The organism is Mesoflavibacter profundi, from assembly GCF_014764305.1.
Classification (GTDB): Bacteria; Bacteroidota; Bacteroidia; order Flavobacteriales; family Flavobacteriaceae; genus Mesoflavibacter; species Mesoflavibacter profundi.
This window is the reverse complement of the sequence record NZ_CP061703.1, coordinates 2,683,528-2,914,213: the sequence shown is the minus strand read 5'-3', so window position 1 is coordinate 2,914,213 and position 230,686 is coordinate 2,683,528. Positions and strand designations below refer to the sequence as shown.

The window sequence follows — 230,686 nt, the reverse complement described above, 5'->3', positions numbered from 1 at the left end:
CTAACTTAAAAGGACTTTCTGTTAAAGATTTTAGAAGTGAAAAAATAATCAAAGAGCTTGATATGTTAATGCAACATGATAAAATTACTTTGTTTGATCCAATTAATTTAAGAGAAGGTTGGGTTGGATTTCCTTTTAATTTTTCTGTTAAAAATAATCAAGATGAAGTATTAGGTTATATGGCACCAATTATAAATGTTAAATACCTTTTAGATAACTTTTATAACGGTCCTAATAATGATAAATACATACATAAATTTATTGTTAATGATAGTATAGATTTAACTAGAGAAGTACTATATGATGGTACAACATCATATAATAAAAATAGAGATGCAGAATACTATAAGAATTATGAGGTTAACGACAATCAATTTGTGTACTCTAATGTTAGATTATTTAACCTTAACCTAAAAATAGGTAGTGCTTACAAGGATAGACCAAAAACAAGTATTTTACTAAATGTTATTGGTTATTTTTGGTATATATTAATTTCTTTTTTAGTGTTAATTTCCTTTTATCAATACAGAAAAAATAAAACTTTAAATAGTGAACTTAGTCAAGCTAATTTAAAAATTCTCTCTAAAAATAAAGACTTAGAAAATAACTTAACAAAGATAGAAACGCTTATTAAAGAGATACATCATAGGGTAAAAAATAATATGCAAATGATATCCGGTATTTTAACTTTACAACAAGAAGAATCTGAGGATAAAAAAGTAATATCTGCATTAGATCAAAGTAAAAATAGAATAAACTCTATGGCTTTGGTACACGAAAAACTTTATGGAAGTACATCTTTAAAAGACGTTAAAATAAAAGATTACATTACAGAATTAATTGAGTTTGTAGAACAAACTATTGCCGATAAAAACATTATTTTAAGTAAAACATTATTGGTAGATGACACCTTAATTTTTGATGCCGAAACGACATCTTACTTAGGATTAATTATAAACGAATTAATTACAAATTCTTACAAACATGCCTTTAAAATTAATCAAGAAAACACGCTTTATCTAAGCATAACTAAAGAAGATGAGTTTTATAAATTGGATTATGATGATAATGGCGAAGGTATTCCTGAAGATTTTGATATAGAAAATTCAGAATCTTTAGGATTTCAATTAATGTATATTTTAACAGATCAACTAAATGGTCAATTGGTTAATGACCACAAAAATAAAAGCAGATTTACTATTTATTTTAAGCAATATCATGTCAACTAAAATAATTCTTAACAACTCTGTTAATAATTTTTAACTTACTGTTGTTTTAAAAAAAGGTTATAAGTATCTTTGCATTAATAACAAACAAGAAATTAAACGTAATCATGTTCGAATTTGACCAATATTTAGGCTTTTTAGCATTTTTAACTATCTTAACCATAGGCTTTTGGTTAATGATTTTTTTAATCACTTTTGTAGTTCCTTATTGGATTGGAGGAAGTTTAATTGAGCGTTTAAAGGAAATTAAAGAAGAAAAAAAGGCTAAAAGAGGATAAGCTTAAGCTTTTTTAAACAATATTTTAAAGGTAAATTCTATTTTTTTAGAGTTTACCTTTTTTTGTTTTCAACTTTAAAGTAGAAATTATTTAAAAAATGATTTCATTAAAAAAGGGTTTATAAAATTTTATAAACCCTTTTTTAAATAGTAAATCACTAGATAATATGTTAGCCTTCAAATTCTTCATCACCACCATAATCATTACGTTGTGCACGTTTTTTCTGCTGATTAAATCTGTAAGTGAACGATAGATTAAAACTACGTTCTCTCCATTGAAATTCGCTGTAAGCATTGTAGGTTGGAGTAGTAGTTTCAGTTTTTCTAATTCGGCTATTAAAGACATCATTTACATTTAATGCTATAGATGCGCGCTCGTTAAATAAATCTTTACTAAAGGCTAAATTTGCAGATAAAATACCTTCAGATTCGTTTTGCGCATCTGCATTTGGTCCTCTATAATTTATATTAGTTTGCCAATCTATACTTCCTGGTAACGTGTATTTATTGCTTATTCTTGCAAACCAGCTATTGTTTGTATTATCTAATGATAATCCATTAGGAGTTGTTCCTTTAGTTTCATTTTGAAAGAAATTAAAGTTACCGTTTATTCTCCATTTTTTAGATGGATTGTAGGTTAAAGTAAATTCAAAACCATAACGATCTTCGGTAGCAAGGTTAATTGGTGTTCTGTTAATTACTGCTAATTCTTCACCATTTACGTTTACAGTTTCTCCTGTATCAAAACTTACAAAGCTAAAACCATCTGTAGCATGAGAATAATAAGCAGATGTATTAAAAGTAAATTTATTCCAACGTTTTAAATAGCCTAAATCAAATTGTCCAGAGTAACTTGGATCTAAATTTGGGTTACCTTGGAATATGTTGGTAATACTAGATCTTGAAGGAAATGGATTTAAAAAGAAACCTCTTGGTCTTCTTAAACGTCTTGCATAACCTAATGTAATATTTTCTCTGTCTGTAATCTCGTAATTTAAGTTAACTGTAGGAAACAGTCCTGTGTAGTTTTTCTTATTAAAACTACCCGATGTTGGTTGGTCTATTGTAATTTGAGTGTTTTCTAATCGTAATCCTAATAAAAACGAAAACTTGCCAAATTTACTACCGTATTGTGTGTAAACAGCATTTAAATACTCTCTAAAATTTAATAAGTTAGATAAATCTCTATTAGTATCAAATTGATTAGTGTTTACGTTTAAAGTGTCTACTATATAATCTGTTGCAGTATTGTTAAAATTACCTCTATAACCAGCTTCAAATTGACTATTCTCTCCAATTGGTAATACATAATCTGTTTGAAGTAAAATACGATTTTGGTCTTCTAATGTAGCAACACGTTCTGAAACTACATTGTCAACTTGTACTAAGCTGTTTTCGTCTTCTTGATTGTCTTCATATTGAAAATCAAACGTTAATACATGACCACTTTCTTTAAAGTTTTTCTGAAAATTTAAAGCATATTGTATGCTTTTATCATCTTCTAATTCTGGATCTAAACGTGTAGTTGTTGATAATAAATTACGATTGCTATCAAATTGTTCTAAAAGATTTAGTGTATTACGTTCGTTATTTCTGTCTCCATACACTAAAGATGTTGTTAAAGATGCACTATCGTTAATGTACCATTCTACGCCAAAGTTTGTAGTTAAACCTTTGCGAACTCTTTCAAAATCATTGGTTTCATCTAAAAAATTACCAGAAGATGCGTATTGAGTAGATGTAAATGAATTTCCTGGACTTTCGCGGTAACTGAATCCTGTAGTATTAAAAATATTGATGTTTCCTGTTCTAAAATTAATGTTACCGTTAATTCCAGCTGTAGGATTATATCCAACATTAGTAGAAATTGCACCATTAAGACCTTCTAATTTGCTTCGTTTTAAAATAATATTTAAAATTCCACCAGTACCTTCAGCATCGTATCTAGCAGAAGGCGACGTGATAACTTCAACTTTTTCTATAGATTCTGCAGGTAATTGTCTTAAAGCGTCTGTAGAATTTAAGCCAACTAATCCAGATGGTTTACCATTAATTAATATTCTTACATTATCGTTACCTCTTAACGCTACATTACCTTCTACATCTACAGATACAGAAGGAACATTATCTAAAACGTCACTTACCGTTCCGCCTCTTACGGTTAGGTCTTTTCCTACGTTGTAGATTTTTTTATCAAGTCTAATGTCTACAGTAGTTTTTTCTGCAACAATTTCTACTTCATCTAAAGCTTCGGCATCTACAGATAGAGTAGTAGTGCCTAAATCTGTATTTTGGTTAATAGTTTTATTATTAACTGTGAAGGTTTTAAATCCAATATATTCAAAAGAAATAGAGTACGTTCCTTTAGATACATTAACGTTATAATTACCATTAGCATCTGTAATGCCACCAGTAATACTACTTGGATTATTTACATCTTTAAATACAACGGTTGCATATTCTAAAGGAAAATTAGAACCGTCTTCAACTATTTTACCTGTAACTGTTAATTCTTTGGTTTGCGCAAAGGAAAGCGCTGCGAATAATAGTATAAAACTATTAATTAATTTTTGAGTCATTGTTAGATTTTTGTACTAAGACTGCAAAAGTAGATACAGGTTTAACCTATATTGGTTAAAGCTTTGTTAAATAAAACTAAAGTATGTTAATGTATTAAACTTTAGGAAAAATATCAAAAATACGTTTGGCAGGTTTACCAATTACTGCTTTTTCGCCATTAATAACTATTGGTCGTTCTATAATTTCTTGATATTCTACCATGATCTCTACAAGTTCTTCATGATCAAAAGTGTGACCGTCTTCTTGTAAATGTTCAAAATGATCCTTCCAAATTTTACTGTCTTTTCTTATAAGTTCTTCTGGAGTGACATTTAATAACTTAATAATTTTATTAAGCTTTTCTTTATCTAATGGTTTGTCTTGGTATTTAATGATTTGATGATCATGTTTACTTGTTTCTAGTATCTCAAGACATTTGTTAGAGTGTTTAGACTCTGGGTTGTGATATATTACTATCATTTAGGCTAAGGGAAATTTTTTTGAGGGTTTGCTACTAATCTTTTAATTCATTTTGTTGGTTAATTTATTAATTTATAGCGTGTACAAGTTAAATAATTTTTTTAACATTTTCTGGTGGTCGTCCAATTATTGCTTTATTATTAGAAACTACAATAGGCCTTTCTATTAGCTTTGGGTTATCTATCATAGCTTTAATTATTTGTTTGTCAGATAATTGCTTGTCTTTAAAGTCTGTTTTCCAAATACTTTCGTTTTTTCTAACTAACTCTATTGGTTTAATATCAAGAAGTGAAATTATGTGTGTTAATTCCTCTTCAGTTAGCTTGTCTTCTAGGTATTTGATTACTTTAAAATTAATTCCCGAATTTTCTAATATTTGTAATCCTTCTCTAGATTTTCTGCATCTAGGATTATGATAAATTGTTGTCATATTTAAAGCTTGTTTGTGTCTTCTGTTTGTTGCCCCATCATCATTAGGTAAGACTTTAAAAAAGGTTCTATATAGCCATCCATTACAGCATCTACATTTCCAGTTTCATGACTTGTTCTTACATCCTTTACTAATTTGTAAGGATGCATGACGTAGTTTCTAATTTGGCTTCCCCATTCTATTTTCATTTTGCTAGCTTCAATATCTTCTCTTTGAGCTAATTGTTTTTGTAGCTCAATTTCATATAATTGAGATTTAAGCATTTGTAAAGCTCTTGCACGGTTATCATGTTGTGATCTAGTCTCAGAGCATGATATTTGAATACCTGTTGGTTTATGGGTAAGTTGTACTTTAGTTTCAACTTTATTTACATTTTGTCCTCCAGCACCACTTGATCTTGCGGTAACTATTTCTATATCTGCTGGGTTAATTTCAATTTCGATAGAATCGTCTACTAAAGGATAAACATAAACAGACGCAAAACTGGTATGGCGTTTTGCATTACTATCAAAAGGTGAAATACGAACCAGTCTATGTACTCCATTTTCTCCTTTTAACCAACCAAAAGCAAAATCACCTTCAATTTCTAAGGTTACAGTTTTGATACCTGCTACATCACCTTCTTGAAAGTTAAGCTCTTTTACTTTGAAGCCATTTTTTTCAGCATACATTAAATACATTCGCATTAACATACTTGCCCAATCACAACTTTCTGTTCCACCAGCACCAGCAGTAATTTGTAATACAGCACTTAGGCTATCTCCTTCTTCAGAAAGCATATTTTTAAATTCCAGATCTTCTATTGCTGTTTTAGCTTTATTAAATCTAGCTTCTACATCTTTTAAAGTAGCTTCTTCTTCTTTGTAAAATTCAAATATTACTTCTAAATCTTCAACAAAAGTTTTAGAGGTATTAAAATCTTCAATCCATTTTTTCTTCTCTCTAATGGATTTCATGATCAGTTCTGCAGCTTGAGAATCGTTCCAGAAGTTAGGATCAAAAGTTTTTTCTTCTTCGTTGTGTAACTCTACTTTTTTAGCATCTAAGTCAAAGATATTGCCTTAAAGCATCAAGGCGTTTATTAAGATCTTTTATGTGATCGGAAGTAATCATAACTATGAAATTATTTAATAAGCAAAAATATAATTAATAGCATTAAACTAAAATATTTATAGACATATTTTATAGTTTTAAGGTTTAAAAATATAAATATGAAAATTGATTTAAGAAGCGATACGGTTACAAAACCAACAAAGGAAATGTTAGAGTTTATGATGCAAGCTCAAGTTGGAGATGATGTATATAAAGAAGATCTAACAGTAAATAAATTAGAAGAAAAAGTGGCTAAAATGTTTGGTAAAGAAACTGCGTTGTTTTTTCCAACAGGTACTATGGCTAATCAAACCGCAATAAAATTACATACTAATCCAGGAGATCAAGTAATTTGTGATAAATATGCGCATATTTATAATTATGAAGGTGGTGGCGCTTCTTTTAATAGTGGTGTATCCTGCAAATTATTGGACGGAAATCGCGGAATGTTTACAGCAAAACAAGTTGAAGAAGCAATTAATCCACCAGATTTTTATCATAGTCCGTTAACTACATTGGTAGAAATTGAAAACACTACAAATAAAGGTGGTGGCGCTTGTTGGGATTTTGATGAAATTTTAAAAATAAAATCCATTTGTACTACTAATAATTTAGGATTTCATCTAGATGGAGCAAGATTATGGAATGCTTTGATAGCTAAACAAGAAACAGCATTGCAATATGGACAAGCGTTTGATACCATATCGGTTTGCTTGAGTAAAGGTTTAGGTTGTCCCATAGGTTCTGTTTTGGTTGGCGATACTAAATTTATGCAAAACGCCATTAGAATTAGAAAGATTTTAGGTGGCGGAATGCGACAAGTTGGTTACTTAGCAGCAGCAGGAATTTATGCATTAGATAATCATCTAAATAGGTTAGAAGAAGATCATAAAAAAGCTAAGTATTTAGGTGAAATTTTAAACGAATCTAATTGTGTTAAAACGGTAGAAAAAGTAGAAACAAATATAGTCATATTTGAACTTTTTGATAAAGCAAGCGAACACTTTATGAAATCACTTTCTTACAATGATATTCAAATAATTAATATGGGAAATAACAAATTAAGAATGGTGACACATCTTGAAGTAAATGAAAATCAAATAGATAAAGTTGCTAAAGTGATTAAATCTTTGTAAATTTTAAATCAAAATTAAGTTAAGGAGAAAAGCAGAAAAGGATTACAAAAAGCAGATTATCGATAAAAAGTGTTGTTTGTCGAATTTTTAGTTTTTTTTAACATTTAGTAATCCATTTAGTTTGATAACTATTTTTTTTGCATGAAATTAGTAGAAAGTCTTAACCCTTTGACTTTAAAAAAATTAACTTTAATAATTTAAAATTAACAAAAAATGAAAAAAGTATTACTAACCATTTTATCTTTAGTAGCATGCTCAGCAATGTTTGCTCAAGATTTACCTACAAATCCTGAACCAGGAAAATGTTATGTGCGTTGTGTAACACCAGATGTTTGGGTTAATCAAGACGTAACAGTTCAAGTAGCGCCAGCCTACAAAAAACTATCTGTAGTACCTGCAACTTACAATACTGTAACAGAAGAAGTTGTAGTACAAGCAGCTGGAACAGAATTAACAGTTGTACCAGCTAGATACGAAACTCAAAACTTTGATGTTACAGTACAAGAAGCTAGTCAAAAATTAGAAATCGTACCATCATCTGTATCTTATGTAGAAGAAACAGTAGTAGTTCAAGAAGCTAGTCAAAGATTAGAGTTAGTACCAGCAGTTTACGAAACTCGTACTTTTGAAGTAGTAACTCAGCCAGCTACTCAACGTTTAGAAGTTATTCCTGCGCAATACGAGACTAGAGAAGAAGTTGTTGTTGTAAAAGAAGCTAGTCAAAGATTAGAAGTTATTCCTGCAGTTTGGGGAACAAAAACAATCTCTTATAAGAAAAGAGAGTTTGGTAATACTTTAAAAGTTGTACCAGCTCAATTTACATCTAGCTACCAAGTTATAGAGGTAAAACCTGCAACTGCAAAATGGGAGATGAGTGATACTCCAGCAGCAGAATGCCAGTCAAGTGATCCAAACGATTGTAGATACTGGTGTTACAAAAGCGTACCAGCACAAAACATTACAATTAACACTACAGAATTAGCTAACGATGCATCTGTAGTTACAACTCCAGGATGTGATACTTCTAACGGTGGTGATGATTGTGGAATGTCTACTTATACGCAAAAAGTAATCGAAACTCCTGCAACTACAAGAGTTATTGATATACCTGCAGAAACTAAAACAGTTAAAAAGACTGTTATGGTAACGCCTCCAACAACAAGAGTTATAGATGTTCCTGCAATTACTAAAACTATGGAGCGTACTGTAATGGTAACTCCTCCAACTACAAGAGTAATTGATATTCCTGCTGTAACAAAAACAGTAAAGAAAAAAGTTATTACTCCAGAAACAACAAGAGTTGTAGAAATTCCTGAAGTAAAACAAACTATGAAGCGTACTGTAATGGTAACGCCTCCAACTACAAGAGCGATAGAAATTGCTGAAAAACGTTCTACAATTAAGAAAACTGTTTTAGCTTCAGATGCAAGAGTAGAAGAATCTGTTGTACCAGCGGTTAACAAAACTGTTACAAAAGAAGTTTTACAAACTAAAGGAGGTTTAACAACTTGGAAAGAAGTAGATTGTAAATTAGTAGAATATAACGACTTAAACATAAACTGGAACTTAGGATCTGCATCTTTAACTCCTGCAGCTAAAGCTGAGATTGATGCTAAATTATTACCAGTATTAGCAGATGGTGTTTCTGTAGAGATTGCTTCTCATACAGATTCTAGAGGATCTAAAGAATCAAACAGATTATTATCTGAAAGAAGAGCACAAGCAGTTACTAACTACTTAATTTCAAAAGGGATAAACTCTTCAAGAATTACATCTAATGGATATGGTGAGTCAAGATTAACAAACAGATGTTCTGACGGAGTATCATGTACTGAAGCTGAGCACTTAGCTAACAGACGTACACAATTTAGAGTAATAAACTCAAACTAAAATTAGTATACTTTTAATATATAAAAAGGGAAGCTTTTAAAGCTTCCTTTTTTTTGTTAAAACAAAATAAGTTAATTATTTAAACAAGTCCATTCCTGGTATGTTAGGCATACCATCTTTAGCAACAGCAGCAACTTCTGTTTCGTGTACTTGAGTCGCTTTTTCTATAGCTTTATTTAATGTTAAGATTAAATAATCTTCTAATTGTTCCTTGTCCTGTAACAAACTTTCATCAATAGTAATAGATTTAATTTCTCTATTAGCAGTTAATGTGACATGTAATAAATTGTCGTTACTTTTCTGGTCAACGTATACTGTGTTTAATCTTGCTTTAGTTTCTTCAACTTTTTTTTGGGTTTCTTTCAATTTACCCATCATTCCCATAAGGTCTCCAAACATGGTTATTATTTTTTAAAATTATAGGAGCAAATTTATTAATTTTAAAAAAAGCTAAATACAATAAAGTTGAAAAATCTAATTACTCTTACATTATTAAGTTTTACATTTGTTTTTTCCTGTAAAAATGATCAAAAAATGAATGAAACTAGCACTAGTTTAAAAGCGCCAATAGCTAAAAAAATCCCAAAAACACTTACCATTCATAACGACCAAAGAATAGATGATTATTATTGGTTAAATCAAAGAGAAGATAAAGACGTTTTAAATTATCTAACCGAAGAAAATAATTATACAGAAGCTGTTTTAAAACCAACAGAAGCTTTTCAAAAATCACTTTTTGAAGAGATGAAATCTAGAATAAAAGAAGATGACCAAAGTGTACCATATAAATTTAATGGATATTGGTATATTACAAAATTTGAAGAAGGTAAAGATTATCCAATTTATACCCGAAAAAAGGAAACTCTAGATGCTAAAGAAGAAATTCTTTTTGATTGTAATCTACTGGCTAAAGATCATGCTTATTTTAAATTAGGAGGATTTTCAGTTAGCGAGGATAATACATTAGCAACTTTTTCTGTAGATACAGTAAGTAGAAGACAGTATACAATATTTGTTAAAAATCTAATTACTGGAGAAGTTTATAATGATAAAATTGAAAATACAACAGGAAGCTCTACTTGGGCAAGTGATAATAAGACTATTTTTTATGCTAAAAAAGATCCTGTAACCTTAAGATCAGATAAGATTTTTAGGCATCAATTAGGTGATAGTTCAGATAATGATAAATTAGTTTTTGAGGAAAAAGACGACACATTTTACACCTATGTATACAAATCAAAATCAAGAAAGTATATTATAATAGGTAGTTCTAGTACTCAAACTTCAGAATATCAAATATTACCTGCAAATCAACCAACCAATCAATTCAAAGTTTTTCAACCAAGAGTTAGAGACTTAGAATATTCTATAGCGCACTATAACGATAGCTTTTACATTATTACTAATAAAGATAAAGCAACCAATTTTAAGGTTCAGAAAACAAATGAAAACAATACGTTAAAAGAAAATTGGGTAGATGTTATTCCGCATAGACAAGAGGTGCTAATTGAAGACATAGAAATCTTTAAAGATTATTTAGTAGTTAACGAACGTAAAAACGGATTAAACCAATTAAGAATAATAAGTTGGGATAAAAAAGAAGACTATTATTTAGATTTTAAAAGCGAAACATACACCGCAAATATTGGTAATAATCCAGATTTTGACAGTCAGTTTTTAAGATATACGTTCAATTCTCTAACTAATCCAAGTTCTGTATTAGATTACAATTTCAAGACTAAAGAAAAAACGGTTAAAAAAGAACAAGAAGTTTTAGATTCAAATTTTGATAAAAATAATTACACATCTAAACGTTTATGGGCAATAGCAAGAGATGGAGTTAAAGTGCCTATGTCTATTGTGTACAAAAAAGGAATTAAATTAGATGGAACTAATCCGGTACTGCAATATGCATATGGAAGTTATGGATCTACCATAGATCCTTATTTTTCTACAATAAGGTTAAGTTTATTAGACAGAGGTTTTATTTATGTGATTTCTCACATTCGCGGAAGTGAATATTTAGGAAGACCATGGTATGAAGATGGAAAACTTCTAAAAAAGATGAATACTTTCACAGATTTTATAGACTGTTCTAAATATTTAATTGAAAATAAATACACTTCACCAAAACACCTTTACGCAATGGGTGGAAGTGCAGGAGGATTATTAATGGGAGCAATTATAAATCTAAATCCAGAATTATATAATGGTGTAATTGCTGCTGTACCATTTGTAGATGTTGTAACAACAATGCTAGATGATAGTATACCTTTAACAACAGGAGAATATGACGAATGGGGAAATCCAAATAAAGAAATTTACTACAATTACATAAAATCTTATTCGCCATACGATAATGTACAACAAATAAATTACCCTAATTTATTGGTAACTACAGGTTTACATGATTCCCAAGTACAATATTGGGAACCAGCAAAATGGGTAGCAAAATTAAGAGACCAAAAAACAGACAAAAATTTATTATTACTTAAAACTGATATGGATGCAGGTCATGGCGGCGCTTCAGGAAGATTTGAAGCCTTAAAAGAAGTAGCTTTAGAATATGCATTCTTATTCTATTTAGAAGGAATTAATCAATAATAAATAAAAAATTCTTATTTTTGTCAGGTTTTAGTATTAAAAACTAATTTTAAATAAGTAGCTTTTAAACAGCGTTTATGGAAAACAATAAAAAAGTTTATGATAATGTATTGGATCTAGTAGGCAATACACCAATGATTAAACTAAATAAATTAACGTCTAATTTTAAAGGTAATTACCAAGCAAAGGTAGAAGCTTTTAATCCAGGACATTCTTCTAAAGATAGAATAGCACTTTACATTATTGAACAAGCAGAAAAGCAAGGTATAATTAAACCTGGTGATACCATTATAGAAACTACTTCTGGAAATACAGGATTTAGTGTAGCAATGGTAAGTGTCATTAAAGGTTACGATTGTATTTTAGCAGTAAGTTCAAAATCATCTGCAGACAAGATCGATATGTTAAAAAACATGGGAGCAAAAGTTTACGTTTGTCCAGCAAATGTAAGTGCAGATGACCCAAGAAGTTATTACCAAGTAGCAAAACGCTTACACGAAGAAATAAAAGGATCTGTTTACATAAATCAATACTTTAACCAATTAAATATTGATGCACATTACAACTCTACAGGACCTGAAATTTGGAATCAAACCGACGGTAAAATAACCCATTTAGTTGCTTGTAGTGGAACTGGAGGAACAATTTCTGGAACAGCAAAATACTTAAAAGAACAAAATCCTAACATTAGAGTAATTGGTGTTGATGCTTATGGATCTGTTCTTAAAAAATATCACGAAACACGTGAGTTTGATAAAGATGAAATTTATCCTTACAGAATCGAAGGTTTAGGTAAAAATTTAATACCAACTGCTACAGATTTTGATGCTATAGATCAATTTGTAAAAGTTTCAGATGAAGAAAGTGCACATACAGCTCGACAAATTGCTCTAACAGAAGGATTATTTGTAGGCTACACTTCTGGAGCAGCTTTACAAGCTATTAAGCAATTAAATGAAGACGATTATTTTAAACCTACAGATAATGTGGTAGTAATATTTCCAGATCATGGATCAAGATATATGAGTAAAATCTATAGTGATAAATGGATGAATGATCAAGGATTTTTTGATAGTCAAAACGAAGAAGCTTCACAAAGCATACAATACGTAAAATAAAATAAAACCAATAAATTAGTTAGCCTTAATGCAAAATCATTAAGGTTAACTTTTTTTTGTTAATAATAGTTGGATAATTTATTATGCAAGAATAGTAAAATTGCCTAATTTTGTCCAATCTAACTAAATAATAACAGCTCAAGCCATAGGCTTAATAATCATTTAAAGATGAAAGATTTATTTGAAAAAATATACAAAGACAAAGGACCGTTAGGAAAATGGGCATCTCAAGCAGAAGGATACTTTGTGTTTCCTAAACTAGAAGGTCAAATTTCTAACCGTATGAAATTCCAAGGAAAAGAAGTAATTACTTGGAGTATCAACGATTATTTAGGTCTAGCTAATCATCCAGAAGTAAGAAAAGTAGATGCAGAAGCTGCTGCAAAATATGGATCTGCTTACCCAATGGGAGCAAGAATGATGTCTGGTCACACAGATTTACATGAACAACTACAAAATGAATTAGCTGAGTTTGTTAACAAAGAAGCTGCTTATTTATTAAACTTTGGTTACCAAGGTATGGTGTCTACAGTAGATGCATTAGTATCTAAAGACGATATAATTGTTTACGATGTAGATGCACATGCATGTATTATAGATGGTGTAAGATTACATCACGGAAAGCGTTTTACTTACAAGCATAATGATATAGAAAGCTTAGAGAAAAACTTAGAACGTGCTACAAAAATGGCAGAGCAAACTGGAGGAGGAATTTTAGTGATTTCTGAAGGTGTGTTTGGAATGCGTGGTGAACAAGGACGTTTAAAAGAAATTGTAGCTTTAAAAGAAAAATTCAACTTTAGATTATTTGTTGACGATGCTCATGGTTTTGGAACTTTAGGTGCTACAGGAGCAGGAGCAGGAGAAGAGCAAGGCGTGCAAGACGATATTGATGTGTACTTTGCAACATTTGCAAAATCTATGGCTAGTACAGGAGCATTTATAGCTGCAGATCAAGAAATTATAGACTACTTAAAGTACAATTTACGTTCTCAAATGTTTGCAAAGTCTTTACAGATGCAATTAGTAGAAGGTGCTTTAAAGCGTTTAGATATGTTACGTACAATGCCTGAGTTAAAACAAAACTTATGGAAAATTGTAGACGCTTTACAATCTGGATTAAAAGAACGTGGTTTTGATATAGGTACTACACAAAGCTGTGTAACTCCTGTTTATCTTAACGGAAGTATTCCAGAAGCTATGGCATTAGTAAAAGACTTAAGAGAAAACTATGGTATTTTCTGTTCTATAGTAGTTTATCCAGTAATACCAAAAGGATTAATATTATTACGTATGATTCCTACAGCAACTCATACATTAGAAGATGTAAATGAAACTTTAGATGCTTTTGATGCTATTAGAGATAGATTAGAAAACGGAACATACAAGCGTATGTCTGCAGCAGTAATGAAAGCAATGGGAGAGTAATATAATTAGATTATCAACATACATAAATTAAAAAACCCGATTCGTTAGAATCGGGTTTTGTTTTTTATAAATCCTTTCTATAAGTACTTCGTCTTTTAATGATTGTAGGATTAAAATTTTTCCAAATCTTTTGAATAGCTTCGTTATTTTCCAATTCTGGTGTACGATAACAATCTTCAATTCCTCTAGCTTGAAAAATAGGATAATACTCATTAAAAATAATGGCGTGCACACCTTTATTTTGATATTCTGGATGAACACCAATTAAGTAAAAATTCACACTTTTACTGGTTTTCTTTTCTTTTAAAAGTTTTAAAAATCCAAACGGGAAAAGTTTTCCGTTCATAGCTTTTAAGGCTTTATTAAATCTAGGCATTACAATTGCAAAAGCAATTAAATTATCGTCTTTGTCTACAACAAATTTGATGTATTCTGGGTTAATAAAACCAATATATTTTTTCTTAAAGTAGTCTTTTTGGATATCAGTAATTTCAACAAAAGAAGATAACTTAGCGTAGGTTAAATTAAAAAGATCAAACATCTTATCTACATAAGGCATTATATCTTTTGTTTTTGTGAAATTTAAAGGTTTTAAACCGTATCTACGTTTTATAAGATCTTGTATTTTTCCAAAAGATTTAGGATCTACACTACTAAATTTAAATGAACTTTCTATATAAGTTTTCTCGATATTAAAACCTAAAGCTTCATAATGTGAGGCATAATAAGGATAATTATACCATGTTATCATATCGTTTGGGTAATCAAACCCTTCGGTTAAAACACCAACTTTATCAAGATTAGAAAAACCAACAGGACCTTCAACAAATTCTAAATTGTTTTGTTGTCCTATTTTAATAACTTCTTCAATTAAAGCTTTGCTTACTGTTTTATCATCTATGAAATCAAACCATCCAAAGCGCATTTTCTTTTCACCTTGTTTATTTACTTCTAACCAATTTATAATTGCAGCAATACGTCCAACAACTTTATTGTCTTTATATGCTAATAATAATTTAGCTTCAGCATCATTAAAAACAGGATTTTTGGTTTTATCAAAAACTTCTAATTCTTGACTTATTATTGGCGGAATCCAATTTTCACAATCTTTATATAGTGTAAATGGAAATTTTACAAATAACTTGTAATCTGCTTTTGTATTTACTTCTTTAATAGTAATCATAACACTAAAGTGGCTTATTCGTCATCAAAATCAATTACTTGCGTTTCTTTTTTACGCTTTCCAGTATCGTCTGGTGAGTCGTCACCATCTTTATTTTTATTCTTTTTGTTACGTTTTTTATTAGCTCTTCTTTCATATTCATCCATAGCATTTGTACCGTTATCTACTTGAGGATCTTTATGAAAATCTAATCGGTAAGATGCTCCAAAATTTAAACTGAATACAGAAGGTGTATCTTTAGTATTAAAAGTAACCGCAGTATCTAACTGAAAATCTTTACCAAATAAATAAGCGCCACCAAATCTAAATAAGTTATCAGCATAATAATCACCACTTATTCCTTGTGTTTCTCCAAACAAAACAAATTGCTCGTTTATAGCTTTTGTTAATGTAATTATATATTGAAAACTAGAATAGTCTGTACTAATGCGTTCCATTAAAAAATTGGTAACTAATACCCAACCGCTACTAAAATTGTTTTGTGTTGCAACCATAGCTTTAAAGTTAACACCACCTTCGTAATACGGTTTTGTAAAAGGATTAGTGTAAGGTACGTAAACATTATTTTCGGCATCATAATTTACACCACCATAAACTGCAACTGCTGGTATTAGATTACGCCATTTAAACTTTTTATTAGCGTGATAACTATATAAATTAGGTTTTTCTTCCTCTCTATTTTTATAAGGATCATAGACTAAGTATTTAGCACCTAATGCTAAATTTTTAAAATTTGAACGTTTAATTTCTTGAGGAGAAAATTCAGACCTATTATCTTTAAACGTATCATTTTGATAATTACCTTCTATATTAATTTCTAATTCTTCCCAAAGCAAGCCATAACGCAATGCAAAGTCTATCCCAAAACCTTTAGCTTCAGTCTTTAATGGCGTGTGTTCATCTTTAACAGTAAAAGGTCCAGCTTCTATTTGACCAACATTTTTACCAACAGCAAAAGCACTTTTGGATTCTCCAGGTCTATTAGAGTTTATTACATCAGTATATTGCGCAAAAGCAGTAAAACTAAACAATAGTAAGACTAATGTTAAGTAGTTTTTAGGGTTATTCATAGTTAATTGTTTAAATTCAAATATAGAGATTTTATATTTTTTTTAGGTATTAAAACCCTAAATAAAAGCTATAGAATTGTATTTTTGTATTTTAGTTAAAATTAGAATTATGGGTTTATTGAGAACCATACTTATTATATTGTTGATTTACTATGGAATAAAAATTCTATCCAGAATTTTTGCTCCTGTATTATTTAAATATGCTGCTAAAAAAGCTGAAGAACGTTTTGGTGGAGCTTTTAACCAGCAAAGAAAAGAACCTTTAAGAAAAGAAGGTGAAGTGACCATAGACAAAATGCCTGAAAACAAATCTTCAAATAAAAATGTTGGCGAGTATGTAGATTACGAAGAAATTGAGTAATTTTCAACCTCATTCAATCTTATAATTATTTATGCAATTTTCTTTTAAAAAAATGTTACCACACATAATTGTGTTGGTAAGTTTTATTGCTTGTGCCTTATTGTATTTTAATCCTGTTTTGCAAGGAAAAACTATTTTCCAAAGTGATATTGTTCATTACCAAGGTATGGCAAAGCAGCAAAAAGATTTTAAAGCTGAAACTGGAGAAGAAACCTATTGGACAAATAGTGCATTTGGCGGTATGCCAACCTATCAATTAGGTGCAAAATACCCAAATAATTATATTAAAAAATTAGACTTATCACTTAGGTTTTTACCAAGACCAGCAGATTACTTATTCCTTTACTTTTTAGGATTTTATATTTTACTTTTGGTATTAAAAGTAGATTGGAAATTAGCTGGATTAGGCGCTTTAGCGTTTGGATTTTCAACCTATCTAATCATAATACTTGGCGTTGGACACAATAGTAAAGCGCATGCGATTGCTTATATGCCTTTAGTGTTAAGCGGTATTATCCTCACATTCAGAAAAAAATATATCGCTGGTTTTTTATTAACCGCAATTGCAATGGGATTAGAGCTTGTTGCAAATCACTATCAAATGACTTATTACTTACTATTACTAGTTATAGTTTTAGGAATAGTATATTTAATAGACGCATATAAAAAACAAGAATTACCACATTATTTTAAGTCTATTGGTATTTTAGTTGTTGCCGTAATTTTATCTATTGGTCTTAATGCTACAAATATTTTAGCCACAAAGGACTATGTTAATGAAAGTACACGCGGAAAATCTGAATTAACCATTAATCCAGACGGATCAAGTAGAGCGAATACAAACGGTTTAAGTAAAGAATACATTACAGAATATAGTTATGGAATAATTGAAAGTTTTAATCTATTTATTCCAAGATTTTATGGTGGCGGAAGCGGTGAAGATGTGGGCGAAAACTCAGCAATGTATAAGTTTTTTACAGATAGAGGCGTATCACCTGTAGAAGCCAAAGAATACGCAAAAAGCACTCCAACATATTGGGGAGAACAAACTATTGTAGAAGCGCCAGCATACATTGGTGCTGTAGTAATTTTTCTATTTGTTTTAGGAATGTTTTTAGTAAAAGGTCGTTTAAAATGGTGGCTTTTAGGCGGAACTATTTTATCACTTCTTCTATCTTATGGTAAGAATTTAGACTTTTTAACCGACTTTTTTATAAACGTCGTACCGCTTTATAATAAATTTAGAGCAGTAAGCTCAATTCAAGTTATTTTAGAGTTGTGTATTCCTGTGTTAGCGATTTTTGCATTGGTTAGATTGTTTAATAATTTTTCTAATGATGAAGAAAAGCTTAACGCATTAAAGAAAACCACTATGATTACTGCTGGTTTTACTGTTCTTATTTTGTTAGGAAAGTTATTTGGAATATTCGATTTTGTTGGTGGTAACGACGGTTATTATCGTCAAAATTACGGTCAAGAATTTGTAGATGCGTTGCGTGAAGATCGTGCTAGTTTCTTAACAATGGATACATTTAGAACGTTGATTTTCGTATTGCTTTCCGCAGGAATTATCTATTTATTCTTAAAGAAAAAAGTTAGTGAAACTAAAGTTATTCTTGCGTTTGCTGTTCTTATTGTTGTAGATCTTGTAAGTGTAGATAGACGTTATGTTAACAATGAGGATTTTGTATCTAAAATTAAAATGGAACGTCCATATCAAGCTAATAAAGCCGATTTACAAATCCTAAAAGACGATTCTAATTACAGAGTTTTTGATATAACTTCTGGTGGCGCAAAAGCAAGTTATTTCCATAATGCTTTAGGCGGTTATCACGCAGCAAAACCAAAACGATACCAAGATTTATACGAGTTTTATTTATCAAAAAACAATATCAATGTTCTTAATATGCTTAATGCTAAGTATATTATTGGACAAGGTGAAAACGGCGAACCATTCCCATACGTAAATAATGACGCTAATGGTAATGCTTGGTTTGTAAAACAACTTAAAAAAGTTGAAACTGCCGATCAAGAAATTAAAGCTTTAGACAGTTTAGATAATAAAAACGAAACTGTTTTTAGTTCAGTTGAACTAAATGCAAGAACTTTTAAAGTAGATTCAACAGCATCAATAAAAGTTGAAACGTATAAACCTAACTACATTAAATACAGTTCAAATAATCCAAATGATGGTTTTGCAGTATTTTCAGAAATGTTTTATGCTAATGGTTGGAATGCTTATATCGATGGAAAATTAGAGCCACATTACAAAGTCAATTACGCTTTAAGAGGTTTACAAATACCAAAAGGAAATCATACTGTAGAGTTTAAATTTGAGCCAAAAGTTATAGAAACTGGAAGTAAAATTGCTTTAGCAAGTTCGGTAGTGTTATTGCTTTTAATAATTGGAGGATTATTTTATCAATTTAAAACAAGTCAACTAGAATAGTATGGCAAAACGTGTGCTTATAGTCACTTACTATTGGCCGCCAGCAGGTGGACCAGGCGTACAACGTTGGTTAAAATTTGTAAAATACTTGCCAGAACACGATATAGAACCTATAGTTTATTGTCCATCAAATGCTAATTATCCTATTATCGATAAGTCTTTAAAGGCTGAGATACCAGAGAATATATCTATTTTAAAACAACCTATAAAAGAGCCATATAAATTAGCTAATTTATTCTCTAAGCAAACAAAAACCATTAGTAAAGGTATTATAAAGGAAAAGGATAAACAGAGTTTACCAGAACGGTTAATGCTTTTTATTAGAGGTAATTTTTTTATACCCGACGCTAGAAAACAATGGGTTAAACCATCTACTAATTTTTTAACTACATACATTCAAGATTTTAATATAGACACTGTAATTACAACTGGTCCGCCACATAGTTTACACTTGATTGGATTAAAAATTAAGCAAAAATTAGAGGTGAATTGGATCGCAGATTTTAGAGATCCTTGGACAACAATAGGTTACCATAAGCAGCTTAAATTAACCAATTTTGCTAAAAAGCAACACAAACAATTGGAAAGTAAAGTGCTTAATCAAGCCGATCAAATTGTGGTGACAAGTCCAAGTACAAAAACTGAGTTTGAAGCGATAACCAACAAACCTATTACTGTTATTACAAATGGTTACGATCAAGAGAAAGTAGAAGTAAATAATTTAGATGAAAAATTTACGTTGTCACACATTGGGTCTTTATTATCAAAAAGAAATCCGGAAATTTTGTGGCAAGCACTTTCAGAAATTATAAATAATAATGACGATTTTAAACGCTGTTTTCAATTAAATTTAGTTGGAGAAGTAGGCGAAGATATTATAAACTCATTAGGTAAGTATAATTTAATTGATTATTTAAATAAAACTGGATATGTGTCACATAATGAAGCTGTTAAATTTCAAAAAAAATCACAAGTATTGTTGTTGATTGAAATAAATTCTGAAGACACAAAAGCAATTATTCCTGGTAAGTTGTTCGAGTATATGGTATCCAACAGACCTATATTAGCGATTGGTCCAAAAGGTGCAGATATTTCAAAATTAATTACTGAAACTAATACAGGAAAATTCTTTAATTATTCTGAATATGATGCTTTAAAATCTGAAATTTTAAATATGTTTGAAGCATACCAAAATAAAACTCTTAACGTAAATGCTATTGGTTTGCAAAAATATTCTAGAAAGGCATTAACCAAGCAATTAGTAGATTTGATTAATAATCTATAAATTTCAACTGCTAAATCTTAACTCGTAAATCAGATGGGAATAGTTGTCAATCAATCCATTAAAAATACGGTAATTACTTACCTAGGTTTTGGTATTGGCGCTATTAATGTTGTGTTTTTGTACACTAAATTTTTAAGTGATAACTATTTTGGTTTAATCACTTTTATACTGTCTACAGCCAATATTTTAATGCCTTTAATGGCTTTTGGTACACATAATACGATTATAAAATTTTATTCGACGTTTAAGACCAGACAATCGCAAAACGGGTTTTTAACTCTCGTGTTATTTCTTCCTTTGCTAATTATTTTACCACTAGGAACTGTTGGTGTTTTTGCTTACGATTGGATAGGAAATTGGTTGTCAAGAGAAAACCCAATTATTAAAGATTACACGTGGTTAATTTATATTTCTGCCATAACATTTGCGTATTTTGAAGTCTTTTATGCTTGGTCTAAAGTACACTTACATAGTGTTTTTGGTAATTTTATGAAAGAGGTATTTCATAGACTATGCATTACAATTTTATTACTCGCTTTATACCTAGATTTACTTAATGAACATCAACTAATTTATGCGATTGTAGTCGTCTATTTTCTTAGAATGCTAATCATGAAATTATATGCTTTTAATTTAAAATTACCTGTTTTTAAATTAGTTAAGATTCCTAAATTAAAAAATGTATTAAAGTATTCTGCATTAATTATTATTGCAGGCTCTATCGCAAATATAATTTTAGAGATAGATAAATTTATGATAGGTCAATTTGAAGCTTTAAAGAATGTAGCCTATTATGGCGTTGCAATTTATATAGCAACAGTAATTGGTGTGCCATCACGATCTATGCATCAGATTACAAATCCGTTAACAGCTAAGTTATTAAACGATAAAAACAAAAAAGAATTAAAGCAGCTGTACCAAAAAAGTTCGATTAACTTATTTATAGTAAGCGGATTTATATTTTTAGCTATTCTTATAAATATCAATCAATTATACTTAATGATTCCAGAAAATTATTCGGAAGGATTTTTAGTAGTATTTGTTATTGGGTTAGCTAAATTATCAGATAATTTAATAGGTAATAATAATGCCATTTTATTTAACAGTGATTATTACAGAGTTGTATTAATCTTCGGAATTATTTTAGCTCTATTAACTGTTTTACTTAACTTAATTTTTATTCCATATTACGGGATTAATGGAGCAGCTTATGCAAGTTGCATCACAATTTTATTTTATAATAGCATTAAGCTATTTTTTGTCTATAAAAAATTTAAAATTCAGCCTTTTACACCTCAAACACTACAAACGTTAGGGTTAATAGTGTTTTGCGGATTAATTTTATTCTTTTGGGAATTTCCTTTTATACCAATAGTTAATATTGCTCTTAAATCTCTATTATTAGTTATTACTTATGGATTTGCAGTGTATTGGTTTAATATTTCTGAAGAAATTTCAAGCATTATCAAAACGTTTATAACAAAAAAAACTCTGTAACTTAATTTAAATAAGTCTACAGAGTTTTTTATTACGCATTATAAAATTTATCCTCTTCTTCCAGATCTGCTATTTGATCTGTTTGTACTTCTTGATTTTGTAGTAGATCTACTTGAAGACGCTTTAGGTCTAGATGTTGATCTAGAAGTATTTGCACGACTTTGAGTACGTGGTTTACTAGTTGTAGCTCTGTTTGTTTTAGGTCTACTTTTTATTGTGTTATTTCTAGTAGTTCTAGGTTTAGACACATTGTTATTAGATCTAGGTCTTGTAACTGTACTAGACTGACTTCTAGAAGGTGTTTTTATTGTATTGCTTCTTGTAGGTCTTGTATTAGGTCTAGTTGTCGCATTATTATTTCTTCTTGGAGTAGAAGTAGTATTAGCTCTAGTTCTTGGCGTAGAATTTACTGCATTATTACGTGATCTTGGTACATTGTTTCTTGTTACATTTCTTACAGTTCTACCTTCGCTACGTGTAGCAAGACTTCTGCTTCTCGTAATTGTATTACCACGTCTTGTTGCTACAGCAGTTTTACGTCTATAATTGTTTACAAAAGGTCTGTCGTATCTATATCTAACAGGTGTGTAAAATCTTCTGTAAGGTGTTGTGTAAACTACTCTGTAATATGCTGTTGGTATTACATAAAATGCATGCCAAGGTCTGTATACATAAACTCTGTTATAAATGTTTATAAATCCTGTACAGTGAGAAAAACGGTGGTAACGGTTGTAGTGTACATATAATCCACCAACTCTATTAACATATCCACGATTGTTATAATTAATAATAATGTTACCAATTTGGTTTACACGTCCGTAATAATCGTAAAATATTGGTGTGTTTTCAATTTGAATAATTGCACCAAACTCATCATACTGTACATAAGGATTATAATCGTAACCTGTATTAAAACTAATAGATGTATTAGGCGTGTTTACCGAAACATTTACATTAGGTCCATAATTAGGCATGTAAAAATCAAATTGTCCATCTGCAAAAACCGAAAACTCTATACCAGCTTCAGTAAAGATGAAAGAATTACCATAACCACGGTTAAAAGATTCGTTTATTGTTAAATTTTCAGTGTTAGTTGTTGTGTCTGCATTAACAGTAAATATACTTAATATAAATGCTGATAATAAAAGGAATAAATGTTTCATAACTGTTTGTTTTATGATTGAACAATTTATAAAATACAAGCATCGTGCCAAAAATTTAAAACACTGAAATATAGGTATTTAAAAAATCCCCATAAACACTTATGAGGATTTAAAATAGTTACTTTTTCAATTTAGGTTTTTCGATTTTTACACCATTTCTGTAGTAGTAAAAATCGTCGTTATTATAATCATAATCATGATCATTGTCAATTGGCGATCCATATGGATTTCCGTAATTATTATCTAACATAAAAGACGTGTTGTATCTATTTACATGACCAATTGTTCTAATCAATCTTCCGTGTCTGTTATAAATTAATCGCATACCACCAATACGACTTACTAAACCTTGTCTGTTGTAACTTACATACACAGAACCTAATCGTTTAATCTGTCCTTGTCTGTTGTAATTTAAAAACACATAACCAATACGTCTAACTTTACCAGATCTATCATGTAAAACAACAGTACCGTTATTTCTTGGACCATAATACGTGTTGTATGTTCCTGGTGCACCAAAAGTGGTGTTTATAGAACGTCTTTGATTAGACGTTTTTCTATAATAAGTATCACCGTTTGTGTAGTCTAATTGCGTATTAAAATCAAAGCTTCCATCAGGAAAAATTAAAAATTCTACACCACGTTCTACAAATAAAATTGGCTGAACAAAATAATTATGGTTAACAATTAAATCTTCACCTTGCGATGCAGATTTGTTTTCTGCTGTTACAGTGGTTAATCCCATTAACACAGCTGTAAATAATAGTACTAATTTTTTCATAGTAATAAGGATTTAGATTTTGCCTACTGTTTAGCGTTTCGGCTATCGCTATTTGTTTAAATAGTTTCAATAGCTGTGCCAAACTTGAAACTAGCTGATTTTACTAGTGTTTTGAGAAGAAATTACTACCTTTTTGTTTCAATTTTAAAAAGAAATTAGGCAAGTTTTAATGATTATAAGTACATTTACATCACTAACTAGTTAACCAAATGTCTGTTAAGTACAAAATTTGTGAAAACTGCGAAACAGAGTTTAAAGACAGCTTTAAATTTTGCCCAAATTGTGGCATGAAAAATAGGGAAGAACTAACCTTAGGAAGCCTATTTTACAATACCATAAATAACTATTTGCTTTGGGACTCTAAATTTTTAAAAAGTTTTTTACCGTTAATGACCAAACCTGGATTTTTACCCAAAAAATTCTTACAAGGTAAACGGTTAGTGTATTTGCATCCAGCACAGTTTTATCTATTTGTTTCGGTTATTTTTTTCTTTATTTTCTCTTTTTATATAAGAGAAACTAGAGCTAGTTTAGACGAAGCTGCAAACAAAGAAATTAATAGATTTAAAGACAATGATTATTCTGAAATTGTTGAAAAAATAGCAGATACTATTAAATTAGATTCTGTTGTAAAACAAAATTTAAAAAAGCAACCAAAATCCAGAACAGCAAGTGGAACTTTATTTGGTACGTCTTATTCTTACGATGAAGCTGTTGTAGACTCTTTACTTAATGTAGGAGCAAACCAGTCTGTGATACTAAAAGAAATGGGAATGCCAGAAGATGCTGGTTATGTCAAACGAAAGTTTTACGAACAAATGCTAAAATTTCAAAAAGAAAGAGGTATTGGATCTATGTATCAATCTATTACAGATACATTTCCTATTGCAATGTTTTTTCTTCTACCAATTTTTGCGTTGCTCTTAAAGGTATTTTATTTTAACAAAGGTAAATACGCATACCATTTAGTATTTAGTTTTTATTTCTTTTCGTTTTTGTTTACAGTAATGGCAATAGATTTAGGAATAAATAGGTTTTATGATATCTCTAATTGGTTAGATTTTTTCATATTTATTTCTACTTATTTTTATCTACTAATAGCAATAAAACGATTTTACGAGCAAGGTTGGTTGTTAAGCTTTATTAAAAGCAGTATAATTACATTTATATTTATGCTGTTTGTAATACCTTCTGCCACTTTAATAATAACTTTAGTAGCTTTTATGTTGTATTAAAGCTTTTCTTTTAGGTATTTAGCTGTTGCACTATTTTTATTGTTAATTATTTCTTCTGGTGTACCAAAAGCAACTAATTGTCCGCCATTTTCTCCGCCATCAGGACCAAGATCTATAATATGATCTGCGCATTTAATTAAATCTAAATTATGTTCTACAACAATTATAGAATGACCTTTTTCTATTAACGCATTAAACGATTTTAATAGCTTTTTAATATCATGAAAATGAAGACCAGTTGTAGGTTCGTCAAAAATAAATAAAGCCTTTTCTTTATTATTTCCTTTACCTAAAAAAGTGGCAAGTTTAATACGTTGCGCTTCACCGCCAGAAAGGGTAGAACTGCTTTGCCCTAAAGTTACATAACCTAAACCAACATCTTGTAATGGTTGAAGCTTGTTTTTAATTTTAGTTTCCTTATGAAGATCAAAAAATGCTATAGCATTATCTATAGTCATATTTAAAATATCGTCTATATTTTTATCGTTAAAGGTAACTTCTAGAACTTCTTTTTTAAAGCGTTTACCATTACAAGTATCGCATTGTAAATGGACATCTGCCATAAATTGCATCTCTATAGTCACTTCGCCTTCACCTTTACACGTTTCGCATCGTCCACCATCTACATTAAAACTAAAATGTTTAGCAGCATAGTTGCGAATTTTACTTAGTTTTTGCTTAGAAAATAGAGCTCTAATATCATCATAAGCTTTAATGTAAGTAACAGGATTAGATCTAGAAGATCTACCTATTGGATTTTGATCTATAAATTCGATATGATTGATGTTGGTGAAATTTCCTTTTAATTCTGAAAATTGCCCAGCTTTATCACTAAATCCTGTTAATTTTTTTTGAATGGAAGGAAATAAAATTTTCTTTACCAATGTACTTTTTCCGCTACCAGATACACCTGTAATTACTGTTAGCATTTCTAGAGGAAATGAAACATCTATGTTTTTTAAATTGTTTTCTCTCGCACCAATTATATCTATGCTATACTTACTATTGCGACGTTTTTTAGGTACTTCAATTTTTAAAGATTCATTTAAATATTGAGCAGTTAATGAGTCTGATTTTAAAATATCTTTAAAAGTACCTTCTGCAACAACTTCGCCACCAAATGTACCAGCTTCTGGTCCAATATCTATAATTTGATCGGCTTGCTTCATGATGTCTTCATCGTGTTCTACCACAATAACTGTGTTGCCTAAATCACGTAACGATTTTAAAACTTTGATAAGCTTTTCTGAATCTTTTGGATGTAATCCAATACTTGGTTCGTCAAGGATATACATAGATCCAACTAAACTGCTTCCAAGCGATGTAGCTAAATTAATACGCTGACTTTCTCCACCAGAAAGTGTGTTAGATCGTCTGTTTAAGGTTAAGTAATCTAATCCAACATTGCTTAAAAATGATAATCTGTTTTTAATTTCGACTAGTAAACGTTCAGCAATTTTGGTATCATATTCGTTTAACTCTAAATTATCAAAAAACAGGGTTAATTTACTTAAAGGCATTTCAACTAAATCTGTAATAGTCGCGTTTCCAACTTTTACATAATTAGCTTCTTCGCGTAGTCTTTTACCATCGCAGACATTACATTTTGTTTTTCCGCGGTAACGCGATAACATGACGCGATTTTGTATTTTATACGCTTTGCTTTCTAGTTCTTCAAAAAAACTATTTAATCCTTCAAAGTATTGATTGCCTTTCCAAACTAAATCTTTTTGGGCTTTAGTTAATTCAAAATAGGGTTTATGTATAGGGAAATCAAATTTATGCGAATTGTTTACTAATTGATCTTTGTACCAACTCATACTTTCGCCTCGCCAAGGGAAAATAGCTTCTTCGTAAATTGATAAAGCTGTATTTGGGATAACTAAATCTTGATCTATTCCTATAACATCGCCGTAACCTTCACATTTTGGACATGCGCCATAAGGATTATTAAAACTGAATAAATGCACATTTGGTTCTAAAAACTGCATGTCATCTAATTCAAATTTATTGCTAAAATGTTTTGTAGAATTGTCTTTTAATCGCTCGATATAGCAATTGCCTTTACCTTCAAAAAATGCGGTTTGAATAGCATCTGCTAAACGGTTATAAAAATCTTCGTCGTCTTTTGTTACAATTCTATCTACAACTAAAAACACATCTTCTGTAGAGGTTAGATCTTTAGCTTCATCTATTCTTAAAACCTGATCTTTTACTTTTATTCTAGAATAACCTTGCGCATTTAAAGCTTTTAATTTGTCCTGTAATTCTCTGCCTTCTTCAAGAAAAATAGGAGATAACAAAAATAGTTTTTCTTTTATTTCTAAAGACTTGACAAAGTTAATTACATCTGTAACCGTATCTTTTTTAACTTGATTACCAGAAATAGGAGAGTAGGTTTTACCAATACGTGCGTATAAAAGCTTTAGATAATCATAAATCTCTGTAGTTGTCCCAACAGTAGAACGCGGATTAGTAGAATTTACTTTTTGTTCTATAGCTATTGCAGGCGCAATACCTTTAATATAATCTACTTTAGGTTTGTTTAATCTACCCAAAAATTGCCTAGCATAACTACTAAGACTTTCTACATAGCGTCTTTGTCCTTCTGCATATAAGGTATCAAACGCTAAACTTGATTTACCAGATCCAGATAATCCTGTTATAACCACTAGTTTTTTTCTAGGAATAACAACATCTATATTTTTTAAATTATGCAATTTTGCACCTTTTATAATGATGTTTTCTTTAGGATTTACTTGATCAAGCGTTGTTTTCATAGTCAATTTTGAATATAGATTTGCAAAGATAACATAAGTAATTCAGCTTATAAAAAAGATTATTGTGCAATAAAATGTTAAAACTTCAATTTATTTTTGCTTTTTTGGAATAATTGTTGTTACATTTGAATTGTATCCAAATAACTACTAAACTTTTTGCCTATACAAAACATTACTTTTTAAAATTTATAAATCCAAAGCTGAAATTAATTTTCTGCGCCTAAAAAGTAATGATCATGGAAAAAGTAACAATCTCTGACGCTGTATTAGTAAGCAATTACATTAAAGGACAAGAGTCTGCACTAGAAGTATTAATCACAAGACACAAACAACGTATATATAGTTTTATCTATTCTAAAGTGTTTGATCGTGATATTGCCGAAGATATTTTTCAAGATACGTTTATAAAAGTTATAAAAACGCTTAAAAGAGGCAAATATAACGAAGAAGGTAAGTTTTTACCATGGGTTATGCGTATTGCGCATAATTTGGTAATTGATCATTTTAGAAAAAATAATCGTATGCCTAAATTTGATAACTCTGGTGATTTTAATATTTTTTCTGTAATTAGTGATAATGCTTTAAATGCAGAAAAAAGTATTATTAAAGGTCAAGTAGAAGCAGATGTTAGACGATTAATAGACGAGTTGCCAGAAGATCAAAAAGAAGTTTTAATGATGCGTATGTACAACGACATGAGTTTTAAAGAAATCTCTGAACGTACAGGAGTTAGCATTAACACTGCTTTAGGACGTATGAGATATGCTTTAATTAATATGAGAAAAGTGATCGAAAAGCATAATATTGTTTTAACAAATTAACACATACAATAAAGTAAAAGTTTGCTCGTTATTTAAAGGTAACTAACTTTAAAACGCATATTAATGGCAAAACTTTACTCTAAGAAACCTAAAACAGATTTAAAATTGAACCCAAAAGATGAAACAGTAAGTTTTATTCTTAATTACTCTAAGGCTTTACGTGTTATAAATTATAAAAGCATGAAGTTTGAAACGCTTCAAAACTAATTAAAAACGTCCTAAATTTTTAGGACGTTTTTTTATAGTATTCTTTTAAAACAGTAGCTCTTCCAATAGTTTTTGTAATAACATCTTTGTTTAAATCCCAACCGCGAGCAGGAGAATATTCGCGACCATACCAAATGATTTGAAGGTGTAAATCATTCCATAATTCTTCAGGAAATAAACGTTTTGCATCTTTTTCGGTTTGAGCAACACTTTTTCCGTTAGATAAATTCCAGCGATACATTAAACGATGTATGTGCGTATCTACAGGAAAAGCAGGTACACCAAAAGCTTGACTCATTACTACACTAGCAGTTTTGTGTCCTACAGCTGGTAAGGCTTCTAAAGCCTCAAAAGATTGCGGAACTTCACCATTGTGTTCTTCTATCAAAATTTTTGATAAACCGTAAATGCCTTTACTTTTCATTGGAGACAAGCCACAAGGTTTAATAATTTCTTTTATGTCTTCTACAGATAATTTAATCATATCATAAGGATTATCTGCTTCTGCAAATAATAACGGTGTTATTTGATTAACTCTAACATCTGTACATTGTGCCGATAATAAAACCGCAACTAAAAGCGTATATGGATCTTTATGGTCTAACGGAATTGGAATTTCTGGATATAACTTATTTAACGTATTTATAACAAAATGTACCTTTTCTTGCTTAGTCATTAATTCGTATTTTTGAATAGAATCAAAATTACAACTATGAATACATTAAAACAAGGTGATAAAGTCCCAAATTTTTCAGTAAAAGATCAAGATGGAAATTTAGTAGCTTTAAAAGATTATAAAGGAAAAAAATTAATTGTGTTTTTTTACCCAAAAGCAAGTACACCTGGTTGCACTGCAGAAGCGTGTAACTTAAGAGATAATTATAAAGTCTTACAGGATAAAGGTTTTGAGATTTTAGGTGTTAGTGCAGATTCTGAAAAGAGACAAACTAATTTTAAGAATAAATATGAGTTTCCGTTTCCACTTTTAGCAGACGAGGACAAAGATGTAATTAACGCATTTGGTGTTTGGGGAACAAAAAAGTTTATGGGAAAGGTTTATGATGGTATACATCGTAAAACGTTTTTAATAGATGAAAATGGAGTAGTAGCGCATGTTATTGACAAAGTAAAAACAAAAGATCATGCAGCTCAAATTTTAGAAATAATTGAGTAATAATAAAAAAAAGGAGCTTTAAGCTCCTTTTTTTTTATTTTGTATGTGCTTCTTCAGTCTCGCAACCAAAAAGGCTTTGTTCCATTATTAATTTAGAAACACCTTCTGGTAGCATAGTTTGCCAACCATCTTCACCGTTAGCAATCATTTTTAATACTTTTCTAGAAAAGACACTTAGTGTAGATTTATCGTAATCTGTTATATCTACAACTTTACCATTATATTTAAAGAACTTGTAAAGCTCTTTCATTCTTGGATGAACTTTTAAGGTGTCGCTTGTAGTAATTGTTCCGTCTTCGTTTTCCATTGGGTAAAGATATACGCGTAAATCTTTAAAGAATAATTTACCAAACGCTTCAAGAATGCCTCCACTAAGATGACGATAGTATTTTTCATCAAAAATATCTACTAAATTATTTACTCCCATTGCTAATCCCATACGGTTTTTAGTGTATTGAGAGAAATATTCTACTAGCTTATAATACTCTTGGAAATTAGATATAAGTACTGTTTGACCTAATGAACAAAGTAGTCTTGCGCGATCCATAAAATCTTGTTCGTCTATTTCTCCTTCAGCTCTTAAATTAGATAGTGTAATTTCAAAAATTACTTGTGTTTTATCCTTATCAACCTTGTTTTCTTTAACAAACATGTCTAATGATTTTTGATACATATCCATGTTTACTTTAGTAACAGGTCTAAAACTTCCTCTTAATGCTAAAATGTTCTTTTTGTAAAGTACACGAGCTGGTAGTACGTTGTTTCCGTCTGGTGCAAACATTACTGCGTCTGTCATTCCGTTTTTAACTAACTGTAAGCTCATTAAACGGTTATCTACATCTTTAAATACTGGACCAGAGAAGTTTATAGTGTCAATCTCTAATTGGTCTTTGTCTAAGTGATCGTATAAATATCTAAGTAGTTTTTTAGGTTCGTTATACTTGTAAAAAGCACCATATATAAGGTTTGTACCTAAAATACCTAAGGTTTCTTGTTGTAATCTTGCGTCGTTTTCTTTAAATCGAATGTGAAGTATAATTTCATTTACTTCTTTGTCTTCAGGATTTATTTGGTATTTAATTCCTACCCAACCGTGACCTTTGTATTTTTTTGCGAAGTCTATTGTTGCAACAGTATTTGCAAAACTAAAAAACATACGATTTGGGTTATCGTCTCTAGAGATACGCTCTTCTATAAGCTTGTATTCATGAGCTAGCATTTTTCTTAATCTAGCTTCTGTTACGTAACGTCTATCATCTTCTATACCATAGATGGCATCACTAAAATTTTTATCGTAAGCAGACATTGCTTTTGCGATAGTACCAGAAGCGCCACCAGCTCTAAAAAAATGTCTAACGGTTTCTTGTCCTGCGCCAATTTCGGCAAAAGTTCCGTAGATATTTTCGTTCAAGTTGATACGTAATGCTTTATCTTTTAAAGAAGGAATATTTTCAAATTTTTTATCTCCTTTCAGCGTAATTTCCATAAAAAAATACCAATAGTGTTAAGTAGTACAAAGGTACCAAATAACTAGAGCAAACAAAAAAAATAACTTATTTTTGTTGTTAAATAGTCGTCATTTTGAAAATAACTTTTTTAGGTACTGGTACTTCGCAAGGAATTCCTATTATTGGAAGTGATCATCCGGTTTGTTTAAGCAAAAATCCTAAGGATAAAAGGTTGCGAGTTTCTGTTTTAATTCAATGGGATAATTATAGTTATGTTATAGATTGTGGTCCAGATTTTAGGCAACAAATGTTAAGAGCAGATGTAAAATCTATAGATGGTATTTTATTTACCCATGAGCATGCAGATCATACTGCTGGATTAGACGATATTAGACCGTTTTTTTTTAGACAAGGTGATATACCTATTTATGCACATAAAAGAGTTGTAGGCCAATTAAAGCAACGATTTGCTTATATTTTTGAAACAGAAAATAAATATCCTGGCGCGCCAAACTTAGAAGTTAATTTGGTGCAAAACCAATCTTTTAAACTTAAAAATTTGGAGGTGATTCCTATAGAAGTTTACCATCATAAATTACAAGTTTTTGGGTATAGATTTAATAATTTTGCTTATCTAACAGATGTTAAAACCATACCAGATGCAGAATTGGAAAAATTGAAAAATCTTGATGTCTTGGTAATTAATGCATTAAGAGAACAACCTCATATTTCTCATTTAAATTTAGAAGAAGCTTTGCAAATAGTATCTATATTGCAACCTAAAAAGACATATTTTACTCATATAAGTCATTTGTTAGGTTTTCATGACGAAGTAGAGCAGAATTTACCCGAAAATGTTTTTTTAGCATACGACCAATTACAAATCACTATATAATTTAGTTTTAAGATGAAGAATAGAATATTTATGTACCTTTTTATTTTTGCTTTACTTGTTGTTTTATTTCAATTTGTAAATACAAAAAACTATGTAAAAGCAAATGATCAAAAAATTGAAAGTTTGTCTATTGCTAATGCAAAAATGAAAGATTCTCTTGCTTTGATGTACAATAAAATTAATGATTTATCGATGTTTGATTTTAATTATAATCAAGAAGCAAAAGATTATTATTACGACAGACAAATAGATACCGATAAGTTAATTCCTTTAATCGAAAATGAATTATATGCGTTAAGTGATGTAGAAGGAGACGAACATCCTTTAATACCATTTGCTGCTTCTGAAGGTAAAAAAATGCAATTTAATTCTATAAAAGTATTAAATCATAAATGGATTATAGCCGATTTTTCTGATGGTATTTTTTGGGGTGAATTGCTTATCAAATACGAAATATCACCAGAAAAACAGCTTACTTTTAAAGTTTTAGATTACTTGTTGTATACTAATTAGTATGTAGCTTCAACCAATCTCTAAATTCATAAAAATTTTGTGGTGCAACTCCATGACCTACAGGAAATTCGCTGTATTTAAAGTTGATATCTAATGTTTTTAAAAAAGGCGACGTTTGTCTTGCCCAATCTATTGGAATTACTTGATCTACGCTTCCATGCGAGCAATAAAAGTTTAAATGAGTGTAATGGTCTTTGGGTAAAACAGTGAATAAATCTGTGTTAATATAACCGCTTAAAGCTACGATATTCTTTACTTTTTCTGGATAAGTAAACGCTACCGAATAGCTTAAAATAGCACCTTGACTAAATCCTAACAAGGTAACATTGTCCTTATCTGCATTGTATTTATTTATAATTTGATCTATAAATTGAGAAATTAAATCTCTAGATTGGATAGCCTGTTCGTTATCACTCCATTTACCTTTTTCTGCATCAAAATTTATAGCATACCAAGCATTACCAAAAGGCTGCATTGGGTAAGGCGCTTTAGCAGAAACGATTAAAAATTCCTCAGGTAACTCTGTTGCAAAGCTAAATAAGTCATTCTCGTCACTACCATATCCATGAAACAATAATAATAATGGCGCGTTTTCTTTATTAGAAGAAGGTCTTACAATATATTCTAAATTTAATTCTGTCATGTTATTTTCCTATTGATGAAAAAATCTTTTGAAAAAATGCACCGACTAATGGTACAGTTTGCATTTTACCATTTATTGCGCTAATTATACCATAAAAAAATAGTAATCCCATACCAACCCAAAATGCAGTAGAAATTTGCCAATTATCAAACTGACTAATAAAATATCCAATTATCATATACATTAAGCATAATCCTAAACCTTGTCGGTTGTGAAATGCAATAAATTGGCTTTTCTTTTCATTATTCATAATAATTGCAATAACACTACCAATTATTGTTAGATAACTAACTACAGCTAATGTTTTATTTTCTTCTTGAGGATTATTAGTCATTGATTATTAATTTTTTATTAGCGTATACACCATAACTTTTACCTTTTAAATGTTGTCCTAAAAACGCACTATTTTTAGAGGTTGAAATTATATTTTTCTTAGTAAATGTGTATTCAATGTTAGGGTTAAATAGACTTAAATTAGCAGCGTTACCAACTTTAATAGATTGGTTTTCTAGATTAAATAAAGATCTGCCTTTTGTTAATAAAGTAATTGTTTCTTGTGTATTTAAAATTGAATTTAAAGCTCCAAATGCACTTTCTAAACCAATGGTACCATAAGTAGCGTGATCAAACTCTACTTTTTTATCTTCTATTGTTTGTGGATTGTGATCTGAAGTTACAAAATCTACAGTTCCATCTTTTAATCCATCTATTAAAGCATCAATATCTTCTTTAATTCTTAAAGGTGGATTAACTTTAAATCTGGTATCAAAATCTTCAAGAAGACAATCTTCTAAAAGTAAATTGTGTATTGCGACACTACACGTTACTTTAAGTTGTTTTTGTTTTGCTTCTCTAATTAATCTTACAGATTCTTTAGTAGATATAGTTGGAATATGCAATTTACCGCCAGTATATTCTAGTATAAATAAATCTCTTGCTACTTGAAGTGCTTCAGCTAAATTAGGACTTCCTTTTAAACCTAATCTGGTGCTTGTTTCTTCTTCATTTACAATGCCTTTACCTGCAATTTTTTCTTCTAAAGGAAAAGAGTATACTAAGCCATCAAAATTACTTGCATATTGCAAAGCAATTTTAAGAAGATTAGGATTTTTAATTGGTTTTTTATAATCGTAAAATGCAATTGCACCAGCATTTTGCATATCGTAAAGCTCAGCTAAATCAATACTTTCACTTAGTTTTGTTAATGCGCCAATTGGCAATAGATTTACAGCATTATCTTGCGATTTATTTACTAAAAATGAAATATCTGCACTAGTATCTGCTACTGGATTTGTATTGCTTTGTAAAGCTATTGTTGTAAAACCTGAAAGCGCCGCAGTTTTAAGTCCGTTTTGTATGGTTTCTCTGTCTTCAAAACCTGGTTCGCCAAAACATACGCTAGTATCTGTCCAACCTTGAGATAGATGTAAGTTTTCTAAAACAATTTCTTTGTAATTATTGGTGTTTGCGATAGATGTTTTGATAGCAGTAATTGTTCCATCTTCTATTAGAACATCTACGGTTTGGTTATGATGCTCGCTGGAAGCATCTATGATAGTTGCAGATTTAATTAAGATATTCATTTAAAATATTTTAAGATAAGCATTTCGATTATTAAAAATACTAAAGCTAAAATTACAAACCATTTCCATAATTCGTTAACTTTTGTTTCGTTTTTTATTGTGTTAAAGGCTTGTTCTATAGTATTTGATATGTTTGAATTTGAATTGTTCTTTAAATTTAAATAGGTAAGATTACTTTCATTTCTATCATAATTATAACTTACCAAATCTAGAATTTCAGTGTTATTTTTTACTTGATAATTACCTGCTATTTCTGGTAAATCTGTAGTAGTAATAGATACTTTGTTATTAAAATAGCGTTGTTGCGGGATAAAAGATTGATTGTTGTTTTCAATTTTTAAAACCGCATCTTTGTTTAAATTAACAGCTACATCAAAAGTATTTAATTGTCCAATTGTATAATATAAATTGCTTGTGTTTAAACTTTGTTTTGCAATATTATAAAAGGTTGGTACAATTAAATTTATGTTTTTAAAATTAGAATTGTCTTTATTTAAAGGTGCGTTAAAAATAAACAGATTCTCTTTTTGAGACAGAAAAGATTGTCCGTTTTCAAATTGTAATATTTTAAGATTAGAATTGTTTTGGTGTTTAAAATAGACGTTTACTTTTGGGTACTGAAAATTTGTAACTTGTTTTTCAAAAACACCATCAGAGTAAATAGGATGCGCATAATTTATCGAAGTAATTCTCTTTTCCTGCTTATTTAAAGTATTAAAAGTTGAGGCATTAAAGCGCTGTAAAAATGAGTTATAATCAGCAATATTCCCATTATTAGATGGAATAAACACAACTATTTTTCCTTTATCGGTAAAATCTTTTAGCGCTGTAATTAGAGTAGAAGGTAGGCTTTCTAATTCATTTAAAATTATTAATTGCTGATTATCAAAAAGCGCGTAATCTAAGTTGTTTGTTGTTAAAGTCGAGAAATTAAATTCGTCTTCCGTAAATATTCCTTTTAAATATTTTGTATCTGTTCCAACAGCTAATACATTAATTTTAGTAGGTTTTGTAATTGAAAAATAAAGTGTATTATCAAACGCTAAGTTAGCATCTTCGATAGTTATTTTACCTTCAATAGTTTTATTAGTAGGTAAAGTAAATACAGCGTTATTTGTTGAGTTTAAATCAACTGAAATTTTAGAAATCAACGTCTCATTATCATATAAAGATACAGGAATAACTTCGGCAGTTTTAGAGTTGTTTTTTACTACAGCTGTTAGTTGGATATTGTTAGCAGTTCTTTTAGAGATAAATAAGCTATCTATTAATGTATTTGACTTATTTACAGGCTTTAAAACAACTTTATTTAAACTTATAATCGAATCTTTTAAAACTGGAAATTCTGTTCCTTTATTCTGAAAATCTGATATAAAAACTAAATGTTTTAATGTATTTTCTTGCTTAGTAAATAACTGAGAAGATTTTAATAAAGCCGTTTTATATTCTAATTGATTAGATGAATAATCTAATTCTAAAAGGTCGTTTTTAATAGCCTTTATTGTAGTGTTTTTATACGTCGAAGTATTTGTTATTAACGAGAAATTTTGATCATCTTCAATAGTATTTAAAAGGTCGTTTACAGCACGTTTTAATAAAGCGCCATGTTCTCCTTTAGCTTGCATACTAAAAGAATTGTCTAAATAAATTATGGTTTCTTCTTTAACTTTAAACGCATTAGTTTTAGAAAAAAATGGTTGCGCAAAAGCAATAATAATAGCACTTAAAATTAAAAGTCTAGTTAGTAATGTTAACCACTTTTTAATTTTAGCACTTTTTCTAGTTTGTAATTGTACTCGTTTTAATAACGCAACGTTTGTAAAATATTCAGTTTTAAATTTTCTAAGCTGAAAAAGATGAACTATAATAGGAATAAGCAGTAAGAAAAGCGCGTAAAGAAGTTCTGGATTTTTAAACTGCATATTTGTTTTAAAGTTTGTCAAAGATAATAATACAGCAATTAAAATCCACTATTCTAAATTAACATTTTAACAAAATCTTAAACTTTGTAATTGTAACAAATTTTACATTTACACGTCTTGTTTACAAGACCATTAACAAATAACATCAAACAATGAAAAAACTATTATTTTCTACACTAGCAACTGGTTTATTATTAGTTGGTTGTGGTGGATCTAAAACAACAACTACACCTTTAGCAACGCAAACAGCTATAGAAACGTCTATAGACTTATCTAAAGTAAAAGACGATAAAGTACCAGTTACAATTAATCCTGGTCGTTTTACTACAGAAACAGTAACATACAGATTACCAAGAGTTGTTCAAGGAACATATTCAGTAAGTGATTTTGGTAAATATATAGACAGTTTTAAAGCCTTTAACTATAAAGGTGAAGAGTTAACTACAAGTAAAATAGATACTAATACTTGGACTATTGCAGACGCAACAAACTTAGATTATATCACATATTACGTAAATGATACTTTTGATCAAGAAGTTTCTGGCGGAATTGGTGGCGAACAACCATTTTCTCCTGCAGGAACAAATATAGAGCCAACAAATTACGTATTAAACCTTCATGGTTTTATAGGGTATTTTGATAGCTTAAAAAACAATCAATATAAATTAGACGTCACTGCGCCAGCAACTTTTAAGCGTACGTCTGCATTACAAGAAACATCAAAAAAATCCAGCGAAGACGGAAGTTTAATCACATCAAGCTACTTTGCACCAAGATATTTTGATATTACAGATAACCCAATGTTTTATGGAGAATTAGATGTAGAAGAATTTCAAGTAGGTGATATCAAAATCGTATTAAGTGTTTATTCACCTAATAAAGTACATACTGCAGCAAAAATTAAAGGTGTTGTAGAAACAATGATGAAAGCCCAAAAAACATATTTAGGTGATATTAATAGTACACCAAGATATGATATCTATTTATACTTATCTGATGGAACAGAAGGTTCGCCAAAAGGTTTCGGAGCTTTAGAGCATCACACATCTACAGTTGTTGTATTACAAGAAGATATGCCTTTTGAAGCATTAGCCGAAAGTATGACAGACGTTGTTTCTCATGAGTTTTTTCATATTGTAACGCCATTAAGTGTACATTCAGAAGACGTGCATTATTTTGATTACAATCAACCAACATTTTCTAAGCATTTATGGATGTATGAAGGTGTAACAGAATATTTTGCAACCTTATTTCAAGTAGATCAAGGATTAGTAGATAATGATGAGTTTTACGGTGATATTTTACAAAAAATTCAAACCGCAAAAAACATGAACGACTCAATGAGTTTTACTGAAATGAGTGAAAATGTTTTAGACGAACCATATGCGCCACAATACTATAATGTATACATGAAAGGTGCTTTAATAGGAATGTGTATTGATATTATCATGAGAGAAGAAAGCAACGGTCAACGTGGTATTTTATCTTTAATGAAAGAATTATCTAACAAATACGGTAAAAACAAACCATTTGAAGACGATAAAATTATAGATGAAATTATAGCAATGACGTATCCAAGCGTTGGCGAATTTTTAAACACTCATGTTGTTGGTGGTACTCCAATAGATTATAACATTTACTTTAATAAAGTAGGTTTAATGATGTCTGAAGGAAAAGTAGCTACTAATTACATCCAAAATGGTGCACAATTAATTTTTGAACCAAATAGAGAAACTATGAAACTTCCATTTTCTGAAGCTGTAAAAAACAACAGTTTTTGGGCAGAAAATGGTGTGCAACCAGGTGATGTTTTAAAAACGGTTAATGGTGAAGCATTTTCATTCTTATCGGCTCAAAAAATACTTACAGATATGTATATGTGGCAACCTGGAAAAGAGGTAGAAGTAGTTATTGATAGAAACGGAACAGAATATACTATTAAAACCAAATTAACTCAATCTTACACAACAGGAGAAAAGCTAACAGAAAATCCTAACGCAACTACTAAACAAGTAGAAGTTAGAAAAGCTTGGTTAAAAGGATAAAACTGAAATTCCGGTGTAATGCACCGGAATTTTTTATTTTACTTTGGCACGATTAGTGAAATTAATTATCTGATTTTAAACAAAATCGCTATAAAAATATTATATTTAATAGTCAAAACATTTAAACAATGAAACATTTAATCCTATTTGTATGTGCGTTATTTTTAACGACATCTGCAGTTTTAGCTCAAGATAATTCTAAGCTAGAAGATGCCAATTATGTAATTTTATTAAACGAACAAGTATTTCATTATACTAAAGATGGTGTAACCTTATTAAAAGAAGATCTTAAACTTAATAATGATACTGTTGTTAAAACAGATGGAACTTATACAACTAAAGAAGGAAAAACATTGCAACTTAAAGATGGAGAATGTTTAGGGATGAGTGGTAAACTTTACAAAGATCAAGCTACATTAACCAAAAAGCTTAAAAAAGAACTGCGTTAGTTTTGTTCTTAAATAACATAAAAAAGCCTAATCAATTGATTAGGCTTTTTTATTATTTTAAAACGCTAAAAGTAAACGTTGTTCCCAATCCAGAAGTAGAACTAATTTTTACTTCTCCGCCAAGTTTTTCAACTAACGTTTTAACGGTATATAAACCAATTCCTGTTCCTTTATTACCGTATTTATCAGCTTCGTGAGCAGTGTTAAATAAATCAAACAATTGATCTTGTTTTTGGGTTTCTATACCAGTACCATTGTCTGTTACACTAAATATATGATGTGTTTTAGACGTGCTATAGTTTATACTTACGTAAGCTTCTTTTTTTGTATTATACTTAAACGCGTTATCAACTAAATTTAGTATTATTTGTGTAATTGCAGATGCATTAATTTCTTCTAGAATAGTATTTTTTTGTAAAATAAATTGCTGATCCGTAAGACTTAAAATATGTTTTATGTTATTAAAAATAGTAGCTAATTCGGTTTTCTTTTTTTTGTCTTGAAGCAAAGCTTCGGCTTTGTAATGTGTTAGAATACCATCTATGTAAGCTCTTAACGTGTCTGCAGATTCTTCTATGTAATCCAAATACTGAAGATCTAATTCTGGATAATTTTCTTTTAATTCGTCTTTAAAAAGTTGGCTTAAAGACGTAATATTTGCAAGTGGTGATTTTAAATCATGCGATACTTTTCCAGCAAAACTATTTAAAGAATTGTGTCTTTCTTCTAATAAATCAAAAGCATTAGAAAGTAAATTATTTTTTAATCGTAATTCAAATAAATTCACGACCTGTTTGGCTAAAATAATTAAAGTGTCTTTTTGCTGTTGCGTTAATTGTCTTGGTACTGTATCGTAAATGCATAAAGTACCTAATGCGTAACCATCTGGATTTATTAATGGTACACCAGCATAAAATGATACGTTATATTCAGAAATTAAAGGGTTATCACAAAACCGATTATCTTTAGTAGCATCTTCTATTATAAATATTGGTTCTTTACTTACAATTGCATGTCCGCAAAAAGAAATTTCTCTAGGCGATTGGTTAAAATCTAATCCATAATGAGATTTTAAAAAGTTTCTTTTGGTATCTAAAAGCGTAATTAATGCAATTGGAGTTTGGCAAATACTAGACGTTAATTTGGTAATATTATCAAAATCTTCTTCTGGTAATGTGTCTAATAAACTATAACTTTTTACCGCTTCTAAACGTTTTTTTTCGTCTTTAGGTATTTGAGGTGTTATCATTAAGATTTGGTATACTTTATTTTTATTTAGTATACGTAAATATAACTTACTGAAGTTTTAATAGTGTTAAAATTTTTCGAAAATTCCTACGCCAAAAAGAGCAAAATCATATTTAACAGGATCTTTAGGATCCAGTTGTCTTAATGCAGTGTCTAATTCTTCTAAAGCTTTCGCATCGTTTTGTTTTCTTTGCAATAAACCTAATTGTCTAGCTATATTACCAGAGTGCACATCTAATGGACAGGATAGGGCAGACATTGGTATGTTTTTCCAAATCCCAAAATCTACACCAGCATTATCTTGTCTTACCATCCAACGTAGAAACATATTTATGCGTTTTGCAGCACTATTTTTTAATGGATCGCTAATATGTTTTTGTGTTCTTGGTAAGTGTTCAATTTCAAAAAAAGTAGACTTAAATTTAGATATACCTAATTGAAGGTTAGAAGAGTAGTTGCTAAAGACTGTTTCTAATCCTTGATGATTTGTATAAATGTGTTTTAAGGCGTTTATAAACGTTTTGCAATCTTGACCATTAAATGTACGATGTACAAAATTATTTAATCGTTCAAGATCGTTAGGTTGGTGATTTAGGACAAAGTCGTAAGGCGATCGATCTAATAAATCCATTAATTTATTAGCATTGTTAATGATGCTTTTTCTGTTTCCCCAAGCAATGGTAGCTGTTAAAAATCCAGCGATTTCTATATCTTCTTTAAGTTGAAATTGATGAGGAATTTGAATAGGATCCGAATCTATAAATTTTGGATTATTATATTGTTCTACTTTTAAGTCTAAAAATTCTTTTAGATGGTTAAAATTATCCAATACTTTTATTTTTTTATTGAAAATTTAAAACTACTTCCTTCTCCAATTTTAGAGTTTACGTTTATATTTCCGCCTAAATTAGAGACTAATTTTTTAACAGTAGATAAGCCAATTCCATGTCCTTTTTGACCAAATCTATCAGTTTCTTCAACAGTAGAAAATAATTTAAAAATTTGCTTTTGTTTTTCTTTAGCAATACCAATACCGTTATCTCTTACTGTAATAAAATCGTATTGAGCATCAGAGGTATCTAATTCTATATCTATTACAGTTTCTGGCTTATCATTATATTTTAAACTATTGGTAATAAGATTTAATAAGATAAGCTCTAGCGCAGCACGATTGGTGTGAATATCGTAATCTTTTTCTGGTAAATTTATAGAACAATCTACTTTAATATTTAAAATATCTATAACTTCTTCTAATAGTTGGTTAAATGAAAAATGCTCTGCAGATTTCTTGCCCATTGCACTATTTTCATAATAGCTTAATAAATTATTAATGTAATTGCTTAAAGATAGAGAAGCACTTTTTATATTTTTTAAATAGTCTAATCCTTGATTATCTATATCTTTTTTGTATTTAGACCTTAAAATATCTGTAGTTAAAATCATGTTTGCTAAAGGCATTTTCATATCATGTGCAACTTGAGATGCAAATCCTTTAAGCATTTTATTTTTCTTAGTTAATTTTCGTTTTGTTTGTCTTAATTTGACATTACTTTTATTTAACTCGATTAATTTGACAACTTGTTTAGCTAATAGTTTTAAAGCGTCTTTTTGTTGCTCGTTTAAGCTATTAGGTTTGTTGTCTATAACACATAAGGTTCCTAATTTATGATCGTTTTTATCTACAAGACAAACACCAGCATAAAAAACTACTGAGTCTTTTCCGTTTTTAGTGTAAGGATGATTTATAAAACGCAAATCTTTTTTAGTGTCTTCAACAATATAGATATCGTCATCACTTGCTACTGCATAACTACAAAACGATAAATTTCTATCAGATGTGCAAATTTGCATGCCTTTAGCAGATTTAAACCAAACTTCATCTTCTTCTACTATTGAAATTAAAGACGCAGGAATATTGGTTAAAGAAGACGCAAGCTCTGTAATATTATTAAAATCAACATCGTTTTGATGCCTATCTAGCTTGTAACTTTTTACAGCTAAAAGTCGTTCTGCTTCGTTTTTAGGAATAGTATTTAGCTGCATAGTATAAGATCATGTATTGTTTAACTAAGGTAATCAAAATTTAAACAGATACAACAAAAATGTTAAAATTAAATAATATTTCCGTCAACCATGGTTAGTTTTCTATCGGCTAGATTGGCTAATTCTTCGTTATGTGTCACGATTACAAAGGTTTGACCAAATTGATCTCTTAATTTAAAAAATAAATTATGAAGATTTTCTGCGCTTTCGCTATCTAAATTTCCAGAAGGTTCGTCTGCAAAGATTAACTCTGGATTGTTTACTAATGCTCTTGCAACAGCAACGCGTTGTTGTTCTCCGCCAGAAAGCTCGTTAGGTTTATGATTATATCTGTGTGATAAACCTAAGAAGTCTAATAATTCTTTTGCGCGTTTTTCGGTTTCATTTTTATTAGTCCCTTTTATAAAAGCAGGAATACAAACGTTTTCTAATGCAGTAAATTCTGGTAATAATTGATGAAATTGAAAAATAAACCCAATATGGTTGTTTCTAAATTTAGCTAATTGTTTTTCTGATAAAGATGTTATGTTTACATCGTTAATAATTAACTGTGTATCCTTGTTTGTATCTATAAAATCTAAAGTACCAAGTATTTGCAATAAGGTTGTTTTTCCTGCACCAGATGCACCAACAATAGAGACTATTTCACCCTTTTTTATATCTACATTAACACCTTTTAATACATGTAAATCGTTGTAATATTTATGTATATTTTTTGCTTTTATCATAACCAAATAAGAAAGTTGAAAATTACTACAATATTAGTACTTAAACAACATTATATGGTTTTGCTTTTAAAAACCTTTTTTAAGTCGTTGTAATCTATAAAATAGACCATTCTTAAAGAAAATGTATTACGTTGTTTTTCTTTAAATAATTCTTCTAAAGTTTCTAAATAAGAGGCTTCTGAGTTAGAATTTTGATTAAAAATTTGATTTCTATATAAAGCTGTTAATTGGCTACCAGGCGCAAATTGCCATGTGTAACTTAAATCCAAATTCCATGTATTAAAATTTATATCTGGAGAAAAATTAGGATCACTATTAATATTATTTTTAGTATAAACATTAGATGGGTTTAAGTAACCATTGCTATTAAGTACATACATTTGGTTGTCGTAGGTAACCGTACTCATATAATTTCTAAAACTTAATGTTAATGCGTTAAGCGGATTAAAATTATAACTTCCAGAGATGCTTGATATTATTTGTAATCTATCTCTTTGTCCAAAAATTATTCGATCATAAATTTCTTGTCCATTTACAAAACCACGATCTGCTGTATAGTTGTCATACTCTAAGCCTAAAAGCAATAAAAACTTATCATTAAATTTAAATCTTGGATTTATACCAAACCAATAGTTGTTAAAATTAGATCTTTCGTCATCAAAAAACCTACCGTAACCAACATTTGCATCTAATGCAAAAAAGTTGTTGTAATTACTAGAAATCCAAATGTTAGATTGTGCATAATTTTTGGTTATAAAATAGCTGTCAAACCCATTTCTTGGTTCAAAATAGTCGTATTGTTTGCCAATATTCCAATTAGAGTTTATTCCAAATGTATGTAGTTTTTTATTTGTTGCATTAAAATTAAAACCTACGTTTTTACCTGTATATGTACTTGGATTTGCTAAACGGTTGTAATTAAACCAAGTCCCAATATACATATTATTAAAGCGCTTTGTAGGTTCAAAAATACGGTAGCTTGCATCTGCACTAAAATTACTGTAATTATTTCTAAATAAAATACCAAGATCGTTAGGATCGTAATTTTTATCTGCATAATTATAATCTAAAGACACTCGGTATTTTCCGCTAATTTTACCAATACCAGCTTCTAATGCGTATCCATTTTCTTTAAAAGCAACATCGTTAAATGTGCTCATCTTGGCATTAGTATATACGCCAACTGTATTTTTTTTGTTTACCAAATTGGTTAAAAATCCTGTGACATTAGCGTCTCTAAAATCACCGTTTCTAGTCACATTAGTGTTGATTAAAGTCACAGATGAATTTTTATTGAATTGTTGATCCAATACCATTATATTATAATTAGCTAATGGTTCTACAAGTGCTTCGCGTCTAGTATTATTGTTGTTATTTTCTATATCTACATAAGTTTTTTCGGTAATAGCATTAAAAAAACCTATTCCAAGTCCATTTTTTGTACGTCCAGATACTTTAATAGCATTAAGAAGCTGAACTTTCTCAGGGAATTCTACTACAGATTCATCTTCATCTAAATCCGGAAATCTGCTTGGTCTATCACCAATTCGTCTAGAATAAAACAAATTACCTTTACTAAATAAATCTATACCTTCTGTAAAAAATTGACGACGTTCAGAAAACTGTTGTTCAAAAGGACCAAGATTCAATATTACATTATCAAAACCAGCTTGGCTAAAATCTGGAATTAATGTGGCGTCTAACGTAATATTTTCGGTAATACCATACTTTAAATCCATTCCTGCAGCAAAATCGGTTTCGGTTTCGTTATCATATGTACTAACTAATGCAGATGCATATGGGAAAAAACTTAAACGTGTTGGTGGTTTTAATTGTTTTAAGCCTTTTAATTCGGCATGATATAATCCAATATTTCCTTTGGTTGGATCTACAGGATTCCACGTCATTTGCTCTCTAGTTTTTCTAAAATGTCTATGAAATTGTATGCCCCAAGTTGGATTGTCTTGTTGGGTAAAACGTAAGGCTCTATACGGTATTTTAACTTCTACAATCCAACCATCGTTTTGCATTTTTACACTACTTTCCCAAACAGCATTCCAGCCAAAATCTTCACCATTATTTGGGCTTTCTACAGCATCTGCTTGCGTACCAGAGCTAAATACAAAAAATTCGGTGTTGTTTTGTGCATCATTATTTGGATTAAAGATAATGCCAAAAAAATCTGATTGTCCAAAATTATCGCGTTGTGTAAATTGTGTCATGATATCTTCTGGATTGTCGTAACAATATGCAGCAACATAAATTCCAGAATCATCATAAGTCATCATCACTTTGGTTTTCTTATCATTTGCTGGTAAATCGCCTAAATTAGGTCTAAACTCGGTAAAATTTGTTGCAATTTGAGCATCTTTCCATGCAATATCATCTAATGTACCATCAATTTTGGGAGCAATTTCTGTTCTTTTTATTGTATATGTTTTTTTATCTTGACTATAAGAAAAGACTAAAAGAAATATAGAAAATAGCGAAGTGAATAAAAGTTTCATTTTTGATGTTTTATTGTGGTTTTCTCAATAAAGACAATTGTAATTTAATAATGTTACAGTTTGACGGTACAAAACTATAGTTACCATTAAAAAATTCTCATAATAAATCGTTAAAACTAGCTTTAAAAAGACAATAAAAACCTTGTGGTTACTAATAAAGTAGTATTTTTATTACGAGAATATAAATTATTGAAAATGCCATATAAAAAATTTGAAGAATACAATATGCAAGTTACCGATGATGTAAAAGAAAGGTACAAAAGCATAATTGAAGAGTTAGGCGAAAATACAGAACGTGATGGCTTGTTAAAAACACCAGAACGCGCAGCAAAAGCGATGCAGTTTTTAACACAAGGTTATCAACAAGATGCTGCCGAAATTTTAAAAGGCGCCATGTTTAAAGAAGATTACAACGATATGGTTATTGTTAAGGATATCGAGTTGTATTCGCTGTGCGAACATCATATCTTACCATTTTTTGGTAAAGCACATATTGCCTACATACCAAACGGACATATTGTCGGGTTAAGTAAATTACCTAGAATTGTGGATGTTTTTGCTAGACGTTTACAAGTGCAAGAACGCTTAACACATCAAATTTTAGATTGTATAAATGATACTTTGAAACCTGAAGGCGTAGCAGTAGTAATAGAAGCAAGTCATATGTGTATGATGATGCGTGGCGTACAAAAACAAAATTCGGTAACCACAACATCTGGATTTAGAGGCGCTTTTCAAAATATCGAAACTCGTACAGAGTTTTTAAATTTGATTAATGCGAATTTGAGTTAGTTTTAAAGTTGAAAGTTGAAGGTTATTTCTATTAACTTATCACTTATCACAACATTCGTATTGCTTTTTCAGTTTTGGAATACTATTTGCTTATAAGTTATTAGAATTCAAAAACCTATAAATGAGTAACACTACAAACAAATACACAAAATTAATCTTAGGACTTTTATTTGATGCGCTTGGTTATGTATCTTTTTTAATTCCTGGAATTGGTGAATTTTCAGATATAATTTGGGCACCAGCATCTGCTTGGTTAATGACAAAATTATATAAAGGAAAAACGGGTAGAGTAGCAGCTGTAATTTCTTTTGTAGAAGAAGCAATACCTGGATTAGATATTATTCCAACATTTACAATAATGTGGCTTTACACTTATGTGTTTTCCAATAAAAAGGAAGAACAAACTATTGAAGTGAAATAGGATTGATTTTATAATCATTACATATAAAAACACCTGGTAAAGTGTTTTTTAAAAAAATAAAATTTTTAAATATTTACTTTTATTTAAATTAATTTAAAAAGTAAAATCCCGCCTATTGCGGGATTTTTTTAAGTGTTTTTTCAGTGTTATTAACAATTATAAGGTATAATTTAAACCAAAACTAATATTACGTCCCATATTAGCAATACCATCTGTTTTTAAGCGTGATAAATGGTTAATGTACACTTTGTCGGTTAAGTTAGTACCTGCAATGCTTATATCTAAAGGATTTTTAAATAATGTAACCGTTGTGCCAATACCAGCGCTTAAAAGGTTATAGCTTGGTGTTGTGGTTTCAAACTGGCTAACATTATTTTGTGCAAACGTAGTACGTAGTTTTACAAATGCATAACTGTTTTTTAAGGTATTGGTATTAAACTCTGCACGTAACGTATTGGTTAAACTGTTAGCAGGTATTAATGGTAAATAATCATTATTATCTTGTTGTCCAGTTACAGTTTCAAAACTAGATTCTAAATGTAACCAATCTAAAGGATGCGGATGTAAGTGTACACCAAACTCGCCACCAAATAAACGCGCATTACTTTGTAAATAATTATATACAGGTGTGTTGTCTATAAAGTTTCCGTTAGGCGCTAAATAGATGTAATTATTAATGTGGTTATAAAAACCGTTGGCAAAGATTTCAAAATGCTCGTTAGTATATTCTAATGCTAAATCGGTTTGAAAGTTTTGCTCATTTTTAAGGTCTATATTTCCTATCTCGTATCTATTTGTTCCGTGGTGTGTACCATCAGACACTAGCTCAGATAAATTTGGTGCTCTAAATCCTGTAGCAAGGTTTAATCGTGCTACAATAGCCTTAGTCACATTAGCTTTGATACCAGCAGCACCATTAAAGCTGTTAAATTGTTTAGTAATAGCGTTGTCTAAATCTATACTTCTGTGATCAAAACGTGCACCTAATTGCACATCAAAAGTTTCAAAATGAATATGTGATGTAGCTAACACACCAACATCATTTGTTGTTGCGTCTGGTATTAATTGTTCTTCGCCATAATTACTGTTGTTTTGAAGCATACCTTGTACACCAACAATAGTTTCAAATTTACCCATAATTGGTAAGTTGTATTTAATGTTGTAGTTAAAGGTTTTTAACTTCATGTGTAGTGCTGGCACTTCGTTTTCGTGGTGTTCATCTTCATCTTCGTCATGGTGTTCTTCACCGTGTTCTTCGTGATGATGGTCTTCAAATTCTTGTCTATCGTTGTAGATATAGCCTAAATTAATATCTAGGCTAGAATTGTCAAAAAACCACGTACTTTTTGAACTTAAAATATGGTTGGTTAAGCTTTGGTAAGGCTCTAAAGGTGTTTTTAAATCAGATTGATTTCCAATTTCCTCAGGAATACCAAGTTTAGAAAGGTTAACATTATATCTAAAATCGGTTTTAAAATTTGTGTTTTGGTAACCTAAACCAGCCTTTAAATCTTGTTCTCTAAAACGTGTATTGGTTACTCTATAATCTTGTGTTTGATAGTCGCTATGTTCTGCTTGACCTAATCTAATTAAGAATTTAAATTGATCTGCAGATGCTTTATGTCCAAAATTAACATTGTAACCATCTGTATTTGTAAAATATCTAGTGTTTATATTAGTTGCAGTGCTATTTGGTTCTGCAAAACGTTCAGGATTTAGATATAAAACGCCACCAAGTGCATCACTACCGTAAAGTAAAGATGCTGGACCTTTTATCACTTCGACGCTTTCTATACCATCATCATTTATACCTAAACCGTGTTCTGCACCAAACTGTTGGTTTTCTAGACGTACACCTTGCGCATAAACTAACACACGATTACTGCTTAAACCTCTAATAACAGGTTTACCAATTCCCATACCAGTTGTTATGCTTTCTACACCAGCAATATTGGTAATTCCGTCAGATAAAGTTACAGCACCTTTTGCTTTTAATGTGCTTATTTTTTCTTGTTCAACCTTCATTACATTATCTTTTTGAAGCTTATGAAATGGCGTTGAAAGAATAACTTCATCCATTTCTATAGCAGAAGGTTTTAGTTGAAATTGAAACGGGCTTGTTGCCGGTAGCGTAATGTTTTCTGAAAAGGCCTCAAAACCAATTACCGAAATGGTTATTTTTTGAACACCAGAAGGTAAATTATTTATAGTGAAGTTTCCGTTGTCATCGGTAGTTGTTCCTTTTTCTAACTGCGGAAAATAAATATTTGCATAAGGAATAGGCTCTGAAGAATCATTAATAGTGATTTGTCCAGATATATTGTTTTGTGCAATTGTTACGGTAGATACCATAGCAATTAGCATAAATAAAAATTGTTTCATTTTTTAGATATGAATTTGTATAAAGTGTTTTAAATAATAAATTGAATGTCGCGAAAGCGAAATTTATAACTGCGTTTATACAAATTGTGGCGGACCACGAAGTACAATACCTAATCGCTGATAAGAGCTAATAAATTGGTATTGAGAAAGGAAAGGTTTATGATTATTTTTAATCTCTATAAGTGTGTAACTAAATACAGAAAATGATAGCGAATTGTTGAGTTTTATCTTATAAAACTCACAATCTAAATCTATTTGGTGTAAGTGATGATCACTAGTTTTTTCTGTACAAACGTCGTGTTTATGGTTTTCAAACACATGCATAGCTTTAACAGTCGCAGGTAATAGTACCGTTACAACTATTATAATCGCTAAGCTTTTTAATAATATGTGTTTAAATGTGTGCATTTATTCGTTTAAAAAACGTCCTAAACCAAAACGTCTGAGCATTTTTTTTTCAAAGTTCCAAAAAAATTGAAACTGACCAAATAACCATCCATAAAATACTAATAATATTTGGTAAAAAATAAGGCCAATAATAATATATAAAACCCAATAAATAAAAGGATTTAAGTTTTCTTTAGTAATTCCTAAAAAAGCAATTAATGGTCTGCCAATAAAAACAGAAGATGATCCGGTTATTGCAAAAACCATAAAAATTCTAATCATTTCCCATTTATAGTTTACTTTCCATTTATTTTCTAATTTTTTAAATAAAAACAAAGTAAATCTCACCAATAATATAGAAATTATAATAGTACTTATAATTTTGATTATTAGTTGATTAGAAAATATTTTAGAAAGTTTATATGCTGAATATATTAAAGCAGAAAGACCAATTACAGGAAAAAGTAACTGCCAATTTTGTTGAATTTCCCAGCGATTTTTAAATTTTTCCATTTCAAAATTTTAGCGCTGCAAAAATACAAAAGACTTTTAATTTACAGGTACTCGTCCTCCTAAAAGATTTTGTTTGTATTTATTTTGAAAATAAATGAAGTAGTTATATAACTTATAATTAACCTCGTAACCATAATCTATGCTTTGTTGATAGTTAATTTGCATTTCGTATAAATTTGGACTAAATCTTTGAGGTTGTAAAACTCTATTATTCCATGCTTGGACATAAAATATATTTTTGTTTTCCAGAAAGGTTTGACTATAAAATCCTTCTGGTCTGGCAATAGAATTAAGATAATTATTAAATCCAGGTTCTATTATAATGATTTCGTAATCAGACTCTTCATTAGATATTTTTATGGTGTCTCCTGTTTGTATATTTACTTGGTCATCTGGTGTAGTAATTTGTTTTTTTGGTCCACAACTGTAAAACAAGATTACTAATAGAAAGGTTAAGGATAAATATTTCATAGCTATTTTTTTATTACTTTAAATTTACAAAATTAAGCTCAAAAAAAAGCCAAACATTACTGTTTGGCTAATTAAAATATTATTACTTAGGTTTATTTTCCAAAGATGCTTCCTAGTAAACCACCAAGTCCACCTTTTTTCTTTGCACTTCCTAAAACCATTCCTGCAACATCATCTACAACACTACCATCACCATCTGCATCTAATATTTTTTCTAAAAAGCTTTGCTCTTCTTTAGCTTCGCTACCACCAAGTAATCCACCAAGTAATCCACCTAAATCGTTAGTTGAACTAACATTGTTTTGTCTTGCTTGTTTACCTAAAACACCCATTAATATTGGAGCAGCAACTTTTAAGATATTACCAACAGATCCAGCATCTAATCCAGCTTTTTGTCCAATGACTTGCTCAACACCTTGCTTTTTTGCACCTAAAACATGACCTAAGATTTTATCACCATCTGTTTTTACAGCATCGTCAACACCACCATTAAATAATCCACCAAGGTTATCTAAAATACTACCATCATGTTTATCCATAATAGCTCCTAATAGTCCTTGAGCACCTTCTGGAGAAGAAGCATTACGCTCCATTGCTTTCATTAATACAGGTAAAGCCATAGTTAAAACGCTTCCTGTTCTGTTTTCATCTGTTCCTGTAGATCCAGAAACACCACTAATTATAGTTTTACCTAAATCTGAATTTAATAAGTCTAAAATACCTGCCATCGTTATAAGTTTTAAAGTTTGTTAAAATTTTGTGAATGTAAATTACAAAAAAAAAGTTCCAACCTATTGTTGGAACTTTAAATATTATAACTTTTTAAATTTTAACGATAAAATGTATGTTTTAATCGTTTAAAAGTAAACTTTTAATCTGATCAGCTAACTCAACACCAATTCTATCTTGCGCTTCGTTAGTTGCTGCACCAGTATGTGGAGTTAAAGATAAACTTGTATTCATTAATAACTGAATTTCTGGTTGTGGCTCTTTTTCAAAAACATCTAAAGCAGCTCTTGCTACTTTGCCGCTTTCAATAGCATTGACTAAAGCGATTTCATCTAAAACGCCACCACGAGCTGCGTTAACAATAATAACACCATCTTTCATGTTATCAAACTCGTCTTTACCAATTACATATTCTTTTTGTGCTGGTACGTGAAGCGTTAAAAAGTCAGATTTTTTAATCACTTCTTCTTTAGATTCAGTTTCTATATTGAAATTTAGTTTTTGACCATCAAAAAACTCTAATTCTAAGTTAGCTTTTTCAATAAAAGGATCAAATGCAATGACTTTCATTCCTGCACCAATCGCTACTTTTGCAGTTGCTTGTCCAATACGACCAAAACCTATAATTCCTAAAGTTTTTCCTTTTAATTCGGTACCTTTAGCATATGCTTTTTTTAATGCCTTAAATTTTGTATCTCCTTCTAAAGGCATATCTCTGTTCGCATTGTGTAAAAATCTTGCTAAACCATAAAGGTGAGCAAACACTAGTTCTGCAACAGAATGCGAAGACGCAGCAGGAGTATTTATTACGTGTAATCCTTTTTCTCTTGCGTATTCAACATCAATATTATCCATACCAACGCCGCCACGACCTATTATTTTTAAGGATGAACAAGCATCTATAATGTCTTTTCTTACTTTTGTTGCGCTTCTTACTAAAAGTACAGAGATTTCGTTTTTATTTATATAATCTATTAATTGTTCTTGTGCTACTGTAGTCGTATTTACGTTAAATCCAGCAGCTTCTAAAGCTTCTATACCACTGTTTGATATACCGTCGTTTGCTAATACTTTCATTTTATAATTTTTTATTTCGATGTATCGAAAAATGTTATGCTTTTGTTTCTAATTCACTCATTACTTCAACAAGTACTTTTACACTGTCTAAAGATAATGCATTGTACATACTTGCACGGTAACCGCCAACACTTCTGTGACCGTTAAGACCGTTAATACCTGCTTCTTTCCACATGGTGTCAAAAGTTTCTTTTAAATCGTCGTTTGTTAATGTAAAAGTTGCATTCATAAATGAACGATCTTCTTTAGCTGCAAATCCTTTAAATAAAGGGTTTAAATCTATTTCAGAATAAATTAAACGTGCTTTTTTCTCGTTTTCTTTTTCAATTGCAGCAATTCCGCCTAAATCTTTTAACCATTGTAACGTTAACATACTAGTGTACACAGCAAATACTGGTGGCGTATTAAACATTGAGCTTTTGTCTATATGTACCTTATAGTCTAGCATTGATGGTATTTTACGTGAAACTTTACCTAAAACATCTTCTTTAATTACGACTAAAGTTGTTCCTGCAGGACCCATATTTTTTTGAGCTCCAGCATAAATAATATCAAATTTTGAAAAATCTAATGTTCTTGAAAAAATATCGGAACTCATATCACATACCATTGGTATTGGTGAGTTTGGAAATTCTTTTATTTGTGTTCCAAATATGGTGTTGTTTGATGTACAGTGAAAATAATCGTAATCTTCAGGAATGTCAAATCCTTTTGGTATGTAGTTATAGTTAGCGTCTTTAGATGAAGCTACTTCTACAATATCATCAAATATTCTAGCTTCTTTAATGGCTTTATCACTCCATGTTCCTGTATTTAAATAAGCAGCACGTTTTTCTAACATGTTTTGTGCTACCATTAAAAATTGCATGCTTGCGCCACCTTGTAAAAATAAAGCTTTATAGCCTTTACCTTCTAAACCAAGTAATTCTAGAGCTAAAGATCGTGCTTGCTCCATAATATCTACAAAGGATTTACTTCTGTGGGAGATTTCTATTAATGATAAACCATTGTCAAAATCTAAAACCGCTTGAGAGGCTTTTTGTAATACTTCTTGAGGCAATACGCATGGACCTGCGCTAAAATTGTGTCTTTGCATTTTACTATAATTTATGCATATACACTATATTAATTAAGTGTATATAGTTTGTTAAGCTGTACAAAGGTGCTAATTTATGCTGTAAAAAGTGTTATTAATATGATAATTTATCAACTATATTTTTAACAAAAATTCAATTGTGTTCACGTTATCTGCATAGTCCCAAAGTTGTGGTTTTTGTGTCATACCAAACTTTATATCACTTTTGGTTAATCCTTTAGAAACAACACATTGAATTAAATCTTTATCTATAGTTAGTTTTTGTTGAATTTGTTCTAAACTGTCATAGTATTCATAAAAAACAGTAGCAATTGGCGATGCATAACTTTGGTCTTCTTTAATCATTAAAAAACCATTTTCTAGCATGTCAAATTCGCTCATTAGATAAACTGCTTTATTATAATCGTAGTTGTTAGCGTATTTAGCTTCTTCAATTATAGGATGCCATTTGTACATCGCTTTAAAAAAAGCGTCAAAATTATAGTCTTTTGGTACAAATAATTTAGACACATTACGACAACCTAAACCGTAATATCTAAAAATATCTTCGGATAAGCCGCTTAGTTGTTCTTCTGTTTCATCACCTGTTAAAACAGCAACCGAATTTCTATTTTGTCGAATTATTGAAGGTTTATTTTTAAAATAATACTCAAAATACCTAGCCGTATTGTTGCTACCTGTTGCTATCACAGCATCAAAATCTTGAAGTTTGTCTTCGGTAAACGTTATTTTTCCTTTTAAATCTGGTTTAACATACTCTAAATATTTAGCCAAAAAGGGTAGAAGATGTTTATCGTTAGACGATTGTTTAACTAACACTTCATGTCCAGTGATTATAACGCTTAAAAAGTCATGAAATCCAACTAAAGGAATATTTCCTGCCATTATAATAGCTATCTTTTTTGCTTCAACTTCATTTAAATTATAACCTGATAACCATTGGTTTAAATTGTTTTTTGTCAGTAGATTAGACCAACCTTCTAAAGCAAATAAAATATTATTTTCGGTAAACCAACCGTTGTGTTCTTTAGCTAATTTAATTTGATGTTTAAATCCATCAAAAAACAAATCATTGTTTAAAATATTATCTTTTTTAACAATGCCATTAGTTGTAAATTGACTTAAAAACTCTCCTAACTTTATAAATGCGTCCTTTATAGTGTATTTGTTACTCATTATAATTTGTATAACCGCTTTTTTGGCTTTATTTTTGCACAAAGTTAAGTAAACAAAAACGAAATTACGCTATGGCAATTATTATAACAGACGAATGTATTAACTGCGGAGCTTGCGAGCCTGAATGCCCAAACACTGCGATATACGAAGGTGCTGACGATTGGAGATATAAAGATGGAACAAGTCTAGAAGGGAAATTGGTTTTACCAGATGGTAAAGAGGTAGATGCAGATGAAGCACAAGAGCCATTAAGTGACGAGATTTACTACATTGTTCCAGATAAATGTACAGAATGTAAAGGGTTTCATGAAGAGCCACAATGTGCTGCAGTTTGTCCTGTAGATTGTTGTGTGCCTGATGATGATCATGTAGAAAGTGAAGAAACCTTACTTGGTAAACAAAAATTTATGCATCCTGATGGATAACATAATATTTAGGTATAAAATTAAAATCTCAAGTTAATACTTGGGATTTTTTATTGGATTAATGTGTACATTTGCACTCGTTAAAAATAAAATATAACAATGAAAGCAGGAATTGTAGGCTTACCAAACGTAGGAAAATCGACTTTATTTAATTGTTTGTCTAATGCAAAAGCGCAAAGTGCAAACTTTCCGTTTTGTACTATAGAGCCTAATATTGGTGTGGTAAATGTACCAGATCCAAGATTAGAAAAATTAGAAACTTTAGTAAAACCAGAACGTGTAATTCCTGCAACTGTAGAGATTGTTGATATCGCAGGTTTAGTAAAAGGAGCTAGTAAAGGTGAAGGTTTAGGTAACCAATTTTTAGCAAATATTAGAGAAACAGATGCTATTTTACATGTGTTACGTTGTTTTGATAACGATAATATTGTGCATGTAGATGGTAGTGTTGATCCAATTAGAGATAAAGAAACTATTGATATCGAACTCCAATTAAAAGACTTAGAAACTGTAGAGAAAAAACTTGATAAAGTAAAAAGAGCTGCAAAAACAGGTGATAAAGAGGCGCAAAAAGAAGAAGCCGTATTATTACAAATAAAAGAAGCTTTAGAAGCAGGAACATCTATTAGAGCTTTAGAATTTTCTGCTGAAGACCATAAAGCTTACGTAAAACCATTACAATTTATCACAGAAAAGCCAGTAATGTATGTATGTAATGTAGACGAAGGTAGTGCTGTTTCTGGTAATGAATATGTTGAAAAAGTTCGAGAAAACGTAAAAAATGAAAATGCTGAAGTTTTAGTCCTTGCAGTAGGAACAGAAGCAGATATTAACGAGCTTGAAGATTATGAAGAGCGCCAAATGTTTTTACAAGATATAGGTTTAGAAGAACCAGGATCTGCAAAATTAATTAGAGCAGCTTATAATTTATTAAACCAACAAACCTATTTTACAGCAGGAGTTAAAGAAGTAAGAGCTTGGACTGTTAATGTAGGTGCTACAGCGCCACAAGCAGCAGGAGTAATCCATACCGATTTTGAAAAAGGATTTATTAGAGCAGAAGTTATTGCTTATAATGATTATGTTGAGTTAGGTAGTGAAGCTAAAGTAAAAGAAGCTGGTAAAATGCGAGTTGAAGGTAAAGAATACATCGTAAAAGATGGCGATGTGATGCATTTTAGATTCAATGTGTAATTTAAATTTTTAGATTACTTCGCAATTAAATATTAAGATTTAAAACAAAAAAACGAGATGAATTTTCATCTCGTTTTTTTGTTTAGAAGTGACTGAGTTAAAATGTGAAATACTAGAGAATTTGTGAAAATTCGTGAAATTAGTGTCACCAAAAACTATATTCCTACTTATCAAAATACATTGTTAATTAATTTCGTAGTCTACTATTTCATTTTTTATTGGGTTATGTTATCTTAGCAACTTATCTCACATTTCGCACCTAAATTTTATGTCAGAACAAACTAATTATACCGAAGACAATATACGCTCGTTAGACTGGAAAGAACACATCCGTATGCGACCTGGTATGTATATTGGTAAATTAGGTGATGGATCTTCGCCAGACGACGGTATATACATTCTGCTTAAAGAAGTGTTAGACAACTCGATAGACGAGTTTGTTATGGGCGCAGGAAAAACAATTGAGATTTCCATACAAGGCAATAAAGTTATTGTACGCGATTATGGTCGTGGTATTCCATTAGGAAAAGTTGTAGACGTCGTGTCTAAAATGAATACTGGTGGTAAATACGATTCTAAAGCCTTTAAAAAATCGGTTGGACTTAACGGTGTTGGTACAAAAGCAGTTAACGCTTTATCAACATACTTTAGAGTAGAATCATCACGTGATGGTAAAAGTGCATCTGCCGATTTTGAGCAAGGAAACCTTGTAAATCAAGAGTTTTTAGAAGAAACCTCTAGACGAAAAGGAACAAAAGTCTCATTTGTTCCTGACGAAACTATCTTTAAAAATTACAAGTTTCGTCATGAGTATGTAGCAAAAATGCTTAAAAACTATGTGTACTTAAATCCAGGTTTAACCATAGTTTTTAATGGCGAAAAATATTTTAGCGAAAATGGATTAAAAGATCTTCTTTCAGAAAAAATAAAAGAAGACGATCAACTTTATCCAATAATACACTTACGTGGTGACGATATTGAAGTCGCAATAACGCACAGTAAAACACAGTATAGCGAAGATTACAACAGTTTTGTAAATGGACAAAACACAACGCAAGGAGGAACGCATTTAAACGCTTTTAGAGAAGCTATTGTAAAAACTATCAGAGATTTTTATGGTAAAAATTACGATGCTTCAGATGTTAGAAAGTCTATTGTTTCTGCAATTGCCATAAAGGTAATGGAACCAGTTTTTGAAAGTCAGACTAAAACAAAATTAGGGTCGACAGATATGGGTGGAGATTTACCGACCGTTAGAACTTATGTTAATGATTTTATCAAAACGTACTTAGATAACTTTCTGCATAAAAATACTGAAACAGCCGAAAAGCTTCAACGTAAAATATTACAAGCCGAACGTGAACGTAAAGAGCTTTCTGGTATTAGAAAATTAGCTAAAGATCGTGCTAAAAAGGCAAGTCTTCATAATAAAAAATTACGCGATTGTCGTGTGCATTTTGGTGATACAAAAAACGAAAGAAACCTAGAAACTACATTGTTTATAACTGAGGGAGATTCGGCTTCGGGAAGTATCACAAAATCTAGAGATGTTAATACGCAAGCGGTTTTTAGTTTAAAAGGAAAACCATTAAACAGTTACGGTTTAACCAAAAAAATAGTTTACGAAAACGAAGAGTTTAATCTACTTCAAGCGGCTTTAAATATAGAAGAATCCTTAGAAGATTTACGTTACAATAACATTGTAATTGCAACCGATGCCGATGTAGATGGTATGCATATTAGACTGTTGTTAATTACATTTTTCCTACAGTTTTTCCCTGAAGTAATTAAAAACGGACATCTTTACATCTTACAAACACCATTATTTAGGGTAAGAAACAAAAAAGAAACTATTTATTGTTACAGCGAAGAAGAACGTCGTAACGCTATAGAAAAACTAAAGCCAAAACCAGAAATTACACGATTTAAAGGTTTAGGTGAAATTAGTCCAGACGAATTTAAACATTTCATAGGTGACGATATAAGACTAGATCCAGTAATGCTTGACGATAATATGTCTATAGAAGAATTATTGTCTTTTTACATGGGTAAAAACACACCATCGCGACAAGAGTTTATCATAGATAACTTAAAGGTTGAAATGGATTTAATAGAAGAGAAGTAGGATGAAATATAAAGCTATATTAAATTTATTATTTGTTTTATTCTTATGTTTTAATTGTTCTTCTAGCGATGAAAACGAAGATTCAATTCAAAGTTGTACAAAAACAATAACCCTAACTCAGTTTTATATTCTTGACGGAGCATTTTACAGCTACAACACAGAACAAGAAGTGCCTTGTGATTTTTCAGAGCCAACTGATGCAGAACAAATAGAACCTCAAAAATTAGAAGACTTTAGCTATGATGTAATTCAGTTTGAATACACACAAGACACAGGTAATAATACGTCTAGATTACAATTTGAAATTCAATTAAATAACCTTAGCGACCAACCAGTAGAAGGTATACAAAGAATAACTATTAATTCAGATAATATCCAATTTTCAACTAATTATGGCATAAATTCTTGTACATCAATTGATGCAAATTCAAGTTGTGTTATTACATATGATGTTGAAGAGCCACATTCAACAGGCATATCAAATACTTTTGAATTGATAGATGTAGAATATTATTTAACTATCGAATAATTAAAACTTATATTTAAGTCTAAATAAATAATTTCCTTTAAACAGGAATAACAATATGGCAGAAGAAGAAAACGAAGACTTAACAAACGACCAAAACCAAGACGCTAACGAAACCATTACCAGGATTACTGGTATGTATAAAGAATGGTTTTTAGATTATGCGTCTTATGTTATTTTAGAACGTGCAGTACCAGCAATAGAAGATGGTTTTAAACCAGTGCAACGTCGTATCATGCATTCTATGAAAGACTTAGATGATGGTCGTTACAATAAAGTAGCTAATATTGTTGGTCATACCATGCAATATCATCCGCATGGTGACGCCAGTATTGCAGATGCTATGGTACAGATTGGTCAAAAAGACCTGTTAATTGATACACAAGGTAACTGGGGAAATATCCTTACAGGAGATAGCGCAGCAGCATCACGTTATATTGAAGCACGTCTTTCTAAATTTGCTTTAGATGTAGTTTATAATCCAAAAATTACCGAATGGCAAGCGTCTTACGATGGTAGACGTAAGGAGCCAATCAATTTACCAGTAATGTTTCCGTTATTGTTAGCGCAAGGCGGAGAAGGAATTGCGGTAGGATTGTCAACAAAAATATTACCTCATAATTTTATAGAGCTTATAGATGCGTCTGTCAAGCATCTTCAAGGTAAGCGTTTTACAATTTTACCAGATTTTCCAACTGCAGGTATTGCAGATTGTGGCGATTATAACGATGGTATGCGTGGCGGAAAAGTTCGTGTTCGTGCAAAAATTTCGCAATACGATAAAAACACTTTGGTAATTACCGAAGTACCTTTTGGTACAACAACATCGTCTTTAATAGATTCTATCTTAAAAGCGAACGACAAAGGTAAAATCAAAATCAAAAAAATAGAAGATAATACTGCTGCAGAAGTAGAAATTTTGGTGCATTTACCGTCAGGAATTTCACCAGATAAAACCATAGATGCACTTTACGCATTTACAAATTGCGAAATCTCTATTTCGCCATTAGGCTGTGTGATTGAAGATAACAAACCGTTATTTATAGGTGTTTCTGAAATGTTACGTCGTAGTACAGACAACACGGTTCAGTTATTAAAACAAGAATTAGAAATCAAACTTAACGAGTTTGAAGAGCAGTGGCATTTTGCATCGTTAGAACGTATTTTTATAGAAAACCGTATCTATCGTGATATTGAAGAAGAAGAAACTTGGGAAGGTGTTATCCAAGCGATAGACAAAGGACTTCAACCACATATAAAACATTTAAAACGTGCCATTACAGAAGAAGATATTGTACGTTTAACCGAAATTAGAATTAAACGAATTTCTAAATTTGATATCGATAAAGCGCAACAAAAAATAGATGCTTTAGAAGATCAAATTGCCGAAGTTAAACATCATTTAGCAAATCTAATAGATTATGCAATTGCTTATTTTAAACGCTTAAAAGACACGTATAGTGAAGGTAAAGAGCGTAAAACCGAACTACGTGCTTTTGAAGATGTAGATGCTACAAAAGTGGTGATTAGAAACACAAAACTTTACGTAAATAGAGAAGAAGGTTTTATTGGTACATCGTTAAGAAGAGACGAGTATGTTTGCGATTGTAGTGATATAGACGATATTATTGTATTTACTGCCGAAGGTAAAATGATGGTCACTAAAGTAGATAGCAAAACCTTTATCGGTAAAAATATTATACACGTTGCAGTCTTTAAAAAGAAAGACAAGCGTACTATTTACAATATGATTTATCGCGATGGAAGCAAAGGACCATCGTACATTAAACGTTTTGCAGTTACGTCTATAACAAGAGATAAAGATTACGACTTAACTAATGGAAACAAATCAAGTAAAGTTTGGTATTTTTCTGCAAATCCTAATGGAGAAGCCGAAGTCATTTCGGTATTTTTAAGACAAGTTGGAAGTATTAAAAAACTTAAATGGGATATAGATTTTGCAGACATTTTAATAAAAGGTCGTGCAAGTAAAGGTAATGTGGTTACCAAATACGCCATTAAAAAAATAGAATTAAAAGAAAAAGGTGTATCTACGTTAAAACCGCGTAAAATATGGTTTGACGATACAGTACAGCGTTTAAATGTAGATGGAAGAGGCGAGTTGTTAGGCGAGTTTAGAGGTGAAGATCGATTATTGGTAATCAACCAACGTGGCTATGTAAAAACTATAATTCCAGAAGTTACAGCACATTTTGATGATGATATGATTGTACTGGAAAAATGGATACCTAAAAAGCCAATTTCAGCAATATATTATGATGGTGATAAAGAGCGTTACTACGTAAAACGTTTTTTAATTGAAAACGAAAGCAAAGAAGATTTATTTATATCAGAGCATCCAAAATCACAATTGGAAATTGTGTCTACCGACTGGAAACCTATGGCGGAAGTAGAATTTACTAAAGAAAGAGGTAAAGATAGAAAGGATAATCTTCAAGTTAATTTAGAAGAATTTATAGCAATTAAAGGTATAAATGCACTTGGTAATCAGTTAACTAAAGATAAGGTTAACCAAATAAGTCTGTTAGATCCTTTACCATATGAAGCTCCTGAAGATGTTCCTGCACAAGAGATTGAAGTTGTATATGAAGAAAATGTAGAAACAAACAGTGATCAAAATAATGACACAAAAAAACCTTCAAATGATATGACAGATGAAGGTGATAAAAATATTGACGATTCTGGTCAAGCTAGCTTGTTTTAGTAGATTTTTTACTAATCTTTTGATTTAAAAATTCTACAAATAAAGAAAACGCAATTGCAAAGTAAAGGTAACCTTTAGGTATTGCACCGACCTTTTTATCAAAGAAAGTGGTGTGAGATAAATGACCAGCTTCTGTAATTAGCATAAACCCAATAAGGATTAAAAAAGACAGCCCAAGTATTTGTATACTTGGGTTTTTGTCTATAAAACGTCTAATTTTATTAGCAAAACTAATCATTATTATTATTGAAATTACCACAGCAATAATCATTAAAATTAGGTTGTAATTATGATTATTTGATAAACCGTTTGTCATACCAACAGCTGTTAAAATAGAATCTATAGAGAAAATAAAATCTATAATTAAGATTTGTATTATAGCTTGTTGTAAAGATTTAATTGCTTTCCCTTTAACTTCATCTTCATCATGTTTTGGATATGAAACTTTTTCTCTTATTTCAGAAGTACTTTTATAGATTAAAAATAATCCTCCAACAAATAAAATTATAGCTTGCCAGCTTAATTCTAAGTGCATCCAATTTAAGTCTAAAGTATAAAAAGGTTTAGATAAACCGACTAAAAAGGACACAAAAAACAACAATATAATACGTTGTACCATTGCTAGCAAAAGTCCAATATTTGTGACTTTACCACGTTTGTCTTCAGGTAATTTATTTGCAGCAATAGATATAAATACAATATTATCTATTCCTAAAATTATTTCTAAAAAAGTAAGGGTAAGTAATGCAAAAATGGCATCACTAGACGTTAAAAACTCTATCATGGTTATTGTTGTTTATAAGCAATTCCTTTTTGCTTTTTAGATTCGCCAACATAAGAATATTCAAATGTATAAGTAGAATCTGTTGTGGTTAGTATTTTTAAATGAATATCTTTTTGCTCTGCCATATTTTTAGGATTTATAGTTTTAAAAATAACTTCGCAATCATTAATCCATCGTAAAGAAGAACTATCGGTTTTACCTTCGTAAGTTTCTACCTGTAAAGTATCGTTTCTAAAAAAAGTAGATGTATAAAGTGTACCGTTAATGGAAACTTCACTTTTAAAATTTCCGGTTTTATAATCAGAACAATTTCGTTCTATTTGGTAGCAATTAAAAAGTAATAAAGAAAGTATGATTAAAGTAAAATATTTCATCTCATTGTATTTTACACAAAATTACAAAAGTAGAATGGTAAAATAGAGTTAAAAATGTACTTGCTTATAACTTTCGTATTTGAAAATTTTATGTACTTAGTTACGAATTCTCAAAATTTTGAAAACTACCATCTTTATAAAAAATAACGATACGCTCAATTTCTTTTTTTGAATGTTGTTGAATTTGAGAAATTGAAGTCGAATTTGTTTCCGGAGTTTTTTCTTCAACTTCAGAAAATAAATTTTGTGATTCTGGTCGAGGAGGAATTTCAGGTTTAACTTCTACAGCATTTTTTTCAGCAGGAAAATTTCCTTTGCCATTTAATAGCCAATACAATTCTACTTCAGGAAAAGACGAAAGTACCTTTAATACAAATTCTAAACTAGGTTTATTTCTTCCAGAAAGTATGTGAGAAATACTAGAACGTTGCACACCAATTTTTTCAGCAAAAGACGAAGCACTTTCACCGTAATATTCGATCACTTTTTGTAGTCGTTTAGAAAATTCTGTATTGTTTATCATAGCGATACAAATGTAAACAATAATATGAAATAACCAATGTTACAATTGTAAAATTCATTGTAAAATGTTTATAACAGTCAACAATTATATTATAAATACATTAAACTATTACTTTAAATAATTAATGTAACTAACTGATAAATAGTATTTAAATCTATTTAATTAATAGTAAAGCAAATTACTCCTGGTATTGAAACTTTAATGATTAAATAACCATGATAAATGTTTACAATTCTAAATTACAATTGTAAATTACCCTGTTTACATTTGTAAAATATAGATTGTTTACATTTGTAACTTAATAATTAGCTATGACAATTACAACACTTAAAACACTATTTAATACCTATAAAGAATCTGCTTTATTTGGTCGTTATATTACCTTAAAAAACTTAGATCCTATTCTAGATAAATTACAGTCTAAACTTAAAATTGATATTATTGGTCATTCTGTTTTAAAAGCGCCAATACATGTTATCAAACTTGGTAATGGACCAAAACGTGTTTTAATGTGGTCGCAAATGCATGGAAATGAATCTACAACTACAAAAGCTGTTTTTGATTTTTTAAATGCTGCAGAAGACGATTTAATAGCTCCTATATTAAAACATTGTACAATCGCAATTGTACCTATGTTAAATCCTGATGGCGCTAAACAATACACTAGGCTAAATGCTAATAATGTAGATTTAAATAGAGATGCTCAGGCGTTATCGCAACCGGAAAGCGCTGTGTTAAACGGCTTTTTTAAGACATTTTCACCTGATTATTGCTTTAATTTACATGGACAACGTACTATTTTTAGTGCTGGATCTATTAATAATGTAGCAACACTTTCGTTTTTATCTCCTTCTGTAGATAAAGACAGGACTTTAACCCGTGTACGTAAGCAAGCTATGGAAATTATCGCAGCTATAAATACTAATTTGCAAACTGTATTGCCAAATCAAATAGGACGTTATGATGACGGATTTAATGATAATTGTGTTGGCGATGCTTTTCAATTAAAAAATGTTCCTACAGTGCTTTTTGAAGCTGGACATTATGCTGAAGATTATGATAGAGAAGTGGTAAGGGAATTTACGTTTTATGCATTAGTTACTGCTTTAGATTATGTCTCTAAAACCAATGTTTCTGGTGATAATTACCAATCTTATTTTAATATACCAGAAAACGACAAATTATTTTACGATGTTATAGTTAAAAATGCTTTAGTAAATGGTAATATTTATAACATAGCTATACAATTTCAAGAAAGGTTGGTTGACGATAGTCTATTATTTATCCCAAAAGTTGAACGTTTTTTAACAAATGAAAGATTTTTCGGTCATAAAGTCATTAACGCTAGTAATTTAGAGGTTAAAACCGTTAAAGATGAAGAAATTTATATTGGATACGAAAACGATTTCGTTTTAATAAATAATGAGAAAAAATCATTAAAATCTTAAAAATCTTTGTTTTTGATGTAGAATATTCAATGAATTTGTATTATTTTTGCTTAAAATATATTAATTCATTAAAATGGCGAAGTTTAAATTAGACGAAATTGATCATCAAATTCTTGATATGTTAATCGATAACACAAGAGTTCCTTTTACAGATATAGCAAAAAAATTATTAATCTCGGCAGGTACAGTTCATGTTCGTGTTAAAAAAATGGAAGATGCAGGTATTATAAAAGGGTCTTCTTTAACTTTAGATTATAAAAAGTTAGGATATTCATTTATAGCTTACGTTGGTGTGTTTTTACAAAATACATCACAAACTACTTTTGTTTTAGAGCGTATAAACGAAATCCCGTTTGTTACTGTGGCTCATATAACAACTGGTAAATTTAATATCTTTTGTAAGATTAGAGCAAGAAACACAGAACATGCTAAAGATGTTATATTTATGTTAGACGATATTGAAGGTGTTTACAGAACCGAAACTATGATATCTTTAGAAGAAAGTATTAATGATAAAAAACGATTAATGCATAGCATTTTTAACGAGCTTTAATTTTTTAATAGCTAATAATACTTAAAAAGCGTTTTTGATATTCAAAAACGCTTTTTTTTATTCTTCCTCGTTAGATAATATATTATCGTCTGTAAGAGTAGTCGTTTTGTCAAAGTCTATTATAATATGACCTTTGTCGTTGGTTTCAAAATCAAAACTAGAATCAAAATTAGTCATAGTATAATGTAGTTTACTACTTACTTTCACTAAATAAATGGTGTCGTTGGTTTTAATTTCAACAGCTTCTATAGTTTGATTGTGATGATCGTCAAAAGTGATAATATCGTCATCTCCATAACCATCAGGAAATTTTTGGTTTAACAATCCAAGTACTTCTGGAGTTAATTTTTTGTAATCGACAATAACTTTTTTCATACCAAATAATTTAAAATTAAGAGGTTAGTGTAGTCGGTAGATTTTAGCTATTATTTAAAATTACAATTTATTTTAATACAAAAATGTTAATTATTATAAAATTCAAAAGAATTGATTATCAGTTCTTTAGAAGCTTCTTGGTTAATAGCACAATTACCAATATCTTTAAGTAAAACAAATTTGATAATTCCGTTTTGGTTTTTCTTATCATGCTTCATTAAATCAATTATACTATCATAATTTTCGGGATTAATTTTTGGGTGACCAAATGTGTTGATTAGCTGCGATTTAATTTTATTTAGCTTGTCCGTATCAAAATTTAACAATTTAGAAGATAAGTAACTTTCTAAAATCATACCTATTGCAATAGCTTCACCATGCAACAAAGCCTGATCTTTTTTATTAAGGTAAAAGGATTCTATAGCGTGACCTAAAGTGTGTCCAAAATTTAAAGTTTTTCTTAAATTTTGTTCAGTTGGATCTTGTTCTACAATATGTTTTTTTACTAAAATAGAATCATAAATTAATGCATCTAAATCTTCAAGTGTTAGTTTAGATAAGTTTTTTAAGTCGCTATAATGCTTTGGGTTAGCAATTAATCCGTGTTTAATCATTTCGGCTAAACCAGATCGCATTTCTCGACTAGACAATGTGTTTAAAAAGCTTGTGTCTACAATTACCATTTTAGGTGTTTTTATAACACCTATTTGGTTTTTTAACAATCCTAAATCAACACCGTTTTTACCACCAATAGACGCATCTACCATAGATAATAAAGTGGTTGGAATATTTATGAAATCAATACCACGTTGGTAACAACAAGCTACGAATCCACCTAAATCAGTCACTACACCGCCACCTAAATTAATCATTAGGCTTTTTCGGTCTGTACCAAGTTCGCTTAAAGCACTCCATAAACTAGCGCAAGTATCCAAGTTTTTGTGTTGTTCTCCAGATTCAATTTCTAAAATTTCAATTCTAATATCAGTTTCAATATGTTGTAAAACAGGAGTTAAGCAGTTTGCGTTTGTGTTGCTGTCTACTAAAATGAATATTGAAGAATAATCATTGTTTTTAATTAACTCATTTAGTTTAGAATATCCAGTAGTATTAAAATGTATGCTGTAATCTTGTGTAGGTATAGATGTCATAAATAGAATTATAAAGCGTAAAAATAAGGAGTTTTTTAAATAATAAATAGTATAGTTAATTTATATTTGCAGTAATATTTTTTATTTAAATGACAGAGCAAAAACTTTTTGAAAATACAGAGGTAGCTTTTAGATTAAAAAGCGATTCTGAGCTTGAAAGAGCTTATTTTTTGTTTAAAATGATTTCTAACGAACCATTAGTTAGAATAGGTACTGCAGCAACTAATTTTGCTTTAAAAGCACATTTGCCAGTAGAAGGTTTAATAAGAGCTACTGTTTTTGATCATTTTTGTGGTGGCGTAAATGAGGATGACTGTTTACCAGTCATAGACAAAATGTATTCTGCAGGCGTGAGTTCTGTTTTAGATTATTCAGTAGAAGGTAAGGCAATCGAGTCTCATTTTGATGAAGCTGCACAAAAAATAATAAAACTTGTTCATTTTAGTGAAGAAAAAGATGCAATGCCAATTGTTGTTTTTAAACCAACAGGACTTGGTAGATTTTATTTGTTTCAGAAAAAAGGCGAAGGAAAACCGTTTACTCAAGACGAACAATTAGAATGGGATAGAGTAGTGCAACGCTATCATGATATTTGCAGTTTAGCAAAACAAAAGGATGTTGAAGTTTTAATTGATGGTGAAGAAAGTTGGATGCAAGACGCAGCAGATGAGTTAGCTGAAGACATGATGCGAGAATATAATAAAGAAGTTCCTATTGTTTATAATACATTACAAACCTATAGACACGATAGATTAGAGTACTTAAAAGCATCTCATGAAAGAGCTAAACAAGGAAATTACAAGTTAGGTTATAAGATTGTTCGTGGTGCGTACATGGAAAAAGAAAGAGAACGCGCAAAAGAAAAAGGATATCCTAGTCCAATATGCAAAGACAAGGCTACAACAGATGCGAATTTTAACGACTGTCTTACTTATATTTTACATCACCTAAATGATATTTCTATTTTTATAGGTACGCATAACGAATTGAGTACTTATATTTCTATGGAATTAATGCAGCAGTTAAATATTGATAAAACCGATAACAGAGTATGGTTTGGTCAATTATACGGCATGAGTGATCATATAAGTTTTAATCTAGCCGAGCAAGGTTACAATGTTGCAAAATATTTACCTTTTGGTCCAGTTAAAGATGTGATGCCATACTTAATACGTCGTGCAGAAGAAAATACTTCTGTAGCTGGTCAGACTAGTAGAGAATTATCTTTATTAAAAGCAGAACGAAAACGAAGAAAAAGCAACTAATCTTCAATAGTGATAGATTGTAAAATAGCGTGTTTTTCACAATTTTCTACAGAAAGGATGATAGTTTTATCGTCCTTTTTGCTTTCTATATGATATATACCGCAAGGTGATTTTCTAGGTTCGCTTTTAGAAAAAATCACATCACCTTCTTTTAATATATTTTTAATTGTAGTCGTGTCTACAAGTTTGTTTTTTAATGACGATTCGCTACTGGCGGAGTATTTTAAAACTTTAGTGTTAATGTTTTTTAATACTCTAGCTTCTGGACTGTAATCATATTGGCAAGATGTTTTGCTTCCGCTTAAGAAAAAGGCAAGTAAAATTAATCCAATTGCAAATCCTCCTAAGTAATATCCTAATCTATGGATAAATTTCATGGTTTTAAATTTTGTTCAAAAATCGAAAAAAAAGTTTTAGAAAGTGCTTAAAACAATAAAAAATTAGAACATTAAAAGATTAATATCGCTATGTTTTAAGTCAAACCATTCACCAACAGCTCGGTTAGTTAAAATACCATGGTAAAAATATAATCCGTTTTTCAAACCTTTATCAAATCTAATAGCGTTTTCTAATCCGCCATCTTCAGCTATTTTTAATAAATAAGGTGTGAAAATATTACTAATTGATGCTGATGCTGTCCTAGAATACCTGGCAGGAATATTTGGTACGCAATAATGTATGATGTCGTGTTTTCTAAATGTTGGTTTGTTATGTGTGGTAACTTCACTAGTTTCAAAACATCCGCCCATATCTATGCTAACATCTATAATTACTGCGCCTTTTTTCATTTGTTCCACCATAGTTTCATTAACTATAATTGGTGATCTATCTTTGCCTCTTACTGCGCCAATTACAACATCGCATCGTTTTAAAGCTTTACTTAAATATTTAGGTTGAATTGTAGATGTATATATAGTACGTCCTAAATTAGCTTGCAAGCATCGTAATTTTGTTATGGAATTGTCAAAAACTTTTACGTTAGCTCCAAGACCTAAAGCGCTTCTTGCAGCAAATTCGCCAACTGTTCCTGCGCCTAAAATTACAACTTCAACTGGTGGAACACCGCTAATATTACCAAACATTAATCCGTTACCGTGACTTGAGCTACTTAAAAGTTCTGAAGCAATTAAAACTGAAGCTGTTCCTGCAATTTCACTTAAAGCTCTAACAGCTGGATAAGCGCCATCTTCATCTCTAATAAATTCAAAAGCTAAAGCTGTGATGCGTTTTGATGCTAAATGTTCAAAATACTTTTTAGTTTGAGTTTTTATCTGTAAAGCAGATATTAAAGTGGTTTGCGGATTTATTAGTTGAAGTTCTTCCAAAGTTGGTGGTTCAACTTTTAAAATCATTGGGCAACTGTAGACTTTTGCTGTGTCTTTTGTTACTTCTGCACCAGCTTCACTGTAGTCTTTGTCTGAAAAATTTGCACCTAATCCTGCGCCAGATTCTATTAAAACTCTATGACCATTATTAACTATAGCAGATACAGCATCTGGTGTAAGGCATACACGCTTCTCTTGAAAAGCTGTTTCTTTAGGAATACCAATAAAAAGGTCGCTTTTGTGTTTAAAAACTTCAAGAGTTTCTTCTTGAGGAATTAATTGCGCTTTAGAAAAAGGCGTTAAAGATTTAGACATTTACAGATAATTTTAAAGGAAACAAATTACAAAATAAATTGAAATTGTAAGACTTAAAAGTACTGTTTAATTTTTCCCCAGATAGTCTTAGGTTTAAAGGTAAGTTCGTCTTCAAGTTCTTGAATAGACTTATCAACACTATTAATTTTGTTGAAAATTCTTGCTCTAATTAAATATATTGAAGGTAATATTATAGCCATAAAAGGAACCATATGTATAAGTTGAAACTCATCAAAAAGATAAGTGTCAGTTAACGCAAAACCTAATATTTGATATATGTACATAAAAATTGGGACTAATATTGCATGATGCCACCAATGTCTACAGGTAAAAAACCAAATAGATAATAGTATTAGCGGAATCATTTTTCCTGTTAACGTCCAGATTACAACCTGAACACTTTCATAGACTTCACTATGGAAAGTACCAAAAAAAGTGTCCCAAATAGCTTGATCTGGAACACTTTCATAAACATAAAACAAATAAGGTGTTAAAGCTATAACAGTAGCCAACACAGTACCTGTTATAATTATTCGTTTATTACCCGTTTGGTGGGATTTTGATTTTTCTTCCGTCAACTTGTGTTGTGTGTTGTCCATCTAAATCAATAAGATTTGTCGCCTGCGTTGTAAATAATACACCGCCGAAAACTGCTAATGCAATTACATACTTTTTAGTTTTCATAATGTTAGGGATTTAATTAATTAATACCGCTAAATTATATTTTAAACTGTTAGTATTTTAAGCGAAATGTTAAATTAATGTTAAAAATTATGTTTTTTTGATTTTTTGTTGCGGTAAAAACCGTAAACAAGTCAAATTTACATTTTTTTATTAATTATAAAAGGAAAAACACTTAGTTGTTATGTAATGATAAAGTTCTTTTATTAGCGTCTGTTAAACTTATTTTTACGATTGTAAAGTTGTCTTGAATTAAATTTTTTAAAATTTCTGGCCATTCTACTAACACATAATTGTTAGAATAGATGTAGGTTTCTATTCCAAAATTGTATAATTCTTCTTCGTCTTCAACTCTATATAAATCAAAATGAAAAATAGGATTATTGTCGGTTGTATATTCATTAACTAATGAAAAAGTAGGAGAGCTAACAATATCATCACTTCCTAATTCTTTAATTAGTGATTTGATTAATGTTGTTTTGCCTGAGCCCATTTCGCCTTCAAACAATATTATTTTAGAAGTAGAATGATCTAAAACAAACTTCGCTGCTTGGTCTATTTGATCTAATGTGTAAGTTATATTCACTTATAATTTTTTTGCAAAAATAATTATTTAGGATTTAGAACAACAAAAGGTATAATCATTTCTTCTAATGAAACTCCACCATGTTGGTAAGTGTTGCGATAATGACTTACATAATGATTGTAATTGTTTGGGTAAGCAAAAAACAAATCGCTTTTTGCAAATATAAATGAACTACTCATCGTAATTGATGGTAAGTGAATTGTTTTAGGATCTTTTGCTACCAAAACATCTTTATCTTCATAACTTAAGCTTCTGCCTGTTTTGTATCTCAAGTTTAAGCTTGTATCACGATCACCAATAACTTTAGATGGATGTTTTACGTTAATTGTACCGTGATCTGTAGTTATTATTAATTTAAACCCAAGTTGTTGCGCTTGTTGTATCATCTCTAAAAGCGGTGAGTTTTTAAACCAACTTTGGGTTAATGATCTATATGCTTTATCATTTGATGCTAGCTCTTTAACTACTTCCATATCTGTCTTTGCATGTGACAGCATATCTACAAAATTGTAAACAACAACTGTTAAGTCGTTATCTTTTAATCCTTTAAAATTGTCTGCAAGTTGCTTACCATTTTTAAGGTTTGTTATCTTATAAAACTCATGTTTTAAGTGTGTTAATCCTAAACGTTTGATTTGTGCTTCTAAAAAGTCTGCTTCGTGTAAGTTTTTACCGCCTTCATCTGTATCGTTTTTCCAAAAATTAGGATGTAAACGTTCCATGTCTGCAGGCATTAAACCAGAAAATATTGCATTTCTTGCATACTGTGTAGCAGTAGGAAGTATGCTGAAAAAAGCTTCTTCTTGTTGTTTTTTGTAATGATTAGTTACCGTAGGTTCAAATGCTTTCCATTGGTCATATCTTAAATTGTCAACAACAATTAATAATGTTGGTTGCTCTTTACTTAACTCTGGTGCTATTTTTTCTCTAAATAGTGTATGTGATAATATTGGCGCATCTGTGTTAGGTTTAAACCAATTAGGATAGTTTTTGTCTATAAATTTACCAAATTGAATATTAGCTTCGTTTTTCTGAGATTCTAATATTTCAAACATACTAGGATCTTCTATATCTTCTAGCTGAATTTCCCAATAAATTAGTTTTTGGTATAAAGTAACCCAATCTTCATAAGAGTTAACCATTGCAAGATCCATTGCAATTTTTCTAAATTCTTGCTGGTAATTAGACGTTGTTTTTTCGCTAACCAATCTTGAGTGATCAAGGTTTTTCTTTAAACTTAATAGAATTTGATTTGGGTTAACAGGTTTTATTAGGTAATCGGCAATTTTATTTCCTATTGCTTCTTCCATAATATACTCTTCTTCACTTTTTGTAATCATAACGACAGGTAAAGTGTCTTCAATTTCTTTAATTTCATTTAAAGTTTCAAGACCGGTTAAACCTGGCATGTTTTCATCTAAAAAAACAATATCAAATTTATTGTCTTTTAAAATGTCTATAGCTTCTGTACCGCTATTGCAAGTTGTGACGTTATAGTTTTTTTTCTCTAAAAATAGGATATGAGGCTTAAGAAGATCAATTTCGTCATCAACCCAAAGAATATTTATATTGTTCATGTATATTTGTTCTATATTATTAATGTAAACTTTTAGTTTGAAAAAAATAAACAAACTTAAAATATTAAACGATCCAATTTACGGATTTATTACCATACCAAACTCTACAATTTTTGATTTAATAGAGCACAAATATTTTCAAAGGTTAAGACGTATCTCTCAAATGGGATTATCATATTTGGTTTATCCTGGTGCGCATCATACTAGATTTCATCATGCAATTGGATGTATGCATTTAATGCAAAAAGCTGTGCAAGTACTTCGTTTTAAAGGTGTTAAAATTTCTAATAAAGAAGAAGATGCACTTTACATAGCTATTTTGTTACACGATATTGGTCACGGACCGTTTTCTCATGCAATGGAACATAGTATAGTAAAAGGTGTTTCTCATGAAGAAATTTCACTTCTATTTATGCAAAAACTTAATGAAGAATTTAACGGCGATTTAACACTTGCAATCCAAATTTTTAAAGGTGAATACCATCGTAAGTTTATGCTTCAGCTTATATCTAGTCAAATTGATATGGATCGTGCAGACTATTTAAAAAGAGATAGTTTTTACACAGGAGTTTCTGAAGGTAATATTAATAGCGAACGTATCATTACAATGTTACATGTTAAAGACGATGAGCTTGTGATTGAAAATAAAGGTATTTACAGTGTCGAGAAATTTTTAGTCGCCAGGCGTTTAATGTATTGGCAAGTATACTTACATAAAACTAGTTTAGCAGCAGAGCAACTTATAATTAGAGTATTAAAAAGAGCTAAAGAATTATCCAGAAAAGGTGTAGAACTAGAAGCTAGTAAACCTTTAAAATTCTTTTTAGAAAATGAAATTTCTATAACAGAATTTGATGATGATTGCTTAGAAACTTTCTCTAGATTAGATAATTTTGATGTTATTTCCGCAATGAAAAGCTGGCAATATCATGACGATTTTGTTTTAAGTAACCTGTGTGAAATGATAATTAACAGACAATTATTAAAGGTTAAGATTAAGAAAAAACCATTTTCTGAAGATAATCTTGTTACTTATATAAATGCGTTGCAAGAAAAATATGACATTACAGAAGAAGAAGCGCAATACTTTGTATTTACTGGACAAATAAGCAATCAAGCCTATACAAGAAGTAAGCAAAATATAAAGATTTTATATAAGTCTGGAAAAACAGAAGATGTTGTAAAAGCATCCGATCAATTAAACCTAAAAGCGCTGTCAAAAAAGGTAACTAAATATTATATATGTTACCCAAAACAAAAACTTTAATTCATTTTTTCTATTTTTGCCATTAATGAAATTTACAGCAGAACAAATAGCTGGTATTTTAGACGGAACAGTAGTTGGTAATCCAGATACTGAAGTTTCTAAATTATCCAAAATAGAAGAAGGGGAAAAAGGTGCATTAACCTTTTTAGCTAACCCTAAGTATACTTCATATATATATTCTACAAAAGCATCTATAGCAATAGTAAACAACTCTTTTAAACCAGAACAAGAAGTGTCATGTACTTTAATTAAAGTAGAAGATGCTTACAAATCTTTTTCCAAATTATTAGAGTATTATAATCAAGTGAAATTAAATAAATCTGGAATAGAACAACCTGTGTATTTATCAGATTCAATTTCAAAAGGAGAAAACATCTACATTGGTGCGTTTACTTATATTGGTAATAATGTGAAAATAGGCGAAAACGTAAAAATATTTCCTAATAGTTATATTGGTGATAATGTGGTTATTGGTGATAATTCTGTAATATTTTCTGGATCAAAAATTTATTCAGAAACCATAATAGGAAAACACTGTGTTATAAATTCTGGAGCAATTATTGGAGCAGATGGTTTTGGTTTTGCGCCTAATGAAAACGGAGAATACACAAAAGTACCACAAATAGGAAACGTTATTTTAGAAGATTTTGTAGATATTGGTGCTGCAACAACAATAGATAGAGCAACCTTAGGATCTACAATAATTAGAAAAGGAGTGAAGTTGGATAATCAAATCCAAATTGCACATAATGTAGAGATTGGTAAAAACACAGTAATTGCAGCTCAAACAGGAATTGCTGGATCCACTAAAATTGGCGAAAATTGCCAAATTGGTGGTCAAGTTGGAATAGTAGGACATATTACCATTGGTAATAACGTAAAAATACAAGCGCAATCTGGAATAGGACGTAATGTAAAGGATAATGAAGTTTTACAAGGTTCGCCAGCATTATCATATGGTGATTATAACAAGTCCTATGTGTATTTTAAAAATTTACCCAAACTAGTAAAAACAATAAACGATTTAGAAAAGCAAAATAATGGCAATAATTAACACAGATATTAAGCAAAAAACCATTAAAGATGAAGTCTCCTTAACTGGTGTAGGATTACATACAGGAAAAGAAGTGACTTTAACATTTAAACCAGCGCCAGAAAATGCTGGTTTTGCTTTTAAACGCATCGACTTAGAAGGTAATCCTGTAATAGAAGCAGATGCTAATTATGTAACTAACACACAAAGAGGTACTTGTTTAGAAAAAAACGGTGTCACTATTCAAACTTGTGAACATGTTCTAGCTGCTTTAGTAGGAATGGATATAGACAATGCTATATTAGAATTGGATAATTCTGAACCACCAATTATGGATGGATCCTCAAAGTTTTTTGTCGAAGCTATAGAAAAAGCCGGAATTGTAGAGCAAAATGCAACAAGAGAAGTTTTTGAAGTTACAGATGTAATATCTTATGTAGATGAAGAAAGTGGTAGCGAAATACTAGTTATGCCTTCATCAGATTATAAAGTAACAACAATGGTAGATTTTGGTACTAAAGTCTTAGGTACACAAAATGCTACTTTAGATAAAATGTCCGATTTTAAAGAACATATTTCAGATTCTAGAACATTTAGTTTTTTACATGAATTAGAATCGTTATTAGAACATGGATTAATAAAAGGCGGAGATTTAAATAATGCTATCGTGTATGTTGATAAAGAAATTTCTCCAGATACAATAGAAAAACTTAAAATAGCTTTTAATAAAGAGACTATATCTGTTAAACCTAACGGTATATTAGATAACTTAACATTACATCATCCTAATGAAGCAGCTAGGCATAAATTATTAGATGTAATTGGTGATTTAGCACTTACTGGAACACATATAAAAGGTAAGGTGATTGCTAATAAACCTGGACATTTTGTAAATACTCAGTTTGCAAAAAAAATGTCTAAAATCATTAAAAACGATAGACGTAATAATGTTCCAAAAGTTGATTTAAATCAAACACCTTTAATGGATGTTAATCAAATTATGGATATGTTACCTCATAGACAACCTTTTTTATTATTAGATAAGGTTTTTGAGTTAACAGATACTTACGTAATTGGATCTAAAAACGTAACCATGAATGAAGACTTCTTTAGAGGTCATTTTCCTGGTGCGCCAGTAATGCCAGGTGTTTTAATTGTAGAAGCTATGGCGCAAACAGGTGGGATTTTAGTGCTTAGTACTGTTCCAGATCCTGAAAACTACTTGACATTTTTTATGAAAATAGATAATGTTAAATTCAAACAAAAAGTCATGCCTGGAGATACGTTAATCTTTAAATGCGAGTTAATTTCGCCAATAAGAAGAGGTATTTGTCATATGCAAGGATATGCTTATGCTAACGGGAAACTTTGTGCAGAAGCAGAGTTAATGGCACAAATTTCTAAAGTAAAAAATAATTAAAAAATGAATCAACCTTTAGCATACGTACATCCAGGAGCAAAAATTGCTAAAAATGTCGTTATAGAACCTTTCGCTACCATACATAATAATGTTACAATTGGAGAAGGAACATGGATAGGAAGTAATGTAACTATCATGGAAGGCGCAAGAATAGGTAAAAATTGTAATATTTTTCCTGGAGCAGTAATTTCTGCAGTACCTCAAGATTTAAAATATAACGATGAAGACACATTAACAATAATTGGTGATAATGTTACCATTAGAGAATGTGTGACCATAAATAGAGGAACAACAGATAAAATGAAAACAGTTGTAGGTAATAACTGTTTAATTATGGCGTATTGCCACATTGCACATGATTGTATTGTTGGAGATAATTGTATTTTTTCAAATAACAGTACACTAGCAGGTCATATTACAGTTGGAGACTACGTTGTTTTAGCAGGTATGACAGCAGTACATCAATTTTGTTCTATCGGTAACCATGCGTTTGTAACTGGAGGATCTTTAGTAAGAAAAGATGTACCACCATTTGTAAAAGCTGCAAGAGAACCGTTATCTTACGTTGGTATTAACTCTGTAGGATTAAGACGAAGAGGTTTTACAACCGAAAAAATTAGAGAAATTCAAGATATATACAGAATTTTATATCAAAAAAATTATAATAACTCTCAAGCTTCCGAAATTATTGAAGCAGAAATGGAAGCAACGCCAGAGAGAGATGAAATTTTACAATTCATCAAAAACTCTCATAGAGGTATAATGAAAGGTTATTTCAAATCAAATTAAATTAAACTTAAAAGTAAATAATGGCAACAACATCAGACATTAGAAACGGATTATGTATTAGATATAACAACGATATTTATAAAATCATTGAGTTTTTACACGTAAAACCAGGAAAAGGTCCTGCTTTTGTTAGAACAAAATTAAAAAGTGTAACTAACGGTAAGGTAATAGATAATACCTTTTCAGCAGGACATAAATTAGAAGATGTCCGTGTAGAGACTCATAAATTTCAGTATTTATATAATGATGGTGAGTTTTATCATTTTATGAATGAAGCAGATTATACTCAAATTAGATTATTAGAAGCTGCTTTAGATAGACCTGATTTATTAAAAGAAGGCGAAGTGGTTACAATTCAAATCAATTCAGAAGATAACATGCCACTTTCTGTAGATATGCCGGCAACAGTAATTTTAGAAATTACAGCTACAGAGCCTGGTGTAAAAGGTAATACAGCTACAAATGCTACAAAACCAGCAACTGTAGAAACTGGTGCAACAGTTAATGTACCTTTATTTATAAATGAAGGTGATAAAATTAAGGTTGAAACAGAAAAAGGAACTTATAAAGAAAGAGTTAAAGAATAATTTAACTCTTTTATTGTTTTAAATGAAATTCCCAAAATCACATACACTTCAACAAATAGCGCAATTAATAGATTGTAAATTTGTTGGCAATCCAAATTTTGAAATCCTTGGCATGAACGAAATTCATGTCGTAGAACCGGGAGATATCGTATTTGTAGATCATCCAAAATATTACGATAAAGCTTTAAACAGTGCAGCAACAATTGTTTTAATAAATAAAGAGGTAGAATGTCCTGAAGGCAAGGCTTTATTAATTAGTGACGATCCTTTTAGAGATTTCAACAAGTTAACTAATCATTTTAAACCATTTGTTCCTTCTAGTTCAGCAATTTCAGAAACTGCAAAAATTGGAACAAATACCATTATTCAACCAAACTGTTTTATTGGAAACAATGTAACTATTGGTGATAATTGTGTCATTCATTCTAATGTTAGTATTTATGATGATACGATTATTGGTAATAATGTGACTATTCATGCAGGAAGTGTGTTAGGTGCAAGTGCATTTTATTATAAAAATAGACCAGAAGGGTTTGATCAATTAAAATCTGGAGGAAGAGTTGTAATAAAAGACAATGTAGATATTGGCGCCATGTGTAGTATTGATCGTGGTGTGACTGGTGATACAACAATTGGCGAAGGTTCTAAACTGGATAACCAAATACAAGTAGGTCACGATACTGTAATAGGTAAAAAATGCTTAATCGCATCTCAAACAGGAATCGCTGGTTGTTGTATAATTGAAGATGAAGTCACGCTTTGGGGACAAGTTGGTACTACTAGTGGTATAACCATTGGCAAAAAAGCTAATGTTTTAGGGCAAACAGGTGTTACAAAATCTATAGAAGGACATAAAACTTATTTTGGAACACCAATAGAAGAATCTAGAGTTAAGTTGAAAGATCTTGCATACGTTAAAAAAATTCCTGAAATTTTAAGTCAATTAAAACAAAAGTAAAATGACACCAAAAGAAGTTGTAAAAACATTTTATAGTTTAGATTTTGTAAAAGATAATAATGTGTTAGAATACATTCATAAAGATTGTATTTTACATTGGAATAGCAGTAAAGGCTATATGTGTTCTAACTATAAAATGATAGAAGAGCGAATTGCCACATTAAAAAAAGCATTTCATTCTTTCACTTACAAATTAAGTCATTTATTAGAAGATAATAATACGGTTACAGCACGATATACTATTTATGTAACCTCTATTGAAAATCCTCAAGAAGAAGAAGTCTTAGCTCATTTTATCTCTATTTGGGAAATAAAAGACCAACAATTATACAAAGGATATGAGATAAGTCAATTAGGAGACGATACTCCAGAAAATTTACAGGCTTTTTCTGAAATTAATGTTTGAAATTTCTTTAGAAATAGCAATCAATCTCTTACTTTTGTTACGCATAAAAAATAAATCAAATAAAAATTCTTAATAGATACAAAACATGAGCGTTTTAGTTAACAAAGATTCAAAAATAATAGTTCAAGGTTTTACAGGTAGCGAAGGTACTTTCCACGCTGGACAAATGATAGAATACGGCACTAACGTAGTTGGTGGTGTAACACCAGGAAAAGGTGGACAAACACATTTAGACAAGCCTGTTTTTAACACAGTAGCAGAAGCTGTAGAGAAAGTTGGAGCAGATACTTCAATTATTTTTGTACCGCCAGCATTTGCTGCAGATGCGATTATGGAAGCTGCTAACGCTGGTATTAAAGTAATTATTTGTATTACAGAAGGAATTCCTGTAGCAGATATGATTAAAGCTGCAGATTATATAAAAGATAAAGACTGTCGTTTAGTTGGTCCTAACTGTCCAGGTGTAATTACACCAGGTGAAGCAAAAGTTGGTATTATGCCAGGTTTTGTATTCAAACAAGGAAAAGTAGGAATTGTGTCTAAATCAGGTACATTAACTTATGAAGCTGCAGACCAAGTTGTAAAACAAGGTTTAGGTATTACTACAGCTATTGGTATTGGTGGAGATCCAATTATCGGTACAACAACAAAAGAAGCTGTAGAATTATTAATTAATGATCCTGAAACAGAATGTGTTGTAATGATTGGTGAAATCGGAGGTCAATTAGAAGCAGATGCTGCTAACTGGTACAAGGCTTCTGGAAGCAAAAAACCAATCGTTGGATTTATTGCAGGAGAAACTGCACCAGCTGGTCGTACAATGGGTCACGCAGGAGCAATTGTTGGTGGATCTGATGATACTGCTCAAGCTAAAAAAGCTATTATGAGAGATTGTGGTATACACGTAGTAGATTCTCCAGCTGAAATTGGTAAAAAAGTTGCAGAAGTAATGGGATAATAATCCTTATATTATAAATTAAAGCCTCATAATTTTATAACAATTATGAGGCTTTTTTTTATTAAACACATTCAGATTAACTATATTTGAAATACTAATAGAAAACTAAAATATTAATGAAATTATTAGAAAATAAAACCGCTATAATTACTGGTGCTTCTAGAGGAATAGGAAAAGGTATTGCTCAAGTTTTTGCTCAACAAGGCGCTAACATAGCTTTTACTTACAGCTCTTCTGTAGAAGCAGCAAACGAATTGGAAAACGAATTAAACGCTTTAGGCGTTAAAGCAAAAGGATATCAAAGTAACGCTGCTAGTTTTGAAGATGCTCAACAATTAGCTGAAGATGTGTTAGCAGAATTTGGTAGTATAGACGTATTAGTTAACAATGCAGGAATTACAAAAGATAACTTGTTAATGCGTATGGGCGAAGCAGATTTTGATAAAGTAATAGAAGTAAATCTTAAATCTGTATTTAACATGACAAAAGCGGTACAACGTACTATGCTTAAACAGCGTAAAGGATCTATTATTAATATGAGTTCAGTCGTTGGTGTTAAAGGTAATGCTGGACAAACTAACTATGCAGCAAGTAAAGCTGGAATTATTGGTTTTTCTAAGTCTGTAGCTTTAGAGTTAGGTTCAAGAAACATTAGAAGTAATGTGATCGCTCCTGGTTTTATCGAAACTGAAATGACAGGGAAATTAGATGAAAAAACAGTACAAGGTTGGCGTGATGCTATTCCGTTAAAACGTGGTGGTACTCCAGAAGATATTGCAAATGCTTGTGTTTTCTTAGCAAGTGATATGTCTGCATATGTTACTGGACAAACGCTTAACGTTGATGGCGGAATGTTAACGTAATCTTTGATTTTAGATTTTGGAATTACGATTTAATAGCAATCAAATTAATTTTAATTCGTAAATCGTACTTCGTAAATTTAAAAAATGTCAACACAAAGCATATTATTAATCATATTAGCAGGAATTGTAGCGCTATTTTTAGCGCTTTTCCAGTATAAATACAAAACAAAAAGCGCATTAAAAGACAATGCGCTTTTTATTATATTAAGGTTTATCACTTATTTTGGAGTCTTTCTTTTATTAATTAATCCAAAATTTGAGTATAATTCAAACTATTCTGTAAAACCAAATTTAGTAATTGCTGTAGATAACACTCAGTCAATTAGCTATTTAAAACAACAAGATAACGCAAAATCTATATTAAGCTTTTTACAGAACAATTCTGATTTAAATGAAAAGTTTAATCTTGAAATTTATTCATTTAGTGATCAAATTCAGGTATTAGATGCTTTAGAATTTTCTAAAAAGCAAACTAATATCAGTACTGTTTTTAAAGATTTAAATGAATTATACAAAAACACTGTAGCACCAACCATTATTATTACAGATGGAAACCAAACTTTGGGTAACGATTATCAATACAAAGCAAACCAGTATAATCAAGACATTTATCCTATAATTTTAGGAGATACAGTAACATATTCTGATTTAAAAATTAGTCAGTTAAACGTAAATCGATACGCGTATTTAAAAAACAAATTTCCTTTAGAAGCAATACTTGTTTATAACGGTAATGATGCAATAGTTAAGGATTTTACAATTACTCAAAACGGTAAAATACTTTTTAAAAAGCAATTATCCTTTTCTAAAGAAAAAACGTCGGAAATTATAAATATTAGCTTGCCAACATCTAAAATTGGTGTTCAAACCTTTCAGGCGCAAATAGCTCCAATTTCCACTGAAAAAAATAAAACCAATAATTTAAAAAACTTCGCTATTGAAGTTATAGATCAAAAACAAAAAATTGCGATAGTTAGTACTGTTTTACATCCAGATTTAGGAGCGATTAAAAAAAGTATTGAAACAAATGAACAACGTGAAGTTGTATTTTTAAAACCAAATGAGGTTTTAAATCAATTAAATGATTTTCAATTGGTTATACTATATCAGCCAAATAATTCATTTAAGCAATTATTTAGTGCTTTAGAAGAGCAAAATAAAAATAAATGGGTGATTTCTGGATTAAAAACGGATTGGCGTTTTTTAAATTCTGTTTCAAAAAATTATAGCTTTGAAATCACGTCTCAAACTGAAGATTATCAAGCAAACTTAAATCAAAATTATAACAATTTTATTGTAGATGATATCGATTTTGAAAGCTTTCCACCGTTAAAATCTAATTTTGGTACACCTAATTTTAATGTGCCATATCAAACCATTTTGTTCAAAACGGTTTCAGGAATTAATACCAATCAACCTTTATTGGCGACGATAGATGTAAACCAACGTAGAGAAGCAATACTTTTTGGTGAAAATATCTGGAAATGGAGAGCGCAAAATTATCTTAATTCGCAACAATTCACAGATTTTGATAATTTTATTGGTAAAATCGTTCAGTATTTAGCCTCTAATAAAAGAAAGAACAGGCTTTTAATAGATTACAAGTCGTTTTATAACGCAAGTGATAATATTACTATTAACGCTCAATTTTTCAATAAAAACTACGAATTTGACGCAAATGCTAATTTAACTATTTCAATAAAAAATAAAGAATCTAATGCTTTAATAAATAGACCATTAATCCTAAAAAACAACAGCTATCAAGTAGATTTAAATGGTTTAGATGCTGGAGATTATGCCTTTACAATTGCGTCTTCAGATAATATTTCTAGTTCAGCTAATTTTCAAATAATTGCTTACAATGTTGAAGAACAATTTTTAAATGCAGATGTAACAAAACTACAGCAAATAGCTACTAATAATAATGGTAAAGCATATTTTGTAAATCAAAAAAATGAATTATTGCAAGATTTACTTTCAAATAATAAATATTTACCAATTTTAAAAACTAATAAAACAACCATTCCGCTAATAGATTGGTATTATTTGTTATTCATTATAGCATTATCACTAGCTTCAGAATGGTTTATCAGGAAATATAAAGGATTAATTTAAATAAAAAATAAAATGGAAAGATTACCAAAAATAGGATTACCAATAATTATAGGTTTAGTATTACTTATAATTCTTATAGCAAAATCTGCTGTAACCATCGGACCTGGAGAAGGTGGTGTTATTTTTAAAAGATTTGGAGATGGTATTGATACATCTCAAACTTATGGCGAAGGATTTCATATTGTTGCTCCATGGAACGATATGATAATTAAAAAAGTAAGACAGCAATCTATTTCAGATAAAATGAATGTGCTATCTGTTAATGGATTAGAGGTAAACGTTAACGGAACAGTTTGGTACGAGCCTGAATACAGTAAATTAGGCTTGTTAATTAAGACCAAAGGAGAAAATTATGTTCAAGAATTATTAGCTCCAGCTGTAAATGCAGCAGCAAGAAGTGTTGTTGGAAGATACACGCCAGAGCAGTTATATTCTAGTAAAAGAGATGTAATTGAGCAAGAAATATTAGACGAAGTCACTAAGTTGTTAGATCAGCAATATGTTAATGTAAAGCGAGTTTTAGTTGAAGATGTTCAACTTCCAACAACAATTAAACAAGCGATAGAGCGTAAATTAAAACAAGAACAAGAGTCTTTAGAATATGAATTTAGATTAGTTACAGCTCAAAAAGAAGCCGAAAAACAACGTATTGAAGCGCAAGGTAAAGCAGATGCCAACAAAATATTAAGTGCTTCTTTAACAGATAAGATTTTACAAGATAAAGGTATAGAAGCAACAAACAAATTAGCAGAATCTCCTAATAGTAAGGTAGTTATAATTGGTTCTGGAGATAGCGGCATGCCTATTATTTTAGGTAATCAATAATGATTAAATAAATTTTAACATTTCAAAATTTGGAATTTTAATTATTAATTTACAATCTTTGTACAGAACAAAACAAGACATGACTTTTATTCAATTACATCATCATCATTTTCATACTTGCACTCAAGCGAGCTGAAAATGTATTGAATAAAACCAAGATATTTTTAAAACCGTTTGAGTAAATCAAGCGGTTTTTTTATTATCAAAACTTCAACAAGATTTACTCAAACACTTTTAACTAAAAAGAAAAATGAGTAAACTAAAAATTGCAATTCAAAAATCTGGACGATTAAACGAGGATTCAATGAAAATCCTTAAAGATGTTGGTATTTCTATCGATAATGGTAAAGACCAGCTTAAAGCATCTGCTAAAAACTTTCCTTTAGAAGTCTTTTATTTACGTAACGGAGACATTCCACAATACTTAAAAGATGGCGTTGTAGACGTCGCTATTATTGGCGAAAATGTCTTGGTAGAAAAAGGACAAGACATCACTATTGCAGAGAAATTAGGTTTTTCAAGTTGTAAAGTGTCTGTAGCGATTCCAAAAGGAAAAAGCTACAATTCTATTAAAGATTTAGAAGGAAAACGAATCGCGACGTCGTATCCAAACACAGTCAACCAATTTTTAAAAGACAACAATGTTAACGCGAATTTGCACATCATTAACGGTTCTGTTGAAATTGCGCCAAACATTGGATTAGCAGACGCAATTGTTGATATTGTATCTAGCGGAAGCACACTTTTTAAAAACAATCTTAAAGAAGTTGAAGTCATTTTAAAATCGGAAGCTGTTTTAGCAGTTTCACCTCAAATTTCTTCTGAAAATCAAGCGATTTTAAACAAGTTGCAGTTTAGATTACAATCAGTTTTAAAAGCAAGAAACTCACGTTACGTCTTACTTAACGCGCCAAATAATAAGGTTGACGACATCATAAATATTTTACCAGGAATGAAAAGTCCAACCGTTTTACCACTAGCCGAAGAAGGCTGGAGTTCATTACATTCCGTAATCAACAAAAACGATTTCTGGGAAATTATAGACGAATTAAAAGCCAATGGAGCAGAAGGTATATTAGTTTGTCCTATTGAAAATATGGTGCTCTAAATTCCTGCGCAAGCTGGAATCTAATATTTTAAAATTATGTCTGGCTGAGCGCAGTCGAAGCCTAATTAACGAGAATAAATGAAAACAATAAAATACCCAAATAAAAATTCGTGGTCAGAGCTTTTAAAACGACCAACTCAAACTGTTAATGATATAGAAAGTACGGTAAATCAAATTTTTGAAGATGTACAACGCAACGGTGATATCGCAATAAAAAAGTATACTAACCTATTTGATGGCGCAGATTTACAATCTAATCTCGTGACGGAACAGGAGATCGAAGAGGCATCTTCAAAAGTATCATCAGAACTAAAAGCTGCGATTAACCAAGCAAAGTCAAATATTGAAGCGTTTCACAAAGCTCAAAAAACAAAAAGGGTAAGCGTAGAAACATCTGTTGGAATTACATGTTGGCAAGAAAAACGTGCCATACAAAAAGTTGGAATTTATATTCCTGCTGGTACAGCGCCTTTATTTTCAACAGTTTTAATGCTGGCAATTCCCGCAAATATCGTAGGTTGTAAAGAAGTTGTGTTATGTTCGCCACCAAATAAAGACGGCAAAATTGCTAACGAAATTTTATATGCAGCTCAACTTTGCGGTGTGACTAAAATTATAAAAGTTGGTGGTATCCAAGCAATTGCAGGATTAACGTTTGGAACAGAAACTATTCCCCAAGTTTATAAAATCTTTGGTCCAGGAAATCAATTTGTAACTGTTGCAAAGCAATTGGCTACAAAATATGGTGTCGCTATCGATATGCCTGCAGGACCAAGCGAATTGTTGGTTGTGGCAGATGAAAGTTCCAATGCAAGTTACGTGGCTTCAGATTTATTAAGTCAAGCAGAACACGGAACAGATAGTCAAGTGATTTTAGTATCAACGTCTGAGAATTTAATTAATGAAGTTGAAACTGAAATCAACACGCAAATCAAAGCATTACCAAGACAAGACATTGCGCAACAAGCTATCAACAATTCAAAATCTATTTTAGTAAATTCAGATGAAGAAGCATTAGATTTAATTAATGATTACGGTCCAGAACACTTTATTGTAGCGACTAAAAACAACGACTTTTATGTCGATGGTATTCAAAACGCAGGTTCTGTATTTATTGGTAATTACACACCAGAAAGTGCTGGCGATTATGCGTCTGGTACCAATCACACCTTACCAACCAATGGATTTAGTAAAGCGTATTCTGGTGTAAATTTAGACAGTTTCACAAAAGCGATTACGTTTCAAAACATCACAAAAGAAGGATTAAAAAACCTAGGAAACACGATAGAACTAATGGCAGAAGCTGAAGGTTTACAAGCGCACAAAAACGCAGTTTCAATTAGATTAAAAGATATTTAGCAAACGTCACATCGAGTGATTTCGAAGAATGAGAAATTGTATCGAGATGTTAAAGTTCTCGATACGATTTTCAAATGAAAATCACTCGAACTGACGAAAATCAAATTAAATGAAAACAACTTTCAACATAAATAACTTAGTCAGACCAAACATAGCAGCCTTAAAACCGTATTCTTCTGCGAGAGATGAGTTTAAAGACGCAACATCAAACCAAATGATTTTCTTAGATGCTAATGAAAATCCGTTTGAAAATGGTGTAAATCGTTACCCAGATCCACAACAAAAGGATGTAAAATCGATGTTGTCGAACATAAAAAACATTCCAACCGAGAATATCCTGTTAGGTAACGGAAGTGACGAAGTGTTAGACTTAATTTTTAGAGCGTTTTGCGAGCCAAACCAAGATAATGTTATCACATTGCCACCAACTTACGGTATGTACGATGTATTAGCAAATACAAATGCTATAGACGTTTTAACAGTTGAATTAGGTGCTGATTTTCAACCAAAAGTAGACGATATTCTAAACACTCAAAACAACAATACAAAACTGTTGTTTCTATGTTCACCAAACAATCCAACAGCGAATAGTTTTGAAGCGTCTAAAATTGAAAAATTATTAACTGATTTCAAAGGAATTGTAGTGATTGACGAAGCGTATATCGATTTTTCAGAAGATGAAAGTTGGATATCGAGATTATCAGATTTTCCAAATTTAATAGTCACGCAAACGCTGTCTAAAGCTTACGGAATGGCAGGAATTAGACTTGGGATTTGCTATGCATCTACCGAAATTATTTCAATTTTAAATAAAATAAAACCACCATATAACGTCAATCAACTAACGCAGCAAAAGGCAATTCAACGTTTAGAAAATCAACAAGACGTTCAAAACGAAATTCAGAATATTATTTCTGAAAGAAGCTTGTTAATTAAAGCCTTGAAGTCGATTACTTGGATTGATACTATATATTCAACACAAGCTAATTTTGTGTTAGTAAAAGTAGATAATGCGACTAATAGATACAATCAGTTAGTAGAAAAAGGCATCGTTGTTCGTAACCGAACCAATCAGCCACTTTGTGAAAACTGTTTGCGTTTTACGGTTGGCACGAGTGATGAGAATGAGAAATTGATTGCAGTATTAAATAATATATAAACGTCACATCGAGTGATTTCGAAATTATAGAAATCAAAATATATTTTGATTGAAGATACCTAAGCGAAGCTTATAGAAATTGTATCGAGATGTAAAAGTTCTCGATACGATTTTCAAAAGAAAATCACTCGAACTGACGAAAACATAAAATAAGATGAAAAAAGTATTATTCATAGACCGTGATGGCACATTGATTAGAGAACCAGCAGACGAGCAAATTGATAGCTTTGAGAAGTTGGTATTTTATCCAAAAGTCTTCACTTATTTAAGTAAAATCGCTAAAGAATTAGATTTCGAAATCGTAATGATTACTAATCAAGATGGATTGGGAACAGATGTGTATCCAGAAAACACGTTTTGGCCAGTTCATAATTTTGTAATTCAATCTTTTGAAAACGAAGGTGTTATTTTTGAAGAACAATTCATTGACAGAACTTTTGCTAAGGATAACGCACCAACACGAAAGCCAAATACAGGTTTGTTAACTAAGTATTTTAGTAAGGATTATGATTTAGAAAATTCGTTTGTGATAGGTGACCGATTAACCGATGTCGAATTAGCTAAAAACCTTGGTTCTAAAGGCATTTTTATCAATGATTACACCAATTTAGGAACAGATGAAATTACGGTAAAACGTGACGCTTTAGACCAGTTTATCGCATTAGAAAGTAATGATTGGGAAGAAATTTATAAATTCTTAAAAGCCAAAGAACGCACAGGAAGCATCGAACGAAACACGAACGAAACCAAGATTAAAATCGATTTAAATCTTGACGGAACAGGACAAAGTAGCATCGATACTGGAATTGCGTTTTTTGATCATATGTTAGATCAAATTGCGCGTCACGGACAATTAGATTTAAACATAAAAGTCGATGGTGATTTAGAAGTAGACGAGCATCACACTATTGAAGATACAGCAATAGCTTTAGGTGAAGTATTTGCAACGACTTTGGGGAACAAATTAGGTATAGAACGTTACGGTTTTAGCTTACCAATGGACGATTGTTTTGCGCAAGCTGCTATAGATTTTGGTGGTAGAAATTGGTTGGTTTGGGAAGCCGACTTTAAACGCGAAATGATTGGTAAAATGCCAACCGAAATGTTTTTTCACTTCTTCAAATCCTTTACAGATGGCGCAAAATGCAACCTAAACATCAAAGCAGAAGGTACAAACGAGCATCACAAAATTGAAGCAATTTTTAAAGCATTTGCTAAAGCAATAAAAATGGCTGTAAAACGCGATGTTGAAAAAATGATTTTACCAAGTACAAAAGGAATGTTGTAGTACTTGTCATTCCGTACTTGATACGGAATCTATAAAAAATGAACAATAATTAATAAGATTCCTGCCTTCGCAGGAATGACAATAAATGAAAATAGTCATCATAAATTACGGTGCAGGAAACATCAAAAGCATTCAATTTGCTTTTAAACGCTTAGGTTTTGAAGCGTTGTTAACTAACAATCCTGAAGAAATTAAAACAGCAGATAAAGTGATTTTTCCTGGTGTAGGCGAGGCGAGTAGTGCAATGCAAAAGCTAAAAGAATCAGGTTTGGACTTGTTGATTCCGCAGTTAAAACAACCTGTTTTAGGGATTTGTTTAGGTATGCAATTAATGTGTAAATCTACAGAAGAAGGTAACACAAAAGGATTAGGTATTTTTGATGTAGAAGTAAAACGCTTTTCAAGCACTGTAAAAGTGCCACAAATGGGTTGGAATACGATAAGTAATCTTAAATCAGATTTATTTAAAGATATTAAAGCAAATGAGTTTATGTATCTCGTGCATAGTTTTTATGCAGAACAATGCCAAGAGGCAATTGCAACTACAACTTATGATGTAGAATACACTTCAGCATTACAAAAAGATAATTTTTACGGTGTCCAATTTCATCCCGAAAAATCATCCTTAGCAGGCGAACAAATTTTGAGAAATTTCATCAATTTATAAAAAAAACAATTAGCTAAAAGCTAAAAGCTAAAAGCAAAAGGCGAAAAAATGAGAATAATACCAGCAATAGATATAATTGAAGGAAAGTGCGTAAGATTAACTAAAGGTGATTATAGCACAACAAAAATGTACAATGAAAATCCGTTAGAAGTTGCCAAACAATTTGAAGATGCAGGTATAGAATACTTGCATATGGTAGATTTGGAAGGCGCTAAAGCAGATCACGTAGTCAACTATAAAGTGTTAGAAAAGGTGGCAACAAAAACCAATTTAAAAATTGATTTTGGTGGCGGACTAAAATCCGACGATGATGTATTTACTGCTTTTAATTCTGGAGCAAGACAAATCACTGGTGGTAGTATAGCCGTAAAAAACACCGACACTTTTTTAAGATGGATTAATAAATACGGAACCCAAAAAATTATCCTTGGAGCCGATTGTAAAAACGAAAAAATTGCTATTTCTGGTTGGTTAGAAGAAAGTAGCTTAGAAGTTGTACCATTTATTCAAGAGTATCAAAAAAATGGTATTCAGTATGTGGTATGTACAGATATTTCAAAAGACGGTATGCTTCAAGGTCCATCGGTAGATTTGTATAAAAAAATAATCAACCAATGTACCAATGGTAGCGCAGATCAATCTGTAAAACTTATCGCTTCTGGCGGAGTAACAACTATTAAAGATGTTGAAATTTTATCTGAAATTGGTTGCGATGGAGTCATAATCGGAAAAGCCATTTACGAAAACAAAATAAGTTTAAAAGAATTAGAACGCTTTTTATAAAACTGTCATTCCGCACTTGATGCGGAATCTATTGTGAAACTAATATTAGATTCCTGCCTATGCAGGAAGTAAAATTATGCTAACAAAACGAATCATACCTTGTCTAGATATTAAAAACGGTCGCACCGTTAAAGGCGTAAATTTTGTTAATTTAAGAGACGCAGGCGATCCTGTAGAATTAGCAAAACAGTATGCGGTAAAAGGCGCAGACGAACTGGTGTTTTTAGATATTTCTGCAACTTTAGAAGGCAGAAAAACAATGATTGAAATGGTGCTGAAAGTCGCGGAACAAGTTAATATTCCATTTACAGTTGGTGGCGGAATTTCATCTTTAGAAGATGTAGATATACTTTTAAAATCTGGTGCAGATAAAATATCTGTCAATTCATCTGCAGTAAAACGACCAGAATTGGTAAACGAATTGTCAAGTAAATTTGGTAGTCAATGTGTTGTGGTTGCTATTGATGCCAAACAAGTTAATGGAGAATGGAAAGTGCATTTAGCTGGAGGAAGTATTCCAACCGAATTAGATTTATTTGATTGGGCAAAAGAAGTTGAAACAAGAGGCGCAGGCGAAATCTTATTTACTTCAATGAATAACGACGGAACAAAGAACGGATTTGCAAATGAAGCATTGGCTAAACTGTCAAAAACGGTAAATATCCCGATAATTGCTTCTGGTGGCGCAGGAACTATTCAGCATTTTACAGATACCTTTAAAGTAGGAAAAGCAGATGCAGCTTTGGCAGCAAGTGTTTTTCATTTTGGTGAAATAGAAATAAAAGATTTAAAAGACGAATTAAAACAGAATGGTATTTCTGTTAGATTATAACTTGTAATCCTGAACTTGATTCAGGATCTCATAAAAAAGTAAAAATATAATGAACATAGATTTCAATAAAAACAACGACGGATTAGTTCCAGCAATCATTCAAGATGCAACAACTAAAAATGTGTTGATGCTTGGCTATATGAATGAAGAAGCGTTTAAAAAAACACAAGACACTAAGTTGGTGACCTTTTTTAGTCGTACCAAAAAACGACTTTGGACCAAAGGTGAAGAAAGCGGTAACGTTTTAAACTTAGTAGATATTAAATTAGATTGTGATAGTGATACTTTGTTAGTAACTGTAAATCCAAACGGACCAACATGCCACACTGGAAGCGATACGTGTTGGAATGAAGACAATACTGAATCTTATGGATTTTTAACCCAATTAGAAAACACTATACAAAGTAGAGTAGAAGCTGGTAATACAGAAAAATCCTATGTAGCTTCATTATTTGCAAAAGGTATCAATAAAGTGGCTCAAAAAGTTGGTGAAGAAGCTGTAGAAGTTGTTATCGAAGCTAAAGACAATAACGACGATTTATTTTTAAATGAAAGTTCCGATTTATTATTTCACTATTTAATGTTGTTGCAGGCTAAAGGTTTTAAGTTAGATGATGTGGTTAAGGTTTTAAAAGAAAGAGAAAAATGATTTTTATTCATTTAACTTTTCCATTAAATAGCTGAAACCATAATACCAACAAGAACTATCTTCTATAGATATAAAATCAAAAGTTGAATCGTTGAGAAGTAAAGTTTTTTCAGTATTTGTACAATAAAAACCTTTTAAATCTAAATTGAACATTTCAAATTCAAATTCTTTTAAAAATCTAACTTGTTCGGTATTTAATTTTTTGTTTTTGAAGTTATCATTATTTATATAATAATCATTCCCCTTTTTTGAGATCTTAATTTCTCCTCCGTATGACGAAAAACATCCGGAAACATTATTAATCAACCGAATGGTTTCATTTTCTTGTAATTGATCTATAAAAGGACTAAAAGCCTTATTGTAATCAAGAGAGTCGACAAAATAATTAATAGTTGTTTTTTCTTGATCAATTTTAAAGTCGATTTCATTTTCAGAATTGTAAAATGAAGGATAAATTATTTTGTAGTTTCCATAGGGTAAAGTATTACTTAAATTCTGTAAATCTAGATGACTATAAGTTTTATCTTCTTCCATCGATTTGATAATGAAATATTTAATAAGTTTATCAGATTTATATTTAATAAATTTCTCATTAATTTCAACTACTCCTTTTTTTACTGTTTGTTCATTTTCTTTTTTGCATTCTTTACAATTGAAGAAGGTTGTCATTAATAATAAAAATAGAATAAGTTTTTTCATCTTTAATTTTTATTCAATTTATAAATAACAAACCCTGAAATCGTTGTAACGATTAGTAATACAAGTCCTTTTAAAGTATCGCTATAAATAAAACTTCCAATTGAAAACAATAATGCGTAAACACCAAAAACACCACAGAAAAAACTAATTGTTTTGTTGCCAAACCCTTTAAATTTTGATTCGTCACCAAAAATTAAAGCATTAAAAGTAATTAAAGTTTTTGCATCTGTAGGTTGCGTTAGTAAGGTCACGATAATCCAACCTATAGTTGTAATTACTACACCTAAAACTAATTGCCAATGTCCAGCAATAGCAACCAATGGTGTATCTAATTTTCCGTTTATAAAGAAGAATACAGCAATTAAAAACGAAATGATCATAGCTGCAATTTCGCTGTACGGATTAATTCTGCTCCAAAACCAACGTAAAATAAAAAGTAATCCTGTTCCAGCTCCAATTTGAAGTAATAAATTAAATACATCTGCTGCCGATTGTAAATAAAATGAAAATAAGGCAGCGCATAACATTAATAATACTGTAGAGATACGTCCAACTAATACTTGTTGTTTTTCGGTAGCATCTGGTTTTAGAAATCGTTTGTAAAAATCGTTTACTATGTAAGAACTTCCCCAATTTAATTGTGTCGAAATAGTGCTCATAAACGCAGCAATAAGCGATGTTAATACAATTCCTATTAATCCAGCAGGTAAATATGTCATCATTGCTGCGTAAGCTACATCGTGACCTTGCATTTGCTTTGTAAGGTTAGGAAAGGTTTCTGAGATGGCATTTAAATTAGGAAAAACAACAATTGAAGCCAAACCAACCACAACCCATGGCCAAGGACGAATTGCATAATGTGCTACATTAAAAAATAAAGTTGCCCAAGTCGCGTGTTTCTCGTTTTTAGCAGCTAGCATACGTTGTGCAATATATCCGCCGCCACCAGGTTCTGCACCAGGATACCACGTGCTCCACCATTGTACCGCTAACGGAATAATTAGCAAAGTTATTAGTGCTTCTGTGTTACTAAAATCTGGAAAAAATGCTAATTTATCTACTACATTTTCATTTATTAAAAGGTTATCTATTCCACCAATTTCTGGAATATTAATTATGTATATTGTAGCCCAAATACTTCCTACCATAGCAATGATAAACTGAATAAAATCGGTAATTAACACACCTTTTAATCCTCCTAAGGTAGAATAAACAACCACAATAATTGAAGCATAAAGCAGCATTTCTTCTTGAGAAATTCCTAATAAAATATTTGCAATTTTCGCACCAGCCAAACATACGCCAGCCATAGTGATAATATTAAAGATTACACCAAGATAAATAGCTCTAAATCCGCGTAAAAAACTAGCCGTTTTTCCGCTATAGCGTAATTCGTAAAACTCTAGATCTGTAGTTATTCCGCTTTTGCGCCATAATCTAGCGTAAAAAAACACGGTTAACATACCGGTAAGTAGCATTGCCCACCAAACCCAGTTTCCAGAAACTCCGTTTGTTCTAACTAATTCTGTTACTAATCCAGGTGTATCTGCAGCAAATGTTGTAGCAACCATGCTTACACCAAGTAACCACCAAGGCATGTTTCGGCTTGATAAGAAAAACGATTTTGTGTCTTTACCAGCTTGTTTAGAAACAAAAATTCCTATTCCTGCAAATAGAATTAAAAAAAAGGCAATTATTACCCAATCTAAAGTAGATAAAACCATAATTATAAATGTTGATAAACAAATCTAAGATTTATTAATAAATAAAAAAGCATTAGAAATTTCTAATGCTTTTTTATAGGAGTTAAAACTTGTTACTTAAGCCAACCTTTTGCAATTCCTTTATTTGAAAAAATAATTAAAAGTATAGCAACAATTGGGATTGAAATAGACATACCTGTATCAAATCCAGACATTTTATCTGTAATTGGAGACATAAAAAATGTGTAAATAGATTGAACTATTACAGCGATAAATGAAGTAATAAATAAGATGTTAGCTAATTTTTTTCTTAATAATAACAAAATGCATGCACCAAATCCAGCAGATACAGCTATAGCAAATGCAGCTGTATACCAAGCAGGAAATTCTATTCTATATATTTCTTGTTGTTCTGGTGGCATTGCTGCTATAGCTTCTTCGGTTAAAAATGCTTGTCCAATATAAGCTAATACGCCCATTGTATTCCATATAAGCGCTACGATGCTAATAACCCAGAAGCTAATTGGTGGTTTTTGAGATGTTGTCATAATTTAAATTTTAGTTAGTTTATAAAAGACAATTTATAAATTTTTTGTCAATTGCGCCTTAAAAACTTATTTTCGGCACTAATTATGAAAAAGAAATTTTTTTACGTTATCACCATTCAATACTTAGGCTATCGTTTTCACGGTTGGCAAAAACAACCTGATGTAAAGACCTTACACTTAATGGTAGATCGTACTTTAAATTTCATCTTAGATAAAAAGCCTTTTAAAACCTTAGTTTCTGGTCGTACAGATGCTATGGTAAGTGCAGAGAATGCTGCTTTCGAGTTGTTTTTAGAAGAACCTATCGAAGAATTTGATGCGTTTTTAGAGTTGTTTAATTATAATTTACCACAAGATATTAGAGCTAAATCTATCCGAGAAGTAGATAGTAAGTTTAATATTATTCAATCTTCAAAAACCAAAGAATACGTTTATATATTTGCGTTTGGCGGTAAATTTCATCCATTTTGCGCGCCAATAATGACTACAATTCTTGATCCTTTAGATATACAGATCATGAAAACAGGCGCCAAGCTTTTTGAAGGTAAACACTATTTAAAGAACTATTGTTTTAGGCCAACAGACAATGGTATTTACGAAAGAGAAATTGAAACCTGTGAAATTGTCGAAAATACACTTTATACAGCAAATTTTTTCCCAGAAACTTCATATATGCTTCGTGTTAGAGGTAAAGGATTTATGAGAAATCAAATCCGATTAATGATGGGCGCATTAATAAATTTAGGTAAAGGTAATCTAACCTTAACGCAGATAGAGTCTAGTCTTACAAAAGATAACGATGTTGTTATAGATTATGTAGCACCAGCTTCTGGGCTTATTCTTCACAAATTAGAGTTTGAATAATCTGTTAAGTCTTTTAACAACCTTCAATTTTCTTAACACAATTTTATGTTAAAAACTTCAGCTTATAGTTAAAGCTAGTTAAATACTTCGTAATCAGTGTTGTTTAAGTGTATCTTCACATTGTTAAACAAACCAAACAACCAAAAAAAAGATTATGAGTTATTTAAATATGCAAGATGAAAAATTATTACCAGTAGTAATGGACTTAAACACATTACTGTCTGATTATCACATGTATTACCAAAAACTAAGAAGTTTTCATTGGAATGTGTTGGGAAAAAACTTTTTTGACCTTCACGAGCAATTTGAAAACATGTATAACGACGCGAAGATTAAAATTGATGAAATCGCCGAACGCATTCTAACTTTAAGACATCATCCGGTAAGTAAGTTTAGTGATTACATTAAAATAGCAACTGTACAGGAAGAAAGTGCTATGATATCTGACCAAGCGATGATTAATTCTCTTCTAAAAGATCACAAAATAATTCTAGCGCAAATGTCTAATGTTATAGAAAGTGCAGAAAAGGCAAATGACGAAGGAACAATAGATTTAATAGGAGCATACATTAGAGAGTTAGAAAAAACTAGTTGGATGTTAAATGCATGGTCAAAAAAGACGTCAGAACAATTAAAACAAGATAAGGTAATAAGTTAATGTTTGAGTTTAAGCTTTATTATTTATTAACCTTAAAATCAAAATATTATGAAAAATCAATTAACCGAAGCATACAATTTATTAATAGATAAACTAGAAGGATGGTTTAATATAATTGTAACCAATATCCCTAATTTAATTTTAGCCGTTTTAGTATTAATCACAGCTTATTTTGTTTCAAAATATGTGAACAAATATGTAAGCAAATTAATGGCAAGTAGAGTGCAACAAAACTCTATTACTAACATGGTAGGACGTATATCTGCTGTAGTTGTTGTGCTAGCAGGTTTGTTTTTAGCCTTAGGAATTTTAAACTTAAGTAAAACATTAACCTCTTTATTAGCAGGAGCAGGAGTAGCAGGATTAGCAATTGGATTAGCCTTACAAGGTACATTATCTAATACGTTTGCAGGTGTAGTTTTATCTTTTAGAAAAAAAATACAGATAGGACATTGGGTAGAAACTAATGGGTTTTCTGGAGAAGTTATGGATATAAATCTTAAAGATTTCACCTTAAAAGAAGCAGATAATAACATTGTTGTTATACCTAATAAAATGATTCTTGAAAATCCTTTAAAAAACTACACATTAACTACAAAAATGAGAGTATTCTTAGAATGTGGTGTAGGATATGAGTCTAATCTTGAAGATGTAGAACGTATAACTAAAGAAACTATTTGTAACACATTTGATCAGATAGAAAAACCAGAAGATGTAGAGTTTTACTATACAGAATACGGAGGAAGTTCTATTAACTATTTATGTAGATTTTGGATAGATGCAGAGAATGCTTTAGAAAAATTAAGAGCAAAAAGTAAAGCGATTATCGAAATTAAAAAAGCGTATGATAAATCCGAAATTAATATTCCGTTTCCTATCAGAACGCTACAATTTGACAACAAATTATCTTTTGATGCACCACAATTAGAAGATCAATTTTCAAACAACTAATACAAGCTTTTAAATAAGCAACACAATAATTAATAACCATTAAAAACCAAAAATTATGTTACGTTGGACAATCACATTTATTATTATCGCAATTATCGCCGGAATCTTAGGTTTTGGTGGCGTAGCTGGCGCAGCTGCAGGAATTGCTAAAATTTTATTCTTCATCTTTTTAGTGCTATTCGTACTATCACTTTTAAGAGGAGCAACCAGGTAAAACTAGTTAACTAATCAGTTGGTATAACTAATTTTAGAGGCAAATAAGCTAGCTGATTAGTTCTTATTTATTAACCAATTAAAACCACAAAAAATGAAAAAACTAATTTATACAGTAATGATCATGTTCTCTTTGGCAGTAATGTTTACGTCATGTAGAGAAGAAAAATCTCCGGAAGAAAAAATTGAAGAAGCTATGGATGAAGTAGGAGATGATTTAGAAAATGCTTCAGACGATGTTCAAGATGCAATGGAAGATGTGCAAGATGAAATTGAAGAAGTAAAAGAAGAAAGTCAAGACCAATAATAACCACTAAAAACCAAATATTATGAAATTCACATTAAAAAAATCAATCTACGCATTAGTATTAATGTTTTCTTTAGCAACTGCATTTACATCATGTAGAGAAGAAAAATCTACAGGAGAAAAAGTAGAAGACGCTGTAGAAGATGTAGCAGACGATATTGAAGATGCTGTAGATTAAAAAGCAATCAAAAAAAATTGCTATGAAATAAGAAATAAACATCAACACAGAAAAAGAAAAAACCATGAAAAATTTAATAATATTATCAGCATTTTTAACCTCTACGGTTTTTTATGCTCAAGATCAAGCAGCAAACGTAGATCATATAGAAACTACAACTACAAAAACAACATCTGTAAAAGTAAACGGTGAAAAAATAGAGCGTAAAGTAAAAGTAAATACAAAAGCAGAAACGCCTATTACCTTTGAAAAACAACCAGATGGAACGTTAGATAGAAAAAATAACCCAACAAAAATAGAAAGAGAAATATCTATAGATAACGATAACGATCCTTTTTATGATGAGACTACAAAAGAGGTATTTTATAGTTACAACGACAATAATTACACATTCACTTCTAACGATACTGGATTTGTAATTAATACGATGGAAAATGAACAATTATCTAAACATGCTAAAGCTTTAAAATTAAATAACAGTAATAGATATTTGTTTAAATCTGATAAATTAACAGGAGTAGGATATTTTAACGCCGAAGGAAATTTTGTAATAGAATATTACGATTCAGAAAAAGATGCACTAGTCACTAAAACGTATTTAAGTAAATAGTGTATTTAAATAAAAATAATAAAAGCTTCAGTTTTTCGCTGAGGCTTTTTTATTTTAGTACTTAAATTAATAGCTATGACTACTACTTTAACAAAAAACGTCTTTCAATTTTTAAACCAATTAGAACAAAATAATGATAGAGATTGGTTTAATGCACATAAAGACACTTTTAAATCTATAGAAAAAGAAGTTAAACAGTTTAATACTCACGTTTTTAATTTATTAAACACTCATGATGACGTCGATAAACTTAAATTATTTAGAATTTATCGAGACGTAAGATTTTCTAAAAATAAACAACCTTACAAAACCCATTTTGGTTGTTCTTTTAACAGAGTTAAACCTAAATTAAGAGGCGGATATTATATTCATATTCAGCCTAATAATCAAAGTTTTATAGCTACAGGATTTTGGGATCCAAATAAGGACGATTTATTTAGAATTAGAAAAGAATTTGAAATGGATGATGAAGATATCAGAGCAATTTTAAAGGATAAAGAATTTGCTTCTATTTGGGGAAATTTTAAAGGTGACGAATTAAAAACAGCACCAAAAGGATTTGATAAATCTCATCCAGCAATAGATTTAATAAGAAGAAAACAATTTATTTTTACCAAAGAATTTTCTGATCAAGAGGTATTGTCTCCAGATTTTATCACAACTATTGATCAAGCATTTAAAGCTATAAGACCGTTTTTTGATTTAATGAGTGATATTTTAACCACAGATTTAAACGGTCAATCAATAATTGATTAATTAGATTATTTGCTTAATTGTATACTTAGTCCCATTAAATTCAAATTGTTCACCTTCAGTTTTTTGTTTTAGCAGTTGTCCTATTGGTGATTGCAAAGAAATAGCGTAATAGGTGTTGTTATCAATTTCTATTTTACCTAAACTAATAGCAATAAAAAACTGTAAAGTATCTGTAATTACAAGACTTCCTAATGCTGCATTAGTAGAAAGTAAATTGGTTTTAACCAGTTTTAAATACTCGTGTGTTTTTCTAGCTTCATTTAAATAACCAATGTTTTTTTCTAGGTCATTCATTAATTTACCGTTACCAGAATCGTCATCTTCATTATTGCCTTTATCGTTACTTTCTAAAGATTCTTTAATAAGGTTAATTTCGTTTTTGTAATCATTTATGCGGTCTTCCACATGGTTGTTACAAATTTGCCAAAGTTGTTGTTTAATAGTCATTAACTGTTTTATACTGCAGCTAGATAATCTGGTTTTTCAAAAAGTTGAATATTACTTTGTAGTCGTTGCTTAACAATAGTCATCATACGTTTATTTAACGCAGACGAATTTTTTATATATATACTATATTCTAAAACCGTAAATTGACCTATTATCATGCCTTTTAAGCTATTTCTAAACTTGATATCTTTATGAATAGCGTTTTCTATATAATTAAGTCTTTTTTCTAAGGTTAGTTGATAAAATACATTTTTATGTTTTGCAATGTAGTTTTTAAAAACTTCTATTAATAAATCATTTTGAAGCTTAATTATAGGTCTTAAGGTTTCATTTTGAAATCTTTCGTCATTACTCATATGTTCATTTAAAACTATACTTTCTATAACTGGTCTTGCTTCTAATAATAGTTGATCTCTTGTAGTCATAACTTGAAGTTTTAATTAAAATTATTGATAATTTTAATACTTAATTAGAGCAAAAAAAAATGTTGTTAACTGTCTTATTAACAACATTTTTTATTTATTATGAAGTACTTAAATTCTAATTATTTTAATATGAAATAATTAGAATTAATAGTTTATCTATTAACGTAAACCCAACCAACAACAGGTTTGTCTTCTGGAAGTTCTATACAGTAATAATACGTTCCTGTTGGTAAAGGCTCGTTAGTATTTGTTATTCCATTCCATTCGTTTCTGTAGTTAACTTTACTATAAACTTCTTTACCGTATCTATTGTAAATTGTAATCTTTGTGGCTTCTAACCAAGACACTTCAAAATACTCGTTATACTCATCACCATTTGGAGAAATTCCTTGCGGAATAATACAGTTTTCTGGCGTTAAGTAAGTCAAGAATTCAGTATTACTACATACGTCATTTGTCGTGTATTGTACGGTGTAATATGTGTTTGGTTGTGTATTGCTAACTTCACCAGTTTCAGGGTTTATAACAGCGCCATCATTTGGTTCTGGATTAAAAGAGAATGTGCCTACTGTAGTTCCTGTTACAATCATTTTTGCAGAATAACAGAATAAATTGTCTTCGTCTAATTCAAAACTTGCATCATCTAAAGGTAGTAAAGTCACTGAAACAACAGCAAATTCCTGACAAACCGTTTGAGGTGTTGTGTATCTAACTTCATAGGTTTCACCTGGATTAGCATTATAAATTTCTCCTGTAGTAGGATTTATCATAGCGCCATCAAAAGGCGTTGTTTCAAACATAAATGATCCGCCTTGTGTTCCTGTTACGTTAAAGTTTGCACCTTCACAAGCAATTGCACTAACTTCAAAATCAGGATTAGCAATGATGTGATTTATATTTACCATATATACTTGCGAACATGTTCCAAGCGAAACTTCAATTTGATATTCACCAGTATCATTAACATTATTTATAGTGTTTGACGTTTGGTTAGGTATTATTGTGTTGTCTAGATACCATTGGTAAGTTTCGGTCCCATCAAAATTTCCACCAGTTAGTGTTAATGTTGTCGTGTCTTCATTACAAAGCGTTATTATATCGTTATCATCTGGAGCAACACTAGATTGTAATTGTAATCCACTAAAAGGATCTTGAACTGTCACATCAAATTGACAGAATATTGTAGTTCCAACACTATTTGAAGCTGTATATTCTACAGTTGTTGTACCAATAGGAAATGCTTGATCTGGATTAAATCCTTGAAGCAAAGTTACACTTGTGTTTGTTGGATCACAATTATCTGTAATTGTAGGAATACTAAAATTTGGAATTGCATAACATTGTCCAGCGTCTGTCGCAATGGTAATGTCTTGTGGGCAAAAATCAAAGCTAATATCGTCACAAACGGTAGCTAAAGTAACTGGTCCAACCCAATTGCTCATGCTAGTACTACTACAAATTGCACTTATGTAAAAATCGTAAGTTGTATTTATATTTAAACCGGAATAAGTATAAGGCATTGTATTAACTGTAATTCCAGATCCTGTTGGAGTCATTCCTGTAGGAACAGCTTCAATTTCCCAACTTATTGCAGATCCAACTTCTGTCCAGTTTAAATCTATAGTTGTAGCTGTAGGATTTGATGCTGTAAAATTAATAGGTTCTGGACAAGGTAGCATACTTTCTATAGTAATATCATCTATTGCCATATCAGATGTGTAAGAGCTACCTCTAATACCTCTAAATCTAACTTGAAAATTAGAAACGGTTTCATAACTACTAATATCTATCACTTGGTTTAACCAAGCGCTACTATTAGAACTTTGTTGTTGACCATTTAAAACAAAAACATCTTGTACCCAATTTAATCCATCATAAAGATCGACGTGTAATTCTCCCATTGCTGATCCGTACATATGGTAATTAAAATGAAGTACAGTATTTGTAGATGTTGTTAAATCAAATATTGGAGATAATAAAATCGCTACATCACCTGTGTTTGCAGGAGAAGAAGCTTCAGTATAAAAATAATTTGTACCATTTGCAGCAGCGTTTGGACCAGTTCCTATAGATGCTGTACCAAATGAATTTGCTCTCCATTCATAATTAGAATCTACCGCAGACCAACAATTATCAATTAAACTAGCGTTACCTAGTAATTGTGTTTCTACAGGTTCTACATAAGGAACACTTAAAGTAACACATGGTGTAGAAAATGTTTCTGGACCTGCTAATTCACTACAACCTGTATTGGACACAGCTTGAATATACACATCGTAATCTGTATTAGCTGTTAAGTTAGATACCGTATATGGTATACTATTTACAATTGTGCCTGTTCCAGTTGGTGTTGTTCCTGCTGGAACTATCTCTATATTCCAAGAAGTTTCTGTTCCTCCAGGTAACCAATCTATAATCGCATTAGTCGCTGTTATAGAAGAAATAGTTATGTTTTGAGGCGCAGGATATGAAGGATTAACTGTTACTGTTGCTGTACAAGTTTCAGTGTTTCCATAAATATCTGTAACTGAAAGTATAACACTATTATTACCTACATCCGAACAATTAAAATTAGTTTGCGATAAATTTAAACTTTGTATTCCGCAAGTATCAAAACTTCCATCATCAATATCTGATGCGGTAATGCTTGCATTACCTAAATTGTCTAAATCAATTGTTATGTCTTGACAAATAACTGTTGGAGGCAAATTATCTTCTGCATTCACAGAAGTTGATGCAGACGCATTACAATTTGGTGAATTAACAGTTAAAGTTACATTGTAATTACCTTCTGTAGCATAAGAATGACAAGGCGTTGCAAGAGTAGACGTATTACCATCGCCAAAATCCCATAAATAGTTGGCATTTGTGTTAGCAGATACTAATACATTATCTAATCCCCAATTGTCGTATTGGCTACCACTATTATCTTGCTGAAACCATCTAAATAATGTGTTAGCCGTTTGAGCTGCAACAGGAATATTCTCTGTGTATTGTGTCCAACTATATAATGGATCTGTTAATATATCTGTAGGAATCCAATAATTAATATCTACCCAAGTAGCACCATTATTTATAGAATATTGTAATCTAACACCTTCTTCTGGTAAATCTGCAGTTTCACAACCAGGATCTGGATCATCTGCACCATATCGCATGTAAAACTGTATAATTCCACCTAAAGATACATCTAAAGTATTTGTGGTAACTTGTCTATAACCGTTAGAATCTAATGTTGTCGCCCAAAAATATGGCGAATTATCTACCATATCTGTAATACAAGGTGTTCCTACTGCATAAGGAGAAGAATTCCATCCTGTTGGTAATACTCCAGAATTAAAATCGAAAAATGTTCCAAATTGACTACCAATAGGGAAGAAGCAGTATTCTAAACAGTTATCTGTGCTTTCTAAAGCATCGATTGTAAAGATGCATGAAATGGTTGTTAAATTTACTGGTCCAATCCAATTACTATATCCATTAGCTAAACAATTTGATCTAAGGTATACATCATAATTTTCTCCAGAAATTAAATTATCTACTGTATAAGGATTTGCATTTATAGCAGTTCCTGTTCCTGTTGGTGTTGCTCCGGATAAAACAATTTCGTATTCCCAATCTAAAGCAGATCCATTTTCTGTCCAGCCAAAAGTTGCAGTTGTTTCGCTTGTTCCAATAATATTTAATCCTGAAGGATCTGTACATTGCGCATTAATTACATGACTGCTTAATGCTATAAGTATAAATAAAATAAAGTTTTTCATGTGTAATGCGTTATAAAGTTTTTACAGATAAGTTTTTAAAGTTTGCGTATTCTAATTGCACATTGGTTGTGCTTTTTAAAAACTTATTAAACACGAAAAAGCTTTTTTGATTAGATAAGTTGTAAGTAGGGATAAAATCTTGGTTAGGTTGTAAAACCGTAGCGCGATAAAGCTCTCCAGAATTTGTATGCACTTTATCCGAATTGCTGTATTTAAGCTCAAAATCCCAATTTATAAATACTTGTTTATTGGTCTTGTTTTTAAATTTATATTGTACATATTCTTTAAAAATCCCGTTTTTTTCATCACTTACGTTAACGGTTCTTTGGCTAATGGTTACTAATTCTAAATCTTTAGTAACAGTCCAATTATTTACTACAGTAAGTTTTTCTTGAGCGTAGGTTAAAAAAGTGCTAAAAACAAGCACTAAGGTTAGAAGGTTTTTCATTTATTGATTAATTTAGAAGTCTAACCTAAACATTATCTATATCTTTTAAAAAAAATATAGATAAACAGTAAAAAAACACTTATTAAAAACATATGAGATTTCACACAAGAAAATGGGTAAAACCCGAAGATTTAAATCCTAACGGAACATTATTTGGTGGTAAATTACTAGCTTGGATAGACGAAGAAGCTGCGCTTTATAGTATAGTACAACTAGAAAATAATAGAGTTGTTACCAAATACATGAGTGAAATTAATTTTATGAGTAAAGCTACAGAAGGCGATATTGTTGAAATTGGTATTGACGTTAAAAAATTTGGTAGCTCTTCCTTAACACTAAAGTGCGAAGTGCGTAATATGCGAACACGCGAAACCATTATCACAGTAGAGGATATTATTATGGTAAATTTAGGAGACGATGGTAAACCTAAACCACATGGTAAAACCAAAATAGAATATATAAAAGATAGATTAAAAGAACAATAACAGGTTATTCTGCAAGCAATGTTTTAATTCTAGATTCCAGAGCGTTTCCAGATATTTTTTCACTAGCAATATTACCATTTTTATCAATTAATAACTTAAACGGTATAGACTCTACACCATATCTAAAAGCAATACTTTTATTATTGTCTATAATATGATAATCCCATTGTAAATTATCGGTTGCAATTGCATTTATCCATTCGGTTGTCCCTTTATCTTCGCTAATGCTAAATATCTCTAACCCTTGATTATGGTATTTATTATATAAGGTGACTAATTGCGGATTTGTAGCTCTACATGGTCCACACCAACTTGCCCAAAAATCTATTAAAATTACTTTTCCTTTTGGTATGGATTGTAGACTTAATGTTTCGCCATATGGATTTACACCAGAAAAACCGTAAGCTTTTGGCCTATATTCTATTTTTTTTATAGGTGTTTCGGTTAGTTGAATATCTATAATTTTAGAGTTTCTGTCTGTAGTTTCTATTTCAGTAATTACAGAATCTAAAGTCTTTACACTTGCAATACTTTTTAAATCAGGAGATAGATTATCAAATAAAGTTCTAATTTCTTTGATTCCGTAAGCATTAATTTCATTTTTTAAAAGTATTACCGATAAATAAGAATTTGGGTTGTTTTTAATGAAATCTCTTGTATAACGGCTTCTTTCAGCAAATAACTTTACTCTGTCTAACTTAAGTTTCGCAATTTTTTTAGATGAAAAATCGCCTTTTAAGTCATAATACAATTTCACACCTTTATTTCTAAATGCAGTTATACTATCTCTGTAAGATTTGTATTGTTTTTGAATCGTAGTTGAAGAATAACTTGCCGATTTTTCTACATTTTGATTAATAAATACTTCAATTTTCGAAGCGTCTACAAGAAATCTAAACGGAGAATCACTTAAGTTAGTAGTGATAATATATTCTTCTGGATTTGATATAAATCCTGAAAAATTAAAGGTTTTATTTTTTACAATAGCGCTATCTATAATTTGCGGTACATTAGTTTCAATCCTACTAAGGTAAACCGTCTTTAAACTATCGCTAAAAGTTAATCCAGAGATATAAAACTGGTTGTTTTCCAGTTTTAGGATAGGAGTAGGATTAACTGAAGTTTCAGTTTCAACGTTATCAGCATTTTTGTTGCAAGTAAATAAAAGAAAGATAATAGCGATACCAAAAATTCTATTAAAAATGCTCATATTGAATTGTTTAACCAGTCCAATATTACATTTTTTTTAGTTTACTTTTTTGGTGCTAAAAATTTTTTATCAACATAAAAGGTACCAAACGGAATTAAAGATGCTGCTAATATTATTAAAAATGTACGCTTATTCCATTGTTGTTCAGGCTTTAAAAGTATTGCTAAAGCTATGTAGGCAACAAATAATAAACCATGTGGCATACCTAATAATCTTACATAAGTTGGATCGTTACCAAAGTGCTTTAAAGGTGTAGCTATAAATAATAAAAGAATATATGAGATACCTTCTAATAAGGCAACAATTCTAAATACATTAAGTAAACTCATAATCAAAAAATTTATGCAAAAATATTACATAATTACTGGTTTAAGCTAAAAATTTTCAAATTCTTTATTTGTAAAGTTTGACTTTGTTGATGTTTGAAATTTACAACTATTGCATTGAAAATTATATGTTGATATAGCTGTTCAAATGTAACTTGCACATGTAAAATTCAATACTAGCTAACATGACATTCAAATTAAAACTAAGCTTATTTTTATTAATGCTATTCACCTTAAATATTATAGCTCAAGACAAGGTAAAACAACCACTTTTAGATAGTTTTACAGGTACTATCGCAGCGACTAATAATGGTATTTCTTTAGTGCCAACATTTTCTTTAGGTGATCCTGCCGCTTTGTTAGAATTAAAAATGACTAAAGGTAGATTTAGTTTTGAGCCAGATATGCGATTTGCTTTAGAAGGAAAACCTTGGTCTTTCTTGTTTTGGTTTAGATATAAAGCCATAAAAAAAGAAAAATTAAACTTACGTGTTGGTGTTCATCCAGCGCTTAATTTTAGAGATAAAACCTTAACTGTAAACAATGTACAAGAAACGTTTATAGAATCAAGACGTTACTTGGCAGGAGAAGTTGCACCTAGCTACAAACTATCTTCAAAAACAAGTGTTGGTATGTATTATTTATACTCTAAAGGATTTGATCAAGGTTTAAAAAACGGACATTTTTTAAATGCAAATGCTAATTTTTCTAACTTAACAATTGTTAAAGATTGGTTTTTGAATATTACCGCCTTAGCGTACTACTTAAATTTAGATGCTAAAGATGGTTTTTATACTGCTGAATACATTACTCTTGAAAAGAAGAACTTTCCTTTAGCGCTACAGACAATTTTAAATCACAAGCTAAATTCAAATATAAAAAGTGAATCTTTACTTTGGAATGTGTCTTTAATTTATTCGTTTTAAATGTTTGAAATTTATAACTTTAACACATGGAAAGTTTAGATCAGTTTTACAAAAACAAAAGTCAATGGATACCAAAATCTTTACAAACAGAAATTGGTCATTTTAATATTTTTAAACTTCAGCCTTATGTTGCTGGTCAACCTACAAAAATACCTTATCAAAGACGAGATTTTTATAAAATCATGTTAGTAAAAGGGCAAAGCAAGGTACATTTTGCCGATCGTGTAGTAAAAATTAATGCTCAAGCTTTATCATTTTCTAATCCGCAAATTCCTTATAAATGGGAACATTTAGATACGATTAGAGAAGGTATTTATTGCATTTTTGATACTCATTTTTTTCATCAATTTGGTACGTTTAATAATTATGAAGTTTTTAAACCAGATCATGATCATATTTTTGAACTTTCTGCAGAAGATTACAACAAGCTTTATCATATTTTTGAAAATATGGAAGCCGAACTTTCTTCAGGCTACAAATACAAGTACGACGCAATACGAAATCAAGTGTTTAACTTACTTCATTTTGCTCTAAAATTAAATCCAACAATTACTACGAAAGAAGCGCAAGTTAATGCATCTCAACGTATTTGTATGTTATTTACAGAATTGTTAGAAAGGCAATTTCCGTTAGATAATAATCATCCAAAAATTCAATTAAAATCTGCTTCAGATTATGCAAACAAGCTAAATATTCATGTAAATTATTTAAACAAAGCAGTTAAAGAAATCACCGGAAAAACAACAACACAGTTAATAGCAGATCGGATTTTACAAGAATCTAAAGTCCTTTTAAAACAGCCTAATTGGGATATTTCTCAAATTGCTTATGCTTTAGATTTTAAAGAAGCTACACATTTTAGTAACTTCTTTAAAAAACATGTTAGCATAAGTCCGTCGCGATTTAGAGTTGGATAAACTACGCTTAAAACAGTTCGTGTTTTAAAGCATTTTTTATTATGAATAATTGAAAAAATAGATTCCGCATCTAGTACGGAATAAGTTAGAAGTAGAGTAGTGGCAGCTATTGAATTTCTAAACAATTTCCTAATTATTCGTCAAACCAATATAAGAGCCATACCTTTGTAGCTATTTACAAATTATAAACAAAAATTATGAGTAAAGTAAAAGCAAACGATACTGTAAAAGTACATTACACAGGTAAATTAACCAATGGACAAGTGTTTGATACATCGGCAGAAAGAGAACCGTTACAAGCACAATTAGGACAAGGACAATTAATACCTGGTTTTGAAAACGCTTTAATAGATATGGCAGTTAACGAAAAGAAAACCGTAACAATTGCCAAAGCAGATGCTTACGGAGATGTACGTACAGAATTGTTTCAAAAAATATCAAAAGAAGAGTTACCAAAAGAAATTACACCAGAAGTTGGAATGGGCTTAATGGCGTCAAGACCTGATGGATCACAACAGCAATTACGTGTTGCAGAAGTAAATGAGAACCATATTGTTATTGATGCGAATCATCCTTTAGCTGGTCAAGATTTAATATTTGATTTAGAAGTTGTAGGAATCAACTAATAAATTCCTGCGAAAGCAGGAATCTTAATAGTAGTCATTTCGAGCACGGTAAGAAATCGCATAATTAAAGAACCTATCAACATTTAGATTTATAATGAAAAACGCTTTAAAACATTCTAAAGCGTTTTTTTTATGATAATAGTTTCAATATCTAAAATTGAATATTATTATGTAAAATAGAATTAAATAAATCTATTCTTATAATTTTTATGATAAAATAAGAGATGAAAGAATTAGTTTTTCAATAAATATCTTCAATTTAAACGCTGAATTTTAATCGCTGAGAATCGCGTATTTGAAAATTTACGATCATTTGTACAGAATATTAAAATTATGAGAATTAAGAAATATGACCATTTTTAGGTTTTTTAAAGTCATTTAGAACAACGTGAGAAATCACATTATTTTTATTATAAAATTTATATTAAATATAGATTCTAAATTAAGTATTGAAAACAAATATTATTTGGATTGATAATAATTAGCTTTACATAATCATTTACGATATAAGTCTAAACACATTATATCGATGACTATGTAAAATAACACTTCGTGCTATTACGTTAATTATTATAATTGTTCTATAATTTATATTATGTAAAATAGAATATTTTAAAGTCATCATTTCTAACGCATAATGATAAATAAAAAAACGCTTAGTGTTTTACTAAGCGTTTATAACTAATCAATATATATTAATTCTACAGAATTAATAATCTGTATATCCTTCTTTACCTGGTGTATAAAATGTATCAGGATTAGGATCTTTTAAAGTTTTGTTTGATTTTAGTTTGTCAACTAAATCTGGATTAGATATGTACGGTCTACCAACATAAACTAAATCCATTCCAGAATCTAAAACCTTTTGTGCATCAGTTTCATTTGTAACGCCGCCACCAGAAATTACTGTTCCTTCAAAATGTGACTTAATAGTTGCCTTAATATCTGTTTCAAATTCTGGTGCGCCCATTGCTGTATGATCTGCAATATGAATATAAGCGATGTTTAAAGCTTTTAATTCATCGGCTAAATATGTGTAAAGGTCTACTAAATCTTCATAGTTATGTTGTACATCACCGTTTGCGCCATAAGGTGAAACTCTAATACCAACTTTATTGGCGCCAATTGCATCAACCACTTTTTTTGTAGTTTCTAAAACAAAACGTGCTCTGTTCTCAAAATTTCCTCCATAATTATCGTCTCTAACGTTAGATTTTGGATTTAAAAACTGTTCTAATAAATATCCATTTGCTGCATGTAATTCAACACCATCTATTCCTGCATCTACTAATAATTTTGAACTATTAACATATTCATTTTGAGTGTTTTCAATGTCTTTTAAAGTCATCGCTCTTGGTGTAGTATGTGGCAACATACCTTTAGTATCTGTGTACATTTCTCCAGCAGCTAGCACAGCACTTGGTGCTATAACTTCTCCTCCATCTGGTAAATTTTCTTCTGAAGCTATGCGACCACAATGCATTAATTGTACAAATATCTTTCCATTATTTTTATGTACTTGTTCTGCAACGTTTTTCCAACCTTCGATTTGCGCCGGACTGTAAGCTCCTGGTATACGAGCATATCCAAGTCCGTTTACAGATGGTGAAGTTCCTTCAGAAATAATCAAACCAGCAGATGCACGTTGGCTGTAATATTCTGCCATTAAATCGTTTGGAATATTATCTATAGCACGACTTCTAGTCATTGGTGCCATTACAATTCTATTCGATAATGTTAAATCTTTTAATTGATAGTCTTTATATAATGTCATAATGTAATTTTTTATGTAAATATATTTACCATGGAATATATCTCCAAGTAGTTTAACTTTATTTTATAATTTATAGTAACTAATAAAAGCCGACTTAAATTTTATTAAATCGGCTTTTATATCGCTATTAATCAATATTTTATTGGTTTATTATTTGTCCGTTTGCTCTAAACTCGACATCTTTATTTTTTCCTTTTTGTTTAAATTCGACGTCGTAAAATTCTCCTTTAGTAGCGCTTTGTACATATTCTACTTCGGTAATTTCTTCACTATCGTATTTATCTTTAATTACAGATCTTATAGCTTTAGGTAGCTCATCTTTTTTAATACTAGATTCTGTTTCTATCCATTGCCCGTTAGCACTAAAGTCTGCTCTATACTTTTCGCCATCTTTTTTAAAATGTGCTTCAAAGTTACCATGTGCATCGGTTTCCCAATCTGGATTGGTTTCATCTGGATATTTATCTGTAAAGGCTTGTTTTACATTCTCTGGAACTTGACCTTTAGCTTGAGTACAATTAAATAGAACTGCAAAAAATGTTAAGAAAGCAAAGGTTTCTATTGTTGTTTTTAATGTTTTCATAATTATTAATGGTTTGGTTTAGACCTAAATTACTAATTTAAATGCTTGATTTTTAATAATTAACTAACATTAGCTTTTGTTAAGAAAACCTTATGATTTAGAAGTGTTAATTAAAAATTAAACAGTATTTTTAATAGATACAAGCAGTTATTTTTGTTATCCAACCTAAACTAATATTAATGTTAAAACAACTAACAACTACAATCGCTTTATTGGTTTGTACTTTATCCCTTTCTCAATCATTAACGTCTAATCAAATTAAGCAATTAATAAGCAGTTATAAATCTGATGTACGTGGACCTTACCAACGTATTAAATGGTTTTGTGATGATGGTACTGAACGCGAACCAAAAGATCCTTGCCCAGACAAAATTGGTGGTGTACAACATGCAAAATATAAAGAGAGTTTAATACAGTTAAGAGAACAAAACCACCTGTTTTTTGGTGATATTCTAGCTGCAGAAGACCAAGACCAATTTCTTGATAAGGCTAATTTTTACAATCATTTAAAACAATATCAAATAAATAAATATTTATATAGCGTAGACAATGGTTGGGTTTTAAGAAAAGCACAATATTACCGTGGAGCATTTCAAAGTGAAGATGAAGAAGCTTGGGGAAAATCCTTCTTTTTAGATATACTAAAAGATGACAGTTTTGTTACCTCGCAATATTATTTAATTAGACAAGCATTAAAAGATATACCGCATAATGGAGATAACAATATTGCACAATTAATGCGAAGTCAGTCCAAAATTTTATCTGAAGATTTGCAAGATTTTATGTCCTTACGCATTAAAATTCATGGGCAACCAGATGCAAATGATGTAGAGTTAGTTAAAGCATATTTTAATAAAAATCAGTCTAAGTTGTCATTAAAGCAAAAGCAACAGTTTGAAGAGCTAATTCAAACCATGCAAACGTTTTATGCTCCTTTAGATTTTGATGCTTTAATAAACGATATCAAACAAATAGACACAAAAAACAGTACTTACTTATCTATTGTCGCATTTTTAAATCAGGATAAAAACGAAACCAATGTGGCGCATTTAGTTCAAGATTTATCCAATTTATTATATACAATTAGGACAAATATTTTAGATTTTAAAAGTAGTGAAGATCGATTATTACTATTGGATTTAACTAACCAATTAGAAAAAACTTTGCTAATAGAATCTCAAAATTATACCACTACTACTCTACACGACAATATTTTAAAAATTAACACTTTAGCTTGTGCTGCAACTGGTACAGGTTTAATTGAAAATTGGGAATACAACGCTATAGAAAACCGTTTAAACACGCCTTTATTAGAAGATCAATTAACTTTAAATACGCTTAATGAGTATTTAATTGCAAGTAGAAGTTTAGTCGAATGGTCTAGCGCTATGCCTAAAGCTGTTTATAATACTATAATTGAAAGCTACACAGATTTTGAGCCATTAGCATATGGTTTTATAGACGACAAAGTAAGAAGCAGTATCGCTTTAAATTTAGGAGAAACTGTTAGTAATCTTGGTGTTTTTATAGCTAAAGAAAGTAAAATAAAAAATGACATTGAAAACCTTTCTAATTCTAGTAGTGTTAGAGGATTAAATCCAGGATATGCAAAAGGTACTTTGGTCGTAGTTGATGGAAATCCAGATAAAATTGAAGTTAACACCAACAACATCTATATTTTTGAACGTCCACCAAGCGACTTAAAACCAGTTGCTGGTATTTTTACAGTTTCTGAAGGTAATTTAGTATCTCACGTTCAACTACTTGCTAGAAATTTAGGAATTCCCAACGCTGCATTATCTTATGATAATTTGAAAGAATTAAAACAACTTGATGGACAGACTGTTTTTTATGCAGTTTCCAATAAAGGAAATGTTATTCTTAAAAAAGAAAATCAAATGACTAGTCAAGAGTCTAGTCTATTTACAGCACAACAACAAAATAAAAATGTAATTGAAGTACCTACAAACCAAATTCGTTTAGATATTGATAATGTTGTTAATATGAGAGATGTAAATGCAACAGATTCTGGTAAATTATGTGGACCAAAAGCTGCTAATTTAGGCGAATTAAAAGCTCAATTCCCTGATCATGTCGTAGAAGGTTTAATTATTCCTTTTGGAATTTTTAAAGCGCATATGCTTCAAGAAATGAATACAACTACAGGTCAAACCTATTGGGAATATTTAAACAGCATTTTTGCAAAAGCAAAAACAATGCGAGAAGATAATATTGATGAGACTACAATTGAAAATATGCAACTAGACGCATTTAAAACATTGCGAGAAGCCATTGTGAATATGCCTTTAAAACCTGAGTTTATAAACGATATAAAACGTCAATTTAAAGTTGCTTTTAAATCAAACTTAGGTCAAGTACCAGTGTTTTTAAGAAGTGACACTAATATGGAAGATTTAAAAGAGTTTACTGGAGCTGGATTAAATTTAACCTTATTTAATATTTTAGATGAAGACGAAATTTTAAAAGGAATTAAACGTGTTTGGGCATCTCCTTACACAGAAAGAAGTTTTAAATGGCGTCAAAAATACTTATCAAATCCAGAAAATGTTTACCCTTCAATTTTAATTATACCTAGTGTAGATGTAGATTATTCTGGTGTAATGATTACAAAAGGCATAAATCAAGGAACTGATAAAGATCTTACTGTTGCCTTTAGTTTAGGTGCTGGCGGCGCTGTAGATGGTCAAAGTGCAGAAACAAGATTAATTACAAATCAAACAGACTATTTATTAGCACCAGCAAGACAATTACAGTTTATTAGGTTACCTAAAACTGGTGGCGTTAAAACGTATGCTACATCTTTTAATGCACCAATTTTAAACCAAAAAAACATAGATCAAATTAATAAACTTGCAAATTCTATTAGAAAACACATGGGAACAGATCAAGCTTATGATGTAGAGTTTGGATTTAAAGACAATAATTTGTGGTTATTTCAAATACGACCATTTGTAGAAAATAAAACTGCAAAAAGTTCAGAATATTTGCAATCCATTTCACCTAAAATAGATCTTAATCAAACCATTTCTTTACAAACCACATTATAATTATGAAACATTTACTTTATATACTTTTATTAGCCTTTACTCTACTCTCTTTTGGTGTAATTTCTTATCCGATTGATGGTTATGAGAGTACAGGAATTAAACGACTATATCAAATAAAAAAACTAAGACAAGACGGTAAAAAATACACCAGAATTCCTGCTGGAGCTTATAAAAATTTAGAAGATATAAAACTAAATTTAACCACTTTAGCTAAAGATAGTATTAATACGCTTTTAGTGGAAGACAACCAATTTGCAAAAAAAATAAAAGCGTTAATCCCAAATAGCGGTTATTCTGTAGCTGTTTTAGATATGACTAATACAGATAGCTTAAAGTATGCTGCTTATAAAGAACAAATAGGCTATCAACCAGGAAGCGTTGGTAAAATTGCTGTTTTAAACGCTGTATTTACAGAGTTAGCCAAGATTTGCCCAGATTGGGAAGAACGCACAATGTATTTAAAAGATATAAAAGTTTCGGCTAGATATTGGGGAACAGGTGATCATCATACGATTCCTGTTTATGATATAGAAAAAGATAAACTTACTAAACGTCAAGTGATAGCTAGTGATGTATTTTCATTATACGAATGGCTAGATCATATGGTTTCTGTAAGTAATAATGGCGCAGCAAGTGTAATGTACAGAGAAGCACTTTTAATGCGCGCATTTAAAGAGGATTATTTTACATTAACAGCCGAAAAAGCTGAACAGTTTTTTAAAGATACACCAAGAGATTCTTTAACTAATTTATCTCATGCTGTTGTAAATGAACCCTTAAGAACATTAGGAATTACAGAAGACGAATGGCGTTTAGGTGGTTTTTTTACAAGACCAGCAGAAAAATATATAAGTCGTAAAGGTGGAAGTATTGGAACACCAAAAGGATTAATGAAGTTTTTAGTTCAGTTAGAACAAGGTAATGTTGTAGATAAAAACTCTAGTTTAGAAATGAAACGTATTTTATATCTAACAGATAGACGTATAAGATACGCTGCTTCACCACGATTAGATAGCGCAGCAGTATATTTTAAATCAGGTAGTTACTATAAATGCGACAGGCAAAAAAATCCTGATTGTAAAGATTATGCAGGAAACGTATTTAATTATATGAATTCTGTTATTACTGTTGAACATGATAATGGTGTAAAATATATTGTTTGTTTAATGTCTAATGTACTAAACAAAAATTCGGCTGGAGCACATATGTACTTAGCAAGTAAAATAGATGATATAATAAACACAAAGGATAATCAACCAAAACAGGAAGTTAACTTAGACGAAAATTATAAAGACAAAGAGGACTAGTTAAGAGGCACTTCTTAAACCTGTAAGACTGTTTAAAGTCTTAAATGCAAGATATTTCACGTCTCTATTTTTATGCTTTAATAACGGTTTAATTATAGAGGCGTAATTTTTATTATTTAGGTAGTAAATTAAATTTATAACTTCTAGTTTTAATCGTTTACCTCTATTTTTAACAATAAGATTTAAGTAATTTTTCTCTGAAATTTGATGTAATTGTAATGTGGTTTTATGACTTTCATCTGAAATCACTAAATGCTCTATCAATGGGAAAACATTGGTTTTTAATTGACTTTGAAGTAAATTATCCAAGAATTCTAAAGCATTGATTTTAGCCTCTTTTATATCGCTAAAAAGACCTTCATAACTCATTTCAATATCAGACTTATTGTAAAGAATGCTTAGAAGCTTAAAAATGTTTTTTAAGCTAATCTGCTCTTGTTCAATTAAAATATCATAAATACTAGTCCTTGCTATTGAAATTTCGGTTTTTGCATCTAATGTAATCGCATGCTTGTCTTCTGGACTTTCTATTTGCTGCTCAATAGATTTTTTTATGATTAAGGTGTTTTTATAAAACTTACATTCTCTAAAAAGTGCCGATTTTATTAATCGATTACTTATGTATAAATCTCTAGATTTTTCTTTTAATTTACTTAATGCAATTATTGCTTTGTATCTAACAATAATATCTTTGTGCTTTAGTAATTTTTGAAGCAGATTAACTGAGTCTTGTGTTTTAAACGACTGGATTAACTTAGGGATAGATTTTTTTGCATCATCATCTAAATTTTCTAAAGTATTAGATTCTAGCAAGGTTTCTACAATCTTATAACCATAGTTTTTAAGTGCTTTTATAGTTGCTTTTTTAAATGGTTTTTCTTTTAAAAACTGAAGTAATTTATCTATAAATTGCTCGTCTTTAGACAATCCAGCAGCTTGTATTGCATAGTTAACAATATATTCATCTTTATTATTAAGATGAACAGCGATAAACGAATGAAATTTTTTGTAACCAGAATGCGCAATCGTATTTAATAAGATGGCAACAGACTCTTTTCTGCTAAATCCATCTGGAGTAGACAATTCGTCTACCTTTTGGGCTATACGTTTTTCTAAATTATATCGCTTTGCAAGACTGTAATTATTTTTGGCAACTTTAGCTAAACATAAAAGCGTTGCATTAGATAAAAAGTCGTTACTGTGATTTAAATAGCTATTAAAAATAGAACTATCACTTTTATAAGTGTGATGTAATAAATACTCTAACGCTTCGTAAACTAATTCATCATTTTTAATAGATAGCAATGCTTCTACATCCTTAATTGCAGTACCTTTATCGTAAGTATATAATTGATTAATTGCTGCTATTTTTACTGTAACAGATTCATGCTGTAATAATCCAATAATGTATGGTTTTAGGGTTTTGATTTTAAAATTATTTAATCGGTCTAATAGATTTAAAATCTCTTCTTCTTCGCCATTATTTAAGATTGCTTTTGCAGTTACAATTGTAGTTTCGTGTTTTAGACCAAACGAAGATGTATTTTTCTTAACTAAATTTCTTTTAATATTTTCTCTAAATGAATTGTAATAGGCTTCTCTTAATCTAAAAATTAGAACAATCCAGATTAGTACAAAAAACAAAATAATAATTGTGATATAGCTAGTTGGTAAATCTAATTTTTTAATTAAAAACACCAATAAAAACCCAGCAAATCCTGTAGCAACACTATCTACAGCAACATCTATAAACGATTTTGCTTGATTTTTTATACCTATTGGAATTGGCATAATTGATAATTCGAAAGCAGCTTTATTAATAGATTGTTTAAAACTTCCATCTAAGCCTTTAATTATGACTAAAACCCATAATTCTGGAAACGTTAAGAAAAGTAATCCGCCTAAAGCTATTCCTAATGGTAAGATTAGTAATGTAGTCGAAACACCTAATTTAGTAAGAATTCTGTTAGTTAATAACAACTGAATTAATAACGCTATAACATTAAAAGTTGAAAACCAAAAACCAAAAAATGAAGCTAGATCGTCTGGATTTCTAAAATTTCTATTTGCAAAATCACTAAACTGAAAATCTACTAATTTAGCTACTAGCACACTAATACCAGTGATTAAAGCTAAATAGGTTAAATGCTTTGATTTTAGAATTATAAACAATGTTGAATCGTTTACTTTTTGCTCAGAAAAGTTTTGATTTCGTCTTGAATAAATATTTAATTTTCTTAGCCTTAAATGATATATTTTTTGAAGAATAGGAATATTAACTAACATTAATAAACCAGCAACTAAAATAACAGTTTTATTTCCAAAACTGGATACTATTAAGCTTGTTAAATAACCACCAAAAACACCGCCAGCTATTGCTCCTGCTCCAATAAAACCAAATAAACGTTTGGCTTCTCTTGCATTAAAAACCATATTAGCAAAGGTCCAAAATTGTGACGTTGCAATTACAGCAAACATGGCTACAAATAAATAGTAAAAATAAAGCACAAATTGATTTAATGCTTTGTAATATAATATAACACTTAACGCTATAAAAAAAACACTAAATATGACTAAAGCATAATTTGTAATTTTATAAAGTGAGTTGTTTTTTAACGCTTTATTATATAAAACTGTGGTAATTACAGCAACTGCAGCAACCATTAAATAGGCATATGGTAAATTGTCTGCGCCTAAAGTATTTAAAAATAAAGCGTTTACTGTAGGTTTTACAATTAATAAAACGGTAATAACTATAAATATATATAACTGCATTAAAAAAGAGATGGCAATTTCACCATCTCTTAATCCAAAAGTTTTATATAAAAGTTGTTTTATCAAAGTAATTAGGACGACAGATTATACATGTGTCAAATTACGAGATTTTTTTAAAATTTTATCTAAAGGTTTTACTAAATTTCTCATTATTTGCTCACCATTACTATCTTCTACTAAAGCAACAATAATGTACCTTCTATTTGGTCCCCAAACTAATGCAGAGTCAGAATGGTAATTCTTCCAAGAACCAGATTTTCTATAAACATCTGCTTTTGGAGCTATTTGATTTAGTACGCTTACAAACTTATGATGTAACTCTGGTTTTTTCATTATTTTAAGCATATCTACAGATCGCTTTGGACTAATTAAATTACCCATTGCTAATTGGTAATAAAAACTACAAACTTGTTTTGTTGTTGCAGCGTGACTTAAACCTTTTAAAGGATCTGGATAACGTGCGCCACCAGCAGCATAACGTTTTCCAACCCATAATCCGCCACCAGTTTCTTCATCATATAATTTATGTTTTGGAGCTCTTAGAACAGATTCTATTTTTTTATAACCTACGCGATCTATCATCCTAGTTGTAGCCTGATTATTTGATTTGCTAATCATTAATCGCATGTCGTTTTGCACAGCTTTTGTTTCTATAAGTTCTCCTTTGTCTATTGCATCCATAGCTGCTAATAATACTGCTATTTTAGGCAAACTAGCTGCATACATCATGTTGTTATCATTTACTCCTGCATACCTAATATTATTAGGATTGCTTAAGTCTACAATACTAACAGACATTAATTTAGAATTAATTAGGTGTTTCCAAGTAGGATTTTTTCTTAACTCTACATCCAAAAGTGTTTGCAGAGTTGTGTCTTGTAATTGCTGAATAGGTTCAGTAACATGTTTTCTAATAACAGGTACTTTTGTTTGGGAGAAACTTAATTGTGTTAAAAATAGAACTACAAATAAGCTTTTTAATATTTTCATTATTAATTTATTACGTTTTAAATTAGTACTTACTATAATTTACAATTATTATGAAACTGTGCAAATTTAAACGCAAAAATATTAAAAATATTATTTGCTATTCAACTTCTTTTAAAAATATTTAAAAAACTACAAATCAATCAGTTAAATGTTAAAATTGTTAAGTTGTCTTTTGCCATTTGTTAACGAAAATATTGTAGATTCAAATTGAAAACTTTACTGTTTAAACTAAAAAAAGCACAATTAACATTGTGCTTTTTTTAGGAGTTTAAAATTCTTTATTTTTCATTTCCGTAAATATCAAGTTCTATGACTGGTTTACCTAGTTTTTTAACTTCTTCCAATTGTGTTGCTTTATCACCAACAACTAGATAAGTAAATTGATCTTCTACGATATAAGTACTGATTATATTTTTATAATCTTCAAGCGTCATGTTGATTAATTCCTCTTGATTTTTATCTAAAAAGTCAACTGCTTTATCATATTTACTTATATCTTTTAAAATACCTAATTGTGCTCCTAAACTTTCAAAAGCTCTAGTGTTTCCTTTTAAAATTTTATTTTTTGTTAATTCTACTTCATTTTCGGTAAATGACTTTTCGTAATCATTAACCATTTCTTTAATAATTTCTAAAGATTTTAATGTTGCATTAGCACGTACACTAGTTCTAATTACAAAAGGACTAATTGCTTTTCTTTCTAATATATTAGAATAAGCGCCATACGTATATCCCTTGCCTATTCTTAAGGTTTGAAACAATCTTCCGCTAGATCCACCACCTAAAATTTCGTTAGCAAAATTTAGATTATTTGCGTTATCGTCTGTAGCAGATAATGCTAATTTACCAATGTATAACACAGATTGTTTAGCATCTGGAACGTCTACAAAATAAATATTTCCATCAGTATTAGTATTTGTGATTGAGGGTAATTCTATGTTTTTTGATTCTCCTTTCCAATCATTTAAGATTTGTAATGCATTTTTAGTTTGGTCTACAGTTATATCTCCTGCAATATGAAACGTTGCATTAGAAGGTTTTAAATTAGCATAGTACTTTTTTAAATCTTCTATAGTAATAGCTTCTGTACTGTTTAATGTTCCAGAACCTGGAATACCAAATCTATGTGATTCTCCATATAACAATTTATAAAACACATTGCTTGCTATTGCATTTGGGTTGGCTTCGCTACCTTTTAAATTGGTTTTTAAGGCTTGTTTTAGACGATCAAATTCTTTTAAGTCCCATCTTGGTTGTAAGATTATTTCTTTTACAATTTTAATAGTTTCTTCAAAGTTTTTTGTTAAACAAGAACCTGTAATATGTAAATCTTCACTAGAACTGTACATATTAATATTTGCACCTAAAAGACCAATTGCTTCTTCTAAATCTGCTGGAGTTTTTGTTGCTGTACCTTGCATCATTACATCGCTAAACAAACTAGAAACTCCTTCTTTTCCTTTAGGATCCAATAATTGTCCGCCTGGAATTGTGATATCAAACTGTACTAAAGGTACTTCTGCATTTTCTATACCATATAATGTCATACCATTGTTAAGTTTGTCTTTCCAAATGGTTGGAGATTTAAAAACAGGAAGTTCTCCAAAAGGTGGTTCACTTCTATCATATTTACTTGGTGTTTTATCATAAACTGCTTCTGCACCTTGACTAACTTCTTCGTTGGCAACGTTTTGCTTTACTTCTTCTATCCAAACTTCTGCTTTTTTACTATGGTTTACAGCTAAATCTATTTGGTTTTTAGGCACAACACTTGTCATTACATAATTTTGGTTTTTTATGTATTGATTATAAACACGCATTACATCTTGTGCTGTTACAGCATTTGTAAGTTTTGCTGTTTGTGTAATATAACTTGGATCGCCATTAAACTCGTTATCCTGAACTAACTGAAACGCTTTGTTTAAAACAGTACTTACACCTTGATAAAGACTAGTTTCAAGTTCGGCTTTGATACGTTTTAAGTCTTTGTCTTTAATGCCTTCATTTTCAAATTTTTGCAAACCTTCTTCTATAGCTAATTTAACTTGATCTAAGTCTGTATCTGCATTAGCTCTTACTCTAAAAACAAATTCTCCTGCTAATTCGCTACTGTTTTGGTAAGTACTAACATTTGGAGCCAGTTTTTGTTCTTCTACAATAACATTATATAAAGGAGATTTTTTACTTCCGCTTAGTAATTGACCAAGAATATTTAATGCATAAGTGTCTTTATGATATTCTTTAACCGTTGGAATTACCATACGTAATTCAGGTAGTTTTGCAAAGTTATCCTCAAAATATAAAGACTTAACACTATCTAATTTTACAGGTTCAAAATTTAAGTCTTCTACTTTTGGTCCGCTTGGTATTTCTCCAAACCATTTTTTTACTAAGTCTTTAGTTTCTTCAATATTAATATCACCAGCAATTACTAAAGATGCATTACTAGCACCATAGAATTTGTTGTAAAATTCTTTAACATCTTCTAAAGTAGCAGCTTGAAGATCTGGTAAAGAACCTATTACAGTCCAACTATATGGATGACCTTCTGGATATAAATTTTTTCTGATAATTTCATCTGTGTAACCATATGGCGCATTATCTACACGCTGTCTTTTTTCGTTTTTAACTACTTGTTTTTCGCGTTCTAAAGCTTCTTTAGTAACGGTATTAATCATGTATCCAAATCGATCTGAATCTATCCACATAATTTTTTCGAACGCATCTTTAGGTACAACTTCGTAATATACGGTTCCGTCGCTCCATGTTCCTCCGTTTCTACTTCCGCCCCATTCTGGTATCATTTTTCTGTTTGCTCCAACTGGTACATTTTCAGAATCGTTAAAACTCATGTGCTCAAAAAAATGAGCAAATCCAGTTTTTCCAGGTTTTTCTCTATTAGATCCTACGTGCATCATTGTTGCAACAGCTACAATTGGATCTGAATGGTCTTCGTGAAGAATAACTTCTAAACCATTATCTAATGTAAATTTTTCGTATTCTATTTTAAAATCTTTAGTCTCTGAAGAAACCGTATCAGAATTTTGGTCATTATTTCCACAAGATGCTAATAGCAAAGATGTTATGAAAAATAAGATTGAATAATGTTTCATTTTAATGTAGTTTTTTTGATTGTGCTTTAAAGATAGTTAATAAATTGTAGTCTTAAATTTTTAATAAAGCATTTCTTTTAAATAGTTTTTTTGACTAAATTTAAATGAACTTTAAAACCAAAATATTATGGATATAAAATTTGAATATGATAATGTAAAAGCTAGCAAAGCTTTAGAGGAATATACGACTGAAAAAATCCAGAAACTTTTTAATAAGTACGAATTTATAGTACGTGCCGATGTGTTTTTTAAAGTAGAAAATACTAGTGACGATAAAACAGGTATGGTATCTAGTGTAAGACTTAGCGCGCCTGGACCAAGATTATTTGCGAAAGACAGTAAAGAAACGTTTCATAAAAGTGTTAGTGAAGCTGTTAGAGAATTAGAGCACCAACTAGCCAAGCGTAAAGGAAAATTAAAAACGCATCATTAATGATGTTATATAAATGTAAAAAGGCGACCATTGGTCGCCTTTTTAATTATAATGTGATTTGTTTCATCTTAATGTTTAATTGCTTCTCTATATTCTGAATTTCTTTTTGTTCATTAGATAAAACTAAAGCTATAGATTCTCCTGTTTTTCCGCCTCTAGCTGTCCTACCACTTCGATGTGTATAATATTCTATATGTTCTGGTAATTGATGATGAATGATAAAATTTACATCATTTACATCTATACCTCTTGCAGACACATCTGTAGATATTAAATATTGTAAAGATTGGTTTTTAAAAGCTCTCATGACTTTATCTCTATCCTTTTGTGCCATATCGCCTTCTAAAGCTTCTACATTAAACCCTTCTAAATTTAATTGATGTTTTAATGCTTGTGCTCCTGCTTTAGTTCGTGTAAAAATAATACCTCTTTGGTCTTCTCTTTGATCTAAAAGCTGCATTACAGCACTAGACTTTTGATGTATAGTTGTTTCTATAAAGAAATGAGAAATATTTTTGTTAACTATACTTTCTCTATCAATTTCTATTCTTACTGCATTATCGTTAATATATTTTTTAACGATTGCCTGTAAGTCTTTAGACATTGTTGCGCTAAACAACCATGTGTTTTTGTTGCTTTTTATAGTGTTTAAAATTGAAGTTAAATCGTTTTTAAAACCCATGCTAAGCATTTCATCTGCTTCGTCTAATACTACGGTCTTAATATTAGATAAGTCTACAGCATTACGATTAATTAAATCTACTAATCGTCCAGGAGTAGCAACTACAACATGCGTTGTTCTGGCTAAGTTTTTTAACTGGATATCTATTTTTTCTCCACCATATACAGCTTCTACAAAGGTTTGGTTTGTGTTGTATTTTGTAAACTTAAATAGCTGTTTTTTTATTTGTTGTACTAACTCTCTTGTTGGTGACAAAACTAATGCTTGAACAACTGCTTTTTTTGGATTTACTTTATGTAATAAAGGTATACCATAAGCAGCAGTTTTACCTGTTCCTGTTTGGGCTAAACCAACAAAGTCTGTTGTGTTATTTAATAAAACAGAAATAGCTTGTTGTTGAATTTCTGTTGGTGATTTTATACCAATTTCTTTCAACGATTTTACGTAGTTTTTATCTAAACCTAGATCTTTAAATGTCATTTTAACTAATGTTTTTATTCTTCTGGAGGATATCCATTAATGTCTTCAAAAATCTCGTCAAAATCAGATCTAATTTTTGCGTTCAATTTTTTCCTATAATCGTCTTTTAACCAATCTACAAAGTTATGTGTACTTTTACTAATACATTTTGTATATCTACCAATACGGTAATCTATATCGTCTCCTAAAAGTTTTGCTAACGCTAATGCGTCCCACATATCTTCACTGTTTTCTACACAAATATGTGCGTGTTGCGCAATCGATCTTTCTAATACTACTTTAGAGCTTTCTCCTGCCCTAATTGAATTTATATAAGTCTTTTTAATGTCAAAATATACATGCTCTGAGTTTTTAAACTGCTCACGTAAATCTGCTGGCATTTCATATTTAAAGTTGTTTTCAAGTTCTTCATCACTTAAAATTCCGTCTAAATAATAATTTGGCGATCTAAATATTTTATGCCAATCTAGGTCTGCGCCCCATGCACCAAAACGATGTAAATTGTTACCTAAATCTACAACCGTAAATTTACTTTTATTCTCTAAAATACGTGATCCACGACCAATCATCTGGTAGTATAACGTTAAAGATTTTGTTGCTCTGTTTAATACAATACAATCTACAGTTGGCTCATCAAATCCAGTAGTTAAGATACTTACAGATGTTAATATTGCATCTGGAGTTTCTTTAAACCACTTAAGTATTGCTTTTCTTTCTTTTTTAGAATTGTTGTTATCTAAATGTGCTATTTTGTATCCAGCACGTCTAAATGTGTCGTAAACATGCAAAGAAGTGTTAATTCCGTTATTAAAGATTAATGTTTTTTTGCCTTTACAACGCTCTTCATAAGATTGTAAAAGTTTGGTTAACATGTCTGTGTTTGTATATAAATCTTCAGAAGATTTTACTGTATAATCACCGTTAGCTCCAACAACTAAAGACGTTAATCCTACATTATAACTATAAATGTCTGCACGCGCTAAAAACTCGTTATCTATTAAAGATTGTATGGTTTCTCCAACAATTAATTCGTTATAATTATCCTTCATAGGAAGGTTAATATTACTACTTAAAGGTGTTGCTGTTACACCAAGAATAAACGAGTTTTCAAAAAACTTAAATAATTTAGTAAAACTATTATAATGCGCTTCATCTATAATAACTAAACCAATATCAGATATGTCAAGTTTATCATCATTTAAACGGTTGTTTAAAGTTTCAACCATTGCAACAAAGCAATTATAATCGCCTTGATCACTTAAATCTGCTTTACTATCTATAACTTTGTTAGATACACCAAATTCGGATAACATATTAGAGGTCTGTTTACAAAGCTCTATACGATGCGTCATCACTAAAACTTGTTTTTTTCTAGTTTTTAAGTATTGTCTAACAATTTCAGAAAATATTACAGTTTTTCCTCCACCAGTTGGTAATTGGTAAAGCAAATGATAATCATCTGGTGCTTCCTCAAAACACTTGAAAATTTTATCGATTGCACCTTTCTGGTAGCTATATAAACTTTTTCCTTCTGTACGTTCTTGTAATTCTTGGGTTTGGACTGGCATTAATTAATTAGTTGTAATTGTTGAAAATTTAAGATGTGCAAAAATACAACGATAATAGACTTATGACGAATAATTTGTGAAAAATTTTTATTGATTACATTTATCGTAAATTATGGAAGAAATAATAGAAAATTATCAATCAAATTTTAGTGGTTTTATCAATACACCATTTTTATTTACATCAAAGGTTTTAGGTATGTCGCCTTACAATTTAAATCCTAAGACTGTTTTTAAACTAAATACAACGATAAATACTAACGAAAGGCTTGGTAAAATTGTAGAGCAGTTTGTAATCGAGGTTTTAAAAAAAGAAGAAAACAACCATATTCTAGCACAAAATTTACAAATACAACATACGCCACAACAAACTATTGGAGAAATAGATTGTTTGTACAGTCATGCAAATCAAGTGTTTCATTTAGAAATTCAATATAAATTTTACCTTTTTGATCCTACTGTTGGATATAATGAAATTGAGCATTGTATTGGACCAAATCGAAAAGATACTTTAATAAAAAAAATAGAAAAACTTAAAGAGAAACAATTACCTCTATTGTATTCTAAATACACAAAACATTACCTTGAAACACTTAATTTAGAGTCAAAAAACATAGAGCAACAAATCTATTTTAAAGCTCAAATTTTTATGCCTTTTGGCGAAACTACCACACTTAAAACACTAAATAACGATTGTATTTATGGGTTTTATTTCAATTTTAAAGATTTACTTAAATTTAATAATTGTAAATTTTATATCCCTAAAAAGTTAGATTGGTTAGTCGATGTGAATACTCATGTAAATTGGCAAAACTATGAGCAAATACTATCTAAATTAAAATCTTTTTATACTGAAAAGTACGCGCCAATGTTATGGTTAAAATTCCTAAACGGAGACATTAAAAAAAGTTTCATGGTTTGGTGGTAATTAATCGTTAATAACTACTAATAAAACCACTTCCAAAACTTAACAATTTCATTTATTTTGCAACACTAAAATTTTAATAAAAGTGAAAGTCTGTATTGCCGAAAAACCAAGTGTAGCAAGAGAAATTGCTCAAGTCTTAGGCGCCAAAACCAAGCGTGATGGCTACTTTGAAGGTAATGGCTATGCAGTAACGTACACTTTTGGGCACCTTTGCACACTTAAAGAACCTAACGATTATAAGCCGTATTGGAAAAGTTGGGATTTAAACAACTTACCCATGTTGCCCGATAAGTTTGAAACCAAAGTATCTAACGATTCTGGTATCAAAAAACAGTTTAATATTGTTAAGCAATTGTTTCAAAATGCAGATGTTGTCATAAATTGTGGTGATGCCGGTCAAGAAGGAGAATTAATACAACGTTGGGTTTTAGACCAAGCAAATTATAAAGGCGAAGTAAAACGACTTTGGATTTCTTCTCTAACTACAGAAGCCATAAAAGAAGGTTTTGAGAAACTAGAATCTAGCAAAAAATACGATAATTTGTACTATGCAGGATTTTCTAGAGCAATTGGCGATTGGCTTTTAGGGATGAATGCCACACGATTATACACCGTAAAATATGGCGGTTATAAGCAAGTATTATCCATTGGTCGTGTGCAAACTCCAACTTTAGCAATGGTTGTTAACCGTTGGAAAGAGATAGAAAACTTTAAGCCTCAACCCTATTGGGAATTACAAACACTTTATCGCGATACCTTATTTAGTTACGAAGAAGGACGTTTTCTAAAAATGGAAGATGGCGAAAAGCTTGCCAATATTGTAAAAGAACACGATTTTGAAATTGTAAGCATCACCAAAAAGAAAGGAAATGAATACGCGCCAAAACTGTTTGATTTAACAGGTTTACAAGTATATTGCAATACAAAATTTGGCTTTTCAGCAGATGAAACTTTAAAGATTGTACAGAAATTGTATGAAATGAAAGTGGTAACATACCCACGTGTAGATACCACTTATCTTCCAAACGATATTTATCCTAAAGTACCAGGAATACTGAAAAATCTGACCAATTACAGTCAATTAATTCAGCCACTTTTGGGTAAAAAGATTAAAAAATCTAAAAAGGTTTTTGACGATGCTAAAGTAACCGATCACCATGCCATTATTCCTACAGGAGTTCAAACCAACTTACAATATAATCAGCAACAGGTTTATGATATTATCACCAAGCGTTTTATTGCGGTGTTTTACCCAGAATGTAAAGTATCTAACACAACTGTAATTGGTAAGGCAGAAAGCGTTAATTTTAAAACTACAGGTAAAGAAATTCTTGAAAAAGGTTGGCGAGAAGTTTTTGAAACTAAAGATACTCCAACCAAAGAAAGCGGTATTTTACCAACGTTTGTAAAAGGCGAAAAAGGTCCGCATGAACCTTCATTTTTAGAAAAAGAAACCAAGCCGCCAAAACAATTTACCGAAGCATCTTTATTACGCGCAATGGAAACTGCAGGTAAACAAGTTGATGACGATGAGTTACGTGATTTAATGAAAGAAAACGGTATTGGAAGACCTTCGACTAGAGCCAACATTATTGAAACGTTGTTTAGACGCAAGTACATCAAACGTAATAAAAAACAGGTGTTACCAACGGTTACCGGTATTCAGTTAATCGATTTAATTCAAAATGAATTATTAAAATCGGCAGAATTGACAGGACTTTGGGAAAAACAACTTAAAGACATTGAAAAAGGCGAATATAGTGCTGTCGCTTTTATCAATAATATGAAAAAAATGGTAGATCAATTGGTTTACGATGTACGTACAGAAAACGTACAAGCTAAACTAAGTTACACCAACAATAAAGCAGGTAATAAAGCAACAACCAAAACTAAAACTTCCAAAAAAGGCATTGTAGGTAAAGCTTGCCCTAAATGTAAAAACGGACAATTATTAAAAGGAAAAAATGCCTACGGTTGCAGTGATTACGGTAAGAATTGCGATTTTGTGTTACCTTTTAAGTATGCAGAAAAATCTATTTCAGAAAATCAATATAAACGTTTATTAAGTAAAGGATCTACAGTAAATTTAAAAGGCTTTAAAGTTAATGAGCAATCTGTTGAAGGTTTGCTTCGATTTGATGATAATTTCAAATTAAAATTAGAACCTAAACAAACTACTTCCGCGAAAGCGATAAATGAAAAATCGGACGAAAAAATCTGTCCTAAATGTAAAAAAGGAACCATTATAAAAGGAAAAACAGCTTACGGTTGTAGTGACTATAAAAACGGTTGCGATTTTAGATTTAGTTACGATTTAATAAGAGAAAAAGCAAAAGGACAGCAATTAACAAAAGCGCTTGTTTTCAAAATATTAAATGAAAACTAAACACCAACACTTTAAGATTTATAAGCCTTACGGAATGCTTAGCCAGTTTGATAGTAATGCCAAACATGAGCAAAAAAAGCGTTTTTTATCAGAGCTTGGTACATTTCCTGAAGGTACGATGCCAATTGGTAGATTGGATAAAAAAAGTGAAGGTTTATTGCTATTAACTACCGATGGAAAATTAAGTAATCACATTAACCAATCTGGAATAGAAAAAGAATATTATGCTTTGGTTGATGGCGCAATTTCCGCGAAAGCGATACAAGATTTACAAACTGGAGTTAAAATTGGTTTTGATGGAATTAAATACGACACAAAACCTTGTAAAGCTAGAATTTTAGAGTCTACTCCTAACCTACCACAACGATCCCAAAAAATTAGAGATGAAAGACATGGACCAACAACATGGATTTCGATCACATTAAAGGAAGGAAAATTTAAACAGGTAAGAAAAATGACAAGTGCTGTTGGATATCCTACTTTAAGATTGGTTAGAGTTAGAATTGGTCAAGTATTTTTAGATGGGTTAGACGTTGGTGAAGTTTGTAATTTACCTGATTTACCTTCTATAATTTAACTAATCTTTAATTAATTTTCCCTCTTAAATTAGTTGTAAAGTCTTTAATTTTGCAGCATAATTAATATGTAGATGAATAAATACGTACACTTTTTTTACGATTATTTTAGAGACTTAAATTTTACAGTAACATCTTCTAAATATATGAATATGCTAGTGCTTTTTTTACTAGCTTTTATTTTCATATTTATAATAGATTTATTGGTAAGAACTATTTTAAGATTTATATCTGCACGTATTGCTGCTACTACCAAATCAAATTTTGACGATTTATTAATTTCTAATCGTGTACCAGCAAATACAGCACACATTCCTGCATTAGTATTAGCGTATTGGTCTATTCCTGTTGTATTTTATGACTTTGAATATGTGCACAAAATCGCTTCAAAAATACTTGCAGTATTAGCCATTGTTGTTGGACTTTGGATTGTTAGAAGTTTATTAAACACATTAAAAAGCTATTTTAAAACCTTACCAAGATTAAAGGATAAACCTATAGATAGTTACATACAGGTATTTATGATTTTTGCTTGGACTGCAGGTTTATTAATGGCTATTGCTGTAGTTACAGAATTGTCTCTAGGTAGTTTTATTGCTGGTTTTGGTACAATTTCGGCAATTATATTATTAATATTTAAAGACACGATTTTAGGTTTTGTAGCTAGTATCCAAGTAGCCATTAACGATATGGTTAGAATTGGCGACTGGATTACTTTTGAAAAATACGGTGCAGATGGTGATGTGATAGAAATAAATCTAGCTACTGTAAAAGTGCAAAACTGGGATAATACAATTACTACCATTCCTACCTATGCGATGATATCAGATTCGTTTAAAAACTGGCGCGGAATGACTAATTCTGATGGAAGACGTATTAAAAGACATATGTTAATTAAACAATCTTCTATTAAATATCTTACTGAAGAAGAAGTAGAAAGTTTAAAAAGCATACAGTTAATCAAAGAATATTTGGTGACTATGCAACAAAAATTAGAGCAACATAACACAACACATAACGCAGATAAAAACCTATTAATTAACGGTAGAAACCTGACTAATGTTGGTGTGTTTAGAAAATATATTCAAACCTATTTAGAAAATCATTCTGCCATTAACGAAAATATGTTTTTAATGGCTAGACAATTACAACCAACAGCACAAGGTATTCCTTTAGAAGTGTATTGTTTTAGTAAAGATAAACGTTGGCAAAATTACGAATATGTAATGAGCGATCTTTTTGATCACTTTCTAGCAGCTGTACCTTATTTTGGATTAGAACTTTTTGAATTACCTGATAATTCAACTTTTAAACACACTATAAACAATCTTCAAATAGATAAAAATAGTTAACGTATAGTTAATTACTCACAAAGTTAATAGTGTTACTATTATTTTTGCATCTAAACATGTTTAGTATGCAAAGTTTATTTTCAAATTTAAAGATTACAATTAACGAAAACATCTATCTTAAAGATCCAGAATCTTCAGATTTAGGTAAACGTATTGTAGAGCACAGTATACTTTTAATAGATACTATTGGTTTTGATGCTTTCACTTTTAAAAAGTTGGGCGAACAAATAGGTTCTAATGAAAGTAGTATTTATCGTTATTTTGAAAGTAAACACATGTTACTTCTTTACTTGTCTTCTTGGTATTGGGCATGGACAGAATACCAATTAGTATTTGCAATAAACAACATTACAAATCCTGTAAAAAAGTTAGACATTGCAATAGATACATTAACAAAAACAACAATAGAAGACTGTAATTACAAACACATTAACGAAGTCGTGTTAAAACGAATAATAATACACGAGTATTGTAAATCGTATTTAACAAAAAAAGTAGACGAAGAAAATAACGAAGGTTACTTTTCTATATACAAACGTATCGTAGTTAGGCTTAAAGATCTAATAGAAAATGCTAATAAAGACTATAATTATGCATTTTGTTTAGCTAATACTATTATTGAAGGTGCATTACACCAACATTATATAAAAGATCATTTTAAATCCATTTCTGGATTACAACCAAACGAAGCTCCAACCTCATTTTTTAAAGACATTGTTTTTAAAACTTTAAACATTTCAATACATGAGTAAAAAAATATTAACAGCTTGGCAACGATTTGTCAATCTATTAAAACTAGATAAAAAAGACCTAAAGCAAGTCTTTTTCTACGCTATTTTTGCTGGTTTAGTAAACCTATCTTTACCACTTGGTATACAGGCTATAATTAATTTGTTGCAAGCAGCTCAAGTTAGTACATCGTGGATTGTTCTTGTTGTATTAGTTACCTTAGGTGTTGTTTTTGTTGGTGTTTTACAACTTATGCAAATACGTATAATAGAAAATATTCAGCAAAAAATATTTACTAGAGCATCTTTTGATTTCACGTACCGCTTTCCTAAAATAAAAATGAGTGAATTAAGAGGTATTTATCCACCAGAATTAGCTAATAGATTTTTTGATACCATTAACGTACAAAAGGGTTTAGCAAAAATATTAATAGATTTTCCTGCTGCAATACTTCAAATTGCATTTGGATTAATTTTACTATCCTTTTATCATCCATTTTTTATTATTTATGGTGTTTTATTAGTGATTCTAATCTACATTGTATTTAAATTTACTATAGAAAAAGGGTTACGTACAAGCTTAAAAGAATCTGATCATAAATATCGTGTTGCTCATTGGATACAAGAAATAGCAAGGTCTATTGTTAGCTTTAAATTATCTGGAAAAACAAGTTTAGCATTAAATAAAAACGATCAATTAGTTAATGATTATTTACAAGCTAGAGAAAGTCACTTTAAAATTTTAGTCATTCAATTTATACAATTAATTGGGTTTAAAGTTTTAGTAACAGCTGGATTATTAGTCATTGGTGGCGCATTGGTTTTAAGTCAACAAATGAATATTGGTCAATTTGTTGCTGCCGAAATTATTATTCTTTTAGTCATAAATTCTGTAGAAAAATTAATCCTAGGTCTAGAAACATTCTATGATGTATTAACTTCTATTGAAAAATTAGGTAAAGTGGTTGATAAAGATTTAGAGTCACAAAAAGGCGAAACGATAGATTTTAATGCATCTCCATTTACTCTAGAATTTGAAAATGTATCCTATCAAGTACCTGATAAAGAAGCACCAATACTAAAAGATATTAGTTTTACTATAAATCAACAAGATAAGATTTTAGTTAATGGTAAAAATGGATCTGGAAAAACTAGTCTTTTACGTTTAATTTCTGGTATAATAAAACCTACAAAAGGTAATATTTACGTAAACAATAATTCCTTATCAAATTTAAAACTTAATCATTATCGCGCACATTTAGGACAAACATTGGTAGAGGAATCGCCTTTTGAAGGCACTTTACTTCAAAACATAACTTTTGACGATCCAACTATATCAAAAGCAGATGTAGATTGGGCTATCCAAAGCGTTGGTTTAAGCGATTACGTAAAGCGATTACCACAAGGATTAAACACTATTTTAAGACCAGAAGGAAAAGAAATTTCGTTTACATTATCTAAAAAAATAATTTTAGCAAGAAGCATAATTAAAAAGCCAAAATTATTGGTTTTAAAAGAACCTTTAGATCATTTTGATCAAGAAGAAGCTTCAAAAATTATAAACTTTTTAATACAGCCAGAACATCCTTGGTCACTAATTGTTGTTAGTCAAAACCCATTATGGCTAGCAAAATTAGATAAAGTAATTACATTAGAAAACGGTCAAATAATTAACAAAAAATAAGATGTTAAATATTTCAAATAATAAATTAAATGAACGTGTAGATTTATCGCAATACGAATGCGGTAAACAAGCGTTTGGTAAAGAGCATTATAAAGCATTTAACAGGTTTTTAGTCACTTTTGGAATTATAGGATTAATCATTTTATTTTTACCATGGACACAAAATATTAATGCACCAGGATTAGTCACCACTTTAACGCCAGACCAAAGACCGCAAACTATACAATCACCAATTCCTGGTCGTATAGAAAAGTGGTATGTAAAAGAAGGTGAAAAAGTAAAAAAAGGCGATACTATTTTATTCATTTCAGAAATTAAAAATGAATATTTTGATCCTAATCTTGTAACTAGAACCGATCAACAGATAAAAGCCAAAAGTTCTTCGGTGTTATCCTATTCAGAAAAGGTAAACGCTTTAAACAATCAAATTGCCGCACTATCTAACGAAAGGGAATTAAAATACAAACAAGCACAAAACAAACTTTTACAATCTAAGTTAAAAGCAAAAAGTGATAGTATAGATTTTGAAGCTGCAAAAACTAATTTAAGTATTGCCGAAAAACAATTTAATCGTACACAGCAATTACAAACAGAAGGATTAAAATCTGTTACCGAAGTTGAAGAAAAACGATTAAAACTACAAGAAACACAAGCCAAATTAATTTCTCAAGAAAATAAATTTTTAGCTGCTAAAAATGAAATTATTAATGCAGAAGTAGAATTAAATCGTATAAATGCAGAATATATAGATAAAATCTCTAAAGCTAGAAGTGATAAGTTTACAGCGCAGTCTAATCAATTTGATGCAGAAGCACAAGTATCTAAACTAGAAAGTGATTACACCAACTACTCTATTCGTAATGATTTATATTACATCAAAGCGCCACAAGATGGTTACATTAATAAAGCAATAAAAGCAGGTATTGGAGAGACCTTTAAAGAAGGCGAACAACTTGTTGGTATAATGCCATCTACTTATGACATTGCAATAGAAACTTTTGTAGACCCAATAGATTTACCGCTAATTCATGTAGGCGAAAAGTTTAGAGTACAATTCGATGGTTGGCCAGCAATAGTTTTTAGTGGTTGGCCAAATGTATCTTATGGTACTTACGGCGCAGAAGTAGTTGCTATAGAGCGTTTTATTAGTCCAAACGGGAAGTTTAGAGTATTATTATCACCAGATAAAGACGATCACAAATGGCCTGAAGCAATTAGAGTTGGTTCTGGAGCAAGAACAATTGGTTTATTAGACGATGTGCCAATTTGGTACGAAATATGGCGACAGTTAAACGGTTTTCCTCCAAATTATTATACGCCAGCTACTAAAGACAAAAACAGTGCTGTTACGCCAACAGCTGCATCTAACGCTGCGTCAAATTCAACTTCAACTGAAAAGTAATGAATATAAAAAAGCTATTTATACTACTATTAATTAGTCCTTTATCACTTTTAGGACAAACTAAAGATAGTTTAAGTTATGCCGAATTTTTAGGTTATGTTAAGCAATATCATCCTGTTGTAAAACAAGCCGATTTAAAAATCGAATCTGGTATCGCTACGTTACTTAAAGCTCGTGGTGGATTTGATCCTAAAGTTGAAGTAGACTTTAACGAAAAAGATTTTAAAAATAGAGAATATTACGAAAAATTATATGCCACATTTAAAATTCCAACGTGGTATGGTATTGAATTGAAAGCAAATTTTGAAGAAAATTCTGGGTATTACTTAAATCCAGAAAATACAGTACCAGAAGATGGATTATTTAGTGCAGGAATTGGTTTTTCTTTAGGTCAAGGTTTATTTATTAATAAAAGAATGGCTGACTTAAAAAAGGCTAAATTTTTTAAAGAACAATCTATTGCAGAAAGAAACTTACAAGTTAACCAAGCCTTATACGATGCGTCTTTAGCTTATTTTAATTGGGTACAAGCTTATAAAGAATATAAGATTTACGAGAAGTTTTTAGAAAATGCAACTATAAGATTTAATGGTGTAAGATCTAGTGTTATTGCTGGTGATAAAGCTGGAATTGATAGTTTAGAATCTGGAATTACAGTAAAAAACAGAAAATTAGAATTAGAACAAGCCAAAGTTGCTTTATTTAAAGCACGATTAGAGGCTTCTAATTTTTTATGGCTAGAAAATACTCCTGTAGAAATAGCAGAAAACGTATTTCCTATGGCGGTATTTGAAGACGAAGTAGATAATTATTTAGGTTTAAATAATTTAGAAAATTTCAACATTCAAAATCATCCTAAAATTATAGCTTTAAACAGAAAAATAGATGGTTTAAGTGTAGATCAACGCTTAAAAGCCAACAAATTACTACCAAAAATAGACTTGCAATATAATTTTTTAACCGAAACGCCAGACGATACTAATTCATTAAATGCATCATCCTACAAAGCAATGATAAATGTTGCTATGCCTTTATTTTTAAGAAAAGAACGTGGTGATTTAAAGCTTTCAAAAATTAAAGTTCAGGATGCAAATTTTACATTATCAGACACGCAATTTCAACTACAAAATAAAATAAATGCTATTACAAATGAAGTTGAATCTTTTAAAACCCAAAATATTTTAATTGTAGATATTGTAAAGGATTATGAGGCAATGCTAATTGGTGAAGAAAGAAAATTTAGCTTTGGAGAAAGCTCAGTCTTTTTAATTAACACGAGAGAAAAAAAGCTAATAGACGTTCAGGTTAAAGCTGTAAAATTAGAGAATAAGTTTTTATCTACTAAAGCAAAACTATTTAATAGTTTAGGGATTTTACCAACTAATTAATTTTAATTGGTAATACGTCTTATTGTCCGGTTTTAGTCGTATCTGTAGATTTTGTGTTTTGTACAGATTGCGATTTAAGTTTTAAAGGACTTTCTTTATCCTTAACAACAGTAATAGTGGCTTTAACGCCAGTAGCAAGATTCCATTGGTTTGCAGCAATCACATTTCCAAATTCATCTAAAATCTGAAACTCTGCAGTATTAGGACCAGATGTACCTTGATTAAGAGCTAAAAAATCTATCTCGTTTATACCTTCGTCAAGAGGTAATAAAATACCATTATAACCAGAAGTAAGTACAACGGTTGGTACAACTATATCTTTATTTATAAATACTCTAATTGCATCTCCATCAGGATATTGATGGTCGCGATAAATTATATTTACAGCTTTTGATGTCGTACGATATTCACCTAAAAATTGATTAACAAGACTACCATTATTACTTTTCTCGTCGTCTTCTCTAAATTTTAATTGCCTATCTATTTGTTTTCTAAACAACTCACCTGGATTTCTTAAATTGTTTTCTTCTATCATAGAAAACTCTTTTTTTGGTGATTGTTCTGTTTTTGCATCTTTAGGAGCAATTACAGTCGCGTTAGTATCTTCAGGTTTAATATCGTTAGATTTTACTTCAGAAGGTTCTATAATTAATTCTGGATCATCTTTTGGATCTTCAGTTTCTTCAGCAGGAATTGCAAAACCAATATTTTCTCTGTCTATTTGAGAAAAACCACTAACAGAAATAAAAAAAAGTAGTAAAAATGAAATATAAATTTTCATGGATAGTATTTAATTGCCACTAAATTAATTCAAAAACCATACCTAAATGCTAATATTTTTATAATCAATGTTAAAATAGCATTAACAATACGTAATCAGCTTGCAATTTACTTAAAAAAGTTAAAAACTGTTAAAGACTAAATATTTTATAATTTGGATGTAACAATTTTATTTATACGTCGTCTTATTTGTGTAAGTCATTAATAATCAATCAAAAAACATTAATCATGAGAACATTAAACAACAATCAATTATCTAGTACATTAGAAGGAACAAGAAGTTATACTTGGAATAGCAAAAGAAGATTTAGATAAGTTTTTAATTATGAAACCAGACATTATACATCGCAGGTTATTTTTAAATACAGATTCTAATAGTATTCAAAAACGAGACTTTTTAAAGCATAACTCTATAAAAAACGGATTGTGGTACGGTATTAAAAAATACGCACACTAATAAAAAAAGCAAGTAAATTAATTACTTGCTTTTTTATTTTAATACTCTAATAAAGATAAAAGTTCGTTTTCAAATCGTCCTTTAGATAAATATTGTTCTTCTAATTGATTAATAAAAGGAATTGGTGTATCTAAACTTGCTACACGTTTTACTGGCGCATCAAGATATTCAAAACAATGTTCCATTATTAAAGATGAAATATCGCTTGCAATACCTCCAAATAAAGAATCTTCTTGTAAAATAATCGCTTTACCTGTCTTTTTAACAGAGTTATATATTGCTTCTGTATCTAATGGTTGTAATGATCTTAAATCTATAACATCTGCAGAAATATTTGGATGTGCTTCTAAAGTGTTTAAAGCCCAATGTACTGCTGCTCCATAACTAATTATGGTAATATCTGTTCCTTCTTTTAATAAAGCTGCTTTACCAAAAGGTATAGTGTAATAATCTGAAGGTACGTCTTGTCTAATACTTCTATAAAGTGCTTTATGTTCAAAAAACAAAACTGGATTAGGATCGTTAATTGCAGTTGCTAACATGCCTTTTGCGTCTAAAGGAAAAGCTGGATAAACTACTTTTAAACCAGGTGTTTTTGTAAACCAAGCTTCATTAGTTTGACTATGAAATGGTCCTGCTGCAACGCCAGCGCCACAAGGCATACGTAATACAACATCTGCATTTTGGTTCCATCTGTAATGTGATTTTGCTAAATAATTAACAACAGGATTAAAACCAGAAGTTACAAAATCACTAAACTGAAGTTCGACAACACTTTTTATGCCTGCAATACTTAATCCCATTGCGGTTTCGATAATTGCAGATTCACAAATTGGTGTGTTACGAACACGATCGTTACCAAAAGCTTCAACAAATCCGTCTGTAATTTTAAAAACGCCGCCATATTCTGCAACATCTTGTCCCATAATAACAAGATCTTCATGACGTTGCATAGATTGTTTTAATCCTTCGGAAATCGCATCTACAAATCTTAATTCGTTTGTATTTTCAGATTCTTTAAAGTGTTCATATTCAAAATATTTATATACATCATTTAACTCATCACTTAAAGATGGTTTTATAGGATTTTCAGAATAAGCAATGTCTAAATTCGAGTTAATTTCACTAACAATATCTTCTTTAATTCTTAATTCTTCTTCATCGGTTAAAATGCCTTCATTTTTTAAGAATTCTTGATAGTTTTCAATTGGATCTTTTTTAGCCCATTCGTCCATCAAGTCTTGAGGAACATACTTTGTTCCACTAGCCTCTTCATGTCCGCGCATTCTAAAGGTTTTAAACTCGATTAAAACAGGACGCGGATTTTCACGTATGCTTTTAGTAATTTCAGAGATTTTAGTGTAAACCTCTAAAATATTATTACCATCAATAATATGGCTTTCCATACCGTAACCTAGTGCTCTATCTGCTAGGTTCTCACAATTATATTGCTCTTTAGTTGGTGTAGACAAACCGTAACCGTTGTTTTCTATACAAAAAAGCACCGGTAATTGCCATACAGAAGCAACGTTTAAGGCTTCATGTATATCACCTTCACTTGTTCCGCCTTCACCTGTAAATACTGCAGTAACTTGGTTTTTAGCTTTTAGTTTTGAAGCTAAAGCTATACCATCTGCAACACCAAATTGCGGACCTAAATGACTTATCATTCCAACAATGTTATACTCTTGTGTACCAAAGTGAAAACTTCGATCTCGTCCTTTTGTAAATCCGTTAGCCTTACCTTGCCACTGCGAGAACAATCTATGTAAAGGGATTTGTCTAGTTGTAAAAACACCTAGATTACGATGCATAGGTAAAATATATTCTTCGTCTTGCATCGCAGATGTTACACCAACGGAAATAGCTTCTTGGCCAATTCCAGAAAACCATTTACTTATTTTACCTTGTCTTAGTAAAATAAGCATCTTTTCTTCTATTAAACGTGGTTTTAATAAACGCTTGTAAAGATCTAGAAGCGTATCGTTATTTAGGGTTGATTTATCAAATTTCATTAATATGCTTTCAAATATTGAAAATATGCTAAAATATGCTTTGCCAAATATAGTATAATTAGGAATAAAATAAACTACTGTTTTTGCAAGGTTTTCGTTACATTTGTAATAATAAGATTATAATATTTTTACATTATGAATAAAATACCTAGTGTTAACCTTAAGGATTTTACATCTGGTGATCCAGAAAGAAAACAGAAGTTTGTAAACGAAATTGGTAAAGCTTATGAAGAAATAGGCTTTGTGGCGTTAAAAGGACACTTTTTAGATGACGAATTAGTAGACGATTTATATGCAGAAATTAAAAACTTTTTTGAATTACCTGTAGAAACTAAAAGACAATACGAAATACCAGGAATTGGTGGACAACGTGGATATGTCTCTTTTGGAAAAGAAAGTGCAAAAGGTAAAAAAGAAGGTGATTTAAAAGAATTTTGGCACTTTGGTCAATATGTAGAAGACGATCCTAAAAGAGCCGAAGAATATCCTCAAAACGTAGAAGTAAAAGAAATACCTCGTTTTAACGAAGTTGGTAAAAAAGCATATCAAACTTTAGAAAAAACTGCAAAATATGTGTTACGTGCTTTAGCACTTCATTTAGGTTTAGAAGAAACGTATTTTGATAATTATATCCATAACGGAAATTCTATTTTAAGACCAATACATTATCCACCAATTACTCAAGAACCGGATAATGCAGTTCGTGCAGCAGCGCATGGTGATATTAATTTAATCACTTTATTAATGGGCGCACAAGGTCGTGGTTTACAGGTGCAAAACCATAACGGAGATTGGATTGATGCTATTGCCGAGCCAGACGAGTTAATGATTAACGTTGGTGATATGTTATCAAGACATACTAACAACAGATTAAAATCTACAATACATCGTGTTGTAAATCCGCCAAGAGAATTATGGGGAACATCACGCTACTCTATTCCATTTTTTATGCATCCAATTAGTGAAATGAAATTAGATGTATTAGATAGTTGTATCGATGAGAATAACCCAAAACAATTCGAAGATATTACAGCTGGAGAATTCCTTGACGAGCGTTTAAGAGAATTAGGATTAAAAAAATAGTTTTCAGTCGCAGTCACAGTTGTTTCTTCTAAATTATTGTGACTGCAAACTGATACTGTAAACTAAACAACATGGATTTACAAGATCAACTTAAAAACTTATTTCCAGATCATGTACCAGAAGAAACCGAATCTACACCAGACGAAAGCAATATTTGGCTACAAGACGATCCTATAATTTGTAAATACGAAAAACGTAAAGGTAAACCTATAACCATTTTAGAAGGTTATACTGGTGCAACCGAAGATTTTAAGCAATTAGCAAAAGAAATCAAGCAAACGCTAAGTGTTGGCGGTAGTTTTAAAGACGAAAAAATTATAATCCAAGGTGATTACCGCGACAAAATCATGCAAATATTGAAGGATAAAGGCTTTAATGTAAAACGTGTTGGTGGATAAGTATGACTAATAAAGCATTTCATATAACTAATGGCGGCGTATTAACCGACTATTTAACCAAGTTAAACTTTGATGGTTTACTAATGACTTGGCATGAAATGTTATGCGTCGGTCCTACAACAAAACAAATAGATAACGATAATTTTTTCAGCATTAGAAAACAATTTATCGAGTCTACATACAACATTCCTTACAAAACCGAAGTCTTTAAGACTGAACTTGATAAAATTAACGAGCTAAACAATTACGATCATGTTGTACTTTGGTTCGAATTCGATTTATTTTGCCATATAAATATGATTGCTGCGATAAGTTGGTTAAAACAACACAAATGTAGCTTACCAATTTACTTAGTAAATTGTGGTAAAATTAAAGGCGAAAAACAACTAAAAGGATTTGGAGAGTTAACAGAACAGCAAATAAAAACGCATTATAATAACAAAACGCTACTTAACGTAGACGATATTGCTTTTGCTCAAAAAGCATGGCGCATTTATTGCGAAGAAGATCACAACCAATTAAAAGAATTAATTGTAAGACCTTCAAACTTTTTATACATGAGCAATTGTTTAAAAGCGCATATGAAACGTTTTCCTGATACCAGAAGTGGATTAAATATGATGGAATATAACCTACTTAAAATTATTAAAGAATATCAAATAAAAGATAAGCATCATTTATTAGGTTATGGTTTACATTATCAAGGTTATTATGGTTACGGAGACATTCAAATTAAACGAATAATTAATAATTTACAGCCATTTTACGATCAAACAGAAGATGGCTTAATACTAAGCAGACAAGGGTTTTTAGCACTAGCACATCAAAAAAACTTTTTAAAAGAGATGGCATCCAATTTTCAATTTGGCGGCGCTAAAAAAACAGACTTTCAATATTTAAAAACTGAAAGTAAACTTGTAAAAACCATTTAGAAATGGCAATAAAAGAATCAGAATTAATATTAAATCCAGATGGTAGTGTATATCATCTAAATTTAAAACCAGAACATATTTCGGACACCATAATTTTTGTTGGTGATCAAGATCGTGTAGAAAAAATTACTAAACATTTTGACACGATAGAATTTTCAACTCAAAAAAGAGAATTTAAAACGCAAACAGGTACTTATAAAGGTAAACGCTTAACCGTTTTATCTACTGGAATTGGTCCAGATAACATAGATATTGTTTTAAATGAATTAGATGCATTAGTTAACATCAACCTAGAAACCAGAGAACCTAAAGCACAATTAACCGCTTTAAATATAGTTCGTGTTGGTACTTCTGGATCGTTACAAGCAGATATTCCTGTAGATTCTTTTTTAATGAGCTCGCATGCGTTAGATTTAAACGGAATGCTTCATTTTTATCAAATAGATGCTATTTCTAACCCAAACATTGAAGATCAATTTATTCAATTTACCAATTGGGATAACAACAAGTCACGTCCAATAATTATAAATAACAGTAAAACTTTAGAACAAAAATTTGAAAGTGATACGATTTATAAAGGAATGACTGCTACTGCTGGCGGATTTTATGGTCCACAAGGTCGTGTTTTGAGATTACCGCTTCAAGATGCGCAGTTAAACACAAAAATGGATACGTTTAATTACGAAGGTTACAGAGTAACTAATCTAGAAATGGAAACTTCTGTAATTTATGGTTTATCAAAACTTCTTGGTCATAATGCATTGTCACTAAATGCCATTATAGCAAATCGTGCCAATGGTACATTTAGTAAAGATCCTAAAAAGGTAGTCGAGAATTTAATAGAATATACGCTTAATAAAATTATAGAGTAATTAAATACAAGTGTCACGTAACGTGTAGTCATATTTTTCGCTTTCGCGGAAAACTGAACGACTTAAAAAATAACACCTAAATACTTAATCATATCGCACTAAAGATTGTAAATTAGGTATTACAGTTGACCCTAAAAACATTAAATATTACACAATGAAACAAATAAACATTGGTGGCGTACCAGAGCATTTTAATCTAGCTTGGTATTTAGGCTTAAAACATGGCGAATATAAAGACGCAGGAATCAATCTACGTTGGAAAGATTATTTTGGTGGTACAGGCGCAATGTGTAAAGGGTTACGTGATGGTGATATTGATATGGCTGTTATTTTAACAGAAGGAATTATCAAAGATATAATTGCAGGAAACAAGTCTAAAATAGTTCAGGTATTTGTACAATCGCCTTTAATTTGGGGCATTCACGTTGCTAATAATTCGACTTATAAAACTGTAGACGATTTAAAAGGAACAAAAGCTGCAATAAGTAGATATGGATCTGGATCGCATTTAATGGCATATGTTAATGCCGAACATCATAATTGGGATTTAGAAAAGGATTTAAATTTTGAAGTCATAAAAAACTTAGATGGTGCAGTTGAAGGTCTTACAGAAGGTAAAGCTGATTATTTTATGTGGGAAAAATTTACCACAAAACCTTTAGTAGATAATGGTACATTTAGACGTGTTGGCAACTGTCCTTCACCTTGGCCTTGCTTTGTCATAGCTGTTCGTGAAGAGTTTTTAGAACATAATTTAGAAGATGTAAAAACAATTTTAGATATTATAAACGCAACTACTTCAGAATTTAAAGATATCCCAAGTATAGATCGTATGATTGCTAATAGATATGAGCAAGAATTAGAAGATGTACAAGAATGGTTAAGCCTTACAGAATGGAGCCAAGAAAACATCTCTAAAGCAACTATTAAAAAAGTACAAGATCAATTATTTGATTTAAATGTTATTGAAGAAAAATGGGACTACAAAGACCTTGTTGCTGAGTTGTAAACCATGAAAACAATTCTTAAAATATTTGGCTTAGCACTACTCTATCTTTTTATAGTTTATATTGAAATTATAATAGCTTTTCTCGTTTTTGGTTCTGGTGCAAGTGCTACTGAAAAATCTTCAACACTCACATTTCAATTTATAGTCTATTTTTTACCGTTAGTTATAGTGATTTTGATTGGTAAACGTATTTTGAAAAAATAGTGTGAAAATTTATATTCTTTACAGAGTTTCATTTAACTATCAAAAAATTAATAATTTCACTTTGCCAAAATTAAGAAATAGTGAATGAAGGAATGTAGATGCCATGCATAGCATGAAGCACGGAATTCCGAAAATGAACGTTGCTTGCAATTTCCTAATTTTGGCTTGATTTTTTGGTTTCGCTTCGCTATATACTTTCAATTAAAACTATGTTTTAAATTCAGTAGTGTATCAAGACAAAATGAACGTAGAAATAGATTTATCAACTCCGAAAATATTAGGAATGCTATGAATGATAAAACAATTACCAATCAATCACTTCAAACCCATTATCTTTCAAAATAGCATTTGTCTTACTAAAATGCTTATTCCCAAACCAATATCCACGATTAGCACTTAAAGGAGACGGATGACCTGATGTTAAAATATGATGTTTTTTAGCATCAATAAGTTTTGCTTTTTTCTTTGCAAATCCGCCCCAAAGTAAGAAAACTACACTCTCTTTTTGTTCACTAATTATTTTAATAACAGCATCTGTAAACGTTTCCCAACCTTGTTTTTGATGACTACCAGCTTCGTGCGCTCTAACCGTTAATGTCGCATTTAACAAAAACACACCTTGCTCTGCCCAACGTTCTAAATTGCCACTTTTTGGATATGGCGTATTGACATCGGTTTCAATTTCTTTAAATATGTTAATTAAAGATGGCGGATGCGCAATACCATCATTAACACTAAAACATAATCCGTTGGCTTGATCGTAATTGTGATATGGATCTTGACCAATAATCACGACTTTTAATTGATCTAACGGACATTTTTCAAACGCATTAAAAATGAGGTTTCCTGGAGGAAAACATTGATGCTTAGCGTATTCCTCTTTTACAAACTCGGTTAAATTTTTAAAATACGGTTTATCAAATTCGTCTTGTAAAAAAGGTTTCCAACTTGGGTTAATGTCTACGTTCATAAGTTTGTAAATAAAAAGGTATTCTTCTAATAATTGAAGTGCTTTCAAAGATAAAAATAATACTATCTTTATTTTTTAAAATTCACAGGATTTCAGCCTTATGAAAAAACTAAAATTCCCATCAGCACAAACCATTTTACTAATCATCGCAGGATTAGTCACTTTATTAACTTGGGTAATTCCGGCAGGAAAATACGAGACTTTAGGTTATAACAGCACAGACAATACCTTTACCAGAACAGGTATTACAACAACCGAAACCTTACCTGCAACACAAAAAACTTTAGAGGATTTAAACATAAAAATTCCGTTAGAAAAATTTACAAGTGGCGATATTTATAAACCTATAAATATCCCAAAAACCTATCATCAATTAGAAGCCAAGCCACAAGGGTTTTTCGATTTTGTAAAGTCGCCAATAAAGGGAATTATTGAAGCAGCAGATATCATTTTTTTGGTGCTAATTATTGGTGGACTAATTGGAATAATTAATAGTACTGGCGCTTTTGATGCTGGTATTGGTTGGCTAGCTAAAGTGTTAAAAGGTCGTGAATTTATACTTATTATTTTAGTTACTTTATTAGTTGCTACAGGAGGAACAACCTTTGGTTTTGCTGAAGAAACCATAGCCTTCTTCCCTATTTTAATCCCTGTGTTTTTAGCAGCACGTTACGACGCTATTGTTGGTATTGCGTGTATCTTTTTGGGTAGTGCTATTGGTACTATGTGTTCCACTGTTAATCCGTTTAGTGCCATTATTGCAAGTGATGCTGCTGGTATAAGTTGGACAACTGGAATTTGGGGACGATTATTTATGCTATTGGCTTGTTTAACTATTGCCTTAATTTATATTATTCGCTACGGTAAACGCGTACAAAACGATCCTACAAAATCGATAGTTTACGACCAACAACAACAAATAGCAGCACTGTTTAAACATGATAAAAAAGCGGTAAATTTTAATAGCAGGTTACGCCTATCTTTATTTGTATTTGCGTTGTGTTTTGTAATTATGATTTACGGCGTTGTCTTTTTAGAATGGTGGTTTATAGAAATGACAACCACATTTTTTGTTGGAGCAATTATTATAGGTGTTATTGCAAAAATTAAAGAAACCGACTTTATAGACACTTTTGTTAGAGGCGCAAGCGATTTATTAGGCGTTGCACTAATTATTGGTATTGCACGTGGCGTTACCGTAATTATGGCAGATGGATTAATAAGTGATACTTTATTGTATTACGCTAGTTCTGCAACAGAAGGCATGAATAAAGGTGTTTTTGCAAGTGCAATGACCGCCATTTACGCAGGATTATCCTTTTTTATTCCAAGTAGCTCTGGTATGGCTGTGTTGACTATGCCAATTATGTCTCCGTTAGCCGATAGCGTTGGTGTTGGAAGAGAAATTGTAGTGAATGCCTACCAATACGGTATGGGATTATTTTATATGATTAACCCAACAGGCTTGATTTTAGCCTCTTTAGCTGTGGTAAAAATAGGATTTGATAAATGGCTAAAATTTATCATGCCGCTTTTTATCATTTTAGTAGTCTTTACTTTGTTGGTTATGACGGTCTCTTGTTATATATAGTACATAGGTTTATCAACTTTTTAGATTCTAAACTTGTAAAAAAGTTAGAAATAAAATTAGTTAACAATTCCTTACCTTTGCAACGCTATAAAAGAATTAACCTAGCGTTGAAAGTTCTGCAAAAGCAGACAGGATAGACATGATAAACATTCATCAAAAAACATTACAAGATTTAGAGTTTGCAACCGTTTTAAACCAAGTTAGTGAGTATTGTATCACTGCTTTAGGTAATGAAGCTGCGCTTTCTATTTCGCCATACAAAGACAAAGAAACCTTACTGTTTTCGTTACAATTAACTAACGAGTATATTTCGTCTTTTTATAACGATAACCGTATACCAAATCACGGTTTTGACGCTATTACTAAAGAGTTAAAACTTCTAAAAATAGAAAACACCTTTTTAGAGCCACATAGTCTTAAAAAACTGGTGTCTATTTCGTTAACAAGTAACGATTTAATCAAATTTTTTAAAAAGTTTGAAACCTATTATCCAAAATTACAGCAGTTTAGCAATAAAATTGAGGTCACTACAGACATCATAGACAAAATAGACAGTGTAATTAACCGATTTAACGAGGTTAAAGACGATGCGTCACCAACCTTATACCAATTACGTCAACAAATAAACAAGTTAAAAGGTAAAATAAACTCTAGTTTTACCAGCGCTTTAAACCATTATCATAATTTAGAATATCTGGATGATATTAGAGAATCTGTAGTCGATAATAAGCGTGTTTTGGCAGTAAAAGCCATGTACAGACGTAAGGTTAAAGGCGCCATTATGGGTGGAAGTAAAACCGGAAGCATTGTTTATATTGAGCCAGAAACTACCTTACAACATACAAGAGAACTTAACAACTTACAATACGAAGAGAGCGAAGAAGTTGTACGTATACTAAAAGATGTAACCAATTACATTAGGTTTTATTTACCACTTTTAGAATTATACCAATCGTTTTTAACTAAAATAGATGTGATTTCGGCAAAAGCAAAATATGCCAAATCGATGAATGCGATTTTACCAGAAATCTCAGAAAATCGTGAGCTGTACTTGCGTGATGCCTTTCATCCACTACTTTATTTAAACAATTTAGAAAAAAAGGAAACAACGCATCCGCAAACTATCCAGCTAAAAGAAGATAGCCGCATTATAGTTATTTCTGGACCAAATGCTGGTGGAAAAAGTATTACCTTAAAAACCGTTGGTTTATTGCAGGTCATGTTGCAATCTGGATTATTAATTCCGGTGCACGAGCGTAGTAAAGTTTGTTTATTTGACCGTATTGTTAGCGATATTGGTGATAATCAATCTATTGAAAATCATTTAAGTACTTACAGTTATCGTTTAAAACAGATGAATTATTTCTTGAAGAAAATTAATAAGAACACACTGTTTTTAATAGATGAATTTGGTACAGGATCGGATCCAGAACTTGGTGGCGCGTTAGCCGAAACGTTTTTAGAAGAATTTTATGCCCGTAAAGCATTTGGAATCATCACAACGCATTATGCTAATTTAAAATTGTTAGCTAATGAAAAAGAAGAAATGATTAACGCCAACATGATGTTTAACGAGCGTACGTTAGAGCCAATGTACAAACTGGCATTAGGGCAAGCAGGAAGTAGTTTTACTTTTGAAGTTGCGCAAAAAAACGGAATTCCGTATAGTTTAATTAATCGCGCTAAAAAGAAGATAGAACGCAGTAAAGTACGTTTTGATGCAACCATTGCTAAACTTCAAAAAGAACGTGCAAAGCTTGAAAAAACAGGGGAAAACTTAAAGAAAAACGAAAAGAAAAAGCAATCTGAAGCTGATAAGTTAGAGGAAATTAATGCTAAAATTCAGAAAAAATTAGAAAGCTATCAAGAATTGTATGATAGCAATCAGCGTTTGATTTATTTAGGTCAAAAAGTAAATGATTTAGCCGAAGGTTACTTTAACAATAAGCGTAAACGCGAATTAATGGCAGAGTTATTTAAGCTTGTCCAAATTGAAAATTCTAAACGTAAAAAACAATCCGCCAAACAAGCAAAAGCCGAAAAAGCAAAACAACAACAAGTAAAACAAGAAGCAGAGAAAAAAGTGGAAGTGATTCGTAAGAAAAAGAAAGAAGCGAAGAAAAAAGAAGCCGAAAAACCTGCACCACCAAAACCAGTTTTAAAAGTTGGTGATCGCGTACGTATGGAAGACGGTAAAGCTGTTGGAAGTATTGATAGCATTGACGACAAAGGAAAAGCTATTGTTAACTACGGTATTTTTACAACCAATGTAAGTTTAAACCAGTTAGAATTGGTAGAAGCTGTGAAAAAACAGTAAACAATTATTAGTATTTAATTTGATTCAGTTACCAAAACATAAAAAATTAATCCTTTTTGATGGTGTTTGTAATCTTTGCAACAGCTCTGTGCAATTTGTAATAAAGCATGACAAAAAGAATAAGTTTATGTTTGCTCCTTTACAAGGTAAGGTTGGACAAGAGATCATTAGTAAATACAATATTGATACCGCAAAAACAGATTCAATTTTATTATATTCTGAAGACAAAGGACTTAAAGTGAAATCTACAGCAGCGTTATACATTGCTAAAGATTTAGGCTTTCCTTCTGCTCTACTTACTATTTTTTTAATTGTACCTGCTTTTATTAGACATTGGGTTTACGATTTTATTGCCAAAAACCGCTATAAATGGTACGGTAAAAAAGAAGCTTGTATGATTCCAACACCAGAATTGAAGAGCAAGTTTTTGGAGTAATATTGTTCTCGATACAATGCTCCATCGTCGCATCACTCGAACTGACGTTAATTTAAAATAAGTAGCGTCACTTTGAGTGTTTTTCGAAGTATGAGAAAAATGTATCGAGAAGTTATACTCATCTAAAGTATAAGTTCACTTAACCAATATTATACTTCACTAAATACACTTTTTACAGTTTATACTTTCAAATTAACTTAGCTATGAGGTTGATAAAGATCTCAAAGCATTACAGTTAGCTTAACCCTTACTTCTGTTAGTAAGGAACGAGTTAAGTTCTAAATAAAAGGCATGTCTAACCTATTATTTAGCTTAGTTTACTATGGACAGTGTAATGCTTTGAGATTTAACTACTACTTTAAACTATTTAAAATAAAATCGAAATTCTTATTTTTATTATCGTTAGTTAAATAGGCATCTGTGTAGTGAATAGATGGAATAGCTAAGCCTAATTCCTGCATTTTTAATATAACGTCTTTATATTCTAACGTGACTTTTCCAGTCAATAATACGTTTAAATCTTCTCCTGCTTTAGCATAATCATAAACCTTTTTTAAACCGGTTAAATACAAATGATCTTTTGTAAATCCGCCGCCACGATGTACGCGTAATGTTACGATAAAGGCTTTATCACGATTTAATTTATACTGATTGTGAAGTAAATCAAACGTATCTGAAAAATTATATCCTTTTGCTAAACTATCTGAAGCTATCACACGATACGCTAATTCTTTTAATCTGGTAATGGTTAAATTTCCAGACATATATTCAGAATACACAGCTAAACCTTCTTGGGTTTCCACATTATTAGGAAAACCGTTAGAAAACACTTTTAAAGGCTGTGATAATCCGTTAAACGTAGTTACCATGTGTACACCAATTTCGTGATTAGCTAACACTGCTAATTGATTTTTACTAAACTTATGATTACGACGTAACAGCAATGTTTTGGTATTGTTTTGCACCATTGCTGCTGCAGAAATGTTAGTCGATTTTTTTATTGTAAAATCAAAATCGTAACGTTTACGATAATCTTCAAAGTAAGCAATAGCATCATCTACGTTGTAAAGTGGTAATAAATCTTCTTCAAAATCGCTATCGTCAAAACGCAGGATAAACTTTGCGTTTTCAATATCTCTTTCGGTTGGTGTCCCAAAACTTTTTAAACTATTAAAATAGAATTTTCGTCCTTGACCAATGGTTTCAATACATTCTATTAATCCAGAATATTCGTAAATAATGTCTTTATAGAGCTCACGAATACTTTCGTCTTTTATACGTTCTAAACGTTGAGAAAAGAATAAACGATGCAATTTGTAGCCATTAAACCTAATTTTTGGATACTTAAATTGAGGCTCGTAATTGTATTTAGAAGAATAGAATTGTTTTTTCTCGCTTTCAATATTTAACGGATTGATGTAATTAAGTAATTCAATCTTTTTGACTAATCGGTTAAGATTTGAGTCTATATCAAATAAGTTTTGGTATTTTTCTTCTAAAGTAGGTGTCATTTTTAATTATTTGTGGGTTTGGTAAAAGGCATTTGCATGCGTTACCAATCTAGTTTTTAACTGCTCTTCTACTGCTGCAACAACTTCTGGATACATAATGTATTCATATTCATCACAATAGACTTTAGCAATTTCGGTTGCCAAAACTAAGGTATTTTGAAAATTTTGAGTAATAAATTTTAAGAAATATCCATTACCCTGAAAGGTATCGTTAACTTTTGATGTGCTTTTAATTCCGTTAGGTAATTCTAGCTCGCTTAGGCTTTGACGCCAAGTTTCGACATCATTTCCAAAACGGTTATTATCTATATTTGAAGTACCTAAATTCCAAGTTGGTACTTCTCTATCCCAACGTTTCCAATTATAACTATGCATATCGTAAACCACGCAAACACCAAATTTGGTTTCAATTTTATTAATTAAAGCGTGTACCACTTTATAAAAGTTGGCGTGTTTTTGAAGCGATTTTTCTTTTTGAGCTTCTGGTAATGGATTTTTCCATAATTGTTTTCCCCAAGCGTCTATATATATAGCAGTATCTGGCGCACGATTTAAATCGTATTCAAAACGCGAATCCATTCCTGCAATAACTATTGGATGCGATGCAACCATGTTTTTAGTTTCTGGATCTTCTTCGTACCAACGCTCATATTCGGTATGCAAGCAATTGTCCCAAAGTTCTTTTCTAAATTGATGTCCGTCATGTACTGCGCCACAAACGTAATGCACATAACTGTCTATTTTTAAAGTGAACGAATAGTCTTCTGCAACTGCATGAAAACACTCTTCATTTTCAATTTTTGAAATAATTTGAGAAATACATAACCTTTGCATTTTACAGTAAAATCTTTTTTAATTGGTTGTAAGCTGTTTGCTCCATTACATCCATATCACCATCGGCAAACGCCATTAACTTTATATCTGCAAACAAATCTGCTAAATCATTACGGTAATAATCGTGTGATTTTACAGCTTCGATAATATTTTGAATACTTTGATAATCATTGTCTTCTTCAAATTTTTCTTCAACACGTTTGTAGATAGTTTTATCTACTCTAGAAAGGATATATTCTTTTTCTTTTCGAGTTTCTTCTAAATCAGAATGCGCTATAAAAATTAAAATATAGGCTAACAATTCTTCTTTAGCCCATTGTTTTGGATTATTCATATCTCCTGTTGTTAAAGTTCCGTATTCTGTCCACGAACCATCGTAAACACTATTATTATATGCTGAAATCGTTGCAGCTAAACTTAAAATTGAAGCTGTAATACCAGAGCCACAACTAAATACTAAATGCTGATTGTTATCTGCTAAATTTTTAAAAGTTGAAACGATGTGTTCCTTTTGCTGAAATTTATGTCCGTTTAACACCTGTTGATACGGTAAATTAACCGAATTTGGTATTTGTCCAGAACGTAAACCTTGTCTTGGCTCTGGCACGCGACACATAAACCGATCGTTAGATCGTGCATCGATAATTTTGAAATTTGGGTCTTTATTTATGGCGTCTAAAGATTCAAAATACACCACGTTATTTGGATTGTATTTAGCAGTGAAATTTCCTAATGGATAATGCTTTTCTGATTTTATTTCAGTTGAAAATTGATTTGAATTCCATTCAGGAAATCCACCATCTAAAACAGCTACATTATTATGACCAAAAGTTTTGAAAAGCCACCAAGCGCGCGGACTAGAATACACGCCAATTTCATCATAAACAACAATGAAACTATCTTGATTTACACCTAGTTTTTGAGCTTCAGATTGAAATTGAATTTCAGAAGGAATTGTATTTGGAAATTCTGCTGAAACATCGCTAAACGCTTTTTTTATATCAAAAAAACGAGCGTTTGGGATTTGGTACGTTTCAGCTTTAAAATCGCCAGAAATTTTAGGTATTGTTGCATTTAAAACTACAACTTTTGGATGATTTAAATGGTTATTTAACCAATCTACAGAAACTATATTATCAAAACCTTCCATAGCTATTTAGATTATGCTTCGTCTACTCTTTTACGTAATCTAGAACGTCTGTTAAAAGCTTCTAAATTATCTAAAACCTTACTTTCTAAAAAGTCGATTACTTTTTCTTCAACTTTTCGTTTGTTTTTGTAAACTTTATTGATGTAAGTAATTCCGCCAGGTGACATCACATTAACTTCTACTAATTTACCGCCAATCACGTCTATTCCTACAAAATATAAACCATCTTTAACCAGTTTTGGACCAATTTGTTTACATAAAGCTTTTTCGGCTTTAGTTAGCGTATGTTTTTGTACGCTTCCACCTGCAGATACATTTGATCTGTGATCATCGCTTCCAGGAACACGTTTCATTGCGCCAACAGCTTCACCATTCAGCATTAAAATTCTAACATCACCTTGATCAGCACCTTCAATATAATCTTGTAAAATCACGTAGTTGGATGTACCATCTTTTCCGCTGATATAAAAATCTAATAAAGAGTTAATATTACTCATTGCAGATTTTTCGATTAAAATCACACCAGATCCACCAAAACCGTTTAATGGTTTTAAAATCATCTTATCTGATTTACTGTTTTTAATCTGCTGAATTAAATATTTTTTATTTTTAGATACGTGCGTATTAGGAATAATGTTACTATGCGCATCACCAAAAGCTGCTGTGTAAAGCTTGTTGTTTGCTTCTCGCATACCTTCTAAAGAATTGATGATAAACACATCATCTTTAACCGAATCTAAAAAGTTAAGCATAATTGGATCAAGTGGCGGATTTGCTCTAAAGAAAATAGCATCAAAACCAGCAAGCGGCAGCATTTCTTCCCTTAATTCTGCTTTTTTATAAAAAGATTTTAATGACGTCGGCACTTTATCCATACGACCAACTACAGTACAAAACGCGCTAGTAACACTATCTCTTATAGTTAAATTAGCTGGTGTACACATGGCAACACCATGATTACGTTTAGCACATTCTTTAATAAGTGCAAGACTTGTGTCATTTTCTGGATCTATTTGATCCCAAGGATACATAATGAAACAAACATTCATTGTTTAATATTTTGGTTGGTTAGATGATTAAAATTATTAAAAAATATTAATGTTAAAAATAATTTGATGATAAATAAATTAGGTACTATTAATTAAGTAGATCCTTCGACTTCGCTCAGGATAAGCGATTCACAAAGTTTATAAAACTTGTTCTCTGCTTATTTTACTTTATCATAATTATCATCCCATTCTTTTGGATGTGGATCGTGCAACTTATCTAAAGACTTTGCAACGAGCATAGATACTGTAGCATCACCTGTTACATTAACAACAGTACGACACATATCTAAAGGTCTATCTACTGCAAATATTAATGCTAATCCGATAGGCAATAATTCTGCCGGAAAACCAATAGACTCTAACACTATTACTAACATTACCATACCAGCACTTGGTACAGCAGCACTACCAATAGAGGCTAATAAAGCTGTTAAAATAATAACGATTTGATTGGTAAAAGTTAATCCTTCTGGCCAGATAACTTGCATAATAAATACAGCAGCAATACCTTGATATAAACTTGTTCCATCCATATTTACAGTTGCACCAACAGGTAATACAAATCCAGACACTTCTTTATCTACACCAAGATGCTCTTCTACACGTTCCATAGTAACGGGTAATGTTGCAGCACTACTTGAGGTTGAAAAGGCTAATAATTGTGCTGGACTAAGCTGTTTTAAAAACCATAAAGGCGATTTTTTTGTGTAAAAGCTAACTAATACTAAATAAAAACAAATCATTAAAATTAAACCACCAACAACGCATAACGCATAGTATAAAAGTTTTAAAAGAATCTCTGTATCATCAAATGCAATGATTACGTTTGCCATTAATGCAAATACAGCATAAGGAGCAAAAAGCATAATCAAATCGACCATTTTCATGATGACTTCATTAAGTGAGTCGAAAAAATCTACCATTGGTTTGGCTTTTTTCTCTCCAATCAACAACAGGCAAATACCAACAAAAAGCGCAAAAAATATGACTTGCAGCATTGAAGCATCTGCAAAAGACTGAAATATATTACTTGGGAAAATATCTACTAACGGTTGTAATGGACCAGCATCTTTAGTTGCATTGGCTTTATTTAATTTATCGACTACACCAGCATCATTTTCATATTTCATTTTAATTTTTTCGATGGTATCTTTAGGCATACCAGTTCCTGGTTTAACAACATTTACAATACTTAAACCAATAACGATTGCAACTAAAGTTGTAGCAATGTAAATACCAATGGTACGTAAGCCCATTTTTTTAATTTTTGAAATGTCTTTTAAATCAGATACACCTTTAATTAATGACGCTAAGATTAAAGGAACAGCAATTAACTTTAAAAGATTTATAAATATTTTACCAAAAGGCGCTATCCAATTTGAGGTGAACAGTTTACCGCCATCTACGGAATTCATTATAAAACCAAAAACGATTCCTAATACCATTCCTATAATAATCTTCCAGTGTAATGCTAGTTTCTTCATAAAATGTATTTCATTCTTGCTTAAACAAGATTTAATTAGTTAGTTATTTAAGGGATTTCCGCCAACGCAGAAATGACAATTAATAAATTTTATTTATCAAAAAATAATCAGCTAAAACCAATGCAGCCATAGCTTCTACAATAGGTACAGCACGTGGTACAACACAAGGATCATGTCTTCCTTTACCTTGCATTTCGACCTCGTTTCCATCTTTGTTTATAGTGGTTTGATTTTGCATAATGGTTGCAACTGGTTTAAAAGCAACTCTAAAATAAATGTCCATTCCGTTACTTATTCCACCTTGAATTCCGCCAGAAAGATTGGTTTTTGTGCTACCATCAATATTAAATTGGTCGTTGTGTTCACTACCTTTCATTTTAGCGCCACAAAATCCGCTACCATATTCAAAACCTTTTACGGCATTAATAGATAGCATTGCTTTGCCTAATTCGGCATGTAGTTTATCAAAAACAGGCTCTCCTAAACCAATTGGCACATTTTTTAAAACACAAGTTATTGTTCCGCCAATGGTATCACCTTCCTTTCTAATTTGCTTGATTTTTTCAATCATTTTATCAGCATATTCTTGATCAGGACAACGTACGATATTAGATTCTACTTTAGAAAAATCTAAATCTTGGTACGGTTTTTCAAGAAAAATATCGCCAACAGAAGATGTATAAGCATGTATTTGTATAGAATCAAGCATTTGCTTTGCGATTGCGCCAGCAACTACACGACTTGCAGTTTCGCGTGCACTACTACGTCCGCCACCACGATAATCACGAAAACCATATTTTTTATCGTAAACATAGTCTGCGTGACTTGGTCTATAGGCATCTTTTATGTGTGAATAGTCTTTAGATTTTTGATTGGCGTTTTCAATAACAAAACCAATTGGTGTTCCTGTAGTTACACCTTCAAAAATTCCTGATAAAAATTTAACTTCATCTGGTTCTTTACGTTGAGTTACAATCGCAGATTGACCAGGTTTACGACGATTCATTTCATCTTGAACAGCTTGAAAATCAATCTTAATTCCTGGAGGACAACCATCTATAATTCCTCCTATTGCTTCACCATGAGATTCTCCAAAAGTGGTAAGTTTAAATAAATTACCAAAGCTATTTCCTGCCATAAATACAATTATTTTACGCTAATGTAATCATAATAAATGCTGAAACAAAACACGAAATACCAATCCTATTCTAATTTGGTAATAATTACTTAACAATATACTGATATTTAAATAATTGTCTATTGATATTGAATTAACAATCAATACTAATATTTGTAGCGTCTAAATTGTATAGTGTTGAAAATTAAAAGAAAAGTAGAAATTGTTGTAATCTCTGATGTGCATCTTGGCACTTACGGTTGTCATGCTAAGCAACTACTTACCTATTTGAACAGCATAGAACCAAAACATCTTATTTTAAACGGTGATATTATTGATGTTTGGCAATTTAGCAAGCGGTATTTCCCTAAATCACATATGCAAGTACTAAAAAAAATAGTCGCTTTTGCAGCAAAAGGCACTAAGGTTACTTACATTACTGGAAACCATGACGAAATGCTTAGAAAATTTACAGACACTGAAATTGGCAATATTTCTATTGTTAATAAATTGGTTTTAGAATTAGATGATAAAAAAGCGTGGATTTTTCATGGTGATGTTTTTGATGCATCTATCCAAAATGCCAAATGGTTAGCAAAACTTGGTGGTTATGGTTACGACCTACTAATTTTGATAAATAGATTTACAAATTGGATGTTAGTAAACCTTGGTAAAGAGCGTTATTCTTTATCAAAACGCATAAAAAACAGTGTAAAAACAGCTATTAAATATATTAGTAATTTTGAAAAAACTGCTACAGATCTTGCTATAGAAAATGGGTATAACTATGTAATTTGTGGTCATATTCATCAACCAAAAAATGAAATTGTAGAAACCAAAAAAGGAAAAACGCATTATCTAAATTCTGGTGATTGGGTAGAAAATTTTACCGCTTTAGAATATCAGTTTAAACGTTGGAAATTATACAAATACAGCGAAGATAAACTCTCTGCGTTTTATGCAGATGAAGATATAAAAGAAATGACAGAAGCCGAATTAATTGCAGCAATTACGGTAATGAAACCCTTTAAAAACAAATAATTAGTAATATAATTTTTAGGTTTAATAAGTTTATTTTACTTTGTGAAAAACAAATCTTATGAAATTTTTAAAACCTACGACTCTATTACTATTTTGTTTATTATTATGGAATTGCTCTGAAGATGACACTTCTTCTGAAGACACGCCAAACGAAACTTTTACCGGAAACTTCTTTCCTCTAACGACTAATAATGAATGGAGATACGAAGTAAACAACACAGATAACGATACAAACACAACTGAAACTAATGAAGATGTTTTAACTGTTGAAAGTGAATCTTCTAACGGATTTACTTTAACAGCTAACGATGGTACAGTTGCATATGGTACCATGTCTAATATTTTAACAACTGGCGAATTAACTCGAACAGAAACCACGCTTGCAACTAACGGAAGTTTAAGCTTACCAATAAATGGTTTAGATTTTTCTATAGATTTTAATAATGCTTTGCTGTATGATACACAAGCAAGTTTAAATACTGAGTTATCTTCACAAACCGATAGCTTTACACAGGATTTACAAGGTTTTCCAATTACTATAACTTACGAATTAACTAGTACACAATTAGAAAACTTAAATAATTTATCTGTATTAAACACTAATTACGATACTGTAACTTCTGCTAATATTACTTTAAGATTATCTGTTAGTACAACAGTTACTGTTGGCGGATTTTCACAAACATTAAGTTTAATAGATATGCAAGATGTTATGTCTGTAGATGCATTTTACGCAAAAAATGTAGGACTTATAAGTGCAGATGCCCAAATTGGTTATACTTTAAACGCTAACACTTTAACTCTTTTAGAATTAGCTGGTATAGAATTAACTAATTTACCAACAAGTATGTCTGTTACAAACACACAAGAGTTAACAACATACACGTTACAATAAAGCCTCTTTTAATATAGAAATTGGATGGAATGCAGTTCGCTGTGTTCCATCTTTTATTTGATGCCTACAGCTAGTACCATTAGCACTAATCACTGTATTTTTATCGGCTTTTCTTATAGCTGGAAATAAAGTTTGCTCGCCTACTTTCATACTAATATCAAAGTGTTCTTTTTCGTAGCCAAAACTTCCTGCCATACCACAACAACCACTTGGTATGATTGTAACTTTATAATTTTTTGGAAGGTTTAAAACGTTAAAACTATGTATTTGATTAGACAATGCTTTTTGATGGCAATGTCCATGAAATTTAATAGTTTTTTCTTCAAGTGTGAATTGATCTGAAGTGATATTTCCAATAGCAATTTCATTACTAATAAATTCTTCAATTAAGAAGGTGTGTTTAGCAATTTGTTCTGCTGAAATTTTATCATCTACCAATCTTGGATATTCATCTTTAAACGTTAGAATTGCTGAAGGTTCTATACCTATTAACGGTGTGTTTTCATTAATTAACTTTTTAAAAATTTCAACATTTTTATCTGCTACAGTTTTTGCTTGATCCAATAATCCTTTGGATAAAAACGAACGACCAGATTCGGTATGATTTACAATTTCAACTTGATAATTTAATGCGCTTAAAAGTGTTATTGCGTCCTGACCTATTTGGCTATCTAGTTGATTAGTAAATTCATCATTAAACAAATATATTTTTTTAATTGAATTGCTGTTAATTAACTGATTTTTAGCACTTTGATAGTAACCATCTAAACTAACACTTGATAATAAGGGTAAACTTCTTCGAGAAGCAACACCAAAACTTTTTTTGATTAATGAAGACGACATTTTATTAGAAAACATAAAATTAGTCACACCTTTAAAACGTCTTCCAAACACATTTAATTGATTGTTGTAAGCAAACAATTTGGTGCGCCAACTAATACCATTTTCTTTTTGATATTGGTATAAAAACTCGGCTTTTAAACTTGTAACATCTACACTACTTGGACATTCACTAGCACAAGCTTTACAGCTTAGACATAAATCAAATACATCTTTTAGTTCTTTATGATTGAATTTATTTTCTTGATCTGAAGTTGTTAAAAACTCACGCAACGCATTAGCTCTAGCTCTTGTGGTATCTTTTTCGTTTTTTGTAGCCCTGTAACTTGGACACATTGTACCACCAAATTCAGGCAATTTTCTACAATCTCCTGATCCGTTGCATTTTTCAGCTTCGCGTAAAATGCCTAAAGACTTAGAGAAATCAAGCTTGGTTTTAATGTTAGGTTCTACTCTATCAGGTTGATAGCGTAAGTTTTTATCCATTGGTAAAGCATCTACAATTTTACCAGGATTAAAAATATTTTCTGGATCAAAAGTGTACTTTATTTGCTTAAGCGTTTGGTAGTTTTTGTTACCTATCATTAACTCGATAAATTCAGCTCGTACAATTCCATCACCATGTTCGCCACTAAAAGATCCATTATATTGTTTAACTAATTTAGCAACATCGGTTGTGATTTGCCTAAATAATTTGACGTCTTCAGATTGTTTTAAATCTAAAATTGGACGTAGATGAAGCTCGCCAGCACCAGCATGCGCATAATACACTGCATTTTGGTTGTAACGCTTCATTAATGCAGTAAATTCATTAATGTAATTGGCTAAATCATCAATAGTTACAGCTGTATCTTCAATACATGCAACCGCTTTTTTATCACCAACAATATTACCCAACAAACCTAACCCAGCACTTCTTAAGTTATTAGCTTTATCAATATCATCTTCTATTAAAACAGGATTAGCGTAGCTTAAATTGTGTTTTTCAATATCAGTTATTAAAGCATTTGCTTTGTTTTTGGTATCGATTAATGTGTTTGCTCTAACTTCACACATTAAAATCGCCATAGGATTACCTGTTATAAAATATCTGTTTTCTTGTTGTGTTTTGTTTGCTTTTGTGCAATCCAAAATGGTTTTATCCATCATTTCGCAATTAAACAAATCGTGCTGCATTGCAGGTTTTACTGCTTTTAAACAATCTTCAATAGTTTTAAAATGCATGGCTACCATAACGCGATGTTTTGGTGGTAAAGCATCTAGTTGCAAAGTAATTTCGGTAGTAAAGGCTAATGTACCTTCGCTTCCTGATAATAATTTAGCGACGTTAATAGCCTCTTTTTCTATTAATTCGTCAATTGCATATCCAGTGTTTCTTCTATGAATTTCGGGTTTTGGAAAGTTGTTTTTTATTTCGTTTACGGTTTCTTCTGAAGAAATAATTTCATCTAAAACCTTATAAATATTGGCTTCTAAAGTGTTTTCTGATTTTAATTGCTGAATTTCTGTTTTAGTTTTTGAATTAAAAACAGCTTCAGTTCCATCACTTAAAATGGTTTTTAACTGAATAACTTTATCTCTGGTCACACCATATTTAATAGACGTTGTTCCGGACGAGTTGTTACCAACCATTCCGCCAATCATACAGCGATTAGACGTAGATGTATTTGGACCAAAAAATAATCCAAACGGTTTTAAATAGTTATTTAATTGATCACGAACAACGCCTGGTTGAACTGTCACAGTTTTAGAAACGACATCTAAATTTAAAATTTTTGTAAAATATTTAGACACATCTACAACTATACCGTCACCAACACATTGACCTGCTAAAGACGTACCTGCAGTACGAGGTATTAAAGACGTATTATTGGTCTTAGCAAAATCTATTAGCGTTTTTATATCGTTTATGGTCTTTGGATAAGAAACTGCAAGTGGCAACATTTTATAAACAGATGCATCTGTAGCATAAATTTTTCTTAATAAAATGTCAAAATGAAGTTCGCCTTCTAGTAAAGTTGAAAGTTGAGAAAGCTTAGATTTCATAATAGATAAGACGGATTTATATCTTCAAATTTAAGATTTGTTAACCAATATTAACAAGCATTTAGGAGTAAATTTTAACATTCAAATGAATTTATATTTAATTTTACTTAAAACCTTAACAATTAAAAAATTATGAAAAATCTTTTTATTACAACCCTTGCAATCCTTGGATTTGCAACATTTAGTTATGCACAAAATATTTCTCCTAACGCAATTGGACTTCGTTTAGGTGATAGTGATGGATTTGGTGCCGAAGTTTCTTACCAAAGAGCTTTAGGTGACAATAACAGATTAGAAGCCGATTTAGGTTGGAGAACTGGAAATAACTACGATGGATTTAAACTTGCTGGTCTTTACCAATGGGTTTGGAATATTGATGGTGGATTTAACTGGTACGCTGGTGTTGGTGGTGGATTAGGCTCTTACAGCTATGATTTACCAAATGTAAATGATGATAGCGAAACTTTTGTATTTGCTGCTGGTGATGTAGGTATTGAATACGATTTTGATATTCCGTTATTACTATCTTTAGATTTTAGACCAGAGTTTGGATTTGGAGATTATAGAGATGATCTAGATTTTGATATCGCTTTAGGTATTAGATATCAATTTTAATCAAACAAAAACATAAAAAAAAGCCTCCAAAATTGGAGGCTTTTTTTATTAATAAACTTTGCATTTATTTAATGTATCTTGATAAATTGCTTCGTATTTAGGTACAATTTGCTGTATATCAAAAGTTTTTGCTTGTGTTACAGCATTCTGTTTAAATTGATTTAAAGTTTCTGGATTAGACAGTATTTTTATAGCGTTACTACTCATGTCTTCTACATCTGACACATCACTTAAATATCCAGAAAAACCGTGTTTATTAACTTCTGGTATTCCTCCTGTATTACTTGAAATTACTGGAACTCCAGACGCCATAGCTTCTAAAGCAGATAATCCAAAACTCTCGGTTTTTGATGGTAGCAAAAATAAATCTGAAAAACATAAAATACGATCTATTTGATTACTATTACCAAAGAAAACTACTTTTTCTGATATTCCTAATTCTTCGCATAAACGCTCTGCTGGTTCTCTTTCTGGTCCTTCGCCAACCATCATTAATTTTGCAGGAATTTCCTTTTGTATATTGTAAAATACTTTAATGACATCTGGAATTCTTTTTACTTCACGCATATTACTTATGTGAGTGATAATTTTCTCTTTGTCTGTAGCCATCATAGCACGTTGACAATCTGTAAAATCGTGAGTAAATTTATTAATGTCTATAAAGTTTGTGACTACATTAATTTCCTTTTTTATATCAAATAACCTAAGAGTATCTTCTTTTAAACTGTTAGAGACTGCTGTAACAGCATCTGATTTATTTATACTAAAAGTTACTGCTGGTTTATAAAAAGGATGATTACCAACTAAAGTAATATCGGTTCCATGTAATGTTGTTACAATTGGTACGTAAACACCTTCTTCTAAAAGCATTTTTTGAGCCATATATGCTGCGTATGCGTGCGGAATTGCATAATGCACATGTAATACTTCTATATTGTGAAGTTTTACCATATCTACCAATTTACTTGATAATGCTAATTCGTATGGTTGATAATGAAATAGCGGATATTCTGGCACATTTACTTCATGAAAATGAACATTATTACCAAGCAATTCTAATCTAACAGGTTGATTATAAGTTATAAAGTGAATTTGATGTCCGCGTTTGGATAACTCTAAGCCTAATTCGGTTGCAACTACACCACTTCCACCAAAGGTAGGATAGCAAACTATAGCTATTTTCATATTTTTAATTCTTGATTCTTTTAATACTTTAAAAGAATGATTAGTTATTGTTGTTAGTCTAATTTAAAGCGTAAACTTTACATTTTAAGCTAATCTATTATAGCATTATAAATTGCTTCTTGAATATTGGTTCTTATATTTTCTCTTAATAGCATGTTTTTGCCTTGTGACGTTGGATAAGTTCTATTAGCCATAAAAACATAGACAATTTCTGTTTCTGGATCTGCCCATGCATAAGTACCAGTAAATCCTGAATGACCAAAACTAGTCATACTTACACAACCACAAGTTGGTCCAACATCACCTAATTGAGGTTTATCAAATCCAATACCACGACGATTATCACTTTCGCAATAATAACAAGTATTAAATTTGTCTAAAGTTTCACTTTTAAAATAGCGTTTTCCGCCGTAAAATCCTTTTTGAAGAAAGAGCTGCATAATTTTTGCAATGTCGTTAGCATTACTAAAAATCCCAGCATGACCACCAACTCCACCTTGCATAGCTGCGCCCATATCATGTACATAACCTTGCACAGTTTCAAAGCGATAATAATCATCATTTTCAGAAGGTACAATGTGTTTATTACTTATAGTTTCAGCAGGATTATACATCGTATAATTTGCGCCTAACGATCTATAAAAATGGTCTTGTACTAATTGATCTAATGGTTTATCATAGTATCTTTCTATATATTGTTTTAAAATATAATATGGTAAATCACTATATCTGTATCTTAATCTTGATAATAAATCGGTATCTTTAATAATAGAATTTATAGAGTCTTTGTAATCGTCTCTCATATATAATTCTGGAGTAACTTTAACCGTAAACCCTTCAGTTTTTTGAGTTCTGTAATACTTTGAAGATGGTTTTTTGGTAACACTATCTAAAGTTTTATAATAAAAAGGAATCCAAGGTTTTAATTGCGCATAATGCGAAAGCATTTTTTTAAGCGTTACATTTTTTTTGTTAGAATTTTTATAGCTAGGTAAAATCTCGGAAAGTTTTGTGTCTAGACTTACAACGCCTTTTTCTTCTAATTCCATTAATAACGGTAAAGTAGCAACAATTTTTGTTAACGATGCTACATCATAAATATCATTAAATTTAACTACTTCTTTACCTTCGTAAGTATGTTTTCCAAAATTTTTATTGTAAATCACTTTACCGTGTCTTGCTACAATTAATTGAATTCCTGGAGTCATTTTTTCGTTAACAGCATGTTTTGCAATAGAATCTACCTTTTGCAAAGCATAACTAGACATACCAACACGTTCTGGAATAGAATAACCTAATCTTTGTAAACTGTTAGTTTGTATGCCATCTCCTACTTTAAAAAACTCGCCTGTAGAGACCGGTAAAACTCCTTTTGCGGGTATAGCACCAAATATTAGTTGTGCAGATTTTTGCTGTGCTACTTCACTATTTTGATAACTTACAATCACACTTTCTAAATTAGTGACTGTTTTTAAGTCCATTAAGGCGTATGGCTTAGCAAAAATGTTTAAAATGACGTTGTTGGTTCTTGTTATTTCGTACAACCAAGTTAATTCTTCATCTGAAAATTTATAAGATTTCCAAGGATTATCATTTGATTTATGAAATCCAACAATTACTGTATTATAATTTTGAAGCTTACTTATTAATCCATCTAAATTACTATCTGAAATAATATGAACATCTGTATACTTTTTTAACTCATTGTAAAATGCATCACCATTATCATCTCCAAGCTTAACATAAGCTATTTTTTTAGTTTCTAAATGTCTTAATGGAAGTTGTTTAGGTGTGTCTTTAGCTATAGTAATTGCATTTTCAATTAACATTTCATACAACACATCATCTTTTATTCGATTAAGATCTTCGACTAAATTTAAAGTATTGATAGGCTTATAATTGTGTAAACCAACTTTGTATTTTGCTTGCAATACCTTTTTAACCGAATGCGCTAAACGTTGTTCAGATATTAATCCTTTAGTGTAAGCTTCAGAAATTTTATTAATTCCGCTTGGCACATCTTCAGACATTAACATAACATCATTTCCTGCTAAAAATGCAGTTAAATCTACATCACCACGTGTATCTATACTTGACGATGAATTACCATCAACTCTTGGAACAACATACTCAGATACACCTTTCATTGTTAATGCATCTGTAAAAATTAGTCCTTTAAATTTTAATCTTTCTTTTAAAATATCGTTGATTATAACCTTTGAAATTGAAGAAGGCAATCCATTTTCTCCAGTAAGACTTGGAATATTAAGATGAGCTACCATCACACTAGATAATCCTTCTTTTATCAATGTTTTATAAGGGTAAAGCTCTATAGAATCTATTCGTTTTGCAGAAAAATCTACCGTTGGTAACGTTTTATGAGAATCTGAAGACGTATCGCCATGTCCTGGAAAGTGTTTTGCATTTGCTAAAACACCAGCACTTTGTATACCTTTCATAAAGGCTAAAGCTTTATTAGTGACGTTATCTCTATCTTCACCAAAAGAACGATTACCAATTATTGGATTATTAGGATTGGTATTAATATCTACAACTGGTGCAAAATTAAAATGAACACCTAATCGTTTACAATGCTCACCAATTTGTCTACCAGTTTGTTCTATTAATTGATTGTTTTTTACAGCTCCTAAAGTCATATTCCACGGAAAGGAAAATGTAGAATCCAATCGCATACTTAATCCCCATTCTGCATCCATACCAATTAACAAAGGAACATTTGCTTGTTCTTGTAATTGATTGTTAAGAATAGCTTGACGTTTTGGTCCGCCTTTACTATAAATTATACCACCAATTTTATGATTTTTAATTAAATCTAAAACATCATTTTTAGAAGGTCCTTCACCATTAGAAAAAACTTGCACCATATACAATTGTGCAATCTTTTCGTTTAAAGACAAGCTGTTATAAACACTATCTACCCATTTTTGCTGAGATACTGTATCTTCTGTTAATAAAGGGTTTGTAGTGTGTTGAGCTACAAGAAATGTTGTAGTTAAAAATATAAATACGAGGGAAATTTGTTTATGCATAAATTAAAGTTGTCTATTCTTATACTATTCAACTAAAAACTATGCCAAATTAGTATATTTTAAACTATAAATAAAAGACTTTAAGAATGTTTTATAAAAGCTTTATAAACATTTAATCTACTAAATCTATATGTCTATCGTGATAGCCTAAAAGATATAAAACACCATCTAATCCTATGCTAGAAATAGAGCTTTGCGCATTGTTTTTAACTTTAGGTTTTGCGTGAAATGCAATACCTAAACCTGCAAGATTTAGCATTGGTAAATCATTTGCGCCATCACCAACAGCAATAGTTTGACTAATATCAATACCTTCTTTTTTAGCGATTTCTTTTAAGTATTCGGCTTTTTTATTTCCGTCTACAATTTCACCAACATAACCGCCAGTTAATGCTCCATTTTTAATCTCTAATTGATTGGCATACACGTAATCTATACCTAATTCTTTTTGAAGATAATGACCAAAATATGTAAATCCTCCAGAAAGTATTGCAGTTTTAAAACCGTAGGTTTTTAAAGTATCTATTAAACGTCTTGCGCCTTTAGTTATTGGTAAATTTATAGCAACGTTGTGTAATACATCTTCACTTAATCCTTCTAGCAATTTCATGCGACGTTTAAAACTTTCGTTAAAATCAATTTCGCCTTGCATTGCAGATTCTGTAATTGCCTTAACTTCTTCGCCAACGCCAGCAAGTTCTGCTAATTCATCAATTACTTCTGTTTGAATTAATGTAGAATCCATATCAAAACATACTAATCTTCTGTTTCTTCTATAAATATTGTCTTCTTGAAACGCAATATCTACATCTAAATCGTGAGAAATTTGCATGAATTTTTCTGTGAATTCAGCTTTGTTTTCAATTTTACCTCTAATAGAAAGTTGAATTGATGCACGAGGATACTCTTCGGTTTTAACTAAAGATGTTCGTCCTGTTAGCCTTTTTATAGCATCAATATTCAGATTTTTGTCTGATATTACCTGAGTAACTTTAGAAATTTGTTCGGCAGTTAATTTTTCACCTAAAATGGTAACAATGTAGCGATCTTTACCTTGTAAGGTTACCCATTTTTCATATTCTGCTAAAGAAATTGGTGTAAATTTAGCTTTAACACCAAGCTCATACGCTTTAAATAATAAATCTTTAAGTACTGCTGCAGAGTTATTTCCTGTCTCTATTTCGAATAAAAATCCTAAGGATAAGGTGTCGTGAATATTGGCTTGACCTATATCTAAAACTTTTGCTCCGTAATGAGATAAAACGCTTGTTAAACTTGATGTTAATCCAGGTTTATCTTGTCCTGAAATATTTAATAGAAATATATCTTTAGCCATATTTACTTTTTAAAAGAATCTATTATGCCAGCTTTCGCTTGCTAGCACTTCCCAATTTTCGTTTAATTCACTTATATTGGTTACTAAATTATTAAAAACAATTGTGTTTTTAGATACAGCTTTGTCTTTTACCATTTTTCTAAAATCCAATAAAGATTTATGAGCAACAAATTCTCCTTGCTTGTAAGAGACATTCATTTTATCCATTAAATCTACATTGTAGTCTTGTTCTAATTGTTGTATAAATCTTACAGATGCATCTATACTACAACCTGTTGCAGCTTGAGACGATTGGTCTACCGCTAATACGATAAAACGTTTATATCGAATATCAAATCCTGCTTTAAGGTCTGATCCATGAGCTGTCCATTGCGTAATAAATTGCTCTAATTTGTGTTTAATTTGATCAAGTTCTTCTTCTGTAAAACTTCTATTAGCTTGGTAAATCCAAACTCTTGCTTCTTCTGGAAGTGTATTAAATTGTACTAACATTTAGTCTTTATTGTTTGTTGATTTTGGTTTAGCCAAAAAATAGCCAAATATCCAAATAAGAATAAAGCTTATCATTAAGTTTATAATACTAAATGATAAGCCTCTAATGTAATTAATAATGGCAACAATAACTGTTCCTATTATTGCCATAAGTAATCCCGTAAACATTTTTTGTTTGGGTGATAATTTATTTTGCATAATGCTTTTATTGCGTATTAGACAACATTTCAGCTATATCTAGCACTTCAATATCTGCTTCTTTTTCTTTAGCTTTTACACCATCTGTCATCATTGTATTACAAAATGGACAAGCTGTAATAATTACTTTTGGGTTAGTCTCTAAAGCATCTTCTGTTCTTAAAACATTAATATCTTTATCACCTTTTTCTGGTTCTTTAAACATTTGTGCGCCGCCAGCTCCACAACATAAAGAATTGCGTTGATTACGCTTCATCTCTGTAAAAGAAACACCTAATTCTTTAATTAAATCTCTTGGTGCTTGGTAAACTTCGTTTGCACGACCTAAATAACAAGGATCATGAAAGGTTACTTTTTTTCCTTTAAACGTTGATTCTTGAATTTTTAATTTTCCTTGAGAAATTAATTGAGATAAAAATTCGGTATGATGATACACTTCATATTTACCGCCTAATCCAGGATATTCGTTTTTAAGCGTGTTATAATCATGTGGATCTGTTGTTATGATTTTTTTTACTTCGTACATATTCATGACTTCTATATTAGTCATAGCTTGCATTTGAAATAAAAATTCGTTTCCAGCACGTTTTGCTGCGTCACCAGATGCTGATTCTTCTGTCCCTAAAACTGCAAAATCTACATTAGCTTTGTTTAATAATCGTACAAATGCTTTTGTTATTTTTTTTGCTCTATCATCAAAAGCACCAGCAGATCCAACCCAATACAAATATTCTGGTTGTTTGCCTTGTGCTATTACATCTGCCATTACTGGCACTATTAATTGATCGCTCATCTTGTTTAGAGTTTATTTATTTAAGGCTGCAAAATCTTTTTTGGACAGTCTTATATATATTGATAATATTTTTATACCGTTTTGTTTTCTGTTTTTAGGATCTTCCTGCTCTTCTTTTGCAATTTTTAGTGCTTGTTGTCCTAAAGCTTCTGTTTGTACATCTGTACAGTAATCACAAATTACTTTTTTTAATACTATTTTTTCGGCAGTATTATTAGCATACTTTATATGTGTAATCACTTTAAATTGTAAAGAGTCTTTTTTATAGTCCTGCGCATTTAATTTTGATAAATTAAAGCATAATAAAACTACTATTATTAGACTGTATTTACACATATAAATTATTACTCATTTACCCAGTTTAATCTATCCATTTGGTTATATGGCCAAGGTGCACCATTATTTTCTATGTTTTGCATCATGTTGTTTAATTCAACTGGTGCAGCACTTTCTTCCATTACTAAATAACGTCTCATTTCCATGATAATTTGTAATGGATCTATACTAACTGGACATGTCTCTACACAAGCATTACAACTTGTACAAGCCCAAATTTCTTCTTTAGATATGTAGCTGAAAAGATCTTTTTGATCATCTACAAACTGTCCTTTATTAGCATCTATATTTTTACCAATTTCTTCTATTCTATCTCTAGTATCCATCATTATCTTACGCGGTGATAATTTTTTACCGGTTAGATTTGCTGGACAATTACTTGTACATCTACCACATTCTGTACACGTATAGGCATTTAGTATGTTTACCCAAGATAAATCTGTTGCATCTTTTGCTCCAAAGCGCTCTACTTCTTGATCTTCTTCTCCTTCTGGTGTTGCTGCAAATGGATCTGCGTTTGGATCCATCATCATTTGTACTTCTTTTGTCACATTTGCATCGTTAGTAAATTGACCTTTAGGTGTTGTTTTACCGTAATAAGTGTTAGGAAATGCTAATAATATGTGTAAGTGCTTAGAGAAATATAAATAATTTAAAAACACTAATATTCCTGCAATATGTAACCACCAAGAAGTTCTTTCTATTAAGTGTAAGCTTCCTTTTGATAATCCAGAAAACATTGGCGCAATGTATTGGCTAATAACATTACCGTGACCTAAGTTTTGAAATGTAGTATCTGTAGCATTCATTATTAAAAATAATGTCATTAATACCATTTCAAAATATAAAATAAAATTACCATCATTTTTAGGCCAACCTTTCATTTCGGCACTTAAAAAACGTTTAATTTTTATCACGTTTCGTCTTAACCAAAAAACGATCACAGATACAAAAACTAATGCTGCTAAAATCTCGAAACTACCAATTAAAAATCCATAAACAGGTTCTGGTAATATTTTTAGTCCAACTCTATGTGTACCAAATAATCCATCGATTATAATTTCTAAAACTTCTATGTTTATGATTACAAATCCTATGTAAACTATAACGTGAAGTATTCCAGCTATTGGTCTTCTTACCATTTTACTTTGCCCTAAAGCAATGTAAGCCATGTTTTTCCATCGTTGTGATGAATTGTCTGAAACATCTACATCTTTACCAAGCTTTATGTTTCTTATTAACTTCTTAACATTTTTTGCAAAGTAACCAACGCCAACTGCCAATAGTATTGCAAATAGAATATTAGGAATGTACTGCATGATTATATTTATTTAATTTAGTTAGTTATTATCTTCAATTTCGTTTCCTTCAGCATCGTAACGTTTTGGCTTTTTACCAAATAATGAAAAATGAACGTAACGCTTAGGATTAAGCTTCATGTCTTGTAAAAGTTGCTCCATTTGTAATGCTGCGCCTTCTAAATTATTATAAAGTTTATCGTCTTTTAATAATTTACCTAGAGATCCTTCACCGTTTTCTACACTAGCTAATAGTGCATTAACATTGGTTAATGTACCTTCTAATTTTTCTATGCTTTTACTTAGCTGAGCTTCTTTTAAATCTGTAGTCAACACTGTTAAGTCTTCACTAATTTGTTTAAAATTTTGAAGTACTTGCGCAATATTTTCGTCATTTTTACTTACCACACCATTAATAGAATAGGATAAGTTTTTAAAAGATTTTAAAGTAGAATTTAACTCGGCTATCGTATTTTTTAAACCGTTTTCTGAAGTATCTGTAACAAGTCCGTTTAGATTAATTAGTAAAGTGTCTGCAGATTTTAAAGTAGAATCTAAATCTGTACTAAGCTCAGAAAAATTACCTGTAAGCTTATCTACCAAGCCTTGCTCTACTTCAGATTTTAAAAAATCACCATTTTTTGCATATTGATTATCATTTGCAAAAATTATTGCTAATGCATTATTATCCATAAGACCTGGTTTGTAAAGTCTTATGGTGCTGTTTTTTGAAAATTTTATATTATCGTCTACTGTAAAAGATACTCTAGTTTTTCCTGAGTTTATGTCGTAAACAATATCTTTTACTTTTCCTACAGGATTACCTTTTACGGTTACAGAAGAGGATTTAGAAAGTGCATTATAATCAAACTCGGTATAATACACATCGTCATTTTCTAATATGTTATTACCTTTTAGATAGTTAAAACCAAATACAAATAAGAATACACCTAAAATTACTATTAGTGCCGCTTTGATTTCTTTAGATATTTTCAAAATATATGATTTAGGTTAGTTACAAAAATAAGAAATAAAAAAAATAATTATTGCCTAATTGGATTTGCTTTTTAAAGCATCGGAAAGTTTTATTTGTTTACCTTCTTTAAATGCAGTTATAAATGCGGTTTTATAACCTTTATTAACAGCTTGTATTTGAAGTTGTTGCGCTTCGTTATAATCTGAAGTATAACCGTAATAATACTTATAAAGGTTACCAACTTTTTCTCTAGAAATATCGTTTAAGCCTTTAAAATTATACGATTTAGGCTCTAAAGATTTAGAACTAGCGGCTAATTGCACCTTAAAAACAACGTTTGTAATTGTGTTTTTTGGAGTAATTACTTTAGTCTCTATTGGGATTTCTAAATGATTACCAACATTTCTATCTACTTCTTTTTTATAATCTAAAATTGCATTGGCAATAGATGTAGATAATTCGTTTTGTCCTTTTTTAGAATTTAAGTATTTACCTTCTTGTGTATTAGTTACAAATCCAGTTTCTATAAGTACGCTAGGCATTACTGTTTGATGTAAAACTATAAAACCAGCTTGTTTTACGCCTCTATTTTTTCGTTTTAGTTTGTTTGTAAAATTATCTTGTATGTTTGTTGCTAATTTTATGCTTTGGTCCAGATATTCTTCTTGCATAAACGACAAACCAATAAAAGACTCTGGTGATTTTGGATCAAAGCCAGCGTAGTTTTCTTCGTAATTTTCCTCTAGAAAAATTACTTCGTTTTCTGCTTTAGCAACTTCAAAATTTGTATTGTTTCTGTGCAAACCAAGTACGTAAGTTTCACTTCCATAAGCTTGAGTATTGTGAGCATTACAATGCACAGACACAAATAAATCTGCATTATTATCATTAGCTATTTTACCACGTTTGTATAAGTTTACAAACACATCTGTTTTACGCGTGTAAACCACTTTAATATCTGGTTGCTTATCTAAAATAGCACCAATACCTAATACAACTTTAAGTGCAATATCTTTTTCTTTTAATCCGGATTTAGCATGTTTACCAGGATCATGACCACCATGACCAGCATCTAAAACTACAATAAATTTATCTTTTTTAGATTGCGCATTTGCCTGATATACACCTACAAATGTTAATAGTATTGTAAAAAATACGAAAAGTTTAAAAGTGTTCGTTTGCATAGTTATTATAACCTTTTTTTATACGGTTTAGTATGAATTACAAATTTTAACGAAATATAAATATTTCACAAAAAAATATATGTAGTTTTGTCAATTCAAAAACCAAGCCATACTTTTACAAAAATACATTTAAAAGCATTGCATACACAACGTCTTAACATACTTTTTGCCCTTAGTTTTACAGTGTTTATTAACACTGTGTGTTTTGCACAAAAGGATTTGCCAGAAAAAAATACCGAAATTCCTTCGGTAGAAGATTCTACCGAAACACCGCAAGAAAAAGAAACAGACACTACTGTAACTATACTTCCTGAAGATTTTTTAGAAACGCCTAAAAAAAATGATTCGACTAAAAACGATTCAATACAACCAAAAACACAACTACTTTCTAGTACTGTTACTTATAAAGCTACAGATTATATGGCTTATAAGAAAAAGGAATCTAAAATGTATCTATATAATGAAGCCGAAGTGTATTATGAAGATATGGAAATTAAAGCCGGAAGTATAATTCTGGATTTTGATAAAGATTTAGTTTATGCTTACGGTATTAAAGATACTTTAGGAAATTACACGCAAAAACCTAGTTTTAAACAAGGTACTAACGAGATTATTCCAGACTCTATTATATTTAATACAGTTACTAAAAAAGGGTTGATTTACAACTCTCAAACAGAACAAAATGGTGGTACTTTAATTACTGAAACTACAAAAAAAATTAACGATTCTGTTTACTACGTAAGAAACGCAAAATTTACTACTGCAGAAGATTTAGATGATCCAGAATATTACTTTTTAATAAGTAAAGGTAAAATTGTACCAAATTCTAAAGTAATTACAGGTCCAACACAAATGCATATTTACGATGTGCCAACGCCTGTTTGGATTCCGTTTGCCTTTTTCCCGTTAACTAAAACTAGAACTTCAGGAATTATTTTCCCAAGTTTTGGTGAAGATGGTAGACGTGGTTACTTTTTACAAAATGGTGGTTATTATTTTGCTATTAGTGATTATGTGGATTTAGCTACTATTGGCGATTATTTTACTAATGGAAGTTACGGACTTAGATTAGAAAGTAAATACGCAAAACGTTACAAATTTAATGGTAATGTTGGTTTTAGATACGAAAATTTAATTACTAGCGAACGTGGTTTTCCTGATTATGCAAAAAACACCATTTATAATATAAGATGGTCACATGCACAAGACTCTAAAGCTAATCCAAATTCTAGATTCTCAGCATCTGTAAACTTAGGTAGTAGTAATTACTATCAACAATCTGTAAATCAAGTAAATTTACCAAACACACAAAATAATACATTAGCCTCTTCGGTCTCTTATTCTAAAACTTTTCAAGGTGAGCCACAAGCTAATATTAGCTTAACAGCAACGCATTCTCAAAATACACAAACTGGAATTGTAAATATGACGCTACCAACTTTTCAAGGTAGTATTAGCAGGATTTATCCTTTTGCGCCAAAATTTGGAGCTAAAAAAGGTATAATTCAAAATATTAACTTTCAGTATAATGTAAGAGCAGAAAATAGAATTAATACCGAAGAAGAATTTTTCTTTAAAAGTGAAATGTTTGACGATGCTAAAGTTGGTGCTAAACACTCGGTTCCTATTGCTACAAACTTTAAAGTCTTTGATTATTTTAGTGTTAGTGCAAGTGCAAATTTTGACGAAGTTTGGACATTAAACCCAATTAGAAAGTATTACGATCCTATTACCGAAAGTATTTTAACTGAAGAACTTAATACGTTTGATGCTTTTAGAACTTATAACTTTAGTACAAGTATAGGAACTACTCTATACGGAATGTTTAACCTAGATAAGAAAAACGAAGGTAAAAAACTTCAAAAAATTAGACATGTTGTACGTCCATCTATAAGTTACAATATCAATCCTGCATTTGATAATTATTATGATACCGTAGAGGTAATTGATGCAGATGGAACAACACAGTCTGAATATACTAGATTTGAAAACAGTATTTTTGGACGTCCAAACAAAAACTTTTCTAGTGCTATTGGTATTGGTGTTTCAAACAATTTTGAAGCAAAAGTTAGAGATAAAGACACAACCAACTTAGAGCCTAAAAAGATTACTTTATTAAACAATCTTAATTTTTCTACATCTTATAATGTAGCTGGCGATTCTTTAAATTGGAGTCCTTTACGTGTTACCGGTGGATTACAAGTATTAAATAATAAAATGAACATCAACTTTGGTGCTACTTTAGATCCTTATGCTTTAGATGCTAACAATAGAAAAATCAATACTTTTAATATAAATAATGGCGGAAGTTTATTTAGAATGACTAGCGCTAATCTTACTTTAAATTATAGTTTAAGTAGTAAAAGTGGAAAATCTACTACAGAAAGTCAAAGTGCTATTAACGAGCGTTTACAAGGTGGTGGACGAGCAGATGATCTTTTTGGAGTATCTGAAGATTTTGCAGACCAACAATTTAATAGAGATGGTATTGACGAAGATGAAGAAGAGGAAGAAGAATCTGAATTATACAATTATAAAATACCATGGAATGTAAGATTTGCCTACGCTGTAAACTACTCTAATGCAGCTAGACAAGACGAAATATCTTCACATTCTTTAATGTTTTCTGGAGATATCGAAATTTCTCCTAAATGGTCCATTGGTGGATCATCCAGTTATGACTTTAAAAATAAAGGATTTGGTTTAACACAACTACGATTTCAAAGAGATCTTTTAAGTTGGAGAATGAATTTTAGTTGGGTTCCTTTTGGTACATATAACCGTTGGAATTTCTTTATTGGTATAAAATCTAGTTTACTTAAAGATTTAAAATACGAGCAAAGACGTAAACCAGATGAACAATTATAACATCGTATCATGAAAAAAATAATAACTACAACAAATGCTCCTGCTCCAATTGGTCCTTATAACCAAGCAGTTTTAAGTGGAAACACTTTATATACTTCTGGTCAAATTGCTATAAATCCAACAACTAATAAATTGGTTTTAGATGATATTAAATCTGAAACTAAACAAGTCATGGAAAACTTAAAAGCAGTTTTAGAAGCAGCAGATATGACTTTTGAAAACGTTATTAAAACCTCTATTTTTATTAGTGATATGCATAACTTCTCTTTAATAAACGATGTGTACGCTACCTATTTTGACGAAGATTTTGCGCCAGCAAGAGAAACCGTAGAAGTAGCAAATTTACCTAAATTTGTAAATGTAGAAATTAGCATGATTGCTGTAAAATAAATACGGTATATTAACTATTGTTAATAAATCTTAGTTTCAATTTTAATTTTAGGCTCTACAATATCACTTAATCTTGTATTTTTGATAGTAACCAAATCCATACTATCAAAATGCGTATAGAATATGATATTAAACTAGGTTTTAAAGATGTAATGATAAGACCTAAACGATCAACTTTAAAAAGTAGATCTCAAGTTGATTTAAATAGAGAATTTAAATTTTTACATAGTAATCTTACCTGGAAAGGAATACCAATTATGGCTGCCAATATGGATACGGTTGGCACATTTAATATGGCTTCTGCCCTATCTAAGCACAATGTATTTACTGCTATTCATAAACACTATTCTTTAGAAGAATGGAATTCGTTTTTAAATACAAGTGAGAAAGGAATTGAAGATTATATAGCTGTAAGTACAGGAACAGGATCACAAGACATACAACGATTACAGTCTATATTTACCAAGCATCCATTTTTAAAATTTATTTGTATTGATGTGGCTAATGGTTATTCTGAACATTTTGTGGACTTTTTAAAGAAAACAAGAGATCAATTTCCTGATAAAGTTATTATTGCTGGTAATGTGGTAACAGGCGAAATGGTTGAAGAACTATTGTTGTCTGGTGCAGATATAGTAAAAGTAGGAATTGGTCCAGGTAGCGTTTGTACAACACGTGTTAAAACTGCTGTAGGTTATCCTCAACTATCTGCAATAATAGAATGTGCAGATGCTGCACATGGTTTAGGTGGTCAAATAATTAGTGATGGTGGTTGCACTATTCCTGGAGATTTAGCAAAAGCTTTTGGTGCAGGAGCAGATTTTGTAATGCTTGGCGGTATGTTTGCTGGTCATACAGAAAGTGGTGGAATTACTATTGAAAAAAATGGTAAAAGCTATAAACAATTTTATGGAATGAGCTCTGCAACTGCTATGAATAAACATGTTGGTGGCGTTGCAGATTATAGAGCTAGCGAAGGAAAAACTGTAGAAGTTCCTTTTAAAGGTGATGTAGAAAACACATTACAAGATATTTTAGGTGGTTTAAGAAGTACGTGTACTTATGTTGGTGCAGAAAAACTTAAAGAACTAACCAAGCGTACAACGTTTATAAGAGTTGCCGAACAAGAAAATCAAATTTACAGTTAATAAAAAAAGCACTTTTTTAAAGTGCTTTCATTAATAATTCTGCAGTTGCCGGATTTGTTGCTAGCGGTATATCGTGTACATCACATAACCTCATAAGCATTAACACATCTGGCTCATGCGGATGTTTTTCTAAAGGATCTCTAAAAAACAAAACCATTTGACACTTACCTTCTGCTACTCTAGCAGCAATTTGTGCATCACCACCTAAAGGACCTGATAATAATCTAGTCACTTCAAAACCAGCTTTTTTAACCTTTTTACCAGTTGTTCCGGTAGAAATTAATGTTATATTTTTTTGTAATAAAATGTCTTTATGTTGATTTAAAAACTGAACCATATCAGCTTTTTTACCATCATGTGCAATTATAGCTATTTCCATATTTAAGTCGCATCTGTATGAAAGGATACTAATCCTTCTATTGGACGTCTTTCAAAATTACCTACAGTAAAGCCCATTTCTTCTGCAACTTGCTTAATTTCATCTTGACAGAAAAATGAAATTGATCCAGCAAAATGTACTGGTACAGTTTTTAACTCTTCTTTAAACTGCATAATCATATTATTTGCAAAACGTCTAAATCCTCTTTTTATTAATTCTCTAATATATTCTGAGTCTTTATTTAGTATCATAAACTCTGCAAACTGCGCCAAATATGCATTTGGATTTGGCTGTTTGTATAAGTTGTACTTAATGTAATCTGCATCTAGATTATACTTATCACCAAAAGCAATTTTAATATCTTCTGGCATATGGTTAAAGTAATAATCTCTTATTAATTCTTTACCGTAATAGTTACCTGAAGCATCATCCATTAATGTATAACCCAAAGATTTTACACGTTGATGTAGCTTTTTACCATCATAATAACTACAATTAGATCCTGTACCCATTATACAAACTACTGCAGCTTCTTGAGGATTATTTATGGTTGCAAACACAGCCGCCATAGTATCTTCTTCTACTTTTACTTCTGCGTTTGGAAAAAATTCGTTTAAAACTAATTTTAGAACTAGTTTAGGATTTTCGGTACCACAACCAGCACCATAAAAATAAACATGAGTTACTTCTTCTCTATGGTTATTTAATGGTTCGCTTTTTCTTAAAACTTTTCTAATCTTTTTTTCTGAAAGTATAGCAGGATTTAATCCTTTAGTACGGATTTTTTCTAATAACTGATTTCCTTTACTATCTACAGCTTTCCAGTCACACTTAGTAGATCCGCTATCAACAATTAATATCATATAAGGTTGTTTAATATAAAAAAAGCGTAGCACTTTTAGACAAATATACTACGCTTTTATTTCATTAAAGAATTTATCAATTAAAGTGAATTAACTTTTAAAGCTAAATCTACTAATTTATTAGAATATCCAAATTCATTATCATACCAAGATACTAACTTGAAAAATCCTGGGTTAAGCTCGATAGAAGCATCTGCATCAAAAATACTTGTTCTGTCATCACTAACAAAGTCTTGAGATACAACAGCCTCATCTGTATAACCTAAAACACCATTCATTTCTCCTTCAGAAGCTTTTTTCATAGCTGCTTTAATTTCTTCTAAAGACGTTTCTTTTTTTGTTTTTACTGTTAAATCTACTACTGAAACATCTACAGTTGGTACTCTAAACGCCATTCCTGTTAATTTTCCGTCTAATTCAGGAATAACTTTTCCTACTGCTTTTGCTGCTCCTGTAGAGGTAGGTATAATATTATTTAATGCAGAACGTCCTAATCTATAGTTTTTTCTAGAAGGCGAATCTACAGTGTATTGAGTAGATGTTGCTGCGTGTATTGTTGTCATTAACGCTTCTTCTATTCCAAAGTTTTCGTCTATTACTTTAGCAATTGGTGCTAAACAATTAGTTGTACAAGATGCATTAGAAACGATGTTATCTGCAGCTGTTAATTTGTTATCGTTTACTCCCATTACAAACATTGGTGCATCTTTACTTGGTGCTGAAATTACTACTTTTTTAGCGCCTGCTTGTAAGTGATAATCTGCTGTTTCTAAAGTTGTAAAAATTCCTGTACATTCTGCAACTACGTCTACTCCTGCTTCATCCCATTTTAAGTTTTTTGGATCTCTTTCTGCAGTTACTCTAATAGTTTTTCCTTCTACTACTAAATTTCCATCTTTCACTTCTATTTTACCATCGTAACGTCCATGTACTGAATCATATTCTAATAAGTATGCTAAATGTTCTACATCTAATAAATCATTTATAGCTACTACTTCTACGTTGTCTCTTTTTAAGGTTGCTCTAAAAACGATTCTTCCTATACGACCAAAACCGTTTATTCCTAATTTTAATGTTGACATATTTTTATTAATTTGTTTTAGTTTTAATTATTTATGTAGTCATAATATCAGACACTCTAATTAGTTCCTGATCTATTTCTGACTTACCTTTTACTGCTTGTTCTAATGGTGTTAAAGCTATTTCGTCTTTAATTAATCCTACCATGTAATTGGATTTACCTTCAAGTAAACTTTCTACAGCTGTTACGCCCATTCTACTTGCTAATACACGATCAAAACATGATGGTGATCCACCACGTTGCATGTGACCTAAAACAGATACTCTTACTTCATATTCAGACATATTCTGTTCTACATAATCTTTTAATTCGAAAACATTTTTTCCTGTTTTATCGCCTTCTGCAACGACAACAATACTTGAAGATTTTCCTGATTGTTTACTTCTTCTTAAAGACTCTAATAATCTATCTAATCCTAAATCTTCTTCTGGAATTAAAATTTCTTCTGCTCCTGCGCCAACTCCTACATTTAATGCTATGTGACCTGCATCTCTTCCCATAACTTCAACAAAAAACAATCTGTTATGTGAGCTTGCTGTATCTCTAATCTTATCAATACAATCTACTACTGTATTTAAAGCTGTATCGTATCCTAATGTATGTGAAGTCCCATAAATATCATTATCTATAGTTCCTGGTATTCCCATTACTGGAAAACCAAACTCTTCGTTAAAAACTAATGCACCTGTAAAACTTCCATCACCACCAATGACTACTAAAGCATCTACTTGTTCTGCAACTAAGTTGTCGTAAGCTTTTTTACGACCTTCTTTTGTCATAAAAGCTTTTGATCTGGCAGATTTAAGAAATGTTCCGCCTTTATTAATAATATCTTTTACGCTTCTTGCTGTTAAAGGCTTAAAATCGCCTTCTATCATACCTTCATAACCGCGGTAAATTCCTACGCATTCTATATTATGAAAAGCACATGTTCTTACAACAGAACGAATAGCTGCATTCATACCTGGAGAATCGCCACCAGATGTAAAAACGGCTATCTTTTTTATTGTATTTGACATATAAATAATTTGTTAGTTATGTAAAACTAATAAACAAATTTAATTATTAACAACTGTTTGGCTAAAAATTTGTGAAGTACCGTAAACTATAACGTTTTCGTTAATAACTATTTAATTATGAAGTAGTTTTTATGAAAATTTTTAATGCTTTAGAAGCGAAAAATTAGTCTTCTTTAAAGGTTGTGTTGGACTTGAAAACTGGATCTGTTTCCGTTGCAGTTTGGTTTGGATTTTGGGAATTGTTGTTGTCGTCTTCTTGATCGTTTTCTTCTTCTTTTTCTTTTTTAGGATTGAAAATTTTACGAAGTAATTCTCCAAACGTATCAAAATCTACATTATAAGCAATACCTACACCTTGTGTGTAACCTATCTCTTCACCAAAATTTCTTATACTGTTTTCTCTATTAAAAACTTTTGCTATTAGTGTTCCTTCTTCATTTAATAAAAAATCTACTTGAACATCACCTGCAATTACAGAATCACCTAATCCTCCAACTGGTACTCCAACTTTACCATTTATTAGGACACGATCCGAAATCTTAGTTTGTAAAGTTACACCAACACGGTTATCTGTTTGAAAGTCTGGTCTGTTTTGTCCAGCTTCAAAATTTAATCCTACGTTAAATTTACCATCACCAGAGGATAATAAATTATTTACTAATCCATTTAAACGCTCGGTTAATGTTCCTGTAAAGTTTAAGTTTTCTAATCCACGACTAAAAGAACCTGTTGCTAATAAAAATAACGCTTGATTTTCTCTATCCTCTCTAGAGTCTAAACGATAGTTTAATTCGGATTTAATTGTAGAACTTGTATTAGGAAACTCAAACGCATAATTAATGGTTGGTCGTTCTAATTGATCTGTTAGCTCTAAAGTTAAATCTACTGGAATACTTCTATTAATTGGCGAATCTAATAATGGTGATGGATTTGCTCTCGTACTATATTTTGCTTTAATATCTATTAAGGCTTCCAATGGTGCGCCATTCCAAGCTAATGTACTTACATAAGGCTCTACAATAAATTGCTTTTGTACTACACCACTGTAAAGAAAATTATAAACACCTTCATAAACCACAAAATCGCCATACATATCAAATTTATTATTGGTATTTATTTCTATTAATAATCCACCAACTCCACGACCTTTAATTGTACTTCCAGATGTTTTATCAATCAAGATTTCAATTTCGGCATCTTGAGTTACGTCTAATTCAAAATTTAGATCTAAACCTTCATCTACTTCAAAATCTATCTCTTTTCCTTCTTCTTTAGCTTGTTTTTCTTCAGGCGTTAAAAAATGAATAATTGAATTATCTCCAAAAGATTCGTTATCATTTAGAGGAATTTTAAACACTGTTCCTTCCTTAGTTTCGGCAATTACATTTATGCTTAATGCATCTGTAGATCCAAATATTTTTGCACTTCCGCCAATAAATGCAGTACCGTAATACATAGATTCTTCTGTATATTCAGTATCAAGCACTAATAATTTTTGAGTAGAAATATCTAGATCTAATTTCCAATCTGAAAAATTGTTGTGACTTATGCTTCCGCTAAAATTACCTTTAGAATTTGCTTTAGTATCTGTTATATTAGTTTTATTAAAAATAAAACTTTGGTTGCTTAAGGTTAATGATGTGTTTTCTTGGAAGTCGTAATCTACATTTAAATATGGTATGCCTAAACCACCATTATCTATTTTTAATTCTCCATTAAAATTTGGCTTATTTAAGCTTCCAATAACTTTTGTGTTTCCTGTAATTTCGCCTCTAATATTACTTAAAATTCCGTCTAAAAATGGATTAAGTGGTTTTAAACTAAATTTATTAAAATTTAAATTTACATCTATATTTGGGTTTTCTCCAGCTACGTAAATATTACCATTGGCTAAGAATGAATTTGTAGCGTCGTCCTTTATTTTTGCATTAACATTGTAGTTGGACAAGTCTGAGTTTCCTTCGATATTAGCTTCAAAAGAACCTAAATAAGTTTTATTTAATTCTAAATCGTCAATTGTTATGTTAGATGTTGGGACATAACTACCATTTTCTTGTAAAATATTTAATTTACCGTTAATAATTCCTCCAAGTGATAAACTGTCTATTTCGGGTACTATCTTATTTAAGTCTACTGCTTTAAAATTTAGTTTTAGGTCTTTGTAGGTCGAGTCTTTTATAACACCTGCTAACTTGATTTCTTCTTCTTGATGGTTAAGGATTAAATCTTCTATTGTAAAGTCTTTAAAATCACGATCAAAAACAATTTTATTATAGTTGTTTTTGTCTTCATTTACATACCATTTATTGCCTTTAAATGTTACGTCACTTTTCTTAAATCCAAATACAGATTTGTCTTCTTGATTTATAGTGTGATAAAAACTAAGGTTATATAAATCGTCATTACGTTTTCCACCTTTAAACTCAGATCGCATATATAACGTATCGTTTAACGTCACGTTTATTAAATTGAATTTAGAAATACTGTAAGGTTTTGTGTAAATACTATCAATTTCTACAAACGTATTAAATAAAGGATTGTTGTTATCTACTTGAACTTCTATTGCATTAGCAAAATAGTCTAGAAGTTTAATTTTTGGTGATTTAAAAGTTAACTGAAACGCTTTTTCATTACTTTCTACTCTACCCTTAATATATGTGTTTGGTCCAAGCTCTACTTCTGGTAAAAATACTTCTACAATTTTATTATAAATTTTAAAATTGAAATCTATGTATTGGTTGCCTTCTATGGTATTAGGTACGTAATTGGTATACATACTTTTAATAGAGTTTTCAAAAAGAGGCTCTAAATCGTTAAATTTGAATGATCCACTTAGTTTTCCTTCTATAATTTCTGGCGAATTTATATCTATTATATGCTCGTTATTTATAAACTGAGAATTAATTTCGAAGTCTTTAAAACTGTAAGTATCATTTTCATTAATATACGTTGTGTTTTTAAACTGAATGTATCCTACTGCATCATCTAAAGTTGTTGCATTCATTTTCATATCTACAGTTCCAGAAAATTCAGATTGCTCGTCTCTATTGTAAAAATTTAATGTTTTTAGGTTAGCATATTTTACATCGGCAACAAAATCGAAAGAATTAACATCTTGTGATAAATCTGCTAAACCGTTAAATTCTAATTGTAAGTTAACATCGTCTATAACTAAATTACCATTAAATTTACTTTGCTTATAGTTACCGTTTACTACAATGTTTTGGTAATTATATTTATTATAATTAATACTATACACATCACCTTTTAATTGGGTAGATAAGTTTTCTTTTTTAAATCCAACTCCATCTACATCAACGTTTAAAGAGGTTGTTGTTAGATTAGGATCGTCAAGTAGTTTTCCTATATTAAACTCGTCAAAAATAATATTTCCTCTATACGATGCATTATCAATATTATTGATATTAAACATCTTTAAATCAGATTTTACGTAACCTAAGTCTGTATTTATTTCTAAATCTGCAATAATATTATCCGGTGTAATATGTGTATCGCCTTTTGCTGTAAAATTACCAAGCTTATTAAATATAGACGGAATTGCTTCTCCTAAAACATTTGGTAATAACGCTTTTAAATCTTTGTAGTTAGAAGACAGATTGGTAAAACTACCATCCATTTCAAAATTATTGGCTTCACTATTAAAAAGATTTTTAAAATTAATAGTTCCGTAAATTTTAGTGTTACGACTTGTATTAAGTTTTAAATCATTAGTCGTTAAATCATTTAATGTACCAGATAATTGTGTACTAAAACTTGCGTATTGTTCTTTACCAAACTCATTATAAAACGTGTTTAAATCGTCTAGTAAAATATTAGCTTCGGTAAAATTTGCATCTACATTAACCTTATCTTCAAAAAATTTAAAATCTTCACGATTATAGTTAAAATGAAGCTGACCTTTAACAAAAGATTCTTGAGTTTTAATGGTTAAATTATCAAAACGCATTTGTGTTAAAGTATAAGAAAAGTTTGTAGAAAGATTTTCTAAAGCCAGACCACGACTATCTAAAAACTGCATTGTATTTATACGTGCACTTACATCGCTTGCATCAATCAAGAAGTTAGTAGCATTAATATTTAAGTCTTCAAACTGAAGTATTCTTGGTGTTTCCTTATTCTCATCAATTAGTCTAAATATGCCATTTGTGATAGTAACATCACTAGAAGACATTAAAAAACTACTTTTTTCTTCACTTGGTGTGTCTTCATCAAATCTAGAAACAAATACATCTAAATTGGTATCGGTTTCGCCTTGATATGTTTTTACATTAAAAATTAAATCTTCAAGAACAATATCTCCAAAATTTAGTGTCCCGTTAATAACATTTTTTACACTTAATATAGAGGTGTTTATTTTGGATGCAGCAATTAATGTGTCCTTTTTATAATCTCTTATTAATACACCTTTTATATTTACATCACCGTTATACTGAAGCCCTATTTTATCAATATTTATATTGGTTTTAAAGTCTTCATTTAATCGTTTAGTAGCGTATTTACCTAGTTTGGTCTGTACAGCAGGAATAGAAAAAACTAAAATTAAAATAATAAATAGCAATAGTAGTATTGCTATAATTTTACCCAATATTTTTAGTGCTTTTTTGATGCTGTATTTAAATTATAATTTAATAAAGAAACTTTTACCTTTGCATATACGTTAACAAAAGTAAATTTAGTTGTTAATTTAAAAAATCAAAATTAACAATTATTATGCCTAAAAAAAGCTAATGAACTCACAAAATATTTATATCCTTGGTATTGAGAGCTCTTGCGACGATACTGCTGCAGCTGTAATCCAAAACGGAAAAATTTTAAGCAACATTATTGCTAGTCAAAAAATCCATGAAGAATATGGCGGCGTTGTACCAGAATTAGCTAGTCGTGCTCACCAACAAAATATCGTTCCTGTAGTTGACCAAGCGTTAAAAAAAGCTGGAATTACCAAAGACCAATTAAGTGCAGTAGCTTTCACAAAAGGTCCTGGACTTATGGGAAGCTTGTTAGTTGGTACATCTTTTGCAAAATCTTTGGCTTATGGATTAGATATACCTTTAATAGATGTAAACCATATGCAAGCGCATATTTTAGCGCATTTTATAGATGAAGAAGGTTTTGATAAACCACCATTTCCGTTTTTAGCTATGACTATTTCTGGTGGACATACTCAAATAGTAAAGGTGACTAATCATTTTGATATGGAAGTTATTGGCGAAACTATAGACGATGCTGTTGGCGAAGCGTTTGATAAAAGCGGAAAATTATTAGGCTTAGGTTATCCAGCAGGACCAGAAATTGACAAACGTGCTAAATTAGGTAATCCAAAAGCTTTTAAATTTAGTAAACCAAAAGTAGACGGACTTAACTTTAGTTTTTCCGGTTTAAAAACCGCTATTCTTTATTTTATTCAACGTGAAGTAAAAAATAACCCAAATTTTATAGAAGAAAATCTTAACGATATTTGCGCTAGCATACAATATACCATTATTGGTATTCTAACCGATAAGTTAAAAAAAGCAAGTAAAGAAACAGGTATTAAACATATAGCAATTGGTGGCGGCGTTTCAGCAAATTCTGGAATACGACGAGCCTTAAAAGATGGCGAATCTAAACACGGTTGGACTACATATGTTCCTAAATTCGAATTTACCACAGATAATGCTGCAATGATTGCTATTGTTGGTTATTTAAAATACTTAGATAAAGATTTTGCAGCGCAAAATGTAATGGCTTCTGCCAGATTAAAAATCTAATATTGTTAAAACCATTGTTAATAACCTTTAAAAAAAGACCATTTACTGTGTCTTTTTTTTGTTTTTTTGCTTAAACAAAACTAAAAATCTAAAAATTTAATTAATGAAATACCTACTTACAGTAACACTAGCTTTAATCACTTTTACAGCAACTGCTCAAAAAAAACTGATTAAAAGTTTAGATACGATAACAACTACAGAACAAGCCGAAAAATTTTTAGAAACCAAAAAATCTAGAAAAAATAAGATTCTAATTTTTAATGAAGAAAAGCACCAATCTAAGCTAGCTAACGCATTATTAAGCACATCTGTTGGTAGCACAAAAGTGGTTAAAGGTGAATTTGACACGACAGTTTACAAAGTCATAGAAAAAGATAACCAGCGTCATTACAGACTAAGTTACGTGTATTTAGATGGCAATAAATTAGATGCCGAAACTATTGTAAAATATAAAAACGAAATCCTTCAATCTTACGAAGATGGTGTTAGATTTGATGATTTAGCAAAAAAATATTCAATGGATAAAAATGCGTTACGTGGTGGCGATTCTGGTTGGTTAAAAGAAGGTAATCTTCCTATTGAAGTAGAAACAGAAGCGTTTAATCTAGAACACAAAGTTGGACAAATTTACACCGTTAGAATACCAGAGCCACAAGCTTATTTTGTAATTTTAAAAACACACAGAATTAAAAAAATTAAAGAAATTAAAGTTTTAAAAGTTATAGATTAATTATAAAGAATAATTTAGCTTTTAATCGTATATATTACTGTTAATTAATAGTTTGACGTAACTTACCTTAGTAAACGTAAAACAAGCTATTATGAAACTATTTTTAATTAATGCGATGGTAACTGTATCGTTATTACCATTAGCTTTTTCCCTTAATTCTGGCAAAAAACCAAATAACGATAAAAAAATTACAATTTGCCATGTTCCACCAGGAAATCCTGGAAATATGCATAAAATAACAATAAGTTATAACGCATTACAAACACATTTAGATCATGGAGATTTTATTTGTGCAGGACACGATCAATAGACAAATTTTATTAAAATTAAGAGTCTTATTTTATCAAAAAGTAAGACTCTTTTTTATTTTTGTGTTTTTAAAAATTATATGCAGTTATTCTATAATTCAGATATTTCAGAACAAAACAACTCGTTTACTTTTCCTAAAGACGAAAGCAGACACATTGTAAAAGTTTTACGTAAAAAAGTTGGTGATACGCTTTATATCACTAACGGAAAAGGATTCCTTTTTACTGCAAAAATCACTATTGCAGATCAAAAAAACTGCGTGGTAAGTATCGAAAATTCCGAATTTAAAAAACCAACAGATTACCAACTTCATTTAGCTGTTGCACCAACAAAAATGAATGACCGCTACGAATGGTTTTTAGAAAAAGCTACCGAAATTGGTATCACTAGCATCACGCCTATTTTTTGCGATCATTCCGAAAGGAAAAATGTAAAATTAGATCGTTTTGAAAAAATTTTACAATCGGCAATGAAGCAATCGCTTCATCTATATCTGCCTACTTTAAATCAACCTATTTCGTTTAAAGACTATATAAATCAAGACTTTTCTGGTGATTTATTTATCGCGCATTGCGAAGAAACAGATAAAAAATCACTAAAAAACGAAATTAAACCCAACACTGAAATCACAATTTTAATTGGTCCAGAAGGCGATTTTTCTGTTAATGAAATTGAAACAGCAATAAAAAATAAATTTATTCCTGTAACTTTGGGTAATACGCGCTTACGTACAGAAACTGCTGCTATTGTGGCTTGTCACAGCGTTGCGTTTATAAACGAATAATTATGAAGTTTAAACTTATCATATGTTTTTGTCTGTGTTCAATCTTTGGGTTTTCTCAAGATTTAGCAGTCTTAAAATATAAAGGTGGCGGCGATTGGTATAGTAATCCAACAGCTTTACCAAACTTAATCAAGTTTTGTAACGAAAACATTGGTACAGCGATGAACACAAAACCAGAAGTTGTTGAAGCCGGTAGCATTGATATTTTTCAATATCCAATGCTTCACATGACAGGTCACGGAAATGTTATTTTTGATGATACTGAAGCTGAAAACATTAGAAATTATCTTATCTCTGGCGGATTTCTTCACATTGATGATAATTATGGTATGCAGCCTTACGTTGTAGAAGCTTTAAAAAAAGTATTTCCTAATCAAGTGTTGGCAGAATTACCTAATACGCACGAGATTTTTAGCGCAGCATTTCAATTTAAAGATGGTTTACCAAAAATACACGAACACGATGGTAAAAGACCACAAGCTTTTGGGATATATCATGAAGACAGATTAGTGGTTTTATTTACTTTTGAAAGTGATTTAGGCGATGGTTGGGAAGATCAAGAAGTACACAACGATCCTGAAGACGTGCGTTTAAAAGCTTTAAAAATGGGCGCAAACATCGTAAAATATGCGTTTGAACATTAGCCTAAGTTTTATTATCATTTATGCAACTCAACCATTACAATACCAACTTTAAGCAACAAACATTTCCTATTACCATTGTTTGTCAAAATGTAACTAATGCGCCTAATATTGGTAGTTTATTTAGAACTTCAGATGCATTCGGTATAAAAGAATTAGTGTTTACAGGAACCGAAATTCCGTTAGGTAGAAAAATGACCAAAACGTCTAGAGCTACCGAAAAAGTTGTGAATTATCAGGTTGTAGAAGATGCTTTCGGCTTTATTTCTAATTTAAAAAACGAAGGTCATCAAATTATTTCATTAGAAATCACAGATAATAGCGTAGCATTACATAAATTTAGTTTCAACTTAAAAGCACCAATTGTGTTAGTGATTGGTGATGAAAATTTTGGAGTTTCAGACCAGATTTTAAGCATTAGTGACGCAATTATTCACATAGATATGTTTGGACAAAATAGCAGTATGAATGTGGTACAAGCTACTAGCATTGCGCTTTACGAAATGACTAAACAAATTATGGCTAAATAGTTATATATTTACAGTATGACATCAAAAACTATCTCTAACGGAATCCTTCGCGCTGTAGGAATAATTTTGGGTATTGCGCTTCTAGGATTGTTTATTTACAAAATACAAAGCGTAATTGTATATATTACTATTGCTGGTATTGTAGCACTTTTAGGCAGACCTATCGTTGTGTTTTTAAAAACAAAACTTAAGTTTCCAGATACACTTGCTGTTGTTGTCACTATTACCCTATTTTTAATATTTGTTTTTGGCTTAATTAGTCTTTTTATTCCTTTAATAATTGAACAAGGCAACAACTTATCTTTATTAGAAATTGACAAACTTCAAAGTAATGTAGAAAACCTTTATATTGAAGCTATTAGCCACTTTGGTTTAAATACAACTGATGTTGAGGCGTCTTTAAAAGATTCAAAATTTATGTCTAATCTAAATTTTGGATTTATTCCAGACTTTTTAAACTCGGTAATTTCTGGTTTTGGTAGCTTTAGTATGGGATTATTTTCTGTGCTATTTATTTCGTTTTTCTTCTTAAAAGACAGTAAATTAATGAGTAATGGAATAATTACCATTTTACCTAAAAAACACGAAAAAAAGCTTAGAAAATCGTTTGTAACTATAAGAGATTTACTAACTAGATATTTTGGTGGTTTATTACTGCAATTACTTATCTTATTTACCATTTATTCTTTTGTGCTATTCCTATTCGGCATAGAAAACGCCATAATAATTGCTACACTTTGTGCTTTACTAAATGTTATTCCGTATTTAGGACCAGTAATTAGTGCTGCATTGTTAGTGCTATTAAGTATGTCTAGTAATTTAGGACAAAGTTTTAGCGATGTCATCTTGCCAAAAACCATATATGTAATGATTGGTTTTATTATCGCGCAATTAGTAGACAACTTTTTTAGTCAACCTTTTATATTCTCTAAAAGTGTAAAATCTCATCCTTTAGAAATCTTTTTAGTCATCATTATTGCAGGACTAATTTCTGGTATTGTCGGACTAATTGTTGCTATTCCAGTTTATACTGCCATAAAAGTAATTGCTAAAGAATTTTTAAGCGAATATCGTGTAGTAAACAAACTTACAGAAGGATTAAATGATTAATTTCAATAAAGAAATATTAAATATTGAAATTCAAGAGTTTATAAAAAATAATATTAATTCAAATATCTCTGAATTAATATTGAAAGGTCTTCATTTTTCTTCTGAAATTTCTTCAGAAATTATTAATCAAATTGAAGCTAAAAACCGTTGTAAAAACAAGCTGAATACTTGGTTTGAAACTGATAATATTTACTATCCAAACAAACTAAATATTGAGCAAACATCTTCTGAAGTTACCGCTAAACACAAAGCGTCTTTGATCAAAGGAAAAAGCCTAATTGATGTTACTGGCGGATTTGGTGTAGACTGTTTTTACTTTGCTAAACAATTTGAAACTGTTATGCATTGTGAGCTTAATACCGATTTATCTAAAATTGTTGCTCACAATAACTCCGTTTTTAAAATTGAAAATATAAATTGTGTTGCCACTAATGGAATAGATTACATCATAAATAACGATACTACTTACGACTGGATTTACATTGACCCTTCACGTCGTAACGATGCAAAAGGTAAAGTATTTATGCTATCTGATTGTTTACCTAATGTTCCACAACATTTAGATAATCTATTTGAAAAATCTAACAACATCATGATTAAAACATCGCCGTTATTAGACATTTCTTTGGGTATAAAAGAACTTGATTTTGTAAAAGAAATTCATTGTATTGCAGTAAATAATGAGGTAAAAGAACTGTTATGGATTTTAGACAAAGGTTTTGACCAATCGGTTAAAATTATAACCACAAATATTAAAAAGGATAAAAAACATAATTTCGTGTTTTTCTTAAATGAAGAAGCTAATGCAACGGTTAATTACAGTAAACCACTAACCTATTTATACGAACCAAATTCAGCAGTTTTAAAATCTGGTGCGTTTAACAGTATTGCAGAGCAATTAAACGTGTTTAAATTGCATAAACACTCGCATTTATACACAAATGAGCAATTAATAGATTTCCCTGGAAGACGTTTTAAAATTGAAACAATTGCGCCTTACAATAAGAAAAGATTTAAACAGCAATTTAAACTTGACAAAGCTAATTTTACGACTAGAAACTTCCCTGAAACTGTTGCACAATTAAGACAAAAACTTAAAGTAAAAGATGGCGGAACTGACTATTTGTTTTTTACTACAGATGAAGACAACAACAAAATTGTTATACACTGCACAAAAGCTTAAATTTTAAAAATCGCATCTTCTGTAAACACAATATTAGTGCATTTTTTATCCGTTTTATTAGTGTTTAAGCCTGTAAACTTACTAAAAGCTGGCAATACAATATGATTGTCAAACACTTGATAACATGGTAATTTTATAAACTGTTTGCCTTTTCCTTTCAACACATATCCTGGATGAATATGTCCTGAAATATAAAATTCATCCTCTTCACACTCATATAAATCATGAACAAAAGTAAATGGACTTAAATTTAAACTTGGTTTAAAAATGTCGATATTTAAGTCTTCGTATAATGTCTCTGAAAGTCTGTCGTGATTACCAATAATTAACTGCAATTTTAAATTATCAAATTGTAACAACCATTCTTTAAAATAGTCTATATCTTTATTGACTTCTGCGTGAAATAAATCACCAACAATAATTAGCTTTTCAGCTTTAAAATAATCTATTAAGGCCTTTAAACGCTGTAAATCTTCAATTAAAACAGACTGACTAATTGGTATACCATTTTTTCTAAATGTAGCCGATTTACCAATATGCAAATCGCTTAAGACTAATGCGTTTTGTTCGCTCCAAAATAGCGCACGTTGGTTGGTTAGCACCAAGTTTTGATTGGCAAATTTTAAACTAATCGTCGCTAATTGTTTCATTCTTCAAATTTAAGCATCTGTTTTTTAATGCGCTCGATACGTTTTTGCAAATCTTCGTTTGTCATCGTGCCTCTTAAACCATCTACTTTTAACGGAAAACTCAATGGTGTAAACGATTTTGAATGTTTAATAATAATCTCACTATTTTTAATTCTACTAAATGCTTCACGTAATCTCACTTCTTCTAATTCTTGATTAAAAACTTCGGTATAAGCTTGTCTGATTAATAAATTTGAAGGCTCATTTTCTTCTAAAACTCTAAAAATCAAACCAGAAGACGATTGTAAACTCTTATTCGTTTTGCGTTGTCCTGGTTGCGATTGTACAACTAAACCAGCTATAACAGCGATATCTCTAAATTTTCGGCTTGCCATTTCACTAGCATTTATACTCGCCACAACATCTTCCATTAAATTCTCAATTGATAATATTTGATGAATTTTAGCTTCATCTAAAGGTAATTCTTGATCACTTAATAGTTCAAAACCATAGTCATTACAAGCAATGCTAAAGGTTAAGGGTTTGTATTTACTAATGCGATACGCCATTAATGCAGCGAAAATCTCGTTAACCAATCTGCCTTCAAACGGATACATAAACAGGTGAAATCCGTCTTTTGTAGTGATTAATTCGACTAAAAATTGATTAGCTTTAGGTATTTGTGATGCTTTATTTTGACGTTGCAATAATGGTCTTAAAAATTTAAGCTCTTTTTCAGATGTTTTAGCTTGTAAAGCATCGCTTAACTTTAACCTTAAAAAGTGTGTTAAATACGATGTTAATGGCAACGAGCCACCTTTCCAACTTGGCGTAATGGCTTTTTTAGACTTACTTAAAGTTACCAAAGCCGTCATATCTTTAATTTGCTTTAGTTGTAATACGCGACCAGCTAAAACAAAAGCATCGCCTTTTTTTAGCTTAGAGATAAAAAACTCTTCTATCATACCAATATAACCACCAGAAAAGAATTTTACCATTAACATCGCGTCACTAACAATTGTACCAATATTCATGCGATGTAACATGGCTATTCGTTTACTTTTTACCTTAAACAAACCATCTGTATCTAAAATTACTTTATGAAATTCTTCATAAGAGGATAATGTGTTACCGCCTTTTGTTATAAAGTGAATTGCCCAATTAAAATCGTCTTCGGTTAAATACGAAAAAGCATGTGTTTGTTGTAAAAGTTGGAAAACTTCGTCCTTTTTAAATCCTTCGCCAACAGCTAAAGTGACTAAAAATTGTACCAAAACATCGTAAGCCAAAACAATTGGTGATCGTGTTTCGATTTGTTGTTGTTTTACAGCTTCTTTGACAGCAGCAACTTCAATTAATTGTAAAGAATGCGTTGGAACGAAATAAATTTTAGAAGTCTCGAAAGGCGAATGACCGCTACGACCAGCACGTTGTAAAAAGCGCGCTATACCTTTAACTGAGCCTATTTGGATGACACAATCTACAGGCTTAAAATCTACACCAAGATCTAAAGAACTTGTACAAATTACCGCTTTTAAAATACCTGATGCAATTGCGTCTTCAATAAAATTACGTTGTTTTTTATCTATTGATCCGTGATGAATAGCAATCAATCCAGCTAAATCTGGCGCTTCTTCAAGAATGATTTGATACCATAATTCACTTTGATTTCTTGTATTAGTGAATATTAACGTCGTGGTATTTTCATAGATTATAGGTATAATTTTAGAACTCATTGTTCGACCTAAATGTCCTGCCCAAGGAAGCGTTTCGACTTGGTCTGGTAAGACTGAAATGATGTCGATTTTCTTCTTTAATTTCGCTTTAATTTGAATGGTTTTTAAATCTTTATAAGGCATTAAAACCTGCTGAGCTTCGTCTAAATTGCCAATGGTTGCAGTAATTCCCCAAACTTGAAGTTTTGGCGATAACTGTTTTAATCTTGCGATGGCTAATTCGGTTAAAACACCACGTTTATTACCTAATAACTCGTGCCACTCGTCTACCGCAATGCAATTAAGATGTTTAAACCAACGTGAATTTTTCTTTTGCGAGAACATTAAATGCAAAGTCTCTGGCGTAGTAATCAATACGTCTGGCATCAAGCGTTCTTGCTTACGTTTGATATTGGTTGGTGTATCACCATTTCTAACTTCAATTTGCCAATCTAAACCAATATCTTCAACCGCATTTGTCATTGCTTTGGCTAAGTCTTTAGCTAACGATCTAAGCGGACTAACCCAAATTAATTTCAGTCCTTTTTTATAGGTTTCTGGATGATTTAAATAATCGATAACAACCGCTAGAAACACCGAAAACGTTTTACCAAAACCTGTTGGAGCTACGACTAAACCAGAATGTTTAGTGTAATATTTAGACCAAGTTTTATACTGAAAATCAAATGGTTGCCATTCGTTTTGACGCATCCAATTCTCTATAATTTTGTAACCAGTAGAATTTTTAAACTTAGACATCTAACGGATTTGTAATAAGTTGTTTAACAGTTTCTATAGTATCAATTTCTGAAACGGGTTTATCTTTTCGCCAGCGTTTTATTCTTGGAAAACGTAGTGCTACTCCACTTTTGTGACGTTTACTAAAAGCGATACCTTCAAAAGCAATCTCAAAAACTAATTTTGGTTTTACAGTTCTTACAGGACCAAATTTTTCGATAGCATTTTTATTAACCCATCTAGAAATTTCGGTAATTTCATCGTTTGTCAAGCCAGAATAGGCTTTAGCAACTGTTACTAAACCGTCTTCTGTTTTTACCGCAAACGTATAATCTGTGTATTTACTACTTCTTCTACCGCTACCCTTTTGCGCGTAAATCATCACTGCATCAATGGTTAAAGGGTCTACTTTCCATTTCCACCAATCGCCTTTTTTACGACCAACATGATATTTAGATTGTTTTTGTTTCAGCATTAATCCTTCGCTATTATGCAATCTGGCTTCATTTCTTATCACATTTAATTCTTCCCATTTATCAAATTGAATGACTTCTGAAAGTTTAAAATTTGGTTTTGATAATTGATTATCACTAAAGAGTTTTTCAAGCGTATTTCTTCTAAACTGAAGGCTTTTCGCTCTTAAATCTTCATCATTAATTTCTAAAATATCGTAAGCAAAAAAGCCAATTGGTACGTCTTGTAATAGTTTTTTTGAAATGGTTTTTCTGTTTAATCGCTTCTGTAAGTCGTTAAATAATAACACAGATTGATCTTTAACAGCAAGAATTTCGCCATCTAATACAAAATCTTCTTTTATGGTTGAAACAATTTCAACTAGCTCGGGAAATTGTTTTGTAACCAACTCTTCGCCTCTTGACCAAATGTAAATTTCGTTATTTCGTTTTACGATTTGACCTCTAATTCCGTCCCATTTATATTCGACTTGCCAGTCTGAAACTGAGCCTAATTCGTCAAGATTTTTCTCCAAACTATATGCTAAACAAAACGGATAAGGTTTTGAATTATCGTAATTGATATGCGAACCGTTTATTAAGTCTTCAAATGAAATAGAATTGATGTCCCATTGCCCAATAATACTATGCATCAGTTGGTTGGCATCGACATTGGTTAGTCTAGAAAGTGCATTTACTAAAGTTTTTTTAGAGACGCCAATTCTAAAACTTCCACCAATTAACTTATTAAAAATAAAGCGTTGTTGCGTATCTAAATGTCGCCAAGCATTCAACACATAAGCTTTTTTTTCATCATCAGGTTTAGTTGAAAGTTGCTTAAGCTCGTCCATATAAATATGTAACGGTTTATCAATCGTATTAGAAGGTTCTGGCAATAATAAAGACAAGGTTTCTCCTAAATCACCAACCGTGCTGTAAGATTCTAAGAACAGCCATTCTGGTAGATCAGTTTCTTCAATGCACCATTGTTTTAATAAAGATGTTTTTACAGGTCTTTTAGGTCTTTTTCCTGTAAATAAAGCAATTAGCCAGAGTTTATCTTTATCTAAAGTAGTTTCAAAAAAATTGACTAATGCATCTAATTTGGCATTAGTTTTATTGGTGATTTCTAATGAATTTATGAGTTGTGAAAACTGTTTCATTAGCTAGCAGTTGTTAATTGTTGGTCTTTTGCACCTTCGTTGTCTTCTGTACCATATTCCGTGACAACTTCTTGACTTTCTATACCAATTTCATTTAAATACTTAGAAAATACAGCTTGCGAACCATGAGTGACGTAAACTTTCTCAGCTTCGGTAGCTCTAACAGCAGAAAGTAGTCCGTCCCAATCTGCATGATCACTAACTGCAAAGCCAGCATCAACGCCTTTCCAACGTCTATTTCCTCTTATTTGCATCCAACCAGAACAAATAGCAGTTGCTGCATTAGGAATCTTTTTGAGAAGATTAGAGCCCAATAAAGCTGGAGGAAGAATTACTATTTTATTTTGAATGTCTTTTTTATTGAAATCTGAAGTGATAAGTTTTGATTTTGGTAAAATAATTCCAGATTTAGAAATAGCTTGATTTAAATTGTTTATTGCTGAATGCACATAAACCTCATCAATTCCATCTACTAAAGACATAATTCTTTGCGCTTTACCCAAAGAGTAACCAAAAAACACACTAGTTTTATTTTGTTTTTGGTTGTTTACAATCCATTGCTGTAGTTGGTTTTGTAATACAGTTTCTGCTTTCCAACTGTAAATTGGTAAACCAAAAGTGCTTTCTGTAATAAATTCGTGACATTTTACTGGCTCAAAAGGTGTCGTTATAAAATCTGGATTTGTTTTGTAATCACCAGAAAACACAACAACTTTTCCTTTATATTCAAGCTTTATTTGAACAGAACCGATAATATGTCCTGCAGGATAAAATGAAACTTTTACACCATTTATAGTTTTTATTTCATTGAAATTTAAAGTTTCTATTGAAATGTCTTTACCTAAGCGATGAAGCAGTATGTTTTTTGAGTCCTGATGACACAAATAATGCTTATTTCCCCATCTTGAATGATCTGCGTGTCCATGAGAAATTATAGCATAATCTACAGGATACCATGGATCTAAATAAAATTTTCCTGGTATGCAGTAAATACCTTTTTTAGTGAATTTTATGAATTTCAAGCGTTTTTAACTACAAAATACAACCAAAATCATAAAATTATAGTAGACTTAACTAATTTTTAACCACAAACAAAAAAGCCTTACTAAAATTAGTAAGGCTTTTTGTGATCGCGACAGGATTCGAACCTGTGACCGTCTGCTTAGAAGGCAGATGCTCTATCCAACTGAGCTACGCGACCGATAAAATGTCGGGGTGGCAGGATTCGAACCTGCGACCTCCGCGTCCCAAACGCGGCGCGATAACCGGGCTACGCTACACCCCGAAATTGGTTATCTAATGCGGAGAGACCGGGATTCGAACCCGGGCATCCCTAAGGATGACAGCTTAGCAGGCTGCTGCATTACCACTCTGCCACCTCTCCAATTCATTTAATGAACTTTGCAACAAAATTGCGGATGCAAATGTAATGTTTCATATGGTAGAACACAACAATTTTTAATCTTTTTTTTAGAATTTTATTCTGGATATTCTATTCTTAGATGGTAAATGTTTGCTAGCTTGCGTTTTAACACCTTTTTTATTGCTTCGATTTCTTTAAAGGTAATATCCGCATTTAAAAATTGTCCTTCGTCTTTTTGTTTATTTATGATATTTTCAACAAAATTATCAATCTTTGATGATGTTGGTTCTTTTAAACTTTTTGAGGCAGCTTCTACACTATCACACATCATTAATATTGCAGTTTCTTTACTAAATGGCTTTGGACCAGGATATGTAAAATCCTCTATGTTTACATCTTCGTTGTTAGCCTTTTCTTTCATATAGAAATAATAAACTTGACTTGTACCGTGATGAGTTCTAATGAAGTCAATTACTCTGTCTGGTAAATTATTTTTCTTAGCAATTTCAATTCCGTTAATAACGTGATTTATTATAATTTGAGCACTTTCTTTAGGCGATAATTCATCATGACTATTTATTCCTGACGATTGATTTTCAGTAAAAAAAGTAGGATTTTTCATTTTGCCAATATCGTGATACAATGCTCCTACTCTTACAAGCATAGCATTAGCATTTATTTCGTTAGCAGAAGCTTCAGCTAAATTGGCTACATTTAAAGAATGATGAAACGTTCCTGGTGCTTTATTTGACAATTCTTTTAACAATCTAGAGTTTGTATCTGATAATTCTAATAAAGAAACATCTGACACTAAACCAAAAAGTTTTTCATATATGTAAATTAATGGTTGAACAAATAGAGTTGCTAAACCACATAAGATAAACAATACAAAGGTTTGCTTGTGAATGTTTTCTATACTTGCTTCATGAATAACAAAAAATGCAAAGTAGGCTATAATATAAATTAATGTAATTTGTCCAACCGAGATAAATAAATTTGCTCGCTTATACAGCTCGGATACGGTTAAAATTGTAACTATTCCAGCTATAATTTGTAAAAACATATACTCATAACTATTAGGCACAATAGATCCTAATAATAAAACTGTGATTACATGAGTAAACAGTCCTAATCTCGCATCAAAAAAGGCTTTTAACACAAGTGGCAAAATAGCTATTGGGACTATATAAACATATTCAGATTTGTAATTAATAATTAGTGTTGTTAATAAAACTACAACTAAAACATTGAAGAAAATAAATGTCACTTTAGTATTATTATTGTAAACATCTAATCTATATTTTCTAATAAAAAGCAATAGCATTAAAAGTGCTAATGCCACTAATAATGTATAAGCAAAGACTATCCAATAGTAATTGGATTTTGTCCAATCTTTGGATTCATATTCTTTTGATAAAGAATTTAATATCTGAAATTTATTATCGTTAACAATTTCACCTTTAGAAATGATTAAGGTTTCTTTTTCTACAACACCTCTATTTATAGATACAGTTTGTAAAGATTCATTTAAAACATTTTCTGTTAATGTTTTATCGTAGGTTAAATTAGGTTTAATTACATTAAAGAACACAGCTATTAATGCATTTTTACTTGAATTAGAAAACACATTTGTTAACGTATTTTCTATTGTAGATTTAACTTCGGTTTGATTATATAAATTTTTAAACTCTGTTGCTTCAACTTCTTGATTGTCTTCTAGAATTACAATTTTTTTATTATTAGAAAATTTTAAATTTTCGTTTATAATTCCGTATTCGTAGAATTTAGAAATAATACTTAATGCTTGATTTTTTAATTCGGTTTTAAATTGTAATGTGTCGTTAAATGTTTTATCAAAAACTGAATTAAAGTTTTTGATAACATCATTTTTTACAGTTTTATCTCTATTAAAATAAGCTGAAGATTGTTGTTTAAGTAATTCTTTCTCTTTTGCTAAATCAGCAGGCTTTTTTTGAATAGCAAAATCAAAAGGTGCATATAAATTTTCTGTTTGCCAAGGTTTGCCCTTTTCAAAATTATATTTAAACCTTCCGCTTTTAGGAAACATAAATACAATTAAAAAAGTTGTAGCTATAAAAAGTAAAATTTTATATATGTGAGAATGATTTTTATAAAATGTATTAATGCTGTATTCCATATAATTAGTCTAAACTTTTTCAAAAGTAACAAATAAATAGACTTAATAATGAGTTATAAAGTATAGAATGGTCTAAATTTTACTAAAAAATTAGTAATTTCGTTGCAATATTAAAAACAGAAAAATTTATGAGTAAAGAAGTTGTAATTGTCTCTGCAGCAAGAACACCAATTGGTAGTTTTTTAGGAGCTTTAAGTACAGTATCTGCACCTAAACTTGGTGCTATAGCTATTAAAGGAGCTTTAGAAAGAATTAATTTAAAACCAGAATTAGTACAAGAAGTATTAATGGGTAATGTGGTACAAGCAGGAGTTGGTCAAGCACCAGCAAGACAAGCAGCTATTTATGCAGGTATACCTAACACAGTACCTTGTACAACAGTAAATAAAGTATGTTCTTCTGGTATGAAAACCGTAATGCAAGCTGCCCAAAGTATAGCTTTAGGAGATGCAGACATTATTGTTGCTGGAGGAATGGAAAATATGAGCTTAATTCCGCATTATTTTCATGCAAGATCTGCAACTAAATTTGGTCCTGCAACATTAATTGACGGTATGCAAAAGGATGGATTAGTAGATGCTTACGGCCAAAACGCAATGGGAGTATGTGCAGATGCTTGTGCAGATAAATACGGATTTACAAGAGAAGATCAAGATGCTTATGCCATACAATCTTACAAACGATCTGCAGATGCTTGGGAAAACGGAAAATTTGATAATGAAGTAGTTCCTGTAGAAGTACCACAACGTCGAGGAGAACCAATAATTGTTTCTAAAGATGAAGAGTATACTAATGTTAAATTAGAAAAAATTCCTGCTTTAAGACCTGCTTTTACAAAAGAAGGTACAGTGACTGCTGCAAATGCATCAACAATAAATGATGGTGCTGGAGCAATGGTTTTAATGAGTGCTGATAAAGCAAAAGAATTAGGTCTAAAACCTTTGGCTACAATTAAAGGCTATGCAGATGCTGCACACGAACCAGAATGGTTTACTACTGCTCCTGCAAAAGCATTACCAAAAGCTTTAGATAAAGCTGGTGTTAAAATTGAAGATGTTGATTACTTTGAATTTAATGAAGCATTCTCAGTTGTAGGTCTAGCTAATATGAAAATTTTAGGCTTAAACGATTCTAATGTTAATGTAAATGGAGGCGCTGTATCTTTAGGTCACCCATTAGGATGTTCTGGAGTAAGAATATTAATTACGTTGTTAAATGTTTTAGAACAAAACGATGCAAAAATAGGAGCTGCAGCTATCTGTAATGGTGGCGGAGGAGCTTCTGCTTTAGTATTAGAACGTCACTAAAAAAATATAATGCAATACGGAATTTGTAATTTAAGCATTGTTCCTCTTAGATTAGAATCTGACGATACTTCCGAAATGGTGTCTCAAGTTTTATACGGAGACACCTTTAAAATCTTAGAGCAACGTAAAAAATGGAGTAGAATTAGACTAGCTTTTGATAAATATGAAGGCTGGATTGATAATAAACAATATTTTGAAATAGACGAAGTTTTATACAAAAGCTTAAATGATAATCCGCTTAAAGTAAGTACAGATTTAGTAGAATGTATTCAAGATGAAAACGAACAACTAAACACTATTGTTTTAGGGTCTACCTTAAATGGATTGGATGCGCTTAAACACACTTATGAAGGTCCTTTTTGCAATATAATACAACCTAAATCAAATATTATTACAACTGCATTTAAATACTTAAACGCACCTTACCTTTGGGGCGGAAAAACACCTTTTGGAATAGATTGTAGTGGATTTACTCAAATGGTTTATAAATTGAACGGTTATAAATTATTAAGAGACGCCTCTCAGCAAGCGACACAAGGTGAAGCTTTAAGTTTTATTGAAGAAAGTGAGCCTGGCGATTTAGCTTTTTTTGATAATAATGAAGGTAATATTATACACGTTGGTATTATCATGCAAGACAATTATATAATTCACGCTCATGGAAAAGTTAGAATTGACCGATTAGATCATTCTGGTATTTACAACGCAGATAAACGTATGCATACACACAAATTAAGAGTCATTAAAAAGATTATATAAATAAAAAAAAAGCTTCCCAATGGGAAGCTTTTTTATAGGTTTATAAATTAATTATCTACCTTCTAATTCAGCTGAAATTGCTTTAGCTTTTTCAGTTTCTCCTAAAGCTTGATAAATATTACGTAACTGCTCTAATATTGAGTTTGGAGCGTTCGTGTTTTTATTTTTGAAATCTAATAAAGTTTGTGCTGATTTTTCAAATAACGAAGATTTTTTATTCTTAAGTTCTTCATATTTTAAATCATCTGCTCTACTTGTTCCTAAAGAATTCATTTGCTCGATTAAAGCATTTCCTTCTTCTAAATATGTCGTAGATAAGTTTAATGCTGCATCTGCATTGGCTGGATTTATACTTAACACTTTATCAAAAGAAGCTCTTGCTTTTTCAATTTCTTTGTTATTCATATAAATTACACCAATATTATAATGTAATTCTGGATTGTTTGGATCTTTTTGAGCTGCTGCTTGTAATAATGACTGAAACTTAGCTTCGTCACCCATTTTAAAATAAATATTAGCCTCATTAATTAATAAGTTAACATCTTCTGGGTTTGCTTGCTTAGCTTTTTCTATTGCTGCTAATGCTTTATCATTTTCACCTTTATTCACATAAATTAATGCAATATTTTTAGTGATTTCTGCAGCTTTAGACTCAGAAGTTTCGTCAGCAGGATTAGTATGTGTTCCTCCTTTTACATATAAATCTCTTTCAGATTTACTGTTGAAAGAATCTACATTTCCTGTTTCTTTGTTTGTTGCAACATAAACAGTTTGTTCTCCTGTATATCCTAATTTATCTAATTCTAAATATACATCTAATGCATTATCAAAATCATTAGCACCTATGTAACTTACTGCTGCATAGTATAAATAATCTTGAGCTTCTGGATTTACTTTATACATACTTTTAAAAATTTGTGCAGCTTTGTTAAATTTTTTGTTTGTATAAAAGTTATTTGCTTTTGTTAAAAGATCATTTTCCATTGTTCTTTTAAACTCTGCTCCTTCTGCTCCTGCATTTACTACATTTTCTATTGCTTTATCCAAATCGTTTCCGCTTGCTGTACCATTAGCATAAAATGCTTGAGCAGAAGCTAAATAGAATTTAGTTTTTAGCTTATCATCCATTGCAGACAATTGGGAGTTTAATTGTGATGCAATAGTTTTTGCCTCAGCAAAATTGCTGCTTTTTACTGCTTTTTCTAATGCTTTAATTTCTTTTTTTTGCGCAAAAGAAAATACAGATACAAATAAAGCTAAAGCTATAATCAATTGTTTTTTCATTTTTTTACTTAGTTTGATTTTTAATTTAAATGTTATTCTTCTTCGTTAGTATCAATAGTTGTGCCACTATCTAAATTTTCTGTATTTTCAAGATCTGTTAGTTCTATATCTTCAGTTTCTTCATCTTCGTCTTTCATCACTTTTGCGACTGCTGCGATAGAATCTTTTCCTTTTAGATTAATTAGTCTAACACCTTGAGTAGCTCTACCCATAATACGTAAGTTTTCTAGTGCTAATCTTATTGCAATTCCCGATTTGTTTATAATCATTAAATCATCAGAATCTGTTACACTTTTTATAGCTACTAGATTACCTGTTTTTTCTGTAATAGATATTGTTTTTACACCTTTACCGCCTCTATTTGTTATACGGTAAATTTCGTCTCCAGTTTCTGGATCGTCTATATAAGTTCTTTTACCATAACCGTTTTCTGATACTACAAGAACTGTTTCTTCTTGCGGATTTTCTATCGTTACCATTCCTATTACTTCATCTGTATCACTACCTAAAGTAATACCTCTAACTCCTGAAGCATTTCTACCCATTGGACGTGTCTTAGCTTCTTCAAATCTAATAGCTTTACCAGATTTTAAAGCTAGCATTACTTGACTGTTTCCTGTTGTAAGTTTTGCTTCTAGTAACTCGTCATTATCTTTAATGGTAATTGCGTTAATTCCGTTAGTACGAGGTCTAGAGTATTGCTCTAAAGCTGTTTTCTTAACCTGACCTTGTTTAGTTGCCATTATGACATAATGAGAATTTATGTAATCCTCATCTTTTAGGTCTTGAGTACAGATAAATGCCATAACCTTATCATCTTGTTCAATATTAATAAGGTTTTGTATTGCTCTACCTTTTGATGTTCTTGAACCTTCAGGTATTTCGTAAACACGCATCCAGAAACACTTCCCTTTTTGTGTGAAGAACAACATATATTGGTGGTTTGTTCCAACAAATAAATGCTCTAAAAAGTCTTCGTTTCTTGTAGTAGAAGCTTTTTGGCCAACGCCGCCTCTATTTTGTGTTTTATATTCAGTTAAAGATGTACGTTTAATATATCCAGCATGCGAAATAGTAATTACTACTTGCTCGTCTGGGATCATATCTTCAATACTTAAATCTCCTCCAGCATATTCTATAACAGATCTACGCTCGTCACCATATTTTTCTTTAACTACTAATAACTCGTCCTTAATGATATCCATTCTACGATCTTTTTTATCTAAGATATCTTTTAAGTCTTCTATAGTTTTTACTATTTCTTCATACTCACTACGTAATTTATCTTGCTCTAGTCCTGTTAATTGACGTAGACGCATATCTACAATAGCTTTTGCTTGTATTTCAGAAAGTTTGAAACGTTCTATTAACTTTTCTCTAGCTTCATCTGCATTAGAAGAAGCTCTAATAATAGCTATAACTTCGTCTATATTATCTGAAGCAATTATTAATCCTTCTAAAATGTGAGCGCGTTCTTCTGCTTTACGTAGTTCGTATTTTGTACGTCTTACTACTACATCATGTCTATGCTCTACAAAATGATGTATTAAATCTTTTAGGTTTAATAATTCTGGTTTTCCGTTAACTAATGCAATATTATTTACACTAAATGAAGATTGTAAAGCGGTATATTTATATAGTTTGTTAAGTACAATATTAGGAATAGCATCTCTTTTTAATACGTAAACAATTCGCATACCGTTACGGTCAGATTCATCACGTATTGAAGATATTCCTTCTAATTTTTTATCATTTATCAAGTCTGCAGTTTTCTTAATCATATCTGCTTTATTAACTTGATAAGGTATTTCATTTACGATAATACACTCACGACCATTTACTTCTTCAATGTTTGCTTTTCCTCGCATGACTATACGTCCGCGACCTGTATGAAAAGCTTCTTTTACACCATCGTATCCATAAATAGTTCCTCCTGTTGGAAAATCTGGAGCTTTTATATGAGTCATTAACTCATCAATCTCGATATCGTTATTATCTATATATGCTATTGTACCATCAACAACTTCAGATAAATTATGAGGTGGCATATTAGTAGCCATACCTACTGCAATACCAGATGCACCATTAATTAAAAGACCTGGAATACGTGTTGGTAAAACAGTTGGTTCTTCTAACGTGTCGTCAAAATTTAACTTATGATCTACAGTTTCTTTATCAATATCTGCCAACATGTCTTCAGATATTTTACGCATACGTGCTTCCGTATAACGCATTGCTGCAGGACTATCGCCATCTACAGATCCAAAGTTACCTTGACCATCTATAAGCATATAACGTAAACTCCATTCTTGTGCCATACGCACCATGGTGTCATATACCGAAGTATCTCCGTGTGGATGATACTTACCTAAAACTTCTCCAACTATTCTTGCAGATTTTTTATGTGCTGTATTAGATCTTACACCTAATTCGTGCATACCATAAAGTACACGTCTATGTACTGGCTTTAAACCATCTCTTACATCTGGAAGTGCACGTGACACAATGACCGACATTGAATAATCAATGTAGGCTGATTTCATTTCATCTTCAATGTTAATCGGAATGAGTTTTTCTCCTTCTGCCATATATATATTAATTAGTTATATTCATTATTTCAAAACACGCTAATATAAAACTTTCGTGAGTATTCACAGGACATTTACGATGTTTTTTCACGATTTTTATTAACAATTTTACACTAGTTTTTAGTTAATAACTCTATTAACAATTATTTGTTAATTATTCTTACTTTCATCGTTTTAATAATTAACATATTATTTAAGGTATAGTTTTTGACATTACTAATAATGTTTACTATTTTTAAAGCAGAAAGGAATATAATATGGATGATAATTTTTCACCAAGAGTAAAAGATGTAATAGCTTACAGTAAAGAAGAAGCCTTAAGATTAGGGCACGACTTTATAGGTACAGAACATCTTATGCTTGGACTTTTAAGAGATGGTAATGGCAAGGCAATAAATATTTTAAATGCGCTAGATATTGATTTAAATCATTTAAGGCGTAAAGTTGAAATATTAAGTCCTGCAAACCCAAATACAACAATAACTTCTAACGAAAAGAAAAACTTGCATTTAACGCGACAAGCAGAACGTGCATTAAAAACTACTTTTTTAGAAGCTAAATTATTTCAAAGTACATCGATAAATACAGCACATTTACTATTGTGCATTTTAAGAAACGAAAATGATCCTACGACCAAGTTATTAAATAAACTTAAAGTGGATTATGATAATGTAAAAGATCAATTTAAGTCTATGATTACAAACGACGACAACTACGATGATATCACAGGAAGCCCAAAAGCAGAGTTTCCTGATGATGATGCACAACAAGATGATGCATCAAAAGACATATTTAACTCACCAACATCTAAAACCAATAAAAAATCTAAAACTCCTGTTTTAGATAATTTTGGACGTGATCTTACTGCTATGGCAGAAGAAGGTAAATTAGATCCTGTTGTTGGAAGAGAAAAAGAAATAGAACGCGTATCTCAAATTCTTTCTAGACGTAAAAAGAACAACCCATTACTTATTGGCGAACCTGGTGTTGGTAAATCTGCAATTGCTGAAGGATTAGCTAATAGAATTGTTAAAAGAAAAGTATCAAGAATTTTATTTAACAAACGCGTTGTTACATTAGACTTAGCCAGTTTAGTTGCAGGTACAAAATACAGAGGTCAGTTTGAAGAACGAATGAAAGCTGTAATGAACGAGCTAGAAAAAAATGATGACGTTATTCTATTTATAGATGAAATTCACACAATAGTTGGTGCTGGCGGCGCAACAGGAAGTTTAGATGCTTCTAATATGTTTAAACCTGCATTAGCAAGAGGCGAAATACAATGTATAGGCGCTACAACACTAGACGAATATAGACAATACATAGAAAAAGATGGTGCATTAGAGCGTCGTTTTCAAAAAGTAATAGTCGAACCAACTAGTGTTGAAGAAACTATAGAAATACTTAATAATATTAAGCCTAAGTATGAAGATCATCATAATGTAGAGTATACACCAGAAGCTATAGAAGCTTGTGTAAAACTTACTAATAGATACATGACAGATCGTTTTCTTCCAGATAAAGCTATAGATGCTTTAGATGAAGCTGGATCTAGAGTGCATATTACTAATATTGATGTTCCTAAGCAGATTATCGAGCTAGAAAAAAAGCTTGAAGAAGTTAGAGAAACTAAAAATTCGGTAGTAAAAAAGCAAAAATACGAAGAAGCTGCTAGATTACGTGATGACGAAAAACGTCTAGAAAAAGAACTAGCTGTTGCTCAAGAAAAATGGGAAGAAGAAACCAAATTACACCGCGAAACTGTAACAGAAGATAACGTTGCAGATGTTATTTCTATGATGACTGGTGTTCCTGTAAATAGAATTGCTCAAACCGAGAGTAATAAATTAGCACAATTACCAGAACTTATTACAGGAAAAGTAATTGGTCAAGACGATGCAGTAACTAAAGTAGTTAAAGCAATTCAACGTAATCGTGCTGGATTAAAAGATCCAAATAAACCAATTGGTTCGTTTATCTTTTTAGGACAAACTGGTGTTGGTAAAACACAGTTAGCAAAAGTACTTTCTAAACAATTATTTGATAGCGAAGAGTCTTTAATTAGAATAGACATGAGTGAATACATGGAAAAATTCGCAATTTCTAGATTAATTGGTGCTCCTCCAGGATATGTTGGTTATGAGGAAGGTGGACAACTTACAGAAAAAGTAAGACGTAAACCTTATTCTGTAGTTCTTCTAGACGAAATTGAAAAAGCGCATCCAGATGTCTTTAATATGTTATTACAAGTATTAGATGATGGATATTTAACTGATAGTTTAGGAAGAAAAATAGATTTTAGAAACACTATCATTATTATGACTTCTAATATTGGTGCCAGAAAATTAAAAGATTTTGGTACAGGTATAGGATTTGGTACTTCTTCGCAAAAGGCGCAAGAAGATGCAAATGCAAGAAGTGTCATAGAAAATGCATTAAAAAAATCTTTTGCACCAGAATTTTTAAACAGAATAGACGATGTCATTGTATTTAATGCTTTAGAACAAGAAGATATTAACAAGATTATTGATATAGAACTTGATAAGCTACTAAAACGCATAGATGGTTTAGGCTACAAATTACAATTAACTAAAGAGGCTAAAATGTTTATTGCTGAAAAAGGTTTTGACAAACAATATGGCGCAAGACCTTTAAAACGTGCAATACAAAAATATATTGAAGATGCCTTAGCTGAAGAAATAATTACTTCAAAATTACACGAAGGCGATAAGATTGTAATGGATTTAGATAAAAGTTCAAATGAAATTACAATTTCTATAGAAACTTCAGAAAAAACAAAGGAATCTTAAGAATAGGATTACAAAACCTTTAAAAATTAAACCTGATAATTGCAAAATTATCAGGTTTTTTGTATTTTTAGTAAACACCTATTAACCAACTACTTAACAAGTAATGTCTAAAATAGTAAAATTAGATTTTTGTAGCTTAGAATTTAAAGATCGCGTTGTTATTGCCATAATTAACGAAGGCATTCATATTGATTACTATTACAGTAAGCAAATAGCAAATACTTGTTTAGATTATTTTAAAGACCAACCTTTTGTGTATTTAACACACCGTAAAAAATCGTATTCTGTAGATGTTACCAAATACACTTTTGTAAACGATTTAAAAACGTTAAAAGGTTTTGGTGTGATTTCAACTTCACTTTCTGCTAGAAATGCCGAAATAGAAAACTTATTTATTTCTAAACCCTTCGAAATTTTTGATACTATTGAAGACGCTTTAATATGGGCAAAGCAGGTTTTAGAAAATGATGAAATTGAAAGTTAGTTCAATTTTTATGTTTCAATATTAACATTTTTCACTTTGAAAAACAGCTTATATTTGCTAAATTAGAATACAACTGATTAATAGCTAAATAATGATAATCGAACTTGACTTTTGCAAGTTGGAATTTTTTGACACTTACGTAATAAATACTATTTATGAAGGTGTCACAGTAGATCAAGAAAAAAATAATATGCTTTTAGATATTATTTTAGAATATTATAAAGACAAAGCTTACATCTACATTTCCAACAGATCACATTCCTACTCTGTAGATCCAAGCATTTATGTGATTTGCTCTCAGTTCGACACGCTTTTAGGTTTTGGTGTGGTAACAGATCAAACCATTGTAAAAAGAAACACAGAATTAGAAAAACTATTCTACACTAAAGAATTTGAAGTATTTGATACTCTAGAATTAGCTACAAATTGGGCCAAAATAGTTGTAGAAAATCACAGAAAGGATTTAGTCAAATAACACTTCAGAATCTATTTCTAGATGTTTGATAAATAAAATAGACGCTTCAATATCGTCGTGTAACACTTCATCTTCTTTAACAAAAGGGACTTCTACCCTATAGCTTTGTAAAAAAGACTCTATAAAACTAGACGATTGTAATGGCAATCTAAAACATAAAGCTTGAGAAGCATTAAATAATTCTATAGCTAATACACGTTCTACATTATGTATTAAACTATATGCTTGTGTTGCTGCATTTGCGCCCATACTTACATGATCTTCTTGACCATTACTAGACACAATACTATCTATACTTGCAGGACTTGCTAATTGCTTATTAGCACTAACAATACTTGCTGCTGTGTATTGCGGTATCATAAAACCACTGTTTAAACCTGGATTGTCTACTAAAAATGCTGGTAAACCTCTTAATCCAGAAACCAATTGAAAGACACGTCTTTCGGAAATATTTCCTAATTCCGACATAGCAATTTTAAGATAATCTAATGCCAATGCTAATGGTTGCCCATGAAAATTACCTCCAGAAATTATTTTGTCTTCTTTTGCAAAAATGTTTGGATTATCCGTAACCGAGTTAATTTCGGTAATAAATGTTTTTTCTACAAAAGCTAGTGTATCTTTTGTTGCTCCATGTACTTGTGGTATACACCTAAAGCTATAAGGATCTTGCACATGTTGTTTTTCTTGCTGTATAATTTCACTTCCTTCTACAAAAGCTCTTATTCTTTCAGCAGTTTTTAACTGTCCATTATGTGGTCTAACCAAGTGAATTAACTCGTCAAAAGGCTCTATTCTACCATCAAAAGCTTCAAGAGAAATACTTCCAATTAAATCTGCTAAATAAGATAATTTATAAGACTTTAATAGTAAATAAATACCATAAGCACTCATAAATTGTGTACCATTAAGTAGTGCTAATCCTTCTTTAGATTGCAGTTTTATTACATCCCATTTAAAAAACGTGTTTAAATCTTCTGCATCTAAAATTGCATCTTTATACCAAACTTTACCTTTTCCAATTAGTGGTAAAGATAAATGTGCTAAAGGCGCCAAATCACCAGAAGCACCTAAAGAACCTTGCGTATAAACAATTGGTAAAATATTATGATTAAAAAATGCAATTAAGCGTTGTACTGTTTGTAATTGCACACCAGAATGACCATAACTTAAAGATTGTATTTTAAGAAGTAACATAAGCTTGACAACCTGATTTGGTACTACATCACCTGTACCACATGCATGCGACATCATTAGGTTTTCTTGCAGTTTAGTTAAGTTGTCTTTACTAATCTTTACATTATATAAAGAACCAAAACCAGTATTTATCCCATAAATTGGTTGTGTTTCTGCCTTTAATTTATCATCTAAATAAGCTCTACAATTTTCAATTTTATCAATAGCCTCGTTAGATAATTCTAATTGCTTTTCTTCTAAAATTATCGATTGTATTGTTGCTAAATCTAATGGATTAGAAGATATATAATGTATGTTATTCATGGATTATAAAAATTGTGCTTCAAAAGTGAGAATTTGATATAAATTGTGCAAGTTTTTGTTAATAATTCCTCAAAATATTAATTCCTTAAAATATTCTCTTATTTTTGATTAAAATTTAAATTATTCATAATGAAAAAAATATTAATGTGCTTAGCAGGATTAGCAATTATAGCCTGCAAAGAAGAACCTAAAGATTATGTTACTTTTTCTGGTAAAATCACTAACCCTAACAGTGATTCTTTATACGTTTTTCAAGGAAGAAACTATAATAAAACTTTAAAAGTTAACGAAGATGGTACTTTTAACGATACTTTAAAAGTTAACACAGGAATATACATGATCTATGACGGTAACGAGCAAACTGCTGTTTACTTAAAAAATGGTGCCGAAATTAACATGACAATTGACACAAAACAATTTGACGAGTCTGTTAAATTTACTGGTAAAGGCTCTGAAAGTTCTAATTATTTAGCCGAAAAAGCATTGTTCCAAGAAGATTTAATAAATCCTGGACTTTTTGATTATGAAAAAGAAGAATTTACTAAAGAAGTAGAAAAGATTCAATCTAAAATGAATTCGTTTTTAGCAGAAAGAGAAGCTGGTTTAGACTCTTTATTACTTGCTAACGAAAAATCTACTATTAGCCAATTTACTCCTGGTATTACTGGTGCTTACGAACAGCAAAAAATGCAAGCAGAAATGCGTGCAAAACAATTTGCAGATCTAATTGGTAAACCTGCACCAAACTTTAATTTTGAAAATGTAAAAGGTGGTAAAACTACTCTAGCTGATTTAAAAGGTAAATATACTTACATAGATGTTTGGGCAACTTGGTGTGGACCTTGTATTAGAGAAATTCCTTATTTAAAAGAATTAGAAAAAGATATGCACGATAAAAACATTCAGTTTGTAAGTATATCTGTTGATGATGGTAGAGGCTATAAAAACGATGCTGCTGCTGCAAGAGAAGGTTGGATTAAAATGGTGGCAGATAAAGATTTAGGTGGTATTCAATTATTATCTGATGCTGGTTGGAAAGCAGATTTTATTCAAGGTTTTAAAATTAATTCTATACCTAGATTTTTATTATTAGATCCAAAAGGTAATGTTGTAGATGCAGATGCTAAAAGACCTTCTAGCCCAAAGCTAAAAGAATATCTTAATGGATTAGAAAACATGTAGTATTACACTATATTTCAAAGCACAAAAAAGCGAGCTTATATAGCTCGCTTTTTTTATTTTGTTTAACTTTTTTAATAAAATGTTTAATAAAATTTATAATTTTAACATTCTAACCAACCAAACTATTGAAATCTTATCCCAAAATAACTGACATTAATAAATGTGAAGACGAGCCTATTCACTTAATACCAAATGTTCAACAATTTGGTTGTTTATTAGTATTAGATTATAAAGACACTATAATCCAATGTAGCAACAATACAATAGATATTTTAAATATTGCTTCTCAAGAGTTACTAGGTACTAAAATTGATAAGCATATATCTTTGGATTTAAAAAATACTTCTGGTAACAATCCAATAATAACGACTTGCAATACAATACCTATTTTAATAAATGTTCATGAATATGAAAGTTATGTTATTTTAGATATAGAGCAGTTAAGTGATACAGATTGGGATCAATTTCAGTTTCAACAATACATGATAAATAGTTTAAATAATTTATCTAATTGCAATAATTTAACCGATTTATCCAACAACATCACACAAACTACAAAAGATTTATTTGATTATGATCGTGTAATGCTGTACAAGTTTGACGAGCATTGGAACGGTCAAATCATTGCTGAAACTAAAGAAGAACATTTAACATCATGGTTAGGAATTAATTATCCTGCAACAGATATTCCCGCAAATGCCAGACAATTGTTTTTAAAACAAGGTGTAAGAGTTATTTCTAATGTTGAAGAAACTAATGCCGCTTTAACACCAACGGTAAATTGTGTGACTAACAGTCTAACAGATATTTCTAAATCACATTTTAGAGCCGCTTCACCATTTCATATAGAATACTTAAAAAATATGAAAGTTAGCGCTACACTAACTTGTGCGATTGTTAATGATGATAAACTTTGGGGATTAATTGCATGTCATAACTATTCGGCTAAATCCTTAAGTTTTCAAAAACGTCAAGCTTGTTTGTTATACTCGAAGATGATTTCTAATCAAATAAGCATAAAACAATCTAATTTTTACTTACAAAAAATTAATAACCATTCTACAGTTAGATTAAAACTTGTAGAAAATATGAGTGAGAAATGGGATTTAATCAAAGGGCTAACGCAACATAATGTTACAGGATTAAACCTTTTAGAATCAGATAGTTTTATTATAGCATATAACGATACAATTTATAATCTAGGAAACACGTTAGAGCAAACTATTTTAAAAAAATTAATAAAAGAATTAGAGCAATTAACTAAACAAAGTGATTATTTTATTTCAAATAACATTAGTGAAGATATAAATTGGTTAAAAACGTATAGTAAAGATATATCTGGTGTTATGTATTTTAGAATTTCTAAAAAAAGTAACGAATCTGTTCTTTGGATTAGAAAAGAAAAAATAGACACTAAAATTTGGGGCGGAAATCTTGATAAAATTAATATAGAAAAAGAGACTAATAGCAGATTATCACCAAGAAAATCTTTCGAAAAATGGTCACAATATGTAAAGCATACCGCAATAAAATGGGAAGCTCACGAAGTGTCTGCAGCAAAAGCATTAGTTAATGATATAAAAAACATTATTGTCACCAAGTTTAGTGAGGTCAATAAATTAAACAAACAATTAAGAAACCTTAATCAAGAATTAGAAAGTTTTAGCTACAGTGTAAGTCACGATTTAAGAGGTCCATTACGTGGTATCGATGGTTTTGCAAACATTTTAAAAGAAGATTATTTTGATGTTTTGGATGACTTTGGGAAAGAATCTGTAGAAACTATTATTAATTCTGCCGAAAAAATGAACAGCTTAATGGACGATATATTAAGCTACAGTGGATTAAGTAAAGTAGATAAAATAGACGATTATCACAACTTAAACAATATCATATCTGACGTTTTAAAAGATAACGATTTATTAAAAAACAACCCAAAAACAAATATTATAATAAACCCTAATTTACCAGAAATTTTTGGTGACAAAATGATGATTTATCAGCTTATCTCCAATCTAATAACCAATGCGTTTAAATATTCTAGTAAAGTAGATAATCCTAAAATTGAAATAGATTACTACAACGACGGAGAAAAAAATATTTATTTCGTAAAAGATAATGGTATAGGTTTTAAACCAGAATACAGCAAAAAAATATTTGGTGTATTTATGCGATTAACCAATAAAGACTATTCTGGAACAGGAGTTGGATTAGCAATTGCACAACGTATAGTGTACAGACATAGTGGTGATATTTGGGCAGAATCACAATTAAATAAAGGCGCGAAATTTAATTTTTACTTTGGACAAAATGAAAAAAGAATTAAAGGATAACATTATATTAATTGAAGATAGAGACGAAGATATTCAACTTATAAAACGTATAATTACGCAAACCTATCCTAACCTAAATTTAATTGTAATAAACGACTCTGAAGTTGCTCTAGAACATATAAAAAACAAAAAAATATTAAAACATAGACCAAAACTAATTATCTTAGATATCAATATGCCAAAAATAAATGGCTTAGAATTATTATTAGAAATTAAAATTAATAACGATTACAATAAAATACCAAGTATAATATTTAGCTCTAGTACGCATCAAAACGACATTAATAACGCTTATTCCAATAACATCAATAGTTATGTACAAAAACCTATGAATTATAAAGATTTAAAAAAGGTACTTACAGCAACAATAGACTATTGGACTAACATAAACTTATCATGATTACAAAAAAAATAAATATCTTAATGGTAGAAGATTCTATCACAGATGCGTCTTTAATTCAACGACAAATTAATAAGTGTGTAGAAGATACAGAAATTAGACTTGTAGACGATTTACTTAAATTTAGACACGCATTAAAAACCTTTGTGCCGGATTTTGTAATTTCAGATTACCAACTGGTTGGGTTTAATGCGTTAGATGTTATAAATGATTTAAATATAATTTATCCAAAAACACCAGTTATAATCATTACTGGAACTTTAAATAATGAAGAACTTGCTGCCGATTCTATTCTAAATGGTGCAGCTGCTTTTTTATTAAAAAACGACATTAACAATCTATACAAAAAGCTAGAACCAATTTTTGATCATTTAATAGACAAAAACGACAAAGAACTTAAACGATTAGAGAAAAAACGTATTGAAAGAAAAAAGCTAGAAGAAATTCATGCTACATTAAAAAATGCTGCTAAGTTAGATTTAACAGACGAAAATGTTAGCACATATTACGAAAAGTTAATTGGTAATATTTCTGAAAATATTAAATCTCTACTAAGTTAATATGGATATTTTAACACAATTAAAAGAACAAACCAAGCAAAAACATCTTGAAGTAGAAGCTAATAGCGGAATTAGCAAGATTTTTGATCATTCCATTACAGTTAAAGAATATCAAGACATACTTCAAAATAACTATAATGCATACTATACTACAGAAAGTGCAATTTCATCTTACTTTCCAATAGAATCTATTGCAACTTGGATTTTTAATGATTTAGAAAAGCCAACTTCATCTAATTTAGAGTTTCGATTAGATAACAATCATCAAGCTTTAGGAGCGCAATACGTTATTGAAGGTTCTTTATTAGGAAGCGCTTATATCGCCAAAGAAATAAGTAATTGCCATAATCTAAATTCTTTAAAACCTCAATCGTTTTACACAAGACCTGATAAAGCAAGAATTAATCGTTGGTCTACTTTTAAAAAGCAAATGCAAGACCAATCGTTTACAAAACAACAAACCGAAGATATTATTGCTGGCGCTAATAAAACCTTCGATTTATTTAATACTGTATTTACAAATAAAGTAGTTGATTAATTTTCTTCTTCTTCCTCTACTTGAGGTTGTTCTGGTTGCTTGAATAAATCTAAATACGCTAATGGTATTCCTTCTACTACATGAGTTGCAATAAAACTTTGGTAGCCTAATTCTTCAACTAACAAATCTGCTGCTTTACCATGTAAATACACTGCAAAAATAGTAGCAGATAACAAATCATAACCTTGAGTTAGTAATCCTAAAATCATTCCTGTTAATACATCTCCAGTTCCTGCTGTAGCTAAACCTGGATTTCCTGTTACGTTTACATAAAGTTTATCCTCTGCAACAGTAATTGTATTTGCACCTTTAATTACAATAATACATTGGTGTTTTTTACTAAAAGCTTTGGCTTTGTCTAACTTGTCAAAATCGTCTTTCCAAGTTCCAATTAATCGTTCTAACTCTTTTGGATGTGGCGTTAAAACGGTTTGGCGTTTAGGCAAAAACTCTAATAAGTTATTATGCTCTGCTAGAATATTTAATCCATCTGCATCTATAACTAAAGGTTTTGTATTAGATTTTAAAAACGCTTCAAAAGCGCTTACTGTTTTTTGATCTGTTCCTGCTCCAACACCAAATGCTATAGCATTTACATCTACATCAAATTCTATTTTAGTTAATTTTTCTTCGTCTTTATCGGTAATCAACATCAATTCCGGAAACGCAGATTGCAAAGGAATATATCCACATTTTGGTGTAAAAGCGGTTACTTTTCCTGCGCCAACACCTAAAGCACCACGACCAGCTAAATTTACAGCTCCTATTTTACCATAACTTCCGCCAATAATTAATCCGTGACCAAATGTACCTTTATGGCTAAATTTTTCTCGCGGTTTGTAGATTGGCAAAACTTCATTTTTACCAATTAAATCTACTTCGGTTGGTGTTGTATATAAAAATTCTGGATCTATACCAATGTCTAAAACTTCCCATTGCACCGTAAATTTTGCTGTTTGTGGTAAGAAAAATACAAGTTTTGGTGATTGAAAACTTAAGGTATATCCTGCATTGACAACTGCTTCTTCATTAGTTGGAACAGCATCTGTCATTAAACCCGATGGAATATCTATTGATAGAACAAATGCTTTTGTGACTCTAAAATGATTAAATAAATTAACAACCCAACTAGCAACTGGTCTGTTTAATCCTATTCCAAAAACGGCGTCTACAATAATATCTCTAGCATCTATTGCAGGTAATTCACTGTCTTCATTTAGTAAAATTGGCCAATCTTTTGTTGTATTTTTTATGCGATCGTAATTATTTAAAAAATCTTTAGATCGTGTTGTACTATAATTAACTATATAGGTTTTAACATTGTAACCATGTGTGATTAAATGACGTGCTACCACTAACCCATCGCCACCATTATTACCAATACCACAAAACACATGAATTGGTACTTGTGCGCCTTGCATTCGCATATGTATCCAATTAAATATTTGTGTTCCTGCACGTTCCATTAATTCGGTAGACGTAATATTTTGCTTTTTTGCGGTTAAGGCATCACCTTGATAGATCTGTTCTTTAGAAAATATTTTCATTTAAAGATTTGTTTCTATTTCATTTTAATTACAAATAAATCATTGCAATCAAAATTCTTTAATAATTAATAAAATTTAAGCTTAATATTATCAATTTGCTAAAAATTAAGCATGGGTTTGATTATTAGGGTAAAAGTAATACTTTTGAAAAGTATAGATGCAAAAAATGATAAAAACAAACACAATTATTACTACTATTTTTATTACCCGTTAGGGTTATGCTTCTTTACACCTTCCGTTTAAGGTAGTTTTAAAAACTACAATTTCTATTTCACATAAAAAATTATAAATGAAAGTTTTAAAATTTGGAGGAACTTCTGTTGGTTCTAGTCAAAACATACAAAAAGTAATTGCCATATTAGACGAAAAATCTATAGACGATAATGTAATTTGTGTCGTATCTGCAATTGGCGGTATTACAGATAAATTGCTTAATGCTGGACAATTAGCAAAAAATAAGGATAAAGGTTACGAGACTGCATTTAATACCATCAAAACCATTCATTTTGATACTTTAAGTGCTCTATTACCACAACCTTCAAAAGCGATTATTACCACTTTAGAAAATAGTCTTCAGCAATTAAAAGAATTATTAAACGGAATTTTTTTAATTAACGAATTATCGCCTAAAACTTCAGATAAATTAGTAAGTTTTGGAGAATGCTTATCCTCTACTATCATAGCCGAAACTATGAAAAATAAAGGCTACAATGTAGCTTTAAAAAATAGTCAAGAACTAATTACAACAGATGATAATTTTACAAGAGCACAAGTAAATTTTGAAGTCACCAATAAAGCCATAAAAAGCTATTTTGTAAACGCAGATCAAACCATAACTATTCTACCTGGTTTTGTATCTAAATCTAGTTCTGGAGAACAAACTACGCTTGGTCGTGGCGGATCAGATTTTACTGCTTCAATTATTGCAGCAGCCTTACAAGTAAGCCAATTAGAAATTTGGACAGATGTAAGTGGTATGTATACAACCAATCCAAAATTAGTAAAACAAGCCTTTCCTATTGATAATTTATCGTATCAAGAAGCTATGGAATTATCGCATTTTGGCGCCAAAGTATTATATCCGCCAACAGTGCAACCTGTTTTAGATTTAGACATACCAATTCACATAAAAAACACTTTTGATCCCGAAGCAAAAGGCACAATTATCACTAAACAAGAACAGCAATCTAAACATACGGTTAAAGGAATTAGTAATATTAACAATATTGCGTTATTAACTTTAGAAGGTAGCGGTATGATTGGTATTCCTGGTTTTTCCAAGCGTTTATTTGAAGTTTTAGCTACCGAAAAAATAAATGTAATTTTTATCACACAAGCCTCTTCAGAGCATTCTATTTGCTTCGGAATTGACAACGCAGATGCCGAGCGCGCTAAAAAAGCTATTGATACAACTTTTGATTATGAAATTTCACTACATAAAATTAATCCAATCGCTGTAGAAAAAGACTTATCGATTATTGCTTTAGTTGGCGATAACATGAAAAGTCATCAAGGCATTAGCGGAAAAATGTTTAGTACACTAGGTAAAAACAATATAAATATTCGCGCTATTGCACAAGGTGCTTCAGAAAAAAATATTTCTGCAGTTGTATCAGAAAAGGATGTGAAAAAAGCATTAAACGCTTTACACGAACGCTTTTTTGAAAGCAACACCAAACAACTTAATGTGTTTATAACTGGTGTTGGAAATGTTGGTGAAAAACTAATCGAACAGATTAAACAGCAACACAGTTTTTTAAAGAAAAACCTAAAATTAGATGTTAGAATTGTAGGATTATCTAATTCTAGAAAAATGGTGTTTAAACCAAATGGTATTGATTTAAAAAATTGGGCTGCAACTTTTCATCATGCAGAAAAATCAAGCATAGAAGGATTTTACAACAAAGTAGTACAGCTTAATTTAAGAAACAGCATTTTTGTAGACGTTACTGCAAATGAAGACGTGGCTAACATCTACGAAAAATACCTAAGACATAGCGTTGCAGTTGTTGCTTGTAGCAAAATTGCTTGTTCTAGCACATTTTCAAATTATAAAAAGCTACAAGATTTAGCTTTAAAATATAACGCGCCTTTTTTATACGAAACTAACGTTGGTGCAGGATTACCAATAATTAACACACTTAATAACTTAGTAGCGTCTGGAGACAAAGTGATTAGTATTCAAGCTGTTTTGTCTGGTAGCTTAAACTTTGTGTTTAACAATTTTAGCGATAAGAAAAATTTTCATGACACCGTAAAACAAGCGCAATTTGAAGGTTATACTGAACCTGATCCGCGTATTGATTTAAGCGGAATTGATGTCGCTAGAAAAATATTAATCTTAGCTAGAGAAAATGGTATAAAAATGGAAATTGAGGATATCGAAAATAAATCCTTTTTAACCAAACAAAACTTAGAGAGTAATTCGGTAGACGATTTTTATGACACTTTAATTGCAGACGAAGCTCATTTTCAAAAGTTATATGCGTCTGCTAAAGCGAATAATTGCCAACTAAAATATGTAGCCGAATACAAAAACGGAAAAGCAAAAGTTGGCTTACAAGAAATTCCTGAAGGACATCCATTTTATAATCTAGAAGGAAAAGATAATATAGTGATGTTTCACACACAACGCTATCCAGAACAACCTTTAATTGTAAAAGGTGCTGGCGCTGGCGCAGATGTAACAGCTTCTGGATTATTTGCTGATATTATTAAAATAGGAAACATATAACCTATGGAACAAATTTCTATTTTTTCTCCAGCAACTGTTGCAAATGTGTCTTGTGGTTTTGATGTCCTTGGATTTTGTTTAGATCATATTGGTGACAAAATGATTATAAAAAAGACTAAAGAAAAAGGATTGAAAATCACAAAAATTGAAGGTGCAAATCTTCCTTTTGATATCGAAAAAAATGTGGCTGGCGTTGCTGCTTTAGCAATATATCAAGATGCAAAACCAGATTATGGTTTTGAGATTGAAATTTATAAAAATATAAAACCCGGAAGTGGTATTGGTAGTAGTTCTGCTAGTGCATCTGGAGTTGTTTTTGCTATCAACCAATTATTAGGCAATCCTTACAATGTTACTCAATTAACCGAATTTGCAATGAAAGGTGAAGCTGTTGCAAGTGGTTGTGAGCATGCAGATAACATTGCTCCTGCACTTTTTGGTGGCTTTACTTTGGTAAAAAGTACGCAACCATTGGAAGTACTGTCATTACCAACACCAGCAGATTTATTTGCAACAATAATTCATCCTCAAATCGAAGTGAAAACTGCTGAAGCTAGAGCCATTTTACCTAAAAAAGTAGAATTACAACATGCCATATCGCAATGGGCAAATGTTGGTAGTTTGGTACATGCATTACACACTAACGATTATAATTTATTAAGCCATTCTTTAAAAGATAACATTGTAGAACCTTTTAGAAGTAAGCTTATTCCCTATTTTGATGACGTAAAAAATGCTGCAATAAACGCTGGTGGATTAGGAACTGGTATTTCTGGTTCTGGTCCTTCTATTTTCACTTTAAGTAAAGGCGAAAAAACAGCAAAAGACGTTGAAAAAGCTATACAAAACGTGTACAGTAAAACAGATATAGAATTTAATACTTACGTATGTAAAATTAATACTGAAGGCATAAAAATTTTATAGATCATTGAAAGGAAACTACTATAATTATTATGTTTATTTACTTTCAAGTAAGAAAAATGGAACATTGTATATTGGTGTTACTAATGATTTAGAAAGAAGAATGTTTGAACATAAAAATAAATTAGTTTCTGGATTTACTGCAAAATACAACGTAAACAAATTAATGTATTTTGAAGATTTTCAGTATGTAAATGATGCATTAAAAAGAGAAAAACAATTGAAAAACTGGAATAGACAATGGAAAATAGATTTAATCGAAAAAGAAAATAAAGAATGGAAGGATTTATCTATAGATTGGAAATATTAGTAGATTCTGCGTCGTAGCGCAGAATGACAATCAAAACAAAAACCCTTGTCATTCCGCACTTGATGCGGAATCCAAAATTATTAAATAAATTATTCCTTTAAGGAAAGACACTAATATGAAATACTACTCTTTAAATAAAAAAGCACCAATTACTACATTCGAAAATGCAGTAGTAAAAGGATTAGCGCCAGACAAAGGACTTTATTTTCCTGAAAAAATAACGCCTTTACCACAATCCTTTTTTGATAATATTGACAATCTTTCACACGCTGAAATTGCTTTTGAAGCCATCAAACAGTTTGTAAGTCCTGAAATTCCTGAAGCCGAAATTAAACGAATTGTGGAAGACACATTGTCTTTCGATTTTCCTATTGAAAAACTTACAGAGCAAATTTCAACTTTAGAATTATTTCATGGTCCAACGATGGCGTTTAAAGATGTTGGCGCTCGTTTTATGGCGCGTTGCTTAGGTTATTTTAATAAAGAAAACACTAATGAAGTTACAGTTTTAGTAGCTACTTCTGGCGATACCGGTGGCGCTGTTGCTAACGGATTTTTAGGTGTAAAAGGTGTAAATGTAGTGATCCTCTATCCTAGCGGAAAAGTAAGTGATATTCAAGAAAAACAATTAACTACACTTGGTAAAAATATTAGAGCTTTAGAAGTAGATGGTGTTTTTGACGATTGTCAAGACATGGTAAAACGTGCTTTTTTAGATGAAGAATTAACGTCTAAAATGCAATTAACATCTGCAAATTCGATAAATGTGGCGCGTTGGTTACCGCAAATGTTTTATTTCTTTTTTGCTTATAAACAGTTACACAACTCACATAAAGACATTGTGTTTTCTGTTCCAAGCGGAAATTTTGGTAACATTTGTGCAGGTATGATGGCGCAACAATTAGGCTTACCAATCAAACATTTTATAGCTTCTAACAATGCTAATAATGTGGTTACAGAATTTTTAAAAACCAAAAATTATCAACCTAAACCGTCTGTACAAACCATTAGTAATGCGATGGATGTTGGTAATCCAAGCAATTTTATTCGTATACAAGAAATTTATAATCAAGATTTTAACGAATTAAAAAACAACATAACGTCTTACAGCTATACAGATGAAGACACTTGCGAAGCGTTAAAAGAAATGTATAACGATTACAACTACGTTGCAGATCCACATGGCGCTGTTGGTTATTTAGGCTGTAAAGACTATTTAAAAACTAATTCAAACGCGCATTGTGTCTTTTTAGAAACAGCGCATCCAACCAAGTTTTTAGATGTTGTGGAAGATGTTATTAAAGAAAATATAGAATTACCACCACAAATTTTAAGCGTCATGGATAAAAAGAAAAAGGCGACTAAAATTAGTTCTTATGAAGAATTGAAACGTTTCTTATTGAAATAACAATTCATCATCTAACTTCTACAATTCGGTGATATAATATTTAGTATTTTTCAAATTAGAGATAAGTTTGCTTCAACTTTTAATTTCAACTAATGAAAAATAAACCAAAATTAATCCTAAGAATTGTTCTGCTTTTTAGCACTGTAATTTCACTCTATTTTGTACCTTGGCCAATTGTAACTGCTTGGATAAAACCTTTACCAAATACTATACAAGAACAAGTAAATCAAGCTTCAGATTACGGTTTTGATGGTATAATTGTTTATGTAGATCAAGCTGGAAAATCACCTCAATTTTACACTTCTGGTTATCATAATACAGAAAATAAAATTCCTGCAAAACCTGATGCTTTATTTAAAATTGCTAGTAATGATAAATTATACACGTCGGTTTGTATTGCTAAATTAGTTTATGACAAAAAAATTGATTTAAATAAAACGTTAGCCGATTATTTTCCTGAGTTAGTTGGTAGAATTGAATATGCTAATACCATAACTATAAAAATGATGGTACAGCATAGAAGCGGAATACCTAACTACACAAATTTTAATAATTATTGGGCCAATCCGAAGTACTCGAATGAAGAAAATTTAAATATCGTCTTAGATTTACCAGCTAGTTTTAAACCAAACACAGATTACGAATACAGTAATACCAATTATCTATTATTAACAGAACTTATTAAAAAAGTTACCGGAAAACCTAAATTTGAGTATATCAAACAGCATATTTTAATACCACTACAGTTAACAAACACTTATAATTCGATAAACGATGTAAATATTAATCGTGTTATGAGTGGTTATTATGTTGGTTATGATAAAGATTTAAAAACCGAAGATGTTGGTATGCTTGCGACTGCAGAAGATTTAGGCAAATTTTTAAGAGCTTTAAATAACGGAAGTGTTTTCAAAAATAAAGAGGAACAAAATATTTATTCCTCTATATATAAATATGAACATACTGGATTAGTTCCTGGCTATCAAAGCATCGCAAAATATCATAAAGATATTGATGCTGTAGTAATACAGTTTACTAATACTGTTAACTTTGAAGGTTATAATTGGAACCTATCGGAAGTGATGTACAGTCGTATAATTAAACTCTTAAAAACATAACTTAATTAGACAGCTTATCTAATGCTTCACCAATTAAAGTTTCACCTTTAATAATTTCAAAAGTTGATCTATTTGCTGTATCATCGTTTAATACTCTAACCAAGGTTTGCGCAACATCGTTACGGCTAATTTCACCATGGTTTTCAAGATGTTGCTTTAATTCTATCTTATTTTCTGCAGGCTCGTTAGTTAATGTTCCTGGTCTTACAATAGAATAATTTAAATCTGTAGATTTTAAATATTCGTCTGCATTATGCTTAGCTTGTAAATAATCTTTTAATTGATTAGCAGTATCTGGATTTTCTGCGCCAATAGAACTAAGCATTACAAACTTCTTTACCTTATTATTTATAGAAGCATCAACCAGCTTTTTTGCGCCTTCTTGATCTACTTTTATCAAATTTTTTCCTTTAGATCCCGCTGCGAATATGACTTTATCTACAGGTTTAGAAAACGCATTATCTACATTTTCGGTTAAATCTGTAAGAACAGTGTCTACATTTTTAGCTTTAAAATAAGGAATTTGCTCCTCTTTTCTAACCATTGCAATTGGGTTAAAATATTTAGATTCTTTTAAAAGGTTTACTATTTTTTTTCCTGTGGTACCATTTGCACCTGCTACTAATATATTTTCCATAATACTCTAATTTACAAAAGAGTTAAATTATAGTAAGAATTATAAAATTGGTTTAACTTAGGTTTAATATAGTTTGAATTGAAATGCTAAATTTTTAACATCACTATTTGTTTCATTTTAAAAATGAATAAAAAACTTATATTTAAATATTACTTTGTAATTTTTAATAACTAACAAACGCTTAAGCATGAAAATTAAACTTCTCTCTCTAATTTTACTAATAACGTTAGGTTGTAAAGACAATTCGCAACAATCCTTAAATAACACAAAGGATTTAGAATTATTAAAAGACAAACAACACATTAAAGAATTAGTAGACACTTTTTCAATTCTTGCAGATAAAAAAGACGTTAAATCCCAAATGCAACTATTTACAGATGATGCTGTTGTAGAATCTTACAGAAACGGATCTAAAAGCTCTACTTTAAAAGGTAAAACTGAAATTGGAAATGCATTTACAGCTTTTTTATCGCTATTTGAGACAGTCTATCATATAAACGGACAACAAACTGTAACGATTAATAACAATACAGCAAAAGGCACATCGTATTGTCTTGTTGTTTTAATTAATAAAAATGAAGCTGGTAAAAACGTAAAAACTACATTTGGTGTGACTTACCAAGATACTTATGTAAAAACTAACAATACGTGGTTAATAAAAGACCGTAAAAGTTATTTTAATTGGGAAGAAGTTAGAACATTAGAGTAAATAAAAATGGGTTGTTTTAATTAATAATTCTTCAAAAAACCTCAATCTTTACTCAATATTTTTCAATACTTTTGCTATGCAAAAATTAAAAATTTCCGCTAGACGGAAACGAAAAATATAATAAATGAAAAACACAGTTTTAACCGAAACTCACATCGCACTTGGTGCAAAAATGGTACCTTTTGCAGGCTATAATATGCCTGTTCAATACGAAGGTGTAAATATAGAACACGAAGCCGTTAGAACAGATTGTGGCGTATTTGATGTAAGTCATATGGGTGAATTTTTAATTGAAGGACCAAATGCTTTAGACCTTATACAAAGCGTAACTAGTAACGATGCAACCAAATTAACTATTGGTAAGGCACAATATTCATGTTTACCAAATGATGAAGGCGGAATTGTAGACGACTTAATTGTTTACCGCATTAAAGAAGAAACTTATTTACTTGTTGTAAATGCTAGCAATATAGAAAAAGATTGGAATTGGATAAGCTCTAAAAACACGTTTGGAGCTACAATGCGAGATTTATCAGAAGATTATTCTTTACTAGCGATTCAAGGTCCAAATGCTGTCGAAAAAATGCAAGCCTTATCAAGTCATAATTTGGCAGATATTAATTTTTACAACTTTGTAGTTGGCGATTTTGCTGGTATAGATCATGTAATTATTTCTGCAACAGGTTATACAGGAAGTGGCGGATTTGAGATTTACTGCAAAAACAACGAGGTAAAACAAATTTGGGATAAAGTGATAGAAGCTGGCGCAAAACCAATTGGTCTTGCTGCTCGTGACACATTACGTTTAGAAATGGGTTATTGCCTTTACGGTAATGATATTGATGACACAACATCACCTTTTGAAGCTGGTTTAGGTTGGATTACAAAATTTACAAAGCAATTTACTAACTCAGAAAACCTAGCCGAACAAAAGAAAAAAGTACTAAAACGTAAACTTATTGCGTTTGAATTAGACGAAAAAGGTATACCAAGAAGCGGATATGATATTGTAGATGGACAAGGTAAACAAATTGGTAAAGTTACTTCTGGTACAATGTCTCCGTCATTAAAAAAAGGAATTGGTTTAGGTTATGTAGCTCCTGTTTTTAGTGATTTTGGAAGTAAAATTAACATACAAATTCGTAAAAACGCAGTTCCTGCAACGGTAGTAAAACTACCTTTTTATAAGGCTAAATAACGTTTTATATTTTAAAAAAAACATATCATGTCAGTTGTAAGGTATTTAATTACTTCGGTATAATTTAAATGCATTATAACTGGCATTTTCTTTACCATGTAGTAGATTAATGAAGCAAAAAAAAGATAATAAACATCGTGTATTAATACTTGGCGCAAGTGGCTTTTTAGGACAAGCCATTTACAAAGAGCTTTACGCCTATTACAATACCTTTGGGACGTATTGTACAGACAAGTACGCGTATGATAAAAATCATCATTATTTTCAGTATAATATAGAAGAAGACGATGTTTTTGAAATTTTAGACATTGTAAAACCATCTATAATTATTTCGGCAATTCGCGGTAATTTTTCTGCTCAAGTCTTAGCTCACAAACATTTGGTAGAATACGTTGCCAATCACAACTGTAAGCTGTTATTTATTTCATCTGCAAATGTATTTGACGCTTATAGTCAATTTCCTAGTTACGAGTTTGATAAAACCTTAAGTCATAGTATGTATGGGCATTTTAAAATTAAAATTGAAAACATGCTATTAAGATTACCCAAACAAAAAATTGCCATTCTAAGATTACCAATGGTTTTTGGTGCGCAATCGCCTAGAATTAAAGAAATCAAGCTTCATTTAAAAGAAAATCTGCCAATAGAAGTGTTTCCTAATTTAATAATGAATGTGACTACAGATAGTAAAGTTACACAACAAATTCATTATATAATTAATAGAAATAAATCAGGAATTTTTCATTTAGGTAGTACAGATTTAGTACATCATGACGATTTTTTCAAAGACATAATTAACAAATTAGGTTACACAAAACCTTTATTTAAGCAAGTTTACACTACTAATAATGATAGGTATTTAGCTGTATTACCAAAAGACAATAAATTACCCAAACATCTTCAAATTGTAAGTGATGAAATTTTAATGGATTTAGAAGTATAATTTTCTTACTTTTAATAATTAAAATTAAGAAATGAATACACTTACAGAAAACGAAATAGAACAACGATTATTAAGATTACCAGAATGGGATTATTTTGATAACGCCATTCATGCCGAATTTGAATTTGATAATTTTAAAGATTGCTTTAGTGCTATGAGCCGTATTGCTTTTGAATGCGAAGCACTTAATCATCATCCAGATTGGACAAATGTTTATAATGTTCTTAAAATTTCTATATCTACACACGACGCCAATGGTGTAACAGAAAAAGATTTTAAACTGGCGCATGCAATAGAAGCTATTGTAGAAGAAGACGAAGAATAACATTTGCCACCAATCTTTTTTAATGACAAAACTATCAATAACTTTAATATTTGCTTTAAGTGTATCCATTTGCTTATCGCAAAACACAGAGCAATTCTGCAATACGTTTTTTAATCTACAAAAAGTTGTTTTTGAGCAACATTACCAACCAAAAACTATAAACGACTCTTTATCTTCTGGTGTTTATAGACTTTTTTTAGAAGCTTTAGATACAGATAAAGATTTTTATCTACAGCAAGATATAAACCTATTTGAAGCAGATAAACTTAGCTTAGACGACTACATTTTAAATCAAGATTGTAGCTTTATCACAAAATATAGTGATAGTTTACAAAATAGGATAACTGCCAATATTAACTATTTAAAAACGCTTAAAAACGTTACTTTAGATTATAACAATAAGTACAAATTACAGTTTATCCCAAATCAAGCTTATAGTTTTTACAAAGATAAAAACCAGCAAGAAATAGGCTTACAAAAACGTATAGCTTACAAGACGTTGTCTAGACTTTTGGATGAATATGAAGATATAGCCTATATCCAAGATAATTTTAAAACATTAGAATCTGCTTTAAAACCTAAAATAATTGATAATGAAATATGCTTATTATCAGAATTATTAAACAAACCTAAAGGTTTTGACAATTATGTTTACAGTTTATTTTTAAATGCATATTTAAAATATCAAGATCCAAACTCGACCTATTTTAGTAATTCAGAAAAAACAATTTACGAAGACGGTTTATCAAGCAACCAATTATCTTTTGGAATATTAACAGATAAAAATGACAACGGACAAATTGTAGTTGCCCAAATTATTCCTGGTAGCGCAGCATTTATAAACGGAAATATCGAAGTAGATGATATAATAATTTCATTAACCTCTAAAACACAAACTTTAGAAACTTTTTGCGTTTCTAATGAGGATATTGCAGCATTTACAACTAACGAAAACAATAACGAAATTACCTTTAAAGTAAAAAAATCTAATGGTAAAACATTAAATGTAAAGCTTAAAAAAAGTAAAATAAAAGTAGAAGAAAATGCTTTAACCGGATACATAATTAGCAAAGACAGTTTAAAATTTGGTTACATAGAATTACCAAGTTTTTATACTAATGAAGATTCGCCAAACGGAAGAGGATTAACCTTAGATTTTTCTAAAGAATTATATAAATTAAAAAAAGAAAACATAGAAGGATTAGTTATCGATCTTAGGTTTAATGGTGGCGGATCTATGCAAGAAGCAATAGACCTTTGCGGTATGTTTATAGATCGCGGACCAGTATCTATAGTAGAAGCTAATAACAATAAAAAATATACGCTAAAAGACACTAATAGAGGCGTTTTATTAAAAAAACCATTAGTTATTTTAGTAAACAATTATACTGCTTCTGCATCTGAATTTTTTGCAAGCGCCATGCAAGATTACAATAGAGCTGTTATTGTAGGTTCTAAAACACACGGAAAATCTTCAGCACAAGCCATAATGCCACTTAGTGAAACCGAAGATTTAGGTTACTGTAAATTAACCGTTGAAGCCTTTTTTAGAGTTACAGGTAAAAGCTTACAATCTAAAGGTGTAATTCCAGATATTTTACTACCATCGTTATATGATAATTTAGGAAACTTCGAAGCAGATATTCCTTTTGCTTTAAAAAACAAAAACACTTATGTTACTTTAAAACATTTCCCGTATAAAAAGTTTGATGTAGATCAACTAGCCCAAAAAAGTAAAGCAAGACAATCTTTACAGGCATTATTTAAACAGGTAGATGATAACAATAAAAAACTATATTCAAGTATTTTTGAAAAAGGAGAACCTTATACATTAAGTCTAGATCAACTTAAACAAAATCAAGACAATAAAATAAAGTTTTACGATACAATTTTTACAACTCCAACGGTAAAAAACCCAATAAAAGTAAGTAATACGCAAGCTACTACCGAGTTACTTTTATACAATAAATCCAACCAAGAAGACAACAAAAATTTAATACTTAACCTATCTAAAGATTTATATGTAAACGAAGCGTTTTTCATTTTACAAGACATCATTAAAAACAAACCATAGATGAAACAACTAACCAAACTATTATTTTGTATTTTTTTAATACTGCCAACAATTCAATTTGCGCAAAACTTTGATAAAGCTATAGATTATTTAGAGTTTTTAGGTGACGAACAAAACCTTGTTACTAAAAACATGTGGAAATACACTAAAGCATTAGCGCATAGTAAAAGTGATAGAAGCATAAATGCGAAAAGAGAAAACCTAATTAAATCTGTTGAAAATGCTATAAAAAAAATTGAAAAAGCAAACGGTTTTGATGGTGAAGACTACAAAAACAAAGTACTAAAACACTTAAAATTAAACCTAAGTCTTTTAAAACAAGATTACGCCGAAATTATAGATATGAAAGCTGTCGCAGAGCAATCTTATGATATGATGGAAGCCTATATCCTAGCCCAACGATTAGCAGACGAAAAAA

205 protein-coding genes and 3 tRNA genes (2 of these 208 running past the window's edge) are annotated in these 230,686 nt (G+C 30.6%); 116 read left to right on the top strand and 92 right to left on the bottom strand.

Going from position 1 to position 230,686, the window contains the following annotated elements; genetic code table 11:
* Positions 1-1,229, top strand: partial view of a sensor histidine kinase gene (locus IFB02_RS13085; protein WP_106688816.1) — the 3' portion only. 361 nt of this gene lie to the left of the window's left edge; only the last 1,229 of its 1,590 coding nucleotides appear in the window; the start codon falls outside the window, past its left edge; the stop codon is at positions 1,227-1,229.
* 104 nt (positions 1,230-1,333) lie between these two features.
* Positions 1,334-1,504: a hypothetical protein gene (locus IFB02_RS13080; RefSeq protein ID WP_165569201.1), complete on the top strand. Its 171-nt coding sequence runs from the start codon at positions 1,334-1,336 to the stop codon at positions 1,502-1,504.
* A 169-nt stretch (positions 1,505-1,673) separates the two neighbouring features.
* On the opposite strand, the gene IFB02_RS13075 is transcribed toward IFB02_RS13080, so the two are convergent.
* The 4 genes from IFB02_RS13075 to prfB form a co-directional block, all read right to left on the bottom strand.
* Positions 1,674-4,082: a TonB-dependent receptor domain-containing protein gene (locus IFB02_RS13075; RefSeq protein ID WP_106688815.1), complete on the bottom strand. Its 2,409-nt coding sequence runs from the start codon at positions 4,080-4,082 to the stop codon at positions 1,674-1,676.
* Between the two features lie 94 nt (positions 4,083-4,176).
* On the bottom strand, positions 4,177-4,542 hold the full coding sequence (locus IFB02_RS13070; RefSeq protein ID WP_106688814.1) for an ArsC/Spx/MgsR family protein: 366 nt from the start codon (positions 4,540-4,542) through the stop codon (positions 4,177-4,179).
* A gap of 88 nt (positions 4,543-4,630) precedes the next feature.
* Positions 4,631-4,972, bottom strand: coding sequence for an arsenate reductase (glutaredoxin) (gene arsC / locus IFB02_RS13065; RefSeq protein ID WP_106688813.1), 342 nt, complete (start codon positions 4,970-4,972; stop codon positions 4,631-4,633).
* A 2-nt stretch (positions 4,973-4,974) separates the two neighbouring features.
* Positions 4,975-6,085, bottom strand: a protein-coding gene (gene prfB / locus IFB02_RS13060) for a peptide chain release factor 2 (RefSeq protein WP_146131262.1) whose coding sequence is annotated in 2 segments (ribosomal slippage) — positions 4,975-6,021 and positions 6,023-6,085 — 1,110 coding nt in all. Because the reading frame shifts where the segments join, the coding sequence is not laid out codon by codon here.
* Positions 6,086-6,183: 98 nt separating this feature from the next.
* Here prfB and IFB02_RS13055 point away from each other — a divergent pair.
* Positions 6,184-7,200 carry a threonine aldolase family protein gene (locus tag IFB02_RS13055; protein ID WP_106688812.1) on the top strand — a complete coding sequence of 339 codons (1,017 nt, stop codon included), beginning with the start codon at positions 6,184-6,186 and terminating at the stop codon, positions 7,198-7,200.
* A gap of 213 nt (positions 7,201-7,413) precedes the next feature.
* On the top strand, positions 7,414-9,090 hold the full coding sequence (locus IFB02_RS14030; protein WP_106688811.1) for an OmpA family protein: 1,677 nt from the start codon (positions 7,414-7,416) through the stop codon (positions 9,088-9,090).
* A 75-nt stretch (positions 9,091-9,165) separates the two neighbouring features.
* Here IFB02_RS14030 and IFB02_RS13045 read toward each other — a convergent pair whose 3' ends face one another.
* Positions 9,166-9,489, bottom strand: coding sequence for a YbaB/EbfC family nucleoid-associated protein (locus tag IFB02_RS13045; RefSeq protein WP_106688810.1), 324 nt, complete (start codon positions 9,487-9,489; stop codon positions 9,166-9,168).
* Between the two features lie 135 nt (positions 9,490-9,624).
* On the opposite strand from IFB02_RS13045, the gene IFB02_RS13040 reads away from it, so the two are divergent.
* From IFB02_RS13040 to IFB02_RS13030, 3 genes are all read left to right on the top strand, one after another.
* Positions 9,625-11,694 carry a S9 family peptidase gene (locus IFB02_RS13040; protein ID WP_191072850.1) on the top strand — a complete coding sequence of 690 codons (2,070 nt, stop codon included), beginning with the start codon at positions 9,625-9,627 and terminating at the stop codon, positions 11,692-11,694.
* 77 nt (positions 11,695-11,771) lie between these two features.
* On the top strand, positions 11,772-12,812 hold the full coding sequence (locus tag IFB02_RS13035) for a PLP-dependent cysteine synthase family protein (RefSeq protein WP_191072849.1): 1,041 nt from the start codon (positions 11,772-11,774) through the stop codon (positions 12,810-12,812).
* Positions 12,813-12,980: 168 nt separating this feature from the next.
* Complete coding sequence (locus IFB02_RS13030; protein WP_106688807.1) at positions 12,981-14,240, top strand: aminotransferase class I/II-fold pyridoxal phosphate-dependent enzyme; 1,260 nt, start codon at positions 12,981-12,983, stop codon at positions 14,238-14,240.
* Positions 14,241-14,304: 64 nt separating this feature from the next.
* Here the strand turns inward: IFB02_RS13030 and IFB02_RS13025 are convergent, their stop codons facing one another.
* Together IFB02_RS13025 and IFB02_RS13020 are read right to left on the bottom strand one after the other, a co-directional pair.
* A complete protein-coding gene (locus IFB02_RS13025; RefSeq protein ID WP_106688806.1) occupies positions 14,305-15,423 on the bottom strand; it encodes a GTP cyclohydrolase in 1,119 nt (372 codons plus the stop codon).
* A 14-nt stretch (positions 15,424-15,437) separates the two neighbouring features.
* Positions 15,438-16,493 (bottom strand): transporter, encoded by a 1,056-nt coding sequence (locus tag IFB02_RS13020; RefSeq protein ID WP_106688805.1) that lies wholly within the window; start codon positions 16,491-16,493, stop codon positions 15,438-15,440.
* A 109-nt stretch (positions 16,494-16,602) separates the two neighbouring features.
* On the opposite strand from IFB02_RS13020, the gene IFB02_RS13015 reads away from it, so the two are divergent.
* From IFB02_RS13015 to IFB02_RS13000, 4 genes are read left to right on the top strand one after another with little or no spacing between them, the layout of a single operon-like run.
* Positions 16,603-16,854 carry a DUF4834 family protein gene (locus IFB02_RS13015; protein WP_106688804.1) on the top strand — a complete coding sequence of 84 codons (252 nt, stop codon included), beginning with the start codon at positions 16,603-16,605 and terminating at the stop codon, positions 16,852-16,854.
* Between the two features lie 31 nt (positions 16,855-16,885).
* Positions 16,886-19,303, top strand: a complete 2,418-nt coding sequence (locus IFB02_RS13010; protein WP_106688803.1) for a YfhO family protein — start codon at positions 16,886-16,888, stop codon at positions 19,301-19,303.
* A gap of 1 nt (position 19,304) precedes the next feature.
* Positions 19,305-20,588 (top strand): glycosyltransferase family 4 protein, encoded by a 1,284-nt coding sequence (locus IFB02_RS13005; protein WP_106688802.1) that lies wholly within the window; start codon positions 19,305-19,307, stop codon positions 20,586-20,588.
* Between the two features lie 33 nt (positions 20,589-20,621).
* Positions 20,622-22,085: a lipopolysaccharide biosynthesis protein gene (locus IFB02_RS13000; RefSeq protein WP_106688801.1), complete on the top strand. Its 1,464-nt coding sequence runs from the start codon at positions 20,622-20,624 to the stop codon at positions 22,083-22,085.
* A 47-nt stretch (positions 22,086-22,132) separates the two neighbouring features.
* Here IFB02_RS13000 and IFB02_RS12995 read toward each other — a convergent pair whose 3' ends face one another.
* Both IFB02_RS12995 and IFB02_RS12990 read right to left on the bottom strand, forming a co-directional pair.
* Complete coding sequence (locus tag IFB02_RS12995) at positions 22,133-23,248, bottom strand: hypothetical protein (RefSeq protein WP_106688800.1); 1,116 nt, start codon at positions 23,246-23,248, stop codon at positions 22,133-22,135.
* Between the two features lie 118 nt (positions 23,249-23,366).
* On the bottom strand, positions 23,367-24,029 hold the full coding sequence (locus IFB02_RS12990) for a hypothetical protein (protein WP_106708871.1): 663 nt from the start codon (positions 24,027-24,029) through the stop codon (positions 23,367-23,369).
* 209 nt (positions 24,030-24,238) lie between these two features.
* On the opposite strand from IFB02_RS12990, the gene IFB02_RS12985 reads away from it, so the two are divergent.
* On the top strand, positions 24,239-25,264 hold the full coding sequence (locus IFB02_RS12985) for a DUF3667 domain-containing protein (protein ID WP_106688798.1): 1,026 nt from the start codon (positions 24,239-24,241) through the stop codon (positions 25,262-25,264).
* Here the strand turns inward: IFB02_RS12985 and uvrA are convergent.
* Complete coding sequence (uvrA, locus tag IFB02_RS12980) at positions 25,261-28,044, bottom strand: excinuclease ABC subunit UvrA (protein ID WP_191072848.1); 2,784 nt, start codon at positions 28,042-28,044, stop codon at positions 25,261-25,263. The genes IFB02_RS12985 and uvrA overlap by 4 nt on opposite strands.
* A 236-nt stretch (positions 28,045-28,280) precedes the next feature.
* Between uvrA and IFB02_RS12975 the strand changes: the two genes are divergently transcribed.
* Both IFB02_RS12975 and IFB02_RS12970 read left to right on the top strand, forming a co-directional pair.
* Positions 28,281-28,865 (top strand): RNA polymerase sigma factor, encoded by a 585-nt coding sequence (locus IFB02_RS12975; protein ID WP_106688796.1) that lies wholly within the window; start codon positions 28,281-28,283, stop codon positions 28,863-28,865.
* 63 nt (positions 28,866-28,928) lie between these two features.
* Positions 28,929-29,072 (top strand): hypothetical protein, encoded by a 144-nt coding sequence (locus IFB02_RS12970; RefSeq protein ID WP_165569200.1) that lies wholly within the window; start codon positions 28,929-28,931, stop codon positions 29,070-29,072.
* A 19-nt stretch (positions 29,073-29,091) separates the two neighbouring features.
* On the opposite strand, the gene IFB02_RS12965 is transcribed toward IFB02_RS12970, so the two are convergent.
* The gene (locus IFB02_RS12965; RefSeq protein ID WP_106688795.1) at positions 29,092-29,748 is read right to left on the bottom strand and encodes an endonuclease III domain-containing protein; all 657 of its coding nucleotides are present in this window, start codon (positions 29,746-29,748) and stop codon (positions 29,092-29,094) included.
* 36 nt (positions 29,749-29,784) lie between these two features.
* Here IFB02_RS12965 and bcp point away from each other — a divergent pair, with 36 nt between their 5' ends.
* Positions 29,785-30,246, top strand: a complete 462-nt coding sequence (gene bcp, locus IFB02_RS12960) for a thioredoxin-dependent thiol peroxidase (protein ID WP_106688794.1) — start codon at positions 29,785-29,787, stop codon at positions 30,244-30,246.
* 34 nt (positions 30,247-30,280) lie between these two features.
* On the opposite strand, the gene IFB02_RS12955 is transcribed toward bcp, so the two are convergent.
* A complete protein-coding gene (locus tag IFB02_RS12955) occupies positions 30,281-31,732 on the bottom strand; it encodes a nicotinate-nucleotide adenylyltransferase (RefSeq protein ID WP_106688793.1) in 1,452 nt (483 codons plus the stop codon).
* A gap of 95 nt (positions 31,733-31,827) precedes the next feature.
* Between IFB02_RS12955 and IFB02_RS12950 the strand changes: the two genes are divergently transcribed.
* Both IFB02_RS12950 and IFB02_RS12945 read left to right on the top strand, forming a co-directional pair.
* Complete coding sequence (locus IFB02_RS12950; RefSeq protein ID WP_106688792.1) at positions 31,828-32,589, top strand: MBL fold metallo-hydrolase; 762 nt, start codon at positions 31,828-31,830, stop codon at positions 32,587-32,589.
* 12 nt (positions 32,590-32,601) lie between these two features.
* Positions 32,602-33,102 (top strand): hydrolase, encoded by a 501-nt coding sequence (locus tag IFB02_RS12945; RefSeq protein WP_146131261.1) that lies wholly within the window; start codon positions 32,602-32,604, stop codon positions 33,100-33,102.
* Here IFB02_RS12945 and IFB02_RS12940 read toward each other — a convergent pair.
* The 4 genes from IFB02_RS12940 to IFB02_RS12925 are packed head-to-tail and all read right to left on the bottom strand — an operon-like array spanning position 33,095 to position 37,250.
* Positions 33,095-33,745: an alpha/beta hydrolase gene (locus IFB02_RS12940; protein ID WP_106688790.1), complete on the bottom strand. Its 651-nt coding sequence runs from the start codon at positions 33,743-33,745 to the stop codon at positions 33,095-33,097. The two genes, IFB02_RS12945 and IFB02_RS12940, sit on opposite strands and share 8 nt — an antisense overlap.
* A 1-nt stretch (position 33,746) precedes the next feature.
* Positions 33,747-34,079, bottom strand: coding sequence for a hypothetical protein (locus tag IFB02_RS12935; RefSeq protein WP_106688789.1), 333 nt, complete (start codon positions 34,077-34,079; stop codon positions 33,747-33,749).
* Positions 34,072-35,328, bottom strand: coding sequence for a dihydroorotase (locus IFB02_RS12930; RefSeq protein ID WP_106688788.1), 1,257 nt, complete (start codon positions 35,326-35,328; stop codon positions 34,072-34,074). Before IFB02_RS12930 ends, IFB02_RS12935 begins: the two co-directional genes overlap by 8 nt.
* Positions 35,325-37,250: a BatA domain-containing protein gene (locus tag IFB02_RS12925; protein ID WP_106688787.1), complete on the bottom strand. Its 1,926-nt coding sequence runs from the start codon at positions 37,248-37,250 to the stop codon at positions 35,325-35,327. Before IFB02_RS12925 ends, IFB02_RS12930 begins: the two co-directional genes overlap by 4 nt.
* A gap of 152 nt (positions 37,251-37,402) precedes the next feature.
* Between IFB02_RS12925 and IFB02_RS12920 the strand changes: the two genes are divergently transcribed.
* Complete coding sequence (locus IFB02_RS12920) at positions 37,403-39,295, top strand: M61 family metallopeptidase (RefSeq protein ID WP_106688786.1); 1,893 nt, start codon at positions 37,403-37,405, stop codon at positions 39,293-39,295.
* Between the two features lie 128 nt (positions 39,296-39,423).
* A complete protein-coding gene (locus IFB02_RS12915; protein WP_106688785.1) occupies positions 39,424-39,744 on the top strand; it encodes a DUF6799 domain-containing protein in 321 nt (106 codons plus the stop codon).
* Between the two features lie 52 nt (positions 39,745-39,796).
* Here IFB02_RS12915 and IFB02_RS12910 read toward each other — a convergent pair whose 3' ends face one another.
* From IFB02_RS12910 to IFB02_RS12890, 5 genes are all read right to left on the bottom strand, one after another.
* Positions 39,797-40,993, bottom strand: coding sequence for a sensor histidine kinase (locus tag IFB02_RS12910; protein ID WP_106688784.1), 1,197 nt, complete (start codon positions 40,991-40,993; stop codon positions 39,797-39,799).
* Positions 40,994-41,059: 66 nt separating this feature from the next.
* Complete coding sequence (locus IFB02_RS12905; RefSeq protein ID WP_106688783.1) at positions 41,060-41,821, bottom strand: TIGR02757 family protein; 762 nt, start codon at positions 41,819-41,821, stop codon at positions 41,060-41,062.
* A 5-nt stretch (positions 41,822-41,826) separates the two neighbouring features.
* Complete coding sequence (locus tag IFB02_RS12900) at positions 41,827-43,035, bottom strand: sensor histidine kinase (protein ID WP_106688782.1); 1,209 nt, start codon at positions 43,033-43,035, stop codon at positions 41,827-41,829.
* Positions 43,036-43,103: 68 nt separating this feature from the next.
* Positions 43,104-43,763 carry an ABC transporter ATP-binding protein gene (locus tag IFB02_RS12895; protein WP_106688781.1) on the bottom strand — a complete coding sequence of 220 codons (660 nt, stop codon included), beginning with the start codon at positions 43,761-43,763 and terminating at the stop codon, positions 43,104-43,106.
* A gap of 50 nt (positions 43,764-43,813) precedes the next feature.
* Positions 43,814-46,270 carry a DUF5916 domain-containing protein gene (locus IFB02_RS12890; RefSeq protein WP_106688780.1) on the bottom strand — a complete coding sequence of 819 codons (2,457 nt, stop codon included), beginning with the start codon at positions 46,268-46,270 and terminating at the stop codon, positions 43,814-43,816.
* A gap of 195 nt (positions 46,271-46,465) precedes the next feature.
* On the opposite strand from IFB02_RS12890, the gene folE reads away from it, so the two are divergent.
* Both folE and IFB02_RS12880 read left to right on the top strand, forming a co-directional pair.
* The gene (gene folE / locus IFB02_RS12885) at positions 46,466-47,062 is read left to right on the top strand and encodes a GTP cyclohydrolase I FolE (RefSeq protein ID WP_106688779.1); all 597 of its coding nucleotides are present in this window, start codon (positions 46,466-46,468) and stop codon (positions 47,060-47,062) included.
* Between the two features lie 121 nt (positions 47,063-47,183).
* Positions 47,184-47,483, top strand: coding sequence for a hypothetical protein (locus IFB02_RS12880; RefSeq protein ID WP_106688778.1), 300 nt, complete (start codon positions 47,184-47,186; stop codon positions 47,481-47,483).
* Positions 47,484-47,639: 156 nt separating this feature from the next.
* Here IFB02_RS12880 and IFB02_RS12875 read toward each other — a convergent pair whose 3' ends face one another.
* The 8 genes from IFB02_RS12875 to IFB02_RS12840 all read right to left on the bottom strand — a co-directional run bounded on the left by IFB02_RS12875 (position 47,640) and on the right by IFB02_RS12840 (position 55,314).
* Complete coding sequence (locus IFB02_RS12875; RefSeq protein WP_106688777.1) at positions 47,640-49,865, bottom strand: TonB-dependent receptor; 2,226 nt, start codon at positions 49,863-49,865, stop codon at positions 47,640-47,642.
* Between the two features lie 75 nt (positions 49,866-49,940).
* Complete coding sequence (locus tag IFB02_RS12870) at positions 49,941-50,273, bottom strand: hypothetical protein (protein ID WP_106688776.1); 333 nt, start codon at positions 50,271-50,273, stop codon at positions 49,941-49,943.
* Positions 50,274-50,765, bottom strand: a complete 492-nt coding sequence (locus IFB02_RS12865) for a DUF6787 family protein (RefSeq protein ID WP_106688775.1) — start codon at positions 50,763-50,765, stop codon at positions 50,274-50,276.
* 36 nt (positions 50,766-50,801) lie between these two features.
* Positions 50,802-51,236: a DUF6146 family protein gene (locus IFB02_RS12860; RefSeq protein WP_106688774.1), complete on the bottom strand. Its 435-nt coding sequence runs from the start codon at positions 51,234-51,236 to the stop codon at positions 50,802-50,804.
* 92 nt (positions 51,237-51,328) lie between these two features.
* Positions 51,329-51,964, bottom strand: a complete 636-nt coding sequence (locus IFB02_RS12855) for a DUF937 domain-containing protein (protein WP_106688773.1) — start codon at positions 51,962-51,964, stop codon at positions 51,329-51,331.
* A gap of 121 nt (positions 51,965-52,085) precedes the next feature.
* On the bottom strand, positions 52,086-53,042 hold the full coding sequence (locus IFB02_RS12850) for a D-2-hydroxyacid dehydrogenase (RefSeq protein ID WP_106688772.1): 957 nt from the start codon (positions 53,040-53,042) through the stop codon (positions 52,086-52,088).
* A 34-nt stretch (positions 53,043-53,076) separates the two neighbouring features.
* Positions 53,077-54,138 carry a 3-phosphoserine/phosphohydroxythreonine transaminase gene (gene serC, locus IFB02_RS12845; protein ID WP_106688771.1) on the bottom strand — a complete coding sequence of 354 codons (1,062 nt, stop codon included), beginning with the start codon at positions 54,136-54,138 and terminating at the stop codon, positions 53,077-53,079.
* Positions 54,139-54,252: 114 nt separating this feature from the next.
* Complete coding sequence (locus IFB02_RS12840) at positions 54,253-55,314, bottom strand: acyl-CoA reductase (RefSeq protein WP_106688770.1); 1,062 nt, start codon at positions 55,312-55,314, stop codon at positions 54,253-54,255.
* A 71-nt stretch (positions 55,315-55,385) separates the two neighbouring features.
* Between IFB02_RS12840 and IFB02_RS12835 the strand changes: the two genes are divergently transcribed.
* The 5 genes from IFB02_RS12835 (at position 55,386) to IFB02_RS12815 (ending at position 62,309) form a co-directional block, all read left to right on the top strand.
* Positions 55,386-55,739 carry a 4Fe-4S dicluster domain-containing protein gene (locus IFB02_RS12835; protein ID WP_106677846.1) on the top strand — a complete coding sequence of 118 codons (354 nt, stop codon included), beginning with the start codon at positions 55,386-55,388 and terminating at the stop codon, positions 55,737-55,739.
* Between the two features lie 99 nt (positions 55,740-55,838).
* On the top strand, positions 55,839-56,933 hold the full coding sequence (gene ychF, locus IFB02_RS12830; protein WP_106688769.1) for a redox-regulated ATPase YchF: 1,095 nt from the start codon (positions 55,839-55,841) through the stop codon (positions 56,931-56,933).
* A 268-nt stretch (positions 56,934-57,201) separates the two neighbouring features.
* Complete coding sequence (locus IFB02_RS12825; RefSeq protein WP_106688768.1) at positions 57,202-59,058, top strand: DNA topoisomerase IV subunit B; 1,857 nt, start codon at positions 57,202-57,204, stop codon at positions 59,056-59,058.
* Between the two features lies 1 nt (position 59,059).
* Positions 59,060-59,587 (top strand): hypothetical protein, encoded by a 528-nt coding sequence (locus IFB02_RS12820; RefSeq protein ID WP_106688767.1) that lies wholly within the window; start codon positions 59,060-59,062, stop codon positions 59,585-59,587.
* A 55-nt stretch (positions 59,588-59,642) separates the two neighbouring features.
* A complete protein-coding gene (locus IFB02_RS12815) occupies positions 59,643-62,309 on the top strand; it encodes a DNA gyrase/topoisomerase IV subunit A (RefSeq protein ID WP_191072847.1) in 2,667 nt (888 codons plus the stop codon).
* Here the strand turns inward: IFB02_RS12815 and IFB02_RS12810 are convergent.
* From IFB02_RS12810 to IFB02_RS12800, 3 genes are all read right to left on the bottom strand, one after another.
* Positions 62,296-63,093: a TerC family protein gene (locus IFB02_RS12810; RefSeq protein ID WP_191072846.1), complete on the bottom strand. Its 798-nt coding sequence runs from the start codon at positions 63,091-63,093 to the stop codon at positions 62,296-62,298. The two genes, IFB02_RS12815 and IFB02_RS12810, sit on opposite strands and share 14 nt — an antisense overlap.
* 2 nt (positions 63,094-63,095) lie before the next feature.
* Complete coding sequence (locus IFB02_RS12805) at positions 63,096-63,467, bottom strand: DNA topoisomerase IV (RefSeq protein WP_191072845.1); 372 nt, start codon at positions 63,465-63,467, stop codon at positions 63,096-63,098.
* Positions 63,468-63,567: 100 nt separating this feature from the next.
* Complete coding sequence (locus IFB02_RS12800) at positions 63,568-63,990, bottom strand: helix-turn-helix domain-containing protein (protein WP_106688763.1); 423 nt, start codon at positions 63,988-63,990, stop codon at positions 63,568-63,570.
* Positions 63,991-64,301: 311 nt separating this feature from the next.
* On the opposite strand from IFB02_RS12800, the gene IFB02_RS12795 reads away from it, so the two are divergent.
* Together IFB02_RS12795 and IFB02_RS12790 are read left to right on the top strand one after the other, a co-directional pair.
* On the top strand, positions 64,302-65,438 hold the full coding sequence (locus IFB02_RS12795; RefSeq protein WP_191072844.1) for a M14 family zinc carboxypeptidase: 1,137 nt from the start codon (positions 64,302-64,304) through the stop codon (positions 65,436-65,438).
* Positions 65,439-65,511: 73 nt separating this feature from the next.
* On the top strand, positions 65,512-65,991 hold the full coding sequence (locus IFB02_RS12790) for an Lrp/AsnC family transcriptional regulator (protein WP_106688761.1): 480 nt from the start codon (positions 65,512-65,514) through the stop codon (positions 65,989-65,991).
* A gap of 57 nt (positions 65,992-66,048) precedes the next feature.
* On the opposite strand, the gene IFB02_RS12785 is transcribed toward IFB02_RS12790, so the two are convergent.
* Together IFB02_RS12785 and aroB are read right to left on the bottom strand one after the other, a co-directional pair.
* On the bottom strand, positions 66,049-66,366 hold the full coding sequence (locus IFB02_RS12785) for a hypothetical protein (protein ID WP_106688760.1): 318 nt from the start codon (positions 66,364-66,366) through the stop codon (positions 66,049-66,051).
* Positions 66,367-66,452: 86 nt separating this feature from the next.
* Positions 66,453-67,517, bottom strand: a complete 1,065-nt coding sequence (gene aroB / locus IFB02_RS12780) for a 3-dehydroquinate synthase (protein WP_106688759.1) — start codon at positions 67,515-67,517, stop codon at positions 66,453-66,455.
* Between the two features lie 89 nt (positions 67,518-67,606).
* Between aroB and IFB02_RS12775 the strand changes: the two genes are divergently transcribed.
* The gene (locus IFB02_RS12775) at positions 67,607-68,782 is read left to right on the top strand and encodes a proline dehydrogenase family protein (protein ID WP_106688758.1); all 1,176 of its coding nucleotides are present in this window, start codon (positions 67,607-67,609) and stop codon (positions 68,780-68,782) included.
* Here IFB02_RS12775 and IFB02_RS12770 read toward each other — a convergent pair.
* The 5 genes from IFB02_RS12770 to porX all read right to left on the bottom strand — a co-directional run bounded on the left by IFB02_RS12770 (position 68,779) and on the right by porX (position 73,266).
* Positions 68,779-69,159 (bottom strand): DUF4258 domain-containing protein, encoded by a 381-nt coding sequence (locus IFB02_RS12770; RefSeq protein ID WP_106688757.1) that lies wholly within the window; start codon positions 69,157-69,159, stop codon positions 68,779-68,781. The two genes, IFB02_RS12775 and IFB02_RS12770, sit on opposite strands and share 4 nt — an antisense overlap.
* 63 nt (positions 69,160-69,222) lie before the next feature.
* Positions 69,223-70,422, bottom strand: coding sequence for an alanine dehydrogenase (locus IFB02_RS12765; RefSeq protein ID WP_106688756.1), 1,200 nt, complete (start codon positions 70,420-70,422; stop codon positions 69,223-69,225).
* Positions 70,423-70,475: 53 nt separating this feature from the next.
* Positions 70,476-71,021, bottom strand: coding sequence for a hypothetical protein (locus IFB02_RS12760; protein ID WP_106688755.1), 546 nt, complete (start codon positions 71,019-71,021; stop codon positions 70,476-70,478).
* Between the two features lie 257 nt (positions 71,022-71,278).
* Entirely contained in the window at positions 71,279-71,689 is a 411-nt protein-coding gene (gene tsaE / locus IFB02_RS12755) for a tRNA (adenosine(37)-N6)-threonylcarbamoyltransferase complex ATPase subunit type 1 TsaE (RefSeq protein ID WP_106688754.1), read from the bottom strand.
* Between the two features lie 23 nt (positions 71,690-71,712).
* Entirely contained in the window at positions 71,713-73,266 is a 1,554-nt protein-coding gene (porX, locus tag IFB02_RS12750; RefSeq protein ID WP_106688753.1) for a T9SS response regulator signal transducer PorX, read from the bottom strand.
* 37 nt (positions 73,267-73,303) lie between these two features.
* Here porX and IFB02_RS12745 point away from each other — a divergent pair, with 37 nt between their 5' ends.
* The 19 genes from IFB02_RS12745 (at position 73,304) to hisIE (ending at position 92,332) form a co-directional block, all read left to right on the top strand.
* Complete coding sequence (locus IFB02_RS12745; protein ID WP_106688752.1) at positions 73,304-74,533, top strand: HD domain-containing protein; 1,230 nt, start codon at positions 73,304-73,306, stop codon at positions 74,531-74,533.
* A 25-nt stretch (positions 74,534-74,558) separates the two neighbouring features.
* A complete protein-coding gene (lpxD, locus tag IFB02_RS12740) occupies positions 74,559-75,587 on the top strand; it encodes a UDP-3-O-(3-hydroxymyristoyl)glucosamine N-acyltransferase (RefSeq protein WP_106688751.1) in 1,029 nt (342 codons plus the stop codon).
* A complete protein-coding gene (locus IFB02_RS12735) occupies positions 75,574-76,986 on the top strand; it encodes a bifunctional UDP-3-O-[3-hydroxymyristoyl] N-acetylglucosamine deacetylase/3-hydroxyacyl-ACP dehydratase (RefSeq protein WP_106688750.1) in 1,413 nt (470 codons plus the stop codon). Before lpxD ends, IFB02_RS12735 begins: the two co-directional genes overlap by 14 nt.
* A 3-nt stretch (positions 76,987-76,989) precedes the next feature.
* Positions 76,990-77,775, top strand: coding sequence for an acyl-ACP--UDP-N-acetylglucosamine O-acyltransferase (lpxA, locus tag IFB02_RS12730; RefSeq protein WP_106688749.1), 786 nt, complete (start codon positions 76,990-76,992; stop codon positions 77,773-77,775).
* 20 nt (positions 77,776-77,795) lie between these two features.
* Entirely contained in the window at positions 77,796-78,362 is a 567-nt protein-coding gene (gene efp, locus IFB02_RS12725; protein WP_106688748.1) for an elongation factor P, read from the top strand.
* Between the two features lie 22 nt (positions 78,363-78,384).
* Entirely contained in the window at positions 78,385-79,320 is a 936-nt protein-coding gene (locus IFB02_RS12720) for a UDP-3-O-(3-hydroxymyristoyl)glucosamine N-acyltransferase (RefSeq protein ID WP_106688747.1), read from the top strand.
* 1 nt (position 79,321) lies between these two features.
* Positions 79,322-79,726, top strand: coding sequence for a nuclear transport factor 2 family protein (locus IFB02_RS12715; protein ID WP_106688746.1), 405 nt, complete (start codon positions 79,322-79,324; stop codon positions 79,724-79,726).
* Between the two features lie 85 nt (positions 79,727-79,811).
* Positions 79,812-80,684, top strand: coding sequence for a succinate--CoA ligase subunit alpha (gene sucD, locus IFB02_RS12710; RefSeq protein WP_106688745.1), 873 nt, complete (start codon positions 79,812-79,814; stop codon positions 80,682-80,684).
* A 116-nt stretch (positions 80,685-80,800) separates the two neighbouring features.
* Positions 80,801-81,547, top strand: a complete 747-nt coding sequence (gene fabG, locus IFB02_RS12705) for a 3-oxoacyl-[acyl-carrier-protein] reductase (RefSeq protein WP_106688744.1) — start codon at positions 80,801-80,803, stop codon at positions 81,545-81,547.
* 84 nt (positions 81,548-81,631) lie between these two features.
* The gene (locus IFB02_RS12700) at positions 81,632-83,662 is read left to right on the top strand and encodes a hypothetical protein (RefSeq protein WP_106688743.1); all 2,031 of its coding nucleotides are present in this window, start codon (positions 81,632-81,634) and stop codon (positions 83,660-83,662) included.
* Positions 83,663-83,674: 12 nt separating this feature from the next.
* Positions 83,675-84,487, top strand: coding sequence for a prohibitin family protein (locus tag IFB02_RS12695; RefSeq protein WP_106688742.1), 813 nt, complete (start codon positions 83,675-83,677; stop codon positions 84,485-84,487).
* Between the two features lie 250 nt (positions 84,488-84,737).
* Positions 84,738-85,595: an ATP phosphoribosyltransferase gene (hisG, locus tag IFB02_RS12690; protein ID WP_191072843.1), complete on the top strand. Its 858-nt coding sequence runs from the start codon at positions 84,738-84,740 to the stop codon at positions 85,593-85,595.
* Positions 85,596-85,673: 78 nt separating this feature from the next.
* On the top strand, positions 85,674-86,954 hold the full coding sequence (gene hisD, locus IFB02_RS12685; RefSeq protein WP_191072842.1) for a histidinol dehydrogenase: 1,281 nt from the start codon (positions 85,674-85,676) through the stop codon (positions 86,952-86,954).
* 109 nt (positions 86,955-87,063) lie between these two features.
* Positions 87,064-88,113 (top strand): histidinol-phosphate transaminase, encoded by a 1,050-nt coding sequence (gene hisC, locus IFB02_RS12680; RefSeq protein ID WP_191072841.1) that lies wholly within the window; start codon positions 87,064-87,066, stop codon positions 88,111-88,113.
* A gap of 154 nt (positions 88,114-88,267) precedes the next feature.
* Positions 88,268-89,401: a bifunctional histidinol-phosphatase/imidazoleglycerol-phosphate dehydratase HisB gene (hisB, locus tag IFB02_RS12675; RefSeq protein ID WP_191072840.1), complete on the top strand. Its 1,134-nt coding sequence runs from the start codon at positions 88,268-88,270 to the stop codon at positions 89,399-89,401.
* An 85-nt stretch (positions 89,402-89,486) separates the two neighbouring features.
* Positions 89,487-90,068 (top strand): imidazole glycerol phosphate synthase subunit HisH, encoded by a 582-nt coding sequence (hisH, locus tag IFB02_RS12670; RefSeq protein WP_191072839.1) that lies wholly within the window; start codon positions 89,487-89,489, stop codon positions 90,066-90,068.
* Between the two features lie 48 nt (positions 90,069-90,116).
* Positions 90,117-90,851, top strand: coding sequence for a 1-(5-phosphoribosyl)-5-[(5-phosphoribosylamino)methylideneamino]imidazole-4-carboxamide isomerase (gene hisA / locus IFB02_RS12665; protein WP_191072838.1), 735 nt, complete (start codon positions 90,117-90,119; stop codon positions 90,849-90,851).
* 76 nt (positions 90,852-90,927) lie between these two features.
* Positions 90,928-91,683 (top strand): imidazole glycerol phosphate synthase subunit HisF, encoded by a 756-nt coding sequence (gene hisF, locus IFB02_RS12660; RefSeq protein WP_191072837.1) that lies wholly within the window; start codon positions 90,928-90,930, stop codon positions 91,681-91,683.
* A 49-nt stretch (positions 91,684-91,732) separates the two neighbouring features.
* Positions 91,733-92,332 carry a bifunctional phosphoribosyl-AMP cyclohydrolase/phosphoribosyl-ATP diphosphatase HisIE gene (gene hisIE / locus IFB02_RS12655; protein WP_106688734.1) on the top strand — a complete coding sequence of 200 codons (600 nt, stop codon included), beginning with the start codon at positions 91,733-91,735 and terminating at the stop codon, positions 92,330-92,332.
* Positions 92,333-92,335: 3 nt separating this feature from the next.
* Here hisIE and IFB02_RS12650 read toward each other — a convergent pair whose 3' ends face one another.
* The 3 genes from IFB02_RS12650 to IFB02_RS12640 form a co-directional block, all read right to left on the bottom strand.
* Positions 92,336-93,031 carry a hypothetical protein gene (locus tag IFB02_RS12650; RefSeq protein WP_106688733.1) on the bottom strand — a complete coding sequence of 232 codons (696 nt, stop codon included), beginning with the start codon at positions 93,029-93,031 and terminating at the stop codon, positions 92,336-92,338.
* Positions 93,032-93,033: 2 nt separating this feature from the next.
* Positions 93,034-94,755 (bottom strand): sodium:solute symporter family protein, encoded by a 1,722-nt coding sequence (locus tag IFB02_RS12645; protein WP_106688732.1) that lies wholly within the window; start codon positions 94,753-94,755, stop codon positions 93,034-93,036.
* Positions 94,756-94,847: 92 nt separating this feature from the next.
* Positions 94,848-95,282: a hypothetical protein gene (locus IFB02_RS12640; protein WP_106688731.1), complete on the bottom strand. Its 435-nt coding sequence runs from the start codon at positions 95,280-95,282 to the stop codon at positions 94,848-94,850.
* Between the two features lie 81 nt (positions 95,283-95,363).
* Here IFB02_RS12640 and IFB02_RS12635 point away from each other — a divergent pair, with 81 nt between their 5' ends.
* The 8 genes from IFB02_RS12635 to IFB02_RS12600 all read left to right on the top strand — a co-directional run bounded on the left by IFB02_RS12635 (position 95,364) and on the right by IFB02_RS12600 (position 99,819).
* On the top strand, positions 95,364-96,146 hold the full coding sequence (locus IFB02_RS12635; RefSeq protein ID WP_191073178.1) for a tRNA pseudouridine synthase A: 783 nt from the start codon (positions 95,364-95,366) through the stop codon (positions 96,144-96,146).
* A gap of 154 nt (positions 96,147-96,300) precedes the next feature.
* Positions 96,301-96,804 carry a Dps family protein gene (locus tag IFB02_RS12630; RefSeq protein WP_106688729.1) on the top strand — a complete coding sequence of 168 codons (504 nt, stop codon included), beginning with the start codon at positions 96,301-96,303 and terminating at the stop codon, positions 96,802-96,804.
* A 48-nt stretch (positions 96,805-96,852) separates the two neighbouring features.
* The gene (locus tag IFB02_RS12625) at positions 96,853-97,755 is read left to right on the top strand and encodes a mechanosensitive ion channel family protein (protein ID WP_106688728.1); all 903 of its coding nucleotides are present in this window, start codon (positions 96,853-96,855) and stop codon (positions 97,753-97,755) included.
* A 55-nt stretch (positions 97,756-97,810) separates the two neighbouring features.
* Positions 97,811-97,969, top strand: a complete 159-nt coding sequence (locus tag IFB02_RS12620) for a DUF1328 family protein (RefSeq protein WP_106688727.1) — start codon at positions 97,811-97,813, stop codon at positions 97,967-97,969.
* 93 nt (positions 97,970-98,062) lie between these two features.
* A complete protein-coding gene (locus tag IFB02_RS12615; RefSeq protein ID WP_106688726.1) occupies positions 98,063-98,275 on the top strand; it encodes a hypothetical protein in 213 nt (70 codons plus the stop codon).
* 22 nt (positions 98,276-98,297) lie between these two features.
* Positions 98,298-98,453 carry a hypothetical protein gene (locus IFB02_RS12610; RefSeq protein ID WP_165569199.1) on the top strand — a complete coding sequence of 52 codons (156 nt, stop codon included), beginning with the start codon at positions 98,298-98,300 and terminating at the stop codon, positions 98,451-98,453.
* Positions 98,454-98,517: 64 nt separating this feature from the next.
* Positions 98,518-99,063, top strand: coding sequence for a hypothetical protein (locus IFB02_RS12605; RefSeq protein ID WP_106688725.1), 546 nt, complete (start codon positions 98,518-98,520; stop codon positions 99,061-99,063).
* Between the two features lie 75 nt (positions 99,064-99,138).
* The gene (locus tag IFB02_RS12600) at positions 99,139-99,819 is read left to right on the top strand and encodes a DUF2461 domain-containing protein (protein WP_106688724.1); all 681 of its coding nucleotides are present in this window, start codon (positions 99,139-99,141) and stop codon (positions 99,817-99,819) included.
* On the opposite strand, the gene IFB02_RS12595 is transcribed toward IFB02_RS12600, so the two are convergent.
* From IFB02_RS12595 to IFB02_RS12580, 4 genes are all read right to left on the bottom strand, one after another.
* Positions 99,820-100,266, bottom strand: a complete 447-nt coding sequence (locus IFB02_RS12595; RefSeq protein ID WP_106688723.1) for a transcription elongation factor — start codon at positions 100,264-100,266, stop codon at positions 99,820-99,822.
* Positions 100,267-100,274: 8 nt separating this feature from the next.
* Positions 100,275-100,691 (bottom strand): glyoxalase, encoded by a 417-nt coding sequence (locus tag IFB02_RS12590; protein ID WP_106688722.1) that lies wholly within the window; start codon positions 100,689-100,691, stop codon positions 100,275-100,277.
* Between the two features lie 152 nt (positions 100,692-100,843).
* Positions 100,844-104,455, bottom strand: coding sequence for a T9SS type B sorting domain-containing protein (locus tag IFB02_RS12585; protein ID WP_106688721.1), 3,612 nt, complete (start codon positions 104,453-104,455; stop codon positions 100,844-100,846).
* A gap of 10 nt (positions 104,456-104,465) precedes the next feature.
* Positions 104,466-104,903 (bottom strand): hypothetical protein, encoded by a 438-nt coding sequence (locus IFB02_RS12580; RefSeq protein WP_106688720.1) that lies wholly within the window; start codon positions 104,901-104,903, stop codon positions 104,466-104,468.
* Positions 104,904-104,995: 92 nt separating this feature from the next.
* Between IFB02_RS12580 and IFB02_RS12575 the strand changes: the two genes are divergently transcribed.
* The gene (locus IFB02_RS12575) at positions 104,996-105,388 is read left to right on the top strand and encodes an acyl-CoA thioesterase (RefSeq protein ID WP_106688719.1); all 393 of its coding nucleotides are present in this window, start codon (positions 104,996-104,998) and stop codon (positions 105,386-105,388) included.
* Between the two features lie 4 nt (positions 105,389-105,392).
* Here IFB02_RS12575 and IFB02_RS12570 read toward each other — a convergent pair whose 3' ends face one another.
* A complete protein-coding gene (locus IFB02_RS12570; protein WP_106688718.1) occupies positions 105,393-106,598 on the bottom strand; it encodes a TlpA disulfide reductase family protein in 1,206 nt (401 codons plus the stop codon).
* Positions 106,599-106,639: 41 nt separating this feature from the next.
* Positions 106,640-106,927, bottom strand: a complete 288-nt coding sequence (locus IFB02_RS12565; protein ID WP_165569198.1) for a DUF3817 domain-containing protein — start codon at positions 106,925-106,927, stop codon at positions 106,640-106,642.
* A 182-nt stretch (positions 106,928-107,109) separates the two neighbouring features.
* On the opposite strand from IFB02_RS12565, the gene IFB02_RS12560 reads away from it, so the two are divergent.
* From IFB02_RS12560 to IFB02_RS12550, 3 genes are all read left to right on the top strand, one after another.
* Positions 107,110-107,850 carry a hypothetical protein gene (locus tag IFB02_RS12560; RefSeq protein WP_106688717.1) on the top strand — a complete coding sequence of 247 codons (741 nt, stop codon included), beginning with the start codon at positions 107,110-107,112 and terminating at the stop codon, positions 107,848-107,850.
* A gap of 26 nt (positions 107,851-107,876) precedes the next feature.
* The gene (locus IFB02_RS12555) at positions 107,877-108,767 is read left to right on the top strand and encodes a helix-turn-helix domain-containing protein (protein ID WP_106688716.1); all 891 of its coding nucleotides are present in this window, start codon (positions 107,877-107,879) and stop codon (positions 108,765-108,767) included.
* A 197-nt stretch (positions 108,768-108,964) separates the two neighbouring features.
* On the top strand, positions 108,965-109,393 hold the full coding sequence (locus tag IFB02_RS12550) for an FKBP-type peptidyl-prolyl cis-trans isomerase (protein ID WP_191072836.1): 429 nt from the start codon (positions 108,965-108,967) through the stop codon (positions 109,391-109,393).
* 709 nt (positions 109,394-110,102) lie between these two features.
* Here the strand turns inward: IFB02_RS12550 and IFB02_RS12545 are convergent.
* Positions 110,103-111,167, bottom strand: coding sequence for an alkene reductase (locus IFB02_RS12545; protein ID WP_106688711.1), 1,065 nt, complete (start codon positions 111,165-111,167; stop codon positions 110,103-110,105).
* 139 nt (positions 111,168-111,306) lie between these two features.
* A complete protein-coding gene (locus IFB02_RS12540; protein ID WP_191072835.1) occupies positions 111,307-111,750 on the bottom strand; it encodes a PepSY-like domain-containing protein in 444 nt (147 codons plus the stop codon).
* 179 nt (positions 111,751-111,929) lie between these two features.
* Between IFB02_RS12540 and IFB02_RS12535 the strand changes: the two genes are divergently transcribed.
* Both IFB02_RS12535 and IFB02_RS12530 read left to right on the top strand, forming a co-directional pair.
* A complete protein-coding gene (locus IFB02_RS12535; protein WP_191072834.1) occupies positions 111,930-114,818 on the top strand; it encodes a PEP/pyruvate-binding domain-containing protein in 2,889 nt (962 codons plus the stop codon).
* A gap of 2 nt (positions 114,819-114,820) precedes the next feature.
* On the top strand, positions 114,821-116,125 hold the full coding sequence (locus tag IFB02_RS12530; RefSeq protein ID WP_191072833.1) for a serine hydrolase: 1,305 nt from the start codon (positions 114,821-114,823) through the stop codon (positions 116,123-116,125).
* Here IFB02_RS12530 and IFB02_RS12525 read toward each other — a convergent pair whose 3' ends face one another.
* The 3 genes from IFB02_RS12525 to IFB02_RS12515 all read right to left on the bottom strand — a co-directional run bounded on the left by IFB02_RS12525 (position 116,126) and on the right by IFB02_RS12515 (position 123,003).
* Positions 116,126-118,966: an Npt1/Npt2 family nucleotide transporter gene (locus IFB02_RS12525; RefSeq protein WP_191072832.1), complete on the bottom strand. Its 2,841-nt coding sequence runs from the start codon at positions 118,964-118,966 to the stop codon at positions 116,126-116,128.
* A gap of 18 nt (positions 118,967-118,984) precedes the next feature.
* A complete protein-coding gene (locus IFB02_RS12520) occupies positions 118,985-119,890 on the bottom strand; it encodes a serine hydrolase (RefSeq protein WP_191072831.1) in 906 nt (301 codons plus the stop codon).
* Between the two features lie 278 nt (positions 119,891-120,168).
* The gene (locus IFB02_RS12515) at positions 120,169-123,003 is read right to left on the bottom strand and encodes a M16 family metallopeptidase (protein WP_191072830.1); all 2,835 of its coding nucleotides are present in this window, start codon (positions 123,001-123,003) and stop codon (positions 120,169-120,171) included.
* 127 nt (positions 123,004-123,130) lie between these two features.
* Here IFB02_RS12515 and hpf point away from each other — a divergent pair, with 127 nt between their 5' ends.
* The gene (hpf, locus tag IFB02_RS12510) at positions 123,131-123,436 is read left to right on the top strand and encodes a ribosome hibernation-promoting factor, HPF/YfiA family (protein WP_106688704.1); all 306 of its coding nucleotides are present in this window, start codon (positions 123,131-123,133) and stop codon (positions 123,434-123,436) included.
* Positions 123,437-123,482: 46 nt separating this feature from the next.
* Here the strand turns inward: hpf and IFB02_RS12505 are convergent, their stop codons facing one another.
* Together IFB02_RS12505 and IFB02_RS12500 are read right to left on the bottom strand one after the other, a co-directional pair.
* The gene (locus tag IFB02_RS12505) at positions 123,483-124,598 is read right to left on the bottom strand and encodes a DEAD/DEAH box helicase (RefSeq protein ID WP_106688703.1); all 1,116 of its coding nucleotides are present in this window, start codon (positions 124,596-124,598) and stop codon (positions 123,483-123,485) included.
* Between the two features lie 14 nt (positions 124,599-124,612).
* Positions 124,613-126,166 (bottom strand): DEAD/DEAH box helicase, encoded by a 1,554-nt coding sequence (locus IFB02_RS12500; protein ID WP_106688702.1) that lies wholly within the window; start codon positions 126,164-126,166, stop codon positions 124,613-124,615.
* A gap of 112 nt (positions 126,167-126,278) precedes the next feature.
* Here IFB02_RS12500 and IFB02_RS12495 point away from each other — a divergent pair, with 112 nt between their 5' ends.
* The 8 genes from IFB02_RS12495 (at position 126,279) to IFB02_RS12460 (ending at position 136,606) form a co-directional block, all read left to right on the top strand.
* Positions 126,279-127,091, top strand: coding sequence for a DUF1853 family protein (locus IFB02_RS12495; protein WP_106688701.1), 813 nt, complete (start codon positions 126,279-126,281; stop codon positions 127,089-127,091).
* An 82-nt stretch (positions 127,092-127,173) separates the two neighbouring features.
* The gene (locus tag IFB02_RS12490; RefSeq protein WP_106688700.1) at positions 127,174-129,477 is read left to right on the top strand and encodes a type IA DNA topoisomerase; all 2,304 of its coding nucleotides are present in this window, start codon (positions 127,174-127,176) and stop codon (positions 129,475-129,477) included.
* Positions 129,467-130,054 (top strand): pseudouridine synthase, encoded by a 588-nt coding sequence (locus IFB02_RS12485; protein WP_106688699.1) that lies wholly within the window; start codon positions 129,467-129,469, stop codon positions 130,052-130,054. Before IFB02_RS12490 ends, IFB02_RS12485 begins: the two co-directional genes overlap by 11 nt.
* Positions 130,055-130,126: 72 nt before the next feature.
* Complete coding sequence (locus tag IFB02_RS12480; RefSeq protein WP_191072829.1) at positions 130,127-131,404, top strand: mechanosensitive ion channel family protein; 1,278 nt, start codon at positions 130,127-130,129, stop codon at positions 131,402-131,404.
* 65 nt (positions 131,405-131,469) lie between these two features.
* A complete protein-coding gene (locus tag IFB02_RS12475; RefSeq protein WP_191072828.1) occupies positions 131,470-132,156 on the top strand; it encodes a TetR/AcrR family transcriptional regulator in 687 nt (228 codons plus the stop codon).
* Entirely contained in the window at positions 132,149-133,816 is a 1,668-nt protein-coding gene (locus tag IFB02_RS12470; RefSeq protein WP_191072827.1) for a peptidase domain-containing ABC transporter, read from the top strand. The genes IFB02_RS12475 and IFB02_RS12470 overlap by 8 nt, the downstream gene beginning before the upstream one ends.
* A 1-nt stretch (position 133,817) precedes the next feature.
* The gene (locus tag IFB02_RS12465) at positions 133,818-135,218 is read left to right on the top strand and encodes an HlyD family secretion protein (RefSeq protein ID WP_191072826.1); all 1,401 of its coding nucleotides are present in this window, start codon (positions 133,818-133,820) and stop codon (positions 135,216-135,218) included.
* Complete coding sequence (locus IFB02_RS12460; RefSeq protein ID WP_191072825.1) at positions 135,218-136,606, top strand: TolC family protein; 1,389 nt, start codon at positions 135,218-135,220, stop codon at positions 136,604-136,606. The genes IFB02_RS12465 and IFB02_RS12460 overlap by 1 nt, the downstream gene beginning before the upstream one ends.
* 19 nt (positions 136,607-136,625) lie before the next feature.
* Here IFB02_RS12460 and IFB02_RS12455 read toward each other — a convergent pair whose 3' ends face one another.
* Positions 136,626-137,387: a hypothetical protein gene (locus IFB02_RS12455; protein ID WP_191072824.1), complete on the bottom strand. Its 762-nt coding sequence runs from the start codon at positions 137,385-137,387 to the stop codon at positions 136,626-136,628.
* Between the two features lie 324 nt (positions 137,388-137,711).
* On the opposite strand from IFB02_RS12455, the gene IFB02_RS13995 reads away from it, so the two are divergent.
* On the top strand, positions 137,712-137,843 hold the full coding sequence (locus IFB02_RS13995; protein WP_262891936.1) for a hypothetical protein: 132 nt from the start codon (positions 137,712-137,714) through the stop codon (positions 137,841-137,843).
* A gap of 38 nt (positions 137,844-137,881) precedes the next feature.
* On the opposite strand, the gene IFB02_RS12450 is transcribed toward IFB02_RS13995, so the two are convergent.
* Positions 137,882-139,858: an alpha-ketoacid dehydrogenase subunit alpha/beta gene (locus IFB02_RS12450; protein WP_191072823.1), complete on the bottom strand. Its 1,977-nt coding sequence runs from the start codon at positions 139,856-139,858 to the stop codon at positions 137,882-137,884.
* Positions 139,859-139,993: 135 nt separating this feature from the next.
* Here IFB02_RS12450 and IFB02_RS12445 point away from each other — a divergent pair, with 135 nt between their 5' ends.
* The 6 genes from IFB02_RS12445 to IFB02_RS12420 all read left to right on the top strand — a co-directional run bounded on the left by IFB02_RS12445 (position 139,994) and on the right by IFB02_RS12420 (position 144,356).
* Entirely contained in the window at positions 139,994-140,941 is a 948-nt protein-coding gene (locus tag IFB02_RS12445) for an isopenicillin N synthase family dioxygenase (protein ID WP_191072822.1), read from the top strand.
* Between the two features lie 71 nt (positions 140,942-141,012).
* Positions 141,013-141,339 carry a translation initiation factor gene (locus IFB02_RS12440; protein WP_106688690.1) on the top strand — a complete coding sequence of 109 codons (327 nt, stop codon included), beginning with the start codon at positions 141,013-141,015 and terminating at the stop codon, positions 141,337-141,339.
* A gap of 2 nt (positions 141,340-141,341) precedes the next feature.
* Positions 141,342-142,271, top strand: coding sequence for a DUF1835 domain-containing protein (locus IFB02_RS12435; RefSeq protein WP_191072821.1), 930 nt, complete (start codon positions 141,342-141,344; stop codon positions 142,269-142,271).
* Positions 142,272-142,273: 2 nt separating this feature from the next.
* Positions 142,274-143,143, top strand: a complete 870-nt coding sequence (locus tag IFB02_RS12430) for a nucleoside phosphorylase (RefSeq protein ID WP_191072820.1) — start codon at positions 142,274-142,276, stop codon at positions 143,141-143,143.
* A 154-nt stretch (positions 143,144-143,297) separates the two neighbouring features.
* On the top strand, positions 143,298-144,152 hold the full coding sequence (locus IFB02_RS12425; protein WP_191072819.1) for a substrate-binding domain-containing protein: 855 nt from the start codon (positions 143,298-143,300) through the stop codon (positions 144,150-144,152).
* A gap of 3 nt (positions 144,153-144,155) precedes the next feature.
* Complete coding sequence (locus IFB02_RS12420) at positions 144,156-144,356, top strand: hypothetical protein (RefSeq protein WP_191072818.1); 201 nt, start codon at positions 144,156-144,158, stop codon at positions 144,354-144,356.
* Positions 144,357-144,660: 304 nt separating this feature from the next.
* On the opposite strand, the gene IFB02_RS12415 is transcribed toward IFB02_RS12420, so the two are convergent.
* The gene (locus tag IFB02_RS12415; protein ID WP_191072817.1) at positions 144,661-145,326 is read right to left on the bottom strand and encodes a uracil-DNA glycosylase; all 666 of its coding nucleotides are present in this window, start codon (positions 145,324-145,326) and stop codon (positions 144,661-144,663) included.
* A gap of 100 nt (positions 145,327-145,426) precedes the next feature.
* Between IFB02_RS12415 and IFB02_RS12410 the strand changes: the two genes are divergently transcribed.
* The 3 genes from IFB02_RS12410 (at position 145,427) to IFB02_RS12400 (ending at position 149,670) form a co-directional block, all read left to right on the top strand.
* The gene (locus IFB02_RS12410; RefSeq protein ID WP_106688685.1) at positions 145,427-146,917 is read left to right on the top strand and encodes a YfcC family protein; all 1,491 of its coding nucleotides are present in this window, start codon (positions 145,427-145,429) and stop codon (positions 146,915-146,917) included.
* Between the two features lie 139 nt (positions 146,918-147,056).
* Positions 147,057-149,234 (top strand): endonuclease MutS2, encoded by a 2,178-nt coding sequence (locus IFB02_RS12405; protein ID WP_106688684.1) that lies wholly within the window; start codon positions 147,057-147,059, stop codon positions 149,232-149,234.
* Between the two features lie 19 nt (positions 149,235-149,253).
* Positions 149,254-149,670 carry a thiol-disulfide oxidoreductase DCC family protein gene (locus tag IFB02_RS12400; RefSeq protein WP_106688683.1) on the top strand — a complete coding sequence of 139 codons (417 nt, stop codon included), beginning with the start codon at positions 149,254-149,256 and terminating at the stop codon, positions 149,668-149,670.
* 353 nt (positions 149,671-150,023) lie between these two features.
* On the opposite strand, the gene IFB02_RS12395 is transcribed toward IFB02_RS12400, so the two are convergent.
* The 6 genes from IFB02_RS12395 to aroC form a co-directional block, all read right to left on the bottom strand.
* Positions 150,024-151,181 (bottom strand): flavohemoglobin expression-modulating QEGLA motif protein, encoded by a 1,158-nt coding sequence (locus tag IFB02_RS12395; protein WP_106688682.1) that lies wholly within the window; start codon positions 151,179-151,181, stop codon positions 150,024-150,026.
* 6 nt (positions 151,182-151,187) lie between these two features.
* Complete coding sequence (locus IFB02_RS12390) at positions 151,188-152,015, bottom strand: N-formylglutamate amidohydrolase (RefSeq protein WP_106688681.1); 828 nt, start codon at positions 152,013-152,015, stop codon at positions 151,188-151,190.
* A 1-nt stretch (position 152,016) separates the two neighbouring features.
* The gene (locus IFB02_RS12385) at positions 152,017-153,165 is read right to left on the bottom strand and encodes a sulfurtransferase (RefSeq protein WP_106688680.1); all 1,149 of its coding nucleotides are present in this window, start codon (positions 153,163-153,165) and stop codon (positions 152,017-152,019) included.
* An 11-nt stretch (positions 153,166-153,176) separates the two neighbouring features.
* Entirely contained in the window at positions 153,177-154,214 is a 1,038-nt protein-coding gene (gene gshB / locus IFB02_RS12380) for a glutathione synthase (protein WP_106688679.1), read from the bottom strand.
* 158 nt (positions 154,215-154,372) lie between these two features.
* Complete coding sequence (locus tag IFB02_RS12375) at positions 154,373-155,698, bottom strand: dicarboxylate/amino acid:cation symporter (RefSeq protein WP_106688678.1); 1,326 nt, start codon at positions 155,696-155,698, stop codon at positions 154,373-154,375.
* A gap of 79 nt (positions 155,699-155,777) precedes the next feature.
* Positions 155,778-156,836 (bottom strand): chorismate synthase, encoded by a 1,059-nt coding sequence (gene aroC / locus IFB02_RS12370; protein ID WP_106688677.1) that lies wholly within the window; start codon positions 156,834-156,836, stop codon positions 155,778-155,780.
* Positions 156,837-157,013: 177 nt separating this feature from the next.
* Here aroC and IFB02_RS12365 point away from each other — a divergent pair, with 177 nt between their 5' ends.
* Both IFB02_RS12365 and IFB02_RS12360 read left to right on the top strand, forming a co-directional pair.
* A complete protein-coding gene (locus IFB02_RS12365; RefSeq protein ID WP_106688676.1) occupies positions 157,014-157,856 on the top strand; it encodes a UDP-2,3-diacylglucosamine diphosphatase in 843 nt (280 codons plus the stop codon).
* A gap of 58 nt (positions 157,857-157,914) precedes the next feature.
* The gene (locus tag IFB02_RS12360) at positions 157,915-158,751 is read left to right on the top strand and encodes a hypothetical protein (protein WP_106688675.1); all 837 of its coding nucleotides are present in this window, start codon (positions 157,915-157,917) and stop codon (positions 158,749-158,751) included.
* On the opposite strand, the gene IFB02_RS12355 is transcribed toward IFB02_RS12360, so the two are convergent.
* Positions 158,743-161,637, bottom strand: a complete 2,895-nt coding sequence (locus tag IFB02_RS12355) for an FAD-binding and (Fe-S)-binding domain-containing protein (RefSeq protein ID WP_106688674.1) — start codon at positions 161,635-161,637, stop codon at positions 158,743-158,745. The two genes, IFB02_RS12360 and IFB02_RS12355, sit on opposite strands and share 9 nt — an antisense overlap.
* 132 nt (positions 161,638-161,769) lie before the next feature.
* Between IFB02_RS12355 and IFB02_RS12350 the strand changes: the two genes are divergently transcribed.
* The gene (locus IFB02_RS12350; protein ID WP_106688673.1) at positions 161,770-162,252 is read left to right on the top strand and encodes a hypothetical protein; all 483 of its coding nucleotides are present in this window, start codon (positions 161,770-161,772) and stop codon (positions 162,250-162,252) included.
* Positions 162,253-162,300: 48 nt separating this feature from the next.
* On the opposite strand, the gene bshA is transcribed toward IFB02_RS12350, so the two are convergent.
* The 9 genes from bshA to IFB02_RS12305 all read right to left on the bottom strand — a co-directional run bounded on the left by bshA (position 162,301) and on the right by IFB02_RS12305 (position 173,100).
* Positions 162,301-163,437 (bottom strand): N-acetyl-alpha-D-glucosaminyl L-malate synthase BshA, encoded by a 1,137-nt coding sequence (gene bshA / locus IFB02_RS12345; protein WP_106688672.1) that lies wholly within the window; start codon positions 163,435-163,437, stop codon positions 162,301-162,303.
* 89 nt (positions 163,438-163,526) lie between these two features.
* On the bottom strand, positions 163,527-166,487 hold the full coding sequence (locus IFB02_RS12340) for a glycoside hydrolase family 3 N-terminal domain-containing protein (RefSeq protein WP_106688671.1): 2,961 nt from the start codon (positions 166,485-166,487) through the stop codon (positions 163,527-163,529).
* Between the two features lie 112 nt (positions 166,488-166,599).
* On the bottom strand, positions 166,600-167,823 hold the full coding sequence (serB, locus tag IFB02_RS12335; protein WP_106688670.1) for a phosphoserine phosphatase SerB: 1,224 nt from the start codon (positions 167,821-167,823) through the stop codon (positions 166,600-166,602).
* Between the two features lie 9 nt (positions 167,824-167,832).
* Positions 167,833-168,315: an ABC transporter ATPase gene (locus tag IFB02_RS12330; RefSeq protein WP_106688669.1), complete on the bottom strand. Its 483-nt coding sequence runs from the start codon at positions 168,313-168,315 to the stop codon at positions 167,833-167,835.
* A gap of 205 nt (positions 168,316-168,520) precedes the next feature.
* A complete protein-coding gene (locus tag IFB02_RS12325; protein WP_106688667.1) occupies positions 168,521-169,306 on the bottom strand; it encodes a (Fe-S)-binding protein in 786 nt (261 codons plus the stop codon).
* Between the two features lie 12 nt (positions 169,307-169,318).
* Positions 169,319-169,642, bottom strand: coding sequence for a hypothetical protein (locus IFB02_RS12320; protein WP_106688666.1), 324 nt, complete (start codon positions 169,640-169,642; stop codon positions 169,319-169,321).
* Positions 169,643-169,650: 8 nt separating this feature from the next.
* Complete coding sequence (locus IFB02_RS12315) at positions 169,651-170,961, bottom strand: (Fe-S)-binding protein (RefSeq protein ID WP_106688665.1); 1,311 nt, start codon at positions 170,959-170,961, stop codon at positions 169,651-169,653.
* 21 nt (positions 170,962-170,982) lie between these two features.
* A complete protein-coding gene (locus IFB02_RS12310) occupies positions 170,983-171,936 on the bottom strand; it encodes an MlaD family protein (protein ID WP_223878847.1) in 954 nt (317 codons plus the stop codon).
* A 54-nt stretch (positions 171,937-171,990) separates the two neighbouring features.
* Positions 171,991-173,100 carry an N-acetylmuramoyl-L-alanine amidase family protein gene (locus IFB02_RS12305; RefSeq protein WP_106688664.1) on the bottom strand — a complete coding sequence of 370 codons (1,110 nt, stop codon included), beginning with the start codon at positions 173,098-173,100 and terminating at the stop codon, positions 171,991-171,993.
* Positions 173,101-173,187: 87 nt separating this feature from the next.
* Between IFB02_RS12305 and IFB02_RS12300 the strand changes: the two genes are divergently transcribed.
* From IFB02_RS12300 to IFB02_RS12290, 3 genes are all read left to right on the top strand, one after another.
* Positions 173,188-175,968 (top strand): putative LPS assembly protein LptD, encoded by a 2,781-nt coding sequence (locus IFB02_RS12300; protein ID WP_106688663.1) that lies wholly within the window; start codon positions 173,188-173,190, stop codon positions 175,966-175,968.
* Positions 175,969-175,977: 9 nt separating this feature from the next.
* Positions 175,978-176,358 carry a Rid family detoxifying hydrolase gene (locus tag IFB02_RS12295; protein ID WP_106688662.1) on the top strand — a complete coding sequence of 127 codons (381 nt, stop codon included), beginning with the start codon at positions 175,978-175,980 and terminating at the stop codon, positions 176,356-176,358.
* A gap of 110 nt (positions 176,359-176,468) precedes the next feature.
* A complete protein-coding gene (locus tag IFB02_RS12290) occupies positions 176,469-177,506 on the top strand; it encodes a GMP reductase (RefSeq protein ID WP_106688661.1) in 1,038 nt (345 codons plus the stop codon).
* Positions 177,507-177,522: 16 nt separating this feature from the next.
* Here IFB02_RS12290 and IFB02_RS12285 read toward each other — a convergent pair whose 3' ends face one another.
* The 5 genes from IFB02_RS12285 to IFB02_RS12265 form a co-directional block, all read right to left on the bottom strand.
* Positions 177,523-177,885 carry a methylglyoxal synthase gene (locus IFB02_RS12285; RefSeq protein WP_106688660.1) on the bottom strand — a complete coding sequence of 121 codons (363 nt, stop codon included), beginning with the start codon at positions 177,883-177,885 and terminating at the stop codon, positions 177,523-177,525.
* Positions 177,886-177,887: 2 nt separating this feature from the next.
* Entirely contained in the window at positions 177,888-178,748 is an 861-nt protein-coding gene (locus tag IFB02_RS12280; RefSeq protein ID WP_106688659.1) for an N-acetylglucosamine kinase, read from the bottom strand.
* 80 nt (positions 178,749-178,828) lie between these two features.
* Positions 178,829-179,830, bottom strand: coding sequence for a type I glyceraldehyde-3-phosphate dehydrogenase (gene gap / locus IFB02_RS12275; protein WP_106688658.1), 1,002 nt, complete (start codon positions 179,828-179,830; stop codon positions 178,829-178,831).
* Positions 179,831-179,861: 31 nt separating this feature from the next.
* The gene (pfkA, locus tag IFB02_RS12270) at positions 179,862-180,848 is read right to left on the bottom strand and encodes a 6-phosphofructokinase (protein WP_106688657.1); all 987 of its coding nucleotides are present in this window, start codon (positions 180,846-180,848) and stop codon (positions 179,862-179,864) included.
* A gap of 163 nt (positions 180,849-181,011) precedes the next feature.
* On the bottom strand, positions 181,012-185,454 hold the full coding sequence (locus IFB02_RS12265; RefSeq protein WP_223878846.1) for a translocation/assembly module TamB domain-containing protein: 4,443 nt from the start codon (positions 185,452-185,454) through the stop codon (positions 181,012-181,014).
* Positions 185,455-185,596: 142 nt separating this feature from the next.
* On the opposite strand from IFB02_RS12265, the gene tsaD reads away from it, so the two are divergent.
* The 8 genes from tsaD (at position 185,597) to IFB02_RS12225 (ending at position 191,906) form a co-directional block, all read left to right on the top strand.
* Positions 185,597-186,619 (top strand): tRNA (adenosine(37)-N6)-threonylcarbamoyltransferase complex transferase subunit TsaD, encoded by a 1,023-nt coding sequence (gene tsaD, locus IFB02_RS12260; RefSeq protein ID WP_106688656.1) that lies wholly within the window; start codon positions 185,597-185,599, stop codon positions 186,617-186,619.
* Positions 186,620-186,722: 103 nt separating this feature from the next.
* The gene (locus IFB02_RS12255; protein ID WP_106688655.1) at positions 186,723-187,349 is read left to right on the top strand and encodes a peptidylprolyl isomerase; all 627 of its coding nucleotides are present in this window, start codon (positions 186,723-186,725) and stop codon (positions 187,347-187,349) included.
* Positions 187,350-187,440: 91 nt separating this feature from the next.
* A complete protein-coding gene (locus IFB02_RS12250) occupies positions 187,441-187,659 on the top strand; it encodes a hypothetical protein (protein WP_106688654.1) in 219 nt (72 codons plus the stop codon).
* Positions 187,660-187,737: 78 nt separating this feature from the next.
* Entirely contained in the window at positions 187,738-188,442 is a 705-nt protein-coding gene (locus IFB02_RS12245; RefSeq protein ID WP_106688653.1) for a 16S rRNA (uracil(1498)-N(3))-methyltransferase, read from the top strand.
* A gap of 2 nt (positions 188,443-188,444) precedes the next feature.
* Positions 188,445-189,086, top strand: coding sequence for a DUF4159 domain-containing protein (locus IFB02_RS12240; protein ID WP_106688652.1), 642 nt, complete (start codon positions 188,445-188,447; stop codon positions 189,084-189,086).
* A 20-nt stretch (positions 189,087-189,106) separates the two neighbouring features.
* Entirely contained in the window at positions 189,107-189,613 is a 507-nt protein-coding gene (locus tag IFB02_RS12235) for a TrmH family RNA methyltransferase (protein ID WP_106688651.1), read from the top strand.
* 15 nt (positions 189,614-189,628) lie between these two features.
* Complete coding sequence (locus IFB02_RS12230; RefSeq protein WP_106688650.1) at positions 189,629-190,723, top strand: AI-2E family transporter; 1,095 nt, start codon at positions 189,629-189,631, stop codon at positions 190,721-190,723.
* Positions 190,716-191,906 carry a THUMP-like domain-containing protein gene (locus IFB02_RS12225; protein WP_191072816.1) on the top strand — a complete coding sequence of 397 codons (1,191 nt, stop codon included), beginning with the start codon at positions 190,716-190,718 and terminating at the stop codon, positions 191,904-191,906. Before IFB02_RS12230 ends, IFB02_RS12225 begins: the two co-directional genes overlap by 8 nt.
* Here IFB02_RS12225 and pdeM read toward each other — a convergent pair.
* The 8 genes from pdeM to IFB02_RS12185 all read right to left on the bottom strand — a co-directional run bounded on the left by pdeM (position 191,903) and on the right by IFB02_RS12185 (position 200,124).
* Positions 191,903-192,556 (bottom strand): ligase-associated DNA damage response endonuclease PdeM, encoded by a 654-nt coding sequence (gene pdeM / locus IFB02_RS12220; protein ID WP_191072815.1) that lies wholly within the window; start codon positions 192,554-192,556, stop codon positions 191,903-191,905. The genes IFB02_RS12225 and pdeM overlap by 4 nt on opposite strands.
* Entirely contained in the window at positions 192,553-195,009 is a 2,457-nt protein-coding gene (locus IFB02_RS12215) for a ligase-associated DNA damage response DEXH box helicase (protein ID WP_191072814.1), read from the bottom strand. Before IFB02_RS12215 ends, pdeM begins: the two co-directional genes overlap by 4 nt.
* Complete coding sequence (locus tag IFB02_RS12210; RefSeq protein ID WP_191072813.1) at positions 195,002-196,603, bottom strand: ATP-dependent DNA ligase; 1,602 nt, start codon at positions 196,601-196,603, stop codon at positions 195,002-195,004. The genes IFB02_RS12215 and IFB02_RS12210 overlap by 8 nt, the downstream gene beginning before the upstream one ends.
* Positions 196,603-197,625 (bottom strand): ligase-associated DNA damage response exonuclease, encoded by a 1,023-nt coding sequence (locus IFB02_RS12205; protein ID WP_106688645.1) that lies wholly within the window; start codon positions 197,623-197,625, stop codon positions 196,603-196,605. Before IFB02_RS12205 ends, IFB02_RS12210 begins: the two co-directional genes overlap by 1 nt.
* 105 nt (positions 197,626-197,730) lie before the next feature.
* Positions 197,731-197,804 (bottom strand) — tRNA-Arg (locus IFB02_RS12200).
* A gap of 9 nt (positions 197,805-197,813) precedes the next feature.
* Positions 197,814-197,888, bottom strand: a tRNA-Pro gene (locus IFB02_RS12195).
* A gap of 17 nt (positions 197,889-197,905) precedes the next feature.
* Positions 197,906-197,987 (bottom strand) — tRNA-Ser (locus IFB02_RS12190).
* A gap of 94 nt (positions 197,988-198,081) precedes the next feature.
* A complete protein-coding gene (locus IFB02_RS12185; protein ID WP_106688629.1) occupies positions 198,082-200,124 on the bottom strand; it encodes an HD family phosphohydrolase in 2,043 nt (680 codons plus the stop codon).
* Between the two features lie 128 nt (positions 200,125-200,252).
* Here IFB02_RS12185 and IFB02_RS12180 point away from each other — a divergent pair, with 128 nt between their 5' ends.
* Together IFB02_RS12180 and IFB02_RS12175 are read left to right on the top strand one after the other, a co-directional pair.
* Positions 200,253-201,431, top strand: a complete 1,179-nt coding sequence (locus tag IFB02_RS12180; RefSeq protein ID WP_106688628.1) for an acetyl-CoA C-acyltransferase — start codon at positions 200,253-200,255, stop codon at positions 201,429-201,431.
* A gap of 9 nt (positions 201,432-201,440) precedes the next feature.
* Positions 201,441-202,190: a C40 family peptidase gene (locus tag IFB02_RS12175; protein ID WP_106688627.1), complete on the top strand. Its 750-nt coding sequence runs from the start codon at positions 201,441-201,443 to the stop codon at positions 202,188-202,190.
* 51 nt (positions 202,191-202,241) lie between these two features.
* Here IFB02_RS12175 and IFB02_RS12170 read toward each other — a convergent pair whose 3' ends face one another.
* Together IFB02_RS12170 and gyrA are read right to left on the bottom strand one after the other, a co-directional pair.
* Entirely contained in the window at positions 202,242-203,474 is a 1,233-nt protein-coding gene (locus IFB02_RS12170; RefSeq protein ID WP_106688626.1) for a tetratricopeptide repeat protein, read from the bottom strand.
* Positions 203,475-203,506: 32 nt separating this feature from the next.
* Positions 203,507-206,062 carry a DNA gyrase subunit A gene (gene gyrA / locus IFB02_RS12165; protein ID WP_106688625.1) on the bottom strand — a complete coding sequence of 852 codons (2,556 nt, stop codon included), beginning with the start codon at positions 206,060-206,062 and terminating at the stop codon, positions 203,507-203,509.
* 257 nt (positions 206,063-206,319) lie between these two features.
* On the opposite strand from gyrA, the gene IFB02_RS12160 reads away from it, so the two are divergent.
* From IFB02_RS12160 to IFB02_RS12150, 3 genes are all read left to right on the top strand, one after another.
* Positions 206,320-208,872 (top strand): ATP-dependent Clp protease ATP-binding subunit, encoded by a 2,553-nt coding sequence (locus IFB02_RS12160; RefSeq protein ID WP_106688624.1) that lies wholly within the window; start codon positions 206,320-206,322, stop codon positions 208,870-208,872.
* Between the two features lie 103 nt (positions 208,873-208,975).
* Positions 208,976-209,356, top strand: a complete 381-nt coding sequence (locus IFB02_RS12155) for a hypothetical protein (RefSeq protein WP_106688623.1) — start codon at positions 208,976-208,978, stop codon at positions 209,354-209,356.
* 91 nt (positions 209,357-209,447) lie between these two features.
* Entirely contained in the window at positions 209,448-209,831 is a 384-nt protein-coding gene (locus IFB02_RS12150; RefSeq protein ID WP_146131260.1) for a hypothetical protein, read from the top strand.
* Here IFB02_RS12150 and hutH read toward each other — a convergent pair.
* Positions 209,820-211,331, bottom strand: a complete 1,512-nt coding sequence (gene hutH, locus IFB02_RS12145; protein WP_106688621.1) for a histidine ammonia-lyase — start codon at positions 211,329-211,331, stop codon at positions 209,820-209,822. The genes IFB02_RS12150 and hutH overlap by 12 nt on opposite strands.
* 129 nt (positions 211,332-211,460) lie before the next feature.
* Between hutH and IFB02_RS12140 the strand changes: the two genes are divergently transcribed.
* The 5 genes from IFB02_RS12140 (at position 211,461) to IFB02_RS12120 (ending at position 216,344) form a co-directional block, all read left to right on the top strand.
* Complete coding sequence (locus IFB02_RS12140) at positions 211,461-212,513, top strand: TlpA family protein disulfide reductase (protein ID WP_106688620.1); 1,053 nt, start codon at positions 211,461-211,463, stop codon at positions 212,511-212,513.
* Positions 212,514-212,638: 125 nt separating this feature from the next.
* A complete protein-coding gene (locus tag IFB02_RS12135; protein WP_106688619.1) occupies positions 212,639-214,846 on the top strand; it encodes an ATP-binding protein in 2,208 nt (735 codons plus the stop codon).
* Positions 214,824-215,246, top strand: a complete 423-nt coding sequence (locus tag IFB02_RS12130) for a response regulator (protein ID WP_106688618.1) — start codon at positions 214,824-214,826, stop codon at positions 215,244-215,246. The genes IFB02_RS12135 and IFB02_RS12130 overlap by 23 nt, the downstream gene beginning before the upstream one ends.
* A complete protein-coding gene (locus IFB02_RS12125; protein WP_106688617.1) occupies positions 215,243-215,806 on the top strand; it encodes a response regulator in 564 nt (187 codons plus the stop codon). The genes IFB02_RS12130 and IFB02_RS12125 overlap by 4 nt, the downstream gene beginning before the upstream one ends.
* Position 215,807: 1 nt before the next feature.
* Positions 215,808-216,344, top strand: a complete 537-nt coding sequence (locus IFB02_RS12120; protein WP_106688616.1) for a biliverdin-producing heme oxygenase — start codon at positions 215,808-215,810, stop codon at positions 216,342-216,344.
* Here IFB02_RS12120 and IFB02_RS12115 read toward each other — a convergent pair.
* Positions 216,341-217,891, bottom strand: a complete 1,551-nt coding sequence (locus tag IFB02_RS12115; RefSeq protein ID WP_106688615.1) for an NAD(P)H-hydrate dehydratase — start codon at positions 217,889-217,891, stop codon at positions 216,341-216,343. The genes IFB02_RS12120 and IFB02_RS12115 overlap by 4 nt on opposite strands.
* A 289-nt stretch (positions 217,892-218,180) precedes the next feature.
* Here IFB02_RS12115 and thrA point away from each other — a divergent pair, with 289 nt between their 5' ends.
* The 5 genes from thrA to IFB02_RS12090 all read left to right on the top strand — a co-directional run bounded on the left by thrA (position 218,181) and on the right by IFB02_RS12090 (position 224,382).
* The gene (gene thrA, locus IFB02_RS12110) at positions 218,181-220,625 is read left to right on the top strand and encodes a bifunctional aspartate kinase/homoserine dehydrogenase I (protein WP_106688614.1); all 2,445 of its coding nucleotides are present in this window, start codon (positions 218,181-218,183) and stop codon (positions 220,623-220,625) included.
* A 3-nt stretch (positions 220,626-220,628) separates the two neighbouring features.
* On the top strand, positions 220,629-221,549 hold the full coding sequence (locus IFB02_RS12105; RefSeq protein ID WP_106688613.1) for a homoserine kinase: 921 nt from the start codon (positions 220,629-220,631) through the stop codon (positions 221,547-221,549).
* Positions 221,550-221,553: 4 nt separating this feature from the next.
* Positions 221,554-221,856: a GIY-YIG nuclease family protein gene (locus IFB02_RS12100; RefSeq protein WP_106688612.1), complete on the top strand. Its 303-nt coding sequence runs from the start codon at positions 221,554-221,556 to the stop codon at positions 221,854-221,856.
* Positions 221,857-221,971: 115 nt separating this feature from the next.
* A complete protein-coding gene (gene thrC, locus IFB02_RS12095) occupies positions 221,972-223,264 on the top strand; it encodes a threonine synthase (RefSeq protein ID WP_106688611.1) in 1,293 nt (430 codons plus the stop codon).
* Between the two features lie 92 nt (positions 223,265-223,356).
* Complete coding sequence (locus IFB02_RS12090) at positions 223,357-224,382, top strand: serine hydrolase domain-containing protein (RefSeq protein WP_106688610.1); 1,026 nt, start codon at positions 223,357-223,359, stop codon at positions 224,380-224,382.
* Position 224,383: 1 nt separating this feature from the next.
* Here IFB02_RS12090 and IFB02_RS12085 read toward each other — a convergent pair whose 3' ends face one another.
* Positions 224,384-225,019 (bottom strand): SDR family oxidoreductase, encoded by a 636-nt coding sequence (locus IFB02_RS12085; protein WP_106688609.1) that lies wholly within the window; start codon positions 225,017-225,019, stop codon positions 224,384-224,386.
* Between the two features lie 187 nt (positions 225,020-225,206).
* Between IFB02_RS12085 and IFB02_RS12080 the strand changes: the two genes are divergently transcribed.
* The 6 genes from IFB02_RS12080 to IFB02_RS12055 all read left to right on the top strand — a co-directional run.
* Positions 225,207-225,728 carry a nuclear transport factor 2 family protein gene (locus tag IFB02_RS12080; RefSeq protein ID WP_106688608.1) on the top strand — a complete coding sequence of 174 codons (522 nt, stop codon included), beginning with the start codon at positions 225,207-225,209 and terminating at the stop codon, positions 225,726-225,728.
* A 124-nt stretch (positions 225,729-225,852) separates the two neighbouring features.
* Complete coding sequence (gene gcvT, locus IFB02_RS12075) at positions 225,853-226,926, top strand: glycine cleavage system aminomethyltransferase GcvT (protein WP_106688607.1); 1,074 nt, start codon at positions 225,853-225,855, stop codon at positions 226,924-226,926.
* A 109-nt stretch (positions 226,927-227,035) separates the two neighbouring features.
* Positions 227,036-227,869: a sugar nucleotide-binding protein gene (locus tag IFB02_RS12070; protein WP_191072812.1), complete on the top strand. Its 834-nt coding sequence runs from the start codon at positions 227,036-227,038 to the stop codon at positions 227,867-227,869.
* Positions 227,870-227,900: 31 nt separating this feature from the next.
* Complete coding sequence (locus IFB02_RS12065) at positions 227,901-228,194, top strand: 4a-hydroxytetrahydrobiopterin dehydratase (protein ID WP_106688605.1); 294 nt, start codon at positions 227,901-227,903, stop codon at positions 228,192-228,194.
* 22 nt (positions 228,195-228,216) lie between these two features.
* Complete coding sequence (locus tag IFB02_RS12060) at positions 228,217-230,268, top strand: S41 family peptidase (RefSeq protein WP_106688604.1); 2,052 nt, start codon at positions 228,217-228,219, stop codon at positions 230,266-230,268.
* Positions 230,269-230,686, top strand: the start of a protein-coding gene (locus IFB02_RS12055) for a hypothetical protein (protein ID WP_106688603.1). The gene runs 617 nt beyond the window's last position; only the first 418 of its 1,035 coding nucleotides appear in the window; its start codon is at positions 230,269-230,271; the stop codon falls past the right edge of the window. It begins immediately after the preceding gene.

What these genes read in the sequence shown, in the direction of transcription:
- IFB02_RS12355 (WP_106688674.1), bottom strand. Translation starts at nt 161,637, where the DNA reads ATGAAATCTAAGCTTTCTCAACTTTCAACTTTACTAGAAGGCGAACTT.
- IFB02_RS12860 (WP_106688774.1), bottom strand. Translation starts at nt 51,236, where the DNA reads ATGAAATATTTATCCTTAACCTTTCTATTAGTAATCTTGTTTTACAGT.
- IFB02_RS12640 (WP_106688731.1), bottom strand. Translation starts at nt 95,282, where the DNA reads ATGACAACATCTCAAAAACCACCAATTAGCTTCTGGGTTATTAGCATC.
- IFB02_RS12130 (WP_106688618.1), top strand. Translation starts at nt 214,824, where the DNA reads ATGAAAAAAGAATTAAAGGATAACATTATATTAATTGAAGATAGAGAC.
- IFB02_RS12255 (WP_106688655.1), top strand. Translation starts at nt 186,723, where the DNA reads ATGAAATACCTACTTACAGTAACACTAGCTTTAATCACTTTTACAGCA.
- IFB02_RS12800 (WP_106688763.1), bottom strand. Translation starts at nt 63,990, where the DNA reads ATGATAAACAATACAGAATTTTCTAAACGACTACAAAAAGTGATCGAA.
- IFB02_RS12770 (WP_106688757.1), bottom strand. Translation starts at nt 69,159, where the DNA reads ATGAAATTTATCCATAGATTAGGATATTACTTAGGAGGATTTGCAATT.
- IFB02_RS12975 (WP_106688796.1), top strand. Translation starts at nt 28,281, where the DNA reads ATGGAAAAAGTAACAATCTCTGACGCTGTATTAGTAAGCAATTACATT.
- IFB02_RS12645 (WP_106688732.1), bottom strand. Translation starts at nt 94,755, where the DNA reads ATGGTTTTATCTACTTTAGATTGGGTAATAATTGCCTTTTTTTTAATT.
- serC (WP_106688771.1), bottom strand. Translation starts at nt 54,138, where the DNA reads ATGCAAAGACACAATTTTAGCGCAGGTCCATGCGTATTGCCTCAAGAA.
- hisC (WP_191072841.1), top strand. Translation starts at nt 87,064, where the DNA reads ATGAAAACAACTTTCAACATAAATAACTTAGTCAGACCAAACATAGCA.
- IFB02_RS12390 (WP_106688681.1), bottom strand. Translation starts at nt 152,015, where the DNA reads ATGCAAAGGTTATGTATTTCTCAAATTATTTCAAAAATTGAAAATGAA.
- IFB02_RS12805 (WP_191072845.1), bottom strand. Translation starts at nt 63,467, where the DNA reads ATGAAATATTTTACTTTAATCATACTTTCTTTATTACTTTTTAATTGC.
- IFB02_RS13005 (WP_106688802.1), top strand. Translation starts at nt 19,305, where the DNA reads ATGGCAAAACGTGTGCTTATAGTCACTTACTATTGGCCGCCAGCAGGT.
- IFB02_RS12085 (WP_106688609.1), bottom strand. Translation starts at nt 225,019, where the DNA reads ATGGAAAATATATTAGTAGCAGGTGCAAATGGTACCACAGGAAAAAAA.
- IFB02_RS12865 (WP_106688775.1), bottom strand. Translation starts at nt 50,765, where the DNA reads ATGGAAAAATTTAAAAATCGCTGGGAAATTCAACAAAATTGGCAGTTA.
- IFB02_RS12565 (WP_165569198.1), bottom strand. Translation starts at nt 106,927, where the DNA reads ATGAGTTTACTTAATGTATTTAGAATTGTTGCCTTATTAGAAGGTATC.
- efp (WP_106688748.1), top strand. Translation starts at nt 77,796, where the DNA reads ATGGCAACAACATCAGACATTAGAAACGGATTATGTATTAGATATAAC.
- gap (WP_106688658.1), bottom strand. Translation starts at nt 179,830, where the DNA reads ATGTCAACATTAAAATTAGGAATAAACGGTTTTGGTCGTATAGGAAGA.
- hisF (WP_191072837.1), top strand. Translation starts at nt 90,928, where the DNA reads ATGCTAACAAAACGAATCATACCTTGTCTAGATATTAAAAACGGTCGC.
- IFB02_RS12870 (WP_106688776.1), bottom strand. Translation starts at nt 50,273, where the DNA reads ATGCACACATTTAAACACATATTATTAAAAAGCTTAGCGATTATAATA.
- IFB02_RS12105 (WP_106688613.1), top strand. Translation starts at nt 220,629, where the DNA reads ATGGAACAAATTTCTATTTTTTCTCCAGCAACTGTTGCAAATGTGTCT.
- IFB02_RS12435 (WP_191072821.1), top strand. Translation starts at nt 141,342, where the DNA reads ATGACTAATAAAGCATTTCATATAACTAATGGCGGCGTATTAACCGAC.
- lpxA (WP_106688749.1), top strand. Translation starts at nt 76,990, where the DNA reads ATGAATCAACCTTTAGCATACGTACATCCAGGAGCAAAAATTGCTAAA.
- IFB02_RS12595 (WP_106688723.1), bottom strand. Translation starts at nt 100,266, where the DNA reads ATGACTATTAAACAACAACTTTGGCAAATTTGTAACAACCATGTGGAA.
- IFB02_RS13075 (WP_106688815.1), bottom strand. Translation starts at nt 4,082, where the DNA reads ATGACTCAAAAATTAATTAATAGTTTTATACTATTATTCGCAGCGCTT.
- IFB02_RS12450 (WP_191072823.1), bottom strand. Translation starts at nt 139,858, where the DNA reads ATGAAATTTGATAAATCAACCCTAAATAACGATACGCTTCTAGATCTT.
- IFB02_RS13055 (WP_106688812.1), top strand. Translation starts at nt 6,184, where the DNA reads ATGAAAATTGATTTAAGAAGCGATACGGTTACAAAACCAACAAAGGAA.
- IFB02_RS12215 (WP_191072814.1), bottom strand. Translation starts at nt 195,009, where the DNA reads ATGTCTAAGTTTAAAAATTCTACTGGTTACAAAATTATAGAGAATTGG.
- IFB02_RS12325 (WP_106688667.1), bottom strand. Translation starts at nt 169,306, where the DNA reads ATGAGCGATCAATTAATAGTGCCAGTAATGGCAGATGTAATAGCACAA.
- IFB02_RS12480 (WP_191072829.1), top strand. Translation starts at nt 130,127, where the DNA reads ATGAATAAATACGTACACTTTTTTTACGATTATTTTAGAGACTTAAAT.
- IFB02_RS13035 (WP_191072849.1), top strand. Translation starts at nt 11,772, where the DNA reads ATGGAAAACAATAAAAAAGTTTATGATAATGTATTGGATCTAGTAGGC.
- IFB02_RS12650 (WP_106688733.1), bottom strand. Translation starts at nt 93,031, where the DNA reads ATGAAAAAACTTATTCTATTTTTATTATTAATGACAACCTTCTTCAAT.
- IFB02_RS13080 (WP_165569201.1), top strand. Translation starts at nt 1,334, where the DNA reads ATGTTCGAATTTGACCAATATTTAGGCTTTTTAGCATTTTTAACTATC.
- IFB02_RS12630 (WP_106688729.1), top strand. Translation starts at nt 96,301, where the DNA reads ATGAGTTATTTAAATATGCAAGATGAAAAATTATTACCAGTAGTAATG.
- uvrA (WP_191072848.1), bottom strand. Translation starts at nt 28,044, where the DNA reads ATGAAAACAACGCTTGATCAAGTAAATCCTAAAGAAAACATCATTATA.
- IFB02_RS12505 (WP_106688703.1), bottom strand. Translation starts at nt 124,598, where the DNA reads ATGACATTTAAAGATCTAGGTTTAGATAAAAACTACGTAAAATCGTTG.
- IFB02_RS13040 (WP_191072850.1), top strand. Translation starts at nt 9,625, where the DNA reads ATGAATGAAACTAGCACTAGTTTAAAAGCGCCAATAGCTAAAAAAATC.
- IFB02_RS13020 (WP_106688805.1), bottom strand. Translation starts at nt 16,493, where the DNA reads ATGAATAACCCTAAAAACTACTTAACATTAGTCTTACTATTGTTTAGT.
- IFB02_RS12470 (WP_191072827.1), top strand. Translation starts at nt 132,149, where the DNA reads ATGAGTAAAAAAATATTAACAGCTTGGCAACGATTTGTCAATCTATTA.
- IFB02_RS12995 (WP_106688800.1), bottom strand. Translation starts at nt 23,248, where the DNA reads ATGAAACATTTATTCCTTTTATTATCAGCATTTATATTAAGTATATTT.
- IFB02_RS12520 (WP_191072831.1), bottom strand. Translation starts at nt 119,890, where the DNA reads ATGAAAATATTAAAAAGCTTATTTGTAGTTCTATTTTTAACACAATTA.
- IFB02_RS12990 (WP_106708871.1), bottom strand. Translation starts at nt 24,029, where the DNA reads ATGAAAAAATTAGTACTATTATTTACAGCTGTGTTAATGGGATTAACC.
- IFB02_RS12915 (WP_106688785.1), top strand. Translation starts at nt 39,424, where the DNA reads ATGAAACATTTAATCCTATTTGTATGTGCGTTATTTTTAACGACATCT.
- IFB02_RS12600 (WP_106688724.1), top strand. Translation starts at nt 99,139, where the DNA reads ATGACTACTACTTTAACAAAAAACGTCTTTCAATTTTTAAACCAATTA.
- IFB02_RS13030 (WP_106688807.1), top strand. Translation starts at nt 12,981, where the DNA reads ATGAAAGATTTATTTGAAAAAATATACAAAGACAAAGGACCGTTAGGA.
- IFB02_RS12280 (WP_106688659.1), bottom strand. Translation starts at nt 178,748, where the DNA reads ATGATATTAATTGTTGATAGCGGATCTACTAAGTGTGACTGGAAAGCT.
- hisD (WP_191072842.1), top strand. Translation starts at nt 85,674, where the DNA reads ATGAAAACAATAAAATACCCAAATAAAAATTCGTGGTCAGAGCTTTTA.
- hutH (WP_106688621.1), bottom strand. Translation starts at nt 211,331, where the DNA reads ATGAATAACATACATTATATATCTTCTAATCCATTAGATTTAGCAACA.
- IFB02_RS12925 (WP_106688787.1), bottom strand. Translation starts at nt 37,250, where the DNA reads ATGCAGTTTAAAAATCCAGAACTTCTTTACGCGCTTTTCTTACTGCTT.
- IFB02_RS12555 (WP_106688716.1), top strand. Translation starts at nt 107,877, where the DNA reads ATGGAAAGTTTAGATCAGTTTTACAAAAACAAAAGTCAATGGATACCA.
- IFB02_RS12250 (WP_106688654.1), top strand. Translation starts at nt 187,441, where the DNA reads ATGAAACTATTTTTAATTAATGCGATGGTAACTGTATCGTTATTACCA.
- IFB02_RS12495 (WP_106688701.1), top strand. Translation starts at nt 126,279, where the DNA reads ATGGAAGAAATAATAGAAAATTATCAATCAAATTTTAGTGGTTTTATC.
- arsC (WP_106688813.1), bottom strand. Translation starts at nt 4,972, where the DNA reads ATGACAACAATTTATCATAATCCTAGATGCAGAAAATCTAGAGAAGGA.
- IFB02_RS12945 (WP_146131261.1), top strand. Translation starts at nt 32,602, where the DNA reads ATGAAGAATAGAATATTTATGTACCTTTTTATTTTTGCTTTACTTGTT.
- IFB02_RS12930 (WP_106688788.1), bottom strand. Translation starts at nt 35,328, where the DNA reads ATGAATATCTTAATTAAATCTGCAACTATCATAGATGCTTCCAGCGAG.
- IFB02_RS12940 (WP_106688790.1), bottom strand. Translation starts at nt 33,745, where the DNA reads ATGACAGAATTAAATTTAGAATATATTGTAAGACCTTCTTCTAATAAA.
- IFB02_RS12460 (WP_191072825.1), top strand. Translation starts at nt 135,218, where the DNA reads ATGAATATAAAAAAGCTATTTATACTACTATTAATTAGTCCTTTATCA.
- IFB02_RS12330 (WP_106688669.1), bottom strand. Translation starts at nt 168,315, where the DNA reads ATGTTAGTACAATTTAATACACTTCCAGAAGAAGCAAGAGTTTGGATT.
- pdeM (WP_191072815.1), bottom strand. Translation starts at nt 192,556, where the DNA reads ATGAAACAATTAGCGACGATTAGTTTAAAATTTGCCAATCAAAACTTG.
- folE (WP_106688779.1), top strand. Translation starts at nt 46,466, where the DNA reads ATGCCATATAAAAAATTTGAAGAATACAATATGCAAGTTACCGATGAT.
- IFB02_RS12825 (WP_106688768.1), top strand. Translation starts at nt 57,202, where the DNA reads ATGTCAGAACAAACTAATTATACCGAAGACAATATACGCTCGTTAGAC.
- hisA (WP_191072838.1), top strand. Translation starts at nt 90,117, where the DNA reads ATGAGAATAATACCAGCAATAGATATAATTGAAGGAAAGTGCGTAAGA.
- IFB02_RS12545 (WP_106688711.1), bottom strand. Translation starts at nt 111,167, where the DNA reads ATGACATTATATAAAGACTATCAATTAAAAGATTTAACATTATCGAAT.
- IFB02_RS12965 (WP_106688795.1), bottom strand. Translation starts at nt 29,748, where the DNA reads ATGACTAAGCAAGAAAAGGTACATTTTGTTATAAATACGTTAAATAAG.
- IFB02_RS12850 (WP_106688772.1), bottom strand. Translation starts at nt 53,042, where the DNA reads ATGAAAGTATTAGCAAACGACGGTATATCAAACAGTGGTATAGAAGCT.
- IFB02_RS13025 (WP_106688806.1), bottom strand. Translation starts at nt 15,423, where the DNA reads ATGATTACTATTAAAGAAGTAAATACAAAAGCAGATTACAAGTTATTT.
- IFB02_RS12225 (WP_191072816.1), top strand. Translation starts at nt 190,716, where the DNA reads ATGATTAATTTCAATAAAGAAATATTAAATATTGAAATTCAAGAGTTT.
- IFB02_RS12515 (WP_191072830.1), bottom strand. Translation starts at nt 123,003, where the DNA reads ATGAAACATTATTCAATCTTATTTTTCATAACATCTTTGCTATTAGCA.
- sucD (WP_106688745.1), top strand. Translation starts at nt 79,812, where the DNA reads ATGAGCGTTTTAGTTAACAAAGATTCAAAAATAATAGTTCAAGGTTTT.
- serB (WP_106688670.1), bottom strand. Translation starts at nt 167,823, where the DNA reads ATGGCTAAAGATATATTTCTATTAAATATTTCAGGACAAGATAAACCT.
- IFB02_RS12890 (WP_106688780.1), bottom strand. Translation starts at nt 46,270, where the DNA reads ATGAAACTTTTATTCACTTCGCTATTTTCTATATTTCTTTTAGTCTTT.
- IFB02_RS14030 (WP_106688811.1), top strand. Translation starts at nt 7,414, where the DNA reads ATGAAAAAAGTATTACTAACCATTTTATCTTTAGTAGCATGCTCAGCA.
- IFB02_RS12320 (WP_106688666.1), bottom strand. Translation starts at nt 169,642, where the DNA reads ATGTGTAAATACAGTCTAATAATAGTAGTTTTATTATGCTTTAATTTA.
- IFB02_RS12920 (WP_106688786.1), top strand. Translation starts at nt 37,403, where the DNA reads ATGAAAAAACTATTATTTTCTACACTAGCAACTGGTTTATTATTAGTT.
- IFB02_RS12350 (WP_106688673.1), top strand. Translation starts at nt 161,770, where the DNA reads ATGAAAAATCTTTTTATTACAACCCTTGCAATCCTTGGATTTGCAACA.
- IFB02_RS12065 (WP_106688605.1), top strand. Translation starts at nt 227,901, where the DNA reads ATGAATACACTTACAGAAAACGAAATAGAACAACGATTATTAAGATTA.
- IFB02_RS12970 (WP_165569200.1), top strand. Translation starts at nt 28,929, where the DNA reads ATGGCAAAACTTTACTCTAAGAAACCTAAAACAGATTTAAAATTGAAC.
- IFB02_RS12875 (WP_106688777.1), bottom strand. Translation starts at nt 49,865, where the DNA reads ATGAAACAATTTTTATTTATGCTAATTGCTATGGTATCTACCGTAACA.
- IFB02_RS12240 (WP_106688652.1), top strand. Translation starts at nt 188,445, where the DNA reads ATGAAGTTTAAACTTATCATATGTTTTTGTCTGTGTTCAATCTTTGGG.
- IFB02_RS12535 (WP_191072834.1), top strand. Translation starts at nt 111,930, where the DNA reads ATGTTAAAACAACTAACAACTACAATCGCTTTATTGGTTTGTACTTTA.
- IFB02_RS12610 (WP_165569199.1), top strand. Translation starts at nt 98,298, where the DNA reads ATGAAATTCACATTAAAAAAATCAATCTACGCATTAGTATTAATGTTT.
- hpf (WP_106688704.1), top strand. Translation starts at nt 123,131, where the DNA reads ATGGATATAAAATTTGAATATGATAATGTAAAAGCTAGCAAAGCTTTA.
- IFB02_RS12985 (WP_106688798.1), top strand. Translation starts at nt 24,239, where the DNA reads ATGTCTGTTAAGTACAAAATTTGTGAAAACTGCGAAACAGAGTTTAAA.
- gshB (WP_106688679.1), bottom strand. Translation starts at nt 154,214, where the DNA reads ATGAATGTTTGTTTCATTATGTATCCTTGGGATCAAATAGATCCAGAA.
- IFB02_RS12605 (WP_106688725.1), top strand. Translation starts at nt 98,518, where the DNA reads ATGAAAAATTTAATAATATTATCAGCATTTTTAACCTCTACGGTTTTT.
- IFB02_RS12580 (WP_106688720.1), bottom strand. Translation starts at nt 104,903, where the DNA reads ATGAAAAACCTTCTAACCTTAGTGCTTGTTTTTAGCACTTTTTTAACC.
- aroC (WP_106688677.1), bottom strand. Translation starts at nt 156,836, where the DNA reads ATGGCAGGAAATAGCTTTGGTAATTTATTTAAACTTACCACTTTTGGA.
- IFB02_RS12285 (WP_106688660.1), bottom strand. Translation starts at nt 177,885, where the DNA reads ATGGAAATAGCTATAATTGCACATGATGGTAAAAAAGCTGATATGGTT.
- IFB02_RS12375 (WP_106688678.1), bottom strand. Translation starts at nt 155,698, where the DNA reads ATGAAGAAACTAGCATTACACTGGAAGATTATTATAGGAATGGTATTA.
- IFB02_RS13000 (WP_106688801.1), top strand. Translation starts at nt 20,622, where the DNA reads ATGGGAATAGTTGTCAATCAATCCATTAAAAATACGGTAATTACTTAC.
- lpxD (WP_106688751.1), top strand. Translation starts at nt 74,559, where the DNA reads ATGAAATTTACAGCAGAACAAATAGCTGGTATTTTAGACGGAACAGTA.
- IFB02_RS12695 (WP_106688742.1), top strand. Translation starts at nt 83,675, where the DNA reads ATGGAAAGATTACCAAAAATAGGATTACCAATAATTATAGGTTTAGTA.
- IFB02_RS12895 (WP_106688781.1), bottom strand. Translation starts at nt 43,763, where the DNA reads ATGATAAAAGCAAAAAATATACATAAATATTACAACGATTTACATGTA.
- IFB02_RS12295 (WP_106688662.1), top strand. Translation starts at nt 175,978, where the DNA reads ATGAAAAAAATAATAACTACAACAAATGCTCCTGCTCCAATTGGTCCT.
- IFB02_RS12455 (WP_191072824.1), bottom strand. Translation starts at nt 137,387, where the DNA reads ATGAAAATTTATATTTCATTTTTACTACTTTTTTTTATTTCTGTTAGT.
- hisIE (WP_106688734.1), top strand. Translation starts at nt 91,733, where the DNA reads ATGAACATAGATTTCAATAAAAACAACGACGGATTAGTTCCAGCAATC.
- IFB02_RS12340 (WP_106688671.1), bottom strand. Translation starts at nt 166,487, where the DNA reads ATGCATAAACAAATTTCCCTCGTATTTATATTTTTAACTACAACATTT.
- IFB02_RS12475 (WP_191072828.1), top strand. Translation starts at nt 131,470, where the DNA reads ATGCAAAGTTTATTTTCAAATTTAAAGATTACAATTAACGAAAACATC.
- IFB02_RS12810 (WP_191072846.1), bottom strand. Translation starts at nt 63,093, where the DNA reads ATGATAGAGTTTTTAACGTCTAGTGATGCCATTTTTGCATTACTTACC.
- IFB02_RS12880 (WP_106688778.1), top strand. Translation starts at nt 47,184, where the DNA reads ATGAGTAACACTACAAACAAATACACAAAATTAATCTTAGGACTTTTA.
- IFB02_RS12070 (WP_191072812.1), top strand. Translation starts at nt 227,036, where the DNA reads ATGAAGCAAAAAAAAGATAATAAACATCGTGTATTAATACTTGGCGCA.
- hisG (WP_191072843.1), top strand. Translation starts at nt 84,738, where the DNA reads ATGAGTAAACTAAAAATTGCAATTCAAAAATCTGGACGATTAAACGAG.
- gcvT (WP_106688607.1), top strand. Translation starts at nt 225,853, where the DNA reads ATGAAAAACACAGTTTTAACCGAAACTCACATCGCACTTGGTGCAAAA.
- IFB02_RS12395 (WP_106688682.1), bottom strand. Translation starts at nt 151,181, where the DNA reads ATGACACCTACTTTAGAAGAAAAATACCAAAACTTATTTGATATAGAC.
- IFB02_RS12405 (WP_106688684.1), top strand. Translation starts at nt 147,057, where the DNA reads ATGATAAACATTCATCAAAAAACATTACAAGATTTAGAGTTTGCAACC.
- IFB02_RS12465 (WP_191072826.1), top strand. Translation starts at nt 133,818, where the DNA reads ATGTTAAATATTTCAAATAATAAATTAAATGAACGTGTAGATTTATCG.
- IFB02_RS12625 (WP_106688728.1), top strand. Translation starts at nt 96,853, where the DNA reads ATGAAAAATCAATTAACCGAAGCATACAATTTATTAATAGATAAACTA.
- IFB02_RS12795 (WP_191072844.1), top strand. Translation starts at nt 64,302, where the DNA reads ATGACAATTACAACACTTAAAACACTATTTAATACCTATAAAGAATCT.
- thrC (WP_106688611.1), top strand. Translation starts at nt 221,972, where the DNA reads ATGAAATACTACTCTTTAAATAAAAAAGCACCAATTACTACATTCGAA.
- porX (WP_106688753.1), bottom strand. Translation starts at nt 73,266, where the DNA reads ATGAACAATATAAATATTCTTTGGGTTGATGACGAAATTGATCTTCTT.
- IFB02_RS12360 (WP_106688675.1), top strand. Translation starts at nt 157,915, where the DNA reads ATGAAATTTTTAAAACCTACGACTCTATTACTATTTTGTTTATTATTA.
- IFB02_RS12305 (WP_106688664.1), bottom strand. Translation starts at nt 173,100, where the DNA reads ATGCAAACGAACACTTTTAAACTTTTCGTATTTTTTACAATACTATTA.
- IFB02_RS12115 (WP_106688615.1), bottom strand. Translation starts at nt 217,891, where the DNA reads ATGAAAATATTTTCTAAAGAACAGATCTATCAAGGTGATGCCTTAACC.
- IFB02_RS12765 (WP_106688756.1), bottom strand. Translation starts at nt 70,422, where the DNA reads ATGTCTAAATCTTTAACGCCTTTTTCTAAAGCGCAATTAATTCCTCAA.
- IFB02_RS12150 (WP_146131260.1), top strand. Translation starts at nt 209,448, where the DNA reads ATGATAATCGAACTTGACTTTTGCAAGTTGGAATTTTTTGACACTTAC.
- IFB02_RS12425 (WP_191072819.1), top strand. Translation starts at nt 143,298, where the DNA reads ATGAAACAAATAAACATTGGTGGCGTACCAGAGCATTTTAATCTAGCT.
- IFB02_RS12170 (WP_106688626.1), bottom strand. Translation starts at nt 203,474, where the DNA reads ATGAAAAAACAATTGATTATAGCTTTAGCTTTATTTGTATCTGTATTT.
- IFB02_RS12485 (WP_106688699.1), top strand. Translation starts at nt 129,467, where the DNA reads ATGAAAACTAAACACCAACACTTTAAGATTTATAAGCCTTACGGAATG.
- IFB02_RS12840 (WP_106688770.1), bottom strand. Translation starts at nt 55,314, where the DNA reads ATGAGTAACAAATACACTATAAAGGACGCATTTATAAAGTTAGGAGAG.
- IFB02_RS12410 (WP_106688685.1), top strand. Translation starts at nt 145,427, where the DNA reads ATGAAAAAACTAAAATTCCCATCAGCACAAACCATTTTACTAATCATC.
- IFB02_RS13070 (WP_106688814.1), bottom strand. Translation starts at nt 4,542, where the DNA reads ATGATAGTAATATATCACAACCCAGAGTCTAAACACTCTAACAAATGT.
- IFB02_RS12245 (WP_106688653.1), top strand. Translation starts at nt 187,738, where the DNA reads ATGCAGTTATTCTATAATTCAGATATTTCAGAACAAAACAACTCGTTT.
- pfkA (WP_106688657.1), bottom strand. Translation starts at nt 180,848, where the DNA reads ATGTCAAATACAATAAAAAAGATAGCCGTTTTTACATCTGGTGGCGAT.
- IFB02_RS12420 (WP_191072818.1), top strand. Translation starts at nt 144,156, where the DNA reads ATGAAAACAATTCTTAAAATATTTGGCTTAGCACTACTCTATCTTTTT.
- IFB02_RS12140 (WP_106688620.1), top strand. Translation starts at nt 211,461, where the DNA reads ATGAAAAAAATATTAATGTGCTTAGCAGGATTAGCAATTATAGCCTGC.
- IFB02_RS12230 (WP_106688650.1), top strand. Translation starts at nt 189,629, where the DNA reads ATGACATCAAAAACTATCTCTAACGGAATCCTTCGCGCTGTAGGAATA.
- IFB02_RS12160 (WP_106688624.1), top strand. Translation starts at nt 206,320, where the DNA reads ATGGATGATAATTTTTCACCAAGAGTAAAAGATGTAATAGCTTACAGT.
- IFB02_RS12155 (WP_106688623.1), top strand. Translation starts at nt 208,976, where the DNA reads ATGTCTAAAATAGTAAAATTAGATTTTTGTAGCTTAGAATTTAAAGAT.
- IFB02_RS12715 (WP_106688746.1), top strand. Translation starts at nt 79,322, where the DNA reads ATGACACCAAAAGAAGTTGTAAAAACATTTTATAGTTTAGATTTTGTA.
- IFB02_RS12430 (WP_191072820.1), top strand. Translation starts at nt 142,274, where the DNA reads ATGGCAATAAAAGAATCAGAATTAATATTAAATCCAGATGGTAGTGTA.
- IFB02_RS13015 (WP_106688804.1), top strand. Translation starts at nt 16,603, where the DNA reads ATGGGTTTATTGAGAACCATACTTATTATATTGTTGATTTACTATGGA.
- IFB02_RS12785 (WP_106688760.1), bottom strand. Translation starts at nt 66,366, where the DNA reads ATGAAAAAAGTTATTGTCGATTACAAAAAATTAACTCCAGAAGTACTT.
- IFB02_RS13045 (WP_106688810.1), bottom strand. Translation starts at nt 9,489, where the DNA reads ATGTTTGGAGACCTTATGGGAATGATGGGTAAATTGAAAGAAACCCAA.
- IFB02_RS12775 (WP_106688758.1), top strand. Translation starts at nt 67,607, where the DNA reads ATGACAGAGCAAAAACTTTTTGAAAATACAGAGGTAGCTTTTAGATTA.
- IFB02_RS12440 (WP_106688690.1), top strand. Translation starts at nt 141,013, where the DNA reads ATGGATTTACAAGATCAACTTAAAAACTTATTTCCAGATCATGTACCA.
- IFB02_RS12315 (WP_106688665.1), bottom strand. Translation starts at nt 170,961, where the DNA reads ATGCAGTACATTCCTAATATTCTATTTGCAATACTATTGGCAGTTGGC.
- tsaD (WP_106688656.1), top strand. Translation starts at nt 185,597, where the DNA reads ATGAACTCACAAAATATTTATATCCTTGGTATTGAGAGCTCTTGCGAC.
- IFB02_RS12090 (WP_106688610.1), top strand. Translation starts at nt 223,357, where the DNA reads ATGAAAAATAAACCAAAATTAATCCTAAGAATTGTTCTGCTTTTTAGC.
- IFB02_RS12120 (WP_106688616.1), top strand. Translation starts at nt 215,808, where the DNA reads ATGGATATTTTAACACAATTAAAAGAACAAACCAAGCAAAAACATCTT.
- IFB02_RS12590 (WP_106688722.1), bottom strand. Translation starts at nt 100,691, where the DNA reads ATGACTACAAGAGATCAACTATTATTAGAAGCAAGACCAGTTATAGAA.
- aroB (WP_106688759.1), bottom strand. Translation starts at nt 67,517, where the DNA reads ATGACATCTATACCTACACAAGATTACAGCATACATTTTAATACTACT.
- IFB02_RS12820 (WP_106688767.1), top strand. Translation starts at nt 59,060, where the DNA reads ATGAAATATAAAGCTATATTAAATTTATTATTTGTTTTATTCTTATGT.
- gyrA (WP_106688625.1), bottom strand. Translation starts at nt 206,062, where the DNA reads ATGGCAGAAGGAGAAAAACTCATTCCGATTAACATTGAAGATGAAATG.
- IFB02_RS12935 (WP_106688789.1), bottom strand. Translation starts at nt 34,079, where the DNA reads ATGACTAATAATCCTCAAGAAGAAAATAAAACATTAGCTGTAGTTAGT.
- IFB02_RS12855 (WP_106688773.1), bottom strand. Translation starts at nt 51,964, where the DNA reads ATGGCAGGTATTTTAGACTTATTAAATTCAGATTTAGGTAAAACTATA.
- IFB02_RS12910 (WP_106688784.1), bottom strand. Translation starts at nt 40,993, where the DNA reads ATGATAACACCTCAAATACCTAAAGACGAAAAAAAACGTTTAGAAGCG.
- IFB02_RS12700 (WP_106688743.1), top strand. Translation starts at nt 81,632, where the DNA reads ATGTCAACACAAAGCATATTATTAATCATATTAGCAGGAATTGTAGCG.
- IFB02_RS12415 (WP_191072817.1), bottom strand. Translation starts at nt 145,326, where the DNA reads ATGAACGTAGACATTAACCCAAGTTGGAAACCTTTTTTACAAGACGAA.
- IFB02_RS12235 (WP_106688651.1), top strand. Translation starts at nt 189,107, where the DNA reads ATGCAACTCAACCATTACAATACCAACTTTAAGCAACAAACATTTCCT.
- IFB02_RS12585 (WP_106688721.1), bottom strand. Translation starts at nt 104,455, where the DNA reads ATGAAAAACTTTATTTTATTTATACTTATAGCATTAAGCAGTCATGTA.
- bshA (WP_106688672.1), bottom strand. Translation starts at nt 163,437, where the DNA reads ATGAAAATAGCTATAGTTTGCTATCCTACCTTTGGTGGAAGTGGTGTA.
- ychF (WP_106688769.1), top strand. Translation starts at nt 55,839, where the DNA reads ATGAAAGCAGGAATTGTAGGCTTACCAAACGTAGGAAAATCGACTTTA.
- IFB02_RS12620 (WP_106688727.1), top strand. Translation starts at nt 97,811, where the DNA reads ATGTTACGTTGGACAATCACATTTATTATTATCGCAATTATCGCCGGA.
- IFB02_RS12500 (WP_106688702.1), bottom strand. Translation starts at nt 126,166, where the DNA reads ATGCCAGTCCAAACCCAAGAATTACAAGAACGTACAGAAGGAAAAAGT.
- IFB02_RS12560 (WP_106688717.1), top strand. Translation starts at nt 107,110, where the DNA reads ATGACATTCAAATTAAAACTAAGCTTATTTTTATTAATGCTATTCACC.
- bcp (WP_106688794.1), top strand. Translation starts at nt 29,785, where the DNA reads ATGAATACATTAAAACAAGGTGATAAAGTCCCAAATTTTTCAGTAAAA.
- hisH (WP_191072839.1), top strand. Translation starts at nt 89,487, where the DNA reads ATGAAAATAGTCATCATAAATTACGGTGCAGGAAACATCAAAAGCATT.
- IFB02_RS12735 (WP_106688750.1), top strand. Translation starts at nt 75,574, where the DNA reads ATGGCAATAATTAACACAGATATTAAGCAAAAAACCATTAAAGATGAA.
- IFB02_RS12185 (WP_106688629.1), bottom strand. Translation starts at nt 200,124, where the DNA reads ATGGAATACAGCATTAATACATTTTATAAAAATCATTCTCACATATAT.
- IFB02_RS12790 (WP_106688761.1), top strand. Translation starts at nt 65,512, where the DNA reads ATGGCGAAGTTTAAATTAGACGAAATTGATCATCAAATTCTTGATATG.
- IFB02_RS12080 (WP_106688608.1), top strand. Translation starts at nt 225,207, where the DNA reads ATGAAAATTAAACTTCTCTCTCTAATTTTACTAATAACGTTAGGTTGT.
- hisB (WP_191072840.1), top strand. Translation starts at nt 88,268, where the DNA reads ATGAAAAAAGTATTATTCATAGACCGTGATGGCACATTGATTAGAGAA.
- IFB02_RS12210 (WP_191072813.1), bottom strand. Translation starts at nt 196,603, where the DNA reads ATGAAACAGTTTTCACAACTCATAAATTCATTAGAAATCACCAATAAA.
- IFB02_RS12815 (WP_191072847.1), top strand. Translation starts at nt 59,643, where the DNA reads ATGGCAGAAGAAGAAAACGAAGACTTAACAAACGACCAAAACCAAGAC.
- IFB02_RS12060 (WP_106688604.1), top strand. Translation starts at nt 228,217, where the DNA reads ATGACAAAACTATCAATAACTTTAATATTTGCTTTAAGTGTATCCATT.
- IFB02_RS12125 (WP_106688617.1), top strand. Translation starts at nt 215,243, where the DNA reads ATGATTACAAAAAAAATAAATATCTTAATGGTAGAAGATTCTATCACA.
- thrA (WP_106688614.1), top strand. Translation starts at nt 218,181, where the DNA reads ATGAAAGTTTTAAAATTTGGAGGAACTTCTGTTGGTTCTAGTCAAAAC.
- IFB02_RS12385 (WP_106688680.1), bottom strand. Translation starts at nt 153,165, where the DNA reads ATGGAAGGTTTTGATAATATAGTTTCTGTAGATTGGTTAAATAACCAT.
- IFB02_RS12835 (WP_106677846.1), top strand. Translation starts at nt 55,386, where the DNA reads ATGGCAATTATTATAACAGACGAATGTATTAACTGCGGAGCTTGCGAG.
- IFB02_RS12290 (WP_106688661.1), top strand. Translation starts at nt 176,469, where the DNA reads ATGCGTATAGAATATGATATTAAACTAGGTTTTAAAGATGTAATGATA.
- IFB02_RS12955 (WP_106688793.1), bottom strand. Translation starts at nt 31,732, where the DNA reads ATGGAAATTACGCTGAAAGGAGATAAAAAATTTGAAAATATTCCTTCT.
- IFB02_RS12720 (WP_106688747.1), top strand. Translation starts at nt 78,385, where the DNA reads ATGAAATTCCCAAAATCACATACACTTCAACAAATAGCGCAATTAATA.
- IFB02_RS12175 (WP_106688627.1), top strand. Translation starts at nt 201,441, where the DNA reads ATGCAATACGGAATTTGTAATTTAAGCATTGTTCCTCTTAGATTAGAA.
- IFB02_RS12550 (WP_191072836.1), top strand. Translation starts at nt 108,965, where the DNA reads ATGAGTAAAGTAAAAGCAAACGATACTGTAAAAGTACATTACACAGGT.
- IFB02_RS13010 (WP_106688803.1), top strand. Translation starts at nt 16,886, where the DNA reads ATGCAATTTTCTTTTAAAAAAATGTTACCACACATAATTGTGTTGGTA.
- IFB02_RS12530 (WP_191072833.1), top strand. Translation starts at nt 114,821, where the DNA reads ATGAAACATTTACTTTATATACTTTTATTAGCCTTTACTCTACTCTCT.
- IFB02_RS12900 (WP_106688782.1), bottom strand. Translation starts at nt 43,035, where the DNA reads ATGCAGCTAAATACTATTCCTAAAAACGAAGCAGAACGACTTTTAGCT.
- IFB02_RS12180 (WP_106688628.1), top strand. Translation starts at nt 200,253, where the DNA reads ATGAGTAAAGAAGTTGTAATTGTCTCTGCAGCAAGAACACCAATTGGT.
- IFB02_RS12615 (WP_106688726.1), top strand. Translation starts at nt 98,063, where the DNA reads ATGAAAAAACTAATTTATACAGTAATGATCATGTTCTCTTTGGCAGTA.
- IFB02_RS12540 (WP_191072835.1), bottom strand. Translation starts at nt 111,750, where the DNA reads ATGAAAACATTAAAAACAACAATAGAAACCTTTGCTTTCTTAACATTT.
- IFB02_RS12575 (WP_106688719.1), top strand. Translation starts at nt 104,996, where the DNA reads ATGAGATTTCACACAAGAAAATGGGTAAAACCCGAAGATTTAAATCCT.
- fabG (WP_106688744.1), top strand. Translation starts at nt 80,801, where the DNA reads ATGAAATTATTAGAAAATAAAACCGCTATAATTACTGGTGCTTCTAGA.
- IFB02_RS13995 (WP_262891936.1), top strand. Translation starts at nt 137,712, where the DNA reads ATGAAACCAGACATTATACATCGCAGGTTATTTTTAAATACAGATTCT.
- IFB02_RS12570 (WP_106688718.1), bottom strand. Translation starts at nt 106,598, where the DNA reads ATGAGCATTTTTAATAGAATTTTTGGTATCGCTATTATCTTTCTTTTA.
- IFB02_RS12760 (WP_106688755.1), bottom strand. Translation starts at nt 71,021, where the DNA reads ATGGACAACACACAACACAAGTTGACGGAAGAAAAATCAAAATCCCAC.
- IFB02_RS12445 (WP_191072822.1), top strand. Translation starts at nt 139,994, where the DNA reads ATGAATAAAATACCTAGTGTTAACCTTAAGGATTTTACATCTGGTGAT.